Annotated in this window: 187 protein-coding genes, 2 tRNA genes and 1 pseudogene (1 of these 190 cut by a window edge); 99 read left to right on the top strand and 91 right to left on the bottom strand. The window is 60.7% G+C overall.

Annotation, left to right across the window (positions count from 1 at the left end):
- Nucleotides 1-166: 166 nt before the first annotated feature.
- Nucleotides 167-1,660, bottom strand: coding sequence for a CoA-acylating methylmalonate-semialdehyde dehydrogenase (locus tag HU755_RS10610; RefSeq protein ID WP_186632271.1), 1,494 nt, complete (start codon nt 1,658-1,660; stop codon nt 167-169).
- 143 nt (nt 1,661-1,803) lie between these two features.
- Entirely contained in the window at nt 1,804-3,153 is a 1,350-nt protein-coding gene (locus HU755_RS10615) for an aspartate aminotransferase family protein (RefSeq protein ID WP_186632274.1), read from the bottom strand.
- A 137-nt stretch (nt 3,154-3,290) separates the two neighbouring features.
- Between HU755_RS10615 and HU755_RS10620 the strand changes: the two genes are divergently transcribed.
- From HU755_RS10620 to HU755_RS10650, 7 genes are all read left to right on the top strand, one after another.
- Nucleotides 3,291-4,211, top strand: coding sequence for a LysR family transcriptional regulator (locus HU755_RS10620; RefSeq protein WP_186620616.1), 921 nt, complete (start codon nt 3,291-3,293; stop codon nt 4,209-4,211).
- A 141-nt stretch (nt 4,212-4,352) separates the two neighbouring features.
- On the top strand, nt 4,353-5,741 hold the full coding sequence (locus HU755_RS10625; RefSeq protein WP_186632277.1) for a uracil-xanthine permease family protein: 1,389 nt from the start codon (nt 4,353-4,355) through the stop codon (nt 5,739-5,741).
- Nucleotides 5,742-5,830: 89 nt separating this feature from the next.
- Nucleotides 5,831-6,481: a TetR/AcrR family transcriptional regulator gene (locus tag HU755_RS10630; protein ID WP_186620612.1), complete on the top strand. Its 651-nt coding sequence runs from the start codon at nt 5,831-5,833 to the stop codon at nt 6,479-6,481.
- A gap of 7 nt (nt 6,482-6,488) precedes the next feature.
- Nucleotides 6,489-7,070 (top strand): YigZ family protein, encoded by a 582-nt coding sequence (locus HU755_RS10635; RefSeq protein WP_186632280.1) that lies wholly within the window; start codon nt 6,489-6,491, stop codon nt 7,068-7,070.
- A gap of 582 nt (nt 7,071-7,652) precedes the next feature.
- Nucleotides 7,653-9,200 carry an ABC transporter ATP-binding protein gene (locus HU755_RS10640; protein WP_186632283.1) on the top strand — a complete coding sequence of 516 codons (1,548 nt, stop codon included), beginning with the start codon at nt 7,653-7,655 and terminating at the stop codon, nt 9,198-9,200.
- A gap of 13 nt (nt 9,201-9,213) precedes the next feature.
- Nucleotides 9,214-10,320, top strand: a complete 1,107-nt coding sequence (locus HU755_RS10645) for an ABC transporter permease (RefSeq protein WP_186632286.1) — start codon at nt 9,214-9,216, stop codon at nt 10,318-10,320.
- The gene (locus HU755_RS10650) at nt 10,320-11,246 is read left to right on the top strand and encodes an ABC transporter permease (RefSeq protein ID WP_186632289.1); all 927 of its coding nucleotides are present in this window, start codon (nt 10,320-10,322) and stop codon (nt 11,244-11,246) included. The genes HU755_RS10645 and HU755_RS10650 overlap by 1 nt, the downstream gene beginning before the upstream one ends.
- Nucleotides 11,247-11,325: 79 nt before the next feature.
- On the opposite strand, the gene HU755_RS10655 is transcribed toward HU755_RS10650, so the two are convergent.
- Complete coding sequence (locus tag HU755_RS10655; RefSeq protein WP_186632603.1) at nt 11,326-11,745, bottom strand: hypothetical protein; 420 nt, start codon at nt 11,743-11,745, stop codon at nt 11,326-11,328.
- Between the two features lie 84 nt (nt 11,746-11,829).
- On the opposite strand from HU755_RS10655, the gene HU755_RS10660 reads away from it, so the two are divergent.
- From HU755_RS10660 to HU755_RS10670, 3 genes are all read left to right on the top strand, one after another.
- Entirely contained in the window at nt 11,830-12,186 is a 357-nt protein-coding gene (locus HU755_RS10660) for a MerR family transcriptional regulator (RefSeq protein WP_186620600.1), read from the top strand.
- A gap of 18 nt (nt 12,187-12,204) precedes the next feature.
- Nucleotides 12,205-12,891: an SDR family oxidoreductase gene (locus HU755_RS10665; RefSeq protein ID WP_186632291.1), complete on the top strand. Its 687-nt coding sequence runs from the start codon at nt 12,205-12,207 to the stop codon at nt 12,889-12,891.
- Between the two features lie 270 nt (nt 12,892-13,161).
- Entirely contained in the window at nt 13,162-14,520 is a 1,359-nt protein-coding gene (locus HU755_RS10670) for an 8-oxoguanine deaminase (RefSeq protein ID WP_186632294.1), read from the top strand.
- Nucleotides 14,521-14,642: 122 nt separating this feature from the next.
- Here HU755_RS10670 and HU755_RS10675 read toward each other — a convergent pair whose 3' ends face one another.
- The gene (locus tag HU755_RS10675; RefSeq protein WP_186620594.1) at nt 14,643-15,734 is read right to left on the bottom strand and encodes a calcium:proton antiporter; all 1,092 of its coding nucleotides are present in this window, start codon (nt 15,732-15,734) and stop codon (nt 14,643-14,645) included.
- Nucleotides 15,735-16,022: 288 nt separating this feature from the next.
- Between HU755_RS10675 and HU755_RS10680 the strand changes: the two genes are divergently transcribed.
- The 3 genes from HU755_RS10680 to HU755_RS10690 all read left to right on the top strand — a co-directional run bounded on the left by HU755_RS10680 (nt 16,023) and on the right by HU755_RS10690 (nt 19,239).
- A complete protein-coding gene (locus HU755_RS10680; protein ID WP_186632297.1) occupies nt 16,023-17,096 on the top strand; it encodes a BMP family ABC transporter substrate-binding protein in 1,074 nt (357 codons plus the stop codon).
- Between the two features lie 143 nt (nt 17,097-17,239).
- Nucleotides 17,240-18,205, top strand: coding sequence for a 2-oxoglutarate and iron-dependent oxygenase domain-containing protein (locus HU755_RS10685; RefSeq protein ID WP_186632300.1), 966 nt, complete (start codon nt 17,240-17,242; stop codon nt 18,203-18,205).
- 80 nt (nt 18,206-18,285) lie between these two features.
- Nucleotides 18,286-19,239 (top strand): adenosine deaminase, encoded by a 954-nt coding sequence (locus HU755_RS10690; RefSeq protein WP_186547394.1) that lies wholly within the window; start codon nt 18,286-18,288, stop codon nt 19,237-19,239.
- A gap of 119 nt (nt 19,240-19,358) precedes the next feature.
- On the opposite strand, the gene HU755_RS10695 is transcribed toward HU755_RS10690, so the two are convergent.
- The 3 genes from HU755_RS10695 to HU755_RS10705 form a co-directional block, all read right to left on the bottom strand.
- Nucleotides 19,359-20,741, bottom strand: a complete 1,383-nt coding sequence (locus tag HU755_RS10695; protein ID WP_186632303.1) for an MFS transporter — start codon at nt 20,739-20,741, stop codon at nt 19,359-19,361.
- Nucleotides 20,742-20,866: 125 nt separating this feature from the next.
- Nucleotides 20,867-21,601, bottom strand: coding sequence for a helix-turn-helix transcriptional regulator (locus HU755_RS10700; protein WP_186620588.1), 735 nt, complete (start codon nt 21,599-21,601; stop codon nt 20,867-20,869).
- A gap of 317 nt (nt 21,602-21,918) precedes the next feature.
- On the bottom strand, nt 21,919-22,848 hold the full coding sequence (locus HU755_RS10705) for a LysR family transcriptional regulator (RefSeq protein ID WP_186632307.1): 930 nt from the start codon (nt 22,846-22,848) through the stop codon (nt 21,919-21,921).
- A 165-nt stretch (nt 22,849-23,013) separates the two neighbouring features.
- Here HU755_RS10705 and HU755_RS10710 point away from each other — a divergent pair, with 165 nt between their 5' ends.
- Both HU755_RS10710 and HU755_RS10715 read left to right on the top strand, forming a co-directional pair.
- The gene (locus HU755_RS10710; RefSeq protein WP_186632309.1) at nt 23,014-24,027 is read left to right on the top strand and encodes a zinc-binding alcohol dehydrogenase family protein; all 1,014 of its coding nucleotides are present in this window, start codon (nt 23,014-23,016) and stop codon (nt 24,025-24,027) included.
- 151 nt (nt 24,028-24,178) lie between these two features.
- Nucleotides 24,179-24,352, top strand: coding sequence for a hypothetical protein (locus HU755_RS10715; RefSeq protein WP_186547404.1), 174 nt, complete (start codon nt 24,179-24,181; stop codon nt 24,350-24,352).
- Between the two features lie 5 nt (nt 24,353-24,357).
- Here the strand turns inward: HU755_RS10715 and HU755_RS10720 are convergent, their stop codons facing one another.
- Nucleotides 24,358-25,554 (bottom strand): multidrug effflux MFS transporter, encoded by a 1,197-nt coding sequence (locus tag HU755_RS10720; protein WP_186632312.1) that lies wholly within the window; start codon nt 25,552-25,554, stop codon nt 24,358-24,360.
- A 144-nt stretch (nt 25,555-25,698) separates the two neighbouring features.
- Nucleotides 25,699-25,896 (bottom strand): cation transporter, encoded by a 198-nt coding sequence (locus HU755_RS10725; protein WP_186620578.1) that lies wholly within the window; start codon nt 25,894-25,896, stop codon nt 25,699-25,701.
- 148 nt (nt 25,897-26,044) lie between these two features.
- Here HU755_RS10725 and HU755_RS10730 point away from each other — a divergent pair, with 148 nt between their 5' ends.
- From HU755_RS10730 to cueR, 3 genes are all read left to right on the top strand, one after another.
- Complete coding sequence (locus HU755_RS10730; RefSeq protein WP_186547410.1) at nt 26,045-26,428, top strand: hypothetical protein; 384 nt, start codon at nt 26,045-26,047, stop codon at nt 26,426-26,428.
- Between the two features lie 194 nt (nt 26,429-26,622).
- Nucleotides 26,623-29,016 (top strand): copper resistance metal-translocating P1-type ATPase CueA, encoded by a 2,394-nt coding sequence (gene cueA, locus HU755_RS10735; RefSeq protein ID WP_186632315.1) that lies wholly within the window; start codon nt 26,623-26,625, stop codon nt 29,014-29,016.
- Complete coding sequence (gene cueR, locus HU755_RS10740) at nt 29,013-29,426, top strand: Cu(I)-responsive transcriptional regulator (protein WP_186547414.1); 414 nt, start codon at nt 29,013-29,015, stop codon at nt 29,424-29,426. The genes cueA and cueR overlap by 4 nt, the downstream gene beginning before the upstream one ends.
- Here the strand turns inward: cueR and HU755_RS10745 are convergent.
- The 3 genes from HU755_RS10745 to HU755_RS10755 all read right to left on the bottom strand — a co-directional run bounded on the left by HU755_RS10745 (nt 29,380) and on the right by HU755_RS10755 (nt 33,331).
- Nucleotides 29,380-30,588: an MFS transporter gene (locus HU755_RS10745; RefSeq protein ID WP_186632318.1), complete on the bottom strand. Its 1,209-nt coding sequence runs from the start codon at nt 30,586-30,588 to the stop codon at nt 29,380-29,382. The genes cueR and HU755_RS10745 overlap by 47 nt on opposite strands.
- Nucleotides 30,589-30,814: 226 nt before the next feature.
- Nucleotides 30,815-31,711, bottom strand: coding sequence for a PA4780 family RIO1-like protein kinase (locus HU755_RS10750; protein ID WP_186632321.1), 897 nt, complete (start codon nt 31,709-31,711; stop codon nt 30,815-30,817).
- Nucleotides 31,712-32,053: 342 nt separating this feature from the next.
- Entirely contained in the window at nt 32,054-33,331 is a 1,278-nt protein-coding gene (locus HU755_RS10755) for an acetyl-CoA C-acetyltransferase (RefSeq protein ID WP_186632324.1), read from the bottom strand.
- Between the two features lie 255 nt (nt 33,332-33,586).
- Here HU755_RS10755 and HU755_RS10760 point away from each other — a divergent pair, with 255 nt between their 5' ends.
- The 4 genes from HU755_RS10760 (at nt 33,587) to HU755_RS10775 (ending at nt 39,480) form a co-directional block, all read left to right on the top strand.
- The gene (locus HU755_RS10760) at nt 33,587-34,939 is read left to right on the top strand and encodes a 3-oxoacyl-ACP reductase (protein WP_186632327.1); all 1,353 of its coding nucleotides are present in this window, start codon (nt 33,587-33,589) and stop codon (nt 34,937-34,939) included.
- Between the two features lie 2 nt (nt 34,940-34,941).
- On the top strand, nt 34,942-35,823 hold the full coding sequence (locus HU755_RS10765; protein WP_186632330.1) for a MaoC/PaaZ C-terminal domain-containing protein: 882 nt from the start codon (nt 34,942-34,944) through the stop codon (nt 35,821-35,823).
- A 277-nt stretch (nt 35,824-36,100) separates the two neighbouring features.
- On the top strand, nt 36,101-37,675 hold the full coding sequence (locus tag HU755_RS10770) for a collagen-like triple helix repeat-containing protein (protein WP_186632333.1): 1,575 nt from the start codon (nt 36,101-36,103) through the stop codon (nt 37,673-37,675).
- Nucleotides 37,676-37,809: 134 nt separating this feature from the next.
- The gene (locus HU755_RS10775; RefSeq protein ID WP_186632335.1) at nt 37,810-39,480 is read left to right on the top strand and encodes a ShlB/FhaC/HecB family hemolysin secretion/activation protein; all 1,671 of its coding nucleotides are present in this window, start codon (nt 37,810-37,812) and stop codon (nt 39,478-39,480) included.
- A 951-nt stretch (nt 39,481-40,431) separates the two neighbouring features.
- On the opposite strand, the gene HU755_RS10780 is transcribed toward HU755_RS10775, so the two are convergent.
- The 3 genes from HU755_RS10780 to HU755_RS10790 form a co-directional block, all read right to left on the bottom strand.
- On the bottom strand, nt 40,432-40,860 hold the full coding sequence (locus HU755_RS10780; protein ID WP_186632338.1) for a response regulator: 429 nt from the start codon (nt 40,858-40,860) through the stop codon (nt 40,432-40,434).
- Between the two features lie 71 nt (nt 40,861-40,931).
- Nucleotides 40,932-41,144, bottom strand: coding sequence for a Flp family type IVb pilin (locus tag HU755_RS10785; RefSeq protein ID WP_186632341.1), 213 nt, complete (start codon nt 41,142-41,144; stop codon nt 40,932-40,934).
- Between the two features lie 121 nt (nt 41,145-41,265).
- Complete coding sequence (locus HU755_RS10790) at nt 41,266-41,472, bottom strand: Flp family type IVb pilin (protein WP_186547706.1); 207 nt, start codon at nt 41,470-41,472, stop codon at nt 41,266-41,268.
- Nucleotides 41,473-41,811: 339 nt separating this feature from the next.
- Here HU755_RS10790 and cpaB point away from each other — a divergent pair, with 339 nt between their 5' ends.
- From cpaB to HU755_RS10830, 8 genes are read left to right on the top strand one after another with little or no spacing between them, the layout of a single operon-like run.
- Complete coding sequence (cpaB, locus tag HU755_RS10795) at nt 41,812-42,753, top strand: Flp pilus assembly protein CpaB (RefSeq protein ID WP_186632344.1); 942 nt, start codon at nt 41,812-41,814, stop codon at nt 42,751-42,753.
- Between the two features lie 20 nt (nt 42,754-42,773).
- Nucleotides 42,774-43,991, top strand: a complete 1,218-nt coding sequence (locus tag HU755_RS10800) for a type II and III secretion system protein family protein (protein ID WP_186632347.1) — start codon at nt 42,774-42,776, stop codon at nt 43,989-43,991.
- Nucleotides 43,988-45,178: a pilus assembly protein gene (locus HU755_RS10805; RefSeq protein WP_186547440.1), complete on the top strand. Its 1,191-nt coding sequence runs from the start codon at nt 43,988-43,990 to the stop codon at nt 45,176-45,178. The genes HU755_RS10800 and HU755_RS10805 overlap by 4 nt, the downstream gene beginning before the upstream one ends.
- Nucleotides 45,175-46,443 carry a CpaF family protein gene (locus tag HU755_RS10810; RefSeq protein WP_186547441.1) on the top strand — a complete coding sequence of 423 codons (1,269 nt, stop codon included), beginning with the start codon at nt 45,175-45,177 and terminating at the stop codon, nt 46,441-46,443. Before HU755_RS10805 ends, HU755_RS10810 begins: the two co-directional genes overlap by 4 nt.
- 17 nt (nt 46,444-46,460) lie before the next feature.
- A complete protein-coding gene (locus tag HU755_RS10815; RefSeq protein WP_186632350.1) occupies nt 46,461-47,345 on the top strand; it encodes a type II secretion system F family protein in 885 nt (294 codons plus the stop codon).
- Nucleotide 47,346: 1 nt separating this feature from the next.
- The gene (locus HU755_RS10820) at nt 47,347-48,231 is read left to right on the top strand and encodes a type II secretion system F family protein (RefSeq protein ID WP_186632352.1); all 885 of its coding nucleotides are present in this window, start codon (nt 47,347-47,349) and stop codon (nt 48,229-48,231) included.
- A 23-nt stretch (nt 48,232-48,254) separates the two neighbouring features.
- Nucleotides 48,255-48,977 carry a tetratricopeptide repeat protein gene (locus HU755_RS10825; RefSeq protein WP_186632355.1) on the top strand — a complete coding sequence of 241 codons (723 nt, stop codon included), beginning with the start codon at nt 48,255-48,257 and terminating at the stop codon, nt 48,975-48,977.
- Nucleotides 48,978-48,987: 10 nt separating this feature from the next.
- Nucleotides 48,988-49,260 (top strand): DUF3613 domain-containing protein, encoded by a 273-nt coding sequence (locus tag HU755_RS10830; protein WP_186547449.1) that lies wholly within the window; start codon nt 48,988-48,990, stop codon nt 49,258-49,260.
- Between the two features lie 838 nt (nt 49,261-50,098).
- Here HU755_RS10830 and HU755_RS10835 read toward each other — a convergent pair.
- Together HU755_RS10835 and HU755_RS10840 are read right to left on the bottom strand one after the other, a co-directional pair.
- Entirely contained in the window at nt 50,099-50,875 is a 777-nt protein-coding gene (locus HU755_RS10835; protein WP_186632358.1) for a response regulator, read from the bottom strand.
- Between the two features lie 118 nt (nt 50,876-50,993).
- Nucleotides 50,994-51,464, bottom strand: a complete 471-nt coding sequence (locus tag HU755_RS10840) for a prepilin peptidase (protein WP_186632361.1) — start codon at nt 51,462-51,464, stop codon at nt 50,994-50,996.
- 75 nt (nt 51,465-51,539) lie between these two features.
- Between HU755_RS10840 and HU755_RS10845 the strand changes: the two genes are divergently transcribed.
- On the top strand, nt 51,540-51,986 hold the full coding sequence (locus HU755_RS10845; protein WP_186547455.1) for a TadE/TadG family type IV pilus assembly protein: 447 nt from the start codon (nt 51,540-51,542) through the stop codon (nt 51,984-51,986).
- The gene (locus HU755_RS10850; RefSeq protein WP_186632363.1) at nt 51,983-54,745 is read left to right on the top strand and encodes an ATP-binding protein; all 2,763 of its coding nucleotides are present in this window, start codon (nt 51,983-51,985) and stop codon (nt 54,743-54,745) included. The genes HU755_RS10845 and HU755_RS10850 overlap by 4 nt, the downstream gene beginning before the upstream one ends.
- On the opposite strand, the gene HU755_RS10855 is transcribed toward HU755_RS10850, so the two are convergent.
- From HU755_RS10855 to HU755_RS10875, 5 genes are all read right to left on the bottom strand, one after another.
- Nucleotides 54,730-56,727: a pilus assembly protein TadG-related protein gene (locus tag HU755_RS10855; RefSeq protein WP_186632366.1), complete on the bottom strand. Its 1,998-nt coding sequence runs from the start codon at nt 56,725-56,727 to the stop codon at nt 54,730-54,732. The two genes, HU755_RS10850 and HU755_RS10855, sit on opposite strands and share 16 nt — an antisense overlap.
- A 229-nt stretch (nt 56,728-56,956) precedes the next feature.
- On the bottom strand, nt 56,957-57,514 hold the full coding sequence (locus HU755_RS10860) for a DUF4136 domain-containing protein (protein ID WP_186632369.1): 558 nt from the start codon (nt 57,512-57,514) through the stop codon (nt 56,957-56,959).
- A 51-nt stretch (nt 57,515-57,565) separates the two neighbouring features.
- Nucleotides 57,566-58,177, bottom strand: coding sequence for a DUF4136 domain-containing protein (locus HU755_RS10865; protein WP_186632372.1), 612 nt, complete (start codon nt 58,175-58,177; stop codon nt 57,566-57,568).
- Between the two features lie 12 nt (nt 58,178-58,189).
- Nucleotides 58,190-58,939, bottom strand: a complete 750-nt coding sequence (locus HU755_RS10870) for a methyltransferase domain-containing protein (RefSeq protein WP_186632375.1) — start codon at nt 58,937-58,939, stop codon at nt 58,190-58,192.
- Entirely contained in the window at nt 58,939-59,241 is a 303-nt protein-coding gene (locus HU755_RS10875) for a MazG-like family protein (protein WP_053116915.1), read from the bottom strand. The genes HU755_RS10870 and HU755_RS10875 overlap by 1 nt, the downstream gene beginning before the upstream one ends.
- 241 nt (nt 59,242-59,482) lie before the next feature.
- Here HU755_RS10875 and HU755_RS10880 point away from each other — a divergent pair, with 241 nt between their 5' ends.
- Together HU755_RS10880 and HU755_RS10885 are read left to right on the top strand one after the other, a co-directional pair.
- On the top strand, nt 59,483-59,776 hold the full coding sequence (locus HU755_RS10880; RefSeq protein WP_186620537.1) for a hypothetical protein: 294 nt from the start codon (nt 59,483-59,485) through the stop codon (nt 59,774-59,776).
- A gap of 149 nt (nt 59,777-59,925) precedes the next feature.
- The gene (locus tag HU755_RS10885) at nt 59,926-61,275 is read left to right on the top strand and encodes an MATE family efflux transporter (RefSeq protein WP_186620535.1); all 1,350 of its coding nucleotides are present in this window, start codon (nt 59,926-59,928) and stop codon (nt 61,273-61,275) included.
- A 24-nt stretch (nt 61,276-61,299) separates the two neighbouring features.
- On the opposite strand, the gene HU755_RS10890 is transcribed toward HU755_RS10885, so the two are convergent.
- The 6 genes from HU755_RS10890 to HU755_RS10915 all read right to left on the bottom strand — a co-directional run bounded on the left by HU755_RS10890 (nt 61,300) and on the right by HU755_RS10915 (nt 68,006).
- Nucleotides 61,300-62,091, bottom strand: a complete 792-nt coding sequence (locus HU755_RS10890) for a DUF4123 domain-containing protein (protein WP_186632378.1) — start codon at nt 62,089-62,091, stop codon at nt 61,300-61,302.
- Nucleotides 62,088-63,428 (bottom strand): type VI secretion system Vgr family protein, encoded by a 1,341-nt coding sequence (locus HU755_RS10895; protein ID WP_186632381.1) that lies wholly within the window; start codon nt 63,426-63,428, stop codon nt 62,088-62,090. The genes HU755_RS10890 and HU755_RS10895 overlap by 4 nt, the downstream gene beginning before the upstream one ends.
- Before the next feature lie 234 nt (nt 63,429-63,662).
- Nucleotides 63,663-65,576 carry an arginine decarboxylase gene (speA, locus tag HU755_RS10900; protein WP_186632384.1) on the bottom strand — a complete coding sequence of 638 codons (1,914 nt, stop codon included), beginning with the start codon at nt 65,574-65,576 and terminating at the stop codon, nt 63,663-63,665.
- A gap of 220 nt (nt 65,577-65,796) precedes the next feature.
- Nucleotides 65,797-66,168: a translation initiation factor Sui1 gene (locus tag HU755_RS10905; protein WP_007914613.1), complete on the bottom strand. Its 372-nt coding sequence runs from the start codon at nt 66,166-66,168 to the stop codon at nt 65,797-65,799.
- Nucleotides 66,169-66,377: 209 nt separating this feature from the next.
- Nucleotides 66,378-66,935, bottom strand: a complete 558-nt coding sequence (locus HU755_RS10910; RefSeq protein ID WP_186632387.1) for an NUDIX domain-containing protein — start codon at nt 66,933-66,935, stop codon at nt 66,378-66,380.
- Between the two features lie 3 nt (nt 66,936-66,938).
- Nucleotides 66,939-68,006: a DUF2333 family protein gene (locus HU755_RS10915; RefSeq protein ID WP_186547478.1), complete on the bottom strand. Its 1,068-nt coding sequence runs from the start codon at nt 68,004-68,006 to the stop codon at nt 66,939-66,941.
- A gap of 415 nt (nt 68,007-68,421) precedes the next feature.
- On the opposite strand from HU755_RS10915, the gene gcbA reads away from it, so the two are divergent.
- The 5 genes from gcbA to accC all read left to right on the top strand — a co-directional run bounded on the left by gcbA (nt 68,422) and on the right by accC (nt 74,680).
- On the top strand, nt 68,422-70,092 hold the full coding sequence (gcbA, locus tag HU755_RS10920) for a diguanylate cyclase GcbA (RefSeq protein ID WP_186547481.1): 1,671 nt from the start codon (nt 68,422-68,424) through the stop codon (nt 70,090-70,092).
- Between the two features lie 52 nt (nt 70,093-70,144).
- Nucleotides 70,145-72,091, top strand: coding sequence for a methyl-accepting chemotaxis protein (locus tag HU755_RS10925; protein ID WP_186632390.1), 1,947 nt, complete (start codon nt 70,145-70,147; stop codon nt 72,089-72,091).
- A 253-nt stretch (nt 72,092-72,344) separates the two neighbouring features.
- Nucleotides 72,345-72,797: a type II 3-dehydroquinate dehydratase gene (aroQ, locus tag HU755_RS10930; protein WP_186547485.1), complete on the top strand. Its 453-nt coding sequence runs from the start codon at nt 72,345-72,347 to the stop codon at nt 72,795-72,797.
- Between the two features lie 48 nt (nt 72,798-72,845).
- The gene (accB, locus tag HU755_RS10935) at nt 72,846-73,307 is read left to right on the top strand and encodes an acetyl-CoA carboxylase biotin carboxyl carrier protein (protein WP_007914603.1); all 462 of its coding nucleotides are present in this window, start codon (nt 72,846-72,848) and stop codon (nt 73,305-73,307) included.
- A 17-nt stretch (nt 73,308-73,324) separates the two neighbouring features.
- A complete protein-coding gene (gene accC / locus HU755_RS10940; protein ID WP_186547487.1) occupies nt 73,325-74,680 on the top strand; it encodes an acetyl-CoA carboxylase biotin carboxylase subunit in 1,356 nt (451 codons plus the stop codon).
- Nucleotides 74,681-74,745: 65 nt separating this feature from the next.
- Here accC and HU755_RS10945 read toward each other — a convergent pair whose 3' ends face one another.
- Nucleotides 74,746-78,708, bottom strand: a complete 3,963-nt coding sequence (locus tag HU755_RS10945; protein WP_186632393.1) for a type III effector 1 — start codon at nt 78,706-78,708, stop codon at nt 74,746-74,748.
- Between the two features lie 193 nt (nt 78,709-78,901).
- On the opposite strand from HU755_RS10945, the gene prmA reads away from it, so the two are divergent.
- The 7 genes from prmA to HU755_RS10980 all read left to right on the top strand — a co-directional run bounded on the left by prmA (nt 78,902) and on the right by HU755_RS10980 (nt 88,566).
- A complete protein-coding gene (gene prmA / locus HU755_RS10950) occupies nt 78,902-79,780 on the top strand; it encodes a 50S ribosomal protein L11 methyltransferase (RefSeq protein WP_186547491.1) in 879 nt (292 codons plus the stop codon).
- Nucleotides 79,781-79,810: 30 nt separating this feature from the next.
- Nucleotides 79,811-81,046 (top strand): DUF3426 domain-containing protein, encoded by a 1,236-nt coding sequence (locus HU755_RS10955; RefSeq protein ID WP_186632396.1) that lies wholly within the window; start codon nt 79,811-79,813, stop codon nt 81,044-81,046.
- A gap of 185 nt (nt 81,047-81,231) precedes the next feature.
- A complete protein-coding gene (gene dusB, locus HU755_RS10960) occupies nt 81,232-82,242 on the top strand; it encodes a tRNA dihydrouridine synthase DusB (RefSeq protein ID WP_186547495.1) in 1,011 nt (336 codons plus the stop codon).
- A complete protein-coding gene (fis, locus tag HU755_RS10965) occupies nt 82,239-82,559 on the top strand; it encodes a DNA-binding transcriptional regulator Fis (RefSeq protein ID WP_003221275.1) in 321 nt (106 codons plus the stop codon). Before dusB ends, fis begins: the two co-directional genes overlap by 4 nt.
- Before the next feature lie 83 nt (nt 82,560-82,642).
- Entirely contained in the window at nt 82,643-84,250 is a 1,608-nt protein-coding gene (gene purH, locus HU755_RS10970) for a bifunctional phosphoribosylaminoimidazolecarboxamide formyltransferase/IMP cyclohydrolase (RefSeq protein ID WP_186632399.1), read from the top strand.
- Nucleotides 84,251-84,396: 146 nt separating this feature from the next.
- Complete coding sequence (purD, locus tag HU755_RS10975) at nt 84,397-85,692, top strand: phosphoribosylamine--glycine ligase (RefSeq protein ID WP_186547499.1); 1,296 nt, start codon at nt 84,397-84,399, stop codon at nt 85,690-85,692.
- Nucleotides 85,693-85,791: 99 nt separating this feature from the next.
- Complete coding sequence (locus HU755_RS10980; RefSeq protein WP_186632402.1) at nt 85,792-88,566, top strand: response regulator; 2,775 nt, start codon at nt 85,792-85,794, stop codon at nt 88,564-88,566.
- Nucleotides 88,567-88,588: 22 nt separating this feature from the next.
- Here the strand turns inward: HU755_RS10980 and HU755_RS10985 are convergent, their stop codons facing one another.
- From HU755_RS10985 to HU755_RS10995, 3 genes are read right to left on the bottom strand one after another with little or no spacing between them, the layout of a single operon-like run.
- The gene (locus HU755_RS10985; RefSeq protein WP_186632405.1) at nt 88,589-89,227 is read right to left on the bottom strand and encodes a hypothetical protein; all 639 of its coding nucleotides are present in this window, start codon (nt 89,225-89,227) and stop codon (nt 88,589-88,591) included.
- Nucleotides 89,224-89,925, bottom strand: coding sequence for a hypothetical protein (locus HU755_RS10990; RefSeq protein WP_186632408.1), 702 nt, complete (start codon nt 89,923-89,925; stop codon nt 89,224-89,226). The genes HU755_RS10985 and HU755_RS10990 overlap by 4 nt, the downstream gene beginning before the upstream one ends.
- A gap of 55 nt (nt 89,926-89,980) precedes the next feature.
- The gene (locus HU755_RS10995) at nt 89,981-90,781 is read right to left on the bottom strand and encodes a hypothetical protein (RefSeq protein ID WP_186632410.1); all 801 of its coding nucleotides are present in this window, start codon (nt 90,779-90,781) and stop codon (nt 89,981-89,983) included.
- A 230-nt stretch (nt 90,782-91,011) separates the two neighbouring features.
- Here HU755_RS10995 and HU755_RS11000 point away from each other — a divergent pair, with 230 nt between their 5' ends.
- Complete coding sequence (locus tag HU755_RS11000) at nt 91,012-91,608, top strand: MarC family protein (protein WP_025111770.1); 597 nt, start codon at nt 91,012-91,014, stop codon at nt 91,606-91,608.
- 67 nt (nt 91,609-91,675) lie between these two features.
- Here the strand turns inward: HU755_RS11000 and HU755_RS27450 are convergent, their stop codons facing one another.
- From HU755_RS27450 to cobG, 6 genes and pseudogenes are all read right to left on the bottom strand, one after another.
- Nucleotides 91,676-97,063 carry a TcdA/TcdB pore-forming domain-containing protein gene (locus HU755_RS27450; protein WP_346655433.1) on the bottom strand — a complete coding sequence of 1,796 codons (5,388 nt, stop codon included), beginning with the start codon at nt 97,061-97,063 and terminating at the stop codon, nt 91,676-91,678.
- A gap of 255 nt (nt 97,064-97,318) precedes the next feature.
- Nucleotides 97,319-98,791: pseudogene (locus HU755_RS27455) on the bottom strand (TcdA/TcdB catalytic glycosyltransferase domain-containing protein); the annotation flags it as partial.
- Nucleotides 98,792-99,095: 304 nt separating this feature from the next.
- A complete protein-coding gene (gene cobJ, locus HU755_RS11010; protein WP_186632412.1) occupies nt 99,096-100,796 on the bottom strand; it encodes a precorrin-3B C(17)-methyltransferase in 1,701 nt (566 codons plus the stop codon).
- Entirely contained in the window at nt 100,796-101,527 is a 732-nt protein-coding gene (locus HU755_RS11015; RefSeq protein WP_186632606.1) for a precorrin-2 C(20)-methyltransferase, read from the bottom strand. Before HU755_RS11015 ends, cobJ begins: the two co-directional genes overlap by 1 nt.
- A complete protein-coding gene (locus tag HU755_RS11020; protein ID WP_186547507.1) occupies nt 101,527-102,153 on the bottom strand; it encodes a precorrin-8X methylmutase in 627 nt (208 codons plus the stop codon). The genes HU755_RS11015 and HU755_RS11020 overlap by 1 nt, the downstream gene beginning before the upstream one ends.
- Nucleotides 102,146-103,444: a precorrin-3B synthase gene (cobG, locus tag HU755_RS11025; RefSeq protein WP_276569664.1), complete on the bottom strand. Its 1,299-nt coding sequence runs from the start codon at nt 103,442-103,444 to the stop codon at nt 102,146-102,148. Before cobG ends, HU755_RS11020 begins: the two co-directional genes overlap by 8 nt.
- Nucleotides 103,445-103,576: 132 nt before the next feature.
- Here cobG and cbiE point away from each other — a divergent pair, with 132 nt between their 5' ends.
- The 10 genes from cbiE (at nt 103,577) to HU755_RS11075 (ending at nt 112,571) form a co-directional block, all read left to right on the top strand.
- Nucleotides 103,577-104,788 carry a precorrin-6y C5,15-methyltransferase (decarboxylating) subunit CbiE gene (gene cbiE, locus HU755_RS11030; RefSeq protein ID WP_186632418.1) on the top strand — a complete coding sequence of 404 codons (1,212 nt, stop codon included), beginning with the start codon at nt 103,577-103,579 and terminating at the stop codon, nt 104,786-104,788.
- A complete protein-coding gene (locus HU755_RS11035; RefSeq protein ID WP_186632420.1) occupies nt 104,781-105,878 on the top strand; it encodes a cobalt-precorrin-5B (C(1))-methyltransferase in 1,098 nt (365 codons plus the stop codon). Before cbiE ends, HU755_RS11035 begins: the two co-directional genes overlap by 8 nt.
- Nucleotides 105,875-106,600: a cobalt-precorrin-6A reductase gene (locus tag HU755_RS11040; RefSeq protein WP_186632423.1), complete on the top strand. Its 726-nt coding sequence runs from the start codon at nt 105,875-105,877 to the stop codon at nt 106,598-106,600. Before HU755_RS11035 ends, HU755_RS11040 begins: the two co-directional genes overlap by 4 nt.
- Nucleotides 106,601-106,656: 56 nt before the next feature.
- Nucleotides 106,657-106,992, top strand: coding sequence for a type II toxin-antitoxin system RelE/ParE family toxin (locus tag HU755_RS11045; protein WP_186547518.1), 336 nt, complete (start codon nt 106,657-106,659; stop codon nt 106,990-106,992).
- Between the two features lie 4 nt (nt 106,993-106,996).
- Nucleotides 106,997-107,320, top strand: a complete 324-nt coding sequence (locus HU755_RS11050) for a DNA-binding protein (RefSeq protein WP_186547520.1) — start codon at nt 106,997-106,999, stop codon at nt 107,318-107,320.
- A gap of 108 nt (nt 107,321-107,428) precedes the next feature.
- Complete coding sequence (locus HU755_RS11055; RefSeq protein WP_186632426.1) at nt 107,429-107,827, top strand: DUF2946 domain-containing protein; 399 nt, start codon at nt 107,429-107,431, stop codon at nt 107,825-107,827.
- Between the two features lie 47 nt (nt 107,828-107,874).
- Complete coding sequence (locus tag HU755_RS11060) at nt 107,875-108,354, top strand: copper chaperone PCu(A)C (RefSeq protein ID WP_186632428.1); 480 nt, start codon at nt 107,875-107,877, stop codon at nt 108,352-108,354.
- A 21-nt stretch (nt 108,355-108,375) separates the two neighbouring features.
- Nucleotides 108,376-108,822 (top strand): DUF2946 domain-containing protein, encoded by a 447-nt coding sequence (locus HU755_RS11065; RefSeq protein WP_186632431.1) that lies wholly within the window; start codon nt 108,376-108,378, stop codon nt 108,820-108,822.
- Between the two features lie 84 nt (nt 108,823-108,906).
- Nucleotides 108,907-111,027, top strand: coding sequence for a TonB-dependent copper receptor (locus HU755_RS11070; protein ID WP_186632434.1), 2,121 nt, complete (start codon nt 108,907-108,909; stop codon nt 111,025-111,027).
- Nucleotides 111,028-111,197: 170 nt separating this feature from the next.
- Complete coding sequence (locus HU755_RS11075; protein ID WP_186632436.1) at nt 111,198-112,571, top strand: PepSY domain-containing protein; 1,374 nt, start codon at nt 111,198-111,200, stop codon at nt 112,569-112,571.
- A 52-nt stretch (nt 112,572-112,623) separates the two neighbouring features.
- Here HU755_RS11075 and HU755_RS11080 read toward each other — a convergent pair whose 3' ends face one another.
- Nucleotides 112,624-117,315, bottom strand: a complete 4,692-nt coding sequence (locus tag HU755_RS11080) for a DUF4329 domain-containing protein (RefSeq protein ID WP_238349977.1) — start codon at nt 117,313-117,315, stop codon at nt 112,624-112,626.
- A gap of 307 nt (nt 117,316-117,622) precedes the next feature.
- On the opposite strand from HU755_RS11080, the gene urtA reads away from it, so the two are divergent.
- The 11 genes from urtA (at nt 117,623) to ureC (ending at nt 127,886) form a co-directional block, all read left to right on the top strand.
- Complete coding sequence (gene urtA, locus HU755_RS11085; protein ID WP_186632442.1) at nt 117,623-118,888, top strand: urea ABC transporter substrate-binding protein; 1,266 nt, start codon at nt 117,623-117,625, stop codon at nt 118,886-118,888.
- A gap of 143 nt (nt 118,889-119,031) precedes the next feature.
- Nucleotides 119,032-120,534: an urea ABC transporter permease subunit UrtB gene (urtB, locus tag HU755_RS11090; RefSeq protein WP_186632444.1), complete on the top strand. Its 1,503-nt coding sequence runs from the start codon at nt 119,032-119,034 to the stop codon at nt 120,532-120,534.
- Nucleotides 120,534-121,613 carry an urea ABC transporter permease subunit UrtC gene (gene urtC / locus HU755_RS11095; protein WP_186620481.1) on the top strand — a complete coding sequence of 360 codons (1,080 nt, stop codon included), beginning with the start codon at nt 120,534-120,536 and terminating at the stop codon, nt 121,611-121,613. The genes urtB and urtC overlap by 1 nt, the downstream gene beginning before the upstream one ends.
- Before the next feature lie 23 nt (nt 121,614-121,636).
- Entirely contained in the window at nt 121,637-122,479 is an 843-nt protein-coding gene (gene urtD / locus HU755_RS11100; RefSeq protein ID WP_186632610.1) for an urea ABC transporter ATP-binding protein UrtD, read from the top strand.
- Nucleotides 122,480-122,613: 134 nt separating this feature from the next.
- Nucleotides 122,614-123,312 carry an urea ABC transporter ATP-binding subunit UrtE gene (gene urtE, locus HU755_RS11105; protein WP_186632447.1) on the top strand — a complete coding sequence of 233 codons (699 nt, stop codon included), beginning with the start codon at nt 122,614-122,616 and terminating at the stop codon, nt 123,310-123,312.
- A 44-nt stretch (nt 123,313-123,356) separates the two neighbouring features.
- Nucleotides 123,357-124,196, top strand: coding sequence for an urease accessory protein UreD (locus HU755_RS11110; protein ID WP_186632450.1), 840 nt, complete (start codon nt 123,357-123,359; stop codon nt 124,194-124,196).
- A 160-nt stretch (nt 124,197-124,356) separates the two neighbouring features.
- Nucleotides 124,357-124,659: an urease subunit gamma gene (gene ureA, locus HU755_RS11115; RefSeq protein ID WP_003221215.1), complete on the top strand. Its 303-nt coding sequence runs from the start codon at nt 124,357-124,359 to the stop codon at nt 124,657-124,659.
- Between the two features lie 9 nt (nt 124,660-124,668).
- Entirely contained in the window at nt 124,669-125,202 is a 534-nt protein-coding gene (locus HU755_RS11120) for a GNAT family N-acetyltransferase (RefSeq protein ID WP_186632453.1), read from the top strand.
- Between the two features lie 5 nt (nt 125,203-125,207).
- Nucleotides 125,208-125,744, top strand: a complete 537-nt coding sequence (locus HU755_RS11125) for an N-acetyltransferase (protein ID WP_186547546.1) — start codon at nt 125,208-125,210, stop codon at nt 125,742-125,744.
- Nucleotides 125,741-126,046, top strand: coding sequence for an urease subunit beta (locus tag HU755_RS11130; protein ID WP_186547548.1), 306 nt, complete (start codon nt 125,741-125,743; stop codon nt 126,044-126,046). Before HU755_RS11125 ends, HU755_RS11130 begins: the two co-directional genes overlap by 4 nt.
- A gap of 139 nt (nt 126,047-126,185) precedes the next feature.
- Complete coding sequence (gene ureC / locus HU755_RS11135; protein ID WP_186632456.1) at nt 126,186-127,886, top strand: urease subunit alpha; 1,701 nt, start codon at nt 126,186-126,188, stop codon at nt 127,884-127,886.
- A 168-nt stretch (nt 127,887-128,054) separates the two neighbouring features.
- On the opposite strand, the gene HU755_RS11140 is transcribed toward ureC, so the two are convergent.
- Together HU755_RS11140 and HU755_RS11145 are read right to left on the bottom strand one after the other, a co-directional pair.
- Nucleotides 128,055-128,360, bottom strand: coding sequence for a chaperone modulator CbpM (locus tag HU755_RS11140; protein ID WP_186632459.1), 306 nt, complete (start codon nt 128,358-128,360; stop codon nt 128,055-128,057).
- A 23-nt stretch (nt 128,361-128,383) separates the two neighbouring features.
- Nucleotides 128,384-129,328 (bottom strand): DnaJ C-terminal domain-containing protein, encoded by a 945-nt coding sequence (locus tag HU755_RS11145; protein ID WP_186632462.1) that lies wholly within the window; start codon nt 129,326-129,328, stop codon nt 128,384-128,386.
- Nucleotides 129,329-129,617: 289 nt separating this feature from the next.
- Here HU755_RS11145 and HU755_RS11150 point away from each other — a divergent pair, with 289 nt between their 5' ends.
- Nucleotides 129,618-130,892, top strand: a complete 1,275-nt coding sequence (locus HU755_RS11150; protein ID WP_186632465.1) for an Hsp70 family protein — start codon at nt 129,618-129,620, stop codon at nt 130,890-130,892.
- 205 nt (nt 130,893-131,097) lie between these two features.
- On the opposite strand, the gene HU755_RS11155 is transcribed toward HU755_RS11150, so the two are convergent.
- The 3 genes from HU755_RS11155 to HU755_RS11165 form a co-directional block, all read right to left on the bottom strand.
- Nucleotides 131,098-132,111, bottom strand: a complete 1,014-nt coding sequence (locus tag HU755_RS11155) for an AI-2E family transporter (RefSeq protein ID WP_186547559.1) — start codon at nt 132,109-132,111, stop codon at nt 131,098-131,100.
- Between the two features lie 203 nt (nt 132,112-132,314).
- A complete protein-coding gene (locus HU755_RS11160) occupies nt 132,315-132,620 on the bottom strand; it encodes a PsiF family protein (protein ID WP_186547561.1) in 306 nt (101 codons plus the stop codon).
- 63 nt (nt 132,621-132,683) lie between these two features.
- On the bottom strand, nt 132,684-133,478 hold the full coding sequence (locus HU755_RS11165; RefSeq protein WP_186632468.1) for a helix-turn-helix transcriptional regulator: 795 nt from the start codon (nt 133,476-133,478) through the stop codon (nt 132,684-132,686).
- A 96-nt stretch (nt 133,479-133,574) separates the two neighbouring features.
- Here HU755_RS11165 and HU755_RS11170 point away from each other — a divergent pair, with 96 nt between their 5' ends.
- Nucleotides 133,575-134,462 (top strand): DMT family transporter, encoded by an 888-nt coding sequence (locus tag HU755_RS11170; protein WP_186632471.1) that lies wholly within the window; start codon nt 133,575-133,577, stop codon nt 134,460-134,462.
- 96 nt (nt 134,463-134,558) lie between these two features.
- Here HU755_RS11170 and HU755_RS11175 read toward each other — a convergent pair whose 3' ends face one another.
- The 3 genes from HU755_RS11175 to HU755_RS11185 all read right to left on the bottom strand — a co-directional run bounded on the left by HU755_RS11175 (nt 134,559) and on the right by HU755_RS11185 (nt 136,473).
- Entirely contained in the window at nt 134,559-135,437 is an 879-nt protein-coding gene (locus tag HU755_RS11175; RefSeq protein ID WP_186632474.1) for a triacylglycerol lipase, read from the bottom strand.
- Between the two features lie 91 nt (nt 135,438-135,528).
- Entirely contained in the window at nt 135,529-135,834 is a 306-nt protein-coding gene (locus HU755_RS11180; protein WP_186632482.1) for a multidrug efflux SMR transporter, read from the bottom strand.
- On the bottom strand, nt 135,835-136,473 hold the full coding sequence (locus HU755_RS11185) for an FMN-dependent NADH-azoreductase (RefSeq protein ID WP_186632485.1): 639 nt from the start codon (nt 136,471-136,473) through the stop codon (nt 135,835-135,837).
- Nucleotides 136,474-136,600: 127 nt separating this feature from the next.
- Between HU755_RS11185 and HU755_RS11190 the strand changes: the two genes are divergently transcribed.
- Both HU755_RS11190 and HU755_RS11195 read left to right on the top strand, forming a co-directional pair.
- Complete coding sequence (locus tag HU755_RS11190; protein WP_186632488.1) at nt 136,601-137,539, top strand: LysR substrate-binding domain-containing protein; 939 nt, start codon at nt 136,601-136,603, stop codon at nt 137,537-137,539.
- A 99-nt stretch (nt 137,540-137,638) separates the two neighbouring features.
- Nucleotides 137,639-138,169, top strand: coding sequence for a bacterioferritin (locus HU755_RS11195; protein ID WP_186547575.1), 531 nt, complete (start codon nt 137,639-137,641; stop codon nt 138,167-138,169).
- A 119-nt stretch (nt 138,170-138,288) separates the two neighbouring features.
- Here the strand turns inward: HU755_RS11195 and HU755_RS11200 are convergent, their stop codons facing one another.
- Complete coding sequence (locus HU755_RS11200) at nt 138,289-140,364, bottom strand: AsmA family protein (protein WP_186632491.1); 2,076 nt, start codon at nt 140,362-140,364, stop codon at nt 138,289-138,291.
- A gap of 382 nt (nt 140,365-140,746) precedes the next feature.
- Between HU755_RS11200 and HU755_RS11205 the strand changes: the two genes are divergently transcribed.
- The 7 genes from HU755_RS11205 (at nt 140,747) to HU755_RS11235 (ending at nt 146,031) form a co-directional block, all read left to right on the top strand.
- Nucleotides 140,747-141,214 carry a hypothetical protein gene (locus HU755_RS11205; protein WP_186632494.1) on the top strand — a complete coding sequence of 156 codons (468 nt, stop codon included), beginning with the start codon at nt 140,747-140,749 and terminating at the stop codon, nt 141,212-141,214.
- A gap of 153 nt (nt 141,215-141,367) precedes the next feature.
- A complete protein-coding gene (locus HU755_RS11210) occupies nt 141,368-142,000 on the top strand; it encodes a TetR family transcriptional regulator (protein ID WP_186632496.1) in 633 nt (210 codons plus the stop codon).
- A gap of 303 nt (nt 142,001-142,303) precedes the next feature.
- Nucleotides 142,304-142,804, top strand: a complete 501-nt coding sequence (gene ureE / locus HU755_RS11215; protein WP_186547583.1) for an urease accessory protein UreE — start codon at nt 142,304-142,306, stop codon at nt 142,802-142,804.
- Nucleotides 142,801-143,475, top strand: coding sequence for an urease accessory protein UreF (locus tag HU755_RS11220; protein ID WP_186632499.1), 675 nt, complete (start codon nt 142,801-142,803; stop codon nt 143,473-143,475). The genes ureE and HU755_RS11220 overlap by 4 nt, the downstream gene beginning before the upstream one ends.
- Before the next feature lie 22 nt (nt 143,476-143,497).
- Nucleotides 143,498-144,112 carry an urease accessory protein UreG gene (gene ureG, locus HU755_RS11225; RefSeq protein ID WP_186621656.1) on the top strand — a complete coding sequence of 205 codons (615 nt, stop codon included), beginning with the start codon at nt 143,498-143,500 and terminating at the stop codon, nt 144,110-144,112.
- Between the two features lie 28 nt (nt 144,113-144,140).
- The gene (locus HU755_RS11230) at nt 144,141-144,713 is read left to right on the top strand and encodes a HupE/UreJ family protein (protein WP_186632502.1); all 573 of its coding nucleotides are present in this window, start codon (nt 144,141-144,143) and stop codon (nt 144,711-144,713) included.
- 184 nt (nt 144,714-144,897) lie between these two features.
- Complete coding sequence (locus tag HU755_RS11235; protein WP_186632505.1) at nt 144,898-146,031, top strand: AGE family epimerase/isomerase; 1,134 nt, start codon at nt 144,898-144,900, stop codon at nt 146,029-146,031.
- A 147-nt stretch (nt 146,032-146,178) separates the two neighbouring features.
- Here the strand turns inward: HU755_RS11235 and HU755_RS11240 are convergent, their stop codons facing one another.
- From HU755_RS11240 to HU755_RS11280, 9 genes are all read right to left on the bottom strand, one after another.
- Nucleotides 146,179-147,084, bottom strand: coding sequence for a cation diffusion facilitator family transporter (locus HU755_RS11240; protein WP_186632508.1), 906 nt, complete (start codon nt 147,082-147,084; stop codon nt 146,179-146,181).
- A gap of 203 nt (nt 147,085-147,287) precedes the next feature.
- Nucleotides 147,288-148,052 (bottom strand): SDR family oxidoreductase, encoded by a 765-nt coding sequence (locus HU755_RS11245; RefSeq protein WP_186547595.1) that lies wholly within the window; start codon nt 148,050-148,052, stop codon nt 147,288-147,290.
- 838 nt (nt 148,053-148,890) lie between these two features.
- The gene (locus tag HU755_RS11250) at nt 148,891-149,607 is read right to left on the bottom strand and encodes an ABC transporter ATP-binding protein (protein ID WP_186621662.1); all 717 of its coding nucleotides are present in this window, start codon (nt 149,605-149,607) and stop codon (nt 148,891-148,893) included.
- A complete protein-coding gene (locus HU755_RS11255; protein ID WP_186632511.1) occupies nt 149,604-150,476 on the bottom strand; it encodes an ATP-binding cassette domain-containing protein in 873 nt (290 codons plus the stop codon). The genes HU755_RS11250 and HU755_RS11255 overlap by 4 nt, the downstream gene beginning before the upstream one ends.
- Nucleotides 150,473-151,774 carry a high-affinity branched-chain amino acid ABC transporter permease LivM gene (gene livM, locus HU755_RS11260; RefSeq protein WP_186632514.1) on the bottom strand — a complete coding sequence of 434 codons (1,302 nt, stop codon included), beginning with the start codon at nt 151,772-151,774 and terminating at the stop codon, nt 150,473-150,475. Before livM ends, HU755_RS11255 begins: the two co-directional genes overlap by 4 nt.
- Before the next feature lie 3 nt (nt 151,775-151,777).
- Nucleotides 151,778-152,692, bottom strand: a complete 915-nt coding sequence (locus tag HU755_RS11265; protein WP_041480712.1) for a branched-chain amino acid ABC transporter permease — start codon at nt 152,690-152,692, stop codon at nt 151,778-151,780.
- 239 nt (nt 152,693-152,931) lie between these two features.
- Nucleotides 152,932-154,065, bottom strand: coding sequence for an ABC transporter substrate-binding protein (locus HU755_RS11270; protein ID WP_186547601.1), 1,134 nt, complete (start codon nt 154,063-154,065; stop codon nt 152,932-152,934).
- 368 nt (nt 154,066-154,433) lie between these two features.
- On the bottom strand, nt 154,434-155,717 hold the full coding sequence (locus tag HU755_RS11275) for an FAD-binding oxidoreductase (RefSeq protein WP_186632518.1): 1,284 nt from the start codon (nt 155,715-155,717) through the stop codon (nt 154,434-154,436).
- 144 nt (nt 155,718-155,861) lie between these two features.
- Nucleotides 155,862-157,352, bottom strand: a complete 1,491-nt coding sequence (locus HU755_RS11280) for an aldehyde dehydrogenase family protein (RefSeq protein WP_186632521.1) — start codon at nt 157,350-157,352, stop codon at nt 155,862-155,864.
- A gap of 164 nt (nt 157,353-157,516) precedes the next feature.
- Between HU755_RS11280 and HU755_RS11285 the strand changes: the two genes are divergently transcribed.
- The 3 genes from HU755_RS11285 to nadE all read left to right on the top strand — a co-directional run bounded on the left by HU755_RS11285 (nt 157,517) and on the right by nadE (nt 160,688).
- A complete protein-coding gene (locus HU755_RS11285) occupies nt 157,517-158,416 on the top strand; it encodes a LysR family transcriptional regulator (RefSeq protein WP_186632524.1) in 900 nt (299 codons plus the stop codon).
- Nucleotides 158,417-158,632: 216 nt separating this feature from the next.
- A complete protein-coding gene (gene pncB, locus HU755_RS11290) occupies nt 158,633-159,856 on the top strand; it encodes a nicotinate phosphoribosyltransferase (RefSeq protein WP_186621668.1) in 1,224 nt (407 codons plus the stop codon).
- 4 nt (nt 159,857-159,860) lie between these two features.
- The gene (gene nadE / locus HU755_RS11295; RefSeq protein WP_186632527.1) at nt 159,861-160,688 is read left to right on the top strand and encodes an ammonia-dependent NAD(+) synthetase; all 828 of its coding nucleotides are present in this window, start codon (nt 159,861-159,863) and stop codon (nt 160,686-160,688) included.
- A 111-nt stretch (nt 160,689-160,799) separates the two neighbouring features.
- Here nadE and HU755_RS11300 read toward each other — a convergent pair whose 3' ends face one another.
- Together HU755_RS11300 and azu are read right to left on the bottom strand one after the other, a co-directional pair.
- Entirely contained in the window at nt 160,800-162,542 is a 1,743-nt protein-coding gene (locus tag HU755_RS11300) for a hypothetical protein (RefSeq protein ID WP_186632530.1), read from the bottom strand.
- Between the two features lie 199 nt (nt 162,543-162,741).
- Nucleotides 162,742-163,188, bottom strand: coding sequence for an azurin (gene azu, locus HU755_RS11305; RefSeq protein ID WP_186621671.1), 447 nt, complete (start codon nt 163,186-163,188; stop codon nt 162,742-162,744).
- A gap of 339 nt (nt 163,189-163,527) precedes the next feature.
- Here azu and HU755_RS11310 point away from each other — a divergent pair, with 339 nt between their 5' ends.
- Entirely contained in the window at nt 163,528-164,115 is a 588-nt protein-coding gene (locus HU755_RS11310; protein WP_186632533.1) for a TIGR00730 family Rossman fold protein, read from the top strand.
- 67 nt (nt 164,116-164,182) lie between these two features.
- Nucleotides 164,183-164,371, top strand: coding sequence for a hypothetical protein (locus tag HU755_RS11315; protein WP_186547618.1), 189 nt, complete (start codon nt 164,183-164,185; stop codon nt 164,369-164,371).
- A gap of 207 nt (nt 164,372-164,578) precedes the next feature.
- On the opposite strand, the gene HU755_RS11320 is transcribed toward HU755_RS11315, so the two are convergent.
- The 4 genes from HU755_RS11320 to HU755_RS11335 all read right to left on the bottom strand — a co-directional run bounded on the left by HU755_RS11320 (nt 164,579) and on the right by HU755_RS11335 (nt 174,069).
- Nucleotides 164,579-165,469: a transglutaminase family protein gene (locus tag HU755_RS11320; RefSeq protein ID WP_186632536.1), complete on the bottom strand. Its 891-nt coding sequence runs from the start codon at nt 165,467-165,469 to the stop codon at nt 164,579-164,581.
- Complete coding sequence (locus tag HU755_RS11325) at nt 165,469-167,955, bottom strand: circularly permuted type 2 ATP-grasp protein (protein ID WP_186632539.1); 2,487 nt, start codon at nt 167,953-167,955, stop codon at nt 165,469-165,471. Before HU755_RS11325 ends, HU755_RS11320 begins: the two co-directional genes overlap by 1 nt.
- A gap of 88 nt (nt 167,956-168,043) precedes the next feature.
- A complete protein-coding gene (locus tag HU755_RS11330; RefSeq protein WP_186632542.1) occupies nt 168,044-171,319 on the bottom strand; it encodes a transglutaminase family protein in 3,276 nt (1,091 codons plus the stop codon).
- 446 nt (nt 171,320-171,765) lie between these two features.
- Complete coding sequence (locus HU755_RS11335; RefSeq protein ID WP_186632545.1) at nt 171,766-174,069, bottom strand: YgiQ family radical SAM protein; 2,304 nt, start codon at nt 174,067-174,069, stop codon at nt 171,766-171,768.
- A 231-nt stretch (nt 174,070-174,300) separates the two neighbouring features.
- On the opposite strand from HU755_RS11335, the gene HU755_RS11340 reads away from it, so the two are divergent.
- The 3 genes from HU755_RS11340 (at nt 174,301) to HU755_RS11350 (ending at nt 184,384) form a co-directional block, all read left to right on the top strand.
- Entirely contained in the window at nt 174,301-176,964 is a 2,664-nt protein-coding gene (locus tag HU755_RS11340) for a hypothetical protein (protein WP_186632547.1), read from the top strand.
- A 65-nt stretch (nt 176,965-177,029) separates the two neighbouring features.
- Nucleotides 177,030-179,612 carry a hypothetical protein gene (locus tag HU755_RS11345; RefSeq protein ID WP_238349978.1) on the top strand — a complete coding sequence of 861 codons (2,583 nt, stop codon included), beginning with the start codon at nt 177,030-177,032 and terminating at the stop codon, nt 179,610-179,612.
- A 332-nt stretch (nt 179,613-179,944) separates the two neighbouring features.
- Nucleotides 179,945-184,384 (top strand): NEL-type E3 ubiquitin ligase domain-containing protein, encoded by a 4,440-nt coding sequence (locus tag HU755_RS11350; RefSeq protein WP_346655431.1) that lies wholly within the window; start codon nt 179,945-179,947, stop codon nt 184,382-184,384.
- A 51-nt stretch (nt 184,385-184,435) separates the two neighbouring features.
- On the opposite strand, the gene dnaB is transcribed toward HU755_RS11350, so the two are convergent.
- From dnaB to rnr, 7 genes are all read right to left on the bottom strand, one after another.
- Nucleotides 184,436-185,833, bottom strand: a complete 1,398-nt coding sequence (gene dnaB, locus HU755_RS11355) for a replicative DNA helicase (protein WP_186547633.1) — start codon at nt 185,831-185,833, stop codon at nt 184,436-184,438.
- A gap of 120 nt (nt 185,834-185,953) precedes the next feature.
- A complete protein-coding gene (gene rplI, locus HU755_RS11360) occupies nt 185,954-186,400 on the bottom strand; it encodes a 50S ribosomal protein L9 (RefSeq protein WP_003186385.1) in 447 nt (148 codons plus the stop codon).
- Between the two features lie 18 nt (nt 186,401-186,418).
- Nucleotides 186,419-187,312, bottom strand: coding sequence for a hypothetical protein (locus tag HU755_RS11365; protein WP_186632553.1), 894 nt, complete (start codon nt 187,310-187,312; stop codon nt 186,419-186,421).
- 36 nt (nt 187,313-187,348) lie between these two features.
- Nucleotides 187,349-187,579, bottom strand: a complete 231-nt coding sequence (gene rpsR / locus HU755_RS11370) for a 30S ribosomal protein S18 (RefSeq protein WP_002551829.1) — start codon at nt 187,577-187,579, stop codon at nt 187,349-187,351.
- Nucleotides 187,580-187,608: 29 nt separating this feature from the next.
- The gene (gene rpsF / locus HU755_RS11375; protein WP_007915844.1) at nt 187,609-188,028 is read right to left on the bottom strand and encodes a 30S ribosomal protein S6; all 420 of its coding nucleotides are present in this window, start codon (nt 188,026-188,028) and stop codon (nt 187,609-187,611) included.
- A 305-nt stretch (nt 188,029-188,333) separates the two neighbouring features.
- The gene (gene rlmB, locus HU755_RS11380; protein ID WP_186632556.1) at nt 188,334-189,101 is read right to left on the bottom strand and encodes a 23S rRNA (guanosine(2251)-2'-O)-methyltransferase RlmB; all 768 of its coding nucleotides are present in this window, start codon (nt 189,099-189,101) and stop codon (nt 188,334-188,336) included.
- Nucleotides 189,098-191,725 carry a ribonuclease R gene (rnr, locus tag HU755_RS11385; protein ID WP_186547641.1) on the bottom strand — a complete coding sequence of 876 codons (2,628 nt, stop codon included), beginning with the start codon at nt 191,723-191,725 and terminating at the stop codon, nt 189,098-189,100. Before rnr ends, rlmB begins: the two co-directional genes overlap by 4 nt.
- A 226-nt stretch (nt 191,726-191,951) precedes the next feature.
- On the opposite strand from rnr, the gene HU755_RS11390 reads away from it, so the two are divergent.
- The 4 genes from HU755_RS11390 (at nt 191,952) to HU755_RS11405 (ending at nt 195,203) form a co-directional block, all read left to right on the top strand.
- A tRNA-Leu gene (locus HU755_RS11390) sits at nt 191,952-192,038 on the top strand.
- 180 nt (nt 192,039-192,218) lie between these two features.
- Nucleotides 192,219-192,305 (top strand) — tRNA-Leu (locus HU755_RS11395).
- A gap of 322 nt (nt 192,306-192,627) precedes the next feature.
- Nucleotides 192,628-193,638: an extracellular solute-binding protein gene (locus HU755_RS11400; protein WP_186632559.1), complete on the top strand. Its 1,011-nt coding sequence runs from the start codon at nt 192,628-192,630 to the stop codon at nt 193,636-193,638.
- Nucleotides 193,638-195,203 carry an iron ABC transporter permease gene (locus HU755_RS11405; RefSeq protein ID WP_186632562.1) on the top strand — a complete coding sequence of 522 codons (1,566 nt, stop codon included), beginning with the start codon at nt 193,638-193,640 and terminating at the stop codon, nt 195,201-195,203. Before HU755_RS11400 ends, HU755_RS11405 begins: the two co-directional genes overlap by 1 nt.
- 91 nt (nt 195,204-195,294) lie before the next feature.
- On the opposite strand, the gene HU755_RS11410 is transcribed toward HU755_RS11405, so the two are convergent.
- The 12 genes from HU755_RS11410 to HU755_RS11465 form a co-directional block, all read right to left on the bottom strand.
- Complete coding sequence (locus tag HU755_RS11410) at nt 195,295-197,229, bottom strand: methyl-accepting chemotaxis protein (protein WP_186547647.1); 1,935 nt, start codon at nt 197,227-197,229, stop codon at nt 195,295-195,297.
- Nucleotides 197,230-197,368: 139 nt separating this feature from the next.
- The gene (locus tag HU755_RS11415) at nt 197,369-198,658 is read right to left on the bottom strand and encodes an adenylosuccinate synthase (protein WP_186547649.1); all 1,290 of its coding nucleotides are present in this window, start codon (nt 198,656-198,658) and stop codon (nt 197,369-197,371) included.
- Between the two features lie 54 nt (nt 198,659-198,712).
- Nucleotides 198,713-199,900: an ATP phosphoribosyltransferase regulatory subunit gene (locus tag HU755_RS11420; protein WP_186547651.1), complete on the bottom strand. Its 1,188-nt coding sequence runs from the start codon at nt 199,898-199,900 to the stop codon at nt 198,713-198,715.
- Nucleotides 199,901-200,201: 301 nt separating this feature from the next.
- Complete coding sequence (gene hflC / locus HU755_RS11425; RefSeq protein WP_186547653.1) at nt 200,202-201,071, bottom strand: protease modulator HflC; 870 nt, start codon at nt 201,069-201,071, stop codon at nt 200,202-200,204.
- Nucleotides 201,071-202,240, bottom strand: coding sequence for an FtsH protease activity modulator HflK (gene hflK, locus HU755_RS11430; RefSeq protein WP_186621696.1), 1,170 nt, complete (start codon nt 202,238-202,240; stop codon nt 201,071-201,073). Before hflK ends, hflC begins: the two co-directional genes overlap by 1 nt.
- Before the next feature lie 96 nt (nt 202,241-202,336).
- Nucleotides 202,337-203,638 (bottom strand): ribosome rescue GTPase HflX, encoded by a 1,302-nt coding sequence (hflX, locus tag HU755_RS11435; RefSeq protein ID WP_186547657.1) that lies wholly within the window; start codon nt 203,636-203,638, stop codon nt 202,337-202,339.
- 12 nt (nt 203,639-203,650) lie between these two features.
- Complete coding sequence (gene hfq, locus HU755_RS11440) at nt 203,651-203,917, bottom strand: RNA chaperone Hfq (protein ID WP_108592145.1); 267 nt, start codon at nt 203,915-203,917, stop codon at nt 203,651-203,653.
- Nucleotides 203,918-204,012: 95 nt separating this feature from the next.
- Nucleotides 204,013-204,984 (bottom strand): tRNA (adenosine(37)-N6)-dimethylallyltransferase MiaA, encoded by a 972-nt coding sequence (miaA, locus tag HU755_RS11445; protein WP_186547659.1) that lies wholly within the window; start codon nt 204,982-204,984, stop codon nt 204,013-204,015.
- Nucleotides 204,984-206,891, bottom strand: coding sequence for a DNA mismatch repair endonuclease MutL (gene mutL, locus HU755_RS11450; protein WP_186621701.1), 1,908 nt, complete (start codon nt 206,889-206,891; stop codon nt 204,984-204,986). Before mutL ends, miaA begins: the two co-directional genes overlap by 1 nt.
- Complete coding sequence (locus HU755_RS11455; RefSeq protein WP_202883674.1) at nt 206,888-208,315, bottom strand: N-acetylmuramoyl-L-alanine amidase; 1,428 nt, start codon at nt 208,313-208,315, stop codon at nt 206,888-206,890. The genes mutL and HU755_RS11455 overlap by 4 nt, the downstream gene beginning before the upstream one ends.
- Nucleotides 208,316-208,318: 3 nt before the next feature.
- The gene (gene tsaE, locus HU755_RS11460; protein ID WP_186632565.1) at nt 208,319-208,789 is read right to left on the bottom strand and encodes a tRNA (adenosine(37)-N6)-threonylcarbamoyltransferase complex ATPase subunit type 1 TsaE; all 471 of its coding nucleotides are present in this window, start codon (nt 208,787-208,789) and stop codon (nt 208,319-208,321) included.
- Nucleotides 208,777-210,276 carry an NAD(P)H-hydrate dehydratase gene (locus tag HU755_RS11465; protein ID WP_186632568.1) on the bottom strand — a complete coding sequence of 500 codons (1,500 nt, stop codon included), beginning with the start codon at nt 210,274-210,276 and terminating at the stop codon, nt 208,777-208,779. Before HU755_RS11465 ends, tsaE begins: the two co-directional genes overlap by 13 nt.
- A 63-nt stretch (nt 210,277-210,339) precedes the next feature.
- Here HU755_RS11465 and queG point away from each other — a divergent pair, with 63 nt between their 5' ends.
- Nucleotides 210,340-211,404, top strand: a complete 1,065-nt coding sequence (gene queG, locus HU755_RS11470; RefSeq protein WP_186632571.1) for a tRNA epoxyqueuosine(34) reductase QueG — start codon at nt 210,340-210,342, stop codon at nt 211,402-211,404.
- Nucleotides 211,405-211,432: 28 nt separating this feature from the next.
- Here queG and HU755_RS11475 read toward each other — a convergent pair whose 3' ends face one another.
- From HU755_RS11475 to orn, 7 genes are all read right to left on the bottom strand, one after another.
- Nucleotides 211,433-216,184, bottom strand: a complete 4,752-nt coding sequence (locus tag HU755_RS11475) for an RHS repeat-associated core domain-containing protein (RefSeq protein ID WP_186632574.1) — start codon at nt 216,182-216,184, stop codon at nt 211,433-211,435.
- 80 nt (nt 216,185-216,264) lie between these two features.
- Nucleotides 216,265-217,254: a hypothetical protein gene (locus tag HU755_RS11480; RefSeq protein ID WP_186632577.1), complete on the bottom strand. Its 990-nt coding sequence runs from the start codon at nt 217,252-217,254 to the stop codon at nt 216,265-216,267.
- Between the two features lie 341 nt (nt 217,255-217,595).
- Nucleotides 217,596-220,022, bottom strand: a complete 2,427-nt coding sequence (locus HU755_RS11485) for a leucine-rich repeat domain-containing protein (protein ID WP_186632579.1) — start codon at nt 220,020-220,022, stop codon at nt 217,596-217,598.
- Between the two features lie 185 nt (nt 220,023-220,207).
- Nucleotides 220,208-220,489, bottom strand: coding sequence for a hypothetical protein (locus HU755_RS11490; protein ID WP_186632582.1), 282 nt, complete (start codon nt 220,487-220,489; stop codon nt 220,208-220,210).
- A 350-nt stretch (nt 220,490-220,839) separates the two neighbouring features.
- On the bottom strand, nt 220,840-221,238 hold the full coding sequence (locus HU755_RS11495) for a hypothetical protein (RefSeq protein WP_186632585.1): 399 nt from the start codon (nt 221,236-221,238) through the stop codon (nt 220,840-220,842).
- A gap of 165 nt (nt 221,239-221,403) precedes the next feature.
- Entirely contained in the window at nt 221,404-222,018 is a 615-nt protein-coding gene (locus HU755_RS11500) for a trimeric intracellular cation channel family protein (RefSeq protein WP_186547712.1), read from the bottom strand.
- A 214-nt stretch (nt 222,019-222,232) separates the two neighbouring features.
- Complete coding sequence (gene orn / locus HU755_RS11505; protein WP_186547680.1) at nt 222,233-222,775, bottom strand: oligoribonuclease; 543 nt, start codon at nt 222,773-222,775, stop codon at nt 222,233-222,235.
- Between the two features lie 107 nt (nt 222,776-222,882).
- Here orn and rsgA point away from each other — a divergent pair, with 107 nt between their 5' ends.
- The 4 genes from rsgA (at nt 222,883) to HU755_RS11525 (ending at nt 225,979) form a co-directional block, all read left to right on the top strand.
- Nucleotides 222,883-223,914: a small ribosomal subunit biogenesis GTPase RsgA gene (gene rsgA, locus HU755_RS11510; RefSeq protein WP_186547682.1), complete on the top strand. Its 1,032-nt coding sequence runs from the start codon at nt 222,883-222,885 to the stop codon at nt 223,912-223,914.
- A gap of 210 nt (nt 223,915-224,124) precedes the next feature.
- Entirely contained in the window at nt 224,125-224,532 is a 408-nt protein-coding gene (locus HU755_RS11515) for a TIR domain-containing protein (protein ID WP_186547684.1), read from the top strand.
- A gap of 2 nt (nt 224,533-224,534) precedes the next feature.
- Complete coding sequence (locus tag HU755_RS11520) at nt 224,535-225,494, top strand: caspase family protein (protein WP_186547686.1); 960 nt, start codon at nt 224,535-224,537, stop codon at nt 225,492-225,494.
- Nucleotides 225,494-225,979 carry a toll/interleukin-1 receptor domain-containing protein gene (locus HU755_RS11525; RefSeq protein WP_186547688.1) on the top strand — a complete coding sequence of 162 codons (486 nt, stop codon included), beginning with the start codon at nt 225,494-225,496 and terminating at the stop codon, nt 225,977-225,979. The genes HU755_RS11520 and HU755_RS11525 overlap by 1 nt, the downstream gene beginning before the upstream one ends.
- Before the next feature lie 84 nt (nt 225,980-226,063).
- Here HU755_RS11525 and motB read toward each other — a convergent pair whose 3' ends face one another.
- A complete protein-coding gene (gene motB / locus HU755_RS11530) occupies nt 226,064-227,104 on the bottom strand; it encodes a flagellar motor protein MotB (protein ID WP_186547690.1) in 1,041 nt (346 codons plus the stop codon).
- Between the two features lie 3 nt (nt 227,105-227,107).
- Nucleotides 227,108-227,959, bottom strand: a complete 852-nt coding sequence (gene motA, locus HU755_RS11535; RefSeq protein ID WP_186547692.1) for a flagellar motor stator protein MotA — start codon at nt 227,957-227,959, stop codon at nt 227,108-227,110.
- A 166-nt stretch (nt 227,960-228,125) separates the two neighbouring features.
- On the opposite strand from motA, the gene HU755_RS11540 reads away from it, so the two are divergent.
- The 3 genes in view from HU755_RS11540 to asd are tightly spaced (at most 42 nt apart) and all read left to right on the top strand, a layout consistent with a single transcriptional unit that may run on beyond the window.
- Nucleotides 228,126-229,664, top strand: a complete 1,539-nt coding sequence (locus HU755_RS11540; protein WP_186632588.1) for an HDOD domain-containing protein — start codon at nt 228,126-228,128, stop codon at nt 229,662-229,664.
- A gap of 42 nt (nt 229,665-229,706) precedes the next feature.
- Entirely contained in the window at nt 229,707-230,540 is an 834-nt protein-coding gene (rhdA, locus tag HU755_RS11545; RefSeq protein WP_186632591.1) for a thiosulfate sulfurtransferase, read from the top strand.
- Nucleotides 230,540-230,686, top strand: partial view of an archaetidylserine decarboxylase gene (asd, locus tag HU755_RS11550; RefSeq protein WP_186632594.1) — the beginning only. The gene runs 714 nt beyond the window's last position; the window shows 147 of its 861 coding nt (coding positions 1-147); the start codon lies at nt 230,540-230,542; its stop codon lies off the right edge, out of view. Before rhdA ends, asd begins: the two co-directional genes overlap by 1 nt.

Raw genomic sequence — 230,686 nt, forward strand, 5'->3', positions numbered from 1 at the left:
TGAATCTCAAGGAGTTTTCCGTTTCGACTGCGCCGGAAGTGGGGCGAATTATAGACTTCCAGAATCTGCCGTCAACCCCTATTTTAATAATTCTGTCATATCGATCAAAAAACCCCGAAAACACGAAGGCCGACCTTAACGGTCGGCCTTCGGCACACCGAGCTACTTATAAGCTAGGGAATGCAAACTGCGAAGCTTCGTGGCTCGCCCGTTGCGGCCAACGCTGGGTAATCGCCTTGCGACGGGTATAGAAGCGCACACCATCGGGACCATAGGCATGCAGATCGCCAAACAGCGAGCGCTTCCAGCCACCGAAGCTGTGATAAGCCACCGGCACTGGCAGCGGCACGTTGACGCCGACCATGCCGACTTCGATCTCGTCGCAGAACAGCCGCGCCGCTTCCCCGTCGCGGGTGAAGATGCAGGTGCCGTTGCCGTATTCGTGATCGTTGATCAGTTGCATCGCCTCTTCCAGGCTGTTCACACGGACGACGCACAGTACCGGCCCGAAGATCTCTTCCTTATAGATGCGCATTTGCGGGGTGACGTTATCGAATAGGCAGCCACCGAGGAAGAAGCCTTCTTCGTGCCCTGCCACACTCAATCCGCGACCGTCGACGACCAGGGTCGCGCCCGCTGCCACGCCGTCATCCACGTAACCGCTGACCTTGTCACGCGCCTGACCGGTCACCAATGGCCCCATGTCCAGACCGCACGAAGTGCCGGCACCGATTTTCAGCGCCTTGATCTGTGGAACCAGTTTCGCCACCAGCGCATCGGCCACTTGATCGCCGACACACACCGCTACCGAAATCGCCATACAGCGCTCGCCGCAAGAACCGTACGCCGCGCCCATCAGTGCGCTGACGGCGTTATCCAGGTCGGCATCGGGCATCAGCACTGCATGGTTCTTCGCCCCGCCCAGTGCCTGAACGCGTTTGCCGCGTTTGGTGCCTTCGGCGTAGATGTATTCGGCAATCGGTGTCGAGCCGACGAAGCTCAGCGCTTTGATTTCCGGCGCTTCGATCAACGCGTCCACCGCCGTCTTGTCACCGTGGACCACGCTCATCACACCTTTCGGCAAGCCTGCTTCCAATAACAATTGAGCAATCAGCAGTGTGGAGCTTGGATCGCGCTCGGACGGTTTGAGGATGAAGCAGTTGCCGCAGACGATCGCCAGCGGGTACATCCACAGCGGCACCATGGCCGGGAAGTTGAACGGGGTGATCCCGGCCACAATTCCCAGCGGCTGAAAGTCCGACCAGGCATCAATGTTCGGGCCGACGTTGCGGCTGTATTCGCCCTTGAGGATTTCCGGTGCTGCGCAGGCGAACTCGACGTTCTCGATACCACGCTTCAATTCACCGGCGGCGTCTTCCAGGGTCTTGCCGTGCTCTTCGCTGATCAGTTGCGAAATGCGCGCTTCGTTCTGCTCCAGCAGTTGCTTGAAGCGGAACATCACCTGGGCACGTTTGGCCGGCGGCGTGTTGCGCCACGCAGGGAACGCAGCCTTGGCGGCGTCGATGGCTTTCTGGATGGTCGCCTGGCTGGCCAACGGCAATTTATGGATCGCCTGGCCAGTAGACGGGTTGAACACATCCACCGAGCGACCGTTCTCGGTCACCAGTTCGCCATTGATCAAATGCGGAATAACGCTCATCGAACACTCCTGAATGCTTGTGCACAGGCGCCGGGTAAGAAGCGCCTTCTATATATAGGTAGTTCCGTTGAGGAGCCGGATGTCACTGGCGCTTTCACGTACGCCTTCGCGAGCAAGCTCGGCTCCCACAGTTGTTGTAAAAATCAGTCGAGCTTGTTCAGCACTTCGCCGACCGCATCGAACAGGCGATCAAGGTCTTGCGGCTTGCTGTTGAAGGTTGGGCCGAACTGCAGGGTGTCGCCGCCGAAGCGCACGTAGAACCCGGCTTTCCACAACGCCATGCCCGCCTCGAAGGGACGCACGATGGCGTCACCGTCACGCCCGGCAATCTGGATTGCACCGGCCAGACCGTAGTTGCGGATGTCGATGACGTTTTTCGAGCCTTTCAGGCCATGCAGCGCGTTTTCGAAATGCGGCGCGACTTCAGCGACGCTCTGCACCAGGTTTTCCTTTTGCAGCAAGTCGAGTGCCGCCAAGCCTGCGGCGCAAGCCACCGGGTGTGCCGAATAGGTGTAGCCGTGCGGGAATTCCACGGCGTATTCCGGCGTCGGCTGGTTCATGAAGGTCTGGTAGATTTCGGAGCTGGCGATCACCGCGCCCATCGGAATCGCGCCGTTGGTGACTTGCTTGGCGATGCACATCAGGTCCGGGGTCACGCCGAAGCTGTCGGCACCGAACATCGACCCGGTACGGCCGAACCCGGTAATCACTTCGTCGAACACCAGCAGGATGTTGTGCTGATCGCAAATCTCGCGCAGACGCTTGAGGTAACCCCGAGGCGGAACCAGAACACCGGCCGAACCGGCCATTGGCTCCACGAACACTGCGGCTATATTGGAGGCGTCGTGCAATTCGATGAGCTTCAGCAGCTCATCGGCCAGCGCGATACCGCCCTGCTCCGGCATGCCACGGGAAAAGGCATTGCTCGCCAGCAGTGTGTGCGGCAAGTGATCAACATCCATCATCGCTTGGCCAAACAGTTTACGGTTGCCGTTGACGCCGCCAAGGCTGGTGCCCGCGATGTTCACACCGTGATAGCCACGGGCACGACCGATCATTTTGGTTTTGGTCGCCTGCCCTTTCAGACGCCAGTAGGCGCGGACCATTTTCACCGCGGTGTCAGCGCATTCCGAACCGGAGTCGGTGAAGAACACATGGTTCAGACTGCCCGGCGTCAGCTCGGTGATTTTTTCAGCCAGCTGAAACGATAGCGGATGGCCGTACTGGAAGCCCGGCGAGTAATCGAGGGTGCCCAACTGTTTCGAAACGGCTTCCTGAATCTCCTTGCGGGTGTGCCCGGCGCCGCAGGTCCACAGACCGGACAGCGAATCGTAGATTTTGCGGCCCTTGTCGTCGAACAGCCAACTGCCTTCGGCGCCGACGATCAGACGCGGATCGCGCTGAAAGTTGCGGTTGGCGGTGTACGGCATCCAGTGCGCGTCCAGCTTCAGTTGGCTGGCCAGTGGCGACGGCGCGTTTTCAGGCATGTTCATCAGGCAAAACCTCGCAGGGCATAAGCGTCAGGGAGATGGAAAGCGTTGTTGCAGCTAAATTGCCACGGCGATAAAGTCGGTGAAATTCAACTCTTCTAACCTTCAGTTAGATCTCCGCTAAACAAAGAGAACAAAAAATGAGCAGCCGCCGTCCCGATCCGCTGGCCCAGGTCAGTGACTTTGATATTCGCCTGCTGCGGATTTTTCGCAGCGTCGTCGAATGTGGCGGCTTCTCGGCAGCGGAAACCGTGCTGGGCATTGGCCGGTCAGCGATCAGCCAGCAGATGAGCGATCTGGAACAGCGCCTCGGTTTGCGTCTGTGCCAACGTGGACGCGCGGGTTTTTCCCTGACCGAGGAAGGTCGCGAGGTTTACCAATCGGCGCTACAGCTCTTGAGTGCGCTGGAAAGTTTCCGCACCGAGGTCAACGGTCTGCACCAACATCTGCGTGGCGAGTTGATCATTGGCCTGACCGACAACCTCGTCACCCTGCCCCACATGCGCATCACCCACGCCCTCGCCCAGCTGAAAGAGCGCGGGCCGGATGTGCAGATCCAGATCCGCATGATCGCGCCTAATGAAGTCGAGCAAGGCGTGCTCGACGGGCGTTTGCATGTTGGCGTGGTGCCGCAGGCCAGCGCGTTGTCGGGGCTGGAATATCAGCCGTTGTACAGCGAACGTTCGCTGCTTTACTGCGCGGTCGGCCACCCGTTGTTTTATGTCGATGACAAACAACTGGATGACCAGCGCCTGAACAGTCAGGACGCGATTGCGCCGACCTTCCGGTTGCCGGCAGACATCCAGGCGCATTATCAAGCGCTCAACTGCACCGCCAGCGCTTCCGACCGCGAGGGTATGGCGTTTCTGATTTTGACCGGACGCTACATTGGTTATCTGCCGGATCACTACGCCAGTCTTTGGGTGCAGCAGGGGCGTTTGCGTGCGCTCAAGGCCGGCACACGTTTTTACGATTTGAGCCTGGCATCGGTCACGCGCAAGGGCCGGCGCCCTCATTTGGTGCTGGAAAGTTTCTTGGAGAGTCTGGCGGCGACGCGCTGAAAGCGAGATAAAAGATCGTCCGAACGCGGCCCGAGCCTTCGGCAGCTGCTGCCTTGACGGTCATCGCATCAGAAAGCTGAGCAAGTGGACAGGTTTTTGCAGAGAAGGGTTAACTCGATCCTTCAACAAGAAGCCAACGCCATGCAGCCAGATTCCGATTCGTCCAGTGAACTCATCTACGGCCTCGACGACCGTCCCAAACCACTCGCCGCCCTGCTTGCCGCGTTGCAGCATGTGCTGGCCAGTTTCGTCGGCATCATCACCCCGCCGCTGGTCATCGGCTCGGCGCTCGGGCTGACCGCGCATTTGCCGTACCTGATCAGCATGGCGCTGATGGTCTCGGGCGTCGGCACCTTTATTCAGGCACGGCGGCCGTTCGGCATCGGCGCGGGCATGATCTGTCTGCAAGGCACCAGTTTCGCTTTTCTCGGGGCGGTGCTGTCGGCCGGTTTTCTGGTCAAGCAGCGTGGCGGCAGCCCGGAAGATATTCTGGCGATGGTCTTCGGTGTCTGTTTTTTCGGCGCCCTTGTGCAAATCGTGCTCAGCCGTTTTATCGGTCAATTGCGCCGAGTCGTTACGCCGTTAGTGACCGGGATCGTCATTACCCTGATCGGCATCAGTTTGATCAAGGTGGGCATCACCGATCTGGGCGGTGGCTTCAATGCGCCGGACTTCGGTGCGCCGGGCAATCTGGCGCTGGGCGTATTCGTGTTGCTGACGATCATTCTGCTCAACCGCTCAAATACGCCGTGGATACGGCTGTCGGCGATCATCGTCGGCCTGCTGCTGGGAAGCCTCGCGGCCTGGTTCAGTGGGAAACTGATCCCTCAGCCATTGCCTGACTTACCGTTGGTGAGTTTTCCTACGCCATTCAAGTTCGGTTTCAGCTTCGACTGGACAGCTTTCCTGCCTGTCGCGCTGATTTATCTGATCAGCACCATCGAAACCGTCGGCGACCTCACCGCCAACTGCATGCTCGCGCGTCAGCCGATCAGCGGCCCTTCTTATATAAGTCGCTTGCGCGGCGGCGTGCTCGGCGATGGCGTCAGTTGCATGATCGCCGCCACCTTCAGCGCTTTCCCTAACACTACGTTCGCGCAGAACAATGGCGTGATTCAATTGACGGGCGTCGCCAGCCGCTACGTCGGGCTGTACATCGGCGCGATCCTGTTCTGTCTCGGCCTGTTCCCGCTGATCGGCGCGGTGCTGCAACAAATTCCCAAACCGGTATTGGGCGGCGCCACGCTGGTGATGTTCGGGGCCGTCGCGGCGGCGGGTGTGCGCATCCTCGCGCAGTCGCCGCTGGACCGGCGCAGCATGCTGATCATCGCCACCTCGTTCGGCGTCGGCCTGGGCATCGCTGCGCAACCGAACCTGCTGCACCTGCTGCCGAAACTGGTGCAGAACCTGTTCGACTCGGCGATCACCAGCGGCGGGCTGACGGCAATATTCCTTTGCCTGTTGTTGCCGGAAGGCAAAACCGCAGCGGCCAAAAGCCTCGCGCCATTGAACAAGATCGAACAGGCGTAACGGTTTTATTGCGCAAGGACTTGTCGGATGCCTGTGGGTGCGCTATCAACGCAACTTGGCTGCACCCACAGACAATCCCGGAAGTGCCTATGACCTTTGAAGTCCCAGCCCATGGCGGCAAACCCGCCAGCCGCATTCGTCAGAAGAACGAAGAGACCATCCTCAAAGCCGCCGAAGACGAGTTCGCCCGTCACGGGTACAAAGGCACCAGCATGAACACCATCGCCCAGAATGCCGGGTTGCCCAAGGCCAATCTGCATTACTACTTCACCAACAAACTCGGTTTGTACGTGGCGGTGCTGAGCAACATCATTGAGCTGTGGGACAGCACCTTCAACACCCTCACCGCCGAGGACGATCCGGCCGAGGCGCTGACCCGCTATATTCGCGCGAAAATGGAGTTTTCCCGTCGCCAGCCACAGGCCTCGCGAATTTTCGCGATGGAAGTGATCAGCGGCGGCGAATGCCTGAGCGAGTATTTCAATCAGGATTACCGCACCTGGTTTACCGGCCGGGCGGCGGTGTTTCAGGCGTGGATCGATGCGGGCAAAATGGACCCGGTCGACCCGGTGCACCTGATCTTCCTGCTGTGGGGCAGCACCCAGCATTATGCCGACTTCGCCACGCAGATCTGCCGCGTGACCGGGCGCAGCAAGTTGACCAGACAGGACATGGAAGACGCCGGCAACAACCTGATCCGCATCATTCTCAAAGGCTGCGGCCTCACACCTTCTCTATAAGACGTTTATGCCTTTCACCCTCAGCGGTTTTTGCGAGTACCGCGAAGAGATTCGCAAAAGCCGCTTTATCACCTTGGCAACTCCGATCAGCAGCCCCGCCGACGCGCAGGCGTTCTTCGAGGAGCACAGCGACTTGAACGCCACGCACAACTGCTGGGCGTGGAAGCTCGGCGCGCAATATCGCAGCACCGACGATGGCGAACCCGGCGGTACGGCCGGGCGACCGATTCTCGCGGCAATTGAAGCGCAGGATTGCGACCAGGTCGCAGTCCTGGTGATTCGCTGGTATGGCGGCATCCAGCTCGGCACCGGCGGTCTGGCCAGGGCTTATGGCGGCGGTGCAAACAAATGCCTGCAAGCGGCGGCGAAAATCGAGCTGATCAGCCGCGTGCCGCTGAGTTGCGCCTGCGGATTTGCCGAGCTGGCGCTGGTGAAGTTGCGGGTGGCGGATCTGGGCGGATTGGTGGTGGAGGAAAACTTTACTGCCAATGGCGTCGAGTTGAAGCTGGCGGTGGGTGAGGCGCAGATCGCGGTATTGCAGGCGCAGTTGGCAGATTTGAGTCGGGGGCGGATTTTGTTGCAGCGCTGAAGGAAGGTCAAAAGATCGCAGCGTTCCGCAGCTCCTACCCCGGAACGCTGCGATCTTTTTGGGGCATCTCATGAATTGCTTATGTCTGGCAACTTGCCCACATCCGCTGTGCACCCGACTGTGGATAACCTGAGCACATATCGCTGTAACCCTTCTGTCATGCGGCTTTGCGCGGTTTGTTCACTTTTCGTTCAATTCATCCGACGAAAAGTAAATTCAAATTAAAAACAATCAGTTAGCCGCGTTTATCACCTTTAGAAGAAAGCATCACAGTGCTTATGCCCGGGTTGGCCGCTTGCACACAATTACTGTGGAACAACCTGTGGATAACCCGTTCATGACCGCCGCAGTCGCTGGATCTGCCTAGGCCCCAAGCAATTGCTCGTTTTTTAACCAACCACCCGCGGGCGAAACTGGAGCCTGGTCAAAGGCTTTGCGCTGAAATGGTGCTCGGCAGAAAGCCTAACCGGGCGCTGAGCCTGGGCAATCGGCACGGACTGCAAGGATCGGCGCGCGTTCCTGACTCACTGGCCAGGAAATTGCTTTATCCACAGGCACAACTCCAAGTCAGTCGAGCCTGTCATGCCCACCGCCCCTTCTGTTCCGCGCCTGCAACTGCGCCAGATCAGCAAACGCTACCCCGGTTGCCTGGCCAACGATGCCATCGACCTGAGCATTGCACCGGGCGAAATCCACGCCCTGCTCGGTGAAAACGGTGCGGGCAAAAGTACCCTGATGAAGATCATTTACGGTGTCACCCAGTGCGACAGCGGTGAAACGCTTTGGGAAGGTCAGCGCGTGCATATCCGCAATCCGGCGCAGGCGCGGCAGTTGGGGATTGGCATGGTGTTCCAGCATTTCTCGCTGTTCGAAACCCTCAGCGTGGCGCAGAACATTGCTTTGGCCATGGGCGCCGCGGCCGGCACGCCGAAGCAACTGGAGCCGAAGATTCGCGAAGTGTCGCAGCGCTACGGCATGGCGCTGGAGCCGGAGCGACTTGTCCACAGCCTGTCGATTGGCGAGCGGCAACGGGTGGAAATCATCCGCTGCCTGATGCAGGACATCCGCTTGCTGATCCTCGACGAACCGACTTCGGTGCTGACGCCGCAAGAGGCCGACGCCTTGTTCATCACCCTGCGCCGCCTCGCCGCTGAGGGTTGCAGCATTCTGTTTATCAGCCACAAGCTTGGTGAAGTGCGTGCCTTGTGCCACAGCGCCACGGTGCTGCGTGGCGGTCGGGTTGCCGGGCATTGCGTACCCGCCGAGTGTTCGGATCAGCAACTGGCGCAACTGATGGTCGGCGCAGCGGCGACGTTGATTGGCGAGTATCCGAAGGTCAGCGGTGACGCGGCTTTTTTGCAGGTGCGGCGTTTGAGCTGGCACAACCCGGATCCGTTCGGCTGTTCGCTGACGGGTGTCGACCTGCAAGTGTGCAGCGGCGAAATCGTCGGCATCGCCGGGGTCGCCGGCAATGGCCAGGATGAGCTGCTCGCCCTGCTCAGCGGCGAACAGACATTACCTCGGGCAGAAGCCGCGACCATTCGCTTCGCTGAGCGCAACGTCGCGGATTTGCGTGCGGATGCGCGGCGCGGACTGGGCCTGGCATTCGTGCCTGCTGAACGCCTCGGCCATGGCGCAGTGCCGGATTTGAGTCTGGCCGATAACGCCCTGCTCAGTGCTTTCCAGCAAGGGCTGGTCAGTAACGGCTTGATACAACGCGGCAAAGTCGAAGCCCTCGCCCAACAGATCATTCAGCGTTTCGGCGTAAAAACGCCCGACACGCAAACCGCCGCGCGCAGCCTGTCCGGCGGCAATCTGCAGAAATTCATCCTTGGCCGGGAAATCCTGCAACAACCGAAACTGCTGGTCGCCGCGCACCCGACCTGGGGCGTCGACGTCGGTGCCGCGGCGACCATCCACCGCGCATTGATCGCCCTGCGCGATGCCGGCGCAGCGATTCTGGTGATTTCCGAAGACCTCGACGAGCTGTTCCAGATCAGCGACCGCCTCGGCGCCCTGTGTGGCGGCCGACTGTCGGCGCTACACGACACCCGCGATACGCAACTGAGCGACGTCGGCGCGTGGATGGCCGGCCAGTTCGATCACTCACCTTGCGCCGCCCTGGTTTAACGGAGTTTCAACCATGCTGCTTTCTCTCGAACCCCGTGGTCAGCAATCGCGCCTGATGCTGTGGTGCTCGCCGTTATTGGCGGCGGTGCTGACCCTCGGCTGTGGCTCGCTGCTGTTCATCGCACTCGGCCACGATCCGCTGCAAACCCTGCACACGCTGCTGATTGCGCCGGTCAGCGATCTGTACGGTGTCGGCGAACTGCTGGTCAAAGCGCTGCCGATTGTGCTTTGTGCACTTGGGCTGGCCGTGGCTTATCAGGCGCGGATCTGGAACATCGGCGCCGAAGGCCAGTTGCTGCTCGGTGCACTGGCCGGCAGTGCTCTGGCGGTGAACATTATCGGGATGCACAGCCGCTGGGCGCTGGTGCTGATTCTGCTGACCGGCACGCTGGCGGGCGCTGCATGGGCCGGCCTGACGGCATGGCTGCGTACACGCTTCAACGCCAACGAAATCCTCACCAGCATCATGCTCAATTACATCGCCCTGAACCTGCTGCTGTTTTGCGTACATGGTCCGCTGAAAGACCCTGCCGGATTCAATTTCCCCGAGTCGGCAATGTTCGGCGACGCCAGTCGTTTACCGTTGCTGCTGGAGGATGGCCGCGCGCACGCCGGGGCGTATTTCGCCCTGCTCGCTCTGGTCGCGGTGTGGGTGTTGTTGCAGAAAAGCTTTGTCGGATTCCAGATCAAGGTACTCGGCCTGGACAAGCGCGCAGCAGGCTTTGTCGGCTTTCGCGAAAAGCGTCTGGTCTGGCTGGTGCTGTTGATCAGTGGTGGCTTGGCCGGGCTGGCCGGCGTTTGCGAAGTGACCGGGCCGATTGGCCAACTGGTGCCGCAGGTCTCACCGGGGTATGGCTACGCGGCGATCACCGTGGCGTTTCTCGGTCGGCTCAATCCGCTCGGCATTCTGTTTGCCAGTCTGTTGATGGCACTGCTCTACATCGGCGGCGAGAACGCGCAGATGGCGCTCAATCTGCCGCAGGCGATCACCCAGTTGTTTCAGGGAATGATGCTGTTTTTCCTGCTCGCCTGTGACGTGCTTATTCTCTATCGGCCACGCTTGAAACTGCGCTGGACCCGGCGCGCCTCGTCCCCTGCCGTAACCGCCGGAGCGCTGTGATGGATATCGATCTGTTGAGTAATATTTTCTATGCCATGGTCCGCTGCGGCACGCCGCTGCTCCTGGTGGCGCTGGGTGAACTGATCTGCGAGAAGAGCGGCGTACTCAACCTCGGCCAGGAAGGCATGATGCTGTTCGGCGCCGTGATCGGGTTTATCGTCGCCCTCAGCAGCGGCAACCTGTGGCTGGGTGTGCTGCTGGCGATGCTCGCCGGGATGCTGCTGTCGTCGCTGTTTGCCTTGGTCGCGCTGGTATTCAATGCCAATCAGGTGGCGACCGGACTGGCCCTGACGATTTTCGGTGTCGGGCTTTCGACGTTTGTCGGCGCGGCCTGGGTCGGTAAACCGCTGGCTGGATTCGAGCCGCTGGCCATTCCGTTGTTGAGTGAAATTCCGCTGATCGGACGGATGCTGTTTGCCCAGGATCTGCTGGTGTACCTGTCATTCACGCTGTTTGCGCTGGTGGCATGGGTGATCATGAAAAGTCGCATGGGCCTGATCATTCAGGCGGTCGGCGAAAATCCGCATGCAGCCAGCGCCATGGGCTTGCCGGTGCTGACCGTGCGCACGTTGGCGGTCTTGTTCGGCGGTGCGATGGCCGGGCTGGCCGGAGCCTATCTGTCGCTGGCCTATACGCCTATGTGGGCCGAAAACATGACTGCCGGGCGTGGCTGGATCGCCTTGGCGCTGGTGGTATTTGCCAGTTGGCGCGTCTGGCGGTTGCTGCTGGGGGCGTATCTGTTCGGCCTCGCCAGCATCCTGCACCTGGTGGCGCAGGGGTTGGGGCTGGCGATTCCTTCAAGTCTGCTGGCGATGTTGCCGTATGTCGCGACGATTGTGGTGCTGGTGTTGTTGTCCCGCGATGCCGTGCGCACACGGCTGTATGCGCCGGTTTCGTTGGGGCAGCCTTGGCAGTCAGGACATTAGGCAGATACAAACCTGTGGCGAGGGAGCTTGCTCCCGCTGGGGCGCGAAGCGGCCCTCGCCATTGATCCTGGAAGACCTTTTACGACTGCTGCGCAGCCGAGCGGGAGCAAGCTCCCTCGCCACAAATGGGCAGTGCCTGAACCACGCCCCACGCCAGTTCGAAGATAAGGAAGACCACAAGAATCGAACTGGCGCCGTGCAGCAAGGCATACCCTTGCCACGCCGCAAACAGAAACCGCCCCACCGCGTCATAGCGCCCATACAGCGGCTGCGGATCACGAATCCGCAGCACCGCCCAGACACAGACCACTGAGCCCAACAAGTTCGCCATCAGCACGTGCATGGATTGGAACGGCGGCAGTTCGCCAGGGAAATCCAGCGAGCTCAGCAGCCCATGCACAAGCGCGAAGCTCCACGGCGTGACAAACGCTGCCGTGACGATCAGGTCATACCAGGCGCTGCCGCGCACCACGTTGCGATACTGCGTTGCGGTCCACATCATCCTTGCTCCAGAAATTCAGGGAGCAGGCACGTTAAAGCCTGGGGTATGCTCCAGGGTCAATACCCCATTCGAGAAAACAGCATGCGCATCGGTGAATTAGCCCGGGCCAGCGCGGTCAGCCGTGACACCCTGCGCTTTTATGAACAACGCGGGCTGATCGCGGCGCAACGCAGCGCTAACGGCTACCGTGACTATCCGCCGGAAATGGTGCAACTGGTGCTCTACATCAAAACCGCGCAGCGGCTGGGCTTTACTCTGGGCGAGATCGGCAACAGCGTCGCCGCCCTGTGGCACGCCCGCGACCCGGAAAACGCCGTGGCGCAATTGTTGCGCGACAAACTGCAACTGGTTGAAACCCGCATGAGCGAACTCGACACGCTGCGCCAGGAGCTGCAACTGCGGCTCGGTCAGGCGTGTCCATTGAATCCTGAACGCTGACTTTCAAGGAAACCCATCATGTCTCAGGCAAAAACCGCATTGATCATCGGCGCCTCCCGGGGCTTGGGCCTCGGTCTGGTGAAAACCTTGCTCGCCGACGGCTGGCAAGTGACCGCAACGGTGCGCAATCCGCAAAAGGCCGAGGCGCTGCAAGCGCTGGGTGACGTGCGCATCGAAAAGCTCGACATGGACGATCAGCAAGCGGTGATCGCCCTGAACCAGAAACTCAAAGGCGAAACCTTTGACCTGCTGTTCGTCAACGCCGGAGTCAAGGGCCCGGACGTGCAGACCCCGGGCGGCGCGACACTGGCCGAGGTCGGCCAATTGTTTTTCACCAACGCCGTGGCGCCGATCAATCTGGCCCAGCGTTTTGTCGGGCAGATCCGCGACGGCAGCGGGGTGCTGGCGTTCATGAGTTCGGTGCTCGGCAGCGTGACCATGCCGGATTCGCCAGGCTTGGCGTTGTATAAGGCGAGCAAGGCGGCCCTCAATTCGATGACCAACAGCTTTGTCACGCAACTGGGCGAGCAGAAACTGACCGTGCTGTCGCTGCATCCGGGCTGGGTGAAGACGGACATGGGCGGCGATGGCGCCGATATCGATGTCGAGACCAGTACGCGTGGGCTGATCGATCAGGTGAATGCGTTCAGCGGCAAGGGCGGGCATCACTTCGTCAATTACAAGGGTGAAACGATTCCCTGGTAAGCATGCAAATCCCTGTGTAGGAGTGAGCCTGCTCGCGATAGCGGTGTGTCAGGTTAGACATATTTATCTGACACACCGCTATCGTCGGAACGCCGCCCGGAGCAGGCTCACTCCTACAGGGGGATCGTGGTGAATGGTCGGGTGGGGCTTGCCCGCCTTGGCGATTTGTCTGACACTGCGCGCCTCGTCCTTTGCGGCGACCCTGGATCAGCAGACAGGGCAACACTGAGCTGGCAACCCTGAACCCCACTTTCAGAGGAGCCGGCCACAATGCCTGCGACCCGTACCTGGTTAAAAAATCCCCTCGCCATTTTCACGGCCAACGCGCTCGATGCCCGTGGCGGTCTGGTGCTGCAAGACGGTGTGATCGTCGAAGTGCTCGCGGCTGGTCAGCAGCCGTCGGCGCCGTGCCATGAAGTGTTCGATGCCCGCGAGCATGTAATCCTGCCGGGCCTGATCAACACCCACCATCATTTCTATCAAACCCTGACCCGCGCCTGGGCACCGGTGGTCAATCAGCCGCTGTTTCCGTGGCTGAAAACCCTCTACCCGGTATGGGCCCGGCTGACCCCGGAAAAACTCGCCCTCGCGACCAAAGTGGCGCTGGCCGAGCTGCTGCTCTCGGGCTGCACCACCGCCGCTGATCATCACTACCTGTTCCCGGACGGTCTGGAGAATGCCATCGACGTGCAAGTCGAAACGGTGCGCGAACTGGGCATGCGCGCCATGCTCACCCGCGGTTCGATGAGCCTCGGCGAGAAGGACGGCGGCCTGCCTCCACAGCAGACCGTGCAGGAAGGTCAGGTGATTCTCGACGACAGCCAGCGCCTGATTCACGAATACCACGAGCGTGGCGACGGCGCGCAGATTCAGATCGCCTTGGCGCCCTGCTCGCCGTTTTCGGTCACGCCCGAAATCATGTCGGCCAGCGCTGATCTGGCGAACAAGCTTGATGTGCGTCTGCACACCCACCTCGCTGAAACCCTCGATGAAGAAGAATTCTGCCTGCAACGCTTCGGCCTGCGCACCGTCGATTATCTAGACAGTGTCGGCTGGCTCGGCCCGCGCACCTGGCTGGCCCACGGCATCCATTTCAACCCCGATGAAATCGCCCGCCTCGGCCAGGCCGGCACCGGTATCTGCCACTGCCCGAGTTCAAACATGCGCCTGGCTTCCGGGATCTGCCCGAGCATCGAGCTGACCGACGCCGGCGCGCTGTTCGGTCTCGGTGTTGACGGTTCGGCGTCCAACGATGCCTCGAACATGATCCTTGAAGCGCGTCAGGCGCTGTACATCCAGCGCCTGCGCTACGGCGCCGAAAAGATCACCCCGGAACGCGTGCTGGGTTGGGCGACCCAAGGTTCGGCGAGCCTGCTGGGCCGTACCGACATCGGCGAAATCGCCGTGGGCAAACAGGCGGACCTGGCCTTGTTCAAGCTCGATGAACTGCGTTTCTCCGGCAGCCATGACCCGATCTCGGCACTGCTGCTGTGTGGGGCTGATCGCGCGGACCGGGTGATGATTGGTGGCAAGTGGCGCGTGGTCGATGGGCAGGTTGAGGGGCTGGACCTCAAAGGCTTGATTGCCGATCACAGCCAGGCGGCGCGGCAACTGATCGCCGGCACCTGAGTGAACACAGATTAAACCTGTGGGAGCGGGCTTGCTCGCGAAGGCGTCGTTTCAGTCACTATTGAGCTGCCTGAGACACCGCATTCGCGAGCAAGCCCGCTCCCACAGGTTTTTCAGCGTCCCTAAAGACCCAGCAGGGACAGCATGATGAACGTCGCAAACAGCACAAAGTGCGTCATGCCCTCGATGGCATTGGTTTCGCCGTCATTCAGGTTGATCGCACTGACAATCAGGGTGATGAAGATCATCACCGTCTGCACCGGCGTCATCGCCATCTGAAACGGCTGGCCGGTGTACAGCGCCATCGCTTCCATCACCGGCACGGTCAGGATCACCGTCGACAGTGACGCGCCCATCGCGATGTTCACCACCGATTGCATGCGGTTCGCCAGCGCCGCACGCAACGCGGTCAGAATTTCCGGCGCCGCCGAAATCGCCGCCACCAGAATCGCCGTAATCACCGGTGGTGCGCCCGTGCCTTCCAGGCCCAGGTCGAGGGTTTTGGACATGACCTCGGCGAGTGCGCCGATCACCACCACGCCGAACACCAGAATGCCGATCGACAGCGCCAGACTGACCGGTTTCGGCTCTTGCTCGATCGGCTCTTTCTTGCGCCTTTTGTCCGGGTAGCTATAGCTGAAAAAATAACTGTGCGGGCCGACCTGCATGCGCAGAAACAGCGCATAAAGCACCACCATCGCGCCGATGGTGAACGCCGAATACAACTTCCAGTTGGCCTCGGGAATAAACTCCGGCACCACCATCGACACGCCCATGGCGGTGAGGATCATCACGCTGTAGCTGCGCGCCGAATCGTCATTGTAGGACTGCTCGCCGTGCTTGATTCCGCCCATCAGCGCGGCGAGGCCGAGGATGCCGTTGATATCGAGCATGACCGCTGAATAAATCGTGTCGCGCACCAGGGTGGCCGAGGCCTCGTTGCTCATCATGATCGCCAGAATCACCACTTCCACCAACACCGCCGCGAGGGTGAGGATCATTGTGCCGTAGGGATCGCCGACCTTTTCCGCGAGCAATTCGGCGTGATGGGCGACGCGCATCGAGGCGGCGACGATGAAGGCGATCAGTATCAGGCCGCCGAGCAGCGCGACGATCTGGCCGCTGTGCAACAGCCAGTGTTCCAATGGATAAGCGATGCACGCGGCAATGACTGCCAGCAGCAGAAAGCTTTCTTGCTTGAGGATTGAGAGCATGGCGGGCCTTTTGCCGAAAAGAGCTGATGAAGCTACTGACTGTCGGGCGGCGCTAAATGTTTCGTTACACCTCAGCGCACCAAGCGATGGCGGTGTTTCAGCAGGTGCACCTTTATTGGCCTTGATGGCCCTATCGCGAGCAGGCTCACTCCTACAAGGGAACGCATTTCAAATGTAGGAGTGAGCCTGCTCGCGATAGCCATCACACGGTTCCGGAAAGTTTGTTGTCCTGTTGGTCAGCAATTTGCATTGACCCTCATCACACACAACAAAATGGAGCTGCCATTCATGCAAACACGTCCGCTGCACAAAGTGCTGTGCGCCGCCATCGGTCTGGGGATCAGCCTGAGCGCCAGCGCTGCCGATCCGCTGAAGGTCGGTTTCGTTTACATCGGTCCGATCGGCGACCACGGCTGGACGTATCAGCATGAACAGGGGCGCAAGGCGCTGGCGGATAAGTTCGGCGCGCAGATCACCACCAACTACGTGGAAAACGTCGCCGAAGGCGCCGACGCCGAGCGGGTCATCCGCAACATGGCCAAGGACAAGTACGACCTGATCTTCACCACTTCTTTCGGTTATATGAACCCGACGCTGAAAGTCGCGAAGCAGTTTCCCAAGGTGACGTTCGAACACGCCACCGGCTACAAACAGGACAAGAACCTCGGCACCTACCTGGCGCGCACTTACGAGGGGCGCTACGTCGGCGGTTTCCTCGCGGCGAAGATGACCAAGAGCAAGAAAATCGGCTATGTCGCCTCGTTCCCGATTCCCGAGGTGATCCGCGACATCAACGCCATTCAACTGGCCTTGAACAAGTACAACCCCGGCACCGAAATCAAAGTGGTGTGGGTCAACTCCTGGTTCGATCCGGGCAAGGAAGCCGATGCCGCCAACGCCCTGATCGATCAGGGCGTCGACGTGGTGTTCCAGCACACCGACAGCCCGGCGCCGATCCAGGCCGCTGAACGACGTGGCGTATACGCGGTGGGTTACGCCTCGGACATGGCGCATTTCGGGCCGAAAGCGGTGCTGACTTCCATCGTCAACGACTGGGCGCCGCACTACATTCAGGCGACGCAAAGCGTCATCGACCACACGTGGAAACCCCAGGATTACTGGGGCGGCCTGAAGGAAGGCACGGTGCAACTGCCGATCAGCGACCTGGTCCCGGCACCGGTGAAAGCCGAGGCCGAGCAGATCATCGCTGACATCAAGAGCGGTGCATTGCAGCCGTTTACCGGGCCGATCAAGGATCAGAGCGGTGCGGAAAAAATCCCGGCGGGGGTGAGCGCGACGAATGCAGAACTGGCGTCGATGAATTACTACGTTGAGGGTATGAAGGCCGAGATGCCGAAGTAATCTCCAAATCAGACATCGTCCCTGTGGGAGCGGGCTTGCTCGCGAATGCGGTGTGTCAGGCAACTCATTTAGCGACTGACACGACGCCTTCGCGAGCAAGCCCGCTCCCACATTTGAGACTTCACAGTATCCAAGGATTGTGCATGAACAGTCTTCCCATCATCGACATCAGCCCGCTCTACACCACCGACGAAAGCGCCTGGCCCGCCGTGGCCGAGCAGATCGACCAAGCCTGTCGCGAGTGGGGCTTTTTCTATATCAAGGGTCATCCGATTTCTGCGCAGCGCATCGATGCCCTGCTCGATCACGCCCAGCGCTTTTTCGCCCTGCCCGCGGCAGAAAAACTCAAGATCGACATCACCCAGACCCGTCACCATCGCGGCTATGGCGCGATTGCCACCGAGCAACTGGACCCGGACAAACCCAGCGACCTGAAAGAAACCTTCGACATGGGCCTGCACCTGACGGCCGATCACCCCGAGGTGCTGGCGCAAAAGCCGTTGCGCGGGCCAAACCGTCATCCGGCGCAACCCGGCTGGGAAGCCCTGATGGAGGCGCATTACTGCGACATGCAGGCGCTCGCGCAAACCCTGCTGCGGGCGATGACGATTGCGCTGGGGATCGAGCGCGACTTCTTCGACACGCGCTTCGTTGAGCCGGTCAGCGTGCTGCGCATGATCCATTACCCGCCGCGTCACACCGCCAGTTCCGCCGAGCAGCAAGGCGCCGGCGCGCACACTGATTACGGTTGCATTACCCTGCTCTACCAGGACAGTGCGGGCGGTCTGCAGGTTAAGAACGTTCAGGATGAATGGATCGACGCGCCGCCGATTGACGGCACTTTCGTGGTCAATCTCGGTGACATGATGGCGCGCTGGAGCAATGACCGTTATCGCTCGACACCGCACCGGGTGATCAGCCCGCTCGGGGTTGATCGTTATTCGATGCCGTTCTTCGCCGAGCCGCACCCGGACACGCGCATCGAGTGCCTGCCCGGGTGCCAGGACGCCGCGCATCCGGCGAAATATCCGACCACCACGTGCGCAGAGTTCCTGCTGTCGCGCTTCGCCGATACCTACGCCTATCGCCGCGAGCAGGAAGCCGTGTGATGGATCGTCTGGTCAGGTTTTGCCAATTATTTCGCCGCGCCTCTGTAGAATGCCGGCATTGCACCTGATGAGAAAAGACTATGTACGACTGGCTCAACGCCCTGCCCAAGGCTGAACTGCACCTGCATCTGGAAGGCTCGCTGGAGCCTGAATTGCTGTTCGCCCTCGCCGAACGCAACAAGATCGCCCTGCCGTGGAGCGACGTCGAAACCCTGCGCAAGGCTTATGCGTTCAACAACCTGCAAGAGTTCCTCGACCTGTATTACCAGGGCGCGGACGTGCTGCGCACCTCGCAGGATTTCTACGACCTGACCTGGGCCTACCTGCTGCGCTGCAAGGCACAGAATGTGATTCACACCGAACCGTTCTTTGATCCGCAAACTCACACCGACCGCGGCATCCCGTTTGAAGTGGTGCTCAATGGCATCGCCGCAGCACTCAAGGACGGCGAGACGCAACTGGGCATCAGCAGCGGTTTGATCCTCAGCTTCCTGCGTCACCTGAGCGAAGAAGAAGCCGAGAAAACCCTCGATCAGGCGCTGCCGTTCCGTGACGCGTTTGTCGCGGTCGGTCTCGACAGTTCGGAAATGGGCCATCCACCGAGCAAGTTCCAGCGCGTCTTCGATCGCGCGCGCAACGAGGGCTTCCTCACCGTGGCTCACGCCGGTGAAGAAGGCCCGCCGGAGTACATCTGGGAAGCCATCGACCTGCTGAAAATCCAGCGCATCGACCACGGCGTGCGCGCGATCGAAGACGAGCGGCTGATGCAGCGAATCATCGACGAGCAGATTCCGCTGACGGTGTGCCCACTGTCGAACACCAAGCTTTGCGTGTTCGATCACATGTCGCAGCACAACATTCTCGACATGCTCGAGCGCGGCGTGAAGGTCACGGTGAACTCCGACGACCCGGCGTATTTCGGCGGTTACGTGACCGAAAACTTCCATGCGCTGCATGAACACCTGGGCATGACCCAGGACCAGGCCAAGCGTCTGGCGCAGAACAGCCTGGACGCTCGGTTGGTCAAACCGTAAGACCGTTAGAGGTCTGATGTGGGAGCGGGCTTGCTCGCGAATGCGGTGTGTCATTCAACGTAGATGTTGTTTGATACACCGTTTTTGCGAGCAAGCCCGCTCCCACAGTTTGATCGGCGTTAGCCAGTGACTTCGGTTTCAGTCAGCTCTTCCAGGGTTTTACCCCGCGTCTCCATCCCGAACAGCCACACCACCCCCGCGGCAACCGCAAAGCACGCCGCGCCCAGCGCAAATACCCCGCCCTGCCCGGTTATCGGGAACACCAGTCCAGTCACTAACGGCCCAAGCAGCGAGCCGACACGCCCGATCGCCGAGGCAAAGCCCGAGCCGGTCGCCCGTGCTGACGTCGGGTACAACTCCGGCGTATAGGTGTAGAGCACCGCCCACATGCCGAACAGAAAGAACTGCATCAACAGCCCGGTGCCGATCAGCAGCGCAACGTTGCCACCGAATACCGCGCTCTGACCGTAAAGAAACGCCATCACCCCGCCGCCAAGCAACGTGACGACGCACACCGGTTTGCGCCCCCAGCGCTCGACCAGCCACGCCGCCATCAAGAACCCGGGAATCCCGCCGAGGGAAATCAGCACGGTGTAATACACCGATTGAGTCACGGCGAAACCCGACTGCTGCAGCAGCGCACTGAGCCATGAGGTCAATCCGTAGAAACCGAGCAGAGCAAAGAACCACAGGCTCCAGATCATCGTCGTGCGCTGGCGGTACTGTGGCGACCAGATCTGCTGAAGCGCCGAAAAGAAGTTGCCCGGTGGCGTCACCGTGCGTGGCAGCCGCACCGGCTCAGGCAGCGTCGCACCGCCCAATGATGCACGGACGCGTTGCTCAATGCCGTTGAGTACCTGATCCGCGTCTGCCTCGCGCCCGGCCTGTTCCAGCCAGCGCGGTGACTCCGGGATGAAAAAGCGGATCACCAGCACAAACACCGCCGGCACTGCCAGGACCAGGAAGATGTCGCGCCAGCCGATCAGCGGCAGCAGAAAATACGAAAGTACCCCTGCGGCGACAAAACCGAGCGGCCAGAAGCCATCCATCAGCGCGATGTAGCGCCCACGCCGCTGGGCGGGGATCAGTTCCGACAGCATCGACTGGGCAATCGGAAACTCCATGCCCATGCCGATCCCCAGCAGGATGCGGAATAACGTCAGGGTCTCGACCGTTTGCGCGGTCGAACACAGGTAACTGGCCACGCCCCACAACACGATGCTCCACTGGAACACCGGTTTACGCCCGAAACGGTCGGCCAGCATCCCCGACAACGAGGCGCCCAGCACCATGCCGAAAAAGCTCGAACTGGCGAGCAACCCGGCCTCGGCGCTGCTCAGTCCGAATTCGGCTTTGATGGAACCGAGCAGAAACGTCATCATCGCCAGGTCCATGGAGTCGAAGAAAAACGCCAGGGCAATGATGATGAAAATGATTCGGTGATAACCGCTCAGTGGCAAGCGTTCCAGTCTTTCTGCTGCGCTGAAGCGTTGAGTGTCCATGCGGTGTCCCCCTCCGGAAAAATCCCCGGAACGAGTGTGCGCGATGGTGATTCAGAGGCCGTACTGAATGCGACCTGCCCGCAGCCGTGGACGACGCCGTCCCCGGCTTGACCAGCGCCAACGCTCTATAACGCCACTTCCAGCTCGGTTTCCCGGGCAAAGCGATGGATTTCCCGTTGCCCGGCGGCGGTCAGTTGCAGGGCGCGGGAATCGTTGGGCAAGGTCAGCCAGCCGGACTGCATGAACAGTTGCAACAACGCCGCGCCGAGTGAACCGCCCATGTGCGGACGGCGCTCGCTCCAGTCCGGGCACGCGCACGCGACCTGCACATTGCGATGGGCCAGGGCCTGGATGAATACGCCGCGTTTGGCCAACTGGGTCGAACCCTTGTGCGTCACGACCACCCGCTGTTCGAGCTGCTCGATCCAGCCGGCATCGAGCAGGCGCTGATACAGATCGGCCGCCAGTGTGCCGCCCAGATGATCGTCGCAGAAACGCGCGCGCAACAGCGAAGACGGCGCCGCCTGGGGCTTGACCATCGCAGCGGTGCGTTTCAGCGCCGCCGGTATCGCGCGCGGGGCGCTGGCGATGGTGGCGCTGGCCAGTGCCTCGATTGCCGCGCCGACCTCCGGTGCCGCCAGGCGAAAGAAGCGTTTTCGACCGCGTATTTCGACTTTCAACAGACCGCCAGCGGACAGCCGCCCCAAGTGCGCACTGGCTGATGACGGCGAGAGCCCTGCCAGCAGCGCCAGCTCTTCGGTTTGCCGGGCCGAACCATCCATCAACGCCCACATCATTGCGCTGCGCTTGGGGTCGGCCAGCAACGTGGCGATCTGGCTGATGCAAGGTGCATGTTCCATGTGTTCACTCCCTGTTGAATCGTATCGTCTACCGCTCGAAGACATCTTGGCCGGTAATCAGTCAGCGGCCAAGACGCGGAAATCGCCATGGGCCGTGGCAAGGCAGGCCGCTGACGCAACCTGCTCCGGCACAGAACCCGCAGCAGGTGCGCAACCGTCACTTGAGTCCTGGCGATGCAGTGCGAGGGCATCCGGGACGGGGTGTCGGTGCTGGTATGAGGCGGGCGCTAGTATAAGCGGGTTAGGCGCCGAGTCCTGCGCCGGGGCCTGCGCACTTGGTGATTGTTCCTGACAGAAATTTCTCTATTTACCTGCGACTAATGATCAAGTTTCAGGAAAGCGGGAAATTGACTACTCAGTTCAGCGCATCGGCTGGCGAGCATCTCGCGCAAAAGGTTCACCGGCTTACTCAACTGCGCGCGATGGGCGCACAGCAGATTCAGCGGTGCGCGCTCACACAGCAGCTCCGGCATCAGTACTTTGAGGCGCCCGGCCAGCACATCGGTGCCCACGTCGAGCCAGGATTTATAGGCGATCCCGGCCCCGGCCAGCGCCCACAACCGCACGACGTCGGCGTCATCGCTGAAGCGGTCGCCACTGACGGTCAGACTGACTTCGCGTTTGCCATCATGGAAACTCCAGTGGTCATGAACGCGGCTGCCGAGCATGTACAGCAGGCAGTTGTGCTGGGCCAGTTGCTCGAGCTGGCGGGGTTCGCCATGCCGCGCCACATACGCCGGTGAAGCACACAGCACCCGGCGGTTGTGCGCGGCGATGGGCAAGGCCACCAGCGTGGAGTCTTCCGGCTCGCCATAGCGCAAGGCGATGTCCACCGGCTGGCGAAACAGGTCGGCGATACGGTCGCCCAGTAACAGGCGCACCGTCAATTTCGGATGCTCGCGCTGAAATTCATCGAGCCAGGGCAACAGCAGGTTGCGCCCGAAATCCGAGGGTGCCGACAATTGCAGAACCCCGCTGACCTGATCCTGCCCGCTGGCCAGCCAGCGCCGGCCCTCATCGAGATTGCCCAACGCCGCCCGTGCGTATTCGAGAAAGCCCTCGCCCTCGGCCGTCAGGCGCAGGCTGCGGGTCGAACGCGCCAGCAACCGCGCGCCGAGCTGCTGTTCGATCCGTTTCAACGCTGCGCTGGCCACGGCGGCGGACATGTCCATCACCCGCGCCGCCGCCGACAGGCTACCGAGATCCGCCGCCCGGACAAACAACTGCAAATCATCGAAACGCAGCATCCTCAGCCTCGATTATCAAAAAAATATTGAAAGAGACTGCTCTTTTAGCCGGTTTTATCCCGCAGAGAAATAGCCAATGATGGCCTCATCGAATTCCACCGCTGTCCTGGTCAAGTGCCACGGCGCGATTGTCTGATTTATTCTATTACCTGTACGGAGCCACCCATGAAAGCCATCGCCTATTACGCCTCGCTGCCCATCAGCGACACCAGCGCCCTGCAAGACATCGAACTGCCAGAACCGGTCGCCGGCCCGCGCGACCTGCTGGTGGAAGTCAAAGCCATCTCGGTCAACCCGGTCGATACCAAAGTGCGGCAGAACGTGGCCCCGGAAAACGGCGCGGCGAAGGTGCTGGGCTGGGACGTTGCCGGTGTGGTCAAGGCCGTGGGCAGCGATGTCACCCTGTTCAAGGCCGGCGACAAGGTGTTCTATGCCGGTTCGATTGCCCGGGCCGGTGGCAACAGCGAATTGCACGTTGTCGATGAACGCATCGTCGGCCATATGCCCAAGTCCCTCGGTTTTGCCGACGCCGCCGCCCTGCCACTGACCGCCATCACCGCGTGGGAGCTACTTTTTGAGCGTCTGCAAATTCGTGAGGGCAACAACGATGAAAACCAGCGCCTGCTGATCGTCGGCGCAGCAGGCGGGGTGGGCTCGATCCTTACCCAACTGGCCAGGCAGTTGACGGGGCTGAAGGTGATCGGCACGGCCTCCCGCGAGCAGACTCGTGACTGGGTCAGCAAACTGGGCGCCGACCTGGTCATCGATCACAGCCAGCCGCTGAGCGAAGAACTGAAACGCGCCGGTATCGACAGCGTGACCCACGTCGCCAGCCTGACCCAGACCGATCAGCATCTGCCGCAACTGGTCGAAGCCCTTGCGCCGCAAGGCAAACTGGCGCTGATCGACGATCCGAAGTCGTTCGACATCAGCCTGCTCAAGCGCAAGAGCCTGTCGCTGCACTGGGAGTTCATGTACACCCGCTCGCTGTTCGAAACGCCGGACATGATCGAACAGCACAAGCTGCTCAACCGCGTCGCCGAGCTGATCGATGCCGGCACCTTGAAGACCACCGTCGGCGAGCACTTCGGCACGATCAATGCAGCCAACCTGCGTCGCGCCCACGAACTGCTGGAAAGCGGCAAGGCCAAGGGGAAAATTGTTTTAGAAGGTTTCTGAAAACATCAAACCTCGCAGTCGCTGCTCTGCCAGAGCGGCTGCGAGGTTTTTTGCCGTCAGTCAGTTGCCTGACCCTTGTCACAATTGCGCGCGTATTGGGGTCTACAATCGAAGCCTCTGCGATACATCTTTTACGCAAGGGAGGTCAGCAATGAAGATCCTGATAAAAGAAGTGGCAAAGTCTCAATGGCAGGTTCGCCTGGACCAGCACGTCGTGACCTTTCGCAGTGAAGCCGAGGCTTTGGCCTTCACTCGCACCCTCGAAGCGCGACTCTGCGCGCCCCATCGAATCCCCGAACACAGCCAGCAGCGCGCTGCTGGCTGAAGTGTTCAAACCTGGGCCTGTGCCAGTGCCCGGGCATTTTGCAGACGTCGAGTGAGCAGCGCGACGCTCACTACCAGCAAACCGCACAGGCTGATGACCATGGCCATCGGCACCGCGCTGCCGTCGTGCAACACCCCCACCAATGCTGCTGCACCGGCGGCGATGCTGAATTGCAGGCAACCGAGCATCGCCGACGCGCTCCCGGCGCGCGCACCCTGGCCGTTCATCGCGCACGCCGAGGCGTTGGGGATGATGCAGCCGAGGCTGGCGATGCAGATGAACAACGGAATCAGCAACGGCCACAAGGCATCAGGATGCATCGCGCTGACCGCCAGCAACGTCAGCCCCGCAAGGAAATACACCCACACTGCACGCACCAGCAAAAACGCCGGGCCACGTTTGGCCAGCAGGCGTGCGTTGACTTGCGCGACCAGGATGAAACCTGCCGCGTTGGTGCCGAACAGCCAGCCGAAATGCTCGGCCGGAACGCCGTACAGCTTGATGAAGACAAACGGTGAACCGGCGATGTAGGCAAACATCCCGGCGATGGCGATGCCACCGGTCAGCGCGTGGCCCAGATAAACCGAATCCTTGACCAGTCGCATGTACTGGCGAAGCGCACCGGACAAGGGCTGGCGCGGCATGTGCGCCGGCATGCTTTCCGGCAGACCGAGCGCTACCGCCAGCCCCGCCAGGGCACTGAACCCGGTCAAGACCAGGAAGATCGACTGCCACCCCGTGGTGTTGACCAACAGGCCGCCAAGCATCGGCGCCAGAATCGGTGCCAGGCCCATCACCAGCATCAGCTGCGAAAAGACCTTGGCCGAGCCCACCGCATCGCACTTGTCACTGACCACGGCCCGGGAGATCACCATGCCTGCGCAGCCGCCCAGTGCCTGGACGAAACGCGCGCCGATCAGCCATTCGAGATTGGGCGCGTAGGCGCAGGCCAGCGACGCCAGGGTGAACAGGCCGACGCCGCTGAGCAGCGGAATGCGCCGACCGAACCGGTCTGCGATCGGACCGTAGGCCAGTTGACCCAGCGACAGGCCAAGGAAATACGCCGCCAGCGTCAGCTGAACATGCTGCTCATCAGTACCGAACGCCAGCGCCATGGCCGGAAATGCGGGTAAGTAGAAGTCGATCGCCAAGGGACCGAAGGCGCTCAAGGCGCCGAGTATCAGAATCGTACGGAAGTTCATCAGGCATCCAGATGGGCAAGTCGCAGCCCGACAGTCTAGCTGCGCCCGAACGCGTTGAACATTCCGATAGCTCGCTAACGATCAAAAAGCACAGGTCACCTGTGGCAAGGGAGCTTGCTCCCTCACCACAGGGTTTGATCGATATCAGGCGAGTTTGACCTCATACCCTTCTTCGCGAATCGCTTCGATGACCTGATCGGCACTGAGCGCACTTTCGACACCGACCTCTTTTGCTGACAGATCGACGCGCACACTGGCCGCCGGATCGATGGCCTGCACGGCATGGGTAATGGCTTTGACGCAGTGACCGCAGGACATGCCTTGAACGTTGAACACTTGCATGGAAAGACTCCTTTGAGTGAGGTTGCCGGCAGTGTCGAGCTTGCCACGATGGCAAGGTCAAGTTCTGCGCAAAACTGCCGGGCTGGCAATCGGCGCCGCGCTCGGCCAAGCTGCGTACATCAATGACTCGAATTCAGGAGATTCAGCCATGCGCTGGTCAGCTTTGAGCCTGTTTGGCTTGCTCAGCCTTTTCGCCGCCGTCCCCCAGGTGCAAGCCGCCGGTGAGGATTACGCGGTGCTGATCATTTCCCGCGAGCGCCTGGAAGTGGCGACGTCGTGCGAGATCGGCGTGTACATTCAGGACCAGCTCTCGGCACGCCTGTTTCAGGAGCAGAGCACCTCGTTCAACTTGCCGCCGGGCAAGGTTTCGCTGCGCTTGAAACTGTTGCCGGGCCAGGCACCGGGGTGCAATCCGGGAATGCTGGCACCGGGCTCGCAGGAAGTCGTGCTGCATGCCGGCGATGTGCTGAAGTACCGGTTGGCGATGAATGCTGAAGGTGTTTACCTGAAACGAGCCGATCTCGGTTATTGAGCACACCCAGGACCTGTGGGAGCGGGCTTGCTCGCGGATGCGGTGGTTCATTCAGCAATGATGTTGCTGATACACCGCTTTCGCGAGCAGGCTCGCTCCCACAGTTGGTTTTGCGGCGCGTTGAATAATGGCGCTTGACCTTGCCCGCGTGGCAAGGTTGATCCTGTAGACAACTTCTACAGGGAGCGTGACCGATGTCCGAATCCATCACTTTCGATCTGCCGATTGCCGGCATGACCTGCGCCAGTTGTGCCGGGCGCGTCGAGCGGGCCTTGAGCAAAGTCAACGGCGCCAGCGCCGTCAGCGTCAACCTCGCCACCGAACAGGCGCGGGTACAGGCGCCCGGCGACAGCCTGCCGGCGCTGATGCAAGCCGTGGAGCGCGCCGGTTACAGCGTGCCTCGGCAAACCCTTGAACTGAGTATCGACGGCATGACCTGCGCATCCTGCGTCGGTCGCGTCGAACGCGCCCTGAAAAAAGTCCCCGGTGTGAACAGCGTCAGCGTCAATCTGGCCAATGAACGTGCCCATCTCCAATTGCTCGGTCAAGTCGATGCGCAAACCCTGCTCGATGCGGTGAGCAAGGCCGGTTATTCCGCCAGCGTCTGGCAAACCGAACGCTCGCAATCGGATGATCAGCAAAAACGCCTGCACCGCGAACGCTGGGCGCTGATCTGCGCGATCGTCCTCGCCCTGCCGCTGGTGGCCCCGATGCTGCTGCAACCGTTCGGCATCCATTGGATGCTCCCGGCCTGGGCGCAATTTGCCCTCGCCACGCCCGTGCAATTTATCTTCGGCGCGCGCTTTTACGTGGCGGCGTGGAAAGCCGTGCGCGCCGGCGCCGGCAGCATGGACTTGCTCGTCGCCCTTGGCACCAGCGCCGGTTACGGCTTGAGCCTGTACGAATGGGCCACAGCGGGCGAGCGCATGCCTCATCTGTATTTCGAAGCCTCGGCGGTGGTCATCGCCCTGGTGTTGCTCGGCAAATACCTTGAGAGCCGCGCCAAGCGCCAGACCGCCAGCGCCATCCGCGCGCTGGAAGCATTGCGCCCGGAGCGGGCGATTCAGGTGGTCGACGGCCGCGAGCAGGATGTCGCTATCAGTGCCCTGCGCCTCAATGATCTGGTGCTGGTCAAACCCGGTGAGCGCTTCCCGGTCGACGGCGAAGTCATCGACGGCCAGAGCCACGCCGACGAAGCGCTGATCAGCGGCGAGAGCCTGCCAGTGCCGAAACAACCGGGCGACAAGGTCACCGGCGGCGCTATCAATGGCGAAGGCCGCTTGCTGGTGCGCACTCAGGCGCTGGGCGCAGAAACCGTGCTGGCGCGCATCATTCGTCTGGTGGAAGACGCCCAGGCAGCGAAAGCCCCCATCCAGAAACTGGTGGATAAAGTCAGCCAGATCTTCGTACCGACGGTCTTGCTGCTGGCCCTCGCCACGCTGCTCGGCTGGTGGCTGTATGGCGCGCCGCTGGAAACGGCGTTGATCAACGCCGTTGCCGTTCTAGTCATTGCTTGCCCCTGCGCCCTCGGCCTCGCCACCCCGACGGCGATCATGGCCGGCACGGGCGTTGCCGCACGCCACGGCATTCTGATCAAGGACGCCGAAGCGCTGGAGCGCGCCCATGAAGTCAGCAGTGTGGTGTTCGACAAGACCGGCACGCTGACCTCCGGCACGCCGCGTATCGCCCACCTCACGGCGGTCGATGGCGACGAAGACCAATTGCTGACATTGGCCGGTGCGCTGCAACGTGGCAGCGAACACCCGCTGGCCAAAGCGGTGCTGGACGCCGCAGCCGAACGCGGCTTGAAGGTGCCGGATGTCAGCGACAGCCAGTCGCTGACCGGTCGCGGTATCGCCGGCGATCTTGCTGGCCGGCGTCTGGCGCTGGGCAATCGCCGAATGCTCGACGAAAGCGGTTTGAGTGCGGGTCTCCTGAGCGAATCAGCCGAGGCCTGGGAGCGCGAAGGCCGCACGCTGTCCTGGCTGATCGAACAACGTCCGGACCCGAAAGTGCTGGGCCTGTTCGCCTTCGGTGACACGCTCAAACCCGGCGCCCTGCAAGCGGTGCAACAACTCGCCGCACGGAATATCCACAGCCACCTGCTGACCGGCGACAACCGCGGCAGCGCACGTGTGGTGGCCGAGGCCTTGGGCATCAGCAACGTCCACGCCGAAGTGCTGCCGGCCGACAAAGCCGCAACCGTCGCCGAGCTGAAGAAAACCGGCGTGGTTGCCATGGTCGGCGACGGCATCAATGACGCGCCGGCACTCGCAGCGGCCGACATCGGTATCGCCATGGGCGGCGGCACCGACGTCGCCATGCACGCGGCCGGCATCACCCTGATGCGCGGCGATCCACGTCTGGTGCCGGCGGCGCTGGAGATCAGCCGCAAGACCTATGCGAAGATCCGCCAGAATCTGTTCTGGGCCTTCGTCTACAACCTGATCGGCATTCCGCTGGCGGCGTTTGGTTTGCTCAACCCGGTGCTGGCAGGTGCGGCCATGGCGCTGTCGAGCGTCAGTGTGGTGAGCAACGCGCTACTGTTGAAGACCTGGAAACCCAAAGACCTGGAGGAGCACCGATGAACATCGGCCAAGCAGCCAAGCACAGTGGCCTGAGCGCAAAAATGATCCGTTACTACGAGTCGATCGGGTTGCTCAAGGCAGCGAGTCGCACTGACAGCGGTTACCGGGTCTACGGCGCTGATGACCTGCACACGCTGGCGTTCATCAAGCGCTCGCGGGACTTGGGCTTTTCCCTTGAGGAGGTCGGCAAGCTGCTGACCCTGTGGCAGGATCGCCAGCGTGCAAGTGCCGATGTGAAAGCCCTGGCGCGGCAACACATTGACGAGTTGAACCAGAAGATCCGCGAACTCGGCGAGCTGCGCGATACCTTGCAGGATCTGGTCGAGCATTGCAGCGGCGATCACCGCCCGGACTGCCCGATCCTCAAGGAACTGGCGTCGGGCTGCTGCGCGCAACCCGCTCGCGCCTGAGCGCCAGCGCCTTCAGCGCACAGAGGGTGCCGAGGGGAATGCCATGGAACAGCATGACCACGGCACCCGGCGTCCACCACGCATAGAACGGCGCGGCGATCAGCATGCCGATGCCGAAACCGGTCATTTGCAGCAGGGTCAGAACGCTGAAGATCGGCAGGCGCAGGGCCGCCGGTTCGCGTTGCAGACGTGACAGTAGGCTCACTTCGGAAATGCCGTCGCCCAGCCCCGCCGGCAAGGCAAACAGCAACAGACCGTAGAGGCTATGTTGCTGAAACATCAGAATGAAACCGCAGGACATCAGCGCCACGCCGCAGAAAAACCGTCGTTCGAGATGGCGCTTGTCCGAGCCTTTCAGGCGACTGGCGATGCGCGCGCCGAGCAGTTTGCCGCTGGCCCACACGGCGAGCGCCAGGCCCAGTGTGGTACTGGCCGCGTCCGGGGTAAGCAGCTTCGAAATGATCGGAAAACCAACGTTGTGCGCGGCGCTGCCCAAAGTGTCGGCCATCGTCACCGCGAGCATGGCGGCGACTACCGGGGCACTGCGCAGCCCCTGCTTGAGGGCCGTCCATTCACCGCGTTCGGCGACGTCGCTGCCCATCGGCTTTTCAAAGCGCAGCGGCACGATCAGAGACGCTGCCAGCAAATAGGTCAGGGCATTGAGGGCGAACACCGTCGCGAACCCAAACCCCGCCACCAGCAACCCCGACACCAGACTGCCGCCGACCATCGCTGCGGATGAGGCCGAGGTCATCCAGGCGTTGGCCTTGAGCAATTGCTGCTCGGGGATCAAACGCGGTAACTGACTGTTCAGGCCGATGGCGAACATCGAATTGCCCAGGCCGAGGCCAAAGGCAATGAACGGCAGCAGCCATGCCTGCTGATTCGCCGGTGTGATCAAAAGCAGCCCCAGCAGCACGGCGCGCAACAAATCGAAAGCAATCAGCGGCGCGCGACCCTGCCAGCGTCGGTAAAACCACGTGCCGATCAGGCTGGCGAAAATCCCGCCCCCGACACGACTGGCCAAAAAAATGCCGACGCTCATGGCGCTGTTGCTCAGCAGGTAGACATAGGTGGCGAGCGCGACCATGTTGAGGAACGCGCCAAAATCGGAGATCAGCCGGGCACTGACGATCAAGTAGGTGTTGCGCGAGGTGGTCACATTCAGTCCTTGAGTGTGCGAAGGTCGGTCAGATTCCCATACAACTTTCAGCAACACCACAAACCCCTGTAGGAGTGAGCCTGCTCGCGATAGCGGTGTATCAATCAACACTGTATTAGCTGATACACCGCTATCGCGAGCAGGCTCACTCCTACAGGGATCGGTGGTGTTTACCAATGGCGCAGGTACAAAAAACCCGGCCAAAGCCGGGTTTCCCGTCAAGCGATCACTGCATCCACGGTGGTGGAGGCGGTTCGTCGGACTTGCCTTTCGGCGCATCGTCCGCCGCGCGAATGGCCTGCTTGCGTTCCTCGTCGAGACGCGCCGCTTCGATTTCGCGCAGCACACCGCCGACATCGGCCAGGTCGTCCGGCTCGTCGAACTCACCAGTCAGCACACTGTTCGGGTGCAAAGTGCCGGCTTCGTACAACGCCCACATTTCCTTGGCGTACCTGGTCGCCTTCAACTCCGGCGCGAAACGCCCGAAGTACGCAGCCATGTTGCCGACGTCACGCTCGAGCATGCTGAACGCGTGGTTGTTGCCCGCCGCGTCGACCGCTTGCGGCAGGTCGATGATGACCGGGCCGGTGGGTGTCAGCAGCACGTTGAACTCGGAGAGGTCACCGTGCACCAGACCGGTACACAACATCAGCACGATCTGCGAAATCAGGAAGGCGTGATACTCGCGCGCCTGATCCGGTTCCAGCACCACGTCGTTCAGACGCGGGGCGGCGTCGCCGTATTCGTCAGCCACCAGCTCCATCAACAGCACGCCGTCGAGGAAGTCATACGGTTTGGGCACTCGCACACCGGCACCGGCCAGACGGAACAGCGCCGCCACTTCGGCGTTCTGCCAGGCATCTTCGGTCTCTTTGCGACCGAACTTCGAACCCTTCGCCATGGCCCGGGCCTGACGGCTGTTGCGAACCTTGCGGCCTTCCTGATACTCGGCCGCCTGGCGGAAACTGCGTTTATTCGCCTCCTTGTAGACCTTGGCGCAACGTAACTGATTGCCGCAGCGCACTACATAAACAGCTGCCTCTTTGCCACTCATCAGTGGGCGCAGCACTTCGTCGACCAGACCGTCCTCGATCAGGGGTTCAATGCGTTTTGGAGTCTTCATCAGCTTTTATTGTGGGTCCTTTATTACCAAACACGCGAATGTCACTCGTTATACGGCAATCCTCGCCCGACGGGGAGGGGTTGCCGACCTGTGAACCATGAGGATGCACACACTGTGCCGGATCAAACGCGGTCAAGCCGCAGCGACCGATACGAATCATAGCCGAGACCGTGACATTGATTGGTATCGGCCGGCAAGGGCATTTGCGACAGAATCTGACATTGCCGATGCACCGAAACTCTGTGGGAGCGAGCCTGCTCGCGAAAGCGGTGTGTCAGAAGGAGTGATGGCGACTGACACGGCCTCTTCGCGAGCAGGCTCGCTCCCACATTGAAACAGTGCTTAACGTTCGATGATGGCGGTGACGCCCTGCCCGCCCGCCGCACAGATCGAGATCAACCCCCGGCCCTGGCCAGCCGCATCCAGCAGTTTCGCCAGATTAGCGACAATCCGCCCGCCCGTTGCGGCAAACGGATGCCCCGCCGCCAGCGAACTGCCCTTCACGTTAAGCCGGCTTCGGTCAATCGAACCCAGCGGCGTGTCGAGGCCCAAACGGGTTTTGCAGTATTCCGGATCCTCCCAGGCTTTCAGCGTGCACAACACCTGCGCAGCGAACGCTTCGTGAATTTCGTAATAGTCAAAATCCTGCAAGGTCAGCCCGTTGCGCGCCAGCAAGCGTGGCACGGCGTAAACCGGCGCCATGAGCAAGCCTTCAGCGCCGTTGACGAAATCTACCGCTGCCGCCTCGCCGTCACGCAGATAAGCCAGGATCGGCAGGCCACGCTCTCTGGCCCACTCTTCACTGCCCAGCAACACCACGGAAGCACCATCGGTGAGCGGCGTGGAGTTGCCCGCCGTCAGCGTGCCCCCGGCGCTTTTCTCGAACGCAGGTTTCAGCGTGGCGAGCTTTTCCAGAGTCAGGTCCGGGCGCAGATTGTTGTCGCGGGTCAGGCCCAGAAACGGTGTCATCAGATCGTTGTGCCAGCCCTCGCTGTAAGACGCGGCGAGTTTGTGGTGGCTTTCAAAAGCCAGCTGATCCTGTTCTCCTCTGGGGATATTCCAGGTCTGCGCCATCAATTCACAGTGCTGCCCCATCGACAGGCCTGTGCGCGGTTCGCCGATGCGCGGAAAGTCGGGAATCAGATGCCGGGGCCGCAATTGCAAAAATGTTTTCAGCTTGGCGCCCATGCTTTTGGCGTTGTTGGCTTGCAGAAGGATCTTACGCAAGCCTTCGCTGACGCTGATCGGCGCATCCGAGGTGGTGTCGACGCCGCCGGCGATGCCGCAGTCGATCTGGCCGAGGGCAATCTTGTTGGCCACCAGCAACGCCGCTTCCAGGCCAGTGCCGCAGGCTTGCTGGATGTCGTAGGCCGGCGTGGCCGGAGACAGGCGCGAGCCGAGTACGCATTCGCGGGTCAGGTTCATATCCCGTGACAATTTAAGCACCGCCCCCGCCACCACTTCACCGATGCGCAGGCCATGCAGGTTGTAGCGTTCGATCAAACCTTCGAGCGCGGCGGTGAGCATCGCCTGATTGCTCGCCGTGGCGTAAGGTCCATTGGAACGGGCGAAAGGGATGCGGTTACCGCCGATGATCGCGACGCGGCGCAGCTGGGTCATGGATAACTCCTGTTCCAAATGTCGAATTTGATGCGCCCCCTGTGGGAGCGAGCCTGCTCGCGAAAAGGCCGGTACATCCGGCATCGCTGGTGGCTGATGCCGAGCTTTCGCGAGCAGGCTCGCTCCCACAGTAGCGCGTTCCTCTGCGAGACCTGCTAAACCTGAATGTTCAAGCGTAGGCCTTATTGCACCGATCGAACGATTGATTGCCGTGGGCAGTCCACACTTTGAACCCCAACCTCTGGAGCGCGTTCCATGTCTGACCGCTATATCGACTTCGCCAACTCATCCTTCGGCCATCGTCTGGTCGGGGCCCTGGGCCTGCCGTCGCCGGTGCGGCTGGAGCGCTGGCAGGCCGGACGCCTGCGGCCGATTGAAGGTGCCCTGCTGATCGGTGGCGGGCCGTTGGCTGAGCGGGTCAGCGCGCTGGCCAGCCGGCTGACCGATGCGATCTACAGCTACGGCACCGAACCGTCGATGGCGACAGCGTGGATTCCCGGGCACGGCCCGAAGCTGAAGGCGGTGGTGTTCGATGCCAGCGACTTGCAGCACACCGATCAGCTCAAGCAGTTGCGTGAATTTTTCCAGCCGCTGATGAAGAATCTGGAGCACAGCGCGCATCTGCTGATTCTCGGCCGCGCGCCGGAAACTCTGCGCGATCCGTTCGCCGCCAGTGCGCAACGAGCACTCGAAGGCTTCTCGCGTTCGCTGGCCAAGGAACTGCGTAGCGGCGCCACATTGCAGCTGATTTATGTCGGCGACGGGGCCGAGGACCAACTGGAAGGCCCGCTGCGGTTTTTCCTCTCGCCGAAAAGCGCATTCGTCTCCGGGCAGGTGATTCGCCTGAGCGCCTGCGCCACCCAAGTGAGCGACTGGACCCGACCGCTGGCCGGGCGCAAGGCACTGGTCACAGGCGCTGCGCGCGGGATCGGCGCATCGATTGCCGAAACCCTTGCGCGCGATGGTGCCGAGGTCATTCTGCTCGACGTGCCGCCCGCCAAGTCTGACCTCGAAGCCCTGGCTGCGCGCCTCGGTGGCCGCGCGATCACCCTCGACATTTGCGCCGATGACGCCGCCACGCAGTTGATCGATCAACTGCCCGACGGGCTAGACATTCTGGTGCACAACGCCGGCATCACCCGTGACAAAACCCTGGCCAACATGACCCCGGAATTCTGGGACGCGGTGCTGGCCGTCAATCTCAACGCCCCGCAAGTGCTGACCAAGGCCCTGCTCGACAGCGGCACCTTGCGCGACAACGCGCGGGTCATCCTGCTGGCCTCGATCAGTGGCATCGCCGGCAACCGCGGGCAGACCAACTACGCCGCAAGCAAGGCCGGCTTGATCGGCCTGGCCCAGGCGTGGGCGCCGACCTTGCTGGACCGCGGCATCAGCATCAACGCCGTGGCCCCGGGCTTCATCGAAACGCAAATGACCGCGCACATTCCGTTCGGCCTGCGCGAGGCCGGGCGGCGCATGAGTTCGCTGGGCCAGGGCGGCTTGCCGCAAGACGTCGCCGAAGCGGTGGCCTGGCTGGCTCAACCGGGCAGCGGCGCATTCACCGGGCAAGCGCTGCGGGTGTGTGGACAAAGCGTGCTGGGGGCTTAGGCATGAGTATTCAATGGCACACGCTGGACCGCGAACCGAGTCTGCCGGGGTTGTACACACGGGCCGCGACACGCCGCAAGATCACCGGCACGCAGCTGCCCGACAGCGGCTTGCGTTGCTGGGTCGATATCGACGCTAAACGACTGGCGGCGTATCGCAAGGTCTGCGGCTTCGCCGATGACGGCCTGCTGCCGCCGACCTATCCGCATGTCCTCGCCTTCGCCTTGCAGATGCAATTGCTCACGGCCAAAGACTTTCCGTTTCCGCTGCTTGGGCTGATTCACCTGAGCAACCGCATCCGCGTGTTGCGGCCAATGGGCGGCATCAGTCGCGCGCAAGTCAGCGTGCAGGTGCACAACCTGCAGCCACATCCCAAAGGGGCGACGTTCGATCTGCTCACTACGCTGGACGATCAGCTCGGGCCGTTATGGGAAGCAGACAGCCGGATGCTCTGTCGCGGTGTGAAACTTGAGGCCGAGACGCCTGCCCAGGACTGGGAGCCGTCGCAGGACCTGCTGGACGTGGCGCACTGGGCCGCGCCGGCAGACATCGGTCGTCAATATGCGAAAGTCTCCGGCGACTACAACCCGATCCACCTGAGTGCCGCGAGCGCAAAGCTGTTCGGCTTTCCCACCGCGATCGCCCATGGCTTGTGGAACAAAGCGCGTACCGTCGCGGCACTCGCCGATCATCTGCCCAAAGCCAATCTGGAGATCGCTGTGCACTTTCGCAAACCGGTGCGACTGCCCAGCGAAGTAACATTGCTGACCAGCGCGGCGGGGTCCAGCGGTGAGTTGCGTTTGATCGGCGTCGGCGACCTGGAGCATATGGTCGGTCAGTGGCAACCGATCGCCCGAACTTTCGAGGCCAGAGAAACCCGTTAATTGTGTATATATCACTTAAGTTTTTCCTCGACCTGCCCGCGCTTTTGCAAAATTCCGAGCCTTGAATTTCAAGGCTTTTTTTTGCCCGTTTATCACCTGGGCATTAGTCCTTCGGCATTGCGCCGGGCCCTCTATATAAACGGGTTAATACCAACTTGAGAATGGTGCAAAACCTGCCATCGCCTGAGATTACAGCCACGGACGAGGCATCGCCGACGACAGATCGGCGGGCCATCGAAGGCAACGTAACGTTGTGACAGGTGCAGGAATCTCAATCATGAAAACTCAAGTGATGTGGTCCAAATCAGCAATCGCTCTGGCCTTGATTCTTTCTGTCGGCCTCGCCGGCTGCAGCAGCGGCGGTGGCGGCCATCGCAGCACCCCGAGCAGCTCGACCGCCGACGGCACGGCGGGCACCGGAGGTACTGGTGGTACCGATGGTTCCGGTGGAACAACAGGGGGTGATACCGCAGGCACTGGCGGAACCGGGGGCACTGGCGGAACTGGCGGTGGCACCGGGGGGACTGGCGGCGGCACCGATCCGACCAATCCAACCAACCCGACAGACCCGACCGATCCAACCAACCCGACCAATCCGACCGCCCCTTCGCTGGTCACCACCACGCTGGTGCAGGACGTCGGCAAAACCGTCAGCGGTGTCGGTGATGGCGTCGGCCAGATCGGTGATTCCCTGAGCACCGTCCCGGTGGTGGGCGGCGTCGTACAAAGCGCGGCCAACACAGCCGGTAACGTCGTCAGCACACTCGGCGATGGCGTCACCAACGGCATCGGCAAACTGGCCACAGACCCTAAAGGTCTGACCACTACCGTGGCTTCGGTCGGCGGCGTGGTTTCGGATGTCGGCGACGGCGTGCCCGACCTCAGCGGCAAGCTGGCGACGGCTACCGGCAGCGTTCCGGTGGTCGGTGGCGTGGTCACCAGAGTCGCGCCGGTACTCGATGGTGTCGGCGTCAAAGTCACCATGCTTGGCGATACCCTCAACACCACCCTCAGCAACGGCCCGACCAGCCAGTTGACGAACAAGGTCGGCAGCGGGCTGGTGCCGGTGATTGCCATGGTCGAAAGCACCACCGACAAACTCGGCGATGCCACAGGCCTGGGTGATCCGCTCAAAGGGGTGATTTCGAAAGTCGGCGGCACCGTGAACGGCCTCGGCGGCAAGGTCACCGTGGCCGGCAACGGCAATGCCCTGACCAACACCCTCGGCGGCGCGCTGGCCAATACCGGCACCGCGGTCGGCAAAGCGGGCGGTCTGGTGTCCAACGGCACTGGCTCCGGCACTGGCGGAATTGGCGGCGGTCTCGGTGGCACCGGCCTGCTGCAAACCGTCGGCGGCGCGGTGGTCAACGTCGGCAGCGGCCTGAATGCCGGCAGCACCAGCGGCGTGGTCAGTGCCGGCGGCGTCACCGCTGGCGGCCTGGGCAACACCATCGCCTCCCTCAACACCGTACTCGGCGGCTCGGGTACGCCGATCACTGCAACCACTTCGCCATTGGCAACCGTGGGTGCCGCTCTCGGTGCCGGCCTGAATCCGGTGACCAGCGCAGTGACAACCGTGACTCAACAAGTCGGCGCCGCGACCGGTCTCGGCACGCCCGTCGCAGGCCTCACAGGTCAAGTGGGCGGAGCGGTCAGCAGCCTCGGCGGCGCCATTGCCGCCACGAACAACCCGGTCACCACTGCGGTTGGAGGTCTGGTCACGAACGTCGGGGGCACCGTGGCGGCGGTCGGTGGCCTGGTCAACAGCGGCACTGCCACTGGCGGTACAACCGGCGGTCTGGGCGGTGTGCTCGGCGGCCTGACCGGCGCGCTGGGTGGAACTCAACGCTAAATTGCACCTGGCCGATTCGACGGCCTTACCTACAGCGCCTACGCTTGGTTGAGGGCGGAAGATTCCCACGAGTCTTCCGCCTTTTTTCTTAGGAAAAGTCAGCCCAATGCTGTGCCCTGACCATGGAGTGTCCTATGCGCGTACTGGCATCCCTGCTGTGCCTGAGCCTCAGTTCCGCTGCCCTCGCCGACACCTTGCCCAGCTTCCTCAACAGCAACGAAACCACCCGCAACCTGCCCGTACCCAACCTGCCCGCCGACGCCTATCGCCCGAGTGCGGCGCCGCTACAAGTGCCGGACCCCGGCGCGACCGCCGCGCAGCCCTTGCTGTTGGAGACCAAGGTCAATCTCAAGACCGTGCAGATCGAAGGCGGCACGATCTATCCGCTCAATGAACTGGCCGAAGTCTACAAACCCCTGATCGGTCGCCAGGCCAGCCTCGCCGACCTGATCGAAGCCACGCGCAACATCACCCGCCGCTATCAGCAGGACGGCTACCTGTTGTCCTACGCGTTTTTGCCACAACAGCACTTCGACGACGGCGTGGCCCGCGTGGTGCTGGTGGAAGGCTACGTGCGCGATATCCAGATGCAGGGCGATGTCGGCCGGGTCAAAGGCCTGCTCGATAAACTCGCGGCGAAAATCCAGGCCGAACGCCCACTGACCCGCAAGACATTCGAGCGCTATACCACGCTGATGAGCCGCATCCCCGGCGTGACGCTGCAAGCGCAAGTGCCGCCACCGGGCACCACCGACGGCGCCACCACTCTGGTCGCCCAGGCCAGCCGCAAACCGTTCACCAGCACCCTGAGCACCACCGAAGACAACCGCAACGGCCCGCAGGCATTGCTCGGGATCAGCAGCAATTCGCAGACTTCAATGGGCGAGCAACTGACCCTCAGTGGCCTGTTCCCGCCGGGAGATGACAAAGAGCATTACTACCGTCTCGACTACAGCCAGTTCCTCGACGCCGAGGGCACGCAACTCAACGTCTCGGCCTCACGTTACCGCGCCGATCCCGACACTGAAGTGCTGGTGGGCGGTGGCGGACGCCTGAGTACCCACCGCGAAAACGATCGCTACTCGATCGGCTTCAGCATGCCTCTGATCGCCTCCGCCAACGAACTGCTGACCGCCGGCTCACGCCTGTATGCGGTTGATGACAAGACACGCTACGACGGCATCAACTTTCCCTTCAGCACCGAGTTGCGCACGGACGTCCGCGCCCTGGCCTTCGAAGGCGACTGGCGCAAGGCTGACGCCCGGCAGTTGCGCATCCTCAGCGCTGGCGTGTACCAGGGCTTCGACAGCCTCGGTGCGCACACCAACTACGACGACATCGACCTGGATTTTTTCCGCGTGCGCCTGTCCGGCGTGCAGAGCGACAAGTTCCTCGACAACTGGCAAGGCGTGCTGTCAGCAGCGTTGTACTGGAGCGACGACACCTTGCCAGACAGCGAACGAGCGGTGTTCGGCGGGCAAAACTTCGGCCGCGGCTACCCGGACGACCAGGCTTCGGGCGACAAGGGTTGGGGCGTGGCCTACGAGGTCAACTACAGTTTCAACCGCGACGGCAATTGGCTGCGCATCCTGCAACCCTACGTGGTGCTCGACCGCTCGCGCAGCTGGTTCAACCAACTGCCGGTGCAGGCCAACAACCTGTCCTCAACCGCCGTCGGCCTGAGGTTCGGCGATGCCAAGTACTACAACGTCGCGCTGGAAGTGGCGAAGGCCATGTCGGATGAAGCGTTGGACACGTTCAATCGCAAGCCGCGGTACAGCATCAGTTTCAGTTATCAATTGTAGGTACTGTCGGAGGGACTGAGGAAGCGGTGTACTCAACTCCTGAAACACCGCAAAACCCTGTGGGAGCTGGCTTGCCAGCGAAAGCGTCCATTCAGCAAACACTAATTGCGCTGACAGGCCGCCATCGCTGGCAAGCCAGTTCCACAGGATTGATGTACATCTGGGAGAGATCGGTTGGCTGTCAGGCCGCCATCGCGAGCAGGCTCACTCCTACAGTTTTGATCGTGTGCATCCTGCAAGAAACAGGTCGGCTGTGAGGCCGTATTCGCGAGCAGGCTCGCTCCCACAGGGGAGTGGTGTGCATCTGGAAGACTCAGGTCGGCTGTCAGGCCGCCATCGCGAGCAGGCTCACTCCTACAGTTTTGATCGTGTGCATCCAGCAAGAAACAGGTCGGCTGTCAGGCCGCCTTCGCGAGCAGGCTCGCTCCCACAGGGGAGTGGTGTGCATCTGGAAGATTCAGGTCGGCTGTCAGGCCGCCATCGCGAGCAGGCTCACTCCTACAGTTTTGAGCGTGTGCATCCAGCAAGAAACAGGTCGGCTGTCAGGCCGCTTTCGCGAGCAGGCTCGCTCCCACAGAAAAGCAACGCAGCGCAGCTGCCCGCGGCGAAGCCGCCCCACTCAACAATGAGCGTTAGCTCGAGTAACGCTCTTGATCTTGATGCACAGCGCCCGTCGGAAGGCTGAGTGGAGGGATTGATCCGGGCGTGGGAGCGCAGCGACCGTTTGGCGCAGCCAAACACAGCGAGAGGAGGTGCAGCGAAGCAAACCGGAGACGCTGCGCCCGGATCGGTCCCGCAGCGAAGGAACCCGAGCCTGCGAGGGCCGAACGCAGGAGCAAGCCTTTTTGGGTACTTTTTCGGCGTCTGGAAAAAGTGCCTCGCCGTAAGGGCGAAACCGCCAGCCGCAGCCCCAAAAAAAACGGATATTCACCCAAAACCCCAACAACACGGTCAGCCCAAAGGCCGCCGAGTCCACCCGGCCTGAACCCGAGGCTTGGGAAACAGATTATCCAGAGTCTCCAACAACCGCACGTGATAAATCGGCTTGCGAAAAAGATCCAGCACCTGCAACCGCAACATGTCGCTGACAGCCTCCATATCCGCATGCCCCGACATCACAATCACCGGCAAATGCTCGCGCGACGTGTGCTCGCGCAAGCGCCTGATCAACGACAGGCCCGACTCCTCCGGCATGCGCAAATCAGTAATCACCAACGCAATATCCGGATGCCGGGTCAGCAGATGCAACGCCAGCTTCACCGACGTCGCGGTATGACACACAAACCCCTCACCCTCCAGCAACTCAGCCAACTCCAGCAACGCGTCCTCTTCATCGTCAACCAGAAGCAACTGCTGGCGCGGCAGCGAGCGAGAATTCATGGGCAACCCCTGAACACTGAAAGTAACCCCAAGTGTAGCGCGCCATCGACCAGGCGCGAGCGCCAGCCGCGTCAGGGTGTCTGCACCGGCGCCGTCTGCGCGGTGCCGCCGAGAGACACCAGCACGCTGTTGAAGATATCGAAAACCTTGGTACCCAGCGGCGTAATGAACACCACAACCACCACCGCCACCATGGCGACGACAATTGCATATTCAATGGCCGAAGCCGCTTCGGTACTCACCAGAAACATGCGCCAGCGCGCGATCAGGTATTCAAGGAGCATAAGATTTCTCCTTTGCGCCAGTGGACCGCCGGATACCGGAAATCCAATGACCTCGACAATGCCTGCGCGGGCCTTGTATCACTGGCTGCTCAGGCATCGAAAAAGAACGGGAAACCTCGTGTCACGTCGTAGGCCTGACCTCGGCGGTTCCACCGAGTTCGGTCAGAATGGCGTTGAAAATCGCCAGGACCTTAGCGCCAATGGGCGTTACAAACACCACAACCACCACGGCCACCATCGCCGCAACGATTGCGTATTCAATAGCCGACGCAGCTTCTTCGCTTTTGCAGAAAGTCCGGGTCCGGGCCATCAGATAATCGAAAGTCATACCAAACATAGCTCCACTCCTTCGCGCCTCTGGCGCCGACAACACTACCGCGGCAAGGTTCCACCGTGCTGCTTGAGCATTGTCAACAAACCCCGTCCCAACAACTGTAAGAACGGATTAGTCACAAAGCATTAATCCCACCGTTTCGGCGACGTTTCCTGCTGTTAATTGGCCAAGCCCCATACTTTGGTGGGTTATTTGCCTGTCATTAATGGCGCTTTTGCTTGGATCAGCTAGCTTGGAAATAGCGAAATAGTTGCATGTTCATAGCTGCCGAATCAGTACTCCTCTCGCGAACAAAATGCAGTTGGGTTGTGCAGCAGGAAAGGGAGAGCCGTCATGAACAGTCGCATCACCTTGGGCCTTGCCGCGCTGCTGCTGCTCGGTGCTGTTTTCGTCGGTTACTGGGGACTGGTCCTCAGCCGCCAACCGGCCCCTGTCGCCGAGGTGCCCGCAGCGCCAGCCGTCGTCCTTGAAAAAACTGTCGCGATTGCCGAAGACCAGACCCGCCAGGCCGTAGTCGTGCTGCTGCACGATGTGCCGCCCTTTACCCCGCTGACCGGCGCCGATGTGGCCGTGGAAAAACTGCGCAGCGCACCGGCCGGCAGCCTCGCCAGCGTCGACCAAGCCATCGGGCGTACACCCTGGCGCCACCTGCGCGCCGGCACCTGGCTCAACGAGGAAAGTTTTCAGGCCGGCGGCGCCTTGGCGCGGATGATTCACAGCGACGAACGCGCCTTGACCGTGGCCGTCGACGAAGTGATCGGCGCCGCCGGACAACTGCTGCCGGGCGACTACGTGGATGTACTGCTCTACCTGCGTGAGGATGCGAGCAACCTGCAGCAGTCGGCACAAATCGTGGTCCCGGCCCTGCGCGTGCTCGGCGTCGGTGATCAGTACGGCTTGACCAACGACGGCCAGCCGGCCTCCCCGGCCTTGAACGCCGAGGAAAAAATCAAACAGGATCAACGCCGGGTTGCCGCGCGCACCGTGGTGCTGGCGGTGCCGGAAAAACTCCTCAGCCGCCTGATGCTGGCGACCCAGGTCGGCACGTTACGCCTGGCCGTGCGCAGCAGCGAAGAGCAGCGCCTGGCCAAATACTGGGCCGGCGAAAGCCAGTCTCCCGGGCAGTTCGACAAAGCCAACAGCCAACTCTTCCAGTTCACCCAACTGGCCTTGGCCGGCGCGCAGAAAACACCGTCCAGCGCTACTTCCAGCGCTGCACCCAGGCCTGCGGTGGAGATCATTCGCGGCAACCAGCTCAGCCAGCAAACCCCATGACGGCGCAAGGATTCAAGTGCATGCAGAGTCGACTCAGACCGACCGTGAAATCTGTACTTCGGGCCTTGTTGCTGCTGGGACTGTCGATGGACGTCGCGCTCGCGGCGGTCGGCAATTGCGCGGCGCTCAGACAACTGCCTTCCGTCATCGAGATCGGCGAGGGCTTTCAGCAGGATATGCAGTCGCCGGTGGCGATCACTCGTCTGGCGATCGGTGATCCGAAAATTGCCGACGTGCACGCCAACGGCAGCGCGTCCTTTCTGCTCACCGGCGTCGGTCCGGGAGCAACCAGCCTGATGGTCTGGACGGCGTGCTCGGCGCAGCCGCAACAGGCCATGGTATTTGTCCAGGGCGCCGCCACCAGCGCCCTGACCAGCCGCGTACCGTCGGACGATCCGAGCCTGCCGTCCCAGGTGCAGACCGACATTCGCTTCGTCGAAGTCAGCCGCACCAAACTCAAGGAAGCCACCGCGTCGCTGATCGGCACCCGCGGCAATTTCCTCTTCGGCTCGCCCGGCACGCTGCCGCCTGTCGACGGCGTGCCGCAGCCGCGCCTGCCTGTGGACAACTCGTTGTTCAACTTCTCGTGGATCGGCGGCAAGACCATGGCGATCATCAATGCCCTGGAAACCAGCGGCTTCGCCTACACCTTGGCGCGGCCCAGTCTGGTGGCGCTGAACGGGCAGAGCGCAAGTTTTCTCGCGGGAGGTGAAATTCCGATTCCGGTGCCCAGTTCCGGCAGCGACAGTGTGTCGATCGAGTACAAGGAATTCGGCATCCGCCTGACCCTCACGCCAACCATCATCGGCCGTGACCGCATCTCTCTGAAGGTCGCCCCGGAAGTCAGCGAACTGGATTTTGCCAATGCGGTGAACATTGCCGGCACCACGGTGCCGGCGCTGACCATCCGCCGCACCGACACCAGCGTGTCGCTGGGCGATGGCGAAAGCTTCGTCATCAGCGGCTTGATCAGCACCACCAACAGCTCGCAGGTGAACAAGTTTCCCGGCCTGGGCGACATTCCGGTGCTGGGTGCGTTTTTCAAGGGGTCGCAAATCAAGCGCGAAGAACGTGAACTGTTGATGATCGTCACTCCGCATCTGGTGCACCCGCTGGCCGCCGATGCGCAACTGCCGTCGTTACCGGGGGAAAAACTGCGTAACTACGACCCCAACTTCTACCGCATGTTTTTCCTCGAAAACGGTAATTTCGACAAGCGCAGCGGGTTGTCCCAATGAACCAGAACCTGAGCCAGACCTTCCTCGCCATCACCCGCAACAGCACCGATCTGGAGTGGCTGCAAAGTGCCCTCGCGCCGCTGGGCCAAGTGGTCAGCGCCGGTGCCGGCAGCCTTGACGAACTGCTGGCGCTGGTCGATGTGACGTTCGCCCATTTGGTCTTCGTCGGTCTCGACCGCGAGCATATCGTGGCCCAGAGCGCGCTGATCGAAGGTGCGCTGGAAGCCAAGCCGATGCTGGCGATCGTCGCTCTGGGCGACGGCATGGACAATCAGCTTGTGCTGAACGCGATGCGCGCCGGCGCGCGGGATTTTGTCGCCTACGGCTCACGTTCCAGTGAGGTCGCCGGGCTGGTGCGGCGTCTGAGCAAAAGGTTGCCGGCGGTCGCGCCGAACGCGCAGTTGGGTGGCCTCACCGTCCTGTACGGAGTGCAGAGCAGCTCGGACGGCGCCTTGCTCGCCAATCACATGGCGATGGTGGTCCAGCAAAGCGGCCAGCAAACGCTGCTGCTCGATCTCGGCCTGCCCCGCGGCGACAGTCTCGCGCTGCTGGGCCTGGAAAGTTCGTTTCACTTCGGCGATGCCTTGCGCCACTTGCGCCGCCTCGACGCCACGCTGATCGACAGCGCTTTTACCAGCGCCGACAACGGCCTGCGCATCCTCGCCTACGCGAGCACCGACGAGCCGCTGGAGACCACCAGTGCCGCCGAGCTGTACATGCTGCTCAGCGCCCTGCGCCAGCACTTTCAGCACATCGTGGTGAACCTCACCGGGCAAGCGGACAGCGAAGCGTTGCGCACCTTCGTCAGCCACTGCGACAAGCTGCTGTGGTACACCGATCAGAACGTACTCAACTGTCGGCGCAACCTCGCGGTGCTCAACCTGTGGCGCGAAAAAGGCATGAAGCTCGAGCACGGGCGACTGCTGATCGACCGCTATCTGAGCCACGTCGCCCCCGATTCAGAAACCCTCGGCAAGACCTTTAATCTGGAGGTATTTGCGGTGCTCGCCTTCAATCCGGAAGTGCGCCTGAACGCAAAAAACCAGGGCGTGAGCCTGTTCGAACTGGCCCCGCGGGAAAAACTCACCCAGAGCCTGCGCACCCTCGGCGAACGCCTGGCCAAACGCTCCGAAGGCTTGAGCAAACCGAAGGTGACCTGGTTCGATCGTCTGCGAGGCAACTCATGAGCGCAGAAAAACTGTTTGGCTCGACGCCGCGCGGTGCGATCGGCAACACCGATCACGAGGGCCTGAAGCTGGTTCTGCATCGCTACATCATCGACGCCATCGAAGAGTCGGGGAAAAACCTGCTGGAAGGCGCGCGCCCGCAACTGGCGCACTTCGTCACCGACAAGGTCGCCGAATACATCGCCCGCCTCCACCTGGCGATCTCCCGCTACGAAATGGAGCGACTGGGCGAGGAAATCGTCGACGAACTCACCGGTTTCGGCCCGCTGGAAGTGTTGCTGCGCGACCCGTCGGTGACGGAAATTCTGGTCAACGGTCCGCACCGGGTGTTCATCGAGCGCGACGGCGTGCTGCACCAGAGCGACCTGCGCTTTATCGATGCGCACCACGTCGAGCGGGTCATGCAGCGCATCCTCGCGCCGCTGGGACGGCGCCTCGATGAATCTTCGCCGATGGTCGACGCGCGCCTGCCCGACGGTAGCCGGGTCAACGCGATCATCCCGCCGATTGCCCTGGACGGGCCGTGCCTGTCGATTCGCAAGTTTCGCAAGGACATGCTCAAAAGCACCGACCTGATGGCCATGCAGACCATCGATCTGGCGATCTTCGAGTTTCTGCAGGACGCCGTTGGCAAGCGCTGCAACATTTTAATCAGCGGCGGCACCGGTACCGGCAAGACCACGTTGCTGAATATTCTCAGCCAGTTGATCAATCCTCACGAGCGTCTGGTCACCATCGAAGACGTCGCCGAACTGCAACTGGGCCACCCTCACGTCGTGCGCCTGGAAACCCGTCCGCCGAATGCCGAAGGCCACGGCGAAGTGAAGGCCAGCGACCTGATCCGCAACGCCCTGCGCATGCGTCCCGACCGGATCATCCTCGGCGAAATCCGCGGCGTCGAAGTCGTCGATGTGCTCACGGCCATGAACACCGGCCATGACGGCTCGATGAGCACCGTGCACGCCAACAATGCCCAGGATGCCTTGCTGCGCCTGGAAACCCTGGTCGGCCTGACCGGACGCTCGATCGCCGAACGCACCCTGCGCCAGATGATCTGCGCCGCCCTCGATGTGATCATCCAGTTGACGCGCATGCCCGACGGCCGCCGCTGCGTCAGCGAAGTGGTGGAAGTGGTCGGCATCCGCGAAGACGTCTACGTCACCAACACCCTGTTCCGCCTCGACCGCCGCACGGGTTTCGGCTTCCTGCGCGAAGCGGTCAATCCGGCCGGCGCCAAGTTGCGCCAAGACACCCACCTGGGCTGACGACAAGGAGCTCGCAGATGCTGGGACCGCTTGTACTGATCGCCCTTTGCCTGGTCTTGCTCGGGCTGTCGATCCATCTCTTTGTGCAGGGTCTGCGCAAGACGGCGACGGAAAAAGTCCTCAGCCGACTGGCCGCCGGTCAACCGCAACTGAACGGCGAACAGCCCAAGCGGGTCGGCCTTGAACGGATGTTTTTGCGCGCCGGCCTTGGGCGCCCGAGCGAGCGTTTGGGTGTGTGGCTGAGCCTGTGGGCCTTGGCGATGGGCCTGGGGTTTTTAACCGCCAGTTGGGCCGGGCTGCTGATCATGCTCATCGCCCCGCCAGTGGCCTTGCGGGTGTACATCGCCATCCGCTATCAGCGCCGGATCAAACGCATGATCGAGCAACTGCCGCAATTGCTCGACCACACCGTGCGCAGTCTCAAGTCCGGGCGCACCCTCAGTGACGCGGTGCTGGGCGCCATCGAAGCCAGCGAGGACCCGCTGAAAACTGCCATGGGCCGGGTGCAGCGCAACGTGCAACTGGGCGTCAACCTGCCGGATGCGATCAGTGACTTTGCCGAACTCTACGAGCAGGACGAACTGCGCATGTTCGCCCTGGGCCTGAAGGTCAACCACCGCTACGGCGGCAACGCCAGCGAGCTGTTGGAGAACTTGATCAAACTGATCCGCGAACGCGACCAGGGCGCACGCCAACTGCGCGCCCTGACCGGCGAAACACGCATGACCGCCTGGGTGCTGGGTTCGCTGCCGTTGATCCTGGTCAGCTATTTCATGCTGACCAACCCCGGCTACATGCTGGGCATGTGGAACGACTCCGGCGGCCAGACCATGCTGCTCACTGCCGCGAGCTTGCAAGTGTTCGGCAGTCTGGCGCTGTGGCGCATGTTGCGGAGCGTCTGAGATGGTCTGGCTCGCCGCCCTCCTGCTGCTGCTCGGTGCCCTGCTGCTGGCGGGCAATCACTGGCTGACCGAACGCCGCCGCGCCCGTCAGATCAGCCTGCGCCTGCAAGGGCAACTGGTGCGCGAAAACCGCTTCGGCCACTGGCTGCGGGCACTGGGCAACAGCCGCTTCGGCCAGCGTTCGGTGAGCATCGACAGCGAAACCCAGACCCTGCTCAGCCGCCTCGGCTGGCGGCGCGCCAACGAGCGCGCACTGTTCGCCGCCTGCCAGATCGGCACGCCATTACTGGCGCTGGGACTGGCGATCTTTCTGCAAGAAGTGTTTTTCCCCCAGGCAACCCATCGCTGGCTGGCGCCGATGTTCGCCGCCGGGGGCGGCTATTTGCTGCCCAAACGCATACTGGCCTATGCCGCCGCACGCCGGCAGAAAACCATCGCGGTGGAGATTTCCACGTTTATCCCGCTGCTGCGCATCCTTTTCGAATCCGGCATGGCCGTCGAACAAGCCCTGCGCGTGCTCAGCACCGAAGGACACAAACTGCTGCCGGAACTGACCCGCGAACTGCGCCTGTTGCTGACCCGGGTCGACTCGGGCCTGGAACTGGGACAGGAATTGCACAAGACCGCGGTGATGCTCGCCGTCGACGAATTCACCGACACCTGCGTCATCCTCCACCAGTTGATCCACCAGGGCGGCGGTGCCATGAAATCGTTGCTCGCGCTCAAGCAACTGCTGGACGACCGACGCCTGACTCGCTTGCAGGAATACATCTCGAAAATGTCGGCGAAGATGTCGGTAGTGATGATGCTGTTTCTGTTTCCAGCCCTGCTGATCGTACTGGCCGGCCCGGGCTTCACCGCAATCACCCGGGCGTTTGCAAACTGACGCTGGCTCATGGAGAGCGCTTGATGAAACTACTGATAATCGTCGCAAGCCTGTTGCTGCTCGGCGGCTGCGCCACCGATGGCCAGGCACCGTGGACCTCTCTGCTGTCGCCGGCCAGTTGCAGCAAACTGACCTCGGAGCAAGAACTGGCCCTGAACCTGGCGGACGATCTGGCCAACGACGGCAAACTCCACGCCAGCCTCGCCAACCTGCAAAGCCTGCCAGACAACCTCAGCGAAGTACGCCTGCGCAAAGCCAAGGTCTATCGCCTGCTCGGCCGCAGCGAAGCCGAGCCGCTCTACCGCAGCCTGCTCGGCGGCTGCCTGACCGCCCAGGCCGAACACGGCCTGGGCCAACTCTACGCCGCCCGCGGCGACAACGGCCAGGCCCAGGCCCACTTGCAACGCGCCGTACGCCTGGCCCCGACCGACGAAAAAATCCGCAACGACCTGGGCGTGGTCTACCTCAACCAACTGCGCCTGAACGAGGCCCGATTCGAATTCCTCACCGCCATCGAACTCACCCAGGACAATCAATTGGCGACGCTGAACATGGTCACTTTGCTGCTATACCAGAACAACTGGCAGCAAGCCGCCGAAATCGTCAGCCGCTCGAAACTGACCCCCGAACAATTCACCGAAGCCCGGCAACGCGCAGAAAAACTGAAAACCCCAATCAACGCCAAAGCAGCGCCCGGCGATCAAGTCGCAGCCGTCATCGACCCGCTGCCGCCGTCGGTCAAATAAGGAGCCCGCCATGAACACCCTCAAAGGCCTGTGCTACCTCACCCTGCTCACCTTGCCCCTGAACACCCACGCCATCGACGCCGGCCCGGCCTCGGCGCAACAACAGGAAACCGAAGGCTGGCTCCTCCTGCAAAGCCGCAACAAAGCCGCCTCCGCCAACCCCCAAAGCGCCACCGCTACCGAACGCGAACTGGCGATGCAGCGCTGGCTGAAGAAATACCAATACGAAATTCCGGATTTTTATGACCCGGATGCGGGGGGGAAGATCGAGAGCAAGAATTAGTTTTTCGGTGCCTTTGGGGCAGCCTTCGCGAGCAGGCTCACTCCCACAGTGGGGTTGTGGTGGGTCAGGAGGAAATGGGGCGGCTGGCAGGACGCCTTCGCTGGCAAGCCAGCTCCCACAGTCGGATTGGGTGAGTCCTGATGGAGATGAGGCGGCTGGTCGGCCGTCATCGCGAGCAGGCTCGCTCCCACAGTGGGGTTGTGGTGGGTCAGGAGGAAATGGGTCGGCTGGCAGGCCGCCTTCGCTGGCAAGCCAGCTCCCACAGTTGGGATTGGGTGAATCTGATGGAAATGAGGCGGCTGGTCGGACGTCTTCGCGAGCAGGCTCGCTCCCACAGAAAAGCAAAAGCAAAAGCAAAGTCGAAAGCAAAGCATGTTGGCTTCTAACCACTCAACACAATGAGCGTTAGCTCGAGTACCGCTTTTGCTTCTCACCACTCAACACAATGAGCGTTAGCTCAAGTACCGCTTTTGCTTCTCACCACTCAGCACAATGAGCGTTAGCTCGAGTAACGCTCTTGATCTTGATGCACGGCGCCCGTCGGAAGGCTGAGCGGAGGGATTGATCCGGGCGTGGGAGCGCAGCGACCGTACGACGAAGTCGTACACAGCGAGAGGAGGTGCAGCGAAGCAAACCGGAGACGCTGCGCCCGGATCGATCCCGCAGCGAAGGCACCCCGAGCCACAGCGAGGGGCCGCACGTCAGGGCAAAAGGCCTTTGGTTACTTTGGGCCCCCAAAGTCACCCGCCGTAAGGGCGGAACCCTGAGCAGCCGTTACCGCAGCAACGGATATGCCCCCCAAACCCCAAATAACATGGCCGGCCCAAAGGCCGCCAAGTCAATGCGCCGTCACCCGAACCTCACGCACAGAAGCAGCACCGGGCGACAAGGCCAGCGCCAACTGCGTCCGATTATGCATATGCGTCAACCGCAACACCTGCGACACATACAACTTCACCGTGTTCTCGGTAATCCCCAACTCACAGGCAATCTGATAATTGGTCTGCCCCTTGCCCACCAGCCGCGCAACATCAAGCTGGCGCGGCGACAACTGATCGAAGATCGCCGGCATCTGCGCCGCGTCCCCGCCGAGCATGTCACTGACCACCGCCGCCGGCTGACGACGCACCTTGTCCAGATCCTGATAAAGGTCATCAATCGACTCGGACAAGAACTGCAACTTCTGATTCAAATGCCCCAGGTGCAGATTTTTTTGTCGCTCCTGCAGAGCCAGCTCCTGGCGCTTGACCCCTTCAAGCAGCTCATCCAGATCCACCGGCTTCTGGTAGTAATCGGCAATCCCGGCCCGCAACGCCTTGATCACATCCTGCTTGTCGGCTCGCCCGGTGAGCATGATCGCCTCGAACACCCGATGCTGGCCGGCCAGCTTTTGCAACGCCTGGATCAACTGAATGCCGTCCATGTCCGGCATATGCAGATCGCTGAGCACTAGCCCGATCTCCATATCCGCGCTGAAACGCTCGATCGCCTGCTGACTGGAATGACACGGCACGCAACGGTAGCCACTGCTTTCAAGAAATTCACAGAGTTCTTCAACGATCAGCGATTGATCATCGACAACCAGAATTTTTACTGCAGAGATTAGCTTGTTCACGAACCACTCCCTTGCTCGGGCCAAAGCTGACGGTTTCTGCACTTTGGCGGTGTAATCACCTCGTCTGAAGTTAGACGCACTTTCCGACTATGTACATAGGACTAGTGGCAACTGGCGATTAATGGATCCAGGGAAGTGAAAGCAGCACACCGACCAGCACAAAGGGTGCAAATGGCAGCTTTTTTGACGTATGCGGGGCAAGATGACGCAAACGCTGCCTAAGCCCTTGAGACAAATGAAGCCAGACTCTTGGCGCGAGCAGCAGCCAGAGCAGACTCGCGACGCCAGCACCGATAAACGCGCCGAGAATGAACAGACCGTTCGTCGCAAGACCCAGAGCTGTCATTAATTTCACATCGCCGGCGCCCATGCGCCCCATGACGTAACCGGGCAGTGTCAGCGCCAGCGCAATCAGACAAGCCCAGCCGCCCTGCCCCGCGTCAGCGCCAAGCCAGGTGTTGCCGGTCGACAGTAGCCAGACCAGCGCGAAGGCACCTGCGCCGAACGTCCAGGCATTGGAAATTTGCCGTTGCCGGGCGTCTTGCACAGCGCAAAGTGTCAGCCAAATCAGGAGGAAGAAAATCTGCATCCGCTAAAAACCGTCCGTGTTGGCTGAATGATTCTATGCTCAGACTACGCAGTGACTGTCAGGGTAGACGCACGGATGAGAACCGGCTTTCGGAAGTCGCAAAAAGGTGCGGTGGCGATTGAATTCGCTTTGGTGTTCATCATTTTTTTCGCCGTGTTTTACGGTCTGGTCAGCTACAGCCTGCCTTTTGTAATGATGCAATCGTTCAACGAGGCCACCGCTGAAGCGGTGCGCCGCAGCGTCGCGGTGGATCCGACGACACCCAACTACTCGACGGTCGTGGTCAATACCGCCAATGCCGCCCTGACCCAGCGATTGCAATGGCTGCCAACGGCGCTGAATCTGGTGATCGGGGTCGACACCAGCGCGGTCTATGACGCCGCCACCGGCACCTTGACGGTCACGGTGAATTACCCGGTCAGCAAACTCAATCAGGTCATGCCCTTTCTGGTGCTGCCGGGGATCGGCACCGTGCCCAACCTGCCCAGTCACCTGACTGCCGCATCGAGCCTGCAATTTTGACCTCCGGAGACAATCTTTTCGGGCGCCTGCTCAAGCGCGCACCGACCGCCGCCCACGAGTTGCCTGATCCGCTCGGCGCGCCGAGCACCGGTTTGCACCTGTATCTGGACGGCGCGGGTGGCGTCCTGCAAATGGCCGGACCGCTGCGCCACTTGCTGGCGCAGCACCCACCCCACGGCCAGCCGCTGCCGTTGAGTGCGTATCTGCTGGCGCACAGCACGCTGGCCGTTGAGGGACAGCCCCGGGACTGGCAAAGCCAAGTGCTCGACCTCGATTTTTCCAGCCACGGCGAGCAGCCCCTGCACCTGCGCGGTTGGGTACAGCCACTGGGCGAAGGCTGGCTATTGCAATTGATTGACATCGCCGACCTGCTGCGCGAACGCCAACAGTCGCGCCATCGCGAGGCCTGCCAGGCCCTCGCCGCACAGGTCAGCGAGCGCCTGCGCACGTGCAGCCTGACACGCTTGCCGGCGGTGCTTGGCGAACAACTGCAAGCCATCGCGCAACACTGGCACATCCCCTGCCTGGCCGTGGCCTTGCTCGATGAGCAGGGCCAGGGCTGGCAGATACACCAAGCGTTTCACCGCCACGATGCTCCGCAACTATGGCAGGACGGTCAACGCCTGGGCACGGCGCTGGACAGTCTGAACGGCACCGCGCCGCAGCGTTTCGGCGCTCATCATGGTTTGCAGGAGCACACTCGCGTGCAGGCGATCTTCGCCAGCGCCAACGGTTTTGCCGTGCCATACAGCAATGACCAAGGGGTGGTGGCGTGGCTGCTCTGCGGTGTTTACGCCGTCGATCAAGCCGCCCCCTCGCTGACGGACCGGGACTGGCTGTCATTGGCCGGTGCACTGGCCGGCCCGCTGCTCAGCCGCTTGCGCGAGCAGCAGCATCAGCAGTCGATGGAGCGTCTCGAATCCCTGCAAACCCTGCTCGGTACCGGCTGGTGGGAAATCAGCGACGCCAGCGGGATTGCTTTGGCGCCATCGCTGGCCGCCACGCTGCACCTCAACGACGCCAGATTGCCCGTCGAAGACTGGCTCAAGCAGATCCATCCCGCCGATCGCGATGAGTTGCGCAGCCGCTTGCACGCCCTGCAACGGCAAGGAGAAGCGCTGACCTTGTGTGTTCGTCTGCACCACACCGATGCAGGACAACCACCTGCCTGGTACCGCATTCAGGGCCAAGTCAGCGGCACCGGTGAGCATCGGCGTCTGGTGGGCTTCATGCTCGACATCAGCGACATCCAGAACCAGCAACAACTGGCCGCTGCCGCCCACGCTCGGCTGGACAACCTGATCGCCAGTTCGCCGGCGGTGATTTATGTCCAGCGCTATGAGGAAGGCGCCCTGCACCCGGCGTTTTTCAGCGCCAGCCTGCAACCCCTGCTCGGCTGGACGCTGGAAGAGTGCAGGGCGGCCGGCCTGATCGAGCGCGTGCACCCCGAAGACCGCGAGGTGTATTTCGAGCGCAGCCGCCAGTTGCTGCGCGAAGGCTCGGTGCGCACGCGTTACCGGCTGCGTGACCGCCGTGGCGATTATCACTGGTTGCTCGATGAGGCCAGGCTGTTGCGCAACGATCTCGGCCTGCCGGTCGAAGCGGTCGGTCTGTGGCTCGACGTTACCGACGCCACCCTGGCCGCCGAGCAGGTTCGGCTGAGCGAAGAACGCTACCGGATTCTCGTCGAAGACTCGCCCGCGATGATCTGCCGCTACCGCCCGGACCTGACGCTGACCTTTGCCAACCGGCCGCTGGCGACCTATCTGGAATGCACGCCGGAACAGGTGCCGGGCATCGACCTGGGCGGCTGGATGTCCGACGAACAACGCAGCGCATTCGTTCAGCGCCTGGCCTTGCTGACCCCGCAACAGCCGGTGAGCACCGCCGAGATCAGCCTGCAATTGCCTGGCCGTGAGCACGCCTGGTGGGTCTGGTCGGATCGCGGTGTGTTCGATGAAAGCGGGCAGTTGCTTGAAATCCAGGCCGTGGGGCGCGACAACACCGAGGTACGCCGCTCGCAGCAGCAACTCACGCAAAGCGCGAAGATGGCCACGCTCGGCGAAATGGCCACCGGCCTTGCCCATGAAATCAATCAGCCGTTGAACGTGATGCGCATGGCCATCGTCAACGTGCTCAAGCGCCTGAACAACGGCGAGGTGCAACTCGATTACCTGATCGACAAACTCAACCGCATCGACTCCCAGGTGCAGCGCGCCGCCAAGGTGGTGGATCACATGCGGGTGTTCGGCCGACGTTCGGAAATCGAGCAACAGCTGTTCAACCCCGCTTCGGCCATCGAGGGCACGCTGTCGTTGCTGGCCGAAGGCATGCGCGGCAAAGGCGTGGAGCTGCGCATCAGCGCGACCGGCTTCGAGGCTCGGGTGTGCGGTTACGTCGATCAGCTTGAGCAAGTGTTGATCAACCTCATGGTCAACGCTCGCGACGCCCTGCTGGCCAGGCGCGTGAACGATTCCGCGTTCAAGCCATGGATTTCGATCTATGCCGAACGCGACGAGGAGAACGTGCGGCTGTGGGTCGAGGACAATGGCGGCGGCATCGATCCGCGGTTGCTCGAACGGATTTTCGAGCCGTTTTTCACCACCAAACCGATCGGTGTCGGCACGGGCCTGGGGCTGTCGGTGAGTTACGGCATCATCGCCAATATGGGCGGACACCTGAGCGTGTGTAACTCGGTGGAGGGCGCACGGTTTTGCATAGAATTGCCTTTGGCAACAGACGCTCAAATCACCAGATAAGCCTTACCGGTCTGGCCGCAAGTCATGTTGGCGCCGACGTCGACGTCCATCAGGTTGATGCCCATACCGCTGAGCAGGTTGTTCAACAACGGGTCGAGCAAGGGGCTGATCAGCCCGGTGACGACAGGTAACAAGCGGGTGCTGACATCGCCGATCAACGAGGCCACACCCGTGATGACGGCGCCCAGCGGGTTGCTGCCTACCGGTTTGTAGACGATCAGATTGATCCCCGCCAGGGTGTTCGACAGGCTGTTGACGATATTGCTGGTCGGCGCCGCGGACTGGATGCTCGGCGGCAGTTTGAGGTTGGCGGGCGTGGCGAACGGTGTGTTGCTGGAAAAAATCAGATTCTGGGTATTTTCCGCCACGCTGGTGTCGAGCTTGAGGGCGATGCCGCCTGCGCCGAATTGAACATGCGTGGCGGGATTGCAACTGCCGATGCCGAGAATTTTGTGGCAGGTCACGATACCCAGGTCAACCAGCGGCAACGGTGCAACCGTAGGCTTGGCTACCGAAGAAAACGCAAGGGTCGGGTCGATCTTGCCAAGCATGAGGTCAGCAACCGAGGTAACGGTGTGCGCGGTCAGGCTTTTGCTGCCGGTGTTGCCCGTCGGGCAGCGGAAGTCGGTGACATAACTCTCAGCGCCGCCGGCATCCAGTGCGATGTCGATTTGCGGTGACGGCAGCAGCTTCGGGTCGAGCTGTTCGCAACCGGCGCCCAGCAGGCAACCGAGTGAGTTGAGCGTAGCCACCAGATTCAGGCTCAGCAAAGCATTCAGCGTCGGCGTCAGTGTGCCGACCAGTCCCAGCACTGCGTCGCTCAGCCCCGTCACGCCGGACAACACCGGCAAGTTCACCGACAGCATCGTACGAACCTGCGCCGTGCGCACATAAATCCGGTCCGGCCCCAGCGGGTCGGCCTTGGCCCGGGCCGGGTCGCCGATGGCGGAAAACTGCGGCGGCTCGATGACCTTCACCCGTACCGTGACACCCGCCAGACCGAGCACGTTGACCGGCAAGGTCGCCGCCACCGCACTTTTGCTGTTGGCCAGTTGCACCACGCCTTGCACCAGTTGCAACAACTGCAGATTCGCATCCAGCCCCGCCGCCGTGGTGCCGGTCTGCAGTTGCAGAATTTCACCCAGCCTGACCGGCGCGGCGTTGGCCGCCGCCACCTGTAACTGACCCAGCGCAGTGATCACCTGGGCCGTCGCGCCATCGAGTTGCACCACCGTCGCGGCGGCCTGGAGTAATTGGGTCACGGTGGCCTGGGTATTGAGCAACTGTGTGTAATCCCCTGCTGCGACGTTAAGGTTGATCGCCAGTTGATCGAGGTATTTGAGCAGGTTGATGTCGGTGTTGAGCAGGCCCTCCCAGCCCAGCGCCGTCAGGTTGACGTTGCCGCCGAGCAGCCCGGAAAACAGCGGATTGAGAATGTTCGAGCGGGCGGTATCGACGCTCGCCAGAGTGCTGCGAATATTCAACTGGGCGATGGTCGGCTGGGGTTTGGCGGCAACTGCCGAGGCATTGAGGGTGGTGTTGAGGCTGACCGGCGCGGCACTGAACAGCGCCTGCACACCACCGGCGAAACTGCTGGTCAGTGTGCGGCTGGCGGCGACTCTGACCGCGCCCGACTGAGTGGCGTCCAGGGTAAACGTGCGTAAACCGCTGGCGGCGGTCACCAGCATGCCGCAGGTGGTGGCGAGGGTGTTGCCGGCATTGACGATGTAGCCGTTACGCAGCGCGCTTTGCCCGGCGTAAGTCGCCGCTGTCAGCCCCGGCAGACAATTGCCGCCGCGACTGATGGCTTCGAGCGCGGCGTTGTCCACCACGCGCTGCAATTTGCGCTGCTCCATGTACAGGCGGCCTGTGTCGACCACCAGCAGCATCAGCACCAGCGCCAGACTGAGCGTGGCGGCCGCCATCAAGCCGATCGCGCCGCGTTGCCGGGTCGGGCCGTTGAGTTGCGAACCAGGCAACATGGCGCACTCCTTTGCCGGCGCGATGCCGAGCGCTGCCTCCATTGGTGGGCTTGAGTGTAGACGCGCTGGAGCGAGCGTGCTGGCGTCGCGCAATGCCAGTCACATACCCCTGTAGGAGTGAGCCTGCTCGCGATAGCGGTGTGTCAGGCACATATTACCTGGCTGATACACCGTTATCGCGAGCAGGCTCACTCCTACAAGGGATTTGTGTCTGGCTAGAGAAGGGGGCTCAGCGCGGTGGATAGTTCGCCAGAATCCGCGCCACCGTTTCGCGGATGGCGCTGCTGCGATCTTCCGGGTTCGGCCGGCTGGCGAGCATTTGCTCATCGCTGCCGCGCCAGACCAGTTTGCCGTCCTTGCCGTCCAGCAGGTCGATCTGCACGGTCGCGACCTTGTAAGTGATGTTGCGCGTCTCGTTGTACATCGGCGCGCCCCAGTAGCCGTTCCACGGGCCGCCCCAACCGCCGCCGTAATTGGTCGTCACTTGCTGCTGGCGATCCTCGACGATCAGATAAGCCTGCACATTCAAGTCAGCCCTGGTGCCGGCATTGGCCGGGCGCAAACCGCGCTGATCGAGTTGGTCGGCCACTGCCTGGCGGATGCGTTGCTCGGTCAGGTCGCTCTTGATGCGCGGGTCATCGGGGCGATATTGCAGGGCAGGTTCTTTCCAGCTCCAGTTGCGATACGCGGCAAAGTCGCGGCTGGCGTCGAAATCATGATTAACCTGGTTGGACGCGCACGCAGTGAGCAGCGCGACCATGACCAGTAAAGCGAGACGACGGAACATGGGCTTTTCTCCAGTTGAAGACATGAACCCGCGAGCGCTTTCAAGCAGCCACTAAGCGGGAGGATACGCCGACAGGGCCTTTTCCACAGCGTCGCGGATCGAGTCGCTGAGCTCGATCTGATTGCCTTGAGCGCCGGTTTCGGCGCTGGCACTCCAGACCGGTTGACCGGTGCCCGCGTCAAACAGCTCAACCCGCACCACGACGACTTGCTCCTGGTAGGTGCGCACGATCGGCACAGTGTTGTACATGCCATAACCGCGTCCATATCGATCATAGCCGCCGTAGCCACCGTAGTAGCCATAATCGTCGCGCACCTGGCGTAAACGGGTTTCCAGATGCAGGTTTGCGCTGACCCAAAGATCGGCCGGGCGCTGGTCGTGCAGCGGACGCAAGCCGCGCTGGTCGAGGGCATTGCTCACCGCTTCGGCCACCTGCGCCGAATCGGCCCATGCGCTGCCCGGCGGCAGTTGCCCGTTGAGCCACGTCCAACTGCGATAGCGTGCGTAATCGCGAGGTGGCGCCGGGTAAGCGCTGCGGTCAAACGTGCTGGCCGCTTGCGCGGGCGCGGGCGGCAGGGGCCGCGACTGCGCCACGTAGGGGTTGCTGCCCTGGCAGGCGGCCAACCCCAGACACATCAGCAATAACCCGGATCGAGCGTTCATGTGAGGCCCCCGTCAGATCGGCCGGCAGATCCAGTGCAGGTAGCGCCCAAGCCCGGCGAAGCTTGGGTGACGGCGGTGCGCGAGTTCCATTTCGAGCAAATCCGCCAATGGCGCGCGGCCCTGGAATTCCACCGGCATGTAATCGTGAAAAACCCGCACCCCGCTCTGGCTTTCGACCTGCCACAAACCGTCGAGTTGCGTTGCCAGCTCCCGCGGGTCGAGTGGCTGCTGCGGGGTCAGGCTCTGTTTTTCACCGGCCATGACGTTGCTGCGCATTTTCTTGAAATGGCCCTTGAGCAGATTGCGGTAAATCAGCGCGTCGCGGTTGTAGAACGCCAGCGACAACCAGCCGCCGGGCCGGGTCAGTTGATGCAACACCGGCAGGATCGCATGGGGTTCGGCCAGCCACTCGAGCACGGCGTGACAGATCACCAGATCGTAACGTTCAGTGAGTTGCCCTGGCAGCTCCTGCCATGGCGCCTGAATGAATGTCGCGCTGTGCCCGGCCTCGGCGAACCGCTGGCGCGCGCCTTCGAGCATTGGCGCGGCCGGCTCGGTGAAGGTGATGTCGTGACCGCGTTCCGCCAGCCACAGCGACATGTGCCCCAGGCCACCGCCGATGTCGAGCACACGCAACGGGCGATCCGGCAGCGCTTCGGCGAGGTCGGCCTGCAACACCGCGAGGCGGATCGCGCCTTTGGCACCGCCGTAGATTTTTTCGGCGAACCGCGTCGCCAACTGATCGAAATGCCGGTCGCCCATCAGCTGAACCGCCGTTCGCTGTCGGCGAGCTTGGCGCGCACCACCTCGTTCATGTCCAGGCCCAACTCGCTGCACAGCAGCAACAGATACAGGACGATATCGCCGACTTCCTGCCCGGCGTGAGCCAGTTTGTCAGCGGGCAACTGGCGCGACTGGTCTTCGCTCAGCCACTGGAAGATTTCCACCAGCTCGGACATTTCGACGCTGGCCGCCATGGCGAGGTTTTTCGGGCTGTGAAATTGCCGCCAGTCATTGCGGTCGCGAATGGCGTGCAGGCGTTCGGTCAGTTCAACAAGGTTCATCGGGCTCTCCTGAAGGCGTATAGCTTCGGGGGGATACCCACCGAAGGCAAGGGTTGCCGGTGAACTATTGTGGGAGCGAGCCTGCTCGCGAAGGCCGCTCATCCAGACTTGATTGGACTGACACGGCGCTTTCGCGAGCAGGCTCGCTCCCACACACACCCTGTGCAAACCTTCTATCATGCAGGGAACTCGGCCGCCCTCGGTGTGGCCCAAGGCTCAGCTCTTTCATCAGGATGCACACATGCGTGTAGAAAGCTTTTTCGAATGGCTCGGCCAGGCGCTCGGCTCGGTGATCCGGTTTATCGTCGACGGTCTCAGCGGCTTGTTCAATATGCTCAGCAATGCCGGCAGCAACTTTGTCGATGGCCTGGCACAAACACTGGGGATGGACACGTCGATCATCAGCATTCTTGCGCTGATCGTCGGGCTGATGCTGTTGTGGTCGGCGATTCGCGCGTTCATGAATGCGTCGATCATTGCCGGGATCATCTGGCTGCTGCTGGGGTTGTGGTTGTTGAGCTGGATCATCCACTGACACCACCGTCCCCTGTGGGAGCGAGCCTGCTCGCGAAGGCGATGGATCATCCAGAGCTGATTTGACTGACACAGCGCTTTCGCGAGCAGGCTCGCTCCCACATTGAATGGCATGAATCGTTACAATCGCCGCTCCTCCAAGGAGCCTGCATGTCCACTCTGATTGCCGACTGGCGCGACCGCCCGACTCACCGCAAGGTCTGGGCGCTGGCCGCGCCGATGATTCTTTCCAATATTTCCGTGCCACTGGTGGCGCTGGTCGACAGCACCGTCATCGGTCACTTGCCCCACGCCCATCAATTGGGTGCGGTGGCGGTCGGCGCCAGCCTGTACACCTTGCTGGCCTGGGCCATGGGGTTTCTGCGCATGGGCACCACCGGGTTTGCCGCACAAGCCGCCGGACGCAGCGATGGTGCGGCGTTGCGGCAGATTCTGTTGCAGGGCCTGTTGCTGGCGGTGGGACTTGCCATCGTGCTGGGCAGTCTGGGCGTGCCGCTTAGCGGCGTCGCGCTGCATTTCATGCAACCGTCGGCGGCGCTGGATCAGCTCACTCGGGAATTTTTTCATACACGCCTGTTCGGCCTGCCGGCGGCGCTGGCGACTTATGCGCTGGTCGGCTGGTTTCTCGGCACGCAGAATGCGCGGGCGCCGCTGGCGATTCTGCTGACCACCAACCTGATCAACATTGCGCTCAATCTGTGGTTTGTCATCGGCCTGGACTGGGGCGTGGTCGGCTCCGCTCGCGCCTCGGTGATCGCCGAGTGGAGCGGCGCCCTGCTCGGCCTGCTGCTGACTCGCACAGCCTTGCGCGCCTATCCGGGGCAAATCGTCTGGGCGGCGCTGAAGCGTTGGCAGAGCTGGCGGCCGCTGTTGGCGGTGAACCGGGACATTTTCATCCGCAGCCTCGCCCTGCAATCGGTGTTCTTTCTGATCACCGTACAAGGCGCACGGCTGGGGGACGCAACGGTGGCCGCCAACGCGTTGCTGCTTAATGGTCTGCTGCTCACGGCCCACGCCCTCGACGGCCTGGCCCACGCCGTCGAAGCGCTGTGCGGGCATGCCATCGGTGCCCGCAATCGCCTCGCCCTGCGCCGTTCGCTGGTTGTCGCGGGCGGCTGGTCGCTGATTGCCAGCCTCGGTTTCGCCCTGCTGTTTCTCTGCACAGGTCACCTGTTCATTGAAATGCAGACCGACATCCAGAGCGTGCGTGACACCGCCTTCATCTACTTGCCCTACCTGGCCGTGCTGCCATTGATTGCGGTCTGGAGCTACCTGCTCGACGGCCTGTTCATCGGCGCCACGCGCGCCCGGGAAATGCGCAACGGCATGGTGCTGACGGTGATCCTGCTAGTGCCCTTCGCCTGGGCGCTACAGGGTCTGGGCAATCACGGTCTGTGGATCTCGTTTCTGCTGTTCATGGTCCTGCGCAGCCTGACCCTCGGCGCACAAGCCTGGTGGCTCAAGCGCAGCGACGGCTGGTTCAGCGCCAAGGCTCACTGACGCACGGGCGAACCCGCGCCGGACTCAGCCCATCGCCCCCCACTGGCGCCGCACATGGTCCAGCCGCTCCTGCTGAGTCAACCCTGGTGGCGGTGGCACCAGCACGGCACGCGGATGGAGCAGGCGCAGCCACAGCCAGCCGTCGAGTATGGCGCGATCGCTGAAGCCCAGCGCCAGGCCTTGCTGCGCATGGGCGCGGATCGCCGCGTAATCGGTCTCCAGCGCCTGGCACCAGCGCCAGATGTGCTGTTCCAGCAAGCAGGTTTGCAGACGCTCACGCTGACGGCGGGTAAGGCTTTGCTCGATCCCCAGCGGCTCGACGGCCAAACGCGGATTGCACAGCTGTTGCCAGCCCTGACTGCCGATGGCACGGTCGGCCCAGGTGCCGCCGAACCAGCGTAACTGGCGGATCGGCCCGAGCCAGCGGCTCAGCTCCACGGCATCGCAGGCGTCGAAAAAATAGCTCGCGGTCTGGCGATTGTAATAGCTGAGCAAGGCCCGATGATTCAGGCCGAACGAGACCGTGAGCATGCGCTGCAGATGCTGCAGCAGTGGCTGAGCGGCCACCTCACTGATCAGCAACAGGCCCCGCCAGGTGTTCGGGTCGCGCAGACACAACGCCGTCAGTGCCGGGCTTTCACGCAGGTCGACTAATACCGGGCCATGCTCGCTGAGCGGTTGAAATTCGGTGCCGTCGAACAGCCGCCAGTGCGGTACATCGGTAAACCCGGCGCGCAATGTGCGCAAGGCCTGAGGGGCGTCCGGGCCATCGAGCAGCAGCCATTGCGCCAGCGGTTGCAGCGTCGCGCCGCTCATCTTGCGCCGCTCTGGTCAAGCGCGGTGAGCAGCCGACAACTGCACACCGACTCGGCGCAATGGCGAAAACTGCCACCCCCGGGGATCAGACACAGCAGCAACAGTGGCTCGCCAGACGCCAGCAGTGGATGCAGGCCATCCACCACCAGACGCTCCGGCAGCGGCAACGGCGGATCGTCGGTAATCCCCGGACTGCCGAGCGCCGGCTGAAGGATGCCACTGATCATCGGCTGATCGGGATCGCCCTCAAGAAAGCTGACCACCACTTCAACACCGTCGGCCAGCGCCAGCGGCGGCCCTTCCTCCAGGGCCGGGGCCAGCGGCAGCCAGCAATGACTCGGCGCCGCACCCTCGCCCTGATACAGCCAGTCGAACTGCACCGCCACTGGCCGGCAACGATCGGGCTGAGGCTCGTCGACTGACACCACCCAGGCCCGTTGCAGGCTGTGCATGCGCAGCGTCGACGGTGCGGTGGCCACGGCGCACGTCGGCACCTGCGACGCCCCGAACAGGCGGTTGCTGTAAGGCGACGCGAGGGATTGCTCGCCACGGTGTTCGATCCGGGTCATCAACCATTGGCGATTGCATGCCGCAAACGGATGCCCGCTCAGACTCAGCCAGTGACCGCTGCGCAACTGCGCAAGATCACTGCAACCCTCGACCCGCACACCGTGCAGTCCGGCTTGGGAATCCTCGCTCAACTGCCATTGGCTGATGCCGGCAGAATCACTCGGGCGCTCATGCTCGTCCTGATACTGCGCGGCACCGGCCAGCGGCAACCGCGCGGGGTCGTCGCCGAACACCAGGCAATGCCTGTTGTTCTGATGCTCGAAGTAATAGTGAATCCGCGCCTGCGCACACAAGCGCTGGAGCAGTTGCAGATCCGATTCACGGTACTGGGTGCAGAATGTCCGGGGCGGGTAATCGCCGTGCAATTCGAAGCGCCGCTGGGCGCCGACGATGCCGTGTTCCCTGAGTACCTGCTCAATGATCTGCGGCACCGAGCGGCCACTGAAGATTCGTTGACTGATACGCAGGCCGAGGCAATCGAGTTTCGGTCCGAGACGAATGCGGCTCAAGCGCAGGCCCTGGCCGTGTTCATGCTGGACGAGGCTTTGCAATTGACCGTGCACACCTTCGCCAGGCGCGCCGAAACACAGGAACGCCGAACGGTGAAGCAGACCGGCGAGATCCAGTTGCGGGTCGTCGATCAAGACATCGACCTCGAACGCAAAGGGTTCGTTGAGGGCTTCGCTACCGGTAAAGGCCAGGACTTCGAAAGGGTCGGACAGGCCCGCTACATCGAGACGAAACGACTCGTTGAGTGGATCGAACATGGGCGGATCTCTACAGGAGGGGCGGCCGGGGATTCTCGCCGAGAGGCATGGCCGAGTAGAGTGCCCAAGTACAACTTAGGAAATGACCTACGCGAAAAGCAGACCAGATGACTTTGCTGGCTGTGGTAGCCAAGCAATTCGCTTGAAAACGGGGAAATGTCCCACCGGATCATCTGAATTTTCCACAGCATCGGGAAAAATCTCAGACAACCCGGTGGAGACGCTACCTTGGCCTCAGGAGGACAGGTAGGAAGAACGGGTCAGGCCCAGACGCAAGGCATCGAGGAATTGCGTGCGCTCGCTGGCACTGATGCGGGCACTGGCGCACTTGTCGCGGTAGTGGGTCATCAGTTCTTCCGGCGACAAGTGCACGTAACGCAGCATGTCTTCGATGGTGTCGTGGGTCTCGATGCCTGCGTGGTACACGCTGCCGTCGGCGTTCTGGTAGATGTTCACCGAGTCGGTGTCACCGAACAGGTTGTGCATGTCGCCGAGGATTTCCTGATAGGCGCCGACCAGGAACACGCCCAGCAGGTAATCTTCGCCTTCGTTCAACGCGTGCACCGGCAGGCTGGTTTCGATGCTCTGCTCGTCGACGTACTGGTTGATCTTGCCGTCGGAGTCGCAGGTCAGGTCTTGCAGCACCGCGCGGCGCAGCGGCTCTTCGTCGAGACGGTGCAGCGGAATGATCGGCAGCACCTGATCGATCGCCCAGGTGTCCGGCAGGCTCTGGAATACCGAGAAGTTGCAGATGTACTTGTCGGCCAGCTTGTCGTTGAGTTCGTCGAGCACTTGGCGGTGCGACCGCTGACGCGCTTTCAGCGAGTTGTGCAAGCGCCGGCACACGGCGAAGTAGCATTGTTCGGCCAGGGCTTTTTCCGCCAGCGTCAGCTTGCCATCGGCGTACTGCGCAGCCACGTCGCTCATGTAGTGAGTGGCGCGCCAATAGGTTTCGGTGACCATTTCAATGTCGGTCGGGCCGAGCAGGTCGACCAGCCACTGCACGGTTTCCGGCAGGCTTTCCTTGTTTTCGATCAGCGGGATTTCGTCGTTATGCTTCTCGACGTCGGTCACCTGCACCACCAGCATGGCGTGGTGCGCGGTCAGCGAGCGGCCGCTTTCGGAGAAGATATGCGGATGCGGCAGGCTCTGCGCGTCGCAGAATTCCTTGAGCATGCCGACCACGACGCCGGCGTAATCGTCCATGTCGTAGTTGATCGAACTGGCGTTGCGCGAGTGCGTGCCGTCGTAGTCCACGCCCAGACCGCCGCCGACGTCGATGTGATCGACCGGCAAGCCGAGATTGCGCAGTTCGCCGTAGTAACGAATCGCTTCCTTGAAACCGTGCTGGTAGTCAGCGAGGTTGGCGATCTGCGAACCCATGTGGAAGTGCAGCAGGCGAATGCCCTGATCGAGACCGGCGCCACGGAAGCGCTCGACCACCGACAGCAGCTGTGCCGCCGACAGACCGAATTTGGATTTCTCGCCACCGGTGTCTGCCCACTTCGACGAGGCCAGCGACGACAGGCGCACGCGCAGACCGACCTGCGGCTTGACCTTCAGCGAGGCGGCTTCTTCGATTACCAGGCCGACTTCGGATTCTTTCTCGATCACGATAAAGACGTTGTGGCCAAGCTTCTGGCCCATCAGTGCCAGACGGATGAACTCGCGGTCCTTGTAGCCGTTGCAAACGATGGTGCCGCCCTTCGGCGCCAATGCCAGCACGGCCAGCAGCTCAGGCTTGGAGCCGGCCTCCAGACCGATGGAAACATCTTGGGTGGCGATGATGTTTTCGATCACCGCTTCTTGCTGGTTGACCTTGATCGGGTACAGCGCGGTGTATTTGCTCTGGTATTCCAGGCGTTCGATGTTGGAATCGAAAGCGCCGGTCAACTGACGGACACGGTCTTGCAAAATGTCGGGGAAACGCACCAGCAGTGGCAGGGACAAACCGCTCTTGCGCAGTTGGTCGACTTGCTCGAACAGGTCGATGGGTGAGCTGCTCGGGCCGTTCGGACGTACTTCGACGCGACCGGCTTCATTGATCGCGAAATACCCGGCCCCCCAATGGCGGATCCCGTAAACGCTGCGGCTGTCCGCAACTGTCCATTGGCTGCCATCGTCTTTACGTGTGCGTCGTACGGACATCGAAGTCCCCTATAAAGAAGTCAGAGTGCGTCGCCTGAGGTGCAGGCCGGCGCAGTCTAAAGAATGAAAATGACGGTTCGTCAGTGCGGCGGTAGACCGCACTGACTGCGTGGAGTTTAGAAACCGTTCATGAACAGGCTCTGTGAAAACCATGGCGACGACGCCGGAATCGAGAACACTCGAAGCCGGATCAAGCCGCCGGAGGGTTTCACAGAGGCTGCTAGCCGCCGGACTTCTTCGCTTTGAAACCGTGCTTGATCAGCTCTGCCAAGAGTAGCTCGACGTGATCGCCCTGGATTTCGATGATGCCGTCCTTCAGCGCCCCGCCGGTGCCGCAACGTTTCTTCAACGTTGTCGCCAACTCTTTGAGCGCATCTTCGGCCAGGGGCACGCCGGTGATGGTGGTCACCGTCTTGCCGCCACGGCCCTTGCTCTCGCGTCGCACGCGGGCAATGCCGTCGCCGGCCGGGATCACGGTTTGTTTACAGATACAGGCGTCCACCGGCTTGCTGCATTCCGGGCAATGACGACCTGCGTCGGTGGAAAATACCAGGCCGCCCAGGGCGGCGAAGGATGCGGCTTTCTTGGCCACCGGCAATCCTCTCGGGAGGACAAAGACTGATCGCAACCTTGGGCAAGGTCAGCGACCGCGAAGCCCCACTCAGGCAGGGGCAGCGCTACTGCATCGGAGAACGTTGGACTGGAAATCCGCAGGCCAACTCAAACTATCCGGTGCAGCTTGAAAAGGTCGCGCAGTGTAACGGCAAAAATCGCGATTGCTAAGTGCCAATCGGCGCCATTTCATATGTTCTTTGCGACGCCGGTTTGCTGCGCCTTGAGATAGCGCTGCAACGCCGCCAGAGAGTCCGGGCAATAAGGCTTTTCGGTGATTTCCCGCATGACCTGCTCAACCGGAATGAACCGCGCTTCGAGGACTTCCTCCGGTTGCAGTTTCAGCGGGCCGTCCCACACGGCGGAAAACGCCGAACACCATAGGCGATTGCCGGTGTCTTCGAAGTAGAAATGGTCGTGAGCGGTGAGCTTGACGCCGCTGACGCCCAGTTCTTCCTCCAGCTCCCGCGCCGCCGACTCGGCGTAAGTTTCATCGGCCTGGACCATGCCACCCGCGGCGACATCCCAGTAACCGGGATAAATCGCCTTGCTCAAGGTGCGCCGGTGGACGCACAGCTCACCGGCGGAATTGAACAGCATGATGTAGGTGCCGCGACCGATCAGCCCGCGCTCACGCAAATCGGAGCGCACCAGAGCGCCGAGCAGGTTGTCCTGCTCGTCGACCCAGGCGATCTGCTCGGCATCCGAAGCGGCGCGGTGCTCGGCCTCTCTGGCTTGTTGGTCCACGTATCAGCCCTGATTAAGCAATTGGCGCAAATCGATCACGGCAGCGTTAGCCCGGGAAATATAGTTGGCCATGACCAGCGAGTGGTTGGCCAGAACGCCGAAACCGCTGCCATTGAGAATCATCGGGCTCCAGACCGGCTCCTGCGAAGCCTCCAGTTCGCGGATGATCTGACGCACGCTGACCGTCGCGTTCTTCTTCGCCAGCACATCGGCGAAGTCAACCTCGATGGCACGCAGCAGATGCGACAGTGCCCAAGCCTGACCGCGCGCTTCGTAGAACACGTTGTCGATCTGCATCCATGGGGTCTCGACGACTTCTTCGTCAACCTGCGGCACTTCGCCGACGGCCGGCACTTCGGTTTTCAGCGCAGTGTTGAGCTTGACCCGCCCGACACTGGCCGACAGCCGCTGCGACAGCGAGCCGAGACGGGTGCCGACATCGCCCAGCCAGTTGTTCAAGTTGTCGGCGCGGGCATAGAACAGTGCGTTTTTCTGGCTCGGATCCGACAGGCGCGCCTGGTAGCGACTCAGGGAGTTGATGCCTTCCTGATACTCCGACTCGCTGGACGGCAGCACCCAGCTCTTGTTGTCGAAGTTGAAGCGCGGTTCAGCCTTGGCCAGATCGGCGTCTTCGGCCGACTGCGACTGCGAACGGGCAAAATCCTTGCGCAGGGCGCGGGTCAGGTCACGCACCTGCACCAGCACGCCGTATTCCCAGCTCGGCGTGTTGTCCATCCACAGGCCCGGCGGGAAACGATCGTTGGAAATATAGCCGCCCGGCTTGTTCAGCAAAGTGCCGGCGACGGTCTTCAGGGTTTCGACCGTCGTGTAGCCGACCACCATCTGCTTGCCTTCCTTCTCGGCAGCCACCTGGGCGTTTTGCGCCACGGGAAACAGTTCCGGCTCCTGACTCCAGTACCAGCCCAGAGCAATGGTCACCAACAGATAAATGCCAACCAGCGTGGCCAGCGCCCGGCTGAACAGCAGCCCGCCCACATAATTGCGGGTGGCCGACTTCGGCTCGGCGGCACGTTCAGGCGCGCTGCCCGCGCGGTTTTTCCAGTCCAGCATGGCGTTATCCTTTCGATCACTTGGGTTCAACGGTTCGACCACAACCATACAACATCGTGCTAAGGCCTAGCACCCGCCGCTAAAGATAAGCCGCAAATCGTGTGGACGAATGACGCTTCGCGCCGGACTAGGGGTTTCCCTGATACCCGGACCGCCGCTCGCCGCCTGGAGGGGATGCCGGACACATCCGAAATACGTGTTCGAAACACCGCTGCGAGGTTTGCCCATCACCGACGCAAGCCTCCGGTTCATGGGCCTTTGCGCGACGTAAAGGTCGAAAATGAAACCGCTCGGTCAGAAACTGAATCGTACCGCGCAGCAGATTATTGACGTACGACACTCGTCTAAGGGAAAAGAGGTGCTAGCATAGAGCCACCAGTCGATCTCAGCATGCAGCCTAACTAGTAGTCAGGATATGACCGAGCCAGAAGACCCCAGCCGTGAGCGTCTCAAGCAGCACTTTGCCCAGCGGGTAATTCATCAGGCACGTCAGATTCTTGAGATATGGCAGCGCCTGCAACGCAGTGAGTGGTCCACTGTCGATCTCGCCGAACTGAGCGAGGCGAATCTGCGCCTGCTGCGTTTTGCCGAGCGTTTCGAACAGCCGGAACACACCCAGTTGGCGCACCACATCAGCCAGTCGCTGCAAGCGGTGGACGCCAATCGCGGCCGCCTCAGCAGCGGCCTGATCACCGATCTCAATCGTTTGATGCAGCGCCTGTCGCGCACCGGTCTGCGCCACGGCGACCAACTCGACCAGACGTTTTTGCCGCCGCTGCGCAAACCGATCTACGTGATGCTGCAGGATCACGACCGCGCCGAACGGCTGGCCAAACAACTGGAATTCTTCGGCCTGAGCGCGCAAGCGCTGGACAGTGTCGCGGCGTTCCGTTCATCCATGGTCGAGCGTTTGCCCGCTGCCATTGTCATGGACGTCGACTTCAGCGGCCCCGGGGTCGGCCTGAAACTCGCGGCCGAGGCTCAGGTCGGTCTGGAAGAACCCTTGCCGCTGTTGTTCTTCAGCCTGCACGAAACCGACACGCCGACCCGTCTCGCCGCCGTGCGCGCCGGGGGCCAGGAATTCCTTACCGGCACCCTCGAAGCGTCGAGTCTGTTGGAGAAAATCGAGGTGCTGACCTGCGTCGCCCAGTACGAGCCTTATAAAGTGCTGATCATCGACGACTCGCGCGCCCAGGCCCTGCACACCGAGCGCCTGCTCAACAGCGCCGGGATCGTCACCCGCACCTTGATCGAACCGATTCAGGCGATGGCCGAACTGGCGGATTTCCAGCCCGATCTGATCATCCTCGATATGTACATGCCGGCCTGCACCGGCACCGAGCTGGCCAAGGTCATTCGCCACAACGACCGCTATGTCAGCGTGCCGATCATTTACCTGTCGGCCGAAGACGACCTGGACAAGCAGCTCGACGCCATGAGCGAGGGTGGCGATGACTTTTTGACCAAACCGATCAAGCCGCGACACCTGATCACCACCGTGCGCAACCGCGCGGCGCGGGCGCGCAACCTCAAGGCGCGGATGGTTCGCGACAGCCTCACCGGCCTGTACAACCACACACATATTCTGCAATTGCTCGAAGACTGCTCGTTCCGCGCCCGTCGCGAGAACAAGCCGCTGAGCTTTGCCATGCTCGACATCGATCACTTCAAACGGGTCAACGACAGTCACGGCCACCCGATGGGCGATCGCGTGATCAAGAGCCTGGCGTTGTTTCTCAAGCAGCGCCTGCGCAAAACCGATTTCATCGGTCGTTACGGTGGCGAAGAGTTCGCCATTGTCATGCCCGACACCGATATTGAAGCGGCGCACAAGGTGCTCGACGAGATTCGCCAGCGCTTCGCCGAAATCCATTACCCGGCACAGCCGCAGGATTTGTGGTGCACGTTCAGCGCCGGCGTGGTGGAAATGAGCGATGACTGCGACAGCCTGATGATGGCCAGCCAGGCCGACGAGGCGCTGTACCGTGCCAAGGGTGCCGGCCGTAATCGGGTGCAGACCGCACGACACTCAAAGCAAAGTGCCACCTTTTCATCGGAATCCACTGATTCGGTCATAACCTTGTAATAGAACCGCAATAAATTCAGGCGCTTACCATTTCTTGCCGTTGGTAGCCGTCATGCGCCTGAAGTTGCTCACCAATCTCAATACCCTGCTGCTCGTCGCCGTGTGCCTGGCACTCGGCGCGACGCTGTGGTGGTCGCAAAAAGCGCTGGAGCGTCCGTATCTGTTGATGGAGCGCTATCTGGGGTTGTCGCAGCAATTGCAGAATGAGGTCGCACGCAATGTCGAGGATTACCTCGCCAGTGGCGATGCCTTGCGCTTGAGCAGCGCCGCCCAGGCCATCGAAGCGGTGCAGAAGGAACTCGGCGAACTGCCGCCAGCCCTCGCCGACACCCTGCGACCGAGCCTGACGAGCCTTCAAGCGTTCAGCAAAAGCGACTTGCTCGCCGCCGGCAAACTGGCGGGCGACCCGCAGGCGCTGTTGCTACAGGCCGAACGTGAACTGAGCGCCAGCCTCGACCAGCTCAGCGCGTATGCCCACGGCAATACCGCCTATCTCCCACCGTTGCTTGCGGCTTCGCAGCATCTGGGCAAACTGTCGCTGGCGCGAGACAAACTGGTCAGTAGCGGGCGCAGTGAACTGGCCGCCGATGTCGAGCGCGAGGTGAACAACATGCGCGCCCAGGCTCAGGCGATTGATGCCCTGCCCTTGCTCGGCGTGGTTGCCGACAATCAATCGAGCAGCGACGATTTCGCCGCGATGATGGGCATCGAGAACACCGAAAAAACCGCTGCCGAAGACGCCGGCGTCGCTCTCAAGCGCGAGTTGAACAGCTTGTTGAGCCGTTATCCGGCAGAACTGGCACGCACCCGCGAACAGATCCAGAAGCGCGCCGAGCTCAGCGCCGCCACCCACGAAAAACTGGCCACGGTGCAGCACGCCATCGCCGGCCTGGAACCGGTGGTACGTGCGCAGCACGGGCAGATCCAGAGCGAAGTGCGCTTGATGCAAGGCGTGATGATCGGTCTGATTCTGCTGATCGCATTGCTGATCGACACCTTGCAGCGGCGCCTTGCCCGCACCCTGACCCACCTCGCCCCGGCGCTGTCGGTCTGGGCCGATGGCGATTTCAGCCGCGACATTCAACTGGGCAAGACCAATCGCGAATTGCAGGACATCGAAGCCTCGCTCAATCGCCTGCGCGCCTATCTGGTGGACCTGGTCGGGACCATTCGCGGCAATGCCGAACAAGTGGCGGGAAGCAGCCGCACCCTCGCCGAACTGAGCCACGACCTGCACAGCGGCGCTGAGCATCAGGCCGGCGATACCGCGCTGATTCGTGACTCGCTCGGCGAGCTGGAGGCGACCATCCAGCAGGTTGCCGGCGATGCGCAGCAGGCCGCCGACGCCAGCCGTCACGCCGGGCAAGCGGTTGAACACGGCCAGCGCGTGATTGGCTTGAGTCTCACCGGTTTGCATGCGCTGGTCGGCGAAGTTCAGGGCAACGCGCAGATGATCGAACACTTGGCACAAGAGTCAGCAACCATCGGTGGCGTATTGACGGTGATTCGCTCGATTGCCGATCAGACCAATCTGCTGGCCTTGAACGCGGCGATCGAAGCGGCGCGCGCCGGCGAAATGGGCCGGGGTTTCGCCGTCGTCGCCGAAGAGGTGCGCTCGCTGGCACAACGCACCGCTGGCGCGACTGCCGAAATCCAGACGCTGATTGCCGGGCTGCAAACCGCCGCCCGCCAATCGGTCGAAGGCATGCGTGCGCAAGTCGAACACGCCGAAGCCACAGCCAATCAGGCGCAAGCGGCGGACGGCGCGCTGGACAAGATCGTCGGGGCGATTCAAACCATTGCCGACACCGCCGTGCGCATCGCCGAGGTCACCGCGCAGCAGAGTGGCGCGGTCAGCGAGATTCGCGATCACAGTGAGCGCATTCATCAGTTGGGTGGGGACAACTTGCTGCGGATCGGTCAGGGACGTGAACAGGGCGAGAATTTGCTGGTGTTGGGTGGACAACTGCATACCGCTGTTCAAGCCTTCCGCGTCTGATACACCGCTTTCGCGAGCAGGCTCACTCCTACAGGGGATACGCATTCCAAATGTAGGAGTGAGCCTGCTCGCGATGGCGTCAACCCAGACACCGCCGATCCCGCAGAATGACCGGATCTGAAATCACGGTCACATATCTCGCGCAAACATCGCCCATCGTGCGGCCTTTTGCATGGAACTGGACAGTCATAAAGGCTTTGCGGCATAGTCGCCGGGTTCTGACGACTGCTCATTGATAACAAGGACAATGCAGATGGCAACACTACTGGTGCTGCACGGCCCCAACCTGAACCTGCTCGGCACCCGCGAACCGGGCACCTATGGGTCGACGACCCTGGCGCAGATCAATCAGGATCTGGAACGCCGCGCCCGCGAAGCCGGCCACCATCTGCTGCATCTGCAAAGCAATGCCGAATACGAATTGATCGACCGCATTCACGCCGCGCGCGGCGAAGGCGTGGATTTCATTCTGATCAATCCGGCGGCTTTTACGCACACAAGTGTCGCATTACGTGACGCGCTGCTGGGAGTGAGCATCCCATTCATCGAAGTGCATTTGTCCAACGTGCACAAGCGCGAACCTTTCCGCCATCACTCCTACTTCTCCGATGTAGCGGTAGGAGTGATCTGCGGCCTTGGCGCCAGCGGTTACCGACTGGCCCTGGAGGCCGCACTAGAGCAGCTTGAAAACCAGGCAACAGCTTGAACGACAAGCGTTAAACGCCCCTGACCGACCCTTGGGAGTTGATGATTCATGGATATCCGTAAAGTTAAGAAACTGATCGAATTGCTGGAAGAGTCCGGCATCGACGAGCTCGAGATCAAGGAAGGCGAAGAGTCCGTACGCATCAGCCGTCACAGCAAGACCCCGGCTCAGCAGTACTACGCGCCAGCACCGATGCAGGCTCCGGCCGCTGCACCGGTTGCAGCCGCTCCAGTCGCTGCCGCCGCCCCGGCTGCCGCTGCCGCCCCAGCGTTGAACGGCACCGTTGCCCGTTCGCCGATGGTCGGTACGTTCTATCGCAAATCTTCGCCGACCTCGCCGTCCTTCGTTGAAGTCGGCCAGACCGTGAAGAAAGGCGACACCCTGTGCATCGTCGAAGCCATGAAGATGATGAACCACATCGAAGCTGAAACCAGCGGTGTGATCGAGTCCATCCTCGTCGAAGACGGCCAGCCGGTTGAGTACGACCAACCGCTGTTCACCATCGTTTGAACTGCGGAGAGCCTTTGATGACTGCGAAGTTGGAAAAAGTTCTGATCGCGAACCGCGGTGAGATCGCCCTGCGGATTCTGCGTGCCTGCAAAGAGATGGGCATCAAGACCGTCGCCGTTTACTCCAAGGCCGACAAAGAGCTGATGCACCTGGGTCTGGCAGACGAATCCGTCTGCATCGGCCCGGCGTCCGCCGCTCAGTCCTACCTGCACATCCCGGCCATCATCGCTGCTGCTGAAGTGACCGGCGCCACCGCCATTCACCCAGGCTACGGTTTCCTCGCGGAAAACGCCGATTTTGCCGAACAGGTCGAGAATTCCGGCTTCGCCTTCATCGGCCCGAAAGCCGACACCATTCGCCTGATGGGCGACAAGGTCTCGGCCAAGCACGCGATGATCGAAGCGGGCGTACCGACCGTTCCAGGCTCCGACGGCCCATTGCCGGAAGACGAAGAAACGGCGCTGCGCATCGGCCGTGAAGTCGGTTACCCGGTGATCATCAAAGCCGCTGGCGGCGGTGGTGGTCGCGGCATGCGTGTGGTGCACAAGGAAGAAGACCTGATCGCCTCGGCGAAACTGACTCGCTCCGAAGCAGGTGCAGCGTTCGGCAACCCGATGGTCTATCTGGAAAAATTCCTCACCAACCCGCGCCACGTCGAAGTGCAAGTGCTGTCCGACGGCCAGGGCCACGCCATCCATCTGGGCGACCGCGACTGCTCGTTGCAGCGCCGCCACCAGAAAGTTCTCGAAGAAGCGCCGGCACCGGGCATCGACGAGAAGGCGCGTCAGGAAGTCCTGGCTCGCTGCGTCAAGGCATGCATCGACATCGGCTACCGCGGCGCCGGTACGTTCGAGTTCCTCTACGAGAACGGTCGTTTCTACTTCATCGAAATGAACACCCGTGTTCAGGTGGAACACCCGGTGTCTGAAATGGTCACCGGTATCGACATCGTCAAGGAGATGCTCAGCATCGCCGCTGGCAATAAGCTGTCGTTCACTCAGGATGACGTGGTGATCCGCGGTCACTCGCTGGAGTGCCGGATCAACGCCGAAGACCCGAAGACCTTCATGCCAAGCCCGGGCACGGTCAAGCATTTCCACGCCCCAGGCGGCAACGGCGTTCGCGTCGATTCGCACCTGTACAGCGGCTATGCCGTACCCCCGAACTACGACTCGCTGATCGGCAAGCTGATCACTTACGGCGCGACCCGCGACGAAGCCCTGGCCCGCATGCGCAACGCCCTGGACGAAATCGTGGTCGACGGGATCAAGACCAACATCCCGCTGCACCGCGATCTGGTTCGCGACGAAGGCTTCTGCAAAGGGGGCGTGAACATTCACTACCTCGAGCACAAGCTGGCCAAACAGTCGTAAGGCTGAAGCGGCACGAAAAGCCCGATCCCTGCGGATCGGGTTTTTTTATGCCTGCAACAAACGCATCAGCCTATCGACACCAGCGAGAAAGCCTGCTGCTCGAACATTTCATCGGTAGCCCTGCGGCCGGCGTGATCGACCACGTTTCCTGGTGCATTTTCATGCAGCGGTTTGGTCTTTATACGCCGCTTGAATTTTTCGGCGCGAACCAGAAGTGCTTCAGAAAAGGGCGTTCCTCGCAATAAAAGTGCGGTGTACAACTTGTCCATCTGATGGGCGGAATTCTTGAACACTGTGGACATCCCACTCTTCAGGTTCAACGCTATACCGTAGCTGTTGCCGAGGCAGGAAGAGTACGACCAATAATCCCAGGTCGATTGCACGCCTTGCCTGCGTAACACGCTTCTGACCGGACCGCCGATGTCAGTGCCCGTCGACAACCAGTCTCCCCCAACGAGGGTGGCGCGAATGTCTCGAGGTGACCCTCCCATTCGCGTTAATACTTCTCTGACGTTGCGCTCGATTAACGAGCGGATATTGTGATCAAAATGAATGACCGCCCCTATCTTCGTCGTCGGGTTGTATAGCGATGCAATCACACAAGTCTGGGCATTCAGTGAATACAGATAGTTGTCCTGCAAGGCGGGGGCGAAACGCGCCACCACGGCCTCGCCCTGCATCGCCCCCCGGCCCACCAGCGGCTCGACGCGACCAGGAAACGCATCGCGCAGTTCGTTGATCCGACCCAGGTTGCGAACCTGGTCATTACCACCGCGTAACCCGACCCGTTCATGCGTCCATTTGCCGCCGGCTGTCAAACGGATCGGCCGCTGATAGATCGCATAGGGGCGACTCGCATCGATCAGGCTAAGCCCCTCGAAGTGAGGATTCTTCTTGACCTGGTAATATTTGCCCTTGTGGCGAATGTAGTACGCAGGTTGAGCGTGCGTCGCATTGGGCGCGCTGCGCCAGGTGCCGAAAAAGATACTGTCATCGGTCACTGCCCGCAGATTATCAGGAGTTTCGGCGACAGCCTGCCTGGGCTTGAAGCGCACCTCTCGCACCATCGGCAAGGTTTCTTTCGTTCTTGCCGGTGTCCCGCTCTTCAGGCGCTCGGCCAGTAATGATATGGGCCTTACCGTCTGCTTCAGGCTTCTGAGTGCTTGCCCGAGGAGTTTGATTGCACTGCCTGCGCCGACCATGGCGAACAGAGCTCCCCAGGATGCTTCCAGCCAGTGCAACAGTGCTGCGTCTGTATCACCCTCCTGATGGGCGCCAATGGCTTGAGTGACACTGGCGGCAACAAACGCGGCATCCAGCAGCAAAGCGAAGGGCGGGAAAACAATGCAAAAAGGCGCTGCTGCGAACACCAGCCCCTTGACTACCTGCTTTTCGATCACCTCGGCGCGACTGGTGGTGATGTCTGCTACGTCAGTGACCGCCCGTTCAATGCAGGCATTGAATTCTCCCCGGCAATCACCCACACGCTGCCACTCGTATAGCGTATCGACGTGCATGTTCTTCGCTGTCAGTGCCCGCAAATAGCGCGAAACGGCTTGCCGCGCGCCTGCGGCCACTCGCGACATTACGTAGTCATTCAGCGCGCCTGCCGTTTCCCCGCAGAAACTCTCATATCGGCGAAACGTCACGCCATCGGGAGCGTCCGGCATGTAAAGCCAGCTAGCCGCATCAGGGTCAAACCAGACAAAAACATAAACCCCCAACACGATATGCCCACCAATTGTGAACCGGAACACGCCGTCATGGGCCACGATACTGGCTCCCGAGCCCCGCCCGCTCGGTAACTCCCCATTGCTCAACCGGGAGACTTGCCGGACCAGCGCAATGTAAGCCGTCTCACTTATTTGCTCTTTACTTCTGGCGACCCGCAGGTCACGGTCCATTTTCGACAGCAACACATTGCGATAGGCATATCGGCGACTGTCATAAGCCGGATCGCGCGAGTCGAGGTATTTGTCTCGAATCTCTCTGGCGTAGGCGTCTCCCAGATAGGCCCTGCGCAGGTACAGCGCCAGTTCAGCACTGCGCAGCTGACTCAGGTCCTGGCCGACAGACGAGCGTACGCCGCGATCCGGATGGTTGATCCCCCTGTTTTCATCGTATCCGTAAATGGCCAGATCGAGCAGACTGGAGACTTTCGACTTGTAATCATTGCCGGGCTCACTGTGGTCAATCAGGACCGTGGCAGGATCAACCGGCTCCAGCACATTACGGCTGCGCAGATACGGTGTAATCGCTTCGGCGATGGTGCGTTTGGCAAAATCGACGAAGACCTCGTAGCCGGTCAGCAGCTCACTGAGAACCTGCTGATGAACCTCTAACTCCTGATTGAGGCTGCTGATGCGTCGTCGTGGCTCAAGCCCAAGCGCCGCGTACCAGCCTGGCGAGTGGTCCTGCTCAACCTGCTCGAGATTGTTTGCAAGGCCCATTTGCGCGGCGTCATCAACGCAATCGACGAACGTCTTTGTGCCGCGCCTGATGTCGCGGCTCATGCCCCACAAGCGAGGATCGTTCGACACACTGAACAGATACGCCCGCGCTTTATCCCCGGTTTCCGGCGAGAGCTGCCGCAACAGATATTCACGTCCGGACTCGGTCTGGGTCCATCCCCACAATTCACCGCTCAACTCCACAAGTGAAGGCAGTCGGACCCACTCCTGGCCGTCTGGCTTGTTGGGCGCATACAACAGCAGATCGCTAACACCGCCGGCAGCTTCTTCGCGATAGAACAGCAGCAGATCGGCACACTTCATGCCGTTGGGCAGCGTCAAACCGCAGACGCGCAAACGGGTTACCGACGCTTCGCCATCCCATACCTGTTCGAGACGCTCATGGTCGGCGACCGATAAATGCCCGGCACACCGGGCAACAAAAGCACTTTGCTTGAGTCGCTGCGAAAACCAGGCGCTCAATGCCTCTTTTACGTCTTCGCGCTCGTATTGCCGAACGAGCTCGTGGTGGTAGTCCGTGGGAAGATCCTGCGTCGCCAGCATGTCGGCAATGAAGGGCGATTCCAGTGGCTGATTACGCAGAGGCGTGTCACTGGCCAATCCCGCCACCGAGGCGAAATCCCGACCAATCGGCCCGCCGGCGAGCAGCTCGGTCAGGCTTCGGTTCTGCGTCCGCTCACCAACCGCCGAACGCCACGCCAACCGCACCAGGGTCGTGTCCGGTTCGACCTGCATGTCCAGCTGCAACTGGATGAAGTCGATGGCTCGCTGTCGAGCGTAGGCCTGCAACGAACCGTAGCCCTCAAGCAGGTTGTCGAGCACGGCCTGGGCTTGCATGGTCTGTTCCTGATGGTCATGAAGCAAACGTCGATCGGGTTCCTTCAACACTCGCAACCAGTGCGGCAATTGCTCGAAGGCCAGCGCCTCGATAATTTTGCGCTCCCGGGGCGATGCCAGTGAGGTCAATCGATACCGGCGCGCGCCACGCTCCTGGATTTTTTCAATTCTGTTGCGCAGTCGAGCTGCCGTCAGTCCGGCAAGCTGCTCGGGATGGAAGAGTTTTTCGATCTCATCGATATATCGCTGCAGCTTGCGCTCGATCATACGGTCGAACCGTGGCTCCAGCTCCTTGGTCTGCCAGTGATCATGGAGATATTGCTTGTACTGCTCAAGACAATACGCAGCGACCGTATCAACGGTGCGGATGACTGTCTCACGGCGATCGGCAGGTAACCCCGGGTCCGCCCCTCCGGGCCAGCGATAAGGTGCGTCCCTGACGGCGACGAAGATCAGCGGTTTGCCGTCTATGAGCTTTTGCAGCACGGCATCGACAAGGGAAATGACGAAACCCGGATCGATAACCCCATCAGGGTAATGAATGCGCAATTCGATCAATGCGAAGTGTTCAATCGCTTCCAGCAAGGTCATTTGGCTACCGAGGCGCTTGTCCGTCATCACCTGCCAGCGTGTCACCCGCAGCAGCACTTCCTGCGCAGTCCCCGCCGGCTCAGTCGTTGTCGGCAACGTGTCGCCTGCAATCCCTTGTTGATCCGTCATATCGCCCAGCCCTTTATGCCTTGAAGTGAGCCCTCACTCTATTGGCCACTCATCCGCCTCCGGCGATACATATGTATATCGAACCAGGGAATCTGTAACAGTAAACGGCCGTGTCCACTTTGCCGGCGACCTGGCGTAAACTGCGCGCTTTTGCAGCTTCGGGCTGCCCCACAGATTTTCAAAGGTGCCCGCCATGCCTTGGCTGCAAGTTCGTCTCGCCATCACTCCGGAACAAGCCGAAACCTACGAGGACGCGTTCCTTGAAGTCGGCGCCGTCTCGGTGACGTTCATGGATGCCGAAGACCAGCCGATCTTCGAGCCGGAACTCAACACCACACCGCTGTGGTCGCACACTCATCTGCTGGCCCTGTTCGAGGGCGGCACCGAAGCTGCGCCGGTCCTGGCCCACCTCGAACTGCTGACCGGCAGCCCGCTGCCCGAGCACCACAGCGAAGTCATCGAAGATCAGGACTGGGAGCGCAGCTGGATGGACGGCTTCGAGCCGATGCGTTTCGGCCAGCGTCTGTGGATCGTGCCGAGCTGGCACGCCGCGCCGGAACCCGACGCGGTCAATCTGCTGCTGGACCCGGGCCTGGCGTTCGGCACCGGCACCCATCCGACGACGGCACTGTGCCTGGAATGGCTTGACGGCCAGGACCTGAAAGGCTGCAACGTGCTGGATTTCGGCTGCGGCTCGGGAATTCTGGCGATTGCCGCGCTGCTGCTCGGCGCTAAAGAAGCCGTTGGCACCGACATCGACGTACAGGCGCTGGAAGCTTCGCGCGATAACGCCGGGCGCAACAACATCGCCGACGAGTTGTTCCCGTTGTACCTGCCAGAAGATCTGCCGCAGGTTCAGGCTGACGTGCTGGTCGCCAACATTCTCGCCGGCCCGCTGGTGTCCCTGGCGCCGCAACTGTCCAGCCTGGTCAAGTCCGGCGGGCGCCTGGCACTGTCCGGCATCCTCGCCGAGCAGGGCGAAGAGGTCGCGGCGGCTTATGCGCAGGACTTCGACCTCGACCCGATTGCCAATCGCGATGGCTGGGTGCGCATCACCGGGCGTCGGCGCTAAAATGACCGCTTGCCTGAACCGGATCGCCGCATGACCGACAGTTTCGTCACCCAGTGCCCGCATTGCCAGACCAGCTTCCGCGTCAACCATGCTCAGTTGAGCGTGGCCCGCGGGGTGGTTCGCTGCGGCTCTTGCCTGCAAGTGTTCAACGCCGCCAGGCAGTTGCTCGAGCAACACGCCGGCAAGGATCCGGTGGCACCGTCGGTAGCCCAACCCGCTCCGGCAGCGCAATCGCCGGCCGTTGACACAGCCGCACCGCGGGCGATCAGCCAAAAGCAATGGAGTGCCTCGGAGCTGGACCTGGACAGCCTCGATCTGGACGAGGAGCTCGCCCGCCTCGAACAACGCGAGATCCAGCCGATCAGCGAATTCAGCCGCCCGCGCGAAGACGCCTTGAGCGCCCGCCGCGACAGCCCGGAACCGGACGAAGCCGTCTGGCCGGACAGCCTGTTCAGCGAACCTGCCAACGAACGTCCGCAAGACCTCGAAGACGCCCCGCCGGCGGTCGAGATCGAGCCGGTCAAATCCGCGCGCACGGAACCCTCGCTGTCGCTGGAACCGGTGGACCTGGATGACGAGCCGGCGATCCCGCAACTGCGCCTGCACGATCCGATCGATCCGAACGCCCGTCGCGAGCGCCTGTCAGCCGACGAAGACGACGACTTGCCCGCGATCGAACCGCAGCGCAAGAAACGCGGTCGCGCCGAGCCCGGCGTCCGCGCCGAAGTGCTGCAAGACCTGACCGACGACCCGCTGCAACTGGACTGGCAGAAACGCCGTTCGCCGTGGGGTCGGCGCCTGCTCTGGCTGGTGCTGGTCGTGCTGGCAGCCGCCGCGCTGGCCGGCCAGTACATCGCCTATCACTTCGACGAACTGGCGCGCCAGGATCAATACCGCCCGTGGTTCCAGCAGGTCTGCCCGCAGATCGGCTGCACCGTGCCATCGAAGGTCGACATCGCCAAAATCAAAAGCAGTAACCTGGTGGTGCGCAGCCATCCCGAGTTCAGCGGGGCGCTGGTGGTCGACGCGATCATCTACAACCGCGCCACATTCTCCCAACCGTTTCCATTGCTTGAGCTACGCTTTGCCGATCTCAACGGTCACCTGATCGCCAGTCGCCGCTTCAAGCCCGGCGAATACCTCAGCGGCGATCTGGAAGGCCTGGCGGAAATGCCGCCGCAAACACCGATCCACATCGCGCTGGATATTCTCGATCCAGGCCCGAAAGCGGTGAATTACAGCCTGAGCTTCCACTCGCCCGAGTGAACGGCTGGACCGGCTCCGGATTGACGGCGGTTTTCTGACTGCACCCCATGCAACCAAACCGCTGGCGATAACGGAATAACTGTTCAGATTTTGTTCAATTGAGCCTTTAACCAGTCATCGAGAGCGGGTATCATGCCAACCCTTTTTCGAACTCTCATGATCCGGCCCCACTTCAGGGAAGTCCTATGTCGGCGGTACGCATCGGCCCATACACATTGCAGAACGGCTTGATTCTCGCCCCGATGGCGGGCGTCACCGATCAGCCCTTTCGTCAGCTGTGCAAGCGTCTGGGCGCAGGGCTTGTCGTCTCGGAAATGGTCACCAGCGACATGAGCCTGTGGAACACCCGCAAGTCGCGCATGCGCATGATCCACGAAGGCGATCCCGAGCCACGCTCGGTACAGATTGCCGGTGGCGATGCGCAGATGCTGGCGGATGCGGCCCGGGCGAACGTCGAGCTGGGCGCGCAGATTATTGATATCAACATGGGTTGCCCGGCAAAGAAGGTTTGCAACAAGGCCGCCGGTTCCGCGTTGTTGAAAGACGAAGCACTGGTGACCGAGATCCTGCAGGCCGTCGTGGCGGCAGTCGATGTGCCGGTCACCCTGAAGATCCGCACGGGCTGGGATCGCGACAACAGGAACGGCCTGACCGTGGCGAAGATCGCCGAACAGGCCGGGATCACCGCGCTGGCCGTGCATGGCCGCACGCGCGCCGATCTGTACACAGGGGAAGCGGAGTACGACACGATTGCCGCGATCAAGCAGGCGGTGTCGATTCCGGTGTTTGCCAATGGCGATATCGATTCGCCGCAAAAGGCCCGTTACGTGCTCGACGCGACCGGTGCCGATGGCCTGCTGATAGGCCGTGCCGCCCAGGGGCGGCCATGGATTTTTCGCGAGATCGAGCACTTCCTGCGTACCGGCGAGCAATTGCCGGCACCGGAGCTGATCGAAGTGGAACACATTCTGCTTGAGCATCTGGCCGCCCTTCACGCCTTCTATGGGGACGTGATGGGCGTGCGCATTGCCCGCAAGCATGTGGGCTGGTATCTCGCAACCTTGCCGGGCGCCAGGGAGTTTCGCGCCCGTTTCAATCGTTTGGATGGTACGGAAACACAATGCGCCAACGTTCGGGAGTTCTTCGCCGAGCGTTACAAGAGCCTGACAGGGGACGAAGAAGGGGTGGCCGCATGACGATGATGACCGAGACTTTAGTGAGTGGAACAGCACCCGTGAGCGACAACGTGAATTTGAAACAGCACCTCAATACGCCGAGCGAAGAAGGCCAGACCCTTCGCGGGAGTGTCGAGAAGGCGCTGCACAATTATTTCGCCCACCTTGAGGGCGCGTCCGTCACGGACGTGTACAACCTGGTGCTTTCCGAAGTCGAGGCGCCCCTGCTCGAAAGCGTGATGAACTACGTCAAGGGCAATCAGACCAAGGCCAGTGAGCTGCTGGGACTGAACCGCGGCACACTGCGCAAGAAACTCAAGCAGTACGATCTGCTGTAAGCATTCAATCAAACCAGAAAGGCGCCCGCGTAAAAAACGGTCGCCTTTTTTGCTGACTTCCTTTGCTTTTGATGGAAATTGAGATGACCGACCAGACTACCCGCCTGCCGATCCGCCGCGCCTTGATCAGCGTTTCCGACAAGACCGGGATCCTCGAATTCGCCAGGGAGCTTGAAGCCCTGGGCGTCGAGATCCTCTCCACCGGCGGAACGTTCAAGTTGCTGCGCGACAACGGCGTTGCCGCAGTGGAAGTCGCGGATTACACCGGTTTCGCCGAGATGATGGACGGCCGGGTGAAAACCCTGCACCCGAAAATCCACGGCGGCATCCTCGGTCGTCGCGGTATCGACGACGCGATCATGAGCGAGCACGGCATCAAGCCGATCGATCTGGTGGCGGTCAACCTCTATCCGTTCGAAGCCACCATCAGCAAGCCTGGCTGCGACCTGCCGACTGCCATCGAGAACATCGATATCGGCGGCCCGACCATGGTCCGTTCGGCAGCAAAAAACCATAAAGATGTAGCGATCGTGGTGAATGCCAGCGATTACGCCGACGTCCTGCAAAACCTCAAGGCCGGTGGCCTGACCTACGCCCAGCGTTTCGACCTGATGCTCAAGGCCTTCGAACACACTGCCGCCTACGACGGCATGATCGCCAACTACATGGGCACCGTGAATCAGGCGGCCGAAACCCTGACCACCGAAGGTCGCAGCGAATTCCCGCGCACCTTCAACAGCCAGTTCATCAAGGCTCAGGAAATGCGCTACGGCGAGAACCCGCACCAGAGCGCGGCGTTCTACGTTGAAGCCAAACCTGCCGAAGTCGGCATCGCCACCGCGACCCAACTGCAAGGCAAAGAGCTGTCGTACAACAACGTGGCCGACACCGACGCTGCGCTGGAATGCGTGAAGAGCTTCGTCAAGCCAGCCTGTGTGATCGTCAAGCACGCCAACCCGTGCGGCGTCGCTGTCAGCCCGGACGCCGAAGGCGGTATCCGTCAGGCCTACGAACTGGCCTACGCCACCGACACCGAGTCGGCCTTTGGCGGCATCATCGCCTTCAACCGTGAACTGGATGCCGAGACCGCCAAGGCGATCGTCGAGCGTCAGTTCGTTGAAGTGATCATCGCGCCATCGGTCAGTGAAGAAGCCCGCGCCATCGTCGCGGCCAAAGCCAACGTGCGCCTGCTGGCCTGCGGCGAGTGGTCGGCTGACCGCGCTGCTGCCTGGGACTACAAGCGCGTCAACGGTGGTCTGCTGGTACAGAGCCGCGATATCGGCATGATCAGCGCCGATGACCTGAAAGTCGTGACCAAACGCGCCCCGACCGAGCAGGAAATCCACGACCTGATCTTCGCCTGGAAAGTTGCCAAATACGTTAAATCCAACGCCATCGTCTACGCCAAGAACCGCCAGACCATCGGTGTCGGCGCCGGCCAGATGAGCCGCGTCAACTCGGCGCGCATCGCTGCAATCAAGGCTGAGCATGCCGGTCTGCAGGTTGCCGGATCGGTGATGGCCTCCGATGCGTTCTTCCCGTTCCGCGATGGTCTGGACAACGCGGCCAAGGTCGGCATTACCGCCGTGATCCAGCCGGGTGGCTCGATGCGTGACGCTGAAGTGATTGCCGCTGCCGATGAAGCCGGTATCGCCATGGTATTCACCGGCATGCGCCATTTCCGTCACTGATTCAACCGGAACGAAATGTGGGAGCGGGCTTGCTCGCGAAGGCGGTGTATCAGTCAAAGCTGCATCAACTGACAGGCCCATTCGCGAGCAAGCCCGCTCCCACATAAAGCGCACCTGCGGCGTCTATAGAATTTGAGGTTTTTGAAATGAATGTTTTGATCATTGGCAGCGGTGGCCGTGAGCACGCCCTGGCCTGGAAAGTGGCTCAGGATCCGCGCGTGCAGAAAGTCTTCGTTGCACCGGGCAACGCCGGTACGGCGATTGAGGCCAAGTGCGAAAACGTTGCCATCGACGTACTCGCCCTTGAGCAACTGGCCGACTTCGCCGAGAAAAACGTCGCCCTGACCATCGTCGGCCCGGAAGTGCCGCTGGTCGCTGGCGTGGTCGATCTGTTCCGTTCCCGTGGCCTGGACTGCTTCGGTCCGACCGCCGGTGCTGCGCAACTGGAAGGGTCGAAAGCCTTCACCAAGGATTTCCTCGCCCGTCACAAGATCCCGACCGCCGATTACCAGAACTTCACCGAGATCGAGCCGGCCCTGGCTTATCTGCGCGAGAAAGGCGCGCCGATCGTGATCAAGGCCGACGGTCTGGCTGCGGGTAAAGGCGTGATTGTTGCCATGACCCTGGCCGAAGCCGAAGACGCCGTGCGTGACATGCTCGCCGGCAATGCGTTCGGCGATGCCGGTTCGCGCGTGGTCATCGAAGAATTCCTCGACGGCGAAGAAGCTTCGTTCATCGTCATGGTCGACGGCAAGAACGTCCTGCCGATGGCCACCAGCCAGGATCACAAACGCGTCGGCGACGGCGACAGCGGCCCGAACACCGGCGGCATGGGCGCTTACTCCCCTGCCCCGGTGGTGACCGCCGACGTGCATCAGCGCGTGATGGACCTGGTGATCTGGCCGACCGTGCGTGGCATGGCAGAAGAAGGCAATGTCTACACCGGTTTCCTCTACGCCGGTCTGATGATCGACAAGGCGGGCAATCCGAAGGTCATCGAATTCAACTGCCGCTTCGGTGATCCGGAAACCCAACCGGTGATGCTGCGGCTGCAATCGAGCCTGGTCTTGCTGGTCGAAGCCGCACTGGCCCAAGCGCTGGATAAAGTCGAAGCACAGTGGGATCCGCGTCCGAGTGTCGGCATCGTGCTGGCCGCTGGCGGCTACCCGGGCGATTACGCCAAGGGCGCAGCGATCAACGGCCTGGAGGCTGCCGCGAATCTGGAAGGTAAAGTCTTCCACGCCGGTACCGCATTGAAGGACGACAATGTCGTCACCGCCGGTGGTCGCGTACTTTGCGCCACCGCCATGGGCGCAAGCGTCAGCGAAGCCCAGCAGCAAGCCTATAAACTCGCGGCGGCCATCGACTGGCAAGGCTGTTTCTACCGCAAGGACATCGGCTACCGCGCCATTGCCCGTGAACGTGGCGAAATCCAGGAATAAGCGGTCCACCTCGCCCGGCGCGCAATGCCATTGCTCGCCGGGCTGTTCCGCCGTCGCGCATCGTTATATTCTGGCTTCAACCTACGAAGGGATCTCGCCGTGCGCTGGCTCAGGAATGCCATAAGCTTCACCGTCACTTTGCTGACCCTGCTCTGCATGCTCCCGGCCCAGGCCGCCCAAGGCAGTGGCTGGTCGGTATTGCTTGACGATCAGGGCAGCCTGCAACTGAGCGATATCCGCTCCCCTCGCTACACCAATCAATTCAGCCCCATCGATCTTGAGCGCCTCACGGCGGCCGAACCCGAGGGGGCCTTGTGGCTGCGTTTCAGGCTGGCACCGGGCAAGCACGAACAAGTGCTGCGCATCTTTGCCCCTGACCTGTCACAGCTCAATCTTTACGTGCTCGACGGCGACAAGCTGATCGAGCAACGCAACACCGGCACCGACCAGCCACAGGCTGAGCGGCCCCTGCCGAGCAGCGACTTCATGCTGCCGCTGCCGCTGAGCGACAAGCCCCTCGACGTTTATCTGCGCATGGTCTCCGACCATCAGTTGCGCCCGCACATTACCCTGCAGTCTGCGGTAGTCAGCGCGGCCAATCAGACCCAGACGCTGATTTTCGGCCTGCTGTTCGGTTGTCTGGGCATGCTGTTGCTGCACAATCTGGTGCGCTACGCCTATTCCCGCTCGCGCAGCAGCCTGTGGCTGGCGGTCTGTGAAGGTCTGCTCGGGTTGAGTCTGCTGCTGTTGCTCAATCTGGCCGGGCCGTGGTTGCCGAACTGGCATGCCTTGCAGACACCCGGCGCCTATCTGGCGTTGCTGTTGACCGCCCCGGCCGGGCTGATGTTCGCCTTGCGCTTCTTCTCCCCGCTCGGGCCGCACCCGCTGAACAAGCTGTTGCTGACAGACATTGTGCTGATCGTGACGTGCAGCCTGCTGTTGCTGTTCGTCAACACGCTGCCGCTGAACATCATCACCTATGCGCTGGTGGCGCTGGCAGGCCTGAGCATGTTGCTGGTGGGGTTCTACCACTGGCAGAAAGGCTACCGGCCGGCGCGTCTGTTCGTCGCGGCGATGGTGGTGTTCAACATCGGCACGCTGATCATCCTTCCGGCGTTGCTGGGATTGACCCTGGTCGCGCCGCAAGGCCTGATCATGACGTTGATGGTGTTCATCTGCATCAGCGGCCTGCTGATGAGCATCGCCCTGGGCGAGCGACAGCGCAGCATCACCGAAAGCCGTTTCAGCATCAGCCGCGACCTCGCCGCGAGCAATGCCGAGATCAACGCCAAAGCCGAATTCCTCGCCAAGATCAGCCACGAAATCCGCACCCCGATGAACGGCGTACTGGGCATGACCGAGTTGCTACTCGGCACGCCGCTCTCGGTCAAGCAACGCGACTACGTACAAACCATCCACAGCGCCGGCAACGAACTGCTGACCCTGATCAACGAGATCCTCGACATCTCCAAGCTCGAATCCGGGCAGATCGAACTGGACGACGTACAGTTTGACCTCAACGCCCTGATCGACGACTGCCTGAGCATCTACCGGGCCAAGGCCGAGCAGCAGAATGTCGAGCTGATCAGTTTCATCCAGCCGCAAGTGCCGCGCGTGATCAGCGGCGACCCGACGCGCCTGCGCCAGACCCTCCTGAGCCTGCTGGAAAACGCCCTGAAAAAAACCGACGAAGGCGAAGTGCTGATCGTCGTCGCCCTCGATGAGCGCAGCAGCAAGCCGCGCCTGCGCATCGCCGTGCAGGACAGCGGCGTGCCGATGGAGGCGGAAGAACGCGATGCGCTGATGCACGCCGAGCTGCACAGCAAACACTTTCTTTCGGCCAATCGCCTGGGCGGCAATCTCGGCCTGGTGATTGCCCGGCAACTGATTCGCCTGATGCACGGCGAGTTCGGTATCAAGAGCGGCGCCACGGCGGGCAGCACCTTGTGGCTGACCCTGCCGCTGGACCCGGACCGCCTGGAACACCCGACCTCGGATCTGGACAGCCCGCTGCAAGGCGCACGGGTGCTGGTGGTCGACGACAACGACACCTGCCGTAAAGTGCTGGTGCAGCAATGCAGCGCCTGGGGCCTGAATGTCAGCGCCGTGCCTTCGGGCAAAGAAGCGCTGGCGTTGCTGCGCACCAAAGCGCACCTGCGCGACTATTTCGACGTGGTCCTGCTCGACCAGAACATGCCCGGCATGACCGGCATGCAGCTTGCGGCCAAGATCAAGGAAGACCCGAGCCTTAACCACGACATTCTGCTGATCATGCTCACCGGCATCAGCAATGCGCCGAGCAAAATCATCGCGCGCAATTCGGGGATCAAGCGCATTCTGGCCAAACCGGTGGCCGGCTACACCCTCAAGACCACCCTGGCCGATGAGCTCAACCAGCGCAACAAAGGTCAGGTGGTGTTCCAGCCGCAAGTCGTCACGGCCGCCACCGCCGCCAAGGTGCCGAGCGACTTCCGCATCCTCGTCGCCGAAGACAACACGATCTCGACCAAAGTGATTCGCGGCATGCTCGGCAAGCTCAACTTGCAACCTGATACCGCCAGCAACGGTGAAGAGGCGCTGCAAGCGATGAAGGCCCAGCGTTACGATCTGGTGCTGATGGACTGTGAAATGCCGATCCTCGATGGTTTCTCCGCGACCCAGCAGCTGCGGGCCTGGGAAGTCAGCAACCAGCGCATCCGCACGCCGATCGTCGCGTTGACGGCGCACATCCTTGCCGAACACAAGGAACGCGCGCGTCAGGCGGGCATGGACGGGCACATGTCCAAACCCGTCGAGCTGTCGCAGTTGCGCGAGCTGATCGAACACTGGGTCGCGCAACGCGATCAGCAGAATCGAACAGCATCGACCTTCTGAATGAGTTCGCGCCGCCCTTCGATCAGATGTCGAGGCTACTCAGGTATTTGAGCGAGCCAGACACCACTGACTTTTTTACCTTTTCCCGAAACTGGGCGTAATGCAACGTGTTGAAGGTAATGACAGCAATCTGTTCAACGCTATTGTGGATAATTGCCGGATTGCCACCGAAGAGAAAACCGCTGACCTGTTGCCTGACCTGGAATTGCCGGTGATAAATGCCCATCTGCACTTTGTTCGGGCCGCTCGGGAGGCAGGGAATCATTTGAAAGTAGCCGACATTGCCGCGCAGGCTTGTGTCCTCGAACAGTTTGAGCGCCGATGTGTTGCGCTCCATGGCCAGCAGCGCACGCCGCACAGGCTCGGAATACGCCTCGCCGATGACAGTCTCGATGCCCTGCACTGCCTGACCGGCCATCCGAGCACCAGACGGTGTCAATGCAGTTGGTTTCGGCACGTCCCACCCGATAACCCTGAGCACGTTCCTGTAGTACGTGAACCAGTCCCCCACCAGCCCATCCTGTAACGCCGCTCGCGTCGCGTTTTGCGCAAAAGCGGTGCTCATGTAGATGTCCTCTCGCTGGGATGCTTGCACGCCGTTGGCGAATGCCACGACGCTGCCTCCCACCACCGCAGCCTGCGGCGCAATCAGTGCTGTCATGGTGTAATTTCCTTTGGCAACGTCAACACCGCCACACTGCCGGCAAGCCTGTCCGCGACTTTCCTGGCAATCGCATCGCGCGCGACCCCATACCGGGTTTCGGAAAGGTTCGCCCGGGCGTGATACACCTGAACCGGACCTTGAATATCGCCCGCTTGGTAGATCTGCTGAAATGGATTGGGGCTTAACGCTTCTCGCGTCTTGAACTCGGCGTAGACGCTTGTGATCGAGGTGGGAGAATCCGCGCAAATAACCAGCAAACGCACCGGCGTCATCGTCGCTGGCAAATCGCTCGAACCAGCCGCTGCAGGCTTGTTCATGTAACTGTGCAGCCGTTGGAGGGCCGCGTCGTCGCTCGGCAATTGTGCAATCTTCGCCAGGATGGTGGCCATTACACGCTGTTGCAGCGGCGCATGACGGGGCAACGCCGCGGTAAACAGTTGCAACGCCGTTTCTGCAGTGGTGCTGTTGATTTGCCACGTCTCTCTGGATTTTTGCTGGCGCAGCCAGAAATCATCCAGAACCTGCACATAAGCGCTGTACCAATTGATATGCCGATTATTCTCGGTCTGTTTATTGGCCACCAACTGCGCCAGCAACGTCGCCTCGATCAACCCACTGTAAACTTCCTGCCCTTCATGCTCAGGAACTATCAATATACACGCACCGACAACCAGAGTTGAATACTCGCTCTCCATATTACTTCCTCCCCAACAAAAAAAGGCAGTCATCATGACTGCCTTTTTTAATTAATCAGATGTCATATTCTTCGATCTTCGACACAACGTTAAGGCCCAGCCTGTTCTTGATTGTCTCGCGCGCTGCGTTAGCGACCAAGGTGTTCTTTTCAAACACCGTTTCGCCGCGGTACAACTTCACGTCACGGACATCTACATCCACAAACAGCACTTTGGTCGAAGTGTTACGGCGCAGAAAACGAACCGCTCCAACCGCCATGATGGCTTCGCCGTTTACTTCGGTGCACGCGCCTGCCGAAATACCGCCTACGCCATTGTTCAGCACATTGCGCTCATAAAGGGTCAATGCGGTATCACGTTTCGTCAGAGCGGCGATCGCGTCTCCCGCCACCTTCAGCATCAGCGCCGTCGAAGGGCCTGGCAGGGCAACGCCAGCAATGACCGAGCCGAGGATTTCGAGCACCAGCTTGTCCATCCGGACACTGGTGCCCGAGATTTGCAGATCGCTGTAGTATTTGCTGATAGGCGTCCAGCCCGCACTGGTCATGACGTCGCGGAACAGCATGTACCACTCTCGCCCTTGATCTTCGCGAGGGTATTTCTTGTTAGCGACAAGGCTGGCGAAGAGAAAGGCGTTTTGTGCGTCGGATCGGTTTTCACCACTGATGTTTCCCGAGAAGGACAAGATACCTTCGCCGACAATGGAGCCCTTGGTCGGGGCCTCTACAGCGTCGCCTGAGTTCAGCCCAAGCGAAGAACTGCGACTTTGAATAACAAACTCTTCGTCAATTTCATAGCATTGCAGATCATTAACGCAATTGGCTACATAGCTTTGTTGCAGCACTAGACTATTCACTTTTATTTCCTTATTTATATTTAAACAAGCCCTCATGAACTTGCAAAACAACAATAGCCAAGCCACCCACCACTGCACAAACAAAAACATGTAACACCCATTATCAACCCCCCCTGCACAACTAACAAAGATTAAAAAGCAGCGGACCTGTTCATTTAAAAGCCGATACCCCAAGCCCTTGCGCGACTGATAGACTCCAACCCACTCACTACTTGCAGCGAGCCAAAACCATGCTCCATGTGCTGTTCAGCGTTTACCTGAAGATGCTGGTGCTCTATAGCCCGTTCTTCGTATTGTCCTGTTTCATCAGCCTGACCCGCGGCTACTCGCGCAAGGAGCAACGGCGCCTGGCCTGGAAGGTTGCGGTGGCGACCCTGGTTTCAAGCGTTTTGCTGTATTTGTTCGGGCGAGTGATCTTCGATGTGTTCGGCATCACCGTGGATGCGTTTCGCATCGGTGCCGGCAGCGTGCTGTTCATTTCGGCGCTGGGCATGGCCCAGGGCAAACCGGCGGTGCAGGCTGATAATGTGCAGCAGGACGTGACCATTGTGCCGCTGACCATTCCGTTGACGGTGGGCCCCGGCACCATCGGCGCACTGCTGGTGATGGGCGTCAGCCAGCCGCACTGGGACGACAAACTCACCGCGATCATGAGTATTGCGCTGGCAAGTTTCACAGTGGGCGTTGTGCTGTATCTGTCCAATCGTATCGAGCGGATTCTCGGCGACCAGGGCTTGCAGATTGTCAGCCGTTTGATGGGGTTGTTTGTCTGTGCTTTAGCGGCGCAGATTATCTTTACTGGAGTGAAGGGTTATCTGGTGCCTTGAGCGCTGGCACAGCGCAACGCCGCAAACGGAAACGTTTGCGGCGTTTGGTCGAGCAGTGCATGAGACCTCAGCGCAGCGCTTGCACCACCGCTGCCAGGCTCGCGATCAATTCATCGCCGCGCACGGTTGCAAAGGCCTTCAGCCCGTCAGCCAGTGCGAAGATGACTTTTTCACCGGCTATGCCGACGGCCATTTCCAGTGAGTCCTGCGCAGTAAAGTTGCGCACGATCAGACTGCGCCCGGTGTCCGGATCGCTGAGAACCACATTGGCTTCGACCCGCGACAGCAGCCAGTGCCCGCACGCCTCCAAACCAAGATCCAGCAGGCACGGTTCTGTCGTTGCCGCCGCGCCGGGACGCCGCACATCGACCACGATGCACGCCAGACGCTGCCAGTCCTCTTGCGAAATCCGGTAACCGACCGTTTGCGCACCGTAGGTCAGCAGCAGCGTGTCGATGCCTTCGGGCAGCAATGCCGAAACCTCTGTGAGTTCATCGCCCACCTCTAGTGCCATGACCTCTTCGTCGCGATGCGCATAACTTTCCGGCAGCCAGACGTGTTCTTTCGGATCTGCGGTGAAAATCAATTGATCGACCGGATCGAACAGCAGCGGAGATTCAGCCCCGCGCGTGCCGAGGAAAACCGCCCACTGCCCGTCGCTGCGACCCGACAGAACGAACAGATGATCAAGCTCCGCAACGTAGTAGGCGTAGCGGTCAGCAAAGCGCTCGACTTGCAGGACCGGCGCGTGATCATGCCCGCTCAGCAGGGTTCTCAAGCGTGCGCGCAATTGCTCCTCAGTCTGCTCAGACATCGACGACCAACGGTTTTCCACGCCGATGATCCTGGCAGGCTGGTTATCCAGCAACTGCAGGTTCACGCCGTCGCGGGTTTGCGCGATCAATGCTTCCCCCTGTCGTTGCACTTGAGTAAAAACCCATTGCGGCCAGACCTTCTGCGCCTTGACCAATTGCCCGGAATCGAGCAGTCGATGACCCGACGCAAAAGCCCCGCGCAGCGCTTCGATGGTGACCAGCGGCTGGCGATAAAGCTGCCCCGCTGTCACATCGAGCAACCAGACCGCGTCTTTGTCAGGCGTCAGACCGAGTAGCGATAATTCCCTGGCGTGACCAAGATCGGCCAGCGCGACTTTCTCCTCGATGCACCACGCGGCCAGGAAAACATCACCGCTGACACCGCTCAGGCCAATGATCGGGAATGGGGACGCTTTGTATTCTTTGGCCAGCGCAGGTAACGCACTCAGCCAGTCAGGATTGCGCCCAAGCCAATGCTGACCCACTCCCGCGAATCTGAGAATCCCGGGGTTGTCCTTGCGGTCGCGCCATTGTTCGTCGCTCCTGATAGTGAGAGGAGGTATCCCGTATTCAAGTGCAACCGCATCCGGTATAGAGGCAGCAGGAGGCACGTCGATAATGTCGATCTCGTACAGTCGACCGTCAGCCTTGGTGGCGATGTAGTGTTTGTCGGTCTGGGTAATCTCGACCACATCGCGTTCGATGACCACGTTCTCAAAATAGCCGACACGGGGCTCGATACCGCGACTGATGGTCTGGTCTTGTTTGCTGTAGAAGAGCACCGCACTGTTTTGCGGGTCGGAAGGCAGGAGTATCTGCATGTCCTCGGGCCAACCGAGGTTTTGCGCGGCCTGACAATACTTGCCGGTCCTTTTGTTGATCCACGCCCGGTCCCACAACCGCAATCCTGCATAGCCTTCGACGACTATGAACGGCGCATAGGACCATTCGCTGACTTGCGCAGTCATGCCCGCCGTTGCGTCCTCAAAGGGGACATCAATGTATCGAAGTGCTGCTTGCGGCTGGAAACTATAGTTCTCTGACGAGAACCTCACTTTGCAGCCGGTCAGCTCAACAGCCTGCTCGGTTATCCGGTATTCAACAGTGGTCACGCCATAGAGATCGCTCCCTGCAAGCTTTTGCGAGACATGCAACGTGCCATCGGCAGACTGCCGGCATTCGACAATGGTTGATCCTTCCTGCGGATTCTTCAAACGGTAGCACTGCACGACAGTTCCGGTGAGCACATCGGCCCGCCAGACGGTTGCATGGTCCGGATGGTAAAACCATGCATGGCGTGGGCTCACGCCTCCCAACATCAAGCCCTCGTTGACGTCCTTGGGCAGATTGCGCGCATACAGCAGCCGATCCCTTGCCGTGTCGTAATAAGCCGTGGTGAAGACCGGCTGACTCGCTGAATTGAACGGCACCCGAAATTTGAGCAACGGCACATAAGCCGGGATCGGTCGCTTGTTTTTCACCTGATCGCGCAGGTAGAGCAGAACGGACGGCGGGATTGCGCTGGGCGTCTGGCCCGCAGAACCGACCTGAGCCGACGCTTTTTCCGAGTCTTTTGCATAGTCGAGCGTGATGGCGACAAGGTGCAGGCTGCGGCTCAGCCAGTCGATCCGGAACAGCCCTTCGGCCAGTTCGATAAAACCATCGAATCTGTTCAGCGCGATACCATCAACGCGGAGTCTCGGCGTGCTCTCGTTGCTTATCTCTGGCTTTTCAACGAAACGGATTTGCTCCACCCGCACCCAGAGCGCCTGCACCGTCCAGGTGACCTGTTCCCAGCCGTGTGCCTGGTCAAAGTTTACGGCCACCAGGCCTGGCGTGAGGCGGATATGGTATTGCCCTTGCGGCGCAATCACCTCGTAAGAAATCTTTGCCTTCCACTCCGGCGGCAAATCCGGAACCACCAACTGGCGTACTGGCTCGGCCAATTGCACCTTGACGGTCGTGGGCATATAGACCGGGTACAGTTTGTAAAGTATGTGCGGCAACGAAGGCGTGCTGAACAGATAGAACAACCGGTTGCCGTGGGCGTCGTATTCCAGTTGTTGCGCCAGCGTGTCGTGCAACTGCGGATAGCGGGTGACAGAAAAAGGTGCGTACCCGGCACTGCCCAGCTGATATTCATAGCCGTAATAGCAAGTTGGCGAACATGGCAGCACGACAGCTTCGGGCAAAACTCCCCAGACGCTGCCGACTGCGGGGCGCTGGAATGCACGGGGGATATTGATCGAGTTGTGTCGGTTAGCCGGATCGCTGTCGAACTGCGGCAACTCCAGGGGACCGCCCTTCCAGGGATAAAACTTCTGCCCATCGAACTTGACCCTTCTGTCCAGCAGGTTGAGCTCGGTGATCACCGCTTGAGGCGGAAACTGCAGGACTGATCCGCTGGACTCATAGGACAGTTGATAAGCGTTATAAATTTCAGTCAAAAGCATGCCAATGCCGGCAGCCTTGTCCATGATCTGCCCAAGATTGCTGGCGATGGCGGTCGCACCAATGCCGATACCCAGCAGCGGTATCGACAACGATGCCGCCACCGCACCCACTGCTCCGCCCACAGCCAGTGCGGCCACATCCAGGCCCAATGCTGCCACGTTGAATGCCAGCGACGTGGAAAACCGCGAACGCTGCTCGTGATTTTCGGCCAGCGCCAGGTTGTAGATATCGAAGCCGATATTGGCCACGGAAAAGGCTACGCCGATACTCGTAGCGGCACGCGCTGCCAGCCGCCCGGCCAGAGAAGCCTGGCGCAACGCTTGCTCCCCGGACACCACCTGACGCACCAACCGGCCGATCTGCACCACGTCGCTGACAACGCCAAACCCCAGTTGCGCATAACCGACGTACACCTGAACCTGAAGGGCGACCGCCAGGGCCGGCGGGCCGTCACTGCCCTGATAATCGCGATGACGCATTTCAGTGATCAACGCCTGGATCGCAAAGGCAAAACTCAAGCGGCTGCCACCGTCGGCCTCTCCCGCGGCCCCTGGCTTACCCGCCACGGCGTTGATCAGTTGACCGAGGTGTTTTTTGATACGGCTGAAACGCGCGTCCCGGGTCACGACCTCAAGGGTATTGAGCGGGTTGCGCGAGTCGACCAGCGTCACGCTGTAGCCGCCATCATCTGCAACCTTGACGGTCTCAAGCAGAGGCAGATATTCCCGCCCGACGGCGTGTTCGCTGCGCAATTGCCGGGTGGCCTGATCGAACTCGCCGGCCCAGTAGCGCGCATCCAGTTGCGCCAGGCTCTGGCCCATCCGCGAGTTATCGTCAAGCGAGCGCGTCCGTGCGACAGCCTGCTTCTCCCACACGGTCGTGGTTTGCAGGTCGGTGGCAGGAGTGCTCTGCAGGAACCGGTCAACCCGCAGGTTCGACGACAAGACTTTTTCGGCAATCGCCGTGGTGTTCAGCTCGATCACATTAAATGACGGATTGCTCGCATCGGCCAGTCCGTAGAGCCTGGCGATTTCGTTCTGATTGGCGCCGAGGCTGGCCTGCATGCCTTGTTGCAGTTGCTCGACCGAGGAAAATCCGTAGAGCGCAAAATTAGGGTCGTACACGCGATATACCGTGGCGTCTGCCAGTATGACTTTAGCCACCAGCAGCGCGTGATTGCCGGTGTCGAGCAGCAGAACGGCCGGCGCCGCCTTGCCTTCCAGCGTCTGCGTGACGCTGTGCAAATCCAGGGTGCCGCGGTGTTGGCCGATGTCATCGAACGCGGTGGTCTGCAGCTCATCCAGCGCCAGCAGCAACGCGCGCGCATCGGCGTCGTCAGGCATCAGGCTGGCATTCGCCACCCGGCCGATCACTGCGCGTTCGGCGGAATCACCGGCGGTCAGTGCCGCGGCCATCAGCAAGGCCAGCGGATAACAACGCCGGCCCGGATCGTCAGGGGTCATCATCAACAGGCCCTGGGGCACCTGCCGCGCGGAAACGGCACCGGCCTTGAACAGGGCTTCACGCACCTGCCCGCCGCGCTTGAAAATTTGCCGGTGGTATTCGCGTTGCGCGGTGCGGTTGATCTGCCCGATGCGCTCCCCCCACTGCTGCACGGTGAGCGGTTCATTCAAGGCCCGCACCTTCAGCTCCCGCGCCGTTTGCGTAGCGGACGCCAGACCTCGGGCAAGCCCGGCCTCGAACATCGGTGATTTGCCCTGACGGAGGAGGTTTTCGATGGCGTTGTAGCGGGCGAACAAGCCGCCGGTTTCGGTGCGCCGGGCGAGGTTCACGGCCGCTTGCCAGGCGCTGGCAAAACCTGCGGCATCCAGGCTGTCGGCCGCGAATATTGCGCCGAGCATGACGCGCTGACGAGGGCTGAGGTGTTCCGGGGTCAGTTTGCCGTTGGCCAACTGAGTCAGCAGTTCGTTGACATTGCTCGCGGTCTCGGCACCATGAGAAACCGGCAGCTCGCCTTGCGGTTGCGCGAGGATTTGCTCGCGGACATCAAAGCCGATGGAAAAGGCTTTATCAAAGCGGACATCGCCACTCAACTTCTCGGCCATGGCGCGAATAAACGGCTCACCCAACTGATCCGTCAGTTGCTGCAGCACCGTTGTCAGCAGCACCGGTTTGCCTTCGATGACGGGCCAGCCTTGTTTAAAGGTGAGGCTTCTCTCAATCATCAACGTCGATAAATTGCCGATATAACGGGATTTGAGCCGGCCTTCGCGCCACTTGGCATGCTCCTTGTCCAGCCAGTCCTTGTCCGAGCCTTTGACCGTCCAGCCGGAAATGGCTTCCTCCTCTGTATCGAAGTTATAGCCCTCGCGCAACTTCAAATGCGACAAGACCGTGTTCTCGGCAGCAGGTAGAAACTGCGCGTCGATGTACTCCTTCAGCCCGGCCAGTGCCGCACCCGGCCCAGTCAATGTGATGGTGCCCCTAGCCTCGTTTCGGATGCCATCCTGGTAATAACCGAGGACAGCCTCGAGCAGTCTTGTAACGTAGAGGTCATCCCAACCGGTAAGACGTGCGTTCGCCCTGAGTTCATTGTTGACGTTTTGCACCACATGGACCAACTGGTCATAATCGCCCCAGGCGAAACCTGACGCCGCCAAGCGCTTTTCCACTGCATAAAGAATGTCGTAGTTGAATCGAATCCTCTCCATGATCGACAGCGTCATGCCACTGTCAGGCTGAGCCAGAAAGTGCGCGTTCATTTCATCGCCATGCTGTCGCCCCATACGAAAACCATGGTCGGGGGCGGCGATATCCTGCGGCGGCAGGAACAGTGCACGGGTATCGGGCTTGCTGCGGGCAAAGTCCAGTAAGGCGTCTTTGTGCTCCGCCGGGATACTGTCCGTTCTGTCTGGATAACGCTGCTGATCCCGCCCCGGCATCAAAGTGTCGTTGTGGTTGAGCAGTAGTTGCAGAACGCCGATTTTCTGAGTCTGACTGTAATCACTGATATCCACAGCCCCCTACTTATCGAGCAGTGGCGGCAGATAATCCACATCGCTGTAACGGCCGCCCTCCAGGTGCACGGCCTGCAATCGCACAACATCGCTCGCCGCGGCGAAGTTGCCGCGCATGGCCACTTCCCGTTGATAGACATCGGCTAAAAAGTGACCGCGGAATTCATGCCGAACGTCGCGTAATCGTAGATCCGGCCCGACCATATTCTGGTGGCTGTCCAAGCACTTCTGGCGAAACGCTTCCAGCATCGTACGGTCCTTGCCATACGCGCGAACCAGCAGGTCAATACGCGCCTCATCGGCGCGGGCGTGCCATCGGGGCTGATTCAGATACTCAAACATTTGCTGTTTCAGTACTCGTGCCCGGTCTTCGATCAACGTCGCCAACTGGCCCGGCCGGGTTACCTGATCGCCACCCGACTCCATCGCATGCACCCTGGCGCTGTCGAGAATGACCCGGTTCATTTCAAAAGCCAGCAAGGCATCGCTGTCGTACCACAAGTTGAAGTGATAGCCCTGAGGCTCAAGTACCTGGCGCCAGATATTCATGTAATCGCGCTGGATGGCGCCCACTTCGCTGCCACCGACCCAGACAAAGTGCATGATCTTCGGCACCGGCCTGGCATCTCCCGACAACATTGATAGCGCCGCCGATAAACGTGAAATGTATTGCTGCAAGCCGATGGCGATCTGATCAATGGCAACCGGGACGGGCGTAGTCTTGCGCTTGAGTAACGAAGCCAGTTGTTCCTGAAACAAACTTGCCAGTTGTAGTTTTTCCGTCAGGTCGGCGCTCTGCCCGGCGGTTCGAAAGTACTGGTCAAGCCGCGCGTACTCCGGTACGCCGGCAAATTCCTCTAGTACCTGGGTTATCTGCGAATACTCCGCTGGAGAAACAAATTCGCGACCGATGGACTCGCGTTCTTTTATCGCCATGATGCCGTCCTTCCTTAGTTATAAGCTTTCGTTCGAACGACACGCTATCGCTCAACAACAGAACGCTCAAACTTCAAGACATTCAGGGTGTTTCAAAGAAAACAATTAGCCACATACCAACTGCTGCACCGAATACACCAGTAACAATAAGTAGACCCGCTTTAACGCAGGCACTAAATAACGAGGCCGTAAGTCTTGGACTTACGGCCTTTTATATAAACTTAAGAAACGCAGGAAGTTGCAACCAGGCTTGCAGCCAATCGAACCTGCTTACAGCTTTCCTCGACAGTCGACAGACGTGCTATCAGGAAACAGGCTTCTGTCCATACCAGCGCGGCGTGTAAACCCACTCCCCGCCCGTTGCGCGAGCGAACGTGCACGTCGTCGACGAGCCAATCAGCACCATGGTGCGCATGTCCACCTGATCGGCAGTCAATGCGCCCAACGTGGTGGTGCGCAAGGTCTGGCCCGGGCGTCCAATGTCGCGTCCCAACACCACCGGTGTTTCCGGCCGGCGGTGCTGCGCGACGATCTCCAGCGCGCGACCCAATTGCCACGGACGGGCACGGGAGATCGGGTTGTAGAACGCGAGGGCCAGATCCGCTTCGGCGGCCAGGTCCAGGCGTTTCTCGATGATCGACCACGGTTTGAGGTTGTCCGACAGCGACATCACACAGAAGTCGTGGCCCAGTGGCGCGCCGGCCTGTGCGGCGGTCGCGAGCGACGCGGACACACCCGGCAAAATCTCCAGATCGACACGGTGCCAGGCGGGATCGTCCGACTCGTGCAGCGCTTCGAGCACCGCTGCGGCCATGGCGAACACGCCCGGGTCACCGGACGACACCACGATCACCGAGCGCCCTTCGGCAGCCAGCCTGAAGGCGTGGCGGGCGCGCTGCATTTCTTCGCGGTTGTCGGTGCAGTGCTGCACCTGATCGTCGCGGAACGGGCCGGCCATGCGCACATAGGTTTCATAACCGAGCACGTCGGTGGCGCGGGCCAGTTCGGCCTTCACCGCCGGCACCATCAGCTCGGCGGCGCCGGGGCCCAGGCCAATCACCGCGAGACGACCGCGTGGACGGCCGATTCGCGACACGTCCAGCGGTTGCTCGGCAATCGCCACCGCGAAACTTTCAACGCCAATCACGTTCGCTTCAGGCACTGCGACACGCGCTAAAGCCTGAAGATCGCTTTGCGCCGGGACGAAGCGCAGCGGCACGCCCAGTTCAAGCGCAGCCTGGTGCACGTTCGCCGAAGCCATGTCGGTATCGGCCGCCACCAGGCAGGCCAGTGCCGGCACGGCGACATTTGCCTGCTGCAACGCAGTGCGAACGGCGTTCGGCAGGTTCGCCACTTCAGCACTCACCGCCACCGCGACACTGCGCGGGTAGATCAGCAGTTCGTTGGCACTCGCCTCACGTTCGGCGCTGCTGACATGGATCGAGCGCTGCGCCTGTGGATCCTGCGGCAACTGCGCCTGATCCAGCCACGGCGCCGCGCCCTCGATGCGCACGCTGTGTCCGGCCAGCAGGTCCGAGACAAAGCGCTTGCCCGACTCCAGATCCGCCAGCGCATAACCGCTCGGCGGATTGAGCAGGCAGGTGCCGAAGCGCAACTCACCGCTGGTGGTGATCGCCGGCGCGACTTGCAGCGCGGCCGCGATATCACGCGCCATGACGTTGACCCCGCCCAGTCCGCCGAGCAACGGCACCACCGCGCTGCCGTCTTCGGCTATCGCCAGCACTGCGGGTTCGGCGCCCTTCTCCAGCAGCAGCGGCGCCAGCGTGCGGATGACGATGCCCGCCGCACACAGGGCAATGATCGGCGTGTCCTGCTGATACAACGTGCGCAGGGTCGCGCCGAATTCCTGATACGAGCAATCGGCGCCGTCGACCCGGCCGGCGAGGCCGTGGATCTGCGCCGCCGGATAGACCTGCTGGATGCGTCGGGCCGTGGCGAGACTGCCCTGGCCGAGAATGACGATGGCGGGAGTCGATTGGCTCATCAACCTTGCCACCGTTCGCCCGGGACGATGATCAGCGAGAAGTACGGCGACGACATCGGCTCGACTTGATCCAGCGGCACGATTTTCTGGTTGGCCATGGTCGCGCGCTCGACGTACAACGCACGTTCGGCCAGACCCAGTTCTTCAAGCACCTGACGTACTTTGGGGAAATTGCGCCCCAGCTTCATGATCACGGCAGCATCGGCATCGGCCAGACGACGTTTCAGGTCTTCGTGGGGCAGCACACCGGACAGCACCGACAGGCTCTGATTGCGATACACCAACGGCGCGCCGAGCACCGAGGCACCACCGAGCATCGAGCATACGCCGGGCACCACTTGCGCTTCGTAACGCGTGGCGAGGCGGTCGTGCAGATACATATAGGAACCGTAGAAAAACGGATCGCCTTCGCAAATCACCGCCACATCGCGGCCAGCGTCCAGATGCGCAGCCACGGCCTCGGCCGCTTCGTCGTAGAAATCGCTGATCACTTGTTCGTAAGACAGCGGCGCCGGCAGCGCTTCGGTGGTCACCGGGTACACCAGCGGCAGCAGGTTCTGCGCATCCTGCAGGTGCGCTTCGATGATGCCGAAGGCGTTGCCCTTTTTGCCCTTGGCAACGAAGTACGCCACCACCGGCGATTCGCGCAGCAGGCGCAAGGCTTTGACCGTAATCAGTTCCGGATCACCGGGACCGACACCCAGGCCAATCAAACGTCCTTTTGCCTGCATCATTCGATCTCCGTGGCGAGGGCATTGACGGCGGCGGCGGCCATGGCGCTACCGCCCAGACGCCCCTGCATGATCACGAACGGCACGCCACGGCTGTCGGCAGCCAGTGCCGCTTTCGACTCGGCGGCACCGACAAAACCCACCGGAAAACCGAGAATCAGCGCCGGTTTCGGTGCGCCGGCGTCGAGCATTTCCAGCAAATAGAACAGCGCGGTCGGCGCATTGCCGATCACCACCACGCTACCTTCAAGATGCGGGCGCCACAGCTCCAGCGCGGCAGCCGAACGGGTGTTGCCCAGTTCGCGAGCGAGCTCTGGCACGCTGTCGTCGCGCAAGGTGCAGATCACCTGATTATTGGCCGGCAGTCGCGTACGGGTCACGCCTTCGGAAACCATCCGCGCATCACACAGAATCGGCGCACCGGCGGCCAACGCAGCGCGCCCGGCCTGGCCCGCGCCCTCGGAGAATTGCAGACCGTCGACGGCCTCGACCATGCCGCAGGCGTGGATCACTCGCACCGCGAGTTTTTCCAGATCGGCAGGGATGCGCGCCAGATTGGCCTCGCGGCGAATGATCGCGAAGGAGTTGCGATAGATCTCCTGACCGTCGCGGATGTAATCAAGCATCAAGGGGGCTCCGGGAGCGGGCGTCGAGCAAAGCCGCGGCCGCTTCAATAGTAAGATTGCGTGCGTGCAACGCGCCGAAACCGGGCGCGTCTGCATTGCGAAAATAGAGGTCGTAATGACCGGGGGTCACCGCCAGCAACGTCGCCGGCGCGCAGTGGGCCGCGGCGCAGGAGCGTGAGCAGCCCGAGAGATGCACGCTGAGCCCCGCCGGTAGCCGAGACGCCAGTTGGCGAGCATCCTGTTTGGTGTTGGCCAGGCCTTTGCCACAGCCATCGGCGCCGGTGCAGGCAATCACGCGTGCCAGCGGTTCGGCTGAATCAATCAACAGACCCAGCGCCTGCAATTGATCCAGCACCTTGTCGGTATCGGTCGTCTGCACGTTTGGCACCAGCAGGCTTTGCCACGGTGTGAAACGCAGGCTGCCGTCGCCGAACTGACGAGCCAGTTGCGCCACGCCGCGCAGCATCGCCGGATCGAGTCGGCCCAGTGGCGGTACCGCGCCGACATAGCACCGACCCGCCGTATGCTGCTCATGCGCACCGATGTGCAGCGGCTCTGCCTGAGTCGTGCGTTGCCAGTTGCTGATCGCTTTGACTGGCACACGCTCGCGCAACTGGTCAAGGAAGGCGAGCCTTGGTAATACGTCGAGCAGATGGCGCATGCGCGTCTGCTCTGGCCGGGCCATGTCGAGGAACCCTTCGAGCACGGCGACCACCAGCGCATGGCCGTTATCCAGCGCCACCGCGCCCAGCGCGCGATCCGTCGGGCAACCGGCCAGACCAAACGCCCACAGGACTTCGCCCTCACGCTCGAACGCCGACAGCCACAGGTCATGGGGATGTTCGAGCATCGCCAGCGCTTCGCCGCCGTCCAGTTGCACGGCGAACTTGGCGCTCAGCTCATGGAAGCGCGGATGGCTTTGCAAGGTGTCGAGGATTTGCTCCGCGAGCGGGCGCGTGTCGATACGCATCTGCCGGTCGACCCCGGCCGTGGGGCTGAGCATCAGATTGCGCACATCGTCGCCGGCAGCGTTTTTTGGCCCTAGGCCCGCGGCGAGCAAACTGGCGATCAGTGCCGCCGATTGCTCACCGATCCCGCGAATCTGCAGATTGCCGCGATTGGTCGCTTCGATCGCCCCGCCCGCAAACTGCTCGGCGGCCGCAGCCACGGCCTCGGCTTGAGCGGCGCTGATCGAACCGCCATCGAGCTTGATCCGGCAGATGCCGCCGTCCAGTGCCTGGACGATACGCAGCAACCCCGGGCAGGCCGAGGGGCGTAAGGCGGTGGACATCGGGCGTTCGTTCAAGGGGCTGACCGGTTGTGTGGCGAAGGCGCTTCGCGGACGAAGGCGCGGTATTATGCCTGCTTTGTCCGGCGGCATGAAAAGTCTGCCCGTCGGAACGGCATGTTTAGAGGAATATAAATGTCACCCTGGCTGACGATCGTGGGAATCGGTGAAGACGGCTTCAAGGGCCTGGGCAAAAACGCCCGGCGCGCCCTGCTGGGCGCCTCGCGGATCGTCGGCGGCCAGCGCCAGCTGGATTTGCTGCCGCTGTGCATCCGTGGCGAACGGCAGTTGTGGCCGAGCCCGTTTTCCCTCGCGCCGTTGCTGGAATCGCGCGGCGCGCCGGTCTGCGTGCTGGCCAGCGGTGACCCGATGTTCTACGGCGTCGGCGCCAGCCTGGCGCGTCAGGTACCGAGTGATGAGATGCTGATTCTGCCCGCCCCCTCGTCCTGCTCGCTGGCCGCGGCGCGGCTTGGCTGGCCATTGCAGGAGGTGACGATTGTATCGCTGGTGGCGCGTCCGCTGGCGGCGCTCAATGCGCAACTGTTCAGCGGCGTGCGTCTGTTGCTGCTGAGCAATGACGGCAACACCCCGGCAGCCGTTGCGCAGTTGTTGCGTGAGCGCGGCTTCGGTGCCAGTCGCATGAGCGTTCTGGAGCATCTGGGCGGCGATGCCGAGCGACGCTTCGATGCCACAGCCAACCAGTGGACGGACATGCCGATTGCCGACCTCAATGTGATTGCGATCGAGTGCCTGGCCGATACCTGTGCCCCGCAATTGTCGCGCCTCGCCGGCCTGCCCGACTCAGCCTTCCGGCACGACGGCCAACTGACCAAGCGTGACGTGCGCGCCATCACCCTCGCCCGTCTGGCGCCAGTCCCCGGCGAACTGCTCTGGGACGTCGGCGCCGGCTGTGGCTCGATCGGTATCGAATGGATGCGCGCCCAGCCTGCCTGCCGGGCACTGGCTATCGAGGCCGACGAGGGCCGTCAGCGATTGATCGAACACAACCGCGATGCGCTGGGTGTACCCGGCCTGCAACTGGTTCGCGGCAAAGCCCCGCAAGCGCTGGCCGGACTGGAGCGGCCGGACGCCATTTTCATCGGCGGTGGCGTGACCCGCGAAGGCGTGTTCGAGACTTGCTGGGAACAACTCAAGCCCGGCGGCCGTCTGGTCGCCAACGCAGTGACCCTGCAAAGCGAAATGGCCCTGATGCACTGGCGCGATCAATACGGCGGCGAACTGACCCGCGTTCATGTCGCCCAGGCGCAGCCGCTTGGCGAGTTCGACACTTGGCGCCAGGCATTGCCGATCACCCTGCTCGATCTGGTCAAACCTCTCGATGCGTGACGAAACCGCCGAACAACCCGCGCCCCTGCGCAGTGGCCTGACCACCGGCAGCTGCGCCACGGCCACCAGCCTTGCCGCCGCGCGCCTGTTGCTCACCGGCGAAGGCGCTGATGCAGTGCACATCACGCTGCCCAAGGGCAAGCAGGTGCAAATGCGCCTGGAGTTCTGTCGCCTGAGCGAGGACGGCGCCGAGGCCGGCACGATCAAGGATGCCGGCGATGACCCCGACGTCACCCACGGCGCCCTGCTCTATTCGCAGGTGCGGCTGAGCGCCGAGCCGGGGATTCGCTTCAACGCTGGCGTCGGTGTCGGCACAGTGACCCGACCGGGTCTGGTGCTGGGCGTCGGCGAACCGGCGATCAACCCGGTGCCGCGCAAAATGATCGGCGACCATCTGGCCTTGCTGGCTGCTGAAACCGGCTACGGCGGGGGCTTCGATGTCACGGTCAACGTCGAGGGCGGCGAGGCACTGGCGCTGAAAACCATGAACCCAAGGCTGGGCATTCTTGGCGGCTTGTCGATCCTCGGTACCAGTGGCATCGTCCGGCCTTTTTCCTGCGCGGCCTACATCGCCTCGATCCATCAGGGCATCGACGTAGCGAAAACCAACGGTTACCTGCACATCGCCGCCTGCACCGGCAACGCCAGCGAAGACACCATGCGCCGGGTCTACAACCTGCCGGAAATCGCTTTGATCGAAATGGGCGACTTCGTCGGCGCGGTGCTCAAGCATTTGCGCAAGGTGCCTGTGGATAAACTCAGCCTGTGCGGCGGCTTCGGCAAAATCAGCAAACTGGCGGCCGGCCATATGGATTTGCACTCGCGGCATTCGAGCATCGACTTGCCGCAACTGGCGCAGTGGGCGGCGGCGATTGGCGCGGACGCAGCGTTGCAACAGCGCATTCGTGAGGCCAATACCAGTCAGCAAGCCTTGGCCATGGCCAGTGCGGCGGGGGTCGCTTTGGGTGATGAGGTGTGTCGCCACGCCTTGAATTTCGCCCGCAGCGTGGTGCCGGCGCAGGTGCAGGTCGAGGTGTTTGCAATCGATCGCCAGGGCGGGATTGTCGGCCATGCCGGAGGTTTTGCATGAAGCGCATTTTGCTGCTGGGCGGTGTCACTGAAGCGCTGGCGATTGCTCGCACACTCGGCCCGGAGCACATTTACAGCCTCGCCGGTGTTGGCCGCGTGCCAACCGATCTGGTCTGTCAGGTTCGGGTCGGCGGCTATGGCGGCACCGAAGGTCTGGCGCAGTTCATAGGTGAAGAAGGCATCGACCTGCTGCTCGACGCCACCCATCCCTACGCCGCACAAATCAGCGCCAACGCCGCCCGCGCGGCGCAACTCACCGGTATCCCCTGCTGGGCCTTGCGCCGCCCGGCGTGGCAACCGCAAGCGGGCGATGACTGGCGCGAGGTGGCCGACTGGGCCGAACTGATCGCCGCCCTCGCACCGTTCCAGCGACCGCTGTTCACCCTCGGCCGCGAACCGCTGCAACACCTCGATGAAATCCCCGCCCACCAGTTCTGGACCCTGCGTGCCCTCGACGTCTACCCCGGCAACGCACGTTGCGAAGTCATCGGCGCACGCGGGCCGTTTCTGCTGGAGGACGAGCGAGCACTGTTCGAGCGCCGACAGATCGACGTGCTGATCAGCAAGAACAGCGGCAGCACCGCGACCGAGCCGAAGCTGGACGTGGCACGCGAGCGCGGGGTGCCGGTGCTGGTGTTGAAGCGGCCGGGGTTGCCGGGGGTTGATCGGGAGTTTCTGTCGCTTCAAGAAACACTTGCCGCGTTGGCGGCGATCCTCTCATGAGGCAAGATCCGCAGCTTGCATGACAAGTAACCTATTTGTTACCTTCAGGGCCAGCCGTGATCACACTCGAAGAATATGTACAGGAAGACGAATCAAGCCCGTTTGGGCGGTGGATTTCCACTTTGAGTGTCCAGGCAGCCGCAAAGGTCTCTCATGCGATGGTCAGGTTGGAATTGGGCAATACTTCAAATATCAAATGGTTTGATGGCCTGGGTGAATACAAAATAAATTGGGGACCTGGGTACAGAATCTATCTGATACAAGAAGGAAAACGCCTGATTATTCTGTTCGGCGGAGGTGACAAATCTACTCAAAAGAAAGACATCAAACGGGTCAAGGCATTGGTAGCCGAATTCCGTACTCGAAAAAAAGCTGAACAGAACCGGAGGTAATTTGATGGTTCTCACTCGAAGCTACAAACATTCAATAGCGGAGCGCGCCCAGCGTGATCCTGAATTTGCTCAAGCATTGCTGGATGAAGCCGCGACTTTATTTTTGAATGGCGAGCCAGAGATGGCCAGGATAATTCTGCGCGACCTCATTAACGCCACCGTAGGTTTTGAAGAGCTCGCAAGGGAAACCGAGCGACCCAGTAAAAGCTTGCATCGGATGCTCTCAGCGAAAGGCAATCCGAGCATGGATAATCTCGCCAAAATATTCTCGGTAATCCGAACTACGCTTGGTGTAGATATGCAGGTTCATGCTGTCCCTGTGAATTGAGCAACCCGTAGCGCACTGCGACACCAAACCGCACGACGCTTTTTTACTTATCGGCGCTGATCAGGCTAAATGGGCAGCGCCTGATCGCCCACCCAACGGACCTGTCCCATGAACCGACGCCGGTTAGCATTTGCCTGGATCGCCTGCTTTGCAGTGCTGTTCAACATGCTCGCCATGCCAATGAGCGGGGCGATGGCGCAGACAGCCAGTACACCGGCCGGGCAAATACTCTGGAGCAGTTTCTGCACCGGCAGCGGGATGAAGATGGTGGCGATCGACATCGGCGCCACCGATCAAAAGGCCCCGGCAAACGACAGCCATTCGAACATGCAGCATTGCTGGTGTTGCTCAGGCTCGGCGCCGCTGGTGGCGCTGCCGGGGCATTCGCCGCAGTTGTACTTCACCCGATTCGAGAGCAATCGCAGCGTCGCGCCCGTCTCGCTGCAAGCCCCGACACCGCGCCAGCAATGGCCGAGCCTCAATCCCCGTGCTTCCCCTCTGGTCTGATTTGTTCGCGCAATCACCCGCGTTTCAAATCGTTCTGGAGAACTGCCATGTTCAAGAAACTCATCGTCCTCGCTGCGCTGTTGCTGCCGGCGTGCTTCGCCCACGCCCATGAATACAAAGTCGGTGCGCTGGAAATCGCCCATCCATGGTCGCAAGAGCTGCCGCCGAATGCGCCGACCGTCGCCGCCTATTTCATCATTCACAACACCGGCAAAACCGCCGATCGCCTGCTCGGCGTCGATTCACCCATCGCCCCCGAAGCGCAACTGCACGAGCATGTCATGCAGGGCGATCTGATGAAGATGCAGCAAGTGCTGAACGTAGAAATTCCGGCCGGCGGCACCGTGACGTTTGCGCCGATGGCTTATCACGTCATGCTGCTCAACCCGACCGATCGCAGCCTGCTCAGCGACGGCAAGCGTTTCCGGATGACCTTGCATTTCGACAAGGCCGGAGACGTCACCGTTGAGGTCGCCGTGCAGAAGAAGCCACCAGCAGCCACCCAGGCCCACGTGCACGCTCAATAACCGAACCGGCTGACTTCGCCCATGCGTGCGCTGCGCATCAGGCCATCCACGCAACGCCGTCAGGCTCGACACCTGAGCCGCGGCAGCTGGATCGCCCTGTTCGCCATGTTGATGATCTTCATCGGCCCACTGATTTCTCAGTCGATGCCGATGGATCAACACGCCTCGACATCAATGCCAATCAACCTGGACATGTCGATGGACATGCCGGGCATGGACCACAGCGGCCATGACGCCAAGCCCGCTGCCGAGCATTGCCCGCCGCAATCCTCGCATCATGTGCTCTGGGAAAAGTGCGGCTATTGCAGCCTGCTGTTCAATTGCCCGGCACTGACCGGCGGCGGCGACTTCATCGCCTTCAACCTCCCGCCGCTGAATACCTTCACCGCGCCCTCGCCGCGTCTGGGCCATGCCCGCCAACCCTTCTTCCCCGGCGCTCGCACCCGCGCCCCGCCCATCGCCGCGTAAACCCGCACCTTTGATTGCACACGGTTGAGAAGACAGCTCCAGGCTGCCGGCCGTGTTGTTGACGACTGTTCGATGGAAATTATCATGTCCAGGTTTACTGCTGTTTCACGCGTGGATTCTGCCCGCGCGTTTTTTGCCGCGAGCGAATCGCCGATTCGTTTCAGGCACACGACTGCCGTTCTTTGCGGCGTACTGCTGGCGCCATTGGCGTTGGCCGATGATCACGCCGCGCACCGCGACGAGCTGAGCCCGACGGTGATCACCGCGATCGCCCCGAGTTCGCCGCTGACCATCGTCACCAACCCCAAGGACCCGCGCCAACCGGTGCCGGCCAGTGACGGTGGCGACTATCTGAAAACCATTCCCGGCTTCGCCCTGGTGCGCAATGGCGGCACCAATGGCGATCCGGTGCTGCGCGGCATGTTCGGCTCGCGCCTGAACATCCTCACCAACGGCAGCATGATGCTGGGTGCCTGCCCGGGCCGGATGGACGCGCCGACTTCTTATATCTCCCCGGAAACCTATGACCAGCTCACCGTGATCAAAGGCCCGCAAACCGTGCTTTGGGGACCGGGTGCATCGGCCGGCACGGTGCTGTTCGACCGGGAGCCGGAGAGCTTCGGCGAACTTGGCACCCGGGTAAATGCGAGCATTTTGGCCGGCTCCCATGGGCGTTTCGATAAAGTCGTCGACGCCGCTGCTGGCGGGCCGTTGGGCTACGTGCGGGTGATCGGCAACACCGCGCATTCCGACGATTACCGCGACGGCAACAACGACATCGTCGCCTCGCGCTACGACAAGTGGAACGGTGACATCGCCCTCGGCTGGACGCCGGATGCCGACACGCTGATCGAACTCACTGCCGGCAAGGGTGACGGCGAGGCGCGCTACGCCGGGCGTGGCATGGACGGTTCGCAGTTTCTGCGCGAGAGCCTCGGCCTGCGCTTGGAAAAATCCAATGTCACTGACGTGCTGGAGAAGCTCGAAGCGCAGGTCTATTACAACTACGCCGACCACGTGATGGACAACTACACCCTGCGCACGCCGTCCGGCACCGGCATGATGGCGGGGCCCATGGCGTCCAACGTCGATCGCCGCACCCTCGGTGCACGCATCAAGGCGACCTGGCGCTGGGCAGACATTGAGCTGATCACCGGACTCGATGCGCAGACCAACGAGCATCGCCAACGCAGTGCCATGGGCATCGATACCTACAAGCACCTGCCCTACAGCAAGGACGCCGATTTCCACAACTACGGCGTGTTCAGCGAAATGACCTGGTACGCCGCCGAGCGTGATCGCCTGGTCAGCGGCGCGCGGCTTGACCGAGCCTCGGCCAGGGATTATCGGCAGAGCATCGGTTCGGGGATGATGGCCCGCGCCAACCCGACCGCCGACGATACCCGCGCCGATACCCTGCCAAGCGGCTTCGTGCGCTACGAGCATGACCTGGCCGACAGCCCGACCACGCTTTACGCGGGCCTGGGCCACGCGCAACGCTTCCCGGATTACTGGGAGCTGTTTTCGCCCAAGTCCGGCCCGGCCGGTTCGGTCAACGCGTTCGATTCGATCAAACCGGAAAAGACCACACAGCTCGATTTCGGCGTGAACTACAAAAGCGCCGGACTCGAGGCCTGGGCCTCGGGCTATCTCGGCGTGGTGCGCGACTACATCCTGTTCGATTACACCCCGGGAATGATGGGCATGAGCACGTCCCGCGCCGAGAACATCGACGCGCGGATCATGGGCGGTGAGCTCGGTGCGGCTTACAAACTCAGCGAACGCTGGAAGGCCGATGCGACCCTGGCCTACGCCTGGGGCAAGAACAGCAGCGACGGCACGGCCCTGCCGCAAATGCCGCCACTGGACGCACGGTTCGGCCTGACCTACAGCGAAGACCACTGGAGCGCCGGGGCGCTGTGGCGCGTGGTGGCCGCGCAACACCGCATCGATCAGAACAAGGGCAACGTGGTCGGCAAGGATTACGCCCAGAGCTCGGGTTTCGGCGTGTTTTCGCTCAACGCTGCCTACCGGATCAACCGGCACTGGAAGGTCAGCAGCGGCGTCGACAACCTGTTCGGCAAGGCTTACGCCGAACACCTGAACCTGGCGGGCAACGCCGGATTCGGCTACCCGGCCAATGACCCGCAAGCGATCAATGAACCGGGGCGCACGCTCTGGACCAAGGTGGATATGAGTTTCTGATAGTCAACCCCACCCCATGTGGGAGCGGGCTTGCTCGCGAAGGCGGAGTGTCAGGCGACATCAATGTTGAATGTGCCGCCGCTTTCGCGAGCAAGCCCGCTCCCACAGGGAATGCGATGTTGCAACCTGAACGAACAACGAAAAGAACCAAGCCCAGCGGAGCACACGTGATGCAAAAGCCCCAACCGAATTTCTACAACCTGGCCTGGCGTTGGCATTTTTATGCCGGTCTGTTCGTCGCGCCATTCATGGTCATGCTGGCGCTGACCGGGATCATTTACCTGTTCAAGCCGCAGCTCGATTCATTGATGTACAGCAGCCTGCTTGAAGTGCCGAGCGGGCACCACACCGTGCCGGCCGATGACTTGCTGCAACGGGTCAAAAACGCTTATCCACAAGGTCAGGTAACGCAATACCTGCCCCCGCCGAACGCCGAGCGCAGCGCGCAATTCGTGGTGAAGAATGCCGGCCACGAACTCAACGTGTTCGTCGATCCCTACCACGGCGACATCCTCGGCGAGCAGGATGCCAAGCAAAACCTGCAAGCCATCGCCCGCGCGATTCACGGTGAATTGATGATCGGCACCGTCGGCGATCGCCTGATCGAAATGGCCGCCGGCTGGGGCGTGGTGCTGGTGGTGTCCGGTCTGTTCCTGTGGTGGCCGCGCGGTCAGGCCGCCGGCATTCTGTGGCCACGGCTGAACAGCCGCGGCCGTGTGTTATGGCGCGATCTGCACGCGGTCACCGGCTTCTGGGGCGCAACCTTGTTGCTGCTGATGCTGCTCAGCGGCATGACCTGGACCGGCTTCTGGGGCAAGCAATACGCGCAGGTGTGGAACGTGTTCCCGGCGGCGATGTGGGAGAACGTGCCGACCTCGGACATCGAAGCCCGCAGCCTCAACAGCGCCACTCGCCAGACCGTGCCCTGGGCAATGGAGAACACACCGATGCCAATGTCCGGCGACCACGCCGAACACATGGCCCAAGGCAACGCCCACGCCGGTCCCGCCGCCCCCGACGTCAGCCTGCAAGCGGTGCAGGACATCGCCAGCGAACGCAAGGTCGAACCCGGCTACAGCATCACCCTGCCGACCACCGCCACCGGTGTGTTCACCATCGCCGTATTCGCCGACGACCCACGCAACGACGCGACGCTGCATGTCGATCAGTACACCGGCAAGGTCCTCGCCGATGTGCGTTTCGAGCACTACGGCACGGTCGCCCGAGCCACCGAAATCGGCGTGATGCTTCACGAAGGCAAAATGTTCGGCACGTTCAACCAGATCGTCGTGCTGCTGATTTGCCTGATGATCCTGCTCAGCGCCGTCAGCGGTGTGGTGATCTGGTGGAAGCGCCGCCCCGAGGGCAGATTCGGTGTACCGCCGCTGCGCCATGATCTGCCGACATGGAAAACCGGCGTGGCGATCATGCTGGTACTGGCCGTGGTGTTTCCGTTGGTGGGGGCTTCGTTGGTGGTGGTGTGGTTGCTCGATCGGTTTGTGCTGCCGCGAGTCGCCCGGCGCACGGCTGATATGCCACGCTGAGATAAGTGGAGCGGGCCGTTTCTACTGCCCGCTCCAGCTTTTTTATGCAGACTTACAACTCATCGCGCAGTCTGACAGGCCCCGGAGTCGGGCTCTGCTGACGTCGGGTCCGCCAGGTGTTGCCCATGCGGCCGGTCTGATGCCAGTAATGGCCGGCTACCAACACCCTGAAATCACCCAGTTCCATTAGCCGTGCCAGAAACTCCCCGGGACTGAGCCGGCTCACCCAGCGTCCGCCTTCAAACGTCACAGCCCGGGTCGACAACAGATCTTTTTCCGCCTGCGAGTACACAGGGGTGTACTTGATCAGCACGCCATGCGGTGTCGAATAGTAATAGTCCTGGATACTCAGGCCTTTCTCGACAGGCTCGTGGGTATGCGCAAGCACCAGCGCAGGCGAGGCGAAATTCGCGTACACCTGATCGGCATCCGGCACCAGCAGGGTGTTGCCTGAGACGTGGAATTGATGGGTGGCCATCAGCGCATATCCCGCAGGGTAACGTGGCGCCGGGTTACGCCAACTGACGGCAGAATCTGCCCCGGTGCGGACTATGCGCACCAGCGGATTTTCTTCGCCGACGACATAAACCATCGGCTCCAGTGGCACAAATCGGCCGCTGGACTGCTGCGCCAGAACCGCGCCCTCGTAACCGGTGTCGACCACGGCGTCATCCGTTCGCTGATGGGCATAGCGGGCCGCGTCGTCGGGATGATGGAATATCGGCCCCAGCGCCGGAACCGGATGATCCCGCCAGCGCTGCTCGGCGCGGACATCGACCTGACGCGGCTGCCAGTCTTGCGCCACTTGGCCATGACGCGACCAGTATGCGCTGGTCTCGATCACGTCGAGCTGGCCGGCGTGGGCCATCCGGCGCACATAGTCGGCAAACCGGAAGGTGCCGCTGGCAATGTCACGCTCATCGATTGCCGCCTGCTCCATCGAGACAAAGGCGTTGGGGCGCAACTCGATCTGGCCGAAGCGGTCGTGGAACTCACCGGGTTCGAACGCATGGAGTTGCAGGCGCAAGAGCGCGCCGTCGGCGCAAGAGAAATAGATGGGCCTGTATCCCTGTGGTGTATTGGCCTGCGCACACGCCCGCTGCACGTCGCTGGGGGGGAAACAGAAATACTGCAAATCATCGTTCGGCGCGCCAAGGGCCGGCAGTGCCGAGCGCAGATAAATCCCGTACAGGGCAAACCCTTCAGTGGGCTTGCCTTGCTCGAATACCCGATCGAGTGCCAGCGCCGACTTTTGCACTTCGACTGGCAGGCTGGCGATGTACAAACCCTGCGGCGAGCAGGAGATGAAACCGAAGGTTTGGGTGTCTCGACTCAGCAAAGCCTCGTGAACATACCGCGCAGCCGCATCGGCCTGAACAAATGCCGGGCTGCACGCCGGAGCGCTCGTGGCTTTGCTGTAACCCGACGGCGGCGGCAGGCTGATCGAAGAGGTCGGCCACTCGTTCACCGTACCGGGCAGGCCCCACAGCAAACTGCCGACCACCACGTGCAGATGACCGGCCTTGGCCAGAGCGTCGACCCACGCAGAGGGCAGCAACTCGCCACTGTGAATGCATTGTTTGATTTTTTTCGCATCGAACGACTCAGGCACCGCCTGGTACTCGGCCAAGGTAAACAGAAAATCAATGAACAACTGATCCCACAGGCCTGGCTCATAACGAATCAAGGCACCGTCCGGCGCGAACAGGTATTCACTCAAGTGCCTGTCCCGCAGGTGCACAAATGCCGAATACAGCGTGTGGACCGAGAGCATGTTGGCGTAGATCTGCTTTTCTACTGACGACAACAGCACTGAAAGTTCTCTGGCGACTCTTGAGCGATAACGTGCGATCACCTGGCAGCCCGCCGGGAACGAGCCGAGTGCCGGATTCTCCTCCGGATAGATTTCGCCGATGTCGAAATCCTCCCGGGATATTTCGATGGGCGTGGTCGCGACATACAAGCCGTCGGTCCTTTTCAGGATTACGCCGCCATAAGGCGTTTGCGTCATGCCGGGCATAAGCCCTTTGGCATATACCGCCGCGTCATCGGCGCTTTGAAACACCGGCGTCAGCGCCTGGCGTTGCGGGTAGGCACTCGGTTGCCAGTCGGTCGTGACAAGGCCCGCCCTGTCCCAACACCGGCTCGTGCGCATGACCGTCAGCTCGCCGCTGCTGCCGACGACCCGGACAAAGTCCTCTGCCTGCATCAGTCCCTGGAGAAGATTGCGCTTGAGCGTGTCCAGGCGCAGCAGGGGTGAATCGTCATCAAACAGCGTGCTGGTGGTGTGTTTTACGTATTTAAGCAGGGCACCATCGTGGGTGGAGATATACAGCGCAGCCGTTGCCAATGGCGCGTGCGAGCGACGGCGCGCGTAATACACCGAGATCGCCAGATCGTCAGGCGCGATAAAGTGCTGCGCCAGCCAGGCATCGACAGCATTCGCCGGCACCTTTACCCGTTGGCGCGAGTAGAAGCAGGCGTGCAGGTGAAAGCCTTGCGGGTATTGGTACCAGGGTGGCGTTCGCTGCACACCGAACACGGCTTGCAGCTGGAATACGTTGTTGCGCTGGTCGCTGACGGGCACCAGTTCACTGGCAATGTAGGCTTCGCGATTGTCGTGCTTGAGGATGAAGCCGAACCACGGACGAGCCTGATCCTGTAGCCGTGTGTCGTGCGCATAGCGGTCCAGCGCGGCGTCATCGGCACTGGAGAAAATTGCGCCAAAGGACACCGGTTCAGGGCGCCTCAGGGTTGAAACCGCAGTCAGCAGCGGCGCAGACCACGTCGCCGCTATTTGCCCACGGCCGCCCCACAGAGTGTTGTCCAGCAGGGTCGTCATGCGAGCGGCCGCGGCCTGCTCGCGAATCAACGCTTCAGGCAGGACAGTGCCATTGTCCAATCCCGCCGCCAATGCACCGGGCTGTTCGGGCGTGCCCAGACGACTAGACAAATCGCGCGCCAACGCTGTTGCGGACGGTTGATAGCTGATCAGACTGTTTGGCGCGCCTGAAACATACAGCGCGATGTTGTCGAGCAACACCTGCCGGGTCTCTTCGACACTGAGCATCTGCAGACTCAACGCAGCCTGCTGACGACTCCAGTGCAAACTTTGAAAGTGCAACGGGTCGAGCCGCGACAAGGCTTCGTGGGCGACATACCGGGCATGCAACACGCAGTCATCGGGGAAAATCGACCGCCCGTTGCTGTCGAGGGGATAGAGCGTACCCAGCCTCAGCGAAACGATGTCACCTACCAGCGGCTCAGTCGCGACAAACCCTTCCGGGGTCTGAAACACGTAGCCGGCGCGCTGACGCTCGCGGCGCTCGCCAATCTGTTCGTGGGCATACCGCGCGGCATCGTCCGCCGATAAAAATGAGCGACTCAGCACCGGCCAGGAAAAGTCCGCGTATGGCGTCCAGTCGAGGTCGACCCGACCGAGCCGCGCCCACAGCGGGCTACCCCGGAGCACCTCAACGGTACCTGCGAGGACCAGCATCGCGACAAATTCGCGCGGACGCAGGGCGCCGCTCGCAAGTTTCGCCTGCACGCCGCCATCGCCAATTGTTCCGTTGGCCTGGGCAACACTCAGCGCCGCTTCGATCGGGCTGCCGCTGAAGGTGTATTTCAGCATTGCGGCGTCCTTTGTCTGCAAGTACAACGACAACGGTTCGCCGGGGGCAGACAGCTGCCGGCTTTTGCCATGGCAGGCGACGGCCCAGGCGATTGCCTGTGGCGTGAAGAAACTCTCGTATAACCACGGTTGGGTGGCAGGTAATTGCGCGCGGGGCGGTCCGGACGCGTCATAAAAACCCTCCAGCGCGTAACCGTCCGGAAGCTTCAGTTGACCACCCTCGCCGGGCGGGAACAACCGCGCAGGGTCCCACGCCGCCAGACCGGCCGGGCGTGCGAGTGTTGCGACGAACTCCTTGCCTGCACGTTTGCGCAGCACCAGACCCGAAGTCTGCGCGCCCTTGAGCTTCAACGCAGCCAGCACTGCCCGTTCGGCACTGACGCAGACGCGGGTCATCAGTGGCATCTCGCGCACCACGCCTTGGGCAAAGGCCTGGCCTGGTTGCCAGTCCGGCGGCACGACACCAACGGAGTGCCCCCAGTCGGCATTGGCAACGATGACTTTCAATTCGCCGACAGCGGCAAGTTTGTTGATGATGCTCATCACGTTGCGGGTCCAGGGTTCTGGGCCGGGACGCTCACCTGCTTCGTGCCAGCGGTAGTAATCCCGTTCCTGCGCCGAACCGCTCGACGAATATTTCAGCAAACTTCCATCCGGGCCAGAGAGATAACTGCTGCGAAAGTAAGCGCGCCCATCGACATCGCCCATGAAATCGCTACTGGAGAAAAAACCGAGAAAGAGCCGTACGTTCCGCTCATTCAGTTGCGGGTAGGCTTCGCCAATATCCTCGTGAAGGGCAGGATGGCTATGGAGGTTTGCCGCAAAACGGTAGCCCTTCGGCGGTTGCAGATCACCCGACGCATCGAAGTCGATAATGGTGCTCAGATCGAATGTCGTGGCCTCGCCTGATATCGGTGAGGTGGCCACGAATTTTCCATCCGGGCGAATCAGAATCACGCTGCCATATTCTTTATCGACCTTGGGTGGAATTCGGATATGCGCCCAATAAGCAGCATCTTCCTCTGACAGGAACGCCGGGCTCAGAGGAGGCACCCTGGATTTTCGCGGGGAACCCGCCGCACGGCCAGACCGGCCCGACACATCATTCATAAGACATCCTGCGCAAAAGAAATCGGCATACACATCGAATGAGTGTCTGCCCGTCCCGCGCGCAGGCTGCGGTAGATACTTATCGTTTCTGTATCGATTTGCGCGCCTGCGACGGCGCCCCAATCTGGCGCACCCCGTTGCACCAGCGCCCCCGCAATGTTCGTTGCTGGTGCGCGCCCTCTGCGCGCAACCGCTCTAAAACGACATTTTGCTGCCTGGACCCGACCGGGCACAGCCCTTGCAAAACAGCCCTTCAGTCGTCCGCCTCTGCCAACCAGAAAAATTAAATGTTCACGGAGATCGCACAATGAAGCGTCGCAGTTTGATCAAGGCTTTCACACTCTCGGCAAGCATTGCCGCGATGGGCATGACCTGGACTGTTCAGGCGGCCGAAACCATCAAGGTGGGGATTCTGCATTCGTTGTCCGGGACCATGGCGATCTCCGAAACATCGCTCAAGGACATGGCGCTGATGACCATCGACGAGATCAATGCCAAGGGCGGCGTCAACGGCAAGCAACTCGAAGCCGTCGTGGTCGATCCGGCGTCGAACTGGCCGCTGTTCGCGGAAAAGGGCCGGCAACTGCTGACCCAGGACAAGGTGGCGGCGGTGTTCGGTTGCTGGACCTCGGTGTCGCGCAAGTCGGTGCTGCCAGTGTTTGAAGAACTCAACGGCCTGCTGTTCTACCCGGTGCAGTACGAAGGCGAAGAGATGTCGCCGAACGTCTTTTACACCGGCGCCGCGCCAAACCAGCAAGCGATCCCGGCGGTTGAATACCTGATGAGCGAAGAAGGCGGCAGCGCCAAGCGCTACTTCCTGCTCGGCACCGACTACGTCTATCCGCGTACCACCAACAAGATCTTGCGCTCGTTCCTGCATTCCAAAGGCGTGGCCGACAAAGACATCGAAGAGGTTTACACACCGTTCGGTCACAGCGACTACCAGACCATCGTTGCCAACATCAAAAAGTTCTCCGCCGGGGGCAAGACCGCCGTTATTTCTACGGTCAACGGTGACTCCAACGTGCCGTTCTATAAAGAGCTGGCCAACCAGGGCCTGAAGGCCACCGACGTACCGGTGGTGGCGTTCTCGGTCGGCGAAGAAGAACTGCGCGGCATCGACACCAAACCACTGGTGGGCAACCTCGCGGCGTGGAACTACTTCGAGTCGGTGGAAAATCCAGCGAACAAGAAATTCGTCGCCGACTGGAAAGCCTACGCCAAGAAACACAACCTGCCGGGCGCCGACAAAGCGGTGACCAACGACCCGATGGAAGCCACTTACGTCGGTATCCACATGTGGGCGCAGGCGGTCGAGAAAGCCAAGTCCACTGACGTCGACAAGGTTCGTGAAGCGCTGGCCGGGCAGACGTTTGCCGCACCGTCGGGCTACACCCTGACCATGGACAAGACCAACCACCACTTGCACAAGCCGGTGATGATCGGCGAGATCCAGAGCGACGGTCAGTTCAACGTGGTGTGGCAGACCGAAGGCCCGATTCGCGCCCAACCGTGGAGCCCGTTCATTCAGGGCAACGACAAAAAGCCGGATTATGCGGTGAAGAGCAACTGAGTCACCCAGCTCAACCTGATCGTTCCCATGCTCTGCGTGGGAATGCCTCAACGGACGCTCTGCGTCCGCTTTTGGGACGCGGAGCGTCCCTGGCTGCATTCCCACGCGGAGCGTGGGAACGATCACTACGCAAGGCAAAGCATATGCGCACTGCCCTTTACCGATTTATCTGCGTCCTCGCACTTTTGCTGCCGATGTTGGCCCACGCCGGCGACGCCGAAGACTTCGTCGCGGCCAATCCCATGCAGCAGGCCAAACTGCTGGAAGCCTGGGCTGCGCAGCCCGATCCGGCGCGTATCGAATTGCTCAACGCCCTGCAGCAAGGCGAGCTGAGCATCGACGGTGAAACCAGAACCCTGCGCCTGAATAATCGCCTGCGAGGTCTGATCGACACCGCCATGGCCAGCCATCAATTGCTCGCCGCTGACGCCAAGCTCCGTCTGAGCGCCGCGCAGCAATTGCAGAAAAGCGCGAAACCGGCACAGCTGAAATTTCTCGACCAGCAACTCGCCGCTGAGAAAGACGCAAGCGTTCACGCCGCCCTGAGTCTGGCGCTGGCCAATCTGCAATTGGTCGACAGCGACCCGGCAGTGCGTCTCGCCGCCGTGCGTCTACTCGGCGAAACCGGCGACCCGCTGGCGCGCACGCGCCTGGAAGGTCTGCTCGAACCCGGTGTTGAAAGCGATGCCGGCGTTCGCACGGCCGCCGAAACCAGCCTCGCCCAGGTCAAGCGCAAATTGCTGATCGGCGAAGTGCTTGGTCAAGCGTTCAGCGGCATGTCACTCGGTTCGATTCTGCTACTCGCCGCCCTCGGTCTGGCGATCACCTTCGGCCTGCTCGGGGTGATCAACATGGCCCACGGAGAAATGCTGATGCTCGGCGCCTACTCGACCTACGTGGTGCAGTTGATGTTCCAGCGTTACGCCCCGCAAGCCATCGAGTTCTATCCGCTGATCGCATTGCCGGTGGCGTTTTTCGTCACCGCCGCCATCGGCATGGCACTGGAGCGCACGGTGATTCGCCACCTCTACGGTCGCCCGCTGGAAACCCTGCTCGCGACCTGGGGCATCAGCCTGATGCTGATCCAACTGGTGCGTTTGCTGTTCGGCGCGCAGAACGTTGAAGTGGCCAACCCGGCGTGGCTGTCCGGCGGCATTCAAGTGCTGCCAAACCTGGTGCTGCCGTACAACCGCATCGTCATCATCGCTTTCGCGCTATTCGTCGTCGTGCTGACCTGGCTGCTGCTGAACAAAACCCGCCTGGGTCTCAACGTGCGCGCCGTCACCCAGAACCGCAACATGGCCGCCTGCTGCGGCGTGCCGACCGGGCGGGTCGACATGCTCGCCTTCGGCCTCGGTTCGGGCATCGCCGGCCTCGGTGGTGTCGCACTGAGCCAGATCGGCAACGTCGGCCCCGACCTCGGTCAGAGCTACATCATCGACTCGTTCCTGGTGGTGGTACTCGGCGGCGTCGGCCAGCTGGCGGGCAGCGTGCTCGCCGCGTTTGGCCTAGGGATCGCCAACAAGATTCTCGAACCGCAGATCGGTGCGGTGCTCGGCAAGATCCTGATCCTCGCGCTGATCATTCTGTTTATCCAGAAACGTCCGCAAGGCCTCTTCGCACTGAAAGGACGGGTGATCGACTGATGAACCAGCCTCTGTTAGTCACGGCCACACAAAAGGCCGGGCCGAAAGTCACGTTTGCCATCGGTGGCGTAGTTCTCGCGTTGCTGATCGTCTTGCCGTTGCTGTCGCTGCTCGCGCCGGACCATGCCCTGCACGTTTCGGCTTATACCCTGACGCTCGTGGGCAAGATTCTCTGCTACGCCATCGTCGCCCTGGCGCTGGATCTGGTCTGGGGTTACGCCGGTCTGCTGTCGCTGGGCCACGGTTTGTTCTTTGCCCTCGGCGGCTACGCGATGGGCATGTACCTGATGCGTCAGGCCGCCGGGGATGGCTTGCCGGCGTTCATGACCTTTTTGTCGTGGAGTGAATTGCCGTGGTACTGGACCGGCACCAGCAGTTTCCTCTGGGCGATGTGCCTGGTGGTGCTGGCACCGGGTCTGCTGGCGTTGGTGTTCGGTTTCTTCGCCTTCCGCTCACGGATCAAGGGCGTGTATTTCTCGATCATGACCCAGGCTCTGACGTTCGCCGGCATGCTTCTGTTTTTCCGCAACGAGACCGGGTTTGGCGGCAACAACGGCTTTACCAATTTCCGCACCATTCTCGGTTTCGGCATTACCGAACCGGGCACCCGTGCGGTGTTGTTTCTGGCCACTGTGCTGTTGCTGGTGGCCAGCCTGTTCATTGGCTGGCGACTGGCGCAAAGCAAATTCGGGCGAGTGCTGACGGCACTGCGTGATGCGGAAAACCGCCTGATGTTCTGCGGCTACGACCCGCGCGGTTTCAAGCTGTTTGTCTGGGTATTGAGTGCGGTGTTGTGCGGTCTCGCTGGAGCGCTGTATGTGCCACAGGTGGGCATTATCAACCCCAGCGAAATGTCGCCGACCAACTCTATCGAAGCGGCGGTTTGGGTCGCCCTCGGCGGGCGCGGCACTCTGATCGGCCCGCTCCTCGGCGCCGGCGTGGTCAATGGCATGAAGAGCTGGTTCACCGTGGCCTTCCCCGAGTACTGGCTGTTCTTCCTCGGCGCGTTGTTCATCGTCGTGACGTTGTACTTGCCCAAAGGCGTGATCGGTCTGCTGAAAAAACGAGGTGAATCATGAGAGTGACAGCGAGTGCTGAATTCATGCTGGAACCGGCGTTCTTTCCCGTCGAGCCGAACAAGGACGAGGGCACCAGCCGCGACTCGATCGGCCTCGGCCAGCGCGTCGGCCCGGGCCTCGACACCCGCCACGGCACGATCCTCACACTGGAAGACATCAGCGTCAGCTTCGACGGCTTTCGTGCACTGAACAATCTCAACCTGTACATCGGCGTCGGTGAACTGCGCTGCATCATCGGCCCCAACGGTGCCGGAAAAACCACCTTGATGGACGTCATCACCGGCAAGACCCGGCCCAGCCACGGCAAGGCCTGGTTCGGTGAAACCCTCGACCTGACGCAGATGAGCGAAGTGCAGATCGCCCAGTCCGGCATTGGCCGCAAGTTTCAGAAGCCGACCGTGTTCGAAGCCCTGAGCGTGTTTGAAAACCTTGAGCTGGCGCAGAAGACCGACAAGTCGGTGTGGGCCAGTTTGCGCGCGCGTTTAAGCGGCGAACAGAAGGACCGCATCAGCGAAGTGCTGGAGACGATTCGCCTGACCACCTCGGTCAATCGCCAGGCCGGGCTGTTGTCCCACGGGCAGAAGCAGTTTCTGGAGATCGGCATGTTGCTGATGCAGGACCCGCAACTGCTGTTGCTCGACGAGCCGGTAGCGGGTATGACCGATGCCGAAACCGAGTTCACTGCCGAGTTGTTCAAGTCGCTGGCGGGCAAACATTCGTTGATGGTGGTGGAGCATGACATGGGCTTCGTCGGCTCGATTGCCGACCACGTCACGGTGCTGCATCAGGGCAGCGTGTTGGCTGAAGGCTCGCTGGAGCAAGTGCAGGAAAACGAGCGGGTGGTCGAGGTCTATCTCGGCCGCTGAAGCGCAAACGCATTCCAAACTGTAGGAGTGAGCCTGCTCGCGATAGCGGTGTATCAGATACATAGACGTTGACTGACACTCCGCTATCGCGAGCAGGCTCACTCCTACAAGGGGATTTGAGGAGATTTTGGGACATGCTGCAAGTCGACAAGCTGCACCAATACTACGGCGGTAGCCACATCCTGCGCGACCTGAGCTTTGACGTGAAGGTCGGCGAAGTCACCTGCCTGCTCGGCCGTAACGGCGTGGGCAAGACCACCCTGCTCAAATGCCTGATGGGCCTGCTGCCGGCCAAGGACGGCGCGGTGAGCTGGGAAGGCAAACCGATTACCTCGTTCAAGCCGCATCAGCGGGTGCACGCCGGCATCGCCTACGTGCCGCAGGGTCGGGAAATTTTCGGCCGCCTGACCGTGGAAGAAAATTTGTTGATGGGCCTGTCGCGTTTTCCCGGCTCCGAAGCCAAAGAAGTTCCAGCGTTCATCTACGAACTGTTCCCGGTGCTGCTACAAATGAAGCAGCGTCGTGGCGGCGATCTGTCCGGCGGTCAGCAACAGCAACTGGCGATCGGCCGAGCGCTGGCCAGCCGTCCGCGCTTGCTGATTCTTGATGAGCCCACCGAAGGCATTCAACCGTCGGTGATCAAGGAGATCGGCGCGGTGATCAAGCAACTCGCGGCACGGGGCGACATGGCGATTTTGCTGGTCGAGCAGTTCTACGATTTCGCCGCCGAACTGGCCGATCAATACCTGGTGATGTCTCGCGGTGAGATCGTCCAGCAGGGCCGCGGTGAAAATATGGAGGCCGAAGGTGTGCGCGGTCTGGTCACGATCTAACGCGGCGGTCTAATCTGTAGCTTCCTAACGATAATCACAAAACCATGAATTCGATTGTTGCACCTGCCCTGTTTACCCCGAGCTGGCACGCCGAGCTGGAACTGGCTTACGCGCGTTTTGGCGATTGCACGCGCCCGATCCAGCGGCGTCACCTCGGCCCGTTGCGGGTGCAAAAGCACCTGTATGCCGAAGGCCCTGAAGTTTGCCAGCACATCATTGTCCACCCACCGGGCGGAATCGCCGGTGGCGACCGGCTGAACATCAGCGCCCGCGTCGAACACAACGCCTGGGCGCAGATCACCAGTCCCGGCGCCGCCAAGTGGTATCGCGCAGCAGGCCCGGCCTATCAGCAACTCGATTTGCAGGTCGCGGCTGGCGCGACGCTGGAATGGCTGCCGCAGGAAACCATCGTCTACAGCGCCGCGCAGGCTGAACTCACCACAACGATCGAGCTTGAAGGCGACGCGCGGCTGTTCTACTGGGACGTGGTGGCGCTGGGTCGCCCGGCCAGTGGCGAGCGTTTTGACCTGGGGCATTTTCAGGCGCACCTGGATATTCGCCGCGACGGCCGGTTGCTCTGGCATGAACGGCAGCGCATTGTCGGCGCGGATGGTTTGCTTGATTCGCCGATCGGTCTGGATGGGCAACCGGTGTTTGCGACGCTGTTGGTGACTGGGGAGATCGATGCCGAGCTGCTGGAGCGTTGCCGCTCGCTGGGGCATGCGGTGCGTGGGGATCTGACCCAGTTGCCGGGGTTGCTGGTGGCGCGGTGTCTGGCCTCTGAAGCATTACTCGCCCGGGCGTGGCTGATTGATTTATGGCGACTGCTCAGACCTGCGCTGCTCGGCCGCGAAGCGATGCCACCACGAATCTGGAACACCTGAAATGCATTCCCCCTGTAGGAGTGAGCCTGCTCGCGATAGCAGTGTGTCAGCCAAAAAATAATGAAATGACACACCGCTATCGCGAGCAGGCTCACTCCTACAGGGGAATGTGTTTGCAACCCTGAATAATTTTTCAATCTGCCCTGATGGAACCCCAACAATGGACCTGACCCCACGCGAAAAAGACAAGCTGCTGATCTTCACCGCCGGCCTCGTCGCCGAGCGGCGGCTGGCCCGCGGCGTGAAGCTCAACTACCCGGAAGCCATGGCCTACATCTCCGCCGCGCTGCTAGAAGGCGCCCGCGACGGCCAGACCGTGGCCGAGCTGATGCACTACGGCACCACCCTGCTCAGCCGCGAGCAAGTGATGGAAGGCATCCCGGAAATGATCCCGGAAATCCAGGTCGAGGCGACGTTTCCCGACGGCACCAAACTGGTCACCGTTCACCAGCCAATCGTCTGAGGCCGCGCCATGACTTACAGCATCCGCGATGCGACTCAGGCCGACCTGCCGGCGATCCGTGACATCTATAACGACGCCGTGCTCAACACCACGGCAATCTGGAATGAACAGGCCGTCGACCTCGCTAACCGCCAGGCGTGGTTCAGCGCGCGTCAGGCTCAGGCTTATCCGGTTCTGGTGATCGTCGACAGCGACAACAGCGTTCTCGGCTACGCTTCGTTCGGCGACTGGCGGCCGTTCGACGGGTTCCGCCACACCGTCGAACACTCGGTGTACGTGCGCAGCGACCAGCGCGGCAACGGCCTCGGCCCGCAACTGATGACTGCGCTGATTGAACGGGCAAAAACCTGCAACAAGCACGTGATGGTCGCCGCGATCGAAAGCGGCAACACCGCCTCGATTCGTCTGCATCAACGCGCCGGTTTTAACGTCACCGGGCAGATGCCGCAAGTCGGCACCAAGTTCGGTCGCTGGCTCGACTTGACCTTCATGCAATTGACCCTCAATCCCGGCGCAGAGCCGCCTGACGCCCACAAGGAGTGACACCGATGAACGCTGCCCAACTGCGTCGCGTCAACGCTGAAAGTTTTGCCCATTACCGTCAGGGCCTGATCGACCTGCTGCTCGACGCTGTGGGATACGGTGCCAGCGTCGGCTTCATGGGCGATCTCGATGCCGCGCAGGCGCACGCCTATTTCGATGACGTCCAGGACAACGTCAACAAAGGCCATGTGCTGCTCTGGGTGGTGGTCAAGGACGAACAGGTCCAGGCCAGTGTGCAGTTAGCGCTGTGCCAGAAGGCCAACGGCCTGAATCGCGCCGAAGTGCAGAAACTGCTGGTGCGCGAAGACGCCCGCCGCCGCGGCCTCGGTCAGCAGTTGATGAGTGCGCTGGAGCTTGAGGCGCGCCATCTCAAGCGCGGCCTGCTCTACCTCGATACGGAAGCGGGCTCGCCGGCTGAAGCGTTCTATCAAGCGCTGGGTTATATCCGCGCCGGCGAAATTCCCGATTACGCTTGTGATCCCAACGGCACGTACCGCCCGACCGCTCTCTATTACAAGATTCTGCAAGGAGCCCAGCCATGATTCCCGGCGAATACCAGATCCAGCCCGGCGACATCGAACTCAACGCAGGCCGTCGCACCCTCAGCCTGAATGTCGCCAACAGCGGCGACCGGCCGATCCAGGTCGGCTCGCACTATCACTTTTTCGAAACCAACGACGCGCTGACCTTCGACCGCGCAGCCAGTCGCGGCATGCGCCTGAATATTCCCGCCGGCACCGCCGTGCGCTTTGAGCCAGGGCAAAGCCGCGAAGTCGAGCTGGTCGATTACGCCGGGCATCGCCGGGTGTTCGGCTTTGCCGGACGCATCATGGGTGATCTTTAAGCCATCAGGTGACTGCAAGAAAGCTATCGCGAGCAGGCTCACTCCTACATGAGACCGCGATCAAATGTAGGAGCGAGCCTGCTCGCGAAAGCGAGTAATGCGAGCGATTTCAGACCCAATTGAATCCCAAGGCAAGCACATGAAGATTTCTAGAAGCGCCTACGCCGACATGTTCGGCCCCACCGTCGGCGACAAGGTGCGCCTGGCCGATACCGAACTGTGGATCGAAGTCGAGAAGGATTTCACCACCTACGGCGAAGAAGTGAAATTCGGCGGCGGCAAAGTCATCCGCGACGGCCAGGGCCAGAGCCAGTTGCTCGCCGCCGAAGTGGTCGACACGCTGATCACCAACGCGCTGATCATCGACCACTGGGGCATCGTCAAGGCTGACGTCGGCCTCAAGGACGGGCGCATCGCCGGCATCGGCAAGGCCGGCAACCCCGACGTCCAGCCCGGCGTGACCATCGCCATCGGCGCCGGCACCGAAGTGATTGCCGGCGAAGGCATGATCCTCACCGCGGGCGGCATCGACACGCACATCCATTTCATTTGCCCGCAGCAGATCGAAGAAGCCTTGATGAGCGGCGTCACCACCATGATCGGCGGCGGCACGGGGCCTGCCACCGGGACCAACGCCACCACCTGCACGTCGGGGCCATGGCATCTGGCGCGCATGCTCCAGGCCGCCGATGCGTTCCCGATGAACATCGGTCTCACCGGCAAGGGCAACGCCAGTCTGCCGGAACCGTTGATCGAGCAGGTCAGGGCCGGCGCCATCGGCCTCAAGCTGCACGAAGACTGGGGCACCACCCCGGCGAGCATCGACAACTGCCTCAACGTCGCCGATCAGTTCGACGTCCAGGTCGCAATCCACACCGACACCCTCAACGAGTCCGGTTTCGTCGAAACCACCCTCGGCGCGTTCAAGGGTCGCACCATCCACACCTATCACACCGAAGGTGCCGGCGGCGGCCATGCGCCGGACATCATCAAGGCCTGCGGTTTCGCCAACGTGCTGCCGAGTTCGACCAACCCGACCCGACCGTTCACCCGCAACACCATCGACGAACACCTCGACATGCTGATGGTCTGCCACCACCTCGACCCGAGCATCGCCGAAGACGTCGCCTTTGCTGAAAGCCGCATCCGCCGCGAAACGATCGCCGCCGAAGACATCCTGCATGACCTCGGTGCGTTTTCGATGATCAGCTCCGACAGCCAGGCCATGGGCCGCGTCGGCGAAGTGATCACGCGCACCTGGCAGACCGCCGACAAAATGAAAAAACAGCGCGGCCCGCTGCCGCAGGACGGCGCAGGCAACGACAACTTCCGCGCCAAACGCTACATCGCCAAATACACCATCAACCCGGCGATCACCCATGGCATCAGCCATGAGGTCGGTTCGATCGAAGTCGGCAAGTGGGCCGATCTGGTACTGTGGCGCCCGGCGTTTTTCGGTGTGAAACCAACGCTGATCCTCAAGGGCGGCGCGATTGCCGCCAGCCTGATGGGCGATGCCAACGCCTCTATTCCGACGCCACAACCGGTGCACTACCGACCGATGTTTGCCAGTTACGGCGGCTCGTTGCACGCGACCAGCCTGACCTTTATCAGCCAGGCCGCGCACGAAGCCGGGCTACCGGAAGCGCTTGGGCTGAAGAAAAAAATCGCCGTGGTGAAAGGCTGCCGCGACGTGCAGAAAACCGACCTGATTCATAACGATTATTTGCCGAAAATCGACGTCGATCCGCAGACCTATCAGGTCAAGGCCGATGGGGTGTTGCTGTGGTGTGAGCCAGCGGAAACGCTGCCGATGGCGCAGCGGTACTTTTTGTTTTGACAACAAAAAAGGCCCTTCGGGGCCTTGTGCATTTCTATCTGTTGTACCGCGTCATCGTTTTTCGCGAGCAGGCTCACTCCTACAAGGGCCTGTTGTACACTGATCCATTGTAGGAGTGAGCCTGCTCGCGATAGGGCCAGATCGGCCCCTACAAAGCTTCCAGACTGACTACTCCACAACCAACCGCCCCAACCGCTGACGCAGCATCCGGTTCTCGGCGCGCAACTCACGCACTTCCTCCAGCAGATCCAGCGCCAGCGCCACTCCTTCCCATTCCAGCTCCAAATCGCGGCGCAGCTTGGCGGCGCGCTTGGCCAGGGTCAGCTCGTAATCGGTGAAGCGCCATTCACGGGGCTGTGCGCCCTGAGGTTCGAGGATGCCGTGTTCGACGATTTCGATCACGTAGACGTCCGTCAAATCGGCCGCCTCACAGAATTCTGCCAGGTCCAGTTGAACGCTCAGGGGGCTGCTCATGATGGGCTACTCCGTCGTCGGGTTCAGAAGTTCTCGCGCGGGTTGAACGCGGCTTTTTTCGCCAGTTCCTGCCACAGCGCCTTGACCTCATCGTCAGACGTTTTCGGCATGACCGCTTTGAGTTGCACAAACAGATAACCGCGCTCGCCGGCCTTGTTCTTCAGACCATGGCCTTTGGCACGCATGCGCTGGCCGTTCTGGCTGCCGGCGGGCACCTTGAGGTTGATCTTGCCGGTCAGGGTCGGCACGGCCACTTCGGTACCCAGCGCCAGCTCCCACGGGGCCAGCGGCAAGGTGATGATCAGGTTGTCGCCTTCGACATCGAACTTCGGGTGCGGCGCAAAACGAATGGTCAGGTACAGGTCGCCATTCGCTCCGCCGCCAACGCCCGGCGCGCCCTGGCCCTTCAAGCGAATACGCTCGCCATCGGACACGCCCGCCGGAATCTTCACGTTCAGGCTCTTGCTGGTGTTGCTGACATGCTGACCGTTGGCGTTGTATTGCGGCACCTGAAAGGTGACTTTCTTCGACTCGTTGGCCAGGGTTTCTTCAAGGAAGACCGGCAGTTCCATTTCCACGTCTTGCCCTCGCCGTCCGCGTGATTGGCCGCCCTGCGCGCCACCGAAACCGGGGCCGCGGTTGCCGAAGATCGAACTGAAAAAGTCCGAGAAGTCGCCGGTATCGCCACCGCCGCCGCCAAAACCGCCACGGCTCTGCCAGCCTGGTGGCCCCTGGAACGGCTGACCGTGCTGGCCATAACGACGCAGTTCGTCGTATTCGGCGCGCTTGTCGGCGCTTTTCAGCGCTTCATAGGCTTCCGAGGCGTCCTTGAACTTGGCCTCGGCGTCCTTTTCCTTGCTGACATCGGGGTGGTATTTGCGCGCCAGCTTGCGATAGGCCGCCTTGATGGCCTTGTCGTCGGCTGTCGGCTCCACGCCGAGTATCTTGTAATAGTCTTTGAAGTCCATTGAAGGATCACCATCCGTTATCGATTTCGCGCCTGTCCCAGCGTGCGCCAATTGGCGCGTGCCGGGTTGACCGATCTCAAGGTTGTGACCGGGTGGCGCCGCAGAAGTTTATCGGCAGTGGACGGCGGTTCTTGCGACCGCCGGTGTGTCTGCCGGCCCATGCCAGCAAGTTTGGGGCGAACCGGCGATTTTCAACCGGTTCAGTCGCGAAATAGCAGATGACCGGCCTTCGAATCTGGCGCGCACTGACATACACTGCGCGGCCGTTTTTTGACCGGAACCGAAAGACATGAAAGACGCCTCTCCAGCCCGTGCCTGTGGCATCGACTTCGGCACGTCCAACTCCACCGTCGGCTGGCTGCGCCCCGGCATGGACACCATGATTGCGCTGGAAGACGACAAGATCACCCTGCCGTCGGTGGTCTTCTTCAATATCGAGGAGCGCCGCCCGGTGTACGGTCGTCTGGCGCTGCACGAATACCTGGAAGGCTACGAAGGCCGGCTGATGCGCTCGCTGAAAAGCCTGCTCGGCTCCAAGCTGATCAAGCACGACACCAGCGTTCTCGGCACGGCCATGCCGTTCAAGGACTTGCTCGGGCTGTTCATCGGCCAGCTCAAGGCCCGCGCCGAGACCACCGCCGGGCGGGAATTCGAGCAAGTGGTGCTGGGCCGTCCGGTGTTTTTCGTCGATGACGATCCGCTGGCCGACCAGGAAGCCGAAGACACTCTGGTCGAAGTAGCGCGCAAAATCGGCTTCAAGGACGTGTCGTTTCAGTATGAGCCGATCGCGGCGGCATTCGACTATGAGTCGACCATCGAGAAAGAAGAGCTGGTGCTGATCGTCGACATCGGCGGTGGTACGTCCGACTTCTCGCTGGTGCGCCTGTCGCCCGAGCGTCGCGGTGTCGAGAACCGTCACGACGACATCCTCGCCACCGGCGGCGTGCACATCGGCGGGACCGACTTCGACAAGCAACTGAGCCTGCAAGGCCTGATGCCGCTGTTCGGTTATGGCAGCCGCATGAAGAGCGGCGCCTACATGCCGACCAGCCACCACATGAACCTGGCGACCTGGCACACCATCAACTCGGTGTACTCGCAGAAAACCAGCCTGGCGCTTGCCAGCATGCGTTACGACATCGAGGACACCGGCGGTATCGATCGTCTGTTCAAATTGATCGAACAGCGCGCCGGCCACTGGCTGGCGATGGAAGTGGAAGACACCAAGATTCAACTGACCCACGCCGATAGCCGCCACGTGCCGCTGGACCGCATCGAGGCCGGGCTGAGTGTAGAGCTGACGCGTGCGCTGTTCGAATCGGCGATCGAAGCGCTGTTGGAGCGGGTGCGCGGTAGTGTCACGCAACTGTTGAATGACGCCGGCGTGGCGGTCGATCAGGTCGACACGGTGTTCTTCACTGGCGGTTCCAGCGGCATTCCGGCGCTGCGCAACAGCGTCTCGGCAATGCTGCCGAACGCGCGGCATGTTGAAGGGAATATCTTTGGCAGCATTGGTAGCGGATTGGCGATTGATGCCATGAAACGCTACGGTTCGATGGGCTGATCCCGCCCCCAGATATCGGGGGGGCTTTATGGCAGGGGATTTATCCCCGTTTTGTGGCGAAGGGATTTATCCCCGCTGGCCTGCACAGCAGGCCCCTGCTTTCAAGCTCAGGAGCGGGGCCGCTTCGCGGCCCAGCGGGGATAAATCCCCTCGCCACAGCCATCATTCTGATCGTTCCCACGCTCCGCGTGGGAACGATCCGGGGCTAGACCATTCCTCCGAGCTTCAATTCGCTCTTCAGGTACGCATAATAAATCGGCCCCGCCACCACCCCTGGCAGGCCGAACGCGGCTTCGAACACCAGCATCGCCAGCAGCAACTCCCACGACTTGGCACTGATCTGCCCGCCGACGATGCGCGCATTGAGGAAGTATTCGAGCTTGTGGATAAAGATCAGATAACCCAGCGCAGCCATCGCCACCCAGATCGACAGCGACAGGCCGACGATGGTGATCAGCGTGTTCGATATCAGGTTGCCGATTACCGGCAGCAGGCCGAGCAGGAAGGTCAGCACGATCAGGGTCTTGGTCAGCGGCAGCTTGATGCCCAGCATCGGCAGGACCACCGCGAGGAAGATGCCGGTGAAGAAGGTGTTGAGCAGGGAAATCTTGATCTGCGCAAAAACGATGTTGCGAAACGCCTGCACCAGCAGATGCAAACGGTCGAACAGGGCGGCGGCCAAGGGCTTGCGCTTGGTCACGTCGGGAATGCGCTGCAGCGCGATGATCGCGCCGAGCACCATGCCGATCAGCAACGTGACGAACATGTGCGCGGCGTCCTTGCCGACCAGTTGCAGGTCGGACAGGTGTTTGCTCATCCATTCGCCGATCGCCACGCGAAACTCCGCCGCGCTGGCCGGCAGATAAGCGTCGATGAACGGCGGCAACTGCCCGCGCGCACGGTCGACCACGCCCATGAATTTATCGAGCGAGGCGCCCGGGTTCTCCGCTTCGTGCAAAAGAAAACTGATGGCCCCGGCAAAGAGCAAAGCCAGCACACTGACCACCAACGTGCCCAGCAACGCCACCGCCAGCCAGCGCGCACGCCGCCCTTCGATCAGCCGTTGCAGTTGCGGGGTGAGCATGTTGACCAACTCGAACACCAACAAGCCGGCCAACAGGCTCGGCAGCAAGCGCAGTGGCAGCACCAGCAGCAAACCGCCAAATATGATGATGCAGCTGACCCAGAACACAACATGACGCTCAGAAAACGTTGGCATACAGCCTCAAAACGAACGGCGTGAAAGGATGGGCAGTCTGCCAGCGATCCGGGGTTAGCACTAGGGATATGCGGGTGAGAGATTGGCGGTGCGCTCACCGACGCTTTCGCGAGCAGGCTCGCTCTCACAGGGGAATGCATTTCAAATGTGGGAGCGAGCCTGCTCGCGAAGAGGCCAGCCCGCTCACCACAAGGCTCAAATGCTTATTTCTTTTTCAGGCAATCACTCATGAACGCCTTGCGCGCATCCCCCGTCAGCGCCTGGGTTTTCGCATCGGCATTGCAGGTGCTCATTTTCTGCTGCTGCGGCGTCAGCACCTTGCCATCGTTGGCCGCAGGCGCCGCTTTCAGGCAGGTGCTCATGAAGGCTTTGCGCTCGTCGCCCTTGAGGCTCTTGGCGGTCGCATCGGCATTGCAGGTGGTCATCTTGTTTTGTTGCGCCGTGGCGGCGAAACCCTGGGAACACAGGAGCAAACCAATCATCAACAACGGGACACGCAACATCTTCATGGAGTTTTCTCCTTGTCGCCGCACCGATGGATGCAGCCTCTGCAGGAGTGTAGCCAAATCCTGTTACACCTTCCTGCCTTCCAAGTGACTGCGCCGATACTGCTCCGGCGTACAGCCGGCCTGCCGGGCGAACATGGCGATAAACGCCGAGCCGCTGCTGTAGCCCAGATCAAAGGCGATTTCCTGCACGCTGCGAGCCGTATCAAGGAGCTCGATCGCCGCCAGATAACGCAAACGCTGGCGCCATTCGCCAAAACTCATCCCCAGTTCGCGGACAAACTGCCGCGCCAGCGTGCGCTCGCTGACATGCACTTGCGCCGCCCAATGCGCCAGCGGCTGATTGCTGCCCGGTTCGGCCTGCAAGGCGTCGAGAATCGCCAGCAGACCGGGGCTGCTGGCGTAGGGCAGATAACACTCATGCACTGGCGCCTGATGCAACTGATCGACCAGCACCCGGGCCAGACGCCGGTCGGATTCCTGCTCGGGTATCTTCACGTCGCGGGCGGCGAAGTCCTTGAGAATCGCCTTGAGAATGTCACTGATCGCCAGCGTGCAGGCCTGTGCCGGCAGTCCGGCGCAGACCTGCCGGTCCAGACACACCGCGCGATAGTTGACCGGCTGATGGCTGTAGAAACTGTGTTCAATCTGCGGCGGCACCCACACGGCGTACTGCGGGGGCGACATGAAGCGGCTGCCGGCGACGTCCATGTGCAGCACGCCGTGGGCGGCGTATTCCAGCGTTCCCCAGGGGTGCCGGTGCGGCGCGGCGAACTCGTGGGCGTTGAAATCGGCATAGCGGAAATACACCGCTGACGGCAGTTCGCTGAAATCCAGCAGATCGATGTGTTTGCTGTTCATGCTGTCCGGTTGCAAAGGCAGGTTGTCCGGTTCGCAGTATAGGGCTGCATCCAGACAGAGGATAATTGCGCTTCATCAACGTACTGGTTTCAACTCATGCAATACGCGTTTCCCCTGCTGGCGATTTTTATCTGGGCCGGCAATACCGTGATCAACAAACTGGCCGTCGGGGCGATCTTCCCCGCCGAGATCGGTTTCTACCGCTGGCTGCTGGCCGGGTTGCTGTTTACCCCTTTCATGCTTAAACAGGTGATTGCGCACTGGCCGCAGATTCGTCCCAACCTGGGGCGGATTTTCGTCCTCGGCGTGCTCGGCATGGCCGTGTACCAAAGCCTGGCGTACTTCGCTGCCACCCTGACCACTGCGACCAACATGGGCATCATTCTGTCGCTGATGCCGCTGATGTCACTGGCCATGGCGATCATCAGTCTCGGCCAGCGCCTCACCGCCGGGGCACTGGTCGGTGCGGTGCTGTCGTTTGCCGGCGTGCTGGTGGTCGTGTCGTCCGGCAGCCTCGGCGCGTTGTTGCAGCACGGGGTCAATCTGGGTGACGCGATGATGCTGATCGCCACCCTCGCCTACGCGGTCTACAGCACCTTGCTGAAAAAATGGCAGTTGCGTTTGCCGCCCTTGGTGCTGCTGTACTTGCAGGTGCTGGTGGCGATTGTGGTGTTGTTTCCGTTGTTTGCCGTTTCGCCGAAAACCGGTCTGACCCTGCAGAACATTCCGCTGGTGCTATATGCCTGCCTGCTCGCCTCGATGGTCGCGCCGCTGGCATGGATGCAGGCTGTGCAGCGCCTGGGCCCGAGCCGCACGACGTTGTTTTTCAATCTGCTGCCGTTGATTACGGCGTTGATTGCAGCGGTAGTGCTGAAGGAGAAGTTGGCGATGTATCACCTGGTAGGTGGGTTGCTTACATTGGGTGGGGTGGTTTTGTCGGAACGCTGGACCACCGTGCTGGGCCGCAAAATCAGCATCGCCTGAACCGACGCCTTCGCGAGCAGGCTCGCTCCCACAGGGGTATGCATTTCAATGTGGGAGCGAGCCTGCTCGCGAAGAGCGATGACGCGGTCTGTCTGGCTAAAGCCCGGCCGCCTCCAGCCGCGCCGCATGCTCTACAAACAAGCGCACCGGATCCGCGCCCTTGCCGACCAGTCCCAGCGACTGGTTGACGATGTCGAAATGATCCAGCGGATAGTCATCGCCGATCACCGTGCCCAAGTGCGAGCTGTAGCGCCCGACCATGCCGTCGCACTGCCCCGGTTCGCGGACAAAGGTTCTGGCGAACAAGCGGCAACTGCGATTCGTCCCGTCAAAGAGATTGCCGCCACGATCAGTCTTGCCCGGCTGCAACGTCCCCGACCATGAGTAATAGCGCACGCCATTGACCTCCTCCGGCCCGTGCCCGCCCCAGGTTGGCGACAAGCCCTGTGGATAACGCTGATTGAACAGCGCCACGCCCGCGCGGGTCAGCGACTGGTGCGAGGCGTGGATATCCACCGGCAGTTTCGGCCCGTGGTAGCCGGTTTCCATCAGCGCCATCAGCCAACCGACCCAGCGCAGCAGCGCTTCGAGCAGACGGCCCTTGGCACTGTCGGCGGGGTAGTGTTGTTCCAGATAATCGGCCAGTTCCGAGCCGTGATTGGGGCCTGCCACGGAGGTTACCGAAGCAACCAGATCCGGCCGTTTTGCAGCAGCGTAGCGAGCCGTCAACGCGCCCTGGCTATGGCCGAACAGGTTGACCTTCAGCGCGCCGGTTTCACGCAGGATTTCGTCGATCCGCGCCAGCAACTGTTCGCCGCGCACCTCGGTCGAATTGAGCGGCGAGACCTGCACGGCGATCACCGTCGCACCACCACGACGCAGCGCCTTGATGATCCCGTACCAGTAGGGGTAAAGCAGCAGCCGGACAAATCCGAGCATGCCCGGCACCAGCACCAGTGGATAACGTGTCGACATGGGTAAACGTCCTTGTGGTCGGTGAGTGGCTGCAAGACGTGCAAGACGCCCGCCAAGCATCCACCCCGATGATGACAACTCCACCTTCAGCCTACTTCAGCCCCACCACCCCCGCCACAATCAGCCCCACCGAAAGCAGTTTGACCAGGGTCAGGCTTTCGCCCAGCAAGGCGAATCCGAGGAACACCGTGCCCAGCGAGCCAATCGCGGTCCAGATCGGATAGGCAATGCTCACCGGCAGGTCGCGCATCGCCAGGGTCAGAAAGTAAATCCCGCCGACCGCCGCAACCACCGTGATCAGAGACGGCCAGGGCCGGGTGAAGCCTTCGGCGTATTTCATGCCCATGGCAAAAGTGACTTCAAACCCGGCGGCGATCAGCAAGAACAGCCAGGCCATCTAGAACACCCTGGCCAGGTCGAGCAGGCGTTGCTCGGCCTCGGCCACCGACACGGCAAAAGTGCGTTCGGCAGATTCTTCGCCTTCTGCGGCCACCACACTGACGTCGTTGATGCCGACGAACCCCAGCGCCGTGCGCAACCACGGATCGGCATGATTCAGCGCCTCAAGCGCGCCGCCCGGGCCAAAGCCGAAGCCGCCGCGGCTGGTGACGATCAAGGCCTTTTTGCCTTGCAGCAACGGGGTGTACTGGGCGATACCGTTGTCCAGCGTGTGATCGAAAGTCAGCCCCAGGCGCACGATCTGATCCACCCAGGCCTTGAGGCCGCTGGGCACACTGAAGTTGTACATCGGCGTGGAAATCAGCAGCAGATCATGCGCGAACAATTCGCCGACCAGTTGATCGCTCAACGCCAGATCAGCCTGCATCGACAACGGACGCGCGTCAGGCTCGGGATAAAACGCCGCCGCCACGAACGCCTCATTGACCGGCGGAATAGGCACCCGCCCGACTTCGCGACGAGTCACCTCCGCCTCTGGATGACGCCCCTTCCACGCACTCAGAAAACCCTCCGCCAAACGCCGCGAAGTCGACCGATCGCCTCGGGGACTGGCATGCACCACAAGAATCCTGCTCATCTGTTAATCCTCCGACTAGAATCAAACCACTTGAGGCTTGCAGCTTGCAGCTTGAAGCTCGAAGCTGCCCCCATTCAAATGAGCAAAAGTCAGTCGGGATGAGTTCATTTCATCCATGGAGTGTTGAATGTTTGCCTCGCTGCCCCTGACCGCCCTGCGCGCCTTCGAGTCGGCTTCGCGGTTATCCAGTTTCAAAGCCGCCGCCGAGGAGTTGTCGGTGACGCCGACGGCCATTTCCCACCAGATTCGCTCGCTGGAAGACTGGCTCGGCGTCGCCCTGTTCGAACGCTTGCCGCGTCAGGTGCGCCTGACCGAGGGCGGTGAGCGGCTGTTTCGCAGCCTGCACGGCGCCCTGCTGGAAGTGGCGCAAAGCGTCGACACCCTGCGCCCCCACCGCAGCGGCAGCAGCCTGACGCTGTCGACCACGGCGGCGTTTGCGGCGCTGTGGCTGGTGCCACGCCTCGGCCGTTTTTATGCGCAACATCCGCACATCAATGTGCGCATCGACACCCATTGCGAAGTCATCGACCTGCATCAGGACGCCAGCGTCGATCTGGTTCTGCGCTACAGCCTCGATGATTACCCGAACCTTTATGGCCTGTGCCTGTTCGATGAGTCGTTCGCGGTGTACGGCTCGCCCGAGCAAGTGGCGCTGGCCGCGCGACGCACGCCGACGCTGATCAGCGTGCGCTGGCACAACTCCAGACTTTATGCGCACGGCTGGCAAGCGTGGTGCGCCAAGGCCGGCGAGCGCTGGCTCGATCAGCAGCCGGTCAACCGCGAATACGATGAGGAACATTACGCACTGCAAGCGGCCATCGCCGGCCAGGGACTGGTGCTGGCGAGCAATGTTCTAGTGTCGGAAAGCGTCGCCAGCGGTTTGCTGGTGCCCTACCGCGGTGAAGTACAGGTCGACGGCGCCGGTTACAGCGCGCTCTGCGTGCCGGGACGGGAACGGCATCCGCCGGTACGCGCATTTTTTCGCTGGCTGCAGGACGAGGCGCGGTTGTCCGGGCTGACGCCAAGAGCGCAGCCTTCGGCCGCTACCACAGGGAACCCGGCATAAAACCGATAAAACTTTTCCCGGCGCGCAGAACTCACAACCTGGGTAGCGACCGCGTCAGTAGAACGTGGCGCCTGACGGATTAGCCTCCAGGAGAATGAAATGAGTGACCTGCATTTGTCTGATGTTCAAACCCTGCGTGAGCGCGCCCGACAACACGTGGAAAACGGCGCGGTCACCGAGAGTTACAGCGCCAACCGGGAAGAGGTACTGCGCCTGCTCAATGAATCGCTGGCCACCGAACTGGTCTGCACCCTGCGCTACAAGCGCCACTATTTCATGGCCAACGGCCTGAAAGCCAACGTCGCCGCCGATGAGTTTCTCGAGCATGCCAATCAGGAAGCCGAGCACGCCGATCGCCTGGCCGAACGCATTGTACAACTGGGCGGCGAGCCCGAATTCAACCCCGACCTGTTGAGCCAGCTGTCCCACGCGCAATACGTGGCTGGCAATACGTTGAAAGAGATGGTCTACGAGGACCTGGTCGCCGAGCGCATTGCCATCGACAGCTACCGCGAGATCATCCAGTACCTGGGCGACAAGGACCCGACCACCCGGCGCATCTTCGAAGACATTTTGGCCGAGGAAGAAGAGCATGCCGATGACATGGCGGACATCCTGAAGGATTTGTAACGCCAGTCAGGCCGCATTCGCAGCAGGCTCACTCCCACATTTGATCACCTTTCAACTGAAGGAATGCATTCGAATGTGGGAGCGGGCTTGCTCGCGAAGGGGCCTCTACAGGCGCCCCATCACTTGCTGGGTTTAACGGTGACAGGCGCCTTGCCCTGCTTCATCTGCTCCAGCAACGGCGCACACTGATTCGGCTCGCCGCCGCTCGGCGCGACCAGCGCCAACAAGCCCGCCGCCGGTGCCGCGATCACACCCAGTGCGACCATCCCCGCCCCGCGCAGCATCAACGGCACGGCTTTGACGCCCGCATCCGGTTTGATGAACTTGCCGCGCACATACAACGGCGACCGCAGCGAGATCAGGCGCCAGCCCTTGGACTCCGGCGTCACCGTCAGGTCGAGTTGCTCGGTGGCCATGTTCGCCGTGCCGTCGACGTAGATGATCGCGTTCTCGGTGTCGAACACAAACAGGCGCGTCGTTGCCAGGCCGGTCTTGATGTCGAAGTCGGCCGCCGCGCAGTTGATCTTCACTTCCTTGTCGCCAAAGATTTTGCCGACCACATAGTTACCGACGTTGAGCCCGGCCAACTCCATCAGTTCACGACTGATCGCGCCGTCATTGATCAGCATCTTCAGGCTACCGTTGGCACTGCCGAGCAGCCTCGCCACGGAGTTGCCGCGACCGCTGATATCGGCATCGCCGTGCAGTTCACCGAAACTGGTCTGCATCGGCTCGAACGTCGGGAACAGCTCCTTGAGCTTGAATTTGCGTGCGGTCAATCGCGCCCGGCCTTCCAGCGGCTCGGTGCGGCCATTGAGGCGGATCTGCGCATCCAGCGTGCCGCCGGCCACGCCGAAGCGCAGCGGTTCGAGGCTGAGCTCGCCATCGTTGAGTTTCAGGTGGGTATAGAGGTCGTTGAACGGCAGCTTTTCGCTGTGAACGATGCGCTTGCCGGTGAATTCGACATCGGCGTCCATGGCGCGCCAGCGGTCGGTCTTGAACTCTTCGACCGGCAACACCTTGTCCGCCGGTTGCTTGCTCGCACCGCCACGGGCTTTTTGCTCGGCGTTGGAGTCGGCACCAATCAGCGGTGCGAGGTCGGCAAACAGCAGTTGATTGGACAGCAGCGCGCCACTGAGTTTTGGCCTTGGCTGACTGGCGACATAAGTCAGATCGCCATGAATGTCACTGTCGCCGATTTTGCCGTTGAATTTTTCATAGGTGAATGTCGCACCGCCCGGTTCATGCAGTTTGGCGATCAGATGACCGTCGGTGGAGTACGGCGGTGTGTCCGGCAGAGTCACGCCGGTCAGTGGGTAGAGATTGCCGAGGCTGTCGCCAGCCAGTTTCAGGCGCAGGTCGAGGGCGCCGAGGTTGAGTGGATCGGTCAGGGTGCCGGCCAGTTCGATACGCGTGTCGCCGATTTTCGCCTGCGCCTGCAACGGGAACGGCTTGCTCGCGTCCTGCAACGCCAGCAAGCCGCCGATCTTGCCCTGCCCGGTCAGATTCTGCTCGTGGTATCGACCTTTGACCTTGAGCGCAAAGGCGTAATCCTGTGGTGCGCCGCCCTTGTCCTGAGCGGTTTTTGCCGCTTTGTCGCCGACAATCTCGCTGAACGGAATCGGTTTGCCGAGCGGATCAATCAACACATCGAGATCGGTCTTGAGCGTCTGATCGTCGAGGGTCACGTGGCCCTTGTCGAAGCCGATCGCGCCAATGTCCACCACCCAGTTCGACGGCTCGGCATTCGGGTCTTTCGGATCAAACTGGAACGTCCAGTTGGCCCGGCCATCGGCCAGGCGTTGCAGCTGGGCATTCGGCTCGGTCAGGTCGATCTGCGGAATCACCACGCGCTGCGCCAGCAAGGCCAGCGGCGAGATGCGCAGCTCGACCCGTTTCAGCGTGACCATTTGCGGCTGTTTCGACCAGTCCGGATTGCCCAGGCTCAAGTCCTCGGCGACCACATGCGGCCACGGTACCCAGGCGCGCCAGCCGCCCTGCTCCGGCTCGCGCTGCCAGATCACCGCGAGGTTGCCGTTGATGGCGAACGCCCGATGCAGTTCTTCCGACACTTTGGCGTTGATGGTCGGCTTGATCCGGTTCCAGTCGAAAAACACGATGATCAGAATCAGCGCTGCCAGCAGCAGCGCGAAAATGGCGAAGGTCCAGCTGAAGATTTTTCCAGTGCGCGTCATGCACAAAGCTCCTGATCACGACCGCACGCCAACCCCGACGCACAGCTAAAACGGCAGACCGAAGCGGCCCTTATGCAGTCTGTGACTGGCGAAAGGCCCGCAGGTTTTATCCAAAGGCAGTTTAAGCCATAAACAGCGCGGCAAATCTGACCGATCGGTCTAGGTGTGTTACCGCAACCCGCACATTTGCGAGGCGCGAGTGAGTCGAAAATACCCACGACGGTGCACAACCGTCGCCCGCAAAGGCCCGATCTAGAGCCTCCCCGCAGAACAATCAATTCTGTTGATTATTACCATTGCGTTTATGAACTTTTATATCGACTTATCGAGAGTAGCATTGCCTCCGTACCCACTTTATCGCCCTCCCAAGGAGCAACCCATCATGAAACGCCAATTACTGCTCAGCCTTACCCTGTCGATGTTAGCCAGTACCGCTTTTGCCCTGCCGGCTGCCGATCAGGCGACCCCACAAGTGAAAACCAGCCACTCGGTATTCAGCCAGACCGTTGCTGCGGACGGCTCTGACCGTACCCCACAAGGTCAGACCCTGGCTGAAGGCGGTCGTGATCGCCTGGAAGAAAAAGGCCTGGTTCAAGACGGTTCCGATCGCACGCCACAAGGCCAGATTCTGGCATCCGACGGTAGCGACCGCACCCCACAAGGTCAGACCCTCGCATCTGATGGCAGCGACCGTACTCCTCAAGGCCAGACCCTGGCATCCGACGGCAGCGACCGCACTCCACAAGGCCAGACCCTGGCGGATGACGGCTTCGATAAAACCCCACTGGGTCAAGCACTCGCCGAAGGCGGTGGTGACCGTGTGATCGAACGCAACAGCCAATTGAGCTAAGCCCATGGCGGCCTGGCAAAAAAGCCCAATCACCGGATTGGGCTTTTGACTTTTCAAACCCCGTAAAATCCTGCGCGCCACCTTCTCCCGTTCGACGCCGATAAAGCCGATTTGCTAGAGTGCGGCGCTTGTCCTGTCGAAGAACACCCTGCGATGCTGCCCCGCGCCGAACAGAAACAACAGACCCGCAACGCCCTGATGGACGCTGCCCGCCACCTGATGGAAAGCGGCCGAGGATTCGGCAGCCTGAGCCTGCGCGAAGTGAGCAAAACCGCCGGGATCGTGCCCACCGGTTTTTACCGCCATTTCGCCGACATGGACGAACTCGGCCTGGTGCTGGTCAGCGAAGTCGGCCAGACCTTCCGCGAAACCATCCGCCTGGTGCGCCACAACGAATTCGTCATGGGCGGCATCATCGATGCCTCGGTGCGGATTTTTCTTGATGTGGTCAGCGTCAACCGCTCGCAATTTCTGTTTCTGGCGCGTGAGCAGTACGGCGGCTCGCTGCCGGTGCGCCAGGCCATCGGGCGCTTGCGCGAAAACATCAGTGCCGACCTGGCCGCCGACCTGACCCTGATGCCCAAGCTCCAGCACCTGGACCCTGCCGGTCTGGGTGTGGTGGCCGACCTGATCGTCAAATCGGTGTTCGCCACCCTGCCGGACATCATCGACCCACCCGCCGCCGCCCTGCCGGAGCACCTGACGCCCCAGGCAAAGATTACCCAACAACTGCGCTTCATCTTTATCGGCCTCAAGCACTGGCAAGGGCTGGGCAGTACCGAGTAACCCCCTTCTCTACCTGACACACCGCAAATCCCCCCTGTAGGAGTGAGCCTGCTCGCGATAGCGGTCGGTCAGTCCACCAATACTTGACTGATAAACCGCTATCGCGAGCAGGCTCACTCCTACAAGGGTGCAGCGTCACGGCCTCGATTTGGTGCATGACATATTCTTCATGCACCAAAACCTTCCAGAATTCTCCCGTCTGTTGAAAGATCAAGCGCACGCCGACAGCCATTTCCTACGTCCCGTCGGATTGGCGCGGCCCTTGCTCTAGCCTGAGCATTGTCCATTGCCGGAAGCTTCCCGATGCTGGTGATTCACCGCAGAATCGACCCTCAACCCGTCTGGGCCGCCGAATTGCACCTGACCTTCGACGCGCGCAGCAAAAGCCGTTTGCGCTGTTTCAGTGCCGAGGGCGAAGACGTCGGGTTGTTTTTGGAGCGCGGTCAGCCGCCGCTGTATGACGGCGAGTGTCTGCAGGCCGAGGACGGCCGCATCGTCCGCGTCTGCGCACGTCCTGAACAACTGTTGCACGTGACCTGCGCCAACGCGTTTGAACTGACCCGCGCGGCGTACCACCTGGGCAACCGTCACGTTGCCCTGCAAGTCGGTGACGGCTGGCTGCGGCTGCTCGACGACTACGTGCTCAAGGCAATGCTAGAACAGCTCGGCGCACAGGCCGAAGCCATCGAGGCGCCCTTCCAGCCGGAGCACGGCGCCTATGGGGGCGGCCATCATCATTCACGCCACGGCGACGAAGATTTCAATTACGCGCCGAAACTCCACCAGTTCGGCGTGCGCCTGTGAATCCGGCCTGGGCGCTGCTGCGTCTGGCCAGTCCACAGCTGCCGATTGGCGGCTACAGCTATTCCCAAGGCCTGGAAATGGCGGTGGATAACGGCCGGGTGAACAACCCGGACAGCGCCCGACGCTGGATCAGCGATCAACTGCTGCTGAATCTCGCGCGCTTCGAAGCACCGTTATTGCTGGCGCATTGTCAGGCGGCGGCGGACGAAGACTGGGCCGAACTGCGGCAACTCTGCGAGAGCCACCGTGCCAGCCGCGAAACCCGCGAATTGCATCTGGAGAGCCGCCAGATGGGCTATTCGTTGCAGCAGTTACTCAACGGTCTACCGGAACTCGACGCGCCCGCGCGCGACTTTCTCGAACAGATCATCGAACCGCATCTGGCCCTGTGCTGGGCCTTGGCCGCGCGCGCCTGGGGTATCAGCCCACAGGACGCTCTCGCCGCATGGCTGTGGAGCTGGCTGGAAAATCAGCTCGCCGTGCTGATGAAAACCCTGCCACTGGGCCAGCAAGCCGCTCAGCGCCTGACCAGCGAACTGCTGCCGCTGCTGCAACAGGCGCAGCAGGGCGCCACCCGAATCAATCCCGAACACATCGGCAGCGCCGCTTTCGGCCTGTCGCTGGCGTGCATGGCCCATGAGCGCCAGTACAGCCGGCTCTTCCGCTCTTAAGCCCTTTATTTTGGAGAATAAAATGCACACCCAACCTCTGCGCGTCGGCATCGGCGGCCCGGTCGGTTCCGGCAAGACCGCATTAACCCTGGCTTTGTGCCTGGCACTGCGCGAGCGCTACAACCTTGCCGTGGTCACCAACGACATCTACACCCGCGAGGACGCCGACTTTCTGGTGCGCAACGAAGCCCTCGCGCCCGAGCGCATCATCGGCGTGGAAACCGGCGGCTGCCCGCACACGGCGATCCGCGAAGACGCCTCAATCAACCTCGAAGCGGTCGATCAACTGAACCGACGTTTTCCGGGGCTGGATCTGATTCTGGTGGAGTCGGGCGGTGACAACCTCTCGGCGACCTTCAGCCCGGAATTGTCCGACCTGACCATTTACGTGATCGACGTTTCCGCCGGCGACAAGCTGCCGCGCAAGGGCGGGCCGGGCATCTGCAAATCCGACTTGCTGGTGATCAACAAGATCGACCTCGCGCCACTGGTGGGCGCCTCGCTGGAAATGATGGACAGCGACACCAAACGCATGCGCAACGGCAAGCCGTTCGTGTTCAGCAACCAGAAAACCGGTCAGGGCCTGGACGAGATCATTGCCTTCATCGAACGCCAGGGTCTGCTGACTGCGGCCTGATTTCAGTTATCAACAAGGAAGCTTAGCCATGACACTCAAACACCTTCTTGGCGCTGCGGCGCTGCTGCTGACACCAGCGCTGGCCTTTGCTCATCCGGGGCATGGCGACAGCGGCCTCATCGCGGGCATCGGCCACCCGATCGGCGGGCTCGACCATTTGCTGGCAATGCTGGCCGTCGGTTTATGGGCGGCGCAGCAACAAGGCGCGGCGCGCTGGGCGCTGCCGTGCACTTTTGTCGGCACCATGCTGCTGGGCGGTTTGCTCGGTTTTGAAGGGCTTGAGTTGCCGGCGCTGGAGAGCGGGATCGCCGCTTCGGTATTGGCGCTGGGCCTGGCCGTGGCACTGGCGGTGCGTCCGCCGCTGGTGATGGCAGTGGCAGCGACGGCGCTGTTTGCCCTGTTCCATGGCGTGGCGCACGGGCTGGAGTTGCCGCAGATGAGCAATCCGTGGGCGTATGCGGCCGGGTTTGTTGTGGCGACGGCGGTGTTGCATGCAGTCGGTTATGGCGTGGTGCGTGTTCTGCCCGTGGCCGCTGCACCGCTGGTGCGGTTGGCGGGTGCAGCTTCGGCGGCGACCGGCGTCTGGTTGTTGGCAGGATGATTTTTTAGCGCCTGCACTGGCCTCTTCGCGAGCAGGCTCGCTCCCACAGTGGATTTGTGGCGTATACAAAACCTGTGGGAGCGAGCCTGCTCGCCGAAGGCGGTCTGACAGACACCGCGTCTCATCAGGCTGCCGCTCTGCTACCATGTCGCGCAATCGCCCCAGCCCGTGACGACGTCCGCCCATGCCCCACGCTTGCCGCTCCACCACCCAGCCCGAACTGACTGTCCTGTTCGGCGATGTGCAACAGCACTTCCTCAACGTGATCGTGCCGCTGTGGCAAGGCCCGGGCTGGAACGCCGACATGGCGCTACCGTACGAGGCACTGGACGCCACGCACCAGCCATTGCCAGCGCAACGCTACCGGGCGATGGCCTGTGCGCGGCAGCTGTATCTGTTTTCCAGTCTGATCGGGGTTGTGGATAACGCTGACGTCCGTGCGGCGGCGTTGTTCCGGTCCTTGCAACGGCACTTCCACGATGCCGAGCACGGTGGCTGGTTCTACAGCATCGATGCCCAAGGCAAACCGCTGGACGTGCGCAAGGATCTCTATACCCACGCTTTCATCCTGTTTGCCTGCGCGCATTTCTGGCAGAAGTCCGGCGATCCGCTGGTCGAGTCGACGTTGAACGCCGCCCTTGAAATCATCGGTCGACGCTTCGCTACCGGCGATGGCCTTTACGAAGCATGCCTTGAGCGCGACTGGATCACCCTGCAGACCGGCCCGCTGCAAAACCCGTTGATGCACCTGGCCGAAGCCTTTCTGGCGACCCTCGCCGTGCGTGAAGACCCGCAGACGCAAAAGGCGCTGCTTGAGTTATGCACAGCCATGCACAAGCATTTTGTCGATCCGCAATATGGCGTTTTGATGGAGAAGCCGTTGGGCGCTGTGGATAACTGGTACGAGCCGGGGCATCAGTTCGAGTGGTATTTCCTGCTGCAATCGTCGGCGCTGTTGCGTAACTCGAAACTGCATGGCGCGCTGGATCGGGCGTTTGCCTTTACCGAGCAGTATGGCGTGCTGCAATCGTGCGGCGCGGTGCGGGCGATGCTCGATCTGGAAGGTAATGGACGGCCGCGGGATTCGACCCAGCGGATCTGGGCCCAAGCCGAATACCTGCGCGCGCTGACGTTGCGCGCTGGCAGCGAAGCGGTGGTGTTGCGCCAGTTGCAGGCGTTGCGGCAGCGGTTTCTGCATGCTGGCGGGTGGCATGAATGCCGGGATGAAAACGGCGAGGTCAGTCGCAAGGACATGCCTTCGACTACGCCATATCACTTGGCGACTTGCTATAGCGGACTGGCTGAATATCTGCGCTGACCTGATGGCAAAAGGGATTTACTGTGGCGAGGGGATTTATCCCCGCTGGGCTGCGCAGCGGCCCCGCTCTCTTCAGGGCCGCTGCGCGCCCCAGCGGGGATAAATCCCCTCGCCACAACTGTGTTCTCAGCCGAAATCCGGGGCAGATCAGGCAATCCACTTCTTGTCGCCAGTGAAGCTGATGGTCAGCCACCGCGCCGCATCCGGCTTGCCCAACTGCGCCGAAATCTCCTCGCGCAACGCATCCAGTTGCCCGACATTGCTCAGCGAATAATCCGCCGGCAACACCACGTGAATCTCGATAAACCGCGCCCGCCCGTGCTTTTGCACGTAGGACACATAATCGTCGAAACCATGCGTGACCTTCGCTGCGTCCATGACCTGACGCACTTGGTCATCGAGGACGTCCGGGGCAATCCCCAGCACATCGCGTAACGCCGGGCCGAGGATCTTGAAGGCCGGTGGCAACATGGTCAGCGCCAGTACGATCAGGATCAGCGGGTCGACATACACCGCCCACTCGCCGTAGCCCTGGGACTTGAGCAACAGCGCCGCAAGGAAGCTGATCAACAACCCCACCGAAAGCATCGCGTCGACCAGCCAACTGATGTTGTCGAACTGGATAAGGCTGGATTTGAGCTGGCGATTACGGTGGCGCACGTAGAAGAAGTAGGCGAACTCGACCACGGTAAACACCGCGGCATAGATAATCACCAGACCCAACTCGATCTCACGCCCTCCGTTGATGATGCCAAACACGCCGTTGAGAAACGCGTAGATGGCAATCAACAGCAGGAAACTGCCTTCGATCAGCAGCACCATCGGTTCCAGGTGCCAGAAACCGAACTGGAAGCGCTGGTTGCTCTGCTTGGCGATCAACCTGGCGGTGATCAGCATCAGGACTTTGATGAAGGTTGCGATCAGCGAAAAAAAACCATCGAACAGGATGGATTGCGAACCTGAAACAAAACCGGTGACGATCCCGGCGATCGCCACGGCAAACATCAGAATGGTCGATTGTTTGAGCAGTGTCTGCTCACCTCGGTTACTCACTTTGACTCCTCGAAAAACCTGAAACACCGCAGGGTGCGGTGGGGTTATTGCGAGGGGAGTTTACCTTATCATCGGTTTTCGCCCGATTATGTGGCGAGGGAGCTTGCTCCCGCTGGGGTGCGAAGCGCCCCCCTGTTTCAGCAAAAAAGCAGGGGCCTGCTGCGCAGTCCAGCGGGAGCAATCTCTGGCCACAGGATCAGGTATCAGGCCTTGTTACGTTCGATGGCAAACCCGGCCCAGGTCTGGCTCACCGGCATCAGCTCCAGGCTGTTGATGTTGATGTGCGCCGGGGTGTTCATCACCCAGAAAATCGTCTCGGCGATATCCTGCGGCTGGATCGGCTCGGCACCGGCATAGGTCGCGTTATAGCGCTCCTGGTCACCGGCAAACCGTACCAGCGAGAACTCGCTTTCGCACAGGCCGGGCTCGATGTTGCTGACCCGCACGCCGGTGCCTTGCAGGTCGCAACGCAGGTTCAGCGAGAACTGTTTGACGAACGCTTTCGTCGCGCCATACACGTGGCTGCCCGGATACGGATAGTTGCCGGCGATGGAGCCGAGGTTGACGATACCGGCGCCACGCCCATGAGCAATCAGGCGCGGCAGCAGCAGGCGGGTGGCGTACATCAGACCTTTGACGTTGGTATCGACCATGGTGTCCCAATCGTCCAGATCGCACTTCGGCGCCGGGTCCACGCCCAGCGCCAGGCCGGCGTTGTTGATCAGGCCGCGCAGTTTGGCGAACGATGGCGGCAGGTTGGCAATCGCCTCCTCCATCGCTTTACGGTCACGCACATCGAGAACCAGACCGTGCACCTCAGTCTGTTTCGACAGTTCGGCACACAGGGCATTGAGGCGCTCCTCACGACGACCGGTCAGCACCAGTTTCCAGCCGGCCTCGGCAAAACGACGGGCACAGGCTTCACCAAAACCGGAGGTCGCACCGGTAATAAACAGGGTGTTGGACATCGTGTTCTCCTTGCTTCGGCCACCGCGGCGGCCCTTGGAATAGAAAATCAGCAGGCAGCATGCCCGCCCTCGCATTCACGGGCAACACCTACAATCTGTACAAAAAACGACCAACCGCGCCAACACCATAGCGAACGTGGTCTGTAGCCATGTGCACGCATGTTATCCACAGTCTGCTCCACAGTTTTCGGGGGCAAGTGCAACGGCGCCAAGCCGCGCCCCACAAGGCTTTGCGGGCGAAATGGAAAGTTTTTTGCTTGACCCTGACGCAATGGATGTGCGGGACATGGCATTTTGCACGACCGATGTCTCCACATTGTGATCGCGCGAGGCCAGCAATTACGGCGCTCAGCGCAGTCTTTCCAGAGTTTAATCACAGACTTATCCACAGGCCTTGATGCGCGAAAGCATGCGACCTACCTGCGCTATAAATAGGTTGACAACGGCGCCTAACGCTTGCTTGAAATCGCCTGATCAAAAAACAACCACAACCCTGAAAGCCTTGCGCCACAAGGCCTGCGAGCACATACACCCACGTTATTCACAGCCAGCTCCACAGCAAACGGGGACAAGTCAAAACTGTGGAAAAACAGCCGTTTGCAGCGTCTATATGTCGCGCTTTGGCAGCTTGGGGAATTTGTTTTCCACAATTCTGAACTCGCGCAATTCCCCTGTAGGAGTGAGCCTGCTCGCGATAGCGGTAAATTGGCCAACATCTGAAGTGACTGACCCACCGCTATCGCGAGCAGGCTCACTCCTACAGGGGGTTGTGGCGAGCTTGGGGATAAAAAAGCCCCGGGACTTTTCGTCGCCGGGGCTGTGTATACAGCGGGAAAACTCAGTGCCCGCCCAGATAGGCGTTACGCACTTCCTCGTTCACCAACAGTTCCTGGCCGGTGCCGCTCAGGCGAATCTCGCCGTTGACCATCACGTACGCCCGATCCGACAACTTCAGCGCATGGTTGGCGTTCTGCTCGACCAGAAAGATCGTCATGCCGGTTTTCGCCAGCTCACGCAGTGTCGCAAAGATCTGCTTCACCACGATCGGTGCCAGCCCCAGGCTCGGCTCATCGAGCAGCAACAGCTTCGGCCGGCTCATCAACGCACGGGCGATGGCCAGCATTTGCTGCTCGCCACCGGACATGGTCATCGCCCGTTGCGTACGCCGTTCTTCGAGCCGTGGGAACAGCTCGAACATGCGCTGCATGTCCTCTTTGGCGTACTTGTCGCCAATCGGGATGGTGCCCATCAACAGGTTTTCCTCGACGGTCATGTCAGGGAACACCCGCCGTCCTTCCGGCGATTGCGCGATGCCGTTGGAAGCGATGTAGTGCGATGACTTGTGGGTAATGTCGACGCCTTGATAAAGGATCTGCCCGCCCGCCGCCCGTGGCTGGCCGAAGATCGACATCAGCAACGTCGATTTACCCGCGCCGTTGGAGCCGATCAGGCTGACGGTTTCGCCTTCGTTGATCTGCAGCGAAACGCCTTTGAGCGCCTGGATCGGGCCGTAGAACACATCGAGGTTTTTCAGTTCGAGGATCGCTTGGCTCATACCAGTTCCTCTTCGTCGGCGCCCAGATAGGCCGCAATCACTTTCGGGTCGTTGCGGATCGCTTCCGGTCCGCCCTCGGCGATGACGATGCCGTGGTCAAGAACCACGATGTGATCGGAAATGCTCATGACCATGCCCATGTCGTGTTCGATCAGCACCACGGTCAGATCGTGCTCGTCGCGCAGCAGCCGGATCATCGCGCTCAGCGCTTCGGTTTCCTGAGGGTTGAGGCCGGCGGCCGGTTCGTCGAGACAGATGATCTGCGGCCGTGTGCACATGGCCCGGGCGATTTCCAGGCGGCGCTGCTGGCCGTAGGACAGCTCACCGGCCAGACGGTTGGCACAGTCCACCAGATCGACCACTTCCAGCCAGTAGAACGCGCAATCCAGCGCGTCGCTTTCGGCCTTGCGGTAGCCCTTGGTGTTGAGGATGCCGGCGAGCATATTGCGGTTGACCCACATGTGCTGCGCCACCAGCAGGTTTTCCAGCACCGACATTTCCTTGAACAGGCGAATGTTCTGGAACGTGCGAGCCAGACCGGCGCGGTTGACCAGATGGGTGCCGCCGAACATTTTGTAATACAGCCGGCTGAAGAAGGATTTCGGCGAGACGAAGTCGGTCGGTTTGAACGACTCGCCCAGCAACTGGATGACGTTAGTCTGCTGGCCGCGCACATTCAGTTCGATCTTGCCGCCCGAGGCCTTGTAGAACCCGGTCAGGCAGTTGAACACCGTGGTCTTGCCGGCGCCGTTGGGGCCGATCAGGGCGAAGATCGAGTTGCGTTTGACCTTCAGGCTGACATCACTCAAGGCCTTGATGCCGCCGAAATGCATCATCAGTTTTTCAACAGAGAGTACGACTTCACTCATGGCGCAGTCCTCTCGTAGTGAATGGCACCTTTGCGTGGTTTGACCCCGGTGCGGCTGATGCGGATCAGCCCGCGTGGTCGCCAGATCATCATCAACACCATCAGAATGCCGAATAGCAGCACGCGGTATTCAGCGAAGCCGCGCAGCAGTTCCGGAGCGACGGTGAGCACGAACGCGGCGATGACCACGCCAATGGTCGAGCCCATGCCGCCGAGCACGACGATGGCGAGGATCAGCGCCGATTCGAAGAAGGTAAACGACGTTGGGTTGACGAAGCCTTGATAGGTGGCGAAAAACACCCCGGCCAGACCCGCCGTCGACGCACCGATGGTAAACGCCGAGAGTTTGACCAGTACGTGGTTGAGGCCCATCGAGCGACAGGCGATCTCGTCCTCACGCAGGGCTTCCCAGGCGCGGCCGACCGGCATTTTCACCAAGCGATGCTTGACGTATAGCACCGCCAGCACCACCAGGAACAACACCGCGTAGATGAAGTAATACTTCACGTCGGGGTTGTAGGCGATGCCGAAGAACTCGTGAAACGGCACCCCGCCATCCTTGGCGCGCTTGCCGAACTCCAGACCGAAAAAGGTCGGCAGTGGCGCCGGCATGCCGTTCGGTCCGCCCGTCAGCGACAGCCAGTTGTTGAGCACCAGACGAATGATTTCACCGAAGCCCAGGGTCACGATTGCCAGATAGTCACCGTGCAGGCGCAACACCGGGAAACCCAGAATGCAACCGGCCAGGCCCGCCGTGATCGCTGCCAATGGCAGCACTGTCCAGAAGCCCAGGCCCAGATACTGGTAACCCAGCGCCAGACCGTAGGCGCCGATGGCGTAAAACGCCACGTAACCCAGATCGAGCAGGCCGGCCAGACCGACCACAATGTTCAGCCCCAGCCCCAGCAGCACGTAGATCAAACCGAGGATGACCACGCCGAGCAGGTAGGAGTTGGAAACAAACGGCACGATGATCGCCAGCACAATCATCAGCGGGATGATCCAGCGCAGCCGCGATTTGTAATCAGCCGGCAGCACGTGAACGCCGGAACCGCTGCTCTCGAATCCGTCGAGGATCTTCAGGCCCTTGGGCGTTTGCAGGAACAGGCTGAGGGCAAAGCGACCGGCCATGACGATGGCTATGATCCACGCCACGCGGGTCGCTTCGAGATTGAAGCTGTAACCGTCAAGTACGACACCGACAATCGGCCCGAACACGATCAGCGCAATCAGGCCAGCCAGAATCGCCTCGACCAGACTTTTTTTGATATCGATGGATTTTTCAGTGGTTGCAGACATCGCTTACACCTTCGACACAAGAGGACGGCCCAACAGGCCCTGCGGCCGGAAGACCAGTACGAGGACGAGCAGCGAGAAGCTGAACACGTCTTTGTAGTCGGAGTTGACCAGACCGGAGAACAGCGACTCGGAGATGCCGAGGATGATCCCGCCGAGCATCGCGCCGGGCAGTGAACCGATACCACCGAGTACCGCCGCGGTGAACGCCTTGATGCCGATGATGAAGCCGGCATAGAAGTCGAACGTGCCGTAGTTCATGGTGATCAGCACACCCGCCAGTGCCGCCATGGCTGCACCGATGATGAACACGTAGGAAATCACCCGGTCGGTGTTTATCCCCAGGATCGAGGCCATCTTGCGGTCTTGCTGGGTCGCGCGGCACATGCGGCCGAGCTTGGTGTATTTGATGATGTAGGTCAGCAGTCCCATGCCGACGAACGCGGCGATCAGGATGAAGACTTTGGTGTAGGTCAGTTGCACGAAGCCGGTTCCGACTTCAACACGCCAGGCACCGGTCAGCAGCGTAGGCACGCCCTGTTGTTTGGCGCCCTGGGCGATCTGTGCGTAGTTCTGCAGGATCAGCGAAATACCGATGGCGCTGATCAGCGGCGCTAGCCGGGTGGAGTTGCGCAGGGGTTTGTAGGCGACTCGCTCGATGACCCAGCCATACACCGCCGTGACGACGATGGTGAAGATCAACGTGCCGAGCATCAGCAGCGGGAAGGATTCGATACCGAAGTACGCCAGCAGAGCCAGACTGATTGCCGCCAGGTAAGCGGAAATCATGTAAACCTCGCCATGGGCGAAGTTGATCATGCCGATGATGCCGTAGACCATTGTGTAGCCGATGGCGATCAGGCCATAGACCGACCCGAGGGTCAGGCCATTGACCAGTTGCTGCAGGAAAATACCATCCATAACGCAATCTCACGCAGTGAGAACCTGCGCACCGGGGCGCGCGGTTCTTCTAGGAAAAATACAGATGTACGTCGGAGCAATGTCGGAGTGTGATCATCAGCCGCCACCGTCCCCTGTAGGAGTGAGCCTGCTCGCGATTGCGGACTGACAGGCAACACAGGTGTTGAATGCTCAACCGCTGTCGCGAGCAGGCTCACTCCTACAAAGGAACCGTGGTGATCAGATGATCGCCTCAGCCCTTACTTCTGCTTTTCCAGCTGGTGGTATTTGCCATCCTTGTCCCACTGGTAAACCACGTAGTCGGAGACTTTCAGGTCGCCCTTGGCATCCCAGGTCTTCTCGCCCATCACGGTTTTCACCGGGTTGGCCTTGAGCCACTTGGCAGCCGCTTCGCCGTCGTTCTTCTTGGCACCGTTGAACGCTGCCGCCAGGGTTTGCACCGAAGCGTAGGCGTACAGGGTGTAGCCCTCAGGCTCGGTGCCGGCCTTGCGGAACGCGTCCACTACGGTTTTGCTGTCTGGCAGCAGGCGCGGGTCGGCGCCGAAGGTCATCAGCACGCCATCGGTGAATTGCGGGCCGCCCGCGGTGGTGACGAGTTCGTCGGTGACGATGCCGTCATCGGACATGAACTTGACGTCTTTGAGGCCTTGTTCACGCAGTTGACGAACCAGTGGACCGGCTTCCGGGTGCAGGCCACCGAAGTAGACGACATCGGCGCCAGCGCCACGGATCTTGGTGACGATGGTGCTGAAGTCTTTCTCGCCACGGGTCAGGCCTTCGTACAGCACCGGCTTGACGCCGCGTTTTTCCAGCTGTGCCTTGGTGGCGTCCGCCAGGCCTTGGCCGTAGGTGTCCTTGTCGTGCAGCACGACAACCTTTTTGCCTTTGAGCATGTCGACGATGTAGTCGCCGGCAACGATGCCCTGCTGGTCGTCACGCCCGCACATACGGAACATGGCGCTCAAGCCACGCTCGGTGACTTGCGGGTTGGTCGAGCCCGGGGTGATCGCGATGATCCCGGCTTCGTCGTAGATTTCCGACGCGGGAATGGTCGAGGAGGAGCAGAAGTGACCGACCACGCCGGCGACTTTCTGGTTGGTGAGGTCTTTGGCGACCGTCACCGCCTGCTTCGGTTCGCAGGCGTCATCGCCTTTGACCAGGACGATTTTTTCCCCGTTGACGCCACCTGCCGCGTTGACCGCGTCGGCCGCCGCCTGTGCACCCTTCATGTACTGCTCGCCAAATGCCGCGTTGGCACCGGTCATCGGACCCGCTACACCGATCTTGATATCAGCTTGAGCAAACGCGGAAACACCCAGCGCAGTAGCCACTGCGAGGGCCAGAAAGCCTTTCTTGTAAAACGTCTGGGACATGAGGTGGTGCTCCAAGGTTTTTTTTAGTTGGCACTGCGACTTCACTTCACTCAAAGCTCAGAGCAAGGCCCGTGCCATCGGTTTTTTATTCGGCAAAAAGTCGCTGTGTTGTTGTTATTTCGACTGTTTCGTTCCCATTTTCATTGGGCGTGCAACCGTCTAAACCGCGGAAGGTGAAACCATTTATTTTTTCAGGCGCAACCCGCACGCGCCATCATTGCAACCGCAGCGGCAAACGACGTGCAACCAGCCTGTAACAGCCCGCGTCACCGAACTGCACACTGCTGGTGCGAGACTGCTACAACCCGCACCATTACAGGCTAGTCGCTCGATGCAAAAGCGCTGCTCGCGGCAACAAATTTCAACACTCAAATGACAATGCGCAGGCACTGGCCCGCGTGATACAGCGAAAACCCGGCCTCGTACAGGCAACTGCGCAAGCCCACACCGGCCAGGGGCTGCATCGGTGCGAAGGGAATCGGCAGTGCCTGCGGATTGCCGTTGCACAGGTAATCGGCGAAAGCTTTGCCGACCACCGTGCCAGTGGTGACACCGCGACCGTTATAACCGGTGACGGCCACCAGCCCCGGCGCCGGTTCGAACAGACGCATCAGATGATCAGGGGTGAATGCGATGCGTCCGGTCCAGGTGCATTCCCACTCGACCGGCTTCAGATTGGGGAAGTAATGTTGCTGCACCCGATCGGCCCAGGCCTTGAGAAACCAGGTCGGTTTCTGGTTGCCATTGCCCAGACTGCCGAGTAACAGACGGCCGTCCTTGTCGCGACGAATGCTGCTCAGCACCTGACGGGTATCCCACGAGCCTTGCCCGCCCGGGAGAATCGCTTGCGCGGCGTCCTCGGTGAGCGGCACCGAGGCGACCTGATAGTAATAACCGGGGAAAAAATTGCGCTTGAGCTCGGTCCAGTCGCCTTCGGTGTAGGCATTGGAGGCGATGACCACTTGTTCGGCGAGCACCGAACCCTGCCCGGTCTGCACCGACCATTGCTGGCCGACGCGTTCGAGTCGAGTCACAGGAGAATGGTCGAACATCTGCCCGCCGAGACCGATGACCGCGTTCGCCAGGCCGGTTACATACGCCATCGGATTGAGCGTGCCGGCGCGGCGATCCAGCAGCGCGGCGGCGATCTTTTGCGTGCCGGTGGCTTGTTCGCAGGCCTTGCCGGTGAGTAATTCAACCGGCGCACCACGGCGTTTCCATTGCTGCTCGCGACTGCGCAAGTCGGCCTCGCCCTTGGCGTTGTGCGCCATGTGCAAGGTGCCTTCGCGGCGCAACTGGCAATCGATGCCGTACTTGTCCACAAGGTTGAACACCAGCGCCGGCGCCGCGCCGAGCATGCGGTTGAGCTGACTGCCGACCGCCTCGCCAAAACCGGCTTCGATCTCGTCCGGTGGAATCCACATGCCGGCATTGACCAGCCCGACGTTGCGCCCGGAGCCGCCGTTCCCTGCGCGATGAGCTTCCAGCACACAGACGTTTTTACCCTTTTCCAACAGATGCAGCGCCGCCGACAACCCGGTGAACCCGGCACCGATCACGCAGACATCGACCTTGACCTCGCCCCTGAGCGCCGAATGATCCGGCCGTTGTGGCGTGAGCTTTTCCCACAGACATTCTTCGCGTAACGGCATTGCCAGACTCCAACAGAAACCCAACAAACACACAAATCAATGTAGGAGTGAGCTGCTCGCGATGACGTCGGCACATTCAACATCAATGCTGACTGACAGATTGCTATCGCGAGCAGGCTCACTCCTACAGGGGATCTTCACTTGTCAATCGAAGGTGATGCCCTGCGCCAACGGCAATTCCAGCGAATAGTTGACGGTGTTGGTCTGCCGGCGCATGTACGCGCGCCAGGCATCGGAGCCGGATTCGCGACCGCCGCCAGTCTCTTTCTCGCCACCAAACGCGCCGCCAATTTCGGCGCCGCTCGGGCCAATGTTGACGTTGGCAATCCCACAGTCGCTGCCGACCGCCGACATGAACTGCTCGGCCTCGCGCACGTCGGTGGTGAAGATGCACGATGACAGGCCTTGCGGCACAGCATTGTTCAGGCGCAGTGCTTCTTCAAAATCGCTGTAGCCGACCACGTAAAGAATCGGCGCGAACGTTTCACTGCAGACCACGTCGCTCTGCTCGGGCATTTCGACGATGGCCGGCGAAACGTAATAGGCGTTGGGAAACTGCTCTTGCAGTTGACGCTTGCCGCCGAACACACGCCCGCCTTCGCTCAGTGCCTGCTCCAGCGCATCCTGCATGTTTTCGAAGCTGTGCTTGTCGATCAGCGGGCCGACCAGATTGCCTTCCAGCGGATGGCCGATGCGCACTTTCGAATACGCCGCCTTGAGGCGCGTAACGATTTCTTCCTTGACCGATTCGTGAGCGATCAGTCGACGCAAGGTTGTGCAGCGTTGCCCGGCGGTGCCGACAGCGCTGAACAGAATCGCGCGCACGGCCATGTCCAGATCGGCACTCGGGGCGAGGATCATCGCGTTATTGCCGCCCAGTTCGAGAATGCTGCGGGCGAAGCGCGCGGCGATTTTCGGCGCCACTTCGCGGCCCATGCGGGTGCTGCCCGTGGCGCTGATCAGGGCGACACGCGGATCATCGACCAGTGCTTCGCCGGCATCGCGACCGCCAATCACCACTTGGCAAAGGCTCGCCGGGGCATCGCTGAAATTTTTCACCACGCGGTCGAACAGCGCCTGACAGGCCAGCGCGGTCAGCGGGGTTTTCTCCGAGGGCTTCCACACCACCGGGTTGCCGCAGACCAGCGCCAGCGTGGTGTTCCACGCCCACACCGCGACCGGAAAGTTAAACGCGCTGATCACCCCGACCACGCCGAGCGGATGCCAGGTCTCACGCATGTGGTGGCCCGGTCGCTCGGAGGCGATGGTCAGACCGTACAACTGGCGCGACAGGCCGACGGCGAAGTCGCAGATGTCGATCATCTCCTGCACTTCACCCAGACCTTCCTGGGTGATCTTGCCGGCTTCCCAGGAGACCAGCTCGCCCAGATCGTTCTTGTATTCGCGCAGCACTTCACCGAATTGACGCACCAGCTCGCCGCGACGCGGTGCCGGTACCTTGCGCCACTGCTCGAATGCATGATCGGCGCGACTGATGTGCTGCTCGACTTCGGCGGCGCCTTCCCAGTTCACCGAGGCGATACAGCTGCCGTCGACAGGCGAATGCACCGGCACTTTGCCGTTCTGGTACAGGGCCGGGTTTACCCCCAGACGATCAAGCAATGCGGCAACCATGGGTCTCTCCTTACGCAAAAACAGTAGGTGTGCGGCCATTCTTTCCATGGCCGGGCAGGCCTTTAGTTGTAGCGTCACCGGGGCGATGCAACAAACGACCTTTACGCCAGATATCATTCCGTTTATTCATGCTGCGTGTAGAAAGACAATAAAAAGGACTGGCCATGCTGAACAAACGCCACTTGCCCTCAATCACTGCGTTGCAGTGCTTCGAAGCGGTGACCCGGCACCTGAGTTTCACCCGCGCCGCCGAAGAGCTGAACCTGACCCAGAGTGCGGTGAGCAAACAGGTCGCTCAGCTTGAAGAATTGTTGCAGCACTTGCTGTTCCGCCGCGTGCGTCGCCGCTTGCAAATGACGCCGGCCGGGGATTTGTACTTGGTGGAAGTCAGGAAAATCCTTTCTCAGGTGGAAATGTCGACCCATTACCTGCGTTCCTACGGCGGCGAGACCGAAGTCCTGCGCGTCTCCACGCCATCGACCTTCGGCGCGCGCTGGCTGGTGCCGCGCCTGAAAGGCTGGCGCCTGCGCCACCCGTCGATTCATCTGGATTTGTGCAACGAGCAGGAAGCGGATGATCTGTTACAGGGGCGCAGCGATCTGGCGTTCTATTTCGGCCAGGCATCGCGACCGGGCACGGAATGCCTGAAACTGTTCGGAGAAGAACTGGTGCCGGTCTGCGCACCCGGTAGCCTGCCCGACACGCCTTTCACCGACCCGACGCAACTCACCGATCTGGTGCTGCTGCAAAATGCCTCGCGCCCCCAGGCCTGGCACGACTGGTTCGACAGTCAGGGCTACCACACCGAACACAGCTACCACGGGCCGCGTTTCGAGACCTTTTATATGTGCATTCGGGCCGCACAAGTCGGCTGTGGTGTGGCGCTGCTGCCACGGTTTCTGGTGGAGGAGGAATTGGCCGAGGGCAAACTGGTCATACCCTGGCAACACGCCATGCCCAGCAGCGACGCCTATTACCTGGCCTACCCGGAACACGCGGCGGAAGTGCCGAAGGTGCGCGACTTCGTCAAATGGATGCTGGAGCAAATCGATAGCCCGGCTTGAAACCGACCTGGCCCTTTTTGTGGGAGCGGGCTTGCTCGCGAAAGCGGTGTATCAGTCGATGCAAGAGTGGCTGGTTTACCGCATTCGCGAGCAAGCCCGCTCCCACAGTGGATCTGCGGTGTTCTGAAAAAATGCTGGCAATCCCCACCGCTGATATGCGCCACTAGCGCCATCGATATAGACCGCGCAAGGCGCGGCGCAACTGGAGACCCGTTTATGAGCGAGAGTGTGTTTGCCGATCGCATCGTGCAGAACCTGCTCGACACCGACTTCTACAAGCTGACGATGATGCAGGCGGTGCTGCACAACTACCCCAACGTCGAAGTCGAATGGGAGTTTCGCTGCCGCAACGCCGAGGACCTGCGCCCGTATCTGGCCGAGATCCGCTTCCAGATCGAGCGGCTGGCCGAACTGAGCCTGAGCGCCGATCAGTTGAGTTTTCTCGAGCGCATCACTTTCCTGAAACCGGATTTCCTGCGTTTTCTCGGTCTGTTCCGCTTCAACCTGCGCTACCTGCACACCGGGATCGAGAACGGCGAGCTGTTCATCCGTCTGCGCGGTCCGTGGCTGCATGTGATTCTCTACGAAGTGCCGCTGCTGGCCATCGTCAGCGAAGTGCGCAACCGCTATCGCTACCGCGACACGTCTCTGGAGCAGGCACGCGAACAGCTTTATCGCAAGTTCGACTGGCTGACCGCTAACGCCTCGGCCGATGAACTGTCGCAACTGCAAGTTGCCGATTTCGGCACGCGTCGGCGCTTTTCCTTTGGTGTGCAGGCGGAAGTGGTCAACGTGCTCAAGCACGACTTCCCGGGGCGTTTTGTCGGCACCAGCAACGTGCACCTGTCCCGCGAGCTGGACATGAAACCGCTGGGCACCATGGCTCACGAGTGGATCATGGCCCATCAGCAACTCGGCCCGCGGCTGATCGACAGCCAGATTGCCGCCCTCGATTGCTGGGTCCGCGAATACCGTGGGCTACTGGGCATCGCCCTCACCGACTGCATCACCACCGATGCCTTCCTCGGCGATTTCGATTTGTTCTTCGCCAAGCTCTTCGACGGCCTGCGCCATGACTCCGGGGACCCGGTGGCCTGGGGCGAGAAGTGCATCGCGCACTATCACAAGCTCGGCATCGACCCGATGAGCAAGACCCTGGTGTTCTCCGACAGTCTGACGTTGCCAAAATCCCTGGAGATTTTCCGCGCGTTGCACGGTCGCATCAATGTGAGCTTCGGCATCGGTACCAACCTGACCTGCGACATTCCGGGTGTCGAACCGATGAGCATCGTGCTTAAAATGACCGCCTGCAACGGCCAGCCGGTGGCGAAGATCTCCGACGAGCCAGGCAAGACCCACTGCAAAGATCCGAATTTCGTCGCCTATTTGCGACACGTGTTCCAGGTTCCTGCCGAATCCAGTCTATCTAGCAAGGAGTGAATTCATGCAAGCCGTACAGCGTGAGATTGCTGAGCAGCTCAAGGTGCAAGCGCCATTCGCCGACGACCAGGCCCTACAGGCCGAAGTGGCCCGGCGCATCACCTTCATCCAGGATTGCCTGGTCAATTCCGGACTCAAGGCCTTGGTGCTGGGCATCAGCGGCGGCGTCGATTCGCTGACCGCAGGCCTTTTGGCCCAGCGCGCAATGCGTGAGCTGCGCGAGAAAACCGGCGACGACCGCTACAAATTCATCGCCGTGCGCCTGCCGTATGAAACCCAGTTCGATGAGCACGACGCCAAGGCTTCGCTCGATTGCATCGGCCCTGACGAGATCCACACAGTCAATATCGGCCCGGCGGTCAAAGCGCTGGCTGCTCAGGTGGCCGCTTTCGAAGGCAAACCGGCGGCGTCGGTGGATTTTGTGCTCGGCAATACCAAGGCGCGGATGCGCATGGTTGCGCAGTACACGATTGCCGGCGCGGCTGGCGGCTTGGTGATTGGCACTGACCATGCGGCGGAAGCGGTGATGGGCTTCTTCACCAAGTTCGGCGACGGCGCCTGTGACCTCGCCCCGCTCAGCGGCCTGGTAAAAAATCAGGTTCGCGCGATTGCCCGCAGCTTCGGTGCGCCGGAGTCGTTGGTCGAGAAAGTGCCGACTGCCGACCTTGAAGATCTGTCGCCGGGCAAACCGGACGAAGCGGCGCATGGCGTGACGTATGCAGAGATTGATGCGTTTCTGCACGGTGAAACGGTGCGTGACGAGGCGGCGAAGATCATTGTCGATACGTACAACAAGACCCATCACAAGCGGGTCATGCCGTTTGCTCCTTGAGGAGGTAAATAACGGCAAAAGCTGCCGCAGGCGGCGATCCGGCTTTCGAGTATGAAAGTCGAATTATCGCTGTCTGCGACAGCTTCGGCCGCGGTACGCGGAGATTTTCGATCAGCGCTCCTGCCGTGCTTCAGGATTTTCGGGGGCTTTGACCGTAATCGTGATCGGTGCAGATTCGCTCCCGAAACGTGCCACTGCCTTGAACACGCATACACCGGGCTCCAGCAACGAAGCTGTTGCTTGCCAGCTACTATCCAAGTCAACGTAAAATGGCATCACAGTTGTCTCACCATTGCGTAACGTTCCTACGAAATGTCCCGCAGCCTTACCCGTGAACGAAAGAGTCGTCACCGTAGTCTCGTCGCCATCCTGCAGATCTTTGCCGTCTCCGCCGATTTCCTGAATTCGCGTGATTTCAGGCTGTTTCGCTTCGCCGACATAGAACTCTATGCGCTGCCCCGGAACGCCCGTCGGTGACTTGGCAGCCAATATATGTCTTGTGTCACTTGAGAAAGCGAGCTCGCCTTCCCAGTTACCATTGAGCACGTCAATGGTCTTGATCACTCCACCTATATCCATCACCTCTACCTTGCTTGAGCTAGCTGTACCGGTAATCGTAAGCTCGGTGTCCGTCGTAACCGTCAGGTGAAATACCCTTCCAGATTCGCCTGTCAGAGCAGTAATAGAAACCCTATCTCCAGGCGCCTCGCTGATAATCACGGTGTAGACCTCAGACTCTTGGCCGTCATCCGCTTGGGCTTTGAGCGCATAGGTCTGGCCATCTGCTAGCTCGAGCTCGCCGCTCCAGCTGCCATCCATCACCATATACGTGTCAATCGGTTCCAAGTCGTCATCTGTCAGCAACGTGATATAGCCGTCCTCTGCCGATCCCATAATCTTCAGCTTGGTGTCTGCGGTAGTTCCCTTGTCCGGTACCAGCGTCCCTTCGGAATCTTCAATCCGGATAATCTTGACTTCGCCTCCGGGCGTTTTGCTGACAATCACGGTGTAGGTGCCAGACTCTTCGCCACCCTCCGCCTGGGCTTTCAGCACGTACGTTTTGCCAGCTGTGAGATCGAACTCGCCGCCCCACGTGCCATCCGCCGCCGTAAACGTGGCAACCGGCTCCGTGCTGGCACCCTCCAGCAGCTTGATCTCGCCGTCCTCTGCCGAACCGCTGATCTTCAGTTTGGTGTCTGCGGTAGTTCCACCGTCTGCTATGTCGGTCCCTGCCGAATCCTTCAGTGAAGTAATCTTGACCTCGTTTTCGGACACCTTCCCGACTGTAACGGTGTAGATGTCGGAGTCCTTCCTGTCATCCGCCCTTGCTTTGAGTGAGTAGACTTGCCCAGATGTCAGATTGAGATTGCCGCCCCAACTGCGGTCACGCTCCACCTCAAATGTAGCGATCGGTTCAACGACAGCACCATTGAGGATCTTTATCTGCCCTTCCTTCGCGAAGCCTTTGATCTGCAGATCCGTCTCTTCAGTCTGGCCTCCGTTTTCTACCGGCCCGCTGGAATCTTCCAGCGTTTGGATGAAGGGTTTCGTTACAACCGAAGTCAACGCAAAGGGATCGGAGGGCTCATCCTCCTCATGGGCCAGCCGATACTCGTGCAGTCCTTCAGGAAGGTTATCTACCAGAAAAAATCCGTCGCCAGCCGCGTTTGTCTGGCTGTTATGTTTGGCGACACCATCGATAAGGAGCTGCAGGATAGCGTTCCCCGGCCCGGTGATGGTGAAGTTGGCTCTTGGGTAAAAAATCACGCTGCCATCGAAAACTTCCTTCCCACCCGCAATCACCTTAGTGATTTTCAGATCCGCAAAGGTCGACTTCCTGCTGTTGCCATCCATGTGGTGAATCCTCTTTGTAATCGCCAAGAACGAGGATTCATCTAACCGCGCCCTTGAAAGAGCGGTCTACTGTTAGAAATAACAGGTATGGGCGCCATTTAGACGAACGGTAAAGATTCGTACACACCACGCCAGACGCAAAAACGCCGCTGGCGGTCATCGCGCAGCGGCGTGTCTAGTGTAAGCGCTGGCCCCAAAATTACTTCAGGGTGACAGTGCCTTTCATCATCGAAATGTGGCCCGGGAACGAGCAGAAGAAACCGTATTTTTCAGCGGCATTCAGCTTCGACACATCGAAGGTCACCGAATCGGTTTCCTTCGCGCCAATGATCTTGGTATGCGCAATGACGCGCGCGTCTCCATCCTTCAGGTAGTTCTTGTCGATACCGGCTGCCAGGCCGTCGGTAGCGATCGGCTGCATGTCAGCTTCTTTGCTGATCACCAGGTTATGGCCCATGACGTTCTTCGGCAGGCTGCCGGAGTGGGTCAGTTCGACGGTGAAGGTCTTGCAGCTCTTGTCGATCACGATTTCCTTGGTGTTGAAGGACATCTGATCGGTGGAGTCAACGGTGGTTTTGCACTCGGCAGCCATCAATTGGCTGCTGGCCAGCGCCAGCAGGGATACCGCAACAACTTTGGAAAACATGGTGAATCTCCAAGGCAGGGTTAACAAAACACGAGTGGTGGAAAGACTGCCTGAAATCTTCGCAAGTTCCTATGACTTGTGTCAAAAATTGTATACAACTTTCAGGCTATGACACTCATCGACACAATCTAACGGCCAGATGACCGGGCCAGCCTTATGATCGGCCCATCCATTGAGACGGAGTGCCTGTCATGTTTTTTAACGGTCTGTTATGCAGCTTGCTCGCCGCTTACGCCTGTGGCGCCAGCGGCAGCTTTGAATCGCCCGAACGCGAAGTTTAGCCCTTGGATCGAAGCTCGCCAGCCATTACCCTGTGACGGATTGACCCAGGAGTAAGGCATGTCTTTGAAGTCCGTGTGTGTATTTTGCGGTGCCAACGCCGGTAGCATTCCGGCCTACACCGAAGCCGCCGTCACCCTTGGCCGGGCGCTGGCCGAACGTCATTTGACGCTGGTTTACGGCGGTGGCGCCGTGGGTTTGATGGGCGTTGTCGCTGACGCCGCACTGGCCGCCGGCGGCGAAGTGATCGGCATCATCCCGCAGAGCCTGATGGACAAGGAAATCGGCCACAAAAGCCTGACGCGTCTGGAAGTGGTCGATGGCATGCACGCGCGCAAGGCGCGGATGGCCGAACTCAGCGATGCGTTTATCGCCCTGCCCGGCGGTCTCGGCACCCTGGAAGAGCTGTTCGAAGTCTGGACCTGGGGTCAGCTTGGCTACCATGGCAAGCCGCTGGGTCTGCTGGAGGTGAACGGTTTCTACAGCAAACTCACGGCTTTTCTCGACCATATCGTCGGCGAAGGCTTCGTTCGTGCGCCACACCGTGACATGCTGCAAGTGAGCGAATCGCCAGATACCCTGCTTGATGCGCTCGATCAGTGGCAGCCGACCGTCACGCCCAAGTGGGTCGATCAAAAACCCGGTTAACCCCCGGACGCCGATACAGGGCAGAATATGCGCCGCTCAACCTCACCTTCGACCTAGAGGATCGCCCATGGCCAAACCCAATTACTCCTTCGCCAAACGTCAACGAGACCTGGCAAAGGAACAGAAGAAAGAGGAAAAGCTTCAGCGCAAGAAACAAACCGCTGAAGAAGCGGCACTGAACCCCGACGGTGAAGTGGCGACGGATGATGATGTTGATGCACCCGATGCACCGAAAGAGCAGGCGCCCGACGCCTGAGCCCCACCGGGTTTGATGATCGAATCAGACCCTGCGGATTTGTGACAGGGCTGGCGGTTTCAACTGCCGGCCCTCACAGCCCTCCCCCAAAACACCCCATTTCCCTTGTAGGAGTGAGCCTGCTCGCGATAGCGGTGTGTCAGTTGAAACATTCGCTGCTGACACACCGCTATCGCGAGCAGGCTCACTCCTACAGTTTGATCTGCGTTATTCCTGAGGCATCACCGTAACCCGCACTTCCGGATCGTGATTACCCCCACCGAGAATCACCCCGCGCAACGGCGACACATCAGAAAAATCCCTCCCCCACGCCAACGTGATGTGCTCCAGCGCTGGCCGCACATTGTTGGTCGGATCAAAATCCACCCACCCGAGCACCGGACAAAACACCGAAACCCAGGCATGGGACGCATCGGCGCCGATCAGGCGTGGCTGCCCCGGTGGTGGCTGGGTCAGCAGGTAGCCGCTGATATAACGCGCCGCCAGCCCGCGCGAGCGCACGCAAGCCAGCATCAAGTGCGCGAAGTCCTGACACACACCACGCCGACGCTCCAGCACTTCCACCAGCGGCGTCGCCACCTGGGTGGCTTCGGCATCGAAGGTGAATTCGCTGAAAATCTTCTGCATCAAGTCCTGCACACCCAGCAGCAGCGGACGTCCAGCCGGGAAACAGCTTTGTGAAAACTCGACGAAGCTGCGCTTCAAGTGCACATAGGGCGACTGGAACCGGTAGCGACAGGCTTCAAGCAAGTCGGCAGATAACGGCTGGCTACTGTAGGTGAGCGCATCACGGGTCTGCTCCCACACCGGCGATTGATTGAAATCCAGCACAGGACGCGCCAGCACCTCAACGGTGAGCCGCGCGTTGACCTGCAACTGATCATGCGGTCGTTCGAACGCCAGCCGGGTCAGCGGATTGCCAAACACGTCCAGCTCATCACGCCGCACCGTCGGCTCCGGACTGATCAGCAGTTGCTGTTCGGTGCAGCGCTGCCAGTCGCACTCACGTGGCCACAGATGCGCCAGTTGCTGCGCGAGAGAAACCGGGCTGTCGTAGTGATAGCTGGTGTCGTGAAAGATCTGGTAACGGGCGCTCATCAGACGGACACCGTACGCTGGCTGACATCATCGACATGGGCGAAATGGCGCAGGGCCAACCGATCCGAGACTTGTCCGCTGGCCTCGGCAATGTCTTGCAGCAGATCCGCCAGGCCGTCGAGCGCGGCACGCACGCTGGACTTGCCGAACAACGGGTTTTCCAGGCAACCCAGCTCAAACCGCGACAGGCGTTCGACCAGCTGCGGCAATCCGGTTTCGCGGGGAGCGCCGAAATCGTCGTTCAAGCGTTTCAACGTGCGGGTGACCAGTTTCAACTGAAACAACACCGCGTGCGGGTTCTGATCATCCAGCAGCAACAGATCGAGGACCGGAATCAATTGCGCCACCGCCAGATATCGCGAGCGGTAGGTGATGCTGCTGTTACCCAGTTCGAGCAGCCATTCCAGCCCCGCTTGATCGAACGCACCCGCGCCGCGCAGAAACGCGGCCAGACTGGCGCTGAGAAACTGCAGGCGCTCGATGCGCCGGCCAATCATCAGAAAGCGCCAGCCTTCGTCGCGGGTCATGTCATCCAGCGCAAACCCCGACAGCGCCGCCAGCGACATCACCAGACGGTTGAGGAAATCCAGCAGTTCGCCAAAATCCGGCTGGTCGGTGTCCAGCTCCATGGCTTCACGCTGCAATTCAACCAGCGCTTGCCAGTTCTCCCGGGAGAGCTTGCCGCGCACCTGCGAGGCAGCCCACTGCAAGCGTTGCAGGTTGGCGCGCAGGCTGAACGACCAGTCCTCGCCCAGCAGCGCCGCGAGCAGGCGTTCCGGCAGCTCACCCTCGTCCGGCAGCAACGCCAGCCGTTCGCCAAGATCGACCGCCGCCTGCAACGCCTGCGGATCATCGCCATCGACGTAGCGCGCCAGCATGATGCGCAGCAGCCGCGCGCTGTCATCGCAGCGTTCACAATAACGGCCGAACCAGAACAGGTTTTCCACCACCCGCGAGGGCAGGTAAGGATCGCGCCGCACCAGATCGTGCACACCAATATTGCGTTGCGCCTTCCATTGCTCGCCGCTCGGTGCACGGTCGCTCAGCACCCAGGTGTCCTTGCTCGCCCCGCCGCGCTGCATCGACACCACTTCGGCATCGGCGTCGGCCGCCACGCGGGTCAGCCCGCCGGGCAGCACACGGTAGCCGTCGTGACTGGCCACGGCGTACATGCGCATGCCGATTGCCCGGGGTTGCACATGGCCTTCTTCAGCTTGCCAGACCGGCGCCTGCGAGAGCTGCGCCAGTTCCTGGGCGACATAGGCATAGGGCCGCGCCTGCATGCGCTCCGCCAGTGCGTGGCGCTGTGTTTCATTAACGTCCCGGCCAAAAACCGGAGCGAAGCTTTGCGAAGGGAACGCGGGTTTGATCAACAGCTCCGGGAGTTTTTCCAGTGCCTGCGCCAGCACCGGCGCTTCACCGCACCACCAGGTCGCGATGGACGGCAGGATCAGTTCCTCGCCGAACAGGTACTGATTGATCTTCGGTAGAAACCCCAGCAGCCCCGGCGATTCCAGGACTCCGCTGCCCAGCGCGTTGGCGACCAGCACCCGCCCCTGACGCACCGCCTCGAGCAGACCGGGGACGCCCAGCGCCGAATCGGTACGCAGTTCCAGCGGATCGCAGAAATCGTCGTCGAGGCGGCGCATGATCGCGTGCACCCGGCGCAGACCGCTGAGGGTTTTCAGGTACACCGTGGCATTGCGCACGGTCAGATCACCGCCTTCGACCAGTGGATAACCAAGCTGGCGGGCGAGGTACAGATGCTCGAAGTAGCTTTCGTTGAAACGCCCCGGCGTCAGCAGGACCACCAGCGGCGTGTCGTCCTCGCCGGGCGCCTGTCGCGCCAGGGTTTCCTGCAACGTGCGGAAGAACCCGGCCAGGTGCTGAACCTTCAGATCGCGGTACAGCTCGGGAAAGGCACGTGAAACGATGGTGCGGTTTTCCAGCGCATAACCCGCGCCGGACGGCGCCTGGGTGCGATCGGCGGTGACCCACCAGCGGCCGTCCGGCGTGCGCGCCAGATCCACGGCGTACAGGTGCAGGAAGGCCGACTCCGGCGGCGCAATGCCCTGACAGGGCCAGAGAAAATTGTTGTGGCCGAACACCAGCTCTGCCGGCAGCAGGCCTTCACTGATCAGCCGTTGCGGGCCGTACAGATCCGCCAGCACGGCATTGAGCAGCCGTGCCCGTTGCGCGATGCCGGCCGCCAGGTGCTGCCATTCATCGGCAGCGATTACATGGGGCAACAGATCCAGCTCCCACGGTCGATCAGCCCCTTTCGGATCGGCATAGACGTTGTAAGTGACGCCGTTTTCCTGAATCTGCCGCGTCAGCAAGGCCTGCCGCTGCACCAGTTGCGCGGGACTGCTGCGCTGTAACTGATCGAACAGCCGCTGCCAATGCGGACGCACCGCGCCGCTGCCGTCGAGCAGTTCGTGATAAGTACCCGCGCTCAGCGGGTAGCGGTCTAGCAGGTCAGGCATGGAAAGCTCGGCAGACAGCAGGGAACGGTCAGACTAACGCAGGCACATGACGCGCGGATAGATGAAAAATCTGCATGAAATGTACGACTCAGAAACGGCGCAGATCGATTGTCATCGGCAACTCGTCACTGATTTCCACTTTCGGTATCGGAAGTTTCCCTGGCGTGTGGCCGAGACGGAAAAACCGCGCCATGCGCCGACTCTCTGCTTCATTGGCATTGACTGGCAACGTCTCGTAATTGCGCCCACCGGGGTGGGCGACATGATATTGGCAACCGCCCAGCGAACGGCCCATCCAGGTGTCGAGCAGGTCGAACACCAGCGGTGCGTGCACCGGGATGGTCGGGTGCAGGCAGTTGGCCGGCTGCCAGGCGCGATAACGCACCCCGGCGACGAACTCGCCGACACGGCCGGTCGGGTGCAACGGTACCGCGACACCATTACAGGTCAGCAGATACCGCTGCGGCGTCAGGCCGTTGAGTTTGACCTGCAAACGCTCCAGCGACGAATCGACATAGCGCACCGTGCCGCCCGCCGTACCCTCCTCGCCCAGCACGTGCCAAGGTTCAAGAGCTTGCCGCAACTCCAGCTCGATGCCATTGACGGCGTAATCGCCAACCTTGGGAAAACGGAATTCCAGATGCGCGGCGAACCACTCCGCGCGCAACGGATAACCGGCGTTGTTGAGGTCGACAATGACGTCGGCGAAATCCTGCTCGATAAAGTGCGGCAGCAGGAAGCGATCGTGCAGCTCGGTGCCCCAGCGCGCCAGTTTCGGCGGTGCGTAAGGCTCGCGCCAGAAGCGTGCGACCAAGGCGCGCAGCAACAACTGCTGGGCCAGACTCATGCGCGCATGCGGCGGCATTTCAAAGGCACGCAGTTCCAGCAAGCCGAGACGCCCGGTGGCGCCGTCTGGCGAATAAAGCTTATCGATGCAGAATTCGGCACGATGAGTATTGCCGGTGACGTCGATCAGCAAATGGCGCAACAACCGATCCACCAGCCATGGCGCGCACTCCTCGCCCGGTCCGGGCATTTGTGCGAAAGCGATTTCCAGCTCGTACAAAGCATCATTACGCGCCTCATCGACCCGTGGCGCCTGGGACGTCGGGCCGATAAACAGTCCGGAAAACAGGTACGACAACGAGGGATGGTTGTGCCAGTAACTGATCAGACTGCGCAACAGATCGGGCCGACGCAAAAACGGCGAATCCGCCGGCGTCGCGCCGCCCAGAACGAAGTGATTGCCGCCACCGGTGCCGGTGTGGCGTCCGTCGATCATGAATTTCTCGGTGGTCAGGCGGGTTTGTCGCGCTTGTTCATAGAGGAATTCAGTGCGCTCGACCAACTCGTCCCAAGTCGCCGACGGCTGCACATTGACCTCGATCACGCCAGGGTCCGGAGTGATGCGGAAATTGTTCAGACGTGGATCGCTCGGCGGCTCGTAGCCCTCCAACAGCACCGGGCAGCGCAGCTCCGCAGCGGTGGCTTCGATGGCTGCGACCAGTTCCAGATAATCCTCGACCCGTTCCAGCGGCGGCATGAACAGATAGAGCCGTCCCTCGCGGGCCTCGGCACAGAATGCGGTGCGGGTCAGCCAGTCGGCGGACTCATGGATTTTCGGCACGCGCTCATCCACCGCAGCAGATTCGCCGTGAACACCAAGCTGCGCGGGATCCGGCAGTTCAGCAAAGTCCTGATTCGGATCGTTGGGATGGATGAACGGATATTGCGCCGCTTTCACCCACGGCTGCGACGCCAGCGGCAGGCGGTAGCCCAGCGGCGAATCGCCGGGCACCAGACGGCAATGCTCATCGCGCAGATACCAGCGTCCGCTTTGCCATTGATCGCCCTTGGCAGTACGCGCCAGCGGCAACACCTGACCGATCACCTTGTTCAGGCCCTGACTGAAGACTTTGCGCAGCCGGGCGCGCTCCAGCGGCTCCTCCAGACGCGAATCTTCGGCACTGACGTTGCCGGGCAAGGTGCCTTCGCGCCAGAGGTAATAGAAATTGTCCTCGTAGGCCGGGAAGACAAAACGTGCGGGTAATTTCAGGCGCTCGGCGACGCTCGCCAGAAAGCGTCCGGCCAAAGCGCCATCGGCACCATAATCCTTCTGCTCGTCAGCGAGCAGCGCAGCGTTTTGCCAGATTGGCACGCCATCGCGGCGCCAGTAACAATTGAGCGACCAGCGCGGCAATTGCTCACCGGGATACCACTTGCCCTGACCGAAATGCACCAGGCCCTCAGGCGCGTAGTGACTGCGCAGACGCTGGAACAATTCGGCCGATAGCCGGCGCTTGTCCGGCCCTAGCGCGGCGGTGTTCCACTCGGCGCCGTCGGGATCGTCGATGGACACAAAGGTCGGCTCGCCGCCCATGGTCAGGCGCACATCGTCTTCGAGCAGATCGGCGTCGATCTGCTTGCCCAATGCCTGGATCGCCAGCCATTGCTCATCGGTGTAGGGCCTGGTGACGCGAGGCGCCTCCCAGATTCGCTCCACTGACATGTCGTGGCTGAACTGACACTCACACGGTTCGACCAGACCACTGATCGGCGCCGCCGAGGACGGATCGGGACTGCAGGCCAACGGAATATGTCCTTCGCCGGCGAACAGGCCGGAGGTGGCGTCAAGGCCGATCCAGCCCGCACCCGGCAGGTACACCTCGCACCAGGCGTGCAGGTCGGTGAAATCGACGTCGGTGCCGGACGGGCCGTCGAGGCTCTTCACATCGGCGGTCAGTTGGATCAGGTAGCCGGAGACAAACCGTGCGGCCAGCCCCAGATTGCGCAACAGCTGCACCAATAGCCACGCGGAGTCGCGGCAAGAGCCAGAGGCCTGTTCGAGGGTGTGCTCCGGGGTTTGTACACCCGGCTCCATGCGAATCAGATAACCGATGTCTTCGCTCAGGCGTTGATTGAGCGCGACCAGAAAATCCACTGCCGGCAGCGGCGTGCGGTCGATACCGTCCAGGTAGGCCTTGAACGCCGGCGTCAGCGGCAGGGTTTCGAGGTACGGCGCCAGTTCCTTGCGCTCGTCGGTGGCATACGTAAAAGGAATGTTCTCGGCGTAGGGTTCGAGGAAGAAGTCGAAGGGGTTGAACACCGCCATCTCGGCCAGCAGGTCGACTTCAATGCGCAGCTCACTGGTTTTCTCGGGGAATACCAGACGCGCGAGGTAGTTGCCCTGAGGGTCCTGCTGCCAGTTGATGAAGTGCTGCTCGGGCGAGACTTTCAGCGCATAGGACAGAATCCGCGTGCGGCTGTGAGCAGCCGGGCGCAGGCGTACGATCTGCGGGCCGAGTTCGACAGCGCGGTCGTAGCGGTAATGCGTGACGTGGTGCAATGCGACATGAATCGACACGGCGTGCCTCCTGCGAGCCTGGGCGTATGGGAAAGCGCGCAAGACTTATGCCATGCACAGGTCCGGGCGATTTCGCGAAATGCTCAAGGCAGTACAGCACCAAAACCGGGCGATGCGGGGAAATGCTTTGGTGAGTTTGCTTCTATTTGTGGCAGGCATGGAATGCAGCCTGCCTGTGCAGGCCTCTTCGCGAGCAGGCTCGCTCCCACATTTGCAATGCAGCCCCCTGTGGGGCGAGCCTGCTCGCGAAGAGGCCAGTGGCTTCGATACTCTTTTTCTTCTCGCTCCCACGCTCTGCGCGGGAGTGCAACCCGTGACGCTCTGCGTCACAGCATCGCTCGAACTGACACCGGGTGAAGGCTGGAACGCGGAGCGTCCCTAGAGGTATTCCCACGCAGAGCGTGGGAACGATCAGCAAAACACCAACCCGAAGGTTGGCGTTCTGTTTAGCGTGGCACTACCGGCTTGCGGGTCGGCTTCGGCCCTTTGCCCTTCGCGGCGTCCTTGCGCTCCTTGGCCGCCTGCTGATTGCGGGCGAACGCGGCGGCCTTGGCCTGTTCACGCTTGTCCCAGGGATTGCCGCCATCACTGGCACGCGGCGGCAGGCCGGTGTGCTGGGTGAGGATCTTGGTGGTTTTCTCTTTCGCGACCTTGTGGCTGCCGGCCGGGGTCGAGTTCTTGCGACGGGCGCTCTGGTAGCTGTCAGTCGCCGGCTGATGCGCCGGGATCAACTGATCCTTGCCCGAACCGATCAGATCGGCGCGGCCCATGCGCACCAGCGCTTCACGCAGCATCGGCCAGCCTTTCGGGTCGTGATACCGCAAGAACGCCTTGTGCAGACGACGCTGCTCTTCGCTCTTGACGATGGTCACGCCGTCGCTTTTGTAAGTCACCTTGCGCAGCGGGTTCTTGCCCGAGTGGTACATCGCGGTAGCGGTGGCCATCGGCGAGGGATAGAACGCCTGCACCTGATCGGCACGGAAGCCGTTGCCCTTGAGCCACAGGGCCAGGTTCATCATGTCTTCGTCGGTGGTGCCCGGGTGGGCGGCGATGAAGTACGGAATCAGGTACTGCTCCTTGCCCGCTTCCTTGGTGTACTTCTCGAACATGCGCTTGAACTTGTCATAGCTGCCGATGCCCGGTTTCATCATCTGGTTGAGCGGACCTTCCTCGGTGTGTTCCGGGGCGATCTTCAGGTAACCGCCGACGTGGTGGGTCACCAGCTCCTTGACGTATTCCGGCGACTCGACCGCGAGGTCGTAACGCAGGCCGGAAGCAATGAGGATTTTCTTCACGCCTGGCAATGCACGGGCACTGCGATACAGCTGAATCAGCGACGAGTGGTCGGTGTTCAGGTTCGGACAGATCCCCGGGAACACGCAGGACGGCTTGCGGCACGCGGATTCGATTTCCGGGCTCTTGCAGGCGATGCGATACATGTTCGCGGTCGGGCCGCCGAGATCGGAAATCACACCGGTGAAACCCGGGACCTTGTCGCGGATCTCTTCGATTTCGCGAATGATCGACTCTTCGGAACGGTTCTGGATGATCCGGCCTTCGTGCTCGGTGATCGAGCAGAAAGTGCAGCCGCCGAAGCAGCCGCGCATGATGTTCACCGAGAAACGGATCATGTCGTACGCCGGAATCTTCTCCTTGCCGTACGCCGGGTGCGGCACACGGGCATAAGGCATGCCGAACACGTAGTCCATTTCTTCGGTGGTCATCGGAATGGGCGGCGGGTTGAACCAGACGTCGATCTCGCCATGCTTCTGCACCAGCGCGCGGGCGTTGCCGGGGTTGGTTTCCAGGTGCAACACGCGGTTGGCGTGGGCGTAAAGAACCGGGTCGTTGCGCACTTTTTCCATCGACGGCAGGCGGATCACCGTCTTGTCGCGAGTCATGCGCGGGCTGGCCAGAATCTGCACGACCTTGGCTTCCTGCGGATCCTCGACCGGACCCTTTTCCTGCTCGATGGCGCAGGCCTGAGTGTCCTGAGTATTCACGTACGGGTTGATGATCTTGTCGACCTTGCCCGGACGGTCGATGCGCGTGGAGTCGACTTCGTACCAGCCCTGCGGCGTGTCACGACGGATGAACGCGGTGCCGCGCACATCGGTGATGTCTTCGATCTTGTGTCCCCACGACAGACGCTGGGCCACTTCGACAATGGCGCGCTCGGCGTTGCCGTACAGCAGGATGTCGGCGCTGGCATCGATCAGGATCGAGTTACGCACCCGGTCCTGCCAATAGTCATAGTGCGCGATGCGGCGCAGCGACGCTTCGATGCCGCCGAGCACGATCGGCACGTGCTTGTACGCCTCTTTGCAACGCTGGCTGTAGACCAGGCTCGCGCGATCCGGACGCTTGCCGGCCATGCCACCCGGCGTGTAGGCGTCGTCGGAGCGGATTTTTTTGTCGGCGGTGTAGCGGTTGATCATCGAGTCCATGTTGCCGGCCGCGACGCCGAAGAACAGGTTCGGCTCGCCGAGCTTCATGAAATCGTCTTTGGACTGCCAGTTGGGCTGGGCAATGATCCCGACGCGGAAGCCTTGCGACTCCAGCAGCCGGCCGATAATTGCCATGCCGAACGACGGATGATCGACGTAGGCATCTCCGGTAACAATGATGATGTCACACGAATCCCAGCCAAGCTGATCCATCTCCTCCCTGCTCATCGGCAGGAATGGCGCTGGCCCGAAACATTCGGCCCAATATTTTGGATAGTCAAATAACGGCTTGGCTGCTTGCATGTCGACGACCGGTGTTGAAGTGAAAAATCGCGGGCGCGGAATATAGCACAAATTTTGACCAATTCCGACGGTAATGGTCGGTTTCTCGATGAAGCCGCCCGCCACGTCAAACTGCCCGGTAGATGACACGTTTTACCGGAACGCACGACACACAGAACGGCAAGGAAGCCGACCACCCGTGATATCCGTTTGTGCGGATATCACGGCGTGAACGTTAAAGGATGACAGGCAATGCCACTCAAACCGCCCGCTCGGGGCAAAACCACTGTCGAGGTGCACGTCCAGCCCAGACCCGGCACCGACAGCCCGACAATCCGGCCCGATTTTCCGTCGCCTCACGGCGGCGGGTCGGTGCACTGGATTCCCACACGGCCGTCAACAGCCGACCGGACAACCGCGGGGACAGACCTTGACGCCATCACGCCAGCGCCTGCGCGGGTGACGGTCAACGCCACAACCGAACCCGGGCCTGCACCTGCGATGGTTACACGTCCGTTGAAGGATTACTGGATACACCCCTCGATCGTGCTGCCGGCCCCGAATGCCGACGGTATTTCGGTTTACAGGGGACGCCACTACGTGAACGTGCCAGAAAATGGCGCCGTACAGGTGGCTCTGGACCCTGTCTCCGGCCTCTACCAGGCGAAGCTGCCCAACGAGCTGAACCCTTCCGGGCCGAAGCTGCAATCCGATCCCGAAAGCAGACTCTGGCGACCGGTCGAACAATTGTCGCCCGCGACCTACCCGTTATCTGCGGCACGCTTGCAGCGATTTCGCAGCGACCTCGATGTCAGCGACCTGGAACCGGACAGTCATGGCCTGTATTCCACCAACGGAAAACTTTACGCGGTTATCGAGAACCACACCTATCAGATGCTGCACGATCTTGACGCGTCGTCGCCGCACACGACAGTGATGCGCATCGTCCGCCCGGAGGATCCGATCGCCACGCACGAGCACAATGTGTACGTCGCAACACGTGACGGCAGCTCGGAGCCGGTCGTTTTCGACTCTCGCCACGGTTGGCAGGGCATTGTTGTGCCAGGTGCCGCCGGAATGCGGCGCAGTACAGCGACCGAACAGTTAATAGTTCAGCGCCTGGAAGTGGCGAGCAAGCTTGACCAATTCACCGAGACCATCAATAAAGATCACGATAAAAATCAGCTATTGATAGCTGCATGGATGACCGCAAGGGATTCACAAGGCAATCGAGCCGACATCGTCAAAAACGAAAAACAGGCGCTGCGTGAGCGCAAATTACACAATAAGCAAGAGCTGACGAGGCTTGAGGAAGCCTACAACTACTACACCGATAACAAGTCCGTCATAAAGGTTCTCATTACGGAAGCCGTTTACAACCAGAGCGTCATTGCGCTGCAAAAAAGGCAAATGCTCGCCTATCAACAACTGGTCGAATGCAGCCTGACGCGCCGGGCACTCGAGGGCCCTTTGCTCGACGTCCACCCAGACAGGCTCCAGGGGACCATAGAGTTCCTGACCCGGATAATCAGCCGGATGAAGGCGCGACAAAGGATTGCCGATAATCTGATTAAAAAATGGCGGCTCTCGCCTGACGACTTGAGTGGCGACATCCTTTCACCCATGGATACTCATAACGTCGTCGCTTCGTGGGTCCTGGCCAAAAGCCTGACGCTGGACAACCCCCAATCGACCGGTACCGCCCCGCAGGCTTCTGAGCTGGCGGCGCAGTTTGGTCAGGCAACGTTTATATATGGCGCACTCGACAGGATTCCAGACGGCTCGCGCCCTGCCGTTCTGAGCGAGCTGTCGGGGCAATGCGCCGCCATCCGTGACTGGTACGAGCGACTGGACCTGGCACCTGGCCCTCTACAACTCGCCTCACGCGATGAAATTATCACGCAACTGGAGCTGTTCGAAGAAACGCTCGCGCATCGCCTGAAACGCTATCACGAGAAACAGACTGAGCGTCCAGCGCTGCCCTTCCACGAACAACCAATTGATTTCGACTTCATCCCGCCACAAGACAGAAGCGGCACCGCCCCCCGGCCCAGGCGTATTTTTCGAGCCAAAAAGCACGGCGTCTACAAGATCAATGTCGGCGAATCACGACACACTGCGCAGGGCGAAGAGATTATTGAGGTCCGCAATTCTCTTAACCCTAATCAGCCTATACAGACCTATGAACGAAGGGCCGGCGAATGGCAACCGGTGCGAACGCCCCCGCAAAAGGAGCTGTCCAGGCTTGTCCAGGAAGCCCGCCAGCATCTGGCGCAATCGGACGCGCATGTACAGGCAGCCCTGAACGAAGAGCGCCGGAAAAACAATCCGGACAACATCGTCGAAATGCTCGAGAGCAAAGCTAATGTGCTGGATGACCTGGTTCTGGAGCTTCAGCTTTTTGAGCAGACCGACCCTAATGCCGGCGACCTGATACGAAGCTTGAAGGGGGACGGTGAGCGCCTGCGCCAGGAAGGCGAAAACATTCGCCTGCGGATCTACAAGGACAAAAACTTTTTGAGCGCCGAACGGCTGATTTATCTGATCGACAAGGGACAGGTTCGTGTAGTTGAAAACCACCACCGGTCACCACGAGGCAAGGGCCAGAGCAAAGAGTTTCTCGACATCTACTCAATCCACGATGTCACCGATGGAAAAGTGCTCTGGCACGCGCATTTTCACTACGCGACCGAGCAAGCCCCAAAGTCGGACTTCAACGTGCGCGGCGCCCACCTGAAAACCCTTGAGCAGAGTCAGAAAGGGCGTTTATCACAACGCAAAGAAGAAATGGAAGGCCGCAAACACACCGCCATCTGGCGCGAACAACTCGACGGACGCACCGCGCAAAGAATTTTCGAGCTGGAGGTGCGTTCCCGAGCCGGTGAAGCCTCCACCTCCTCGCAAACGACACACTAAACCACGCGGTCCAGTCGCCGATTGAACGGCGCTGATGCAATCATTGTTTCAAGGATGAACAACACATGGCAGTAAAGCCCCTCACTCGAGTCAATGTCTCAGTCGATGTCCACGCGCTACCGAAGAACCCGGTCGAGGGGCATCTGTCCGACACGCCGGTCCGCACCGGCCCTGGCCTGACCACGACGACACGCAATCCGCCACGCACGGACAGCCCGACCGGAACCGCTGACCTGGATGCCATCCTGCCCGCACCTGCAGTAACGGTCAGCGAGCAGCCCCTGACCGTTACGCCTACGACATCCCCGACGGCGCCGCTGGAGCAATACACACTCAGTGCAAACGCTGCGTTGCCGAACGCCGATGTCGAGGGCTTCAGGATTTTCAAGGGACGCCGCTACGTCGACCTGAACGACGGCCGTGTCGTGCAAGTAGCACAAGACCCGGACACGGGGCTGTACCGGGCCAGACTGCCGAGCGAACTGACGCCTTCGGGACCGACGCTGATTCGCGACCGTGACAGCAGGCGCTGGAGATCAATGAATGACAACGATGCCATCGCACCATTGACCGGTACACGTCTGCAGGCCTTCGGCACGGATCTGGATTTCAGCACTGCCACTGCCGACAGCGACGGCGTGTTCCACCATGACGGCAAGCTTTACGTGGTTATCGACAAACGCGGTTATCAGGTCTTGCAGGATCTCGATGCGTCCACGCCGGCGCAAAAAGTCTGGCGTATCGCCCGGTCGCCAGATCCGGTCGCGGCCGACAGTAGCAACGTCTATCACGCCAGTCGAATTGGCCAAACGCTGGCCATTACGCGCAATCCGGCCCACATCTGGGTCGCTGCCCACCCCGGACTCAACGGTGGCATGCGGCGCAATCCACAACCGCAGGTGAGCGTCGCCGAGCTGCAGATCATGTACACGGCCATGGCCGCGGCCCACGGTGACTTGAAGCACTCGGCGGCCCGGTACAACACGCTTTTCGCCGAGTCACGGCAACAGGCCGAGGGCAGTGACGCGAAGACCGCCGCGCTGGTCGCCGTCGAGATACAGCTGATCAAGCACGTCAAACTCCAGACCGCCTTCGTACAGTCGTTTATCGGCAACAAGGACGGCCTGATCCGCGTTAAAACCAGAGCCCTCTACAACGAAGAATTGCACACCTTCCAGCTGGAGCGAGTCGAGTACCTCAACCGGTTGATGGCGGTGATGGATTTGAGGATCAGGCCCACGGTCACGGCACTAACGGCTGACAACTTCAAGAAAATCATCACACACATGAACAAGAAGCTGAAGCTGCTCGAAGACCGCCAAGGGGTCATCGAGCAGTTGAGCAAAGCCGCCCCGCGCACCAGTTTTCAGTTCGACGAAGATTTCAACGCTGTTCCGGGCTTCGACCTGGTCAACCGTAACAAGCTGACCGCCTATCTTTGTCTACTCTCGGACAATCCCGAGAACCCGCCGGCAAAAGGCATGCAAACCTTGCTGGCGATTGACCTGTTCGCCAACGATCTGAACAACATTGCCGAACCGCAACAGCCAATGGCACTGATGCTGGCCGACAGTCAGATCAGGGCGGAAAAACAGCACTTTGCGTCACTGCTGTCCTCCGCCAGCCCTGAGAACGCGGGGTATCTCAAAGAGATCATCAGTCTTATCGAGCCGTTCGAGCAGCGCATCGACAGCAAACTGAGCGATATCTTCGCCACGTTCCGCCGTCGTGGCGAGCCACTCAGCCTCGATCAGGATATCGATTTCGACTTTGTTCCCAGGCAGACGCTCAGCACCGAAACGGCGACGCCCGCCCCTGCTCGCAAAGTCTTTCGCACGCGCCAGCACGGTCTTTACAAAGTGCTGGTGGGTGAAAAGGAAGTCGCTGCGGATGGCAACATCACCGTTAAAGTGGCGGATCCGTTCCGCCCCGATGGCCAGCCGCAACGCTACGAAAAACGTCAGGGCGAATGGCTGCCGGTGCGTCCGCAGACTGCCGAAACGCCCAAGCCCCTGCTTGTTGCGCAGGCGCACCGTTTGCTCAGCGACGTCGCCGGCCACCTTGCCGAGGCCAAGACTCGGGAATCGCGACATGACAATCCCACGGACATTCTCGAATACCTGGGCAAGGCCGCCGACCGGCTCAGTGAGCATGCCCATCAGTTAGCCCATCACCCGGAGGCCGCCGCTGACGCTGAGCTCACGAGCCTCACCGATCGTCTGCGCAGCGCAGGCGATTCGCTGAGCGCCGAAGGCCAACGGGTTCTGGTGCGCATGTACAAAAACCGGGACGTGCTGGACATCATGCGCCTGAACTATTTACTCGATCATGCAGCACTCAGCGTGACCCGCACCGTAGAGCGCAAACAAATCGGCAAAGGCCGCGACAAGTCGTTCCTGGACGTTTATTCCATCAGCGACCGCGCCGATGACGCGCCACTGTGGGAAGCGCATTTCCACTATGAAAAACACGACAGCCTGGCCCTCAATTTCACGGTCAAGGGCGGTCACCTTAAAACGCTTGAACAGGCCGGACGGGGCGCATCCTCCCAGCGCCGGGATGAGCAGGCCGGTCTGCCCCATGTGGCGATCTGGCGCGAAACGATTGACGGTCGCACGGCCCGCAAAATATTCGATCTGGCGACATGAAGTCGCCATGCATGTAACCAGCCGACTCAGTCTTGCAGTGCTGACGTCGAACATCAGGCAATGACGCCGAAGTCCCTTCAGTGCGCCACTCGCGCAACTGGCGGGACAATCTTTTCAAGGACATGAAAGTGAAAAACAAACCACCCGTCAGAGAGACCACCACTGTCGAAGTCAGCCCGGGGGTGACGACACGACCCACTCCCCATTCGCGAGAATTCGACCCCCACGCGCGGACAGACACGGGTTCACTTGCCATTTCACGCGAGAATCTGCCGACATCGACAAGGACCGCTAACGAGGCCGAGCTGGATGCCATCCTTCCCGCGCCGCGAGTGACCGTCAACGAATTCGATCCGCCCGCACAACCGCCTGCCACGCCTGCACCACAACCTCTTGAATACTACCGGGTACCTGCCACCGCACGGCTTCCGGCTCCCGACGAACGTGGTCTGCGGACATTCAAGGGGCGCCACTATGTCGACTTGCCCGACGGCTTGGTCGTACAGGTCGCGACGGACGCGCAAACGGGTCTGGTACGCGCCACCCTGGCCAACGAACGACTACCCTCCGGCCCGGAGCTGGTGCGCGATGCCATCAGCGGACGCTGGGAAGTGCGCAGCGACCTGGAGCCGATCCTCTTCCCGCTGTCCGCAAGTCGGCTGGAAGCGTTCCGGACTGCACTGGATTTTACCGGCGTCGAACCTGGCGGCGACGGTACGTTTCACCACGATAACAAGCTCTATGTGGTCATCGGTGAGCACGCCTATCAGGTTCTGCACGATGCTGACTCGTCATCACCGTCAGTACCGGTGCTGCGGATCGTGCGCAGTGAAGATCCGGTTGCCCATGACGAAGGCAACCGGTACGTGGCCTCCCGCCCGGGTCGCTCGCAAGCGATCGTTCGCGACCCTCGCGACGGCTGGGTCGGCGTCAACGTGGCAGGGGTTGGCGGCATGCGCCGTGGCGAACCGCAACGAACGCTGTCGCAACGACTGGCGGACCGGTTTGCCACGCTTGCCAACCGCCTGCACAGCCCGGAGTCGCGCGTGCGAAAGCTGTTTCCGACGTTTGACGAGCAGCAGATCGCTGCTTATGTGCGTTCGCTGGGGGACGATGTCGCAGGTGCACTGACGCGGCGTGAAGCAGATTACAAAACCCTGAAAAACGCTCTGCAGGACTGGACCGGGACCAACGCGCAATCGCCGGCCATCAAGGCGTGGGCGCAACGGGTTGCGCTGGAGATCAAACGCTGCTGGCGCCATGAGACCGGCGCAATCCTGAAGCTGACTGGCGCCAGCGCGACGCTGCCGGCACTGGCAGCAGATTTCAGCCACGTGCGCACGCTGGAGCTGAACGGGATCCTTTGGTCAGGCACTGGCGAAACGTTTCTTAACGGTTTTTCCGGCCTGCAACGCCTGTCCATCACCGATTGCGGACTGGATAAGCTGCCCGCTGCCATGACCGGAATGAGCGATCTGCAGACGCTGGATCTGCATGCCAATCGCCTGGAGCTCGACGAACAATCCGCCGCCGCCCTGGGCACGATGGTGACTCTGGAGCACATCGACCTGTCCGCTAACCCGTTGGGCAGACACACTGACTTCAGCGCCATGTCGCGACTCAAGACACTGAATCTGCGTAGCACGCAATTGGAGCAATGGCCCATCGGCCTGACGCAGCACAGCGGCCTCGAGCGGCTCGACCTGCGCGACAATCTTCTGCGCGAGGTGCCTGAGGCACTCGTCGCGCCGGCTGCTGATCAGTTTGAACGGATCTACCGGATCAACGCCGTCACGCTGATCGAACGCAACGATTTTCCTGCCGGTTACTGGAAAACGCTGGAAGCATTCTGGCAACGCGTGGCAGCCGCCCCGTCGCATCCGGGCATCGACCCCCTGCCGGGCGCGTTCAGACTCGACAGTGACATTCCCGAAGTGGCGATTGTGCAACGGCTGTATCCGGATAAAAACCCGCAAGAGGCCAGAGCCTACTTAATCGCCTTGGGCGACGATGCAGATACGCTCCTGGCGCAACGGATCGAACAACTGGATTTGCTCGAATCTCAGTTGCAAGGTTATGTCGCGGCCCAAGAGACCGGCACGGCCAGCGGCAGCCCGGGCGAAACATCGGCACGACGCGTCGCCCGGATCATCAAGGCATGCTGGCTCGACGATTCCGTGCAAACGTTGAGGATCACCTCAGGCAGCGGTCCGCTCCCGGCGTTGACGCTGGACTTCAGCCATATAAAGCGACTCGACCTCTTGTCCATCACTTGGTCGGATGACGCCGACACTTTTCTCGGCAACTTTCCCAATCTGGAGCAGCTGTCCATCAACCAGTGCGGGCTGAAGACGTTACCCGCCGTGGTGGGTGGAATGGACTCTCTGCGCCGCCTGGACCTGAGCGCCAACCGCATTGAACTGGATGAGCCAGGCGCGGCCACACTCAGCGCGCTGAGCCGTCTGACGATCATCGATCTGTCCCATAACCCGTCACTCGATCTGTGTCCGGATTTCAGCGCGATGGCTGGCTTGATTTCGGTGAACATGAACAACACCGGCATCCGTCATTGGCCGACCGGGCTGGAGGACAAATCTGCCCTGACGGGCCTGGACCTGCGCAATAACCGCTTGCGGGAGGTGCCAGGCCATCTGCTTGAGCCGACGCTTGAAAAAATGCCAGGCATCGCCCGGATAAACGGCGCGACACTGCTGCTGGGCAACGATTTCCCGTCCGACTACTGGCGCCACTTCGACGCCTACTGGCGCCAACTGAGCGACGCCTATCCGGAGCTGATGGACCCTCTACGTCCTGATGCCTTCGACAGTGAAAACTCGCTGGCGCAGCGCTATAAAAAAATGTTCCCGGCTAAAAGCATCAAGGCCTGCCGGGAGTTCCTCTGGAATCTGGAAGCGGATAGCGTCAACGGGCGGCTGGAGGCTCTGGAACAGGAGTTCGGCCAGTTGAAAAGTCAGCTCGATGATTGGGTATTTTCCGGAGGCGGCAATCGCCAGCGCTACGTTCGCGCCAATCAGTTACAGATCAACGCTCAGACCCGCAACGACCGTACAGCGGCACGGGATCGCATCATCGCCTGCTGGCGCCGGGAAACCGCGCAAAAGCACGCCGTCGATGGCACGCCGATTGGCCTGGAGCTGGACCTCAGCGGTCTGATACTGCCGACCCTGCCGGACCTGAGCATCGACTTCAGCCACGTCGGCTCACTCAATCTGGCCCGAATGAACCTGGCTGAATCCCCGGAAGGTTTTCTGACGCGCTTTCGGCATCTGCGCTGGCTGGACATGTCGAACAACCGGCTCAGGGAACTGCCGCCGGCCGTTGGGGAAATGCATGCAATGACGCGCCTGTTTCTCCACGGCAACCAGCTCCAGCTGACCGATGAGACGGCCGCGATCCTCGCCGGGCGGGTTACGCTCAGGGCGCTTTGGCTCAACAACAACCCGCAATTGGGCGTCTTGCCGGATTTCAGCCAGATAACGGACATGCGTTCGATCGATCTGTCGACCACGGGCATTTCCAGCTGGCCCAGGGGGCTGTTCGACCAGCCACTGCTGGACTCCATCAACCTGAGCCACAACCGGATCACCACCATTCCGGACTTCGTCACCGCGCCGCCTGCCGATCGCCTGGCGCAATCGGTGCGGGCCAACAACAGCACGCGGGTGACCAATAACCCGCTCGTCGACACCACTGCCGCCCAACTGGCAGGCTATGTTCAACGGCTCAGAGACGCAGGGCTGGCATTGAACCGTGGCCCCAACCTGGTCACGTCCTCACAGCTCGTGGCACGCCAACCCGATCGCAATCCTCTGGAGCTGCGTGAGCAATGGATTAGCGGACTCTCCGCCGACGAGGTCGCCGCACGGCGAGCGCAATGGCGGATGTTGCGCGAGCTGGAAGGGTCTGACGGTTTTTTCAACATTATCGAAAGCCGTTCCGGTCATGCTGACTTTCGACGTCAGGTCTGGGAAGTGATCGATGTCATGACCGACAACGATGCGCAATCACGGGCGCTGCGCAGAGAGCTGTTTGATCGGGCTTGCGAAGCGGGTTGTACCGACCTCGCGGCAGCGACCTTTACCGATTTGCAAATCCTCGCGGTAACCCACAAGGCACGTATGCAGGCCCGCCAGGATAAGAACGGAGCGCCACTGGTGACATTGTCCAGAGGGTTGTTCCGCCTGAAACAGGTGGATGACATCGCCGCCGCGCACGTCGCCTCCAGCCGGTTGATTATCAACGATCCGGCAACATCCGAGGCACAGCGCAACGTTCATCGTCGCCGCATACGCGATCAGCATGAAGTGACCATGGCGTATCGCTTCGGCCTGAAGGACCGGCTGCAATTACCGTTTCAGCCACAGTCACTGACTTTTATCCTGATGGCCGAGGTGACGCCGGGCATGCTTGAGGCCGCCTATAACAAGGTGATAGTTCTGAATGATTCACCTGAGGAATTTCAGGCGTTGGTGTCCATGGACTTCTGGCAGGATTTCGTCATTTACAAATACCAGACGCAATTCGAAGCCAGTCGGCAGCCCTTTCAGGACCGGCAAGCCGCACTGGACAGCCAGTATGCTCAGGAGCAACTGACCGAAGCCCAGTACATTGCACAGACCAACGATGGGCAGGCACAACTGGCGATTGCCGAAGCGGCGCTGATTCAGGAACTGACCCGGCAAGAGCTGCAACCTCGTACCACCGTCGAGACATCGCCCGCCGATGAATCGGCGGCTCAGACGTCTGCCTGAGCCGGCGGTATCAGGCAACGAGACGGCTGGCCGAATGTCTTCGGCCAGCCGTCACTCGTCGTCGTCGAAGTTGTAGCTGCCCGGGGCGAGGTTTTCGAAGCGCGTGTATTTGCCGATGAAGGCCAGGCGAATAAAACCGATCGGGCCGTTCCGCTGTTTGCCGATGATGATTTCGGCGATGCCCTTGTGTTCGGTTTCCGGGTGATACACCTCGTCGCGGTAGACGAACATGATCACGTCGGCGTCCTGCTCGATCGCTCCGGATTCACGCAAGTCGGAGTTCACCGGGCGCTTGTTCGGGCGCTGCTCCAAAGATCGGTTGAGCTGCGACAGAGCCACCACCGGACAGTTGAATTCCTTGGCCAGGGCTTTGAGGGATCGCGAGATCTCGGAAATCTCGTTGGTCCGGTTGTCACCGCTCGAACCGGGGATCTGCATCAGTTGCAGGTAGTCGATCATGATCAGGCCGACATCGCCGTGTTCACGCACCAGACGTCGGGTCCGCGCGCGCATTTCCGAGGGACTGATACCGGCGGTGTCGTCGATGAACAGTTTGCGATCGTTGAGCAGATTGACTGCGGAAGTCAGGCGTGGCCAATCGTCATCTTCCAGTTGACCGGAACGCACCTTGGTCTGGTCGATACGGCCGAGCGAAGACAGCATACGCATGATCAGCGATTCGCCTGGCATCTCGAGGGAGTACACGAGGACGGCTTTTTCGCTGCGCAGCACGGCGTTTTCCACCAGGTTCATCGCGAAGGTGGTTTTGCCCATCGATGGACGGCCGGCGACGATAATCAAGTCAGAAGGTTGCAGGCCGCTGGTTTTCTCGTCGAGGTCGGTGTAACCGGTGGACAGCCCGGTAATGGCGTTGTCGGTGTTGAACAGGGTGTCGATGCGATCGATGGCCTTGGTCAACAGCTCGTTGACGCCGACCGGACCGCCAGTCTTCGGTCGCGCTTCGGCGATCTGGAAGATCTGCCGTTCGGCTTCGTCGAGGATCTCTTCGGCGGTGCGGCCTTCAGGGTTGAACGCGCTGTCGGCGATCTCGGTGCTGATACCGATCAACTGACGCAAGGTCGCCCGCTGGCGGACGATCTGCGCATAGGCCTTGATGTTCGCGACGGACGGCGTGTTTTTCGCCAGTTCGCCCAGGTAGCCGAGGCCGCCGACTTGCGAGGTCTGGCCTTCCTTGTCCAGTTGCTCGGCGAGGGTCACAACGTCGATCGGCGAGTTCTGATCGGCCAGTTTGGCGATCGCACGGAAGATCAGACGGTGGTCATGCCGGTAGAAGTCGCCGTCGGAGACTTGATCGAGCACACGTTCCCAGGCGTTGTTGTCCAGCATCAGACCACCGAGTACGGCCTGTTCGGCCTCGATGGAATGCGGCGGCACCTTCAGGGCAGCGGTTTGCAGATCGTATTGCTCGGGAGCGGAGATATCGTTCATGGCCACTTGAGAATTAGGTGAAAAGCAGGAGTTTCAGAAAGACAAAGGGCACGACCTGTAAACAGGATCGTGCCCGATGTTAACCGTCTGACGGGCAAGCCGCCAGCCGATCCGTGTTGCTTAAGCTGCTACCACGACAACGCGTACGGTGGCTTCAACTTCGGCGTGCAGGTGCACGGCCACGTCGAATTCACCCACGTTGCGGATGGTGCCGTTCGGCAGACGAACTTCGCTCTTCGCAACTTCAACGCCGGAGGCGGTCAGTGCGTCAGCGATGTCGTGAGTACCGATCGAACCGAACAGCTTGCCTTCGTCGCCAGCGGTGGCAGTGATGGTCACTTCCAGCTCGGCCAGTTGGGCAGCACGGCTTTCAGCCGATGCTTTACGGTCTGCGGCAGCTTTTTCCAGCTCGGCGCGACGCTCTTCGAACGCAGCCAGGTTGGCAGCGGTCGCAGCGGTAGCCTTGCCGAAAGGCAGCAGGTAGTTACGGCCGTAACCGGCCTTAACGTTTACTTTGTCGCCCAGGTTGCCCAGGTTGGCGATTTTTTCCAGAAGGATCAGTTGCATGTGAAAATCCTCTAACTTTTAACCTTCACCGTTCGCGCTGTCGGTGTCTTTCGACACGTGACGACCGCGAAAATCAATCAGGCTGTCGACAATGGCCAGAACCACGAGCAACGGATAGATCAGCTGCATGAACAACAGCAGCGTGACGTACAACCCCACCAGCCAGAAACCGGCCAGTCGCTTCTGCCCGACCAGCCCGTGAATCAGGGCGAGTCCGGCGAACACCAGCGGTACACTGCACAACGGCGTCAACATGGCCATCTGTGCACCGAGATTCGGGCCCAGAAGCATCAACGCCAGCAGCAACATCGCCGGCCCCAGCGGGATCCGGATGGTGCGAAACTCGCGACCAAAACCACCCGGGTTGTACAACAACGCCTGCCAATGCCGCCCGACAATCAGGCTCAGCACGCTGACGATCTGCAACAAAGCCGCAATCAGTCCGGTCAGGACCGGTGCGATCAGGGACGCGAAACGCGCTTGCTCATCGACCGACAATTGCTTGTAGGTCTCACCGAGAAGCGCTGGCATGACCTTTATAAGGGCCTGCGCGAGCATCTCGATCTGGGCCGCAAACGCGACGCCGAGCACCACTGAAAACACCACCCCGATCGCCACGCTGACCAGCAGCGTACGGACCCAGGATTCGCTTGCGCGCAAAACCAACGCAAGCCCCGAAGAACCCAGCAGCACCAGAAGTGCCCGTGGGTCATCGGCATACAGCCACCAAATCAATGCCGGCAGCAGTCCCAGGGACAGAACGCCGAGGGCGTCCGTCAATCCGCGCCGCAGCAGCACAAGGCTCCCGGCGGCGGCACCCAACCAATACAACAACGGCAATGTTGCACACCCGGCCACTACGAGAGTGGCCTGCAGGCGGCCGCGCATGATGAACTCAGCTAAGGCACGCATGCATTCAATCCTTTGCTACTTGTCGACTGCCCGGTCTCAGCGGCCGTGGCTGTCGGTGTAGGCCAGCAGGGCCAGGAAGCGGGCGCGCTTGATAGCGGTGGCCAGCTGACGCTGATAACGAGCTTTGGTACCGGTGATGCGGCTTGGAACGATTTTGCCGGTCTCGGATACGTAAGCTTTCAGAGTGTTGAGATCTTTGTAATCGATCTCTTTCACGTCTTCAGCGGTGAAGCGGCAGAATTTACGACGACGGAAGAAACGTGCCATTTGATAGGCTCCTTAATAAGGTCCGTGGATTACTCGTCAGCGTTATCGCTGTCGTTCTCTTCGCCTTCAGCGCTTTCAGCGCCTTCGTGCTCAGGACGATCGCGACGCTCACGGCGCTCACTGCGGTTTTCTTCAGCCTTGAGCATCTCGGACTGGCCGGTAACGGCTTCGTCGCGACGGATGACCAGGTTACGGATCACTGCATCGTTGTAGCGGAAGTTGTCTTCCAGCTCGGCCAGGGCCTTGCCAGTGCACTCAACGTTCAGCATCACGTAGTGAGCCTTGTGAACATTGTTGATTGCGTAGGCCAGTTGACGACGGCCCCAGTCTTCCAGACGGTGGATTTTGCCGCCGTCTTCTTCGATCAGCTTGGTGTAACGCTCAACCATGCCGCCGACTTGCTCGCTCTGATCCGGGTGGACCAGAAAGATGATTTCGTAATGACGCATGAATGCTCCTTACGGGTTGTAGCCTGCCGCTCAAAAACGGTCAGACAAGGAGTGAATGACACTTATGGACTTGCTGGCGCGGGGCACATGCATGCCTGCCGTCACAGCAAGGGGCGCAATTGTAGAGAAGGGACTGCGGGGGCGCAAGGCAATTGGTGATTATTTGAACAACCACCAATTCTTGCCACACCACAAAACAATGTAGGAGTGAGCCTGCTCGCGATGAGGGTGCAACATTCAACTTATATGCTGAATGTAACTCCGCTATCGCGAGCAGGCTCACTCCTACAAGGATTTGCAGCAGGTCAGGCTTTTTTGGCGGCAGCCTTGGCCTTCGCACCACGCTGGCGCTGGGCTTCGAACAGGCATACGCCGGTTGCGACCGAGACATTGAGGCTGCTGACGCTACCGGCCATCGGCAGGTTGACGAGGTAGTCGCAATGTTCGCGAGTCAGGCGCCGCATACCTTTGCCTTCAGCGCCCATGATCAGGATGGTCGGGCCGGTCAGGTCCTGGTCATAAATGCTGACTTCAGCTTCACCGGCCGTGCCCACTATCCACAGGCCACGTTGCTGGAGCTTTTCCAGGGTACGTGCCAGATTGGTCACCGCAACCAGCGGAATCACTTCCGCCGCGCCGCAGGCCACCTTACGAACCACCGGCGTCAAAGTGGCCGACTTGTCTTTCGGCACGATCACCGCCAGCGCGCCGGCCGCATCGGCCGAACGCAGGCAGGCACCGAGGTTGTGCGGATCGGTTACGCCATCAAGTACCAGCAACAGCGGCGCGCCCTCGGTGCGATCAAGCAGCTCGTCGAGCATCGCCTCGCCCCAGACCTGACTCGGGCTGACTTCCGCCACCACGCCCTGATGAACGCCTTCAACCCAGGCGTCCATTTCACGGCGTTCGGCCTGGCCGACCTGAACCCGGTTTTGGTTGGCCAGTTCCACCAGCGTCTGCACGCGCGGATCGTTGCGGCTTTCCGCCAGCCAGATCTGCTTGACGCGTTTAGGGTGGTGACGCAGCAACGCCTCTACCGCGTGAACGCCGTAGATTTTTTCCAACTGACTCATGACTTCGCCTTCGGTTTACGCGCCCCGCCACTTTTGGCTGGAGCAGAACCCGCTTTCGGCGGGCCTTTACGATGTTTGCTCGGTTTGGCTGGCTTGCCGCCGGTCGCCTCAGGCGCCGACCGCCCGGTCTTTCCCCCGGACGCCGCTTTACCACCGTTTTTCGCATCGGCCAGCAAGGCCTTTTTCAATTCGCGGCTTTTACGCAGTTCCGCGTTTTTCGCCACGGCATCGCTTGGGCGATAGGCTTCGGCAACCTTTTCCTTGGCCGGACGACGGCTGGCGGTTTTCGCTGGAGCCTTTTCCTCCGCAGACTTGGCAGCAGGCGCGGCGGTTTCGGCGCCACGTTTTTTGCGACCGATCGGCGCGCTGATGGTTTTTTCGGCCATCTCGAAGTCGATCTTGCGCTCGTCGAGGTCGACGCGCATGACGCGTACTTCAACGGTGTCGCCAAGACGGAAGCTGCGACCGGTGCGCTCGCCCGCCAGGCGGTGATGCACAGGATCGAAGTGGTAGTAATCGCCAGGCAACGCGGTGACGTGCACCAGGCCTTCGACGTAGATATCGGTCAGTTCGACGAACAGACCAAAACCGGTCACGGCGGTGATCACACCCGGGAACGACTCGCCGACGCGATCCTTCATGAACTCGCACTTGAGCCAGTTCGTTACGTCACGGGTCGCTTCGTCGGCACGGCGCTCGCTCATCGAGCACTGCTCGCCGAGCTGCTCCAGCGCCGGCTCGTCGTACGGATAGATGCGCGCCTTCGGAATGGTCATCGCACCGGCACGGCGAACGTGCGGGGTGTCTTGTTTCGAATGGATCACGCTGCGGATCGCGCGGTGCGTGAGCAGATCCGGATAACGACGGATCGGCGAGGTGAAGTGGGTATAGGCTTCGTAATTCAGGCCAAAGTGACCATCGTTTTCAGCGCTGTACACCGCCTGACTCAACGAACGCAGCATAACCGTCTGGATCAGGTGAAAATCCGGACGATCCTTGATGCTCGCGAGCAGGGCTTGATAATCCTTCGGCGACGGACCGTCCTTGCCTTTGTGCAAAGACAGGCCGAGCTCACCGAGGAAGGCGCGCAGCTTTTCCAGACGCTCTGGCGGCGGACCGGCGTGAACGCGGTACAGTGCAGGAATCTCGTGTTTCTTGAGGAATTCGGCGGTGGCCACGTTGGCGGCCAGCATGCACTCCTCGATCAACTTGTGCGCATCGTTGCGGACGGTCGGACGGATTTCGGCAATCTTGCGCTCGGAACCGAAGATGATCCGGGTTTCCTGCGTCTCGAAATCGATCGCGCCACGTACGTGACGAGCGGCCAGCAGCACTTTGTACAGCGCGTAGAGCTGCTTGAGGTGCGGCACGACGTCGGTGTACTCGCCGCGCAATTTGCGCGCCTCGGTAGCCTTCGGCGTTTCCAGCATCGCACTGACCTTGTTGTAGGTCAGACGGGCGTGGGAATGGATCACCGCTTCGTAGAAGCAGTAGTCGGTCATTTCGCCAGACTTGGAGATGGTCATCTCACAAACCATGGCCAGACGATCGACCTGCGGGTTCAGCGAGCACAGGCCGTTGGACAGCTGCTCGGGCAGCATCGGGATCACGCGCTCGGGGAAATACACCGAGTTGCCGCGCACCTGGGCTTCGTTGTCCAGCGCCGAGCCGATCTTCACGTAACTGGAAACGTCGGCAATCGCCACGTACAACTTCCAGCCGCCGGAGAACAGACGCAGCTTGCCCGGCTTGGCTTCGCAGTAAACCGCGTCGTCGAAATCGCGGGCATCTTCGCCGTCGATGGTGACGAACGGCAGATGGCGCAGGTCGATGCGCTTCTCTTTGTCTTTTTCTTCAACTTCAGGCTTGAGCTTCGCCGCTTCTTTCAGAACCGCTTCAGGCCAGACGTGCGGAATGTCGTAGGTACGCAGCGCGACATCGATTTCCATGCCCGGCGCCATGTAGTTGCCGACCACTTCGACCACATCGCCTTGCGGCTGAAAGCGCGGCGTCGGCCAGTGGGTGATTTTCACCTCGACGAACTGACCGATCTGCGCGTTGGCGTTACGGCCCGGGGTGACCAGCACTTCCTGCTGGATCTTCGGATTATCCGCAACGACGAAGCCGATGCCGCCCTCTTCGAAGTAGCGACCCACGATGGTTTCGTGCGCGCGGGATACCACTTCGACGATCACGCCTTCGCGACGACCGCGACGGTCGAGACCGGAAACACGGGCCAGCGCACGGTCGCCGTCGAACACCAGACGCATTTGCGCCGGGCTCATGAACAGATCGTCGCTGCCATCGTCCGGCACCAGGAAGCCAAAGCCGTCACGGTGACCGCTGATGCGACCGAGGATCAGATCGAGCTTGTCTACCGGCGCGTAGGTGCCGCGTCGGGTATAGATGAGTTGCGCATCGCGCTCCATGGCGCGCAAACGGCGGCGCAGGGCTTCGATCTGGTCTTCTGTGGTCAGACCAAACTCTTCGACCAGTTGCTCGCGGGCAGCAGGCGAACCCCGATCGGCGAGGTGCGCCAGGATCAGTTCGCGGCTGGGAATAGGGTTTTCGTATTTTTCCGCTTCACGAGCGGCCTCGGGATCGAGGGACTGCCAATCGGCCATTAGAGAGTTTTCACCTTGTCTATATGCGGGTTAGTTTGGCATAGGCGCCGTGAAACGGGAAATTTCCGACTCTACAAGAGCCGTACAAGGCCCTGTATCGACGCTCTGATACCGATTTGAACGCCGCTGGTAAAAAAATTCAGTTTTTTCTGCGGCAGGGGTTTACAGTTAAAAAGCTGCTCCGTATAGTGCGCGCCATCGACGACGCACAAGCGCTTTCGATGATGCCCAGGTGGTGAAATTGGTAGACACGCCAGCTTCAGGTGCTGGTGACCTTACGGTCGTGGAAGTTCGAGTCTTCTCCTGGGCACCAATTTCGAGTTTGAGACTAGATCAGTTTCAAGACTCACACAAAACCCGCGGAAGCGGGTTTTTTGCATTTCAGGGAACGCATTTGTTAAAACCGGTTTATTAAAATTAAATCAGGGGTTTACAGATCAAAAAGCGCTCCGTATAGTGCGCCACATCAACAGCGGCAACGCTTGCGATGAATGCCCAGATGGTGAAATTGGTAGACACGCCAGCTTCAGGTGCTGGTGACCTTACGGTCGTGGAAGTTCGAGTCTTCTTCTGGGCACCAATTCAAATTCAAGGTTCAGGCCTTGAATTTCACAGAAACCCGCGAAAGCGGGTTTTTGCGTTTCTGCCTTCCTGAAATTTCCAGATCACCTGTGGCGAGGGAGCTTGCTCCCGCCCGGCTGCGCAGCAGTCGCAAATCTGCACGCACCGTGCAACCAGACAAACACGAGCGCTGCTGCGCACCCCAGCGGGAGCAAGCTCCCTCGCCACAATGTTTTTCAGCCACCGTTGAATTCGTGCGACCGCTACAAGGCGCACTTGAGAAACAATATCGTTTATCATTGTTGCAAGTTTTTGCAATGCGACAGTGAGGAACCCTGCGAATGATGTTTCGAAATACCCTGCGCCGAGGCCTGACCTTCACCCTCCTCGGCCTGGCGCTCGCCACTCCCCTCACCCAGGCAGCCGATGCGGTGTCCCTGACTCTTTACAACGGCCAGCACAAGGAAGTCGGCGATGCGATCGCCAAGGCGTTCGAAGCCAAGACCGGTATTCACGTCAATGTGCGCAAAGGCAGCAGCAACCAGCTCGCCAGTCAGGTCATCGAAGAAGGCGACCGCTCGCCTGCCGACGTGATCTACACGGAAGAGTCACCGCCCCTGAACAACCTGGGCGAACAAGGTCTCCTGGCCAAGACCGATGACGCGACACTGGCTGTTCTGCCAAAAGAGTACGTCGCCAGCAACGGCACCTGGATCGGTGTGACTGCGCGGGTGCGCGTGGTTGCCTTCAACCCGAAACTGATCGATGAAAAAGACCTGCCGAAATCGGTCATGGAGTTTTCCGATCCGAAGTGGCAAGGCAAGGTCGGCTTTGTCCCGACCAGCGGCGCCTTCCAGGAGCAGGCTGTCGCGATCATCAAGCTGCACGGCCGCGACGCCGCCGAAGAATGGCTGACCGGTCTGCGCGCGTTCGGCAAGACCTACAGCAATAACATGGTCGCGCTCAAAGCCGTGGAAAACGGCGAAGTCGCCACGGTCCTGGTGAACAACTACTACTGGTTCGCCCTGCAGCGCGAAAAAGGCCAACTCGACTCCAAACTGCATTACTTCACCGGTGGCGATGTCGGCGGCTTGATCACCGTGTCCAGCGCTGCGGTATTGAAGTCCAGCAAACATCCAAAAGAAGCCCAGCAATTTCTGGCCTACATGGCCAGCGAAGAAGGCCAGCGCGTGATCACCCAGACCACCGCCGAATATCCGCTGCACAAAGGCATGGAATCGGATCGCGGGCTCAAGCCGTTCAGCGAACTGCAAGCGCCGAACGTCACCCCCGCCGATCTGGGCAATGCTGAAGAAGCGCTGGAGCTGGAACGCGAAGTTGGCTTGAACTGATGGCCGCATCGTTATCCGCCCCCGCCGCGCGCGGGGGTTATGTACCAAGACGCAAACGACCGTCGATCTGGCTGGTGCTGCCGGTCTTGCTGCTAGTGGTGCTGAGCCTGTTGCCGCTGGCATATGTCGGGCTTAAAGCCTGGCAGGCCGGCTGGGCCGAAGCGCTGCATTTGTTATGGCGCCCGTACGTGTTCGGGCTACTGCGCAATACCCTCGCGTTGATGGTTGGGGTGACAATCACTTGTGCCGTGGTCGGCCTGTCGCTGGCGTGGTTGGTGGAGCGCAGCAATCTGCCGGGGCGCCGCCTGTGGGGCGTGATTCTGTGCCTGCCGTTTGCGGTACCGGCGTTCGTCAGCGGTTTCACCTGGGTTTCTCTGAGCGCCCAATTCGAAGGCCTGGGCGGGGCAATCCTGGTGATGAGCCTGTCGAAGTATCCGCTGATCTTTTTGCCGGTGGCGGCGACCCTGCGCAATCTTGATCCCTCCCTTGAAGAGTCGGCTCGCACCCTTGGGCAGAATCGCTGGGGCGTATTTTTCCGTGTCACCTTGCCGCTGCTGTGGCCATCGCTGCTGGCCGGCTCGCTGCTGATCGCCTTGCACATGCTGGTGGAGTTCGGCGCGCTGTCGATCATCGGCCTGCAAACTTTCACCACGGCGATCTACCAGCAGTTCGAGCTGGAATTCAGCAACGCCAACGCAGCGATGCTGTCGGCCGTGTTGCTGGCGCTGTGTCTGCTGCTGTTATGGCTGGAACTGCGGGTACGCGGCAAGGGCCGGCATGTGCGCACCGGGCAGGGCGCGGCGCGTCAGGCCGAACAGGTTCGTCTCGGCCCGTGGGCAGCGGTCGGTCAGCTCTATTGCCTGTTGCTGGCGATCGTCGGCAGCGGGATCCCGCTGGGGATGTTGGCGTACTGGTTGGCGGTCGGTTCATCTGCTGCCTTTCCGGCGGCGGCAATTGGCGAGGCGCTGTTGTCGTCGCTTGCATTGTCGTTGGGCGGCGCAGCGTTATGTCTGCTGCTGGCAGTGCCAGTCGGGCTGTTGGTGGTACGCCACAAAGGCCGACTGGCGATCTGGGCCGAGCGCCTGCCGTATCTGCTGCATGCGTTGCCGGGCTTGGTGGTTGCATTGACGCTGGTGTATTTCGCCCTGCACTACGTGCCGGTGCTGTACCAGACGTCGGGGTTGCTGCTGATCGCCTATGCGCTGCTGTTTCTGCCGCTGGCTCAGGCGCCGATTCGTACTGCCCTGAACAAGGCAGCGCCGCAGTTGGAGGAGGCGGCGCGCACGCTGGGGGCTTCGTCGTTCACGGCTTTTTGTCGAGTGACGTTGCCGATTATCTTCCCGGCATTGGGCGCGGCGTTTGCGCTGGTATTTCTTGATGCAATGAAGGAACTGACGGCAACGCTACTGCTAAGCCCGACAGGGCTTAATACGCTGGCGACCGAGGTCTGGGCGCATACCGCGAACGTTGAGTTTGCGGCGGCGGCGCCCTATGCGGCGTTATTGATTGTGGTGTCGGGGTTGCCGGTTTATTTGCTGACGACGCGGATGTATCTGAGTAGCTGAAATAGCTATCGCGAGCAGGCTCACTCCTACAGGGGAACGCATTCCAAATGTAGGAGCGAGCCTGCTCGCGAAGAGGCCCGCGCGGTTAGCATCAAGCCCTGAACTGCCCCAGACTCGCCTTCAACTGCGCGGCCAGGCCATCCAACACCTTGCCACTGGCCGTGGTCTCCACCACCGCCTGCGCCGCTTTCTCGGCCTGCGCGTGAATGGTCTCGACGCGCCCACGAACAGCCTGCGCTCCCTGCGCCTGATGCGCTGCCGCTTGCGTCGCCAGACCGATCGCCGCATGCACTTGTTCGACCGAGGCCTGCACCGACTGTTGCAGCCGCGCGCTGTCTCGCAGCACCAGCAGGCCTTCGCTGGCCTGACGCCCGGCCTGACCGATCGCTTCGACCGCTTCGCGTGCACCTTGCTGCAGCGCGACGATGTGCGCCTGAATATCGCCTGTGGAGCTTTGTGTCTTGCTCGCCAACGCACGCACCTCGTCGGCGACCACCGCGAAACCGCGACCGGTCTCACCGGCCCGCGCGGCCTCGATGGCCGCGTTCAATGCCAGCAAGTTGGTCTGCTCAGCGATGCCGTGAATCACCGTCAGCACCACTTCGATCTGCTCGCTCTGCTGCGCCAGGCGTTCGATGACCTTCGCCCCGGTATCGACCTGCCCGGCCAGCGCTTCAATCAGGCTACCAACCTTGGCCGAAGTCCGAGTGTTTTCATCGGTGGCCTGACGAATATCGACAACCTGCTTTAACGCCGCCTGCATCGCCTGGCTCTCCGACTGCGCCTCGTCAGCCATTTGCGACAGCGCACGCAAGCTTTCCGCGACCTCGTCACGCTGCATCCCGGCAGCCGCATCGGCGCCAGCGTTGCGCAAGGTCATCGCGCCAATTTCAACGCCAGTGCGCTGAGCGACATCACCTGCCTCGCGCACGATCGGCTGCAACTTATCCACAAAGCGATTGACCGCCGACGCCATGTCGCCGATTTCATCCTTGCTGTTGATCTGCACGCGCTTGGTCAGATCGCCCTCGCCCGCTGCCAGATCATCCATCGCCGCGTTGAGCATCTTCAGGCGATTGACCACGCGATGACCAAGCACCACTGCCAGCAACAGCAGCACGCCGCAACCGACCAGCGCCAGCCCCATGCCTATTCGCCAGCGCAGGGTCGCAGCCGCTTCCTGGACAGTATTGGCCGTGTTGGTTTTCATCTCGGTCGCCGTGGCCTGCGCCGATTGCAGGCGCGCCTGCATGGCCTTGGCGCTGTCCGCCGCAGCCCCTTTGAGACTGTCGCCGACCAACTGATCGCTGCTGGCAATCAGCGCTAAGAAACGCGAGTCGAGTGCAGCCAGATCAGTTTCCACCGAGGCCGTGGACACGCCCATCAGCACCTTGCCGATTTCCACGCCATTAGGGTTGATCGAGGCTTCGAGGTAATACACCGATGGATCGTTCTTCGCTGCATCCAACACTTTATCCAGCGCGCGCTCGCCCTGGCCTTTTTCCAGCAAGGCCTTGTTGATCGGGTTTTCGCGATTGAGATAGCGGGTCAGGTGTTGACCAGTGGCATCGTCGTACACCACGAACAGCACGTTGGGATTGCGCTGGGCACGACGGGCGAACTCCGACAACGTCGGCACATCGCTGTCCCACATGGCGCGAGGCGCAACGGAAGCCAGCAACTGCGCCATGTCATTGGCCGAATCCTTGAGATCCTTTTCCAGGGTTGCCCGCAGTTGCGCCTGCTCTTCCTTGAGGCGCGATGACAGGCCGGCGGTCAGCCGCTGACGCGTGCTGGCAGATAGCGCATCGAGGCTCGACGTCACTTCACGTCCCGCCTGCTCCAGCTCCCCGGAGAGTTTCTGGCTGTCGGCGCCAAGGCGCACAGCCAAATCAGCTTCGAGCGCCGTGACCGTGCTCCGCGTCAGGGCAACCGCCACCAACACCTGCACCAAAAGGGCGATACCCAAGGTAACGAACACCGGCCGCAACAAACGGCTTTGTAACAGTGAGAGAACGGCTGACACTTTAAATCCCTCTACTTCTGACGCCATTAATTTGATGGCACTCTTGTAGACAGATTCACAGCAAAGGTCATGCCGTCCAACAGGCATAAACGACAAAGGCCCCGATTAAGGGGCCTTTGTTTTTTACATCAACGACTTATCAAGCAAACGGATGACGCAGAACGATGGTTTCGTTGCGGTCCGGGCCCGTCGAAATAATGTCGATCGGCGCACCGATCAACTCTTCAACGCGTTTGATGTAGGCACGAGCGTTGGCCGGCAGCTCTTCCAGGGTCTTGGCACCCACGGTCGATTCGGTCCAGCCCGGCACTTCTTCGTACACAGGTTGCAGGCCTACGTAGCTGTCAGCGTCGGTCGGAGCAACGGCATTACCCTGCGCATCTTTGTAGCCGATGCAGATGTTGATGGTTTCCAGACCGTCAAGTACGTCCAGCTTGGTCAGGCAGATGCCCGAGATGCTGTTCACATCGATAGCGCGACGCAGGATAACGGCGTCGAACCAGCCGCAACGACGAGCACGACCGGTGGTCGCGCCGAACTCGTGACCTTGCTTGGCCAGGTGCGCCCCCACGTCATCGAACAGCTCAGTCGGGAATGGACCCGAACCGACGCGAGTGGTGTAAGCCTTGGTGATGCCCAGAATGTAATCGAGGAACATCGGGCCAACGCCCGAACCGGTCGCCACGCCGCCGGCGGTGGTGTTGGAGCTGGTCACGTACGGGTAGGTACCGTGGTCGATGTCGAGCAACGAACCCTGAGCACCTTCGAACATGATGTCTTTGCCGGCACGACGCAGCTCATGCAGCTCAGCGGTTACGTCGAGCATCAGCGGCTTGAGCAGCTCAGCGTATTCCTTGCACTCGGCCAGAGTCTTTTCGAACTCGATGGCCGGCTCCTTGTAGTAACCGACCAGCATGAAGTTGTGGTAATCCACCAGCTCACGCAGCTTGTCTTCGAAGCGCGGCATGTTGAGCAGATCGCCAACACGCAGGCCGCGACGGGCCACCTTGTCTTCATAGGCCGGGCCGATGCCGCGACCGGTGGTGCCGATCTTCAGCTCGCCACGAGCCTTTTCACGGGCCTGGTCCAGCGCCACGTGGAAGGACAGGATCAGCGGGCAGGACGGGCTGATACGCAGGCGCTCGCGCACCGGTACACCCTTCTCTTCCAGCTTGGTGATCTCGCGCAGCAGGGCGTCAGGTGCAACCACCACGCCGTTGCCGATCAGGCACTGGACGCCTTCGCGCAGCACGCCCGAGGGGATCAGGTGCAAGACGGTTTTTTCGCCGTCGATCACCAGGGTGTGGCCAGCGTTGTGGCCACCCTGGTAGCGCACTACGGCGGCAGCATGTTCGGTCAGCAGATCAACGATCTTGCCTTTGCCCTCATCACCCCACTGGGTGCCCAGGACTACGACATTCTTACCCATAACACTTGTCCTCATTCGCGCAAACTTGGTGCCGGCGAAGGCCGGCAGGAAAACTCAAGAAGCCAATGGCGATACTTGCCAAAGCCCGTTCTGCTGAATCAATTGCCGGTCGCAGTCCGCATCACGGGCGGCGGCCAAAGGTTGCCCAGGCAACGCCTGAACGACACGCTGACCCTCACTGCGCAACTGGCAAACCTGCTGCCAGAGTGCCGCATCCGTACTGTCAGGCATCCAGATACCGCCAGACGGTAACTCGATCTCAGCACGCCCCAGGGTCACCAGGGTTTTCAAATCGGTAGAGAAGCCGGTCGCCGGACGGGCCCGACCGAAGTCGGCACCGATGTCGTCATAACGACCGCCTTGCGCGATGGACTGACCCACGCCGGGCACGAACACCGCAAATACCACACCGGTGTGGTAGTGATAGCCGCGCAACTCGCCCAGGTCGAAATACAGCGGCAGCTGCGGGAAGCGCACCGAGAGACGCTCGGCGATGGCCAGCAAGTCTTCCAGCGCCGCCAATACTGGCGCCGGCGCATTCGCCAGTCGCTCGCGAGCAGCGGCCAATACTTCACGGCCGCCGCACAGATCGACCAGCGCACGCAGCATGCCGGACAGATCGGCCGGCAGGCCTTCGGTCAGAATGATGACTTCGTCGATGGCCTTGCGCTGCAGGGCATCGAACAACTGCTGCTCGACCTCACCGGACAAACCGGCGGCGCGCGCCAGACCACGATAAATGCCGACATGGCCGAGGTCCATGTGCACGTCCGGCACGTCGGCCAGTTGCAGCATGGCCAGCATCAGGCTGATCACTTCAACGTCACTGCTCGGGCTGGCGTCGCCGTACAACTCGGCGCCCAGCTGGATCGGGCTGCGCGAGGACGACAGCGCACGCGGCTGGGCGTGCAGCACGCTGCCGGCGTAGCACAGACGGCTCGGGCCTTCGCGGCGCAGGGTATGCGCATCGATGCGCGCGACTTGCGGCGTGATGTCGGCGCGGAAACCCATCTGCCGGCCCGATTGCGGGTCGATGACCTTGAAGGTACGCAGATCCAGGTCCTGGCCCGCGCCGGTCAGCAGGGATTCCAGGTACTCGATATGGGGAGTCACGACAAATTCGTAACCCCAGCTCTGGAACAGATCCAACACCTGGCGACGCGCCACTTCGATGCGCGCCGCTTCCGGTGGCAGTACTTCTTCGATGCCATCTGGCAGCAGCCAGCGGTCTACCGTTGCCATTACGCCATTCCCCTTTGATCCGGGCGGCCAGCCCGAGGGCTGAGCCTTGATTGAAGCAGAAAACGATTGTTCCGCGCATGAACAACGCAGCGAAAAGCCTGTTACCGGCTTCGCCAATCACTTCCCTCGAAAAACGCTCGAGCCTTTCAACCCGATGCTCTGCAGCAAAAACAGCAATCAAACGTGCAGACGCAAAAAAGCCGGGAATTTCCCGGCTGCCGCATCATACACACGTTTTCCCAAAGGATCACCCCGCCCGAGGTTTTAGCCGCCGGGCGGAGTGATTCAGGTCAACGTCGTATCAAGGCTTGGCCTTTTCCAGGTAATGGAAAAAGTCGCTGCTTGGGTCGAGGACCAGTACGTCGGATTTGTTCGCGAAGCTTTCACGGTAGGCACGCAGGCTACGGTAGAACGCGTAGAACTCCTGATCCTGACCGTAGGCCTTGGAGTAGATCGCAGCGGCCTGGGCATCACCATCACCGCGAACCTCTTCGGATTCACGATAGGCTTCCGCCAGCAGCACACGGCGTTGGCGGTCGGCGTCGGCACGGATGCCTTCGGCCAGCTCGTTACCCTTGGCGCGGTGCTCGCGGGCTTCACGCTCACGCTCGGTGCTCATACGCTCGAACACGCTGCGGTTCACTTCCTTCGGCAGATCGATGGTCTTGACCCGGACATCGACCACTTCGATACCCAGCTCTTTTTCCGCCATCTTGTTCAGCGACGCAGTGATGTCAGCCATCAGTGCATCACGCTCACCCGACACGACTTCGTGCAGGGTGCGCTTGCCGAACTGGTCACGCAGACCGGATTCCAGACGACGGGACAAACGCTCGTCGGCGATCTGCTTGAGGCCGGAGGTCGCGGTGTAGAAGCGCTCGGCATCTTTCACGCGCCACTTGGCGTAGGCGTCGACCATCACCGCTTTCTTTTCCAGGGTCAGGAAGCGCTGCGTCGGTGCGTCCAGCGTCATCAGGCGTGCGTCGAACTTACGCACCTGATTGACGTAAGGCACTTTCACATGCAGGCCCGGCTGAACATCAGCCTGAACCACACGACCGAATTGCAGCAGCACCGCACGCTCGGTCTGAGCGACGATGTAGAAGCAGTTCCAGCCCACCAGTACCACGACGACGCCAACAATAAGGGCGATCAGCGATTTATTGCTCATCAGCGGGTCTCCCTTGTGCGCGTCTGCGGCAGGTCAGTGACATGCGGCACGGTTTCCGTGTTGTTGCTGGCGGCGGCCGAACCGGTGACCGGTGCGCTGCCCGAACTGTTCTGGATCATTTTGTCCAACGGCAGGTAAAGCAGGTTGCTCTGGCCGTTCTTGTTGCCGGTCACGAGTACCTTGCTGGTGTTGCTGAAGACTTCCTGCATGGTGTCCAGGTAAAGACGCTGGCGGGTTACTTCAGGAGCCTTGCGATACTCGGCGACCAGTTTGGTGAAGCGATCGGCCTCACCCTTGGCGCGCGAGACGGTTTCGTCACGGTAGCCGTTGGCATCTTCGATGATGCGCTGGGCCTGACCACGGGCTTCCGGCACGACGCCGTTGGCGTAGGTTTCAGCCTGGTTGCGCGAACGCTGCTCGTCTTCACGGGCGCGGATCACGTCATCGAAGGCTTCCTGAACTTCACGCGGTGCCGCTGCGCTCTGTACGTTGACCTGGGTGACCGTGATACCGGTGCGATAGGTATCGAGGAAGCGTTGCAGACGCTCCTTGATTTCGCTGGCCATCAACTCACGACCTTCGGTCAGCACCTGGTCCATGGCGGTGGAACCCACCACGTGGCGCAAGGCGCTGTCAGTCGCGTGCTGCAGGCTGATTTCCGGCTGATCGACGTTCAGCACGAAGTCCTGCAGGTTGCTGATCTTGTACTGCACGGTCAGCGGCACTTCGACGATGTTCTCGTCCTCGGTGAGCATCTGGCCCTGCTTGGTATACGCACGTTCACGCGTGACGTTTTCCATGTACTTCTTGTCGATCGGCGGGAAGTAGATGTTCAGGCCCGGGCCGACGGTCTCGTAGTACTTGCCGAAGCGCAGCACTACGGCCTGCTCCTGCTCGTCCACCACGTAGACTGCGCTGTACAGCCAGACAGCCGCCAGCACGACCAGGCCGATGCCGAGCAGGCCGCCGAAGCCGCCACTGCGTTTGCCCGAACCACCGCCGTCATCACCACGTTTCTTGCCACCACCGAACAACCCGTTCAGGCTTTCCTGCAGCTTTCGGAAGGCCTCGTCGAGATCCGGTGGCCCCTTGCGGTCGCCGTTATTGCGGCGCTTGCCACCCCAGGGATCCTGATTGTTCGAGTTGCCACCCGGCTCATTCCAAGCCATAGCGCTCTCCATCTGATAAAGCAAAGACGCACCCACGGCGCGCCGACCAATGCTACAGAATGCCTGCCGTTGCGGCACAACCGCTTTGTCAGGCTTTTATTGCAAAGTGTGTTGCTCGATGAATTCCATCGGCTGCAATCCTTCGCGGCTTACCAGTCGATTCAACTCGACCCGGGGCAAACGAACGGTCAGCAGGCTGACGCCTTCTTCATCGTGTTCTTCTTTTTGCACCGCACCGAGTTCGAAGAACTGCGCACGCAGTCGAGCGAATCGTTGCGGCAAACGCAATGTGCCGACAAACAAATCACTGCCCAGCAACTCGGCAATGGCTTGCTCAAGCAATTCCAGACCACTGCCATCACGCGCCGAGAGCCAGACCCGTTGCGGCTTGCCATCGGCATCGCGCTGGATCTGTGGCTCCACGCCTTCAAGCAAATCGAGTTTGTTATAGACCTCGAGGATCGGCAAGTCCTGGGCGCCAATCTCGCCCAGCACCACCATCACCTGCTCGATCTGCAACATGCGATCCGGTTCGGCCGCATCGATCACGTGCAGAAGCAGGTCGGAGTTGCTCGACTCTTCGAGCGTAGACCGAAATGCTTCGACCAGCTTGTGCGGCAGGTGACGAATAAAGCCCACCGTGTCGGCGAGGACAATCGGACCGAGGTCGTCAAGGTCCAGACGGCGCAGCGTCGGGTCCAGCGTGGCGAACAACTGGTCAGCCGCGTACACGTCGGACTTCGTCACGTTGTTGAAGAGTGTGGATTTGCCGGCGTTGGTATAGCCCACCAGAGACACGGTAGGAATATCCGCACGTGATCGGCCGCGACGCGACTGCTCGCGCTGGCTGCGCACTTTTTCCAGCCGGCCCTTGATCTGGCGCAGGCGCACCCGCAGCAGACGGCGGTCGGTTTCCAGCTGGGTTTCACCCGGGCCGCGCATGCCGATACCGCCACCCTGACGTTCAAGGTGAGTCCAGCCGCGAACCAGCCGGGTACTCATGTGATCAAGCTGGGCCAGTTCGACCTGGAGCTTGCCTTCATGGGTACGGGCGCGCTGGGCGAAGATATCGAGAATCAGACCCGTGCGGTCGATCACGCGACACTCGAAAACCCGTTCGAGGTTACGTTCCTGACTGGGCGTGAGGATGTGATTGAAAATCACCAGATCGGCTTCTTCAGCCTTGACCAGGTCGCGCAACTCTTCGACCTTGCCGCTGCCGATCAGGTATTTGGCGGTTGGCCGATGACGCGGCACGTTAAAAAACGCAACGGTCTCGGCGCCAGCCGAATTAGCCAACTCCTGAAACTCCTGCGGATCTTCGCGCGCCTCAGGGTCCTGTCCATCCAAGTGAACGAGGATGACTCGTTCACCACCACCGTGGCGCTCAAAGAACAAAGGAGACTCCTATCAGGCGTTACCCGGCGCTGGGTCTGCATCACCCTGTTCGCTTTCGGTTGCACTAGGCAGACGAATCGGACGCACCGGCACTACTGTCGAGATAGCGTGTTTGTAAACCATCTGGCTGACGGTGTTTTTCAGCAGGATGACGAACTGGTCGAACGACTCGATCGTGCCTTGCAGTTTGATACCGTTGACCAGGTAGATGGAAACCCCAACTTTCTCTTTACGTAAAGTATTCAGGTAAGGGTCTTGTAGCGAATGCCCTTTTGACATGTGCCGCACTCCTTTAAGGATTCAATAATAAAAAATAGGTAATTCAGATGGCTTTGGCCGTCACACCCCCAAGGATAGACGGCAATTGCAAGGACTCAGCTCAATATGGAGATGGTCCCAAGGTATTTCAAGGCGCGTGGCAGATTGTCGCAATCAAGACTGTCCAGCCAGTGTATATCTTCCCAGCTGCGCAGCCAGGTGAACTGGCGTTTGGCCAATTGCCGCGTGGCGATGATGCCGCGCTCCTGCATTTCAGCCAACGTCAGCTTGCCATCCAGGTAATCCCAGACTTGGCGGTAGCCTACCGCACGTATAGACGGCAACCCCGAATGCAGGTCACTTCTTTTACGCAGGGCTACGACCTCATCGATAAACCCCTGTTCCAACATATTTGTGAATCTTTGTTCAATGCGCTCATGCAGTACCTGGCGATTTGCCGGAGCAATGGCCAGGTTCGCGACAGTATAGGGCAATTGTTGCAGTCCCGAAGCGGCTGCTTCAGTACTTTGCGCAGATTGTTGCTCGCGCAGGGCGGTCATGCTCTGGCCACTGACCCGGTAAACTTCCAGGGCGCGACTCAAGCGCTGCGGATCGTTCGGGTGAATCCGCGCCGCCGATACCGGATCGATGACCGCCAACTGATCGTGCAGGGCTTGCCAGCCAAGGCGCGCGGCCTCTTCTTCAATCTGCGCACGGACCTCGGGATCGGCTGCCGGCATGTCTGCCAGACCTTCGACCAAAGCTTTGTAATAGAGCATCGTGCCGCCCACCAGCAGCGGAATTTTTCCGCGCGCGGTGATATCAGCCATAGCCAGCAGTGCATCGCGGCGAAAATCGGCAGCCGAATAAGTCTCGGCCGGATCGAGTATATCTATCAAACGATGCGGGTATTCGGCCAGTAACGCCTTCGACGGCTTGGCCGTGCCGATGTCCATGTCGCGATAGACCAGCGCCGAATCGACGCTGATCAACTCGCAGGGCAGCACCTTGGTCAACTCGATGGCCAGATCGGTCTTGCCCGCAGCGGTCGGGCCCATCAGGAAAATCGCTGGAGGAAGCTGGCTCATCAACGACCGCGCAGGAACAGTTTGTCCAGATCGTCCAGGCCCAGTTGGGTCCAGGTCGGTCGGCCATGGTTGCATTGACCGCTGCGCTCGGTGTTTTCCATGTCGCGCAGCAGACCGTTCATTTCCGCCAGGGCCAGGCGCCGGTTGGCGCGGATCGCGCCGTGGCAGGCCATGGTGCCGAGCAGTTCGTTCAGATGCGCCTGAATCCGGTCGCTGGTGCCGTACTCCATCAGGTCCGACAGCACGTCGCCGACCAGCCGGTTGGCTTCGGCCTGCTTGAGCAACGCCGGAATCTGCCGGATCGCCAGGGTTTCCGGGCCAAGGCGTTGCAATTCAAAGCCCAGACGCTGAAACCACGCCGCATGTTCTTCAGCGCAATCAGCTTCGCGCTGACTGACCGCCAATGACTCTGGGACAAGCAGCGGCTGACCACTGAGGCCTTCGCTGGCCATGGCGATTTTCAGGCGCTCGTACATGATTCGCTCGTGAGCGGCGTGCATGTCCACCAGCACCAGCCCATGAGCGTTTTCGGAAAGAATGTAGATGCCCTTGAGCTGCGCCAGTGCGTAACCGAGCGGCGGGATGTCTTCCTGACCGGTGGGCAATGCGTCGGCGTTGGCTTGCGGCAACGGTGCGAAAAACTCTTTGTAAGCGGCCTGAGCCTCGGCCGCGGGCACGGCCGATTGCGGACGCGGCGTGTATTGATACTGATAAGCGCCGCCAGCGCTGGCGCCGGAGGACGTGTTGAACGCCGGTTGCGCCTGCGGTTGTTCAAGCAACGCATTCGCGGCCAGACGCATCTCGCCCTGTGGGCCGAATTCGCCCGCCTCGATTCCGCTCGGTCGAACGATCGCCGTGGTGACGGAGCCGGCCAGTTGATCTTCCGGGCGCACATCGCCCAACGCGCGGTGCAGTGTGCCGTAGAGGAAATCATGGACCATGCGCCCGTCACGGAAGCGCACTTCGTGCTTGGTTGGGTGCACGTTGACGTCAACCGCTGCCGGATCGACCTCGAAAAACAGCGCAAACGTCGGATGCCGGCCATTGAACAGCACGTCGCGATACGCCTGGCGCACGGCATGGGCCACTAGCTTGTCGCGCACCGCCCGGCCATTCACGAAGAAATACTGCAAGTCCGCCTGGCTACGGTTGAACGTCGGCAAGCCCACCCAGCCCCAGAGGTGCAGGCCATTGCGCTCGATCTCGATCGGCAACGCCTGCTCGAGAAAGCCCGAGCCGCAGATTGCCGCGACACGCCGGGCGCGGGCCGCGTCGTCATGGGCCTCATGGAGGCTGAGGATGGTCTTGCCGTTGTGGCGCAGATGGAAAGCCACATCGAAACGCGCCAGCGCCAGGCGTTTGATCACTTCTTGCAGGTGATCGAATTCGGTTTTTTCGGTCTTGAGGAATTTGCGCCGCGCCGGGGTGTTGAAGAACAGGTCACGCACTTCCACCGAGGTACCGACCGGATGTGCCGCCGGTTGCACACGGGGCGCCATGTCGCGACCTTCGGTTTCCACTTGCCAGGCCTGATCGGCATCGCGGGTGCGTGAGGTCAGAGTCAAACGCGCCACAGAGCTGATCGAGGCCAGTGCCTCGCCACGAAAGCCCAGGCTCATCACCTGCTCGAGGTCTTCGAGATTGCGGATTTTGCTGGTGGCGTGACGGGCCAGGGCCAGTGGCAGGTCATCGGCAGAAATACCACTGCCGTCGTCGCGCACGCGCAGCAGCTTGACGCCGCCCTGCTCAACGTCAACGTCGATACGTTTGGCGCCGGAGTCGAGGCTGTTTTCCAGCAATTCCTTGATCACCGAGGCCGGGCGCTCGACCACCTCACCCGCGGCAATCTGGTTCGCCAGCCGTGGGCTGAGCAGCTCGATGCGCGCCGTATTCAGGACCTGGTTCATTCTTTGGACGCCAGTTCGGTGCCGGGAATGGTCAAGTGCTGACCGACTTTCAGCTCGTCGCTTTTCAGATTATTGGCGGCGCGCAAAGTGGCTGGCGAGACTTGATAGCGCACGCCGATCATCGCCAGGGTTTCACCCGGACCGACGCGGTGGTCGCGCGGGCCCTGGGCGATCTTGCCGGAGTCACGCAGCCAGGCGATGTAAGTGCCCGGTGGCGGATTCTGCTGGAAGAACTGGCGCACGCCGCTGCTGATCGAACGTGCCAGCGCCTGCTGGTGGCTCGCCGCCGAAAGCTTGTTCGCTTCGTTGGCATTGGAGATGAAGCCGGTTTCGACCAGGATCGACGGAATATCCGGAGACTTCAGCACCATGAATCCGGCCTGTTCCACGCGCTGTTTGTGCAGCGGCGTGACCCGGCCGATGTTGGTCAGGACTTTCTGGCCGACATTGAGACTGGAGGTCAGCGATGCGGTCATCGACAGGTCGAGCAGCACGCCGGCGAGCATGCGGTCCTTGTCGTCGAGGCTGACGTTACCGGCACCACCGATCAGGTCGGAGCGGTTTTCGCTGTCGGCCAGCCAACGGGCGGTCTCGGAGGTAGCGCCACGATCGGACAGAGCGAACACCGAAGCACCAAAGGCTGCCGCGGACGGTGCGGCGTCGGCGTGAATCGAGACGAACAGGTCGGCGCCCTTCTTGCGGGCAATTTCGGTACGCCCGCGCAACGGAATGAAGTAATCACCGGTACGGGTCAGTTCGGCGCGGAAGCCTTTCATGCCGTTGACCTGACGCTGAAGCTCGCGGGCGATCTGCAGCACCACGTCCTTCTCACGCTGGCCGCGCGATCCGGACGCACCCGGGTCTTCGCCACCGTGGCCGGCATCGATCACCACAATAATGTCACGCTTGCCGGCCGGGGCGGGCGGCAACTTGATTGCCGGTTCGGTCGGGGTCACCGGCACTGCCGGCACAGTCGCCACCGATGGCGTCGGGGCCGGCGGCGGTGCGGCGTCGGCCGGGTTGTCGAACAGATCGACCACCAGCCGGTTGCCGTACTGCGCGTTCGGCGCCAGCGAGAAGCTTTTCGGCGTGACAGCTTTTTTCAGGTCGATAACCACACGCAGGTCAGTCGGCGTGCGCTGGGCCGAGCGCATCGCAGTGATCGGCGTGTTCGCCGTCTGTACATTCAACGGCGCGCCGAGGGTGGCGCCGTTGATGTCGATCACCAGTCGATCCGGTGCGGTGAGGGTGAAAACGCTGTGTTGCACCGGGCCGCTCAGATCAAACACCAGTCGCGTGTTGTCCGGCGCCCGCCACAGGCGCACGCTGTTGACCTTTGAATCGGCCACAGCGTTGACGGTTACTGCCATCAATATCAGTCCAGCGGCAGCCACCAACGCGCGAAAGCGCATACCAAACCCCATCATTTAATTGAATTCCGATGCCAAAACGGCACACCAGGCCTCGCCACGCGAGCCCTGGGCTAAAATTTTCAGCGAACGCCCGCTGTCTTGCGGGCTAATGGTAATGGTCAGGTCAGGCTTTGGCAAAAAGCCTGCACCTTTATCGGGCCACTCGATCAGGCACAGGGCATCGTCTTCGAAGTAGTCGCGGATGCCGAGAAACTCCAGCTCTTCCGGATCGACCAGGCGATACAGGTCGAAGTGAAAGGCGCGAATGTCGCCAATCTCGTAGGGTTCGACCAACGTGAAGGTCGGGCTCTTGACTGCCCCTACATGCCCCAGCCCTCGGATGATGCCCCGCGACAGCGTGGTTTTGCCCATGCCCAGATTGCCTTCGAGAAAAATCAGGCCATGGCCCTGGGTCACACGGGCGATCCGTGCGCCAAAGTCGCTCATGGCCTGTTCATCGGCCAGGTACAGGGTTACTTCAGACACGGTGCTTGCTCCTCCAACAACTGACGAATGGCTGGAATCAAATCACTGGCCGCCAGCCCACGGCCTGATTTCCCTTGTTGCATGCCCGCATTGGCGTGCAGCCAGACTGCGAGGCAGGCGGCGTCATAACTGTCCATGCCTTGCGCCAGCAACGCGCCAATCAAACCGGCCAGCACGTCACCGAGCCCGGCCGTGGCCATGGCCGGATGCCCTTGATGACACAGTGCCAGACGGCCGTCCGGGTGAGCAATCAGACTGCCGGAGCCTTTGAGCACGACAACCGCCGAATATTGTTTGCTCAAGGCCAGCGCCGCCGCCGGGCGATCAGCCTGGACCTCGGCGGTACTGATTTGCAGCAGACGCGCCGCCTCGCCCGGATGCGGAGTCATCACGCAATCCTTGGGCAACTGGACAAAACCGCTGGCCAGCAGGTTCAGCGCATCGGCATCCCACACCTGCGGCAACGCGGCGTTGGCGGCTGCCGATAACAAGGCGCGGCCCCAACTCGCCTGACCAAGGCCCGGCCCGACGACCAGCACCGAGACCTTTTCCAGCAGGCCCATCAGCTGATTGGCTGACGAGGCGCCAAGCACCATGGCTTCAGGTACACGGGTCAGCGCTGCCGGCACGTGCTCGGGGCGAGTCGCCAGCGACACCATGCCCGCGCCGCTGCGCAAGGCCATTTGCGTGCTGAGCAGAATCGCCCCGCCAAAACCGTGATCGCCGCCAATCAGCAGCACATGGCCGAAACGCCCCTTGTGTGAAGTCGGCGCGCGCGCGGCAAGTGTTGGAAGGTTAGCGGCGTTCAGCCGTCGCGCGCTGACGGGAATGTCACGGAAGGTTTCGGCAGTGGCATGCAAGTCATTGAATACCAACTCGCCGACATGATCCGCTGCGTCGCCGGTCAACAGCCCGATCTTCAGGCCAATGAACGTCACCGTAAGCTCGGCGCGCACCGCAACGCCCAGTTCCCGACCGGTGTCGGCACACAGTCCCGAAGGGATATCGACGGCCGCCACCGGCAAACCGCTGGCGTTGATCGCAGCAATGGCAGCGGCATAGGGCTCACGCACCTCGCCACTCAGCCCGGTGCCGAGCAACGCATCGAGGACGACGCCGCGCAATTGGCTTTGCGTCTGCCAGCGTTGCACCGCAACACCTTCGGCCAGCGCCTCGGCATGGGCCGAGGCCGCGTCGCCCTGCAAACGCTGCGGATCGCCAACCGCCAACACCTGCACCGACCACCCGGCACGTTGCGCGAGCAGGGCCACCAGATAACCGTCGCCGGCATTGTTGCCGTGACCGGCCAGCACCGTCAGCGCGTTCGCTGTCGGCCACTGGCGCACCAGCACGCGCCACGTTGCCCGGGCGGCACGCTGCATCAGTTCGAAGCCCGGCGTGCCGGCGGCAATCAGCCGTGCGTCGAGTTCGCGCACCTGTGCGGCGCGGTACAGCGCGTCGGGTAATTCATCTTTCGTCTGCGGCATGCGTCTTCGGGCTCCGATGTCTGGCAGAATTATACGCACCTCAGCTCCGGTTTCTCTCGCCTCATGTCCGCCATCACCACAGACCTGCCCGCCCTCGCCCAATCGATCAAGGATTGGGGCCGTGAGCTAGGCTTCCAGCAAGTCGGCATCAGTGGCCTGGACCTGGCCGAACATGAGCAGCATCTGCAACGGTGGCTCGAGGCCGGTTATCACGGCGAGATGGATTACATGGGCGCCCATGGCAGCAAACGCTCGCACCCCGAGGAACTGGTGCCGGGCACTTTGCGCGTGGTCTCGCTGCGCATGGACTACCTGCCGGGCGACACGCAAATGGCACAAATGCTGGCGCAACCGGATAAGGCATACGTGTCGCGTTATGCCTTGGGCCGCGATTACCACAAATTGATCCGTAAGCGTGTTCAACAATTGGCCGACAAGATCCAGGCAGAGATCGGCCCGTTCGGTTTTCGTGCCTTTGTCGACAGCGCACCGGTGCTGGAAAAAGCCATCGCCGAGCAGGCCGGGCTGGGCTGGATCGGCAAAAACACCTTGGTGCTGAACCGCAAGGCCGGCAGTTATTTCTTCTTGAGCGAACTGTTCGTCGATCTGCCGTTGCCGGTGGACGAACCGCACAGCACTGAGCATTGCGGGCGCTGCACCGCGTGCCTCGACATCTGCCCGACCAATGCCTTCGTCGGCCCCTATGTGCTGGACGCCCGGCGTTGCATTTCCTATCTGACCATCGAGCTGAAAACTGCCATTCCCGAAGAGCTGCGCCCGTTGATCGGCAATCGGGTGTTTGGCTGTGACGACTGCCAGATAGTCTGCCCTTGGAATCGTTTCGCCAAGCCGTCCGGGGAAGGCGATTTTCAGCCACGGCACAACCTCGACAATGCCGAACTTGCCGAACTGTTCATGTGGGACGAAGAGAAGTTCTTGAGCAGCACCGAAGGTTCGCCGTTGCGGCGGGCGGGCTATGAGCGCTGGTTACGCAATCTGGCGGTGGGGCTAGGCAATGCGCCTTCAACGATTCCGGTGCTGGAAGCGTTGAAGGCGCGACGTGATTATCCGTCAGAGTTGGTTAAAGAACATGTGGAGTGGGCACTTGAACAGCATTCCAGACCTTAATCCCCCTAAAAGGGCAAGCACAGAGTGCTCATACGCGCGTTGTAACCATATTTTTGGCCGATCTCATTATTGCGTTGGTCTCCCCGTCGGTCCAATGACCGCCCGCCTGCAGGACCTTGCAAACTCTCTGTTTACTGTCCTCCAGAAGATAAATACGCTCTCCCCGTCCTTTCGAGGCCGTAAAAAAAACATGCGTTACTTTTCTTCCATCACCGGCTGCGCCGAATTCCTCGTAATACATCCTCGACTTCCTGGCTGCCTGTAGGGGGGACATATTGCTTTCCACGAGTCCGAAGAATTCGTCGGCCATCGTCTTACGAACGGCAAAGAGGTAGTCTTCTGCCTCGGGCCTGACTAATTGCCAAGGCTGATCTGCCACGTCCTCCACGGGCGCCTTGGCTTTTTTCGCATTCCCCTTAAGACGTCGTGCCGCTCTGGCTGCGTCCTCCTTTTTAGGACTGAGACCTTTACTAAAGGCTGAAGCCATCTTCCTGCCCGCATTCACAGCAGCTTTTGCACCCGCCGCCAAACCTGCACCGAGCGAAGCCAGTCCCAGGCCAAAACTGATCCAGCCCAATATCTCGCCGGCTTGAGAACCCGGGTCCAGCCCATTGACCACCTCGCTGGCAATACCGGCCAAGCCTGAAGCGACCGCCAGTCCCAATGCCGCCACTGCCCATGGCGTCGCCGCGCCCATCGTCACCACGCTGGCAACAATCCCGAGAATACTGAGACCGATGCCCAGGACCGATTGCCAAGAGATATGCCCGGTAGGGTCAACCCGATTGACAGGGTCGCCCAGGCAATAACTGTAGGCATTGACTCCGCCACCGCCGAATGGACTCATGCTATCGGGGGCAAGAAAACGCATCAGTGTCGGGCTATAGGCCCTATAACCATTGCCCAACAGATACAACCCGGTAACCGGATCCAGCTGCTCGCCGTTGAACCCTGCCAGGCTGAACAATCCGCCGTCGGCAGGACGGTGCCCATAAGGGCTGTAGGCGCAATCGGTGAGCTGTTCCTTGCCCAGCGTTGCCAGCACGCTTTGCTGCTGATCGGTGCCAAACAGCTGCGCGCCGACATTCAAACCACGTTGCTGTTGCCCTACGAGCGTTCCACCGTGACGGACAATACTGGATGAATTTTCACCACTCACCTCATTGGCGACCCGGCCTGCGTAGTAGTAACGCTGCGTAGTCACCTGATCGGGTTGCGACAGCTCAACCAGATCATCGAAACCGTCGTAATGGTAGCCACGAATGACTGAACCGCCTGCGCCGGACAATTGCTCGAGCCGTCCAAAAGCGTCATAGGCCAGGGTTCGCCCCTGGTCGTCCTTGATCATCCTGCCGCTGGCGTCGTACTCCAACGTCACTGCCGGCGGATAGTCGGCATGGGAATGTTTGACTGCGCTGAGCTGTGCAGGATCAGGATTGTCATAACTGAACGTAGTCAGATTGACGCCCAGCGGGAACTTCGTCTGCACGGTAAGAATGTTGTCCAGCACATCGAAGGTGAACGTCTGCCGAACAATTTCCTTACCGTATGGATCACGGGGCTTCTGCATGCCGGTACAGTCGTACTGGATCAGACGCCCGCGCGCATCGTAGGCGAATTGCTCATCGCGCAATACTTGCGTGCCACGCCTGGACACTTTCTGCGCCAGTTTGCCAGCAAGCGTATAAGTCGATTCCAGCGTCTGGTCGGGCTGGCCCTGAATCTCGAATGTACGGCGGGTTTCGCGACCGATATCGTCATAGGCGAATCGGGTGATCATCTGCCGCTTGATCGACGTATCTTCGGTTTTCGTCCAGCCCAGCATCCCCGTCTGGACGTCGTAGTGGAATTCGGTTTTCAACGAACCCTGCGTGGTAAATAGCAGGCGGCCGTGCTGATCATAGTCGGATCTGCATTCGGCTCCGAGTACATCGACATGGGTGATCGGTCGCCCCTGCAAGGAATAGGTACTGGACGTTTCTTTACTGATAGCGCCGAAGGTCGTCGTTTCGGTTTTGACGCGTCCGGAGGGGTAATAGGTAAAGCTGCGTTCCCGGCCCTTTTCGGTACAGGTCAAGGGATTGCCACTGACGGGGTCGTACGTCATGGTCGTGAGCAATGCGCCGACCTTGCGCTCCGTCAGTAAACCGCCCAGATCGCGCAAATAGGTGAATTCGGTTTTGTTGCCATCAGCACTCCTGTGCCACTGCGGTTGAGTGAAGCCCGCTTCATAACCAGCCTCGGACTTTCGTCCACCCACGGTACTTTGTATTAATCGACTTAAACCGTCATAAGCTTGCTGCCCCAACACTATGTCATCGACCTTGATGCCAGTCGGTAGCCCCTCGTCGCTATGCCCGGCATAGTCGGTCACGACCGTACTGGCGTCGGGCAGGACACTGCGGATTATCCGGTCAAAAACGTCGTACTCATATCGAGTGGTATTGCCCAGAGGGTCTGTCTGGCTGGTTGTGCGCCCGTACCCGTCATAGGTGAAAGCGGTTTTGCCGAGACTCTTGTTCTTCAGATTGAAGCGCTCGACACTGAGTGGCTTACCGAAATCATTGACGAGGGTGAGTGTCTTGCCCATTCCCTGAAACCAATGGGATTGCTGGCGAAGAACCGGGTCCGCCTCACTATGCTCAATACGCCCATCGGCATGCAGCGTCTTGCTGACCTGGCCCCAGAAATCGAATTCGTAGCGGGTGCTGACCGGATAAGGCTTGTTATCGCGCCAATCGGTCAGCGTCACTTCCACCTTGTGACCGACCGAATCATGCAGGGCGCAATAAAGCGTGCGAGCCTCGATGAGACCGTCCTTGTCGGGATGGTCGCAGTCCTTTTCCTGAACGGTGATGACCCGTTCCAGGCCGTCATAGGTCACTCTTTGCTCGCCACCGCCTGGATCCGTGGTCACCACTGTCGCCGGCTGCTGTTTGGTGGCGGCCAGATAGGCCCATTGGGTGGCAGCCGCATAAGGTGTGCCAGAAGCGACTGTTTTGCACACTGCACGGCCGATGGCGTCGTATTGATGTTCGATGTGCTCGCCATCGACACCCGTTTCCGAAACCAGTAATCCGGTTAGCGTCGAGAGTACTTTTTCACTGGTCTGCAGCGTGCCGTCAAATCCGCGTGTGCTGGACTTGACCCGCAATCTCTCCCCCTCGAGTTCATAGGAAAATTCGGTAGAGGTTTTTTTATCATTCAGGGTGACACTCTGCTCTTTCGTAGCCCCGTGCTTGAGTGGGTCCTCAGGCGAGTTCAGATAACTGCGTTCGGTTTTCGAGCGTAAGACCTCAACGCCTTCCACCACTTCGCACAAACGCTCCTCAACCGGTACGACAGATGCCAGTTCCGTATCCTTCAATGCTGGATGCAGTGCATAGTCGTAGTACGTGACAGTCGACGCCCCCCCCGACGCGGCAGCAGTGACCGTCCTCTTTCTCGGGAACCGGGTAAAACCCAGCGGATCCTCTGGGCAATTATCGCCACCACTGGCCGGATAAAATTCCGTCGAAGTCGTGACCCCACTCGGCTCAACCTGCTTGAGCAGGTTGCCTTCCTGATCGAACTCGGTGACGGTGGTTTCCACACGCTTTTGCTGGGTGCGTCGATCAAGGTACGTCACCGTATGCACCTTCGGCATGCGGAACTGAGCCACCTGGTCATTGAATGGCTTGGTGACGGAGCAGTGATATTCGGTGGCGGTTTCGATCTGCGCGTCACCACAGGTGGTCGTCTCTGCGACGAGGAGATGAAACTTGTTGTAGGTGCGTTTGATGCGGGTGTGAACTTTGCCTTTTACCACCCACTTCTCATCCGAGGTGTATACGTAGTAGCCGGGCGCCTGATAGAGAGGATCCCCATCACTGTCTCTGGCCGGCAGCAGTCCCTGGCCGAGAAAGTTATGGTCGGAGTACTCGTAAGTCTTGCAGAGCCTGGGTTGGCCACGCCCTGGGTAAATATCGTGAGCGATGACAAACGGCAATGTCCGGTCAACGCCACTGACGAAGCGATGGCCTTGGCGCTTGTAGCGAATGATCTCTACACCGCGCAATGGGTTGACAAGGCGGTGCAAATAACTGGCCCCGTCAATCACCTCATATTCCAGCTCCCAACCTTTACCGAGCGGTAGCTCGATAGCCGTTACCCGAGCGTTTTTCAAGATCAACTTGTAGTTGGAACTGGAAGCAGTGTCGGGATGCCGGGTCAATACCACCTGGCCTGCCTTGCGTGTGACCCTCAAGAGGCAGCGCTTGGTGTCATTGATTTCGATCAACTTGGGAAACCCGTTGAACAACTCATGCCTCAGCGTAACGCTGACACCGTTCGCCGCAATTATTTTCTCCGCTACGGCGAAATGACTGCCCGCCAGGACTTTCAGCAACTCACGCCGACCATCCTTGTATCGGACTTCATAGCGCCCTGCCCCAGTTACCAATACCCTCGCGGTTTGCAGCTTCATTTCCTTGAACTTCAGGCCGGCAGGCGTCTCGACAGCCTTGTAGCGTTCACCGTTGGACAAGGTCATGACTTTGCTCTGCAAGTCATAACAGGGCATGGTCAGCGACCAGCCCGTACCGAAACCGACATCCGCCTGATTGAGCGGATTAAAACCCAGTGAAAATGCAAACTCGGGGCCATTGAGATCCGCTGAATGAAACTTTCCCAACGAAAGGGCGCAGGTGTACATGCCCGTGCGGGGATCAACGCCTCCGGAAACAAATTCACCAAAGTTGAAAGCGTTTGAATGAACAGCGGAAGATGAAGTGTTTGCCATGGAAAATCGTCCTTTACTTTCAGATTCAGAAAATTGCCAGTCCAATGGATCAGCGATGACTCGCTGATCCCATGACGAAATCAGGCAAACTGTCTCATCGGCCGCCTCGATTCACTCAGAACCAGAATGAATCGCTCGTTATCACCATCGATTGAAAGCCTGTGCTCCGAACCGAACTCATCGATCACTGCAAACTCGAATCCATCTTTATTTTTCGGATCAGCCTGCAAGTCAGCAGAAGCATATTGAACGAGGGTCAATTGTCCTGGCACTCCATTGATCGGGATATTCTGGTTACCGACGAGAGTGCGAAGCGTGGCGTTCACGCCATAAATCGGCGCCAGAAAGCCATAAAATCCTGTTCGACTATTTAATGAAGTGGAAGAAATTTTCCCAGACACATAAATCTTCACCGCGTCTGCAGAGTCATAAGGATGGAGTTTTACTTCACTGCTGTACCAGTCGAGCAGATGGATCTGCCGGCCATCCGCGTGAAGACCAATATGAAAACGTTGAACCCAGTCGTATCGGGCTCTCTGCTGTTGCTCAGCATATTTGGTCAGAGAGAAGCTGCTAACTGGATATTTTTTCGGCGGAATCGCCTCCAGCGTGACACTGCTGTCGAAGCCGACTCCGTTGGATCGCAACACCACGTCGTTCATGACAATCTCGGCTGCGACTTCCATGATTCCAGGTCGGGCAGCCGAAACCCAGAACTGAAAAATCTGTACCGGGTCAGAGTCGTCGCTTATCCGGTTATGCGTGACGCGCGGGACTTCAGTCAGCCGAGTTGTACCCCCCGTCATTTCGTGAGCATAACGGTTCTCCTGAAGCGATACGCTCCAGTCTCCTTCCAGAGGCCGAGAGCCGTTATAGGCGATCAATCGCAGCGACTGCAACGCCGGATGTCCATACAGTGACGCGCCGTCGCCATTGTTATCGATGCCGTGAAGAAGAACCAATACACGCACCTGCATGCGACCGTTGGCATAGAGCACCTTGTGCTGGCCAGAATTTGCGGCGTCGAGTTTCACCTCGATACGGGAGATATCAACTTGTTCATCAATCATTTTACGATACCTTGCTGGTTGATAGATTTCGCCCTTTGAGGACTCAGCAAAGTATTGAGGCTTAACTTAAATTAAAACAGCCGAGACATTCGACAAATTATGAGACGGTAATAATTTAACACCCCCGTCACCAACTTACACAAATGCTCATATACTCAAAAATTTCAAATATCACGACGCAAACTTTAACAACCTCGCTCCTGAACCTCCGATTCCAGCACGCGGGGACTTTTCTCCCCTTCCGACTTAAGCTACACAGAGTCAGAAGGGGAGGTCACCGAACAGCTACCCTTGTCAGTATATGTTATGAAAATAAAGAACCCGTCACTTCCACCAACATTTCAGTCACTGTCCGACCCTGTCGAAATACCGCTTTCAGAAGATTCACTATCGGAGTCAGATTGTGAAACCACATCCTCCACCTGGATTTCCACCTTCCGATCCATACTGGAGTTTTCTAAATACTGACTAATCCGTTGCCTTGACGCTTCACTCAGCGGGTTATTCACTAAACCAACGAATAGATCCTGAGTATCCGGTATCTCAAACAACTCATATCCCACGTCGGAAATATTATTATCATGCAACGCCACGACACCCAGTTTCCTTAGCGCATCTATGCCTGAAGGTACGTTGGAAAGATTTGCGTTGCTCAGCATCAATCCGGTTAAACCTGCCATGTAGCCTACCTGCGGAGCAACTGTCAGAGGGTTGTTTGCCAGATTCAATCGGGTAAGCGTTTCGATTCTGGACAATCCCTCAACGGTGACCTCGGATAGTGTTAGCGAGCACCCGTCCAGTGTTAGCTCGCTTAACTGGCGCATTTGAAATATTCCTGATGGGAATTCCCCGATTTCAATGCCAAAAATCCCTATTGATTGAACATTGGGAAAACTGTCAAGAAACGCCCCCATCCGTGCGCCCGGTTTTTCTACGGTCAGGATCAACTCCGTTACATATTCAAATCTGCTGGAAAGCCTTGGTAACTCACCCGAAAAATCGACATAGTAAGAAAAATGATAGTCTCCCTCCCCCCACTTTGACACCGACTTGCGCTGCCAGATATCTCGCAGCTTTGCGCTGAATCGCTCGCGAGCCTGGCGTCGCTCCGCCTGTGTGGTAGCGCCGTCTGGTTCCGATACCAGGGTATGAGGTGGCGGCCCATCGGCATTCCATATCGCCAGTTCATCGCACAACGTCGCAAACTCTTTTTCCAGACGAATCAATACACCGGCCGGATCATTCTTCAAACGTTCGTTGATGAACTTTGCCGCCTCCTCATGCGAAAGCTGCGGATAAAGATCATGTACCCGCTCCACGACGGACTTTGTCGATGCCGGTTGGCTGTCTCCCCCCCCATGCAACTGACCCCTTTGCCCGAATTGCACGGTGCCAAGGTCGACGTGGGGTAGCGGTGCGAGCCCGAGCAATTTGCTCACGGCTGCGCGCGTCGGCAGCGGCTGGGCACGGATCAATTGTCGCAGCGCTGCACCACCGTCTTTTGTCACACCGAGTAGCTGGCGTTGTTCGGGCAGCAACAGCAAGCAGACTGCCGAACACAGATCTTTCGATCCCTGAGGTGAAGAGCCATCGCCACGGTGAGTGGCATAACCATCATTCTGGCGAATCAGTACGTGACGAAACGGTGAACGGGCATCGCCTATAGCGCCCAGAACGTCAGAGTCCGTCGCCCCCCGGCGAATCTCGATACGCATTTGCTGCGGCCAATTGGCAAGGTTGCCGAGCATATGCAGCATTAATCGATCACTGTCCGGGTTCGATACTGCCTCTAAATAAAGGCCTTCCCCGGCCCTGGCCAGACGGATTTCCCGCAGGGCTACCAGGATCTCTTGCGCAACTCGCTGTGGCATGCCCGGTTGATTGTGCATATGCAAACGCTCGCTGGCGCTGGTGGTGCGCCATATCGCTTGTGCGGCAGTTTTCGGCAGACCCGGAAATACCCGGCGCAGGCGAAGAGTGTTTTCATCACAGTCGGCTTCGAACGCTTCTTCCAGGTTTTTGAACCGGCCGAACCGCTCAGAGGGTATCGGGTGCCCCTCTGCCTGAATCAGGTAATCAAGCTCGAATCGCCTGATGGTGTCCTTCAGCAAAAAAGGTGCGGGACGCTCATTGACGAGCACATCGCGCAGTAACGATTCAGTGACCCCGCTCACGGCTAACATGCGTCCGACCGTCGCGTCGCTGAACTGCGCTACGGAACGGCCCATCTGGCGAAAAAGCTGTGCGGTTTGCGCTGATATAGAATCGAGAAAAATGACGCTCTGGCTATCGAGCGGGCGCCACAACTGCCCCTCCTCGCCCGGTATCAGCCATGGACCGGAGGGTTCGAGTTCGCGGGAGTTTGTTGCCCTGAACAGGCCGCTGCCTGGATCGGTGACGACCTGAACAAACTGGCCATCGGCAATCGCGACATATTCGCGCCCCTTGAATACCCAGACGCCCCGAGAGCCGACCTTCATCAAACTCGTGGGCGCCAGCACCCGGAAACCCGCCAGCGCCTCCCCCGCTGTGGCATGAATCAATTCATCTGCGACGGGATTCATCAGACTGACGCTGATCGCCTGCTCGGGATTAACCGAATCCACAATCGCAGGTTTCGGCCTGATCTCCGCAAGTCGAGGCTCGGTAAGGTGCGGCAGTGGTGAAAGGACTGTTTCGCTGTCCAGCGGCCGACGCGAGCCGTCAACGTCGAGATCCGGTTTTTTCGAAAGGCCGGTTGCAGGGTTACGGGGTGGTTTGCCAACCATTAATGCTCATCCTTGAGTGGTGGTGTGCTGGCTCCGCAGCACCGCGGAGCCAGCAAACGTTTGTCTGTAAAGTATCGAACTTCAATCAATCATGGGATTGCCGAAGTTTCAGCTTACAGACTTGCACCCTCTTCACCGGCATATATATCTACCACTTGTAACAGCTCAAGTTTGTCGCGCTGAAGTTATCCGCGTTCCAAATAAAATTGGCGCGCTGCAAAATCCGTACGAAGGGCAAGTTTATGCTCAGTACCATACTGATCGATGGCCTGAAAGTGAAATACTTCAGCGTCGCTGCTTGCTGGCTCAATAGTGGAATACCCGGAGAGCGCCTGCACCACGGTCAACTCCCCGTCTCTGTCACTGACCTTGACCGAATAGCGTTTCTTCTTGGTTGATACATATAACCAGCCCTGCGCGCCGAAACTGAGTATATCGGAGAGCGGCGGGCCGTCGAACGGCAACATACTTCCTGCGTCTTTTGTTCAGGCAGAACAAAGATGCCTTGAAGATGATTGGTTGAAGACTCCCGCAGCTTGTTGCCTTTGGCAAACAAACGGCTGCCCCGGCCGCCTTCCGAAATCCAGTCCACCAGTTTGATTTGCTGCCCGCCCTGCGGATACAGCCCCAGATAATAGCTCCAGATGCGATTGCCCGGCTCTTCGTTCCCGCGCCGGACCGAGTACCAGCGGAAACTGTCGATGGAATAGGCAACGGGTTCCTTCGCAATCAGGCTCACGCTGCTGTCGTGGACACTGGAAAGCGTCGTGCCGTTACTGCGAATGACCTGCTGGTTTATCGTCACACGTGCGGCAACCTAGGTTTCTCCGGCACCGGCCGAAGATACCCAGAAGGTCCGTACCTGCGGATGCACGGAGTCATCCTCATCGGGCACAGTATTGGCGCTGTAGTGCGACTCCAGGGTGAATTTACCTTGCTCATCGCTGGCCTTCCAGCCATTGCTCAGCGGTTGGCCGCTGCTGTAATGAATGAGGCTGATGCTGTCCATCACTTCGGCCGGTACATGAACCGCATTGCCATCGGCATCGGCACCCGCTACAAGTACTTGCACTTTGACTTGCATGCGGCCATTGCCGAAGAGTTCTTTGCTGCGCGAGCTTTCTGCCGCATCGAATTTAACTTTCAGCAATGTAAGGCTTTCAAAAGCCCCGACCATGGCTGGCTGAACCTGTGTTTCTTCCGTGACTTCACCCATGTTTGCACTTCCTTTGCTTTCGTATGATTTCAGAAAATCGACATCAGAGTTGATGCCCCTGAATTAATAACATTCAGCGCAAAGAAAGCGAAAAGCAAAACTGTAAGAAACATGCATTTACGCAGGCACGATTACAGCAAAAAAACCTGCTTGCCCCAATCGGAATCAGTGTTCGTCGTTATAAACGAACTTAGGCATTTCCCAATGAAAACGAATGGCCAAAAGACGTAACAGAAATCCGCCAAACAGAGTAATCAGAATCGCTTGCTCGCCTGGCACATTCAAGTACAGACACAGCATGTAGCACCACGCTGCGGCGAAGGAAACGCTCGCATAAAGCTCACGTCGAAAGATAAGAGGAATGTCATTGCAGAAGATGTCACGCAGGATGCCCCCGAATACCCCGGTGATCACGCCGCTGACCGACGCCACCAGCATGCCGTGGCCCATTTCCAGCGCGGTCATGCAACCGATCAGGGTGAACGCCACCAGACCGACCGCATCGAGTACCAGAAACAGCGAACGCAGGTGACGCATCCAGCGCGCAGTGAATACGGTAAACATCGCCGCGACCGACGTCAGCACCAGGTACTCCGGGTGTTTGACCCAGGTCAGCGGGTAATGCCCCAGCAACACGTCACGCACCGAACCGCCGCCCAGCGCCGTAATACAGGCGATCAGCACCACGCCAAACCAGTCCATGCCGCGGCGGCCGGCAGACAACGCGCCAGTCATGGCTTCGGCGGTAATGGCGATCAGATAGAGCATCAGCAGCATGATGGCGGTCCAGACAGGAAGGCGCGCAGTCTAGCCATTTCATCACCGCACCAGAAGAGGGCAGAGGCGCATTGCCCTTTTGTGGCGAGGGAGCTTGCTCCCGCTGGAGGGCGAAGCACTCCCCTACATTTTTCAGCCATGACGGATGTGCAGATTTACGACTGCTACGCAGCCGGGCGGGAGCAAGCTCCCTCGCCACAAAAACCTATCAAGCGCATCAGAACTTGATGAAATGCTTGCGATAGTGCTGCAACTCGGCGATCGATTCACGAATGTCGTCGAGCGCCAGGTGCGTGCTGCCCTTCTTGAAGCTGTCGCGCACGTCAGGTGCCCAGCGCGCGGCCAGTTCCTTGAGCGTCGAGACATCGAGGTTGCGGTAATGGAAATAGCTTTCAAGCGCTTTCATGTGGGTATAAAGGAAGCGCCGATCCTGGCAGATGCTGTTGCCGCAGATCGGTGACTTGCCCTTCGGCACCCACTGTTCCAGAAAGGCGATGGTCTGGGCTTCGGCTTCGGCCATGCTGATACGGCTGTCACGTACACGCTGGGTCAGGCCGGAGTTGCCATGGGTGCGAGTGTTCCATTCATCCATGCGCGCGAGCACTTCGTCGCTGTGGTGAATGGCGATCACCGGACCTTCGGCCAACGTGTTGAGGTCGCTATCGGTAACGATGGTGGCCATTTCGATGATCACGTCGTTGTCCGGGTCCAGACCGGTCATTTCCAGGTCGATCCAGATCAGGTTCTGCGGGTTTTGCATATTCGGGCTCCTAGGCAATGCTGCGCAGTTTAGCCTAGGCAGGTGGCCGGGCGTGCTAAACTCGCGGCCGTTTTACCTAATCGCTGCATTCTTCAGACGGAACACCCATGGCCAAACGCCAACTCAATCGTCGCCAAAACTGGCGCATCGAAAAGATTCAAGGCGAGCGCGCCGCACGCGCTGCCAAACGCGAGTCCTCGGCGGTCGAAGCCCTCGAGGGCGGCGACCTGGGCCCGGAACAGCACGGTCTGGTGATCGCCCACTTCGGCGTGCAGGTTGAGGTCGAGGCCACCGACGGCGAACTCGCCGGACAAGTGTTCCGCTGCCATTTGCGCGCCAACCTGCCGGCGCTGGTGACGGGCGACAAAGTCGTCTGGCGTGCCGGCAACCAGGGCATCGGTGTGATCGTCGCACAACTGCCGCGCAGTACCGAACTCTGCCGCCCGGACAGCCGGGGCCAGCTCAAGCCGGTCGCGGCCAACGTTGACATGATCGTCATCGTTTTTGCGCCGCTGCCCGAGCCCCACGCCAATCTGATCGATCGCTACCTGGTCGCTGCCGAACACGCCGGCATTCGTCCGTTACTGCTGCTGAACAAATTTGATCTGATCGACGAACACAACGCCCCGGCCCTCAACGCGCTGCTGGCGGTGTATCGCACACTGGGTTATCCGGTGCTGGAAGTCTCGGCGCATCACGGCAATGGCATGGAACAGCTGCAACAGCAGCTCGACGGACGCATCAGCGTATTCGTCGGCCAGTCCGGCGTCGGCAAGTCGTCGCTGGTCAACAGCCTGCTGCCGGACGTTGAGACCCGCGTCGGACCGTTGTCCGAACTGTCCGGTCAGGGCACGCACACCACGACCACCGCACGCCTGTTTCACTTCCCCGGCGGCGGTGAGCTGATCGACTCCCCGGGCATCCGCGAATTCGGCCTGGGCCACGTCAGCCGCGCCGACGTCGAAGCCGGCTTCATCGAGTTTGACGACCTGCTCGGCACCTGCCGTTTCCGCGACTGCAAGCACGACCGCGAGCCGGGTTGCGCGCTGCTCAAGGCGCTGGAAGACGGCCGCGTGCAACAGCAGCGAATGAACAGCTACCGCTCGATCATCGCCAGCCTGCCCGAAAACAACCATTAAACAGGCGCACCGGCGGCCCCTTCCAACGGGCTGCCGGTTGTCGGATCGCACCTGACAAAACCCTGCCAAACTTAAACGTCAGATCTTTCCGAAAGACCTGCACTCGTTCGCTTGCAGGGCTTTTCTGTTTCGCCGCGCGGATCTTGTGAGCGCGCTCCAGAAGCCTACATTCGGGTCCTCCTTCGCACTTTCGCGACTTCCGAGGACCCTATGCAAACCTACCATTTGTTCATCAGCCATTCGTGGAACTACTCAGACAGCCACGACAATCTGGTCCGTCTGCTCAACGCCCATCCGACGTTCACCTACAAGAATTTTTCCGTGCCGCCGCACAACCCTATCGTCGGCGCGCGCACGGACAAGCAACTTGAAGAAGCCATCGAAAACAAGATTCGCCCCTGCTCGGCAGTGCTGATCATGGCCGGCATGTATTCGACCTACAGCAAATGGATCAACAAGGAAATCGAGATCGCCAAACGCATGGGCAAGGTGATCATCGCGATCAAGCCCTTTGGTGCCGAACGTATTTCCACGGTCGTGCGCAATGCGGCTCATGCCGAGTGCGCGTGGAACACCAACAGTATCGTCAGCGCGATCCGCCTGCACACGGCGGTGTAACCATGCGCAAGGGACTGTTTATCGGCATCAACGATTACTCGAACATTTCTGCGCTGAGCGGCTGCTGCAACGACGCCATGGCCATGGCCTCGGTGCTGAAGACCGACGCCAATGGCGACCCCAACTTCAAGAACATCGTGCTGACGTCCGCTGAAGATTATCTGAGTCGAGAGAAACTGGAGGACCAGATTCGCGAGCTGTTTTCCGGCGACTGCAACGTCGCACTGCTGTATTTCGCCGGACACGGCGGCTTCGATGCCGACACCGATGAAGGCATGCTGATCCCACAGGACTACCGCAGCGCCAAGGACGGCGTCCGTATCAGCGACGTCCTCAATTGGGCCAGCAAAGCCACGCGCATCAAAAACAAAGTGATCATTCTCGACTGCTGCCAAAGCGGCTCGGCCGGCGAGGTGCGCGCCTTGCGCAGTGAAAGCAGCACGGTCTGCGAAGGCATGACGATTCTGACCGCCTGCAAGAAAGAGCAGCCGGCGCTGGAGGGCGCGCAGCACGGCGTGTTTACCGGCCTGCTTTTGCAGGCGTTGCACGGCGGCGCCGCGAACATCCTCGGCAAGATCACTCCCGGCAGCCTGTACTCCTTCGTCGATAACGCCCTCGACGCCTGGGAACAGCGCCCGGTGTTCAAGACCAACGTTTCGCAGTTCATTTCCCTGCGTGAAGTCTCGCCGCTGATCCCCAAGGAAATCCTGCGCAAACTGCCCGACTGGTTCGCCGAGGCCGAGTCAGTCTTCGCGCTGGACCGAAGCTATGAACCTACCGAAGCGACCTTCGACCCGGCGCACGGCGAAATTTTCGCTCAGTTGCAGAAATGCAACCGCCACAGCCTGATCGAACCGGTCGACGCCGAGCACATGTACTACGCCGCGCTCAACGCCACCGGCTGCCGTCTCACCGCCCTCGGCGCCTATTACCGCGAACTCGCTCTGAAAGGACACTTCTGATGCCCGTATTTATCAGCTACCGCCACATGGATCGCGCCCATGCGATCAACATCAATACGCGCCTGACCCAAGCCAACATCAAGACGTACCTCGACGTGCTGGATCCGGAATCGCAGACCACCGACGACATCACCGGGGTGATCACCCGCAACATCACCGAATGCACGCATTTGCTGGCAGTGGTTTCAGAGAAAACGGCGTTGTCGTGGTGGGTGCCGTTTGAAATTGGTGAGGCGACCATTAGCAACCGACGGATCTGTACGTTCAAAACCGGGCCGGCTGAACTGCCGATCTATCTGGACAAGTGGCCAAAGCTGAGCACGGCCAGCGATCTGAATTTCTTTATCGAGGCGTATCGCGAGGAGGTGTCGAACAAGCGGTCGATGGCCCTGGATTCAATCAGCGAGTCGGTGAAGGGAGCTTACAAGCGCAATGCGGAGATGTTTCATGAACAGCTGAAAAACCGGATTCGCCGCGGGTTCTAGAATTTCCTCACTTTTGAAAAGCCCCGTGAGGGGCGGCCGCTGATCAGGCAAAAAAAAACCGACATCGCTGTCGGTTTTTTTTGATCACTGCTTCGGCGCTGGCGCCGCCGCGCCCGGGTCAGCAGGTTTAGGCGCGGCGTCATCGAACAGATTCAAGCGTTCACGCAACTCGTGAGCCGGCACTGGCTGCTTGTCCGCCGGCAGCGCGTTCGGGTCGACCGGAGCTGCCGGAGCAGCGCCGTTCTGACTCTGATCGGCAGGCTTCGCCGCGTCAGCACCTTGCGCACCTTCGATGGCCGCCTGGGCTTTCTTGGTCAGCACGACGATGTCGATACGGCGGTTGACCGGGTTGAACGGGTTGTCCCGGTCGAACAATGCCGACGAGGCGTAACCGACCACTCGCGCCACCTGCGCATCGGGATAACTGCCGGCGACCAAGGCACGCCGAGCGGCGTTGGCGCGGTTGGCCGACAGTTCCCAGTTGCCGTAATCGCCCGTGCCAATGTACGGCTTGGCGTCGGTGTGGCCGCTGATGCTGATCTTGTTCGGCACCGCTTTGATGGTGTCGGCCATGGCCAGCAGAATGTCTTCGAAGTACGGTTTCAGGCGTGCGGAGCCGGAGTCGAACATCGGCCGGTTCTCGGCATCCATGATCTGGATGCGCAAGCCGTTCGGCGTGATTTCGAAGAGGATCTGATCCTTGAACTTCTGCAGCTGCGGGTTCTCGTCGACCTTGTTCTGCAGTTCTTGCAGCAACAACTCCAGACGCTCCTTCTCAACCTGCTCGGCCATGCCTTCAACCTGTTCGGTATCGACCGTGACCTTGTCCGGTTGCGGCTGCGACTTCACTTCCGGGTTGAGGGTGTTTTCCGGGGCCAGGGTTGGCGTACCGCCCAGGTCAATGATGTACGGCGTGCCGCTTTCGGAGAAACCGACCGGGTCCTTGAAGTAACCGGCGATGGCGATCTTCTGCTCCGGCGTCGCGGTGGAGAGCAGCCACAACACCAGAAAGAACGCCATCATCGCCGTCGCAAAGTCGGCGAAGGCGATTTTCCAGGCCCCGCCGTGGTGCCCGCCGGCAATGCGCTTGACGCGCTTGACTATGATCGGCTGATTATTTTCCATGTCTTAACGACCGCGAACCGCTTGTTCCAGCTCGGCGAAGCTCGGACGGTGGGCCGGATACAGAACCTTGCGCCCGAACTCGACCGCCAGCGACGGCGGCATGCCGGACGCCGAAGCCACCAGCGAGGCCTTGATGGCTTCGTAGACGTTGAGTTCTTCCTTGGCATCGTGGGCCAGGGAGTGCGCCAGCGGGCCGAAGAATCCGTACGCCGCGAGAATACCGAAGAACGTACCGACCAGTGCCGCACCCACGTGCAGACCAATCGACGCCTGGTCACCTTCGCCCAGCGACGCCATGGTCACCACGATACCGAGTACCGCCGCGACGATACCGAAACCGGGCATGCCGTCAGCGATACCGTTGACCGCGTGCGATGGGTGCTCGAGATCTTCCTTCAGGCTGTACAACTCCATGTCGAACAGGCCTTCGAGCTCGTGCGGAGCCATGTTGCCGGAGGACATGATGCGCAGGTAATCGCAGACGAACGCGGTCATGCGTTCATCCTTGAGCACCGCCGGGTACTTGGCGAAGATCGGGCTCGCGGCGGCATCTTCGATGTCGCCTTCGATAGCCATCATGCCTTCGCGGCGGCTCTTGTTGAGGATCTCGTAGATCAGGCCGAGCACTTCCAGGTAGAAGGTGTGGCTGAAGCGCGAGCTGAACATGCTCAGGGATTTCTTGAGCACGTGCATCGTCATATAACCAGGGTTGGCCTGGAGGAACGCGCCAAGGGCCGCACCGCCGATGATCAACACCTCGAAGGGCTGGATCAGGGCGGCAATCTTGCCGTGGGAGAGCACGTATCCGCCGAGCACGCTCGCGAATACGACGATGATGCCGATAATTTTAGCCATAGGTAGAAGGTACTTACTTAAGTCGGGTTCAAGGTCATATTCGGAAGTTAAAAAATCTCTTCTTCTACTTATCGGCAAAACTGCGCCAGACTATAGCCAGTTCAGGCGAAAAGCCAATTTAGCCCATGCCGGGCGCGTCTACAGTCAGTGAAGATCTCGTCCAGACATGGCTAATGAAACGAACGTCCCATCCGCAATTCCGACCACCATCGCCGGCTGGGTCAAGCTGCTCGACAGCGTCCCCCTGCCCGTGCCGCAAGAGGCACACGACAAAGTCTGCCGGGCGATCCGTGACAATCGCAGCTCGCTGCGCGACATCGCCGACCTGATGCAGGACAGCCCGGCGCTGGCCTTGAGCATCATCCGTGAGGCGAATCGTCACACCCACGGCGCCATGGCTGCGCCGGCGGAAAACCTTGAGGTCGCGATCAATCGCCTTGGCCTGGCCCGCACCGAAGAACTGCTGGCGCGCCTGCCCGCCGCACCGCACATGCAGATCCCCAAGGCCCTGCGCCAGCTGCAAATGATCAGCCAGCACGCGACGCAACAGGCCAACGGTTTTTTCGCCAGTCGCCTGGCGCGGCTGTGGCAGGACATCCATTGGGGCAGCCTGCTGTTTCTCTCGCCGTTGTGGCCGCTGGCGCTGATCTTTCCCCGATTGCTCGAAGAATGGGAACTGCGGGTTATCCACAAGGGTGAACCGGCACAGGCCGTCGAAAAGCAACTGTTTGGCGTGCGCCTGCTGAGCATCGCGGCGGCGCTGGTGGAAGCCTGGCACCTGCCGATCTGGGTTCAGCAAGGCTACAAATTGCTGCTTGGTGAGCAGCGCGAGCTGGTCAAAGTGCTGCGCATTGCCCGCGACAGCGAGCATCCGCTGCGCCAGCAAAATCGCCTCGACGAAGACCCGACCCTGCGTCGCTGGCTCAATCAGCCGGCCAATACCGTGCTGCTGGCAAACGGCCTGGCACTGTCGGCGCAACAGGCCTGGGACTGTCCGCACAGCGCGCGCTGGCAATACCTGACCAGCCTTTATTTGCAGATGCCGATGGACGAGGTGCAGCAACAACTGCACCAGCAGGCCGCGAACAGTGCCCGTCATCACGCCATGCCCGATCTCTGGCATCCAGCGGTAGCGCTGCTGTGGCCGTGGGGCGCCCGGCGCTTGCCTGCGGGAATGTTACCGGCGGCAGCGCCGAACGCCGAAGACTTGAGCCAGTGGCGTCGGCAATGCGCCGAACTGCTGGCCGAACCCAGCCGTTTCACCAACGCCATGAGCCTGACCGTCGCCGCACGTGACGCACTGGTGGCCAGCGGCATGCGCCGGGTGATGGTGCTGATGGCTGATCGCACCCATTCGACGCTGCGCGTGCAGCAGGCCGCCGGCCTGCCAAAAGAAGCCGCGGCGCTGAGTTTTGCCGTCAGCCAAAGCAAGGTCCTGCAACGCCTGCTCGCCCAGCAGGCGCAAGTGCGGATCACCCCTGAGAACAACGCGCAGTTTTCCGCGCTGCTACCGCCGAGCCTGCGCACGCTGTTTCGTGGCGAGCATCTGTTTCTGCGCTCGCTGGTCAATAACGGTCGGGTGATCATGATCGTTGTCGCCGATCAGGGTGGCGGGCCGTTCGCCGAGATCACCGTGCAAGCCTTCGGCAAAACCGCGCAGTGCATCGAAAAAGCCCTGCACAGCTTTAGCAGCCGTGGCCGATGAGGCTGCGCTACAATCCTCCCCTTTGTGCTCTGGAGACCTCACATGTCTGACTTCTCTGGCTTGCCGCTCGTCATCGAGCCGAGCGACCTGCTCCCGCGTCTCGAGTCTGACAACCTGATTCTGGTGGACCTGACCAGCGCAGCCCGCTATAGCGAAGGTCATTTGCCCGGCGCACGCTTTGTCGACCCGAAACGTACCCAGCTCGGCCAGCCGCCGGCGCCGGGGCTGCTACCGGCCAAAGCCGATCTGGAAGCGCTGTTCGGCGAGCTGGGCCATCGCCAGGACGCGGTCTACGTGGTGTATGACGACGAGGGCGGCGGCTGGGCCGGACGCTTTATCTGGCTGCTCGATGTGATCGGTCACGACAACTACCACTATCTGGACGGTGGCCTGCCGGCATGGCTGGCCGCAGGCATGCCGATGTCGATCCAGGTGCCGGCGGCCGTTGGCGGCCCGGTATCGCTGACGCTGCACGATGAGCCGACCGCCACCCGCGAATACTTGCAAAGCCGTCTCGGCGCCGCCGATCTGGCGATCTGGGATGCGCGCGGGCCGCTGGAATATTCCGGTGAGAAGGTCCTCGCCGCCAAGGGCGGACATATCCCCGGTGCGGTCAATTTCGAATGGACTGCCGGGATGGACCAGACCCGTCAACTACGCATTCGCAAGGACATGCCACAGATACTCGAACAGCTCGGGATCACCAAGGACAAAGAAATCATTACCCACTGCCAGACCCATCACCGGTCGGGCTTCACTTATCTGGTGGCCAAATCCCTCGGGTATCCGCGGGTCAAGGGCTACGCCGGTTCATGGGGCGAATGGGGCAACCACCCCGACACGCCTGTCGAGATTCAAGCTTCCAAGGACAACTAATGAAAGAGCGTCTGTTTATCCTCAGCCAATACCTGCTGCCGCACCACTTGCTGTCGCGTCTGGCCGGCTGCATTGCCGAGTGCCGCGTGCGCTGGTTCAAAAATGCCTTCACACAATGGTTCGCCAAGCGCTATCAGGTGGACATG

It is taken from the genome of Pseudomonas sp. SWRI111, from assembly GCF_014268555.1.
Classification (GTDB): Bacteria; Pseudomonadota; Gammaproteobacteria; order Pseudomonadales; family Pseudomonadaceae; genus Aquipseudomonas; species Aquipseudomonas hamedanensis.

Excerpts from the sequence above, each read along its gene's own strand:
- HU755_RS10610 (WP_186632271.1), bottom strand. The coding sequence starts at position 1,660 with ATGAGCGTTATTCCGCATTTGATCAATGGCGAACTGGTGACCGAGAAC.
- HU755_RS10615 (WP_186632274.1), bottom strand. The coding sequence starts at position 3,153 with ATGAACATGCCTGAAAACGCGCCGTCGCCACTGGCCAGCCAACTGAAG.
- HU755_RS10620 (WP_186620616.1), top strand. The coding sequence starts at position 3,291 with ATGAGCAGCCGCCGTCCCGATCCGCTGGCCCAGGTCAGTGACTTTGAT.
- HU755_RS10625 (WP_186632277.1), top strand. The coding sequence starts at position 4,353 with ATGCAGCCAGATTCCGATTCGTCCAGTGAACTCATCTACGGCCTCGAC.
- HU755_RS10630 (WP_186620612.1), top strand. The coding sequence starts at position 5,831 with ATGACCTTTGAAGTCCCAGCCCATGGCGGCAAACCCGCCAGCCGCATT.
- HU755_RS10635 (WP_186632280.1), top strand. The coding sequence starts at position 6,489 with ATGCCTTTCACCCTCAGCGGTTTTTGCGAGTACCGCGAAGAGATTCGC.
- HU755_RS10640 (WP_186632283.1), top strand. The coding sequence starts at position 7,653 with ATGCCCACCGCCCCTTCTGTTCCGCGCCTGCAACTGCGCCAGATCAGC.
- HU755_RS10645 (WP_186632286.1), top strand. The coding sequence starts at position 9,214 with ATGCTGCTTTCTCTCGAACCCCGTGGTCAGCAATCGCGCCTGATGCTG.
- HU755_RS10650 (WP_186632289.1), top strand. The coding sequence starts at position 10,320 with ATGGATATCGATCTGTTGAGTAATATTTTCTATGCCATGGTCCGCTGC.
- HU755_RS10655 (WP_186632603.1), bottom strand. The coding sequence starts at position 11,745 with ATGTGGACCGCAACGCAGTATCGCAACGTGGTGCGCGGCAGCGCCTGG.
- HU755_RS10660 (WP_186620600.1), top strand. The coding sequence starts at position 11,830 with ATGCGCATCGGTGAATTAGCCCGGGCCAGCGCGGTCAGCCGTGACACC.
- HU755_RS10665 (WP_186632291.1), top strand. The coding sequence starts at position 12,205 with ATGTCTCAGGCAAAAACCGCATTGATCATCGGCGCCTCCCGGGGCTTG.
- HU755_RS10670 (WP_186632294.1), top strand. The coding sequence starts at position 13,162 with ATGCCTGCGACCCGTACCTGGTTAAAAAATCCCCTCGCCATTTTCACG.
- HU755_RS10675 (WP_186620594.1), bottom strand. The coding sequence starts at position 15,734 with ATGCTCTCAATCCTCAAGCAAGAAAGCTTTCTGCTGCTGGCAGTCATT.
- HU755_RS10680 (WP_186632297.1), top strand. The coding sequence starts at position 16,023 with ATGCAAACACGTCCGCTGCACAAAGTGCTGTGCGCCGCCATCGGTCTG.
- HU755_RS10685 (WP_186632300.1), top strand. The coding sequence starts at position 17,240 with ATGAACAGTCTTCCCATCATCGACATCAGCCCGCTCTACACCACCGAC.
- HU755_RS10690 (WP_186547394.1), top strand. The coding sequence starts at position 18,286 with ATGTACGACTGGCTCAACGCCCTGCCCAAGGCTGAACTGCACCTGCAT.
- HU755_RS10695 (WP_186632303.1), bottom strand. The coding sequence starts at position 20,741 with ATGGACACTCAACGCTTCAGCGCAGCAGAAAGACTGGAACGCTTGCCA.
- HU755_RS10700 (WP_186620588.1), bottom strand. The coding sequence starts at position 21,601 with ATGGAACATGCACCTTGCATCAGCCAGATCGCCACGTTGCTGGCCGAC.
- HU755_RS10705 (WP_186632307.1), bottom strand. The coding sequence starts at position 22,848 with ATGCTGCGTTTCGATGATTTGCAGTTGTTTGTCCGGGCGGCGGATCTC.
- HU755_RS10710 (WP_186632309.1), top strand. The coding sequence starts at position 23,014 with ATGAAAGCCATCGCCTATTACGCCTCGCTGCCCATCAGCGACACCAGC.
- HU755_RS10715 (WP_186547404.1), top strand. The coding sequence starts at position 24,179 with ATGAAGATCCTGATAAAAGAAGTGGCAAAGTCTCAATGGCAGGTTCGC.
- HU755_RS10720 (WP_186632312.1), bottom strand. The coding sequence starts at position 25,554 with ATGAACTTCCGTACGATTCTGATACTCGGCGCCTTGAGCGCCTTCGGT.
- HU755_RS10725 (WP_186620578.1), bottom strand. The coding sequence starts at position 25,896 with ATGCAAGTGTTCAACGTTCAAGGCATGTCCTGCGGTCACTGCGTCAAA.
- HU755_RS10730 (WP_186547410.1), top strand. The coding sequence starts at position 26,045 with ATGCGCTGGTCAGCTTTGAGCCTGTTTGGCTTGCTCAGCCTTTTCGCC.
- cueA (WP_186632315.1), top strand. The coding sequence starts at position 26,623 with ATGTCCGAATCCATCACTTTCGATCTGCCGATTGCCGGCATGACCTGC.
- cueR (WP_186547414.1), top strand. The coding sequence starts at position 29,013 with ATGAACATCGGCCAAGCAGCCAAGCACAGTGGCCTGAGCGCAAAAATG.
- HU755_RS10750 (WP_186632321.1), bottom strand. The coding sequence starts at position 31,711 with ATGAAGACTCCAAAACGCATTGAACCCCTGATCGAGGACGGTCTGGTC.
- HU755_RS10755 (WP_186632324.1), bottom strand. The coding sequence starts at position 33,331 with ATGACCCAGCTGCGCCGCGTCGCGATCATCGGCGGTAACCGCATCCCT.
- HU755_RS10760 (WP_186632327.1), top strand. The coding sequence starts at position 33,587 with ATGTCTGACCGCTATATCGACTTCGCCAACTCATCCTTCGGCCATCGT.
- HU755_RS10765 (WP_186632330.1), top strand. The coding sequence starts at position 34,942 with ATGAGTATTCAATGGCACACGCTGGACCGCGAACCGAGTCTGCCGGGG.
- HU755_RS10770 (WP_186632333.1), top strand. The coding sequence starts at position 36,101 with ATGAAAACTCAAGTGATGTGGTCCAAATCAGCAATCGCTCTGGCCTTG.
- HU755_RS10775 (WP_186632335.1), top strand. The coding sequence starts at position 37,810 with ATGCGCGTACTGGCATCCCTGCTGTGCCTGAGCCTCAGTTCCGCTGCC.
- HU755_RS10780 (WP_186632338.1), bottom strand. The coding sequence starts at position 40,860 with ATGAATTCTCGCTCGCTGCCGCGCCAGCAGTTGCTTCTGGTTGACGAT.
- HU755_RS10785 (WP_186632341.1), bottom strand. The coding sequence starts at position 41,144 with ATGCTCCTTGAATACCTGATCGCGCGCTGGCGCATGTTTCTGGTGAGT.
- HU755_RS10790 (WP_186547706.1), bottom strand. The coding sequence starts at position 41,472 with ATGACTTTCGATTATCTGATGGCCCGGACCCGGACTTTCTGCAAAAGC.
- cpaB (WP_186632344.1), top strand. The coding sequence starts at position 41,812 with ATGAACAGTCGCATCACCTTGGGCCTTGCCGCGCTGCTGCTGCTCGGT.
- HU755_RS10800 (WP_186632347.1), top strand. The coding sequence starts at position 42,774 with ATGCAGAGTCGACTCAGACCGACCGTGAAATCTGTACTTCGGGCCTTG.
- HU755_RS10805 (WP_186547440.1), top strand. The coding sequence starts at position 43,988 with ATGAACCAGAACCTGAGCCAGACCTTCCTCGCCATCACCCGCAACAGC.
- HU755_RS10810 (WP_186547441.1), top strand. The coding sequence starts at position 45,175 with ATGAGCGCAGAAAAACTGTTTGGCTCGACGCCGCGCGGTGCGATCGGC.
- HU755_RS10815 (WP_186632350.1), top strand. The coding sequence starts at position 46,461 with ATGCTGGGACCGCTTGTACTGATCGCCCTTTGCCTGGTCTTGCTCGGG.
- HU755_RS10820 (WP_186632352.1), top strand. The coding sequence starts at position 47,347 with ATGGTCTGGCTCGCCGCCCTCCTGCTGCTGCTCGGTGCCCTGCTGCTG.
- HU755_RS10825 (WP_186632355.1), top strand. The coding sequence starts at position 48,255 with ATGAAACTACTGATAATCGTCGCAAGCCTGTTGCTGCTCGGCGGCTGC.
- HU755_RS10830 (WP_186547449.1), top strand. The coding sequence starts at position 48,988 with ATGAACACCCTCAAAGGCCTGTGCTACCTCACCCTGCTCACCTTGCCC.
- HU755_RS10840 (WP_186632361.1), bottom strand. The coding sequence starts at position 51,464 with ATGCAGATTTTCTTCCTCCTGATTTGGCTGACACTTTGCGCTGTGCAA.
- HU755_RS10845 (WP_186547455.1), top strand. The coding sequence starts at position 51,540 with ATGAGAACCGGCTTTCGGAAGTCGCAAAAAGGTGCGGTGGCGATTGAA.
- HU755_RS10855 (WP_186632366.1), bottom strand. The coding sequence starts at position 56,727 with ATGTTGCCTGGTTCGCAACTCAACGGCCCGACCCGGCAACGCGGCGCG.
- HU755_RS10860 (WP_186632369.1), bottom strand. The coding sequence starts at position 57,514 with ATGTTCCGTCGTCTCGCTTTACTGGTCATGGTCGCGCTGCTCACTGCG.
- HU755_RS10865 (WP_186632372.1), bottom strand. The coding sequence starts at position 58,177 with ATGAACGCTCGATCCGGGTTATTGCTGATGTGTCTGGGGTTGGCCGCC.
- HU755_RS10870 (WP_186632375.1), bottom strand. The coding sequence starts at position 58,939 with ATGGGCGACCGGCATTTCGATCAGTTGGCGACGCGGTTCGCCGAAAAA.
- HU755_RS10875 (WP_053116915.1), bottom strand. The coding sequence starts at position 59,241 with ATGAACCTTGTTGAACTGACCGAACGCCTGCACGCCATTCGCGACCGC.
- HU755_RS10880 (WP_186620537.1), top strand. The coding sequence starts at position 59,483 with ATGCGTGTAGAAAGCTTTTTCGAATGGCTCGGCCAGGCGCTCGGCTCG.
- HU755_RS10885 (WP_186620535.1), top strand. The coding sequence starts at position 59,926 with ATGTCCACTCTGATTGCCGACTGGCGCGACCGCCCGACTCACCGCAAG.
- HU755_RS10890 (WP_186632378.1), bottom strand. The coding sequence starts at position 62,091 with ATGAGCGGCGCGACGCTGCAACCGCTGGCGCAATGGCTGCTGCTCGAT.
- HU755_RS10895 (WP_186632381.1), bottom strand. The coding sequence starts at position 63,428 with ATGTTCGATCCACTCAACGAGTCGTTTCGTCTCGATGTAGCGGGCCTG.
- speA (WP_186632384.1), bottom strand. The coding sequence starts at position 65,576 with ATGTCCGTACGACGCACACGTAAAGACGATGGCAGCCAATGGACAGTT.
- HU755_RS10915 (WP_186547478.1), bottom strand. The coding sequence starts at position 68,006 with ATGCTGGACTGGAAAAACCGCGCGGGCAGCGCGCCTGAACGTGCCGCC.
- gcbA (WP_186547481.1), top strand. The coding sequence starts at position 68,422 with ATGACCGAGCCAGAAGACCCCAGCCGTGAGCGTCTCAAGCAGCACTTT.
- HU755_RS10925 (WP_186632390.1), top strand. The coding sequence starts at position 70,145 with ATGCGCCTGAAGTTGCTCACCAATCTCAATACCCTGCTGCTCGTCGCC.
- aroQ (WP_186547485.1), top strand. The coding sequence starts at position 72,345 with ATGGCAACACTACTGGTGCTGCACGGCCCCAACCTGAACCTGCTCGGC.
- accB (WP_007914603.1), top strand. The coding sequence starts at position 72,846 with ATGGATATCCGTAAAGTTAAGAAACTGATCGAATTGCTGGAAGAGTCC.
- accC (WP_186547487.1), top strand. The coding sequence starts at position 73,325 with ATGACTGCGAAGTTGGAAAAAGTTCTGATCGCGAACCGCGGTGAGATC.
- HU755_RS10945 (WP_186632393.1), bottom strand. The coding sequence starts at position 78,708 with ATGACGGATCAACAAGGGATTGCAGGCGACACGTTGCCGACAACGACT.
- prmA (WP_186547491.1), top strand. The coding sequence starts at position 78,902 with ATGCCTTGGCTGCAAGTTCGTCTCGCCATCACTCCGGAACAAGCCGAA.
- HU755_RS10955 (WP_186632396.1), top strand. The coding sequence starts at position 79,811 with ATGACCGACAGTTTCGTCACCCAGTGCCCGCATTGCCAGACCAGCTTC.
- dusB (WP_186547495.1), top strand. The coding sequence starts at position 81,232 with ATGTCGGCGGTACGCATCGGCCCATACACATTGCAGAACGGCTTGATT.
- fis (WP_003221275.1), top strand. The coding sequence starts at position 82,239 with ATGACGATGATGACCGAGACTTTAGTGAGTGGAACAGCACCCGTGAGC.
- purH (WP_186632399.1), top strand. The coding sequence starts at position 82,643 with ATGACCGACCAGACTACCCGCCTGCCGATCCGCCGCGCCTTGATCAGC.
- purD (WP_186547499.1), top strand. The coding sequence starts at position 84,397 with ATGAATGTTTTGATCATTGGCAGCGGTGGCCGTGAGCACGCCCTGGCC.
- HU755_RS10985 (WP_186632405.1), bottom strand. The coding sequence starts at position 89,227 with ATGACAGCACTGATTGCGCCGCAGGCTGCGGTGGTGGGAGGCAGCGTC.
- HU755_RS10990 (WP_186632408.1), bottom strand. The coding sequence starts at position 89,925 with ATGGAGAGCGAGTATTCAACTCTGGTTGTCGGTGCGTGTATATTGATA.
- HU755_RS11000 (WP_025111770.1), top strand. The coding sequence starts at position 91,012 with ATGCTCCATGTGCTGTTCAGCGTTTACCTGAAGATGCTGGTGCTCTAT.
- HU755_RS27450 (WP_346655433.1), bottom strand. The coding sequence starts at position 97,063 with ATGATTGAGAGAAGCCTCACCTTTAAACAAGGCTGGCCCGTCATCGAA.
- cobJ (WP_186632412.1), bottom strand. The coding sequence starts at position 100,796 with ATGAGCCAATCGACTCCCGCCATCGTCATTCTCGGCCAGGGCAGTCTC.
- HU755_RS11015 (WP_186632606.1), bottom strand. The coding sequence starts at position 101,527 with ATGCAGGCAAAAGGACGTTTGATTGGCCTGGGTGTCGGTCCCGGTGAT.
- HU755_RS11020 (WP_186547507.1), bottom strand. The coding sequence starts at position 102,153 with ATGCTTGATTACATCCGCGACGGTCAGGAGATCTATCGCAACTCCTTC.
- cobG (WP_276569664.1), bottom strand. The coding sequence starts at position 103,444 with ATGTCCACCGCCTTACGCCCCTCGGCCTGCCCGGGGTTGCTGCGTATC.
- cbiE (WP_186632418.1), top strand. The coding sequence starts at position 103,577 with ATGTCACCCTGGCTGACGATCGTGGGAATCGGTGAAGACGGCTTCAAG.
- HU755_RS11035 (WP_186632420.1), top strand. The coding sequence starts at position 104,781 with ATGCGTGACGAAACCGCCGAACAACCCGCGCCCCTGCGCAGTGGCCTG.
- HU755_RS11040 (WP_186632423.1), top strand. The coding sequence starts at position 105,875 with ATGAAGCGCATTTTGCTGCTGGGCGGTGTCACTGAAGCGCTGGCGATT.
- HU755_RS11050 (WP_186547520.1), top strand. The coding sequence starts at position 106,997 with ATGGTTCTCACTCGAAGCTACAAACATTCAATAGCGGAGCGCGCCCAG.
- HU755_RS11055 (WP_186632426.1), top strand. The coding sequence starts at position 107,429 with ATGAACCGACGCCGGTTAGCATTTGCCTGGATCGCCTGCTTTGCAGTG.
- HU755_RS11060 (WP_186632428.1), top strand. The coding sequence starts at position 107,875 with ATGTTCAAGAAACTCATCGTCCTCGCTGCGCTGTTGCTGCCGGCGTGC.
- HU755_RS11065 (WP_186632431.1), top strand. The coding sequence starts at position 108,376 with ATGCGTGCGCTGCGCATCAGGCCATCCACGCAACGCCGTCAGGCTCGA.
- HU755_RS11070 (WP_186632434.1), top strand. The coding sequence starts at position 108,907 with ATGTCCAGGTTTACTGCTGTTTCACGCGTGGATTCTGCCCGCGCGTTT.
- HU755_RS11075 (WP_186632436.1), top strand. The coding sequence starts at position 111,198 with ATGCAAAAGCCCCAACCGAATTTCTACAACCTGGCCTGGCGTTGGCAT.
- HU755_RS11080 (WP_238349977.1), bottom strand. The coding sequence starts at position 117,315 with ATGAATGATGTGTCGGGCCGGTCTGGCCGTGCGGCGGGTTCCCCGCGA.
- urtA (WP_186632442.1), top strand. The coding sequence starts at position 117,623 with ATGAAGCGTCGCAGTTTGATCAAGGCTTTCACACTCTCGGCAAGCATT.
- urtB (WP_186632444.1), top strand. The coding sequence starts at position 119,032 with ATGCGCACTGCCCTTTACCGATTTATCTGCGTCCTCGCACTTTTGCTG.
- urtC (WP_186620481.1), top strand. The coding sequence starts at position 120,534 with ATGAACCAGCCTCTGTTAGTCACGGCCACACAAAAGGCCGGGCCGAAA.
- urtD (WP_186632610.1), top strand. The coding sequence starts at position 121,637 with ATGCTGGAACCGGCGTTCTTTCCCGTCGAGCCGAACAAGGACGAGGGC.
- urtE (WP_186632447.1), top strand. The coding sequence starts at position 122,614 with ATGCTGCAAGTCGACAAGCTGCACCAATACTACGGCGGTAGCCACATC.
- HU755_RS11110 (WP_186632450.1), top strand. The coding sequence starts at position 123,357 with ATGAATTCGATTGTTGCACCTGCCCTGTTTACCCCGAGCTGGCACGCC.
- ureA (WP_003221215.1), top strand. The coding sequence starts at position 124,357 with ATGGACCTGACCCCACGCGAAAAAGACAAGCTGCTGATCTTCACCGCC.
- HU755_RS11120 (WP_186632453.1), top strand. The coding sequence starts at position 124,669 with ATGACTTACAGCATCCGCGATGCGACTCAGGCCGACCTGCCGGCGATC.
- HU755_RS11125 (WP_186547546.1), top strand. The coding sequence starts at position 125,208 with ATGAACGCTGCCCAACTGCGTCGCGTCAACGCTGAAAGTTTTGCCCAT.
- HU755_RS11130 (WP_186547548.1), top strand. The coding sequence starts at position 125,741 with ATGATTCCCGGCGAATACCAGATCCAGCCCGGCGACATCGAACTCAAC.
- ureC (WP_186632456.1), top strand. The coding sequence starts at position 126,186 with ATGAAGATTTCTAGAAGCGCCTACGCCGACATGTTCGGCCCCACCGTC.
- HU755_RS11140 (WP_186632459.1), bottom strand. The coding sequence starts at position 128,360 with ATGAGCAGCCCCCTGAGCGTTCAACTGGACCTGGCAGAATTCTGTGAG.
- HU755_RS11145 (WP_186632462.1), bottom strand. The coding sequence starts at position 129,328 with ATGGACTTCAAAGACTATTACAAGATACTCGGCGTGGAGCCGACAGCC.
- HU755_RS11150 (WP_186632465.1), top strand. The coding sequence starts at position 129,618 with ATGAAAGACGCCTCTCCAGCCCGTGCCTGTGGCATCGACTTCGGCACG.
- HU755_RS11155 (WP_186547559.1), bottom strand. The coding sequence starts at position 132,111 with ATGCCAACGTTTTCTGAGCGTCATGTTGTGTTCTGGGTCAGCTGCATC.
- HU755_RS11160 (WP_186547561.1), bottom strand. The coding sequence starts at position 132,620 with ATGAAGATGTTGCGTGTCCCGTTGTTGATGATTGGTTTGCTCCTGTGT.
- HU755_RS11165 (WP_186632468.1), bottom strand. The coding sequence starts at position 133,478 with ATGAACAGCAAACACATCGATCTGCTGGATTTCAGCGAACTGCCGTCA.
- HU755_RS11170 (WP_186632471.1), top strand. The coding sequence starts at position 133,575 with ATGCAATACGCGTTTCCCCTGCTGGCGATTTTTATCTGGGCCGGCAAT.
- HU755_RS11175 (WP_186632474.1), bottom strand. The coding sequence starts at position 135,437 with ATGTCGACACGTTATCCACTGGTGCTGGTGCCGGGCATGCTCGGATTT.
- HU755_RS11180 (WP_186632482.1), bottom strand. The coding sequence starts at position 135,834 with ATGGCCTGGCTGTTCTTGCTGATCGCCGCCGGGTTTGAAGTCACTTTT.
- HU755_RS11185 (WP_186632485.1), bottom strand. The coding sequence starts at position 136,473 with ATGAGCAGGATTCTTGTGGTGCATGCCAGTCCCCGAGGCGATCGGTCG.
- HU755_RS11190 (WP_186632488.1), top strand. The coding sequence starts at position 136,601 with ATGTTTGCCTCGCTGCCCCTGACCGCCCTGCGCGCCTTCGAGTCGGCT.
- HU755_RS11195 (WP_186547575.1), top strand. The coding sequence starts at position 137,639 with ATGAGTGACCTGCATTTGTCTGATGTTCAAACCCTGCGTGAGCGCGCC.
- HU755_RS11200 (WP_186632491.1), bottom strand. The coding sequence starts at position 140,364 with ATGACGCGCACTGGAAAAATCTTCAGCTGGACCTTCGCCATTTTCGCG.
- HU755_RS11205 (WP_186632494.1), top strand. The coding sequence starts at position 140,747 with ATGAAACGCCAATTACTGCTCAGCCTTACCCTGTCGATGTTAGCCAGT.
- HU755_RS11210 (WP_186632496.1), top strand. The coding sequence starts at position 141,368 with ATGCTGCCCCGCGCCGAACAGAAACAACAGACCCGCAACGCCCTGATG.
- ureE (WP_186547583.1), top strand. The coding sequence starts at position 142,304 with ATGCTGGTGATTCACCGCAGAATCGACCCTCAACCCGTCTGGGCCGCC.
- ureG (WP_186621656.1), top strand. The coding sequence starts at position 143,498 with ATGCACACCCAACCTCTGCGCGTCGGCATCGGCGGCCCGGTCGGTTCC.
- HU755_RS11230 (WP_186632502.1), top strand. The coding sequence starts at position 144,141 with ATGACACTCAAACACCTTCTTGGCGCTGCGGCGCTGCTGCTGACACCA.
- HU755_RS11235 (WP_186632505.1), top strand. The coding sequence starts at position 144,898 with ATGCCCCACGCTTGCCGCTCCACCACCCAGCCCGAACTGACTGTCCTG.
- HU755_RS11245 (WP_186547595.1), bottom strand. The coding sequence starts at position 148,052 with ATGTCCAACACCCTGTTTATTACCGGTGCGACCTCCGGTTTTGGTGAA.
- HU755_RS11250 (WP_186621662.1), bottom strand. The coding sequence starts at position 149,607 with ATGAGCCAAGCGATCCTCGAACTGAAAAACCTCGATGTGTTCTACGGC.
- HU755_RS11255 (WP_186632511.1), bottom strand. The coding sequence starts at position 150,476 with ATGAGTGAAGTCGTACTCTCTGTTGAAAAACTGATGATGCATTTCGGC.
- livM (WP_186632514.1), bottom strand. The coding sequence starts at position 151,774 with ATGTCTGCAACCACTGAAAAATCCATCGATATCAAAAAAAGTCTGGTC.
- HU755_RS11265 (WP_041480712.1), bottom strand. The coding sequence starts at position 152,692 with ATGGATGGTATTTTCCTGCAGCAACTGGTCAATGGCCTGACCCTCGGG.
- HU755_RS11270 (WP_186547601.1), bottom strand. The coding sequence starts at position 154,065 with ATGTCCCAGACGTTTTACAAGAAAGGCTTTCTGGCCCTCGCAGTGGCT.
- HU755_RS11275 (WP_186632518.1), bottom strand. The coding sequence starts at position 155,717 with ATGCCGTTACGCGAAGAATGTCTGTGGGAAAAGCTCACGCCACAACGG.
- HU755_RS11280 (WP_186632521.1), bottom strand. The coding sequence starts at position 157,352 with ATGGTTGCCGCATTGCTTGATCGTCTGGGGGTAAACCCGGCCCTGTAC.
- HU755_RS11285 (WP_186632524.1), top strand. The coding sequence starts at position 157,517 with ATGCTGAACAAACGCCACTTGCCCTCAATCACTGCGTTGCAGTGCTTC.
- pncB (WP_186621668.1), top strand. The coding sequence starts at position 158,633 with ATGAGCGAGAGTGTGTTTGCCGATCGCATCGTGCAGAACCTGCTCGAC.
- nadE (WP_186632527.1), top strand. The coding sequence starts at position 159,861 with ATGCAAGCCGTACAGCGTGAGATTGCTGAGCAGCTCAAGGTGCAAGCG.
- HU755_RS11300 (WP_186632530.1), bottom strand. The coding sequence starts at position 162,542 with ATGGATGGCAACAGCAGGAAGTCGACCTTTGCGGATCTGAAAATCACT.
- azu (WP_186621671.1), bottom strand. The coding sequence starts at position 163,188 with ATGTTTTCCAAAGTTGTTGCGGTATCCCTGCTGGCGCTGGCCAGCAGC.
- HU755_RS11310 (WP_186632533.1), top strand. The coding sequence starts at position 163,528 with ATGTCTTTGAAGTCCGTGTGTGTATTTTGCGGTGCCAACGCCGGTAGC.
- HU755_RS11315 (WP_186547618.1), top strand. The coding sequence starts at position 164,183 with ATGGCCAAACCCAATTACTCCTTCGCCAAACGTCAACGAGACCTGGCA.
- HU755_RS11320 (WP_186632536.1), bottom strand. The coding sequence starts at position 165,469 with ATGAGCGCCCGTTACCAGATCTTTCACGACACCAGCTATCACTACGAC.
- HU755_RS11325 (WP_186632539.1), bottom strand. The coding sequence starts at position 167,955 with ATGCCTGACCTGCTAGACCGCTACCCGCTGAGCGCGGGTACTTATCAC.
- HU755_RS11335 (WP_186632545.1), bottom strand. The coding sequence starts at position 174,069 with ATGCAAGCAGCCAAGCCGTTATTTGACTATCCAAAATATTGGGCCGAA.
- HU755_RS11340 (WP_186632547.1), top strand. The coding sequence starts at position 174,301 with ATGCCACTCAAACCGCCCGCTCGGGGCAAAACCACTGTCGAGGTGCAC.
- HU755_RS11345 (WP_238349978.1), top strand. The coding sequence starts at position 177,030 with ATGGCAGTAAAGCCCCTCACTCGAGTCAATGTCTCAGTCGATGTCCAC.
- dnaB (WP_186547633.1), bottom strand. The coding sequence starts at position 185,833 with ATGAACGATATCTCCGCTCCCGAGCAATACGATCTGCAAACCGCTGCC.
- rplI (WP_003186385.1), bottom strand. The coding sequence starts at position 186,400 with ATGCAACTGATCCTTCTGGAAAAAATCGCCAACCTGGGCAACCTGGGC.
- HU755_RS11365 (WP_186632553.1), bottom strand. The coding sequence starts at position 187,312 with ATGCGTGCCTTAGCTGAGTTCATCATGCGCGGCCGCCTGCAGGCCACT.
- rpsR (WP_002551829.1), bottom strand. The coding sequence starts at position 187,579 with ATGGCACGTTTCTTCCGTCGTCGTAAATTCTGCCGCTTCACCGCTGAA.
- rpsF (WP_007915844.1), bottom strand. The coding sequence starts at position 188,028 with ATGCGTCATTACGAAATCATCTTTCTGGTCCACCCGGATCAGAGCGAG.
- rlmB (WP_186632556.1), bottom strand. The coding sequence starts at position 189,101 with ATGAGTCAGTTGGAAAAAATCTACGGCGTTCACGCGGTAGAGGCGTTG.
- rnr (WP_186547641.1), bottom strand. The coding sequence starts at position 191,725 with ATGGCCGATTGGCAGTCCCTCGATCCCGAGGCCGCTCGTGAAGCGGAA.
- HU755_RS11400 (WP_186632559.1), top strand. The coding sequence starts at position 192,628 with ATGATGTTTCGAAATACCCTGCGCCGAGGCCTGACCTTCACCCTCCTC.
- HU755_RS11405 (WP_186632562.1), top strand. The coding sequence starts at position 193,638 with ATGGCCGCATCGTTATCCGCCCCCGCCGCGCGCGGGGGTTATGTACCA.
- HU755_RS11415 (WP_186547649.1), bottom strand. The coding sequence starts at position 198,658 with ATGGGTAAGAATGTCGTAGTCCTGGGCACCCAGTGGGGTGATGAGGGC.
- HU755_RS11420 (WP_186547651.1), bottom strand. The coding sequence starts at position 199,900 with ATGGCAACGGTAGACCGCTGGCTGCTGCCAGATGGCATCGAAGAAGTA.
- hflC (WP_186547653.1), bottom strand. The coding sequence starts at position 201,071 with ATGAGCAATAAATCGCTGATCGCCCTTATTGTTGGCGTCGTCGTGGTA.
- hflK (WP_186621696.1), bottom strand. The coding sequence starts at position 202,240 with ATGGCTTGGAATGAGCCGGGTGGCAACTCGAACAATCAGGATCCCTGG.
- hfq (WP_108592145.1), bottom strand. The coding sequence starts at position 203,917 with ATGTCAAAAGGGCATTCGCTACAAGACCCTTACCTGAATACTTTACGT.
- miaA (WP_186547659.1), bottom strand. The coding sequence starts at position 204,984 with ATGAGCCAGCTTCCTCCAGCGATTTTCCTGATGGGCCCGACCGCTGCG.
- mutL (WP_186621701.1), bottom strand. The coding sequence starts at position 206,891 with ATGAACCAGGTCCTGAATACGGCGCGCATCGAGCTGCTCAGCCCACGG.
- HU755_RS11455 (WP_202883674.1), bottom strand. The coding sequence starts at position 208,315 with ATGGGGTTTGGTATGCGCTTTCGCGCGTTGGTGGCTGCCGCTGGACTG.
- HU755_RS11465 (WP_186632568.1), bottom strand. The coding sequence starts at position 210,276 with ATGCCGCAGACGAAAGATGAATTACCCGACGCGCTGTACCGCGCCGCA.
- queG (WP_186632571.1), top strand. The coding sequence starts at position 210,340 with ATGTCCGCCATCACCACAGACCTGCCCGCCCTCGCCCAATCGATCAAG.
- HU755_RS11475 (WP_186632574.1), bottom strand. The coding sequence starts at position 216,184 with ATGGCAAACACTTCATCTTCCGCTGTTCATTCAAACGCTTTCAACTTT.
- HU755_RS11480 (WP_186632577.1), bottom strand. The coding sequence starts at position 217,254 with ATGATTGATGAACAAGTTGATATCTCCCGTATCGAGGTGAAACTCGAC.
- HU755_RS11485 (WP_186632579.1), bottom strand. The coding sequence starts at position 220,022 with ATGGTTGGCAAACCACCCCGTAACCCTGCAACCGGCCTTTCGAAAAAA.
- HU755_RS11490 (WP_186632582.1), bottom strand. The coding sequence starts at position 220,489 with ATGTTGCCGTTCGACGGCCCGCCGCTCTCCGATATACTCAGTTTCGGC.
- HU755_RS11495 (WP_186632585.1), bottom strand. The coding sequence starts at position 221,238 with ATGGGTGAAGTCACGGAAGAAACACAGGTTCAGCCAGCCATGGTCGGG.
- orn (WP_186547680.1), bottom strand. The coding sequence starts at position 222,775 with ATGCAAAACCCGCAGAACCTGATCTGGATCGACCTGGAAATGACCGGT.
- rsgA (WP_186547682.1), top strand. The coding sequence starts at position 222,883 with ATGGCCAAACGCCAACTCAATCGTCGCCAAAACTGGCGCATCGAAAAG.
- HU755_RS11515 (WP_186547684.1), top strand. The coding sequence starts at position 224,125 with ATGCAAACCTACCATTTGTTCATCAGCCATTCGTGGAACTACTCAGAC.
- HU755_RS11520 (WP_186547686.1), top strand. The coding sequence starts at position 224,535 with ATGCGCAAGGGACTGTTTATCGGCATCAACGATTACTCGAACATTTCT.
- HU755_RS11525 (WP_186547688.1), top strand. The coding sequence starts at position 225,494 with ATGCCCGTATTTATCAGCTACCGCCACATGGATCGCGCCCATGCGATC.
- motB (WP_186547690.1), bottom strand. The coding sequence starts at position 227,104 with ATGGAAAATAATCAGCCGATCATAGTCAAGCGCGTCAAGCGCATTGCC.
- motA (WP_186547692.1), bottom strand. The coding sequence starts at position 227,959 with ATGGCTAAAATTATCGGCATCATCGTCGTATTCGCGAGCGTGCTCGGC.
- HU755_RS11540 (WP_186632588.1), top strand. The coding sequence starts at position 228,126 with ATGGCTAATGAAACGAACGTCCCATCCGCAATTCCGACCACCATCGCC.
- rhdA (WP_186632591.1), top strand. The coding sequence starts at position 229,707 with ATGTCTGACTTCTCTGGCTTGCCGCTCGTCATCGAGCCGAGCGACCTG.